This window comes from Escherichia whittamii (genome assembly GCF_014836715.1).
Taxonomy (GTDB): domain Bacteria; phylum Pseudomonadota; class Gammaproteobacteria; order Enterobacterales; family Enterobacteriaceae; genus Escherichia; species Escherichia whittamii.
This window is the reverse complement of record NZ_JACSQI010000002.1, coordinates 57672-288357: the sequence shown is the minus strand read 5'-3', so window position 1 is coordinate 288357 and position 230686 is coordinate 57672. Positions and strand designations below refer to the sequence as shown.

The window sequence follows — 230686 nt, the reverse complement described above, 5'->3', positions numbered from 1 at the left end:
AGTGACTGCGAGACGCGGGCAATGATCTGATCTGACACGAAAGAACTCCAGGATGCTGCAGGTAAAATGCTGATTATTTAATCTTTACAGGCATGATAAAACATCATCAACGAAGATGAAACTAGCCGTAATATATTTTAAGTGAATATAAAAGAAATAGTGCTGCAAAACAAAGCGATACCGCGATATTCTAAAGCGTAGATAAACGTGCGAGATCACTATATGAAAATTATCCGTTTTGCTCTGCCTTGCCTGCTAATGCTGGCGGGGTGTTCAACCACTTCTCAGCCCGATGCACCTGAACCGCCACATGTTGGAATGGCTAATCCTGCATCGGTCTACTGCCAGCAAAAGGGTGGTGTGCTTATTCCGGTACAAACAGCGCAAGGGGTCAGCAACAATTGCAAATTACCTGGCGGTGAAACGATTGATGAATGGGCATTATGGCGGAGGGATCATCCGGCTGAAAGAAAATAACAACCGGATGCCGGGCTGGAATCACAAACTGCGTAGCCAATCGGCCAGCACCAGCGCATGGTTTTGCGTGGTATTTTTTGCCGAATAAAGTAGGGTTAGTGTTTGCTGGCGGGCAATATCCGCCAGTCGTTTCCCTTCTTGTTCATGCTGCGCCAGTTCTGCAATATATTGTTCGCGAAAGGTTTCAAAATCGATCACTTCGCCGTGAAAGGCTTTGCGTAGTTCCGTTGAAGGTGTGATGGTTTTGTCCCATTCATCAAGCGCTAAATCTGTTTTCTTGATACCACGCGGCCAGAGACGATCGACCAGTACGCGATAACCATCGCCTTGTTCAGCCGGATCATAGACGCGTTTACACTGAATATTCATCGTGTTTGTTCTCCCTTTCACGCAACATTGCCACGCCACTATAACACTTTGTTTTTATGGCTATGGCGACTGCGGCAAAAACTACTGCTTACCAATAATCAGCGAAACCAGGCCAGCAGCAATAAGCGGGCCGACGGGTACACCGCGAAAAAGCGCTACGCCTAAAACCGTACCCATCAGCAATCCGGCTACCAGTTGTGGTTGACTACCCATCAACGTTACGCCGCGCCCGCCAAGCCAGGAAACAATCACGCCTACGGCAATCGCGACTAATGATTTCCAGTTCAGAAACGAGTGAACAAGTGTCGATGGTGGCAGGGTCCCGCTGGCGATTGGGGCCATAACACCGATGGTGAGAATAATTATCCCGATGCTCAACCCTTGTTTTTCAATCCAGGGGAAAAAGGTGCTCAACGGTGTGACACGGACAATGATCAACACCAGAATTGAAACGGCGACAGTGGTGTTGTGGCTGATAAAGCCCAGCGCAGCTAATCCGAGGAGGATTAACAAAGTGACATCAAACATCGTGGTTTCCTTGCCAAAAAATAATTACTCCCTGTACTTTACGCTTGCTGAGTGCAGGAATCAGACATTAATTACACTTTTTGCATCAAAAATAGGGAGAATTGTCATCAAACTGCCATTTGGTTACGCTAACAATAACGTGAAAACAGTTATCTCCAGGGGTAAAACCATGAACGATCAAATGTTCATTGAGACACTGATTATCACGTCATCGTTTTTTGCCATTGCGGTTGTGCTGGTACTGTCAGTTTTGCTACTTGAACGTACCGGCTAGTTATACAGTACGGCGGAAATGGATCAGCTCTGGTTGCGCAATGCGTAAATAATCTGCGGTGTTAAGAATAACGGATTTATCCAGCATGCCCGCGTTGAAGGCAATTTCTTCGAATCGCTCGAAGAGTAGTGGATCGGCAACCAGTTTGAGTTTGGGGTGGAAGCTGAAAGGCGGGATGGCGCCAAAAACGCAGCCAGTGAGTTCATCGACCTCCGCCGGGCTGGCAAGCGAGGCGCGTAACCCGCCAATGTGACTGGCGAGTTGGCTCAGATCGGCCTGCTGATCGGCAGGAAGTATCGCTAATACATGTTGATTAACGCCATTTCCTTTCACTTTACACACCAGCGCCTTGGCGCCCTGACCCAAAGCAGTGCCGCGAATTTCTGACACTGCTTCACATTTGCCCACAGCTTCGTGGGTGACGATGCGGAAGTTAGCGCCTTCTTGTGATAATAAAGCGATTAAGCGCTGATGCGTCACGCTTCCTTTAGCCATTTCGGTCATTTCACGCTCCTGGGTTTATAACTAAACAACCACAGAAGATTATCATGAACTGCTGTTTTTGTTCTGTTTATTGACATACAGACGTTCATCAGAAGCTTTGTAAGCATCATGTATCGTATCGTTTTCTTTCATCGCGTAAATGCCGGAAGAGAAGCCAATCTCTTTCTGTGGCGCGATATGTTGCAGGCGTTTTTCGATACGTTCAGGCAATTGCGCAGCAATTTGTGGCGTCGAATCGACCAGGATGATGCAAAATTCATCACCACCGAGACGGATAGCATAATCGCTTTTACGAATCGACTGTTTAATCGCCTGTGCTAGTAAAGTAATCGCTAAATCACCTTCCTGATGACCCAGTGTGTCGTTAATTTGCTTTAACTTGTCCATGTCAATAGCAATAAACATGACTGCAGAACCAGCCTGAACCAGGCGTTGCAAGCGTTGCTGCAACTCAGGAGTCAATATTTTGCGGTTATACAATCCGGTCATCGCATCGCTGATATTTTCGCGAGTCACGTTTTGGTACAAGCGAAAGTGCATGCGTACCATATTCAGTAATATCAATGCCGTCAGCAGCCAGAAGACAACGCTTTTCCATGAAGACGTAATAAAGTAAAGAATATCAATGGATAATGTGACGCGAATTCCGCCAGGTAAGTCATGGACGTAACTGACGTACTGAAACAGATTGTCTTCACTCTGGTTGATAATAATGTCCCGGCCCGAATCTACATCGGTAAGCGTAACATTGAGAAAACGCCAGAGAAGAGGGCGGTCATGAGTGTAAAAGATATTCCGCAGATTGTTTTTATTGATATCCAGCAGCACAATCCCTTTAAGTTGACCCGCGAGATAAACCGGCGTCAGCAAGCTCATTACATTCTGTTTAGTACGCTGATCCTGGTAAATGCTCGATAACACCGTGCGACCGGTAAACACCTTTTCGATATCTTTACGGTTAATGCCAATGCTTCCTGATTGCAAAAACGACCAGTTATTCATGGCGAAGTATTCAACATTGACCGGCTCATAAAAATAGACATAGCGGTCATTAAGATCGAGATAATAGTGAAATTTCTCTTCAGCCATCCCAAGACCGGAACCATATTCATCTTGATGGCGATTACCTTCCACCGCTTGATCAAATGCGGGTAATAGCGCTGCTGCTTCCACAATTGTGTCACAGTCATCGGATGCGCTCTGTAATGTCCCGCGTAAGCCAGAATAAGTATGGGCCGTCAGGTTTAGTCCATAAGTATTATTGGCTGATTCAAAAGCCTCGCAGATGGCTCGTCGCTGTTCTGGCGACACCTCTGGCTGTTTTGCTGCAAGTGCGCGCATTACATGTGCGGCAATACTTTGATTTTGATACTTATCGTAGAGAAAGGAGGAATCCGCTTTCTGGACGATATAGCGCAAGTACGCGCTCATCGCTCTGTCGCTGGCGACAAGTTCAAAAATAAGGAAGGAAGATGTCAGCACAATGACACTTGCGGCGATAAAATGCCGGAGCATTCTATGGGGCAATTTCATGATAAATGGCACTCCTTCGGTTAGTGAAATGAGAAAACCAGTTAAAGTTCGATTGCGGCCTGGCACAGGGGCGCTAATTATACTCATCTCTGTGCCGTTGGGGAGGAGAAATTTAGTGGTATCAGAAATTAATTGTATGCAAAAGCCACGCAAAAAGCATGGCTGTGAATATTTTTGCACTCAAAGACGATGAATAATCACTTTGTTGCCGCCCTCGTTTTTCGCCTCACGTAAGGCTTTATCTGCTTCTGTCATGACAAGCGAGATATTACGCGTATCACCAGTTGAAAAAACACTGCCAATGCTGATGGTCATTGGTTCAGGAGCATCATACCTGTTACTAAAGCCGGTCAGGAGTTCGACATTTTTACGGATACGTTCAGCAATGATTTTTGCCTGGGCAGCATTGAGTTCGGTAAATAGCAAACCAAATACTTCCCCCTCCAGGCGCGCTAAAATGTCATCCGGGCGGATACTTTGCTGGATAATATCGACAATTGAAACCAGCACTTTATCGCCCACATGATGCCCCCATTGGTCATTGATGCGTTTGAACTGATTAATATCTACCAGCATGATACAAAAATCCTTCACAACAGGTTGCGATAATAACGACTCTACGCTGTTGAAAAAGTAACGGCGATTATAAATATTGGTCAATACATCATGAACCGCCAGTTTGCTGGAGAGTTGCAGTTCCTGAAAAATATTATAAATCAGAAACGCTACGACAAACAGTTTGCTGGAAACTTCAATACCACGACTGATGTACCAGATGGTGTAATTGTATTCATCCAGAGTCAGCAGAAGTAAGTTACAGCAGAGCGATGCCAGACATAATAACGCTATTGAAGGCCAAAGTTCGCTTGCTAATCGTGTGCGCATGATAATAAAGAACAGTAAGCATGACCACAGACAAACCAAAATTTTTGTGTAATTAATTCCCCAGGTCGCAGAATGGCTATCCGGACAGTAATCTACGACGTATAAGGAATAGTCAGGGTTATAACTGCTCAGGTTGTGTGCCAGTAAAGGAAACAACATGAAAGGTATCAGTGCCAACAACAGGATGCAGTTTTTTTTCTTGTTGTTCGTTAGAATACTTTTGCGGTCATAACAGAAGAGAGCCAACGCGGTTAAGCAAATGAAACTTAGCTGGCGAAACAGATATAATATGGAAACATCATTTGATTTAGCCTGAATAAGTGTACTGTCACTGATAGGTTTATGAATAATGACAATGGTTTCAGTTAAATAGAAAATGCCACTTAAGAATGCAAGACTTAAAATGAGTGTTGGAAATACTTCACGGTTAGTAAAATATTTCATTAGCATGAAAAGAAAAATGACGGCATTAAGGAAGAACAAAGCCACAACAACCATCATATAATTCATCTGAGGGATGAGTTTTATATTGGCGTTTTCGTTATATAAGGTGGTAATGCAAAATAAAATTAATGTCAGCAGTAAGCTGAAGATAAAAAAGCTGTGTGCTTTTAGCTTTTGTGTACCCATAAAAATCATAAAAAGGAGAGCAATGTGAGTGTTCGATTTTATTGATGGCCGAGACATATAGTTTTGACCAGGATCAATTTTCACTATCGATAAAAAATAATTAAAGAATAACCCCGGGAAAATGCGTGTTAACCTAATCAATTTTCCGAATGATTGTTTTCTGGAACTAAATTGTGTAAACGTTGCGCTGTGATATTTAAAGCAATTGTAAGCTAACGTATATAATAAATGAAATAATTTACAGTGAGCTAAAAATCAGCCAGGTAATAATGACCTGGCTGATGGTGCTAGTCTTTAGCTGTTGCGTTTTGCTTATGAAACAGTTCACGGAATACCGGATAAATATCATCCTGATCGCGGATATGCTGCATCGCAAAGTTTTCGAAAGTAGATTGCAGATGCTCATATTCTCGCCACAATGTCTGATGAGCTCGACGGGTAATTTCGATATAGCTGTAATAACGAACAACCGGCAGTAATTTCTTCGCCAGAATCTCATGGCACAGCGGAGAATCATCAGCCCAGTTGTCGCCGTCCGATGCTTGTGCGGCATAGATATTCCACTGCGCCGGGTTATAACGCTCTTTTACCACATCATCCATCAGTTTCAGTGCACTGGAAACAATCGTGCCGCCCGTTTCTTGTGAGTAGAAAAACTCATGTTCATCAACTTCTTTCGCCTGGGTATGGTGGCGAATGTAAACGACTTCCACGTTCTTGTATGTTCTGCTCAGGAACAGATACAGAAGTATGTAAAAACGTTTGGCCATATCTTTGGTGGATTGATCCATCGAGCCAGAAACGTCCATCAGGCAGAACATTACTGCCTGGCTGGAGGGGTCGGGTCGTTTCTCGTAATTTTTGTAGCGTAAATCGAAAGTGTCGATGAAAGGAACGCGTTCAATTTTAGCTCGCAGTTCGGCAATTTCTTTGCGCAAGCGTTCCTCTTCCAGCAGTTGCGCAGGTTCAGTGTTGCTGATTATCGCTAAATCTTCTTCCAGTGCGTGCAGTTCCCGCCGCTTGCCCGCGGTCATCGCAGTACGTCGCGCCAGTGAATTTTGCAATGAACGCACCACGCTAATATTGGCCGGAACGCCGTTAGCGGTATAACCCGCGCGATGCGTTTTAAATTCGGTCAACTGGCGTTGCTGGTTTTGTTTCAGATTTGGTAAGGCCAAATCTTCAAACAGCAGATCGAGATACTCATCTTTCGAAATCTGGAAGACGAATTCATCCTGACCTTCACCGTCCTGGCTGGCCTGGCCCTGACCGCTACCAGAACCACCGCCACCGCCTTGAGGCCGCTCAATACGGTCGTTCTGTACGAAATGGTCGTTGCCTGGATGAACGCGATGGCGCAAGCCGCCACGCCCCTGATGAAACATTGGTTCGCTGATATCTTCCGTTGGAATGGAAACGGACTCGCCGCTGTCGACGTCGGTCACCGAACGCTTATTAATGGCCTCGGAGATCGACTGTTTAATTTGCGCTTTATAACGGCGTAAAAAACGCTGGCGATTCACCATGCTTTTATTTTTGCCGTTCAGACGCCGGTCAATAAACCAGGTCATATGCCCCCCGTACTGCATTTGCCAACTGTATGCTACGCCTGTGTTGCCGCCTGTCTGGCCCACGGTCGCTGTCGTTGTAGGCCCGGTGGTATCCGCACCGGGCCGTTGCTGTTAAGACGATTTACGTACACGCAAATACCATTCGCACAGTAAACGTACCTGTTTACGGGTGTAGCCTTTTTCCATCATACGGTCGACAAAATCGTCGTGTTTCTTCTGCTCGTCGGTTGAGGTTTTGGCGTTAAACGAAATGACCGGCAACAACTCTTCGGTATTGGAGAACATTTTCTTCTCAATGACCGTGCGCAGTTTTTCGTAACTGGTCCAGTTCGGATTGCGTCCGCTGTTATTCGCTCTGGCACGCAGTACAAAGTTGACGATCTCGTTGCGGAAATCTTTCGGATTGCTGATCCCCGCCGGTTTTTCGATTTTCTCCAGCTCGGCGTTCAGCGACTCGCGATCAAACAGCTGACCGGTATCCGGGTCGCGATACTCCTGGTCCTGAATCCAGAAATCCGCATAGGTGACATAACGGTCGAAAATGTTCTGTCCATATTCAGAATAGGATTCAAGATAGGCCGTCTGGATCTCTTTACCGATAAATTCGGCATATTTCGGGATCAGATAACCTTTCAGGAACTCCAGATAGCGTTCAGCCTGCTCTTGCGGGAACTGCTCGCGTTCAATTTGCTGTTCAAGAACGTAGAACAGATGAACCGGGTTAGCCGCCACTTCCACGTGATCGAAGTTGAACACGCGAGAGAGGATCTTAAACGCGAAACGCGTGGACAGACCGTTCATCCCTTCATCAACGCCCGCGTAATCACGATATTCCTGATATGACTTGGCTTTCGGATCGGTATCTTTCAGGCTTTCGCCATCATAAACGCGCATCTTCGAATAAATGCTGGAGTTTTCTGGCTCTTTCAGGCGCGAAAGAATGGAAAAACGTGACAATGTTTCCAGCGTGCCAGGTGCGCATGGTGCGTGAGTCAGTTCACTATGATTAAGTAATTTCTCGTAGATTTTGATCTCTTCGGAAATACGCAAGCAATATGGTACCTTCACGATGTAGACACGGTCGAGGAAGGCTTCGTTGTTTTTATTGTTACGGAAAGTCACCCATTCAGATTCGTTTGAGTGGGCGAGAATAATCCCGTTGAATGGCAGGGCGGAGATACCTTCCGTCCCGTTGTAGTTGCCTTCCTGGGTTGCGGTCAACAGCGGATGCAGCACTTTAATCGGTGCTTTAAACATCTCAACAAATTCCATGATCCCCTGGTTGGCGCGGCACAGTGCACCGGAATAGCCGTAGGCGTCCGGATCGTTCTGGGCGTGGTGTTCGAGTTTACGAATATCCACTTTCCCCACCAGCGCGGAAATATCCTGGTTGTTCTCATCGCCCGGTTCCGTTTTGGCAATGGCAATCTGTTGCAGAATAGACGGCCACACTTTGACCACGCGGAATTTAGTGATGTCGCCACCAAATTCATGCAGGCGTTTTGCCGCCCACGGCGACATAATGGTGCCAAGGTAGCGGCGTGGAATGCCGTACTCTTTTTCAAGGATCTGCGCATCTTCCTGTGGATTGAACAGACAGAACGGATGATCGTTAACCGGGCTTCGCTCACCGTTGGCGCTCAATACATAAATAGGCACGCGTTGCATTAATGATTTCAGTCGTTCAGCAAGTGACGACTTACCCCCACCCACAGGCCCCAGCAGATACAGGATTTGTTTCTTCTCTTCCAGCCCCTGAGCCGCGTGTTTCAGATAAGAGACAATCTGTTCAATCGCGTCTTCCATGCCGTAAAACTCTTCAAATGCCGGATAACGTGCGATGACCCGGTTAGAAAAGAGTCGAGAAAGTCTGGGCTCCTGGGCTGTATCGACCATGACAGGCTCACCAATAGCCATCAATAGCCGCTCTGCCGCGTTGGCATAAGCACTGCGATCTTGCCGACAAATGGTAAGAAACTCCTGCAGTGTGAACTCTTCGTCCTTGGCAGCTTCATATCGCTGGCGATAGTGATCGAATATATTCATGGTATGCCGTCCTTTCGTTTTTTAGCACAGGTTAAGAGCCGTTGATATGAATAGTAGAGGCTCCCGGAAGAGGTAAACTGAACGACGTCTCTTGCTAAAACACAGCAACTCTCATGCCATCCTGCCGACCGTGAGAACAACGTGCCCGGTGATACACCTTCAAAATTAAGCGTAGATGGCAATTGGGAAACTTGCCTGCACGGCTTTCTGAATTTCAATGGCATATCAACAACTCATCCATAAAAATTGCATAACTAATGTAAAGAATAAGGCCGCCAGTAACGCAGAATTCATTCGTCTGTAAGCACGGCGTCATCAGCGTCAGGAAAATTAAACAGTTACCTTTGGAAATGAAAACGCAAAAAGTTTGGGTTTCGTTGTATTGACGGGTAAACTTTGTCGCCCGCTAAACATTTGTTTAAGGAATGATTAATTGTGACCAAACTCAAACTTCTGGCACTTGGAGTGCTTATCGCAACGTCTGCAGGCGTAGCACACGCTGAAGGTAATTTTTCCCTGGGCGCAGGCGTAGGTGTCGTTGAACACCCTTATAAAGATTACGATACCGATGTTTACCCAGTACCGGTAATCAACTATGAAGGCGATAACTTCTGGTTCCGTGGCTTAGGTGGTGGTTACTACCTGTGGAATGACGCGACGGATAAACTTTCAATTACCGCTTACTGGTCACCGCTCTACTTTAAAGCCAAAGACAGTGGCGATCATCAAATGCGTCACCTGGATGACCGTAAGAGCACCATGATGGCAGGTCTGTCTTACGCTCACTTTACCCAGTACGGTTATCTGCGGACCTCTCTGGCAGCCGACACACTGGATAACAGCAACGGTATCGTCTGGGATACGGCCTGGTTGTACCGTTACACTAACGGTGGTCTGACTCTGACTCCAGGTATCGGTTTGCAGTGGAACAGCGAAAACCATAACGAATACTATTATGGCGTATCGCGTAAAGAGTCCGCTCGCAGCGGTCTGCGTGGCTATAACCCGAATGATAGCTGGAGTCCGTATCTGGAACTGAGCGCCAACTATAACTTCTCCGGTGACTGGAGTGTCTACGGTACTGCGCGCTACACCCGTCTGTCCGATGAAGTTACCGACAGCCCGATGGTCGATAAATCCTGGACTGGTCTGATTTCTACCGGGATCACCTACAAATTCTGATAATGCACCTTTCCAGGGCATTTTGTGCATAAAAACAGGGCGTAATGCCCTGTTTTGCTTTACGGTGGTGCAAAAACTGGGAGGACGCGATGCAACAGAAAACGATTCAATTTAGTGGCGATGTCTCACTGCCATCCGTAGGGCAGGGAACATGGTATATGGGCGAAGACGCCAGCCAGCGCAAAACCGAAGTTGATGCACTGCGTGCGGGCATTGATCTTGGTTTAACTCTCATTGATACCGCTGAAATGTATGCCGATGGCGGTGCCGAAAAGGTGGTTGGTGAAGCATTATCCGGCCTGCGTGATAAGGTTTTTCTCGTTTCCAAAGTCTATCCGTGGAATGCCGGCGGGCAAAAAGCCATTAACGCTTGCGAAGCCAGTTTACGCCGTCTCAATACCGATTATCTCGATCTCTATTTATTGCACTGGTCTGGCAGTTTCGCTTTTGAAGAGACTGTCGCGGCAATGGAAAAACTGATCGCCCAGGGCAAAATTCGTCGCTGGGGCGTTTCTAATCTCGATTATGCTGACATGCAGGAACTCTGGCAGGTGCCTGGGGGAAATCAGTGCGCTACCAATCAGGTACTCTATCATCTCGGCTCGCGCGGTATTGAATATGAACTGCTACCCTGGTGTCAGCAACAACATATGCCAGTGATGGCATACAGTCCGTTGGCGCAGGCCGGGCGCTTACGTAATGGCTTGCTAAAAAATGCGGTGGTCAACGCAATTGCTCATGCTCACAATGCCACTGCGGCGCAAGTTTTGCTGGCGTGGGTGATCAGCCATCAGGGAGTGATGGCGATTCCGAAAGCGGCAACTGTCGCGCATGTTCAACAAAATGCGGCAGTGTTGGAATTAACACTTTCAGAGGAAGAACTGACGATGCTGGACAAAGCGTACCCGGCACCAAAAGGAAAAACTGCGCTGGATATGGTGTGATTTGCTGTAATGCCGGATGCATGCATCCGGCACAGTAACTAACGCAAATTAACGTTTGGCAACGCGAATGGATTGCGCCAGATGTGAAGGTTTCTCTTTGGTGACTTTTTGATTTTCTGAGGCGTAAGCTGTTTCTACACAAACAAATGTTTTGTAGCCATCATCCGGCATATCGCCCATGCTGACTGAAAGCGCCGGTCCTGGGTTCCAGCCAACGACGTTCAGATGATGCTGGTGGCCTACGGTGATAATACGATTCAACGCTTCGTCATTAATCACACTGCAATCCTGGGCATTCAGATACACGCGGTCGGTACGATCCGGGAATGTCTGAATACCGTCGGTCAGTGCACCTTCTTTTGCATCATTCACTTTATCAATGTAGCGATCGCCCAGACCACTGACGCTCACCCCGGCAATATCGCCAACATTAAAGTAGGTATGCAGGGCAGAGGTGGTTTCAAATTCGCCATGTGATTCAAGATCGATTTCACAGGTTTTACCAACGCGGAAATGCGCTAATAGCGTGAAGTCGTGTGGCCAGTATTTTTTCGTTTCTTCGCTTTGAGTCAGTTCGAAAGTCACCGCCACGCCATTGGCATCTTCACTATGTGATTTCAGCGTCCACGGCAGATTACGGGCAAAACCGTGAGCAGGCAGACCTTGTTGTGCTGCCGGACCAAACCACGGCCAGCAAACCGGCACGCCGCCGCGAATGGCGACACCATTTTTAAACGGGGTATTGTTGCTCAACCACAGAACTTCTTCCTCACCAGCAGGTTTCCACGAGAGAAGATGAGCGCCCTGTAATGCAAAAGAGGCTTTTACCTGGGGATGATCGACCACAATAAGGTCTAGTTCATCCAGTTTACGACGGGAGAGGACGGGGGTAATTTGTTCGATGACCGGAAGGGCAAAAATTTTCTTAATCATGACGCAGTCCTTTAACTTCATTTCATCAGGTAAAAAAAAGAGCGACCGAAGTCGCTCTTTTTAGATCACAGTGTCATCTCAACTTATTTGGAGATGTGAGCGATCAGGTCCAGAACTTTGTTGGAGTAACCGGTTTCGTTGTCGTACCAGGATACCAGTTTCACGAAGTTGTCGTTCAGAGCGATACCAGCTTTAGCATCGAATACAGAAGTGCAAACTTCGCCGTTGAAATCGGTAGATACTACGTCATCTTCGGTGTAGCCCAGAACGCCTTTCATTTCGCCTTCAGCAGCAGCTTTAACGGCAGCTTTGATCTGCTCGTAAGTTGCAGCTTTTTCCAGACGAACGGTCAGGTCAACTACGGATACGTTCGGAGTCGGAACGCGGAACGCCATACCAGTCAGTTTGCCATTCAGTTCTGGCAGTACTTTACCTACAGCTTTAGCAGCACCGGTAGAGGACGGGATGATGTTCTGAGAAGCGCCACGGCCGCCGCGCCAGTCTTTATGAGACGGACCGTCAACGGTTTTCTGAGTAGCGGTGGTAGCGTGAACGGTGGTCATCAGACCTTCGATGATGCCGAAGTTATCGTTGATAACTTTAGCCAGCGGAGCCAGGCAGTTGGTGGTGCAGGAAGCGTTGGAAACGATGTCCTGGCCAGCATATTTGTCGAAGTTAGCGCCTTTAACGAACATCGGAGTGTTGTCTTTAGACGGACCAGTCATAACCACTTTTTTCGCACCAGCGGTGATGTGTTTACGAGCAGTTTCGTCAGTCAGGAACAGACCAGTTGCTTCAGCGACAACGTCAACACCAACTTCGTCCCATTTCAGGTTAGCCGGATCACGTTCAGCGGTAACACGGATTTTTTTACCGTTAACGATCAGATGACCGTCTTTCACTTCAACGGTGCCGTCGAAACGACCGTGAGTGGAGTCATATTTCAGCATGTATGCCATGTAATCAGCGTCTAACAGATCGTTGATTGCAACGATCTCGATGTCAGAACGTTTCTGAGCAGCACGGAAAACAATGCGACCGATACGGCCAAAACCGTTGATACCTACTTTGATAGTCATATATTCCACCAGCTATTTGTTAGTGAATAAAAGGTTGCCTGTAAAATTACAAAAACCTTACGCAGCGTCAAGCGGAATCGTGTCAATCATTGCGACAAATCAATCCTCTGCCTAAGCATTACGCGACTGACTTGCCTCACTCTTCCTTTGTGCCTGAAACCACATGAGGGCGGCGCCGAGAATTTTAAAGGGCAATTATGATAAAAATGTGATTTTCATCACGATTCAGGCGCTGCCATTTCGCTGAGATCAAGTTTAGGACAAATTTTTGCCAGTTGGTGTTAATGTTTTGTTAGAATTGGTCGTGTAATGTGAGCGTGATTAAAGTGAGATGTGAGCAAATGGCTAACAAACCTTCGGCAGACGAACTGAAAAACAAATTGTCCGAGATGCAGTTTTACGTGACACAGAATCACGGGACGGAGCCGCCATTTACTGGGCGCTTACTGCACAATAAGCGTGATGGCGTTTACCATTGTTTGATCTGTGATGCCCCTCTGTTTTACTCCCAGTCTAAATATGATTCAGGTTGTGGATGGCCGAGCTTCTACGAACCGGTGAGTGAAGAATCAATTCGTTATATCAAAGACTTGTCACATGGAATGCAGCGCATCGAAATTCGTTGCGGTAACTGTGATGCCCATCTGGGACATGTCTTTCCTGATGGCCCGCAGCCCACAGGCGAACGTTATTGTGTTAACTCAGCCTCTTTACGTTTCACCGATGGTGAAAATGGCGAAGAAATCAACGGTTGAAAAAACGATTCAGCAACTTATTCCACAGGAGCGGAAAAATCATGAATCTTGATGAAATGATCAACAGCATGACGCCCGAGGTTTACCAGCGTCTATCGACCGCTGTTGAACTGGGAAAATGGCCAGATGGTGTTGCGCTGACTGAAGAACAAAAAGAGAACTGTCTGCAACTGGTCATGCTGTGGCAAGCCCGAAACAATACAGATGCGCAACACATGACTATCGACACCAACGGTCAGATGGTGATGAAGAGCAAGCAGCAGCTGAAAGAAGATTTTGGTATTACGGCGAAGCCAATTGCTATGTTTAAGTGACGGCGTTATCCCCTTTACAGGTGATTAATAAAGGGGATTGCCTGAAATTCATTATCCAACCCCTCGTTGATTTCGTTTGTAGCTTTAACCCTTTCCGTACCATCAAGTCTGTATTAACACCCTAAATTTTTCATCCCTGGATCCTTTCTTTCGTTAAGTAGGGATCACGGCTGAATTTTCCTCTTTTGCGTTCCGCCTTCCATCAATCTGTAACCCATTCTCAGGTTTTCTGCGTATTTGTGATCTGAGTTGTAAAACGCAGATCATTATCTGTGTTTTACAGATTTAATGTTGACCTCAAATATTATGTGGGTAAGTATGATGGTCATCTAAGCAAAACAAAACACAGAGGATGACGCAATGAAAGCACTGGCTCGGTTTGGCAAGGCCTTTGGCGGCTATAAGATGATTGATGTCCCACGGCCCGTTTGTGGCCCGGAAGATGTGGTGATTGAAATTAAAGCCGCAGCTATCTGTGGCGCAGACATGAAACACTACAACGTCGATAGCGGTTCAGATGAGTTTAACTCGATTCGTGGCCATGAGTTTGCAGGCCGAATTGCGCAGGTTGGCGAAAAAGTCAAAGACTGGAAAGTGGGGCAGCGTGTCGTCTCAGATAACAGTGGTCACGTTTGCGGCGTTTGTCCGGCCTGTGAACAAGGTGATTTTCTGTGTTGTACAGAAAAAGTGAATCTTGGTCTGGATAACAATACCTGGGGCGGTGGCTTTTCCAAATATTGCCTGGTGCCTGGCGAAATCCTCAAAATCCATCGTCATGCGCTGTGGGAAATTCCCGAGTGTGTTGATTATGAAGATGCTGCCGTACTGGATCCTATCTGTAATGCCTACAAATCCATAGCTCAACAATCAAAATTCCTGCCAGGTCAGGATGTGGTCGTCATCGGCACCGGTCCTCTCGGGCTGTTCTCTGTACAGATGGCACGGATCATGGGGGCGGTAAATATCGTCGTCGTTGGTCTGCAAGAAGATGTAGCAGTCCGCTTCCCTGTAGCAAAACAGTTAGGTGCGACGGCGGTGGTAAATGGTTCTACCGAAGATGTCGTTGCGCGTTGCCAGCAAATTTGTGGCAAAGACAATCTCGGGCTGGTGATTGAATGCTCCGGAGCCAATATCGCACTGAAACAAGCTATCGAAATGCTGCGTCCGAATGGGGAAGTTGTGCGTGTTGGCATGGGCTTTAAACCCCTTGATTTTTCGATTAATGACATTACCGCCTGGAACAAAAGCATCATTGGGCATATGGCCTATGACTCTACTTCCTGGCGCAATGCCATCCGCCTGTTGGCCAGCGGTGCTATCAACGTCAAACCTATGATTACGCATCGTATCGGGCTGTCCCAATGGCGCGAAGGATTTGATGCCATGGTCGATAAAACCGCAATCAAAGTGATCATGACTTACGACTTTGACGAATAACTACTCTCCTGAAGGAACGTTATCGCATGGAACAGATAACAAAACCGTATTGCGGCGCCCGGCTGGATCGTTTACCGGATTGTCGCTGGCATTCCTCAATGTTTGCCGTCGTCGCTTTTGGCTTGCTTGTCTGCTGGAGTAATGCCGTAGGCGGCTTGATTCTCGCGCAGTTAAAAGCGTTGGGCTGGACAGATAATTCCACCACCGCCACATTCTCGGCAATTACGACTGCCGGGATGTTTCTCGGTGCGCTGGTGGGCGGCATTATCGGAGACAAAACCGGACGCAGAAACGCGTTCATCCTCTATGAGGCCATTCATATTGTCTCTATGGTCATCGGCGCTTTCTCGCCGAATATGGATTTCCTGATTGCCTGCCGCTTTGTGATGGGGGTCGGGCTGGGGGCATTACTGGTTACTCTGTTTGCCGGTTTCACTGAATATATGCCCGGCAGAAATCGTGGAACATGGTCCAGTCGGGTTTCATTTATTGGCAACTGGTCATATCCGCTCTGTTCATTGATTGCGATGGGACTTACACCGCTAATTAGCGCCGAGTGGAACTGGCGGGTACAACTGCTCATTCCCGCAATATTGTCGCTTATCGCTACTGCGCTTGCCTGGCGTTACTTTCCTGAATCACCGCGCTGGCTGGAATCGCGCGGACGGTATCAGGAAGCAGAGCAAGTTATGCGGAACATTGAAGAAGGCGTCATACGCCGGACAGGTAAACCCTTACCGCCAGTGGTTATTGCTGATGACGGTAAAGCGCCACAAACGGTGCCTTATTCTGCCCTACTGACGGGAGTATTACTAAGACGCGTTATTTTAGGCTCTTGTGTACTTATTGCCATGAACGTTGTGCAGTACACGTTAATTAACTGGTTGCCAACGATATTCATGACCCAGGGAATTAATTTAAAAGACTCCATTGTCTTAAATACTATGAGTATGTTTGGCGCGCCGTTTGGCATTTTTATTGCCATGTTGGTCATGGATAAAATTCCGCGTAAAACAATGGGTGTTGGGCTATTAATTCTGATTGCGGTGCTCGGATATATCTATTCACTGCAAACCAGTATGTTACTCATAACCTTAATTGGATTTTTCCTGATTACTTTCGTCTATATGTACGTGTGTTATGCCTCGGCGGTGTATGTGCCGGAGATTTGGCCGACAGAAGCTAAATTGCGTGGCTCGGGTCTGGCGAATGCAGTAGGGCGAATCAGTGGTATTGCTGCACCTTATGCCGTTGCAGTGCTACTCAGCAGCTATGGTGTTACTGGGGTATTTGTTCTGCTTGGCGCAGTTTCAATTATGGTTGCAATTGCTATCGCCACCATTGGAATAGAAACCAAAGGTGTCTCGGTTGAAAGTCTAAGTATTGAAACTGTGACCAATAAATAATTTTTAGGGGGAGAAATGAAAAATTCAAAAGCAATATTAGCAGTACCGGGCACCATGAAAATTATTGCTGCAGATATACCCGTACCCAAAGAAGATGAAGTTCTGATTAAAGTGGAATATGTCGGTATTTGTGGTTCGGATGTGCATGGTTTTGAATCAGGGCCGTTTATACCGCCAAAAGACCCAAATCAGGAAATTGGCCTGGGCCATGAATGTGCGGGGACGGTTGTTGCAGTGGGAAGCCACGTGCGTCAATTTAAACCAGGAGATCGAGTAAATATCGAACCTGGCGTTCCTTGCGGCCACTGTCGTTACTGCCTTGAAGGCAAATACAACATTTGCCCGGACGTTGATTTTATGGCGACGCAACCGAATTACCGTGGTGCATTGACGTACTATCTGTGTCATCCGGAGAGCTTTACTTACAAACTGCCCGACAATATGGACACGATGGAAGGGGCGCTGGTAGAACCTGCGGCGGTTGGGATGCACGCCGCCATGTTGGCAGATGTTAAACCAGGCAAAAAGATTGTCATTCTGGGCGCGGGCTGTATTGGTTTAATGACTTTGCAAGCGTGTAAATGCCTCGGGGCAACGGAAATTGCCGTGGTTGATGTGCTGGAAAAACGTCTGGCAATGGCGGAACAGCTTGGCGCGGCAGTGGTCATCAACGGCGCTAAACAAGACACTATTACGTGCTGTCAGCAATTTACCGAAGACATGGGCGCAGATATTGTTTTCGAAACAGCAGGTTCTGCGGTGACGGTAAAGCAGGCTCCTTATCTGGTGATGCGCGGTGGAAAAATTATGATTGTCGGCACTGTACCCGGCGATTCGGCCATCAACTTTCTCAAAATCAATCGTGAAGTCACCATCCAGACGGTATTCCGCTATGCCAACCGTTATCCGGTCACGATTGAAGCTATTTCATCAGGGCGATTCGATGTGAAATCGATGGTAACGCATATTTACGATTACCAGGATGTGCAACAGGCATTTGAAGAGTCGGTTAATAACAAACGCGACATTATTAAAGGCGTTATTAAACTTAGCGATTAATTAATACGGGAGAACGGAACATGCTAGCAGATATCAGATTTTGGGAAAATGATGCCACCAATAAACATTATGCTATTGCCCATTTTAATGTATGGAATGCCGAAATGTTAATGGGGGTTATCGATGCAGCAGAAGAAGCAAAATCACCGGTTATTATTTCTTTTGGTACGGGATTTGTCGGGAATACCTCATTCGAAGATTTCTCGCATATGATGGTATCAATGGCACAAAAAGCAACGGTGCCGGTAATTACCCACTGGGATCATGGCCGGAGCATGGAAATTATCCATAATGCCTGGACTCATGGAATGAACTCCTTAATGCGCGATGCATCGGCGTTTGATTTCGAAGAAAATATACGTCTGACCAAAGAGGCCGTTGATTTCTTCCATCCACTGGGTATTCCGGTAGAGGCAGAGTTAGGCCATGTAGGTAATGAAACGGTTTATGAAGAAGCCCTGGCAGGCTATCACTATACTGACCCTGACCAGGCGGCGGAATTTGTTGAGCGCACTGGCTGTGACTCACTGGCAGTGGCTATCGGGAATCAGCATGGCGTTTATACATCTGAGCCGCAATTGAACTTTGAAGTCGTAAAGCGTGTACGCGAAGCCGTTTCTGTTCCTCTGGTATTGCATGGTGCATCAGGGATCAGTGATGCTGATATTAAAACCGCGATTTCATTGGGTATAGCGAAAATCAATATTCATACGGAATTGTGCCAGGCCGCAATGGTGGCAGTGAAAGAAAATCAGGAACAGCCTTTCTTGCATTTAGAGCGAGAAGTCCGTAAAGCAGTTAAAGAAAGGGCATTAGAAAAAATCAAATTATTTGGTTCAGACGGCAAGGCGGAATGATGCAATGGATAATCTTGATGTTATATGTATAGGTGGCGCTATCGTTGATATTCCATTGCAGCCGGTCAGTAAAAAAATTTTTGACGTAGATTCTTATCCGCTTGAAAGAATAGCTATGACCACGGGGGGAGACGCAATCAATGAAGCGACGATTATTTCTCGCCTGGGGCATCGCACGGCATTAATGAGCCGCGTCGGTGAAGATGTCGCAGGACAATTTATCCTGGAGCACTGCCGCAAAGAGAAAATCGATATTCAGAGCCTGAAGCAAGATGTGAATATTGATACATCTATTAATGTAGGTCTGGTTACTGCGGACGGCGAGCGGACATTTGTCACTAATCGCAACGGCAGTTTGTGGAAATTGAATATTAATGATGTCGACTTTGCGCGATTTTCTCAGGCGAAGTTATTATCGCTAGCCAGTATATTCAATAGTCCGCTACTTGATGGTAACGCATTAACAGAAATTTTTACGCAAGCTAAAGCCCGGCAGATGATTATTTGTGCCGATATGGTCAAGCCGCGCCTGAATGAAACACTGGATGATATTCGCGAGGCATTGGGTTTTGTCGATTATCTGTTTCCTAATTTTGCCGAGGCAAAATTACTCACCGGGAAAGAGACGTTAGATGAAATTGCTGACTGCTTTCTTGAGTGCGGTGTAAAAACGGTGGTGATTAAGACGGGTAAAAACGGCTGCTTTATCAAGTGCGGTGACATGACGATGAAGGTGCCGGCGGTAGCGGGAATTACGGCTATCGACACCATTGGCGCGGGTGATAACTTTGCTTCGGGTTTTATTGCGGCACTACTGGAAGGTAAAGAACTGCGTGAATGCGCGCGCTTTGCCAATGCAACGGCAGCTATATCGGTATTGAGTGTTGGTGCCACCACCGGTGTGAAAAACAGAAAGCTGGTCGAACAATTGCTGGAAGAATACGAAGGGTAATGAAGGCAAATGAAAAAGATACCTTTAGGCACAACGAATATAACGCTTTCACAGATGGGGTTGGGAACATGGGCCATTGGCGGTGGTCCTGCATGGAATGGCGATCTCGACCGGCAAATTTGTTTTGATACAATTATTGAAGCCCATCGTTGCGGCATTAACCTGATTGATACGGCGCCGGGATATAACTTTGGTAATAGTGAAGTTATTGTCGGCCAGGCGTTAAAACAATTGCCCCGCGAACAAATTGTTGTCGAAACGAAATGCGGTATTGTCTGGGAACGAGAAGGCAGTTTATTCAACAAAGTCGGCGATCGTCAGTTGTACAAAAACCTCTCTCCGGAATCTATCCGCGAAGAAGTCGATGCCAGCCTGCAACGTCTCGGCATTGATTACATCGATATCTATATGACGCACTGGCAGTCAGTGCCGCCTTGTTTTACGCCGATTGCAGAAACCGTAGCAGTACTTAATGAACTGAAGGCCGAAGGGAAGATTCGTTCGATAGGCGCTGCTAATGTCGAAGCTGACCATATACGCGAATATTTGCAATATGGTGAGCTGGATATTATTCAGGCGAAATACAGCATCCTCGACCGGGCAATGGAAAACGAACTGCTGCCGCTATGTCGTGATAATGGCATTGTGGTTCAGGTCTATTCACCGTTAGAACAGGGGCTGCTGACAGGCACCATCACTCGTGATTACGTTCCAGGCGGCGCACGGGCAAATAAAGTGTGGTTCCAGCGTGAAAACATGCTCAAAGTGATTGATATGCTTGAACAGTGGCGGCCACTTTGTGCGCGTTATCAGTGCACAATTCCCACTCTGGCGCTGGCGTGGATATTAAAACAGAGTGATTTAATCTCCATTCTCAGTGGAGCAACTGCACCGGAACAGGTACGTGAAAATGTGGCCGCACTGGCAATCAACTTATCAGATGCCGACACATTATTGATGAGGAAAATGGCAGAAGCCCTGGAGCGTTAAAGTGAAATACGATTCACCTCTGTTTCTGTGTAATCTATGATTTAAATCTGTGATTCAGACAGGTTATTTTGAAAGTAAACATCGCTTATGCGATAATCGCACTAATGTGATGTAAAAAGAGACAGGGGTGTAATCGTGGCGGCAAAAGACAGGATTCAGGCAATTAAACAAATGGTTGCCAACGATAAAAAAGTAACGGTTTCGAATTTGAGCTCGATTTTTCAGGTAACTGAAGAAACCATTCGCCGCGATCTTGAGAAGCTGGAAGATGAAGGTTTTTTGACCCGAACTTACGGGGGCGCGGTTCTGAACACAGCAATGCTGACGGAAAATATTCATTTCTATAAGCGAGCTTCGTCGTTTTATGAAGAGAAGCAGCTTATTGCTCGCAAGGCGCTGCCGTTTATCGACAATAAAACCACCATGGCGGCAGATTCCAGTAGTACCGTCATGGAACTGCTCAAACTGTTGCAGGACCGTAATGACCTGACATTACTAACCAACTCGGCGGAAGCCATTCATGTTTTGGCTCAGTCAGAAATTAAAGTTGTTTCAACCGGTGGGGAACTGAACAAAAACACACTTTCCCTGCAAGGACGAATTACTAAAGAGATCATCAGTCGTTATCACGTCGATATTATGGTAATGAGTTGTAAAGGTCTTGATATTAACAGTGGCGCGCTGGACTCTAACGAAGCGGAAGCTGAGATCAAAAAGACAATGATCCGCCAGGCGACAGAAGTCGCGTTATTAGTCGATCACTCCAAGTTTGATCGCAAAGCTTTTGTCCAGTTAGCTGACTTTAGTCATATTAATTACATAATAACTGATAAATCACCGGGTGCAGAATGGGAAGGATTTTGCAAAGACAATAATATCCAGCTTGTGTGGTAATTTAATCACACGTTGTCAATATTATTTGTTCCAGCGCCTGTGAAATAAAATGATGATAAAAATGCGGTAAGTAACTTTGCCGCAATTGCTACCTTTTTTAGCAAAATTCGAGGCACCAAATGGAACAATATGATCAAATTGGCGCAAGACTGGACCGCCTGCCTTTGGCCCGGTTTCATTATCGTATATTTGGCATAATCAGCTTTAGTCTGTTATTAACTGGTTTTTTAAGTTATTCAGGTAATGTTGTTTTAGCAAAACTGGTAAGCAATGGATGGTCAAATAATTTCCTCAATGCTGCTTTTACGTCGGCATTGATGTTTGGTTATTTCATCGGTTCGCTTACCGGTGGATTCATTGGTGATTACTGTGGACGGCGCCGGGCATTCCGCATAAATCTTCTTATTGTTGGCATTGCGGCGACAGGCGCTGCTTTCGTCCCTGATATGTACTGGCTCATCTTCTTTCGTTTCCTGATGGGGACAGGAATGGGGGCGCTGATTATGGTTGGCTATGCGTCGTTTACTGAATTTATTCCCGCTCTGGTGCGTGGAAAATGGTCCGCGAGACTCTCATTTGTCGGCAACTGGTCGCCCATGTTGTCAGCGGCGATAGGCGTTGTCGTTATTGCTTTCTTTAGTTGGCGGATAATGTTTTTGCTGGGCGGTATTGGGATAATGTTAGCATGGCTACTTTCTGGTAAATATTTTATTGAGTCGCCTCGTTGGCTGGCGGGTATTGGACAATTAGCGGGAGCAGAAAGACAACTTCGTGAAGTAGAGCAGCAAATCGAAAAAGAGAAGGGCATTTATCTAACTCCACTTGCTTTCAGGCAAAGCACAAGTCAGAGTAATGAAATTAATGGTACTTTTTGGTTGCTGTTCAAAGGCGAGATGTTGCAGCGCACGTTAGTCGCGATTACGGTGTTAATTGCGATGAACATCTCGCTTTATACTATCACCGTATGGATACCTACCATATTTGTTAACTCCGGAATTGATGTTGATAAATCAATATTAATGACGGCTATTATTATGATAGGCGCTCCGGTTGGAATATTTATTGCTGCGTTAGTTATTGATCACTTTCCTCGCCGATTATTTGGCTCGTCTTTGCTTATAATTATTGCCGTGTTGGGATATATATATTCTATACAAACTACAGAATGGGCCATCTTAGGTTATGGCCTGGTGATGATCTTCTTTCTTTATATGTATGTTTGCTTCGCCTCTGCGGTGTATATCCCGGAACTTTGGCCAACCCATTTACGCCTGCGCGGCTCGGGATTTGTTAACGCAGTAGGACGAATCGTCGCGGTCTTCACTCCGTATGGCGTCGCGGCGTTATTAACGCATTATGGTTCGGTAACGGTCTTTATGGTGCTTGGTGTCATGTTGGTGTTATGTGCGCTGGTCCTCTCTATTTTTGGCATCGAAACGCGGAAGGTATCGCTGGAACGAATTTCTGGTATGAATTGAGTCTTCGTTGATTGCGTCAAATGCCAGATGCACCGCAGACGCACTTTGTCTGGCCTACAACGTCAGTACAGAATTGTAGGCCAGCGTAATATTATCCCTGCGTCTCTTCCCAGTCTGCCAGTGTGTACAATGTTGCCCCAGCAACTGACATCTCCATAAACGCGTGCGCACTGTCCTGTGGCTGGATATTCACACCGCGACAGCCATCGGTAATCACGTTCACGCGATAACCTAACTGCAACGCGTCCAGGACGGTAAACTTCACGCAATAGTCAGTAGCCAGCCCCATAACGATCAACTCATTGATTTCATGGTCGCGCAACCAGCCATCGAGCTCGGTTTTCTGCCGACGTCCGTTATCAAAAAAAGCACTGTAACTATCGACTAAAGAATTTTCACCTTTGTGAAACACTGCATCAATCGAATTTTGCGCCAGCAGAGGGTGCAACGCCGCACCTTCGCTGTGTTGTACGCAGTGATCGGGCCAGAAGGTTTGCGGCAGGCCGTCAAGCTGACCCTGGGTATAAGGTTCTACACCATGCTGGCTGGCAAAACTGCCGTGATTGGCCGGATGCCAGTCCTGACTGGCGACAACCGCTTCACCACGCGCTTTACACCAGCTTATCAGGGCATTAGCGACATCAACCGTGCTATCGCCTTCGGCAACAGCCAGCGCGCCGCCAGCGCAGAAATCATTTTGTAAATCGACCAGTAACAGGGCGCGTTGGGGCATTACAGTCTCCTTAATCATCCGGCGTCAGTTCGCCGCGCAGGTTTTGGCTCATGGCCTTGCGAATGGTTTCGGTATCCAGCCCCTGGCTGAGTAGGTAGTGCAGTTTGGTTAGCGTGGCTTCTACTGTCATATCCGCACCGCCAATAACGCCGGCATGGGCGAGGGCGTTACCCGTGGCATAACCGCCCATATTGACTTTACCGGACATACATTGTGTCAGGTTAACCACCACAATTCCGCGATCGCTGGCTTCTTGTAATTCTTGCAGGAATGCTTTGTTTTGCGGCGCATTACCCACGCCATAAGAGCGCAGAATCAACGCTTTAACCGGTTGACGCAGGAAGTTACGTACGACGTCAGCAGAAATCCCCGGATAAATTGTCACCACGCCGATCGGCTGTGGTGTAATCGGATGAACGATCAGCTCACCTGTGCCGTGCGGGGCGGGGGGGGTATTTAAACGGCGAATATGAATACCCGCTTCCAGCAATGGCGGAAGATTTGGTGACGCGAAGGCATCAAAACCATCGGCATGAGCTTTGGTGGTGCGGTTGCCGCGATACAGGCGATTATTAAAAAAGAGTGTGACTTCGTTGATGGGATAGTTCGCCGCAACGTACAACGCATTCAGCAAATTGATTTGTCCGTCAGAGCGTAACTCGGCCAATGGGATTTGTGACCCTGTCACTATGACCGGTTTGCCGAGATTCTCCAGCATGAACGACAGCGCAGAGGCGGTATACGCCATCGTGTCGGTGCCATGCAGAATGACAAAACCATCGTACTCGTCATAGTGCGCTTTAATATCTTCAGCAATATGCTGCCAGTCCTCTGGCGTCATATCAGAAGAATCCATCAGCGGCGTGTATTCATGAATGGTGAAATCCGGCATCTCCGGGCGATGGAACTCCGGCATCAGCGCCAGTTGGCGTTGTAGATGGCCCGACACCGGAATATATCCCTGCTCGGAACGCTGCATCCCGATGGTCCCGCCCGTGTAGGCAACGTAAATTGATTTCTTTTGCATGATATTGATATGAATGATACCGAAAGAGCAAAAGTATATACGTGAGGGGCAGCGAGCGCACCTGGATACTCTGCGGATATGAGAAAAGTCCGGCGGAACAGAGGGACTGGCATCCCGCCGGGGACAAATGATTAATCCTGCAACGCATAGGTTACGGTCGTGACTACACGCACCGTTTTGTTAATCGCCGAGGGATCATCTTCGTCACTGCCACTGGCGAAGATCTGGAACACGCCTTGTGACGCATCGCTAATGGACCCTACCTGACTACCTGAATCCGTCGCAAACTGTAATGCTGCGTTGCGTGCGTCTTTTGTCGCGGCAGCAATCATCTCCGCGCGCAGTGCGCCAATGCCGTTGAAACGATAGGCGATTTTGCTATCAGCGATGGCGCCATCTGTGGCGATTTGCAGGTCGTTTAATTTCGCGACGACTTTTTCGACAGCAGCAACGTTATGCGTTTTTATCGTAACAGACCCGTCAGCGTTAAAGCGTGGCATCGTCGGATCGTCTTTGAGGTAAAAGGCTTCCGTTCGCTTACTTGTCCATTGACCCACGTTTATCTCTTTGTCGTTAATCCCCTGAGCGTGGAATTCGGCAATAATCTTGTTCTGCGCATCTTCAAGTTTTGGGAAAAGTTCGCCAGGAACATTACCCTTAAAGTTGATAGCAATTGTTAATTCAGCCGTATCGGCGCGAACTTCTTTTTCCGAAAGTCCTCGTACGTTCACATAACGGTTGTTGGTTTTTAAATGTTTAACACCATCACCTACGAAGTATCCGCAGGCGCTGATCCCCAGTCCGAGGACGATAGCGGCAATTAAAGAAGGTGCCTTATTCACTGATGACTCCTTATCAGGTGCAAAATGATCAAGGCAATGTAGTGGAGAGAGGAAGTGAAAGACAGTCCGGTTCAGGAGTGTGGCCGACAGCATATCGGCCACATATTTGCAGGGATTAACGCACGTTGGCGCAGGTCAGGCAAAACGCGTAACGGTTTTGCGGATCGTTAAAGGCTGCCAGCTTGTCGCTTTCGCTTTTAACGGTTGAAGCGACCGAGGCCAGCGGCGCAGGTAGCATGGCCTGGAGCGTATCTGGCAACATCGCCCGTACTGAACCTGACATGTTGTCCATCACCTTGTCGAAGAAGGTCGGCTCATCGACGTAATATTCCAGATGCCACTGTTTCAGTTTTGCCAGTTCAGCCGCTTTGGCAACTGCATCATCGAAATCACCGAGACTATCGACCAGTCCATTCGCTTTCGCATCCTGACCGGTCCAGACATGCCCCTGGGCGATTTTATCAATCTGCTCTGGCGTCGAATTACGCGAATCGGCAACCAGCGTGATAAAGCGTTTATAGCCGTTCTCAATGCTCAATTGCATCATCTGCTGCGCTTCTGGCGGCAGCGATTTAGTAATGGAAACATCCGCCAGTGGTGATGTAGACACGCCATCGGTATGTACACCAATCGAATCGAGGCTGTTTTCTACAGTGGTGATTACGCCGAAGATACCGATAGAACCGGTCAGAGTGCTCGGGTTAGCTACAATGTAATTGGCCGGCGTGGAGATCCAGTAACCACCAGATGCCGCCATACCGCCCATTGACACAACCACCGGCTTGCCAGCTGCTCTGGCGGCTGCCAGTTCAGCGCGAATCACCTCAGAAGCCGTTACGCTGCCGCCAGGGCTGTTTACGCGCAGAACAATCGCTTTTACTTTTGGATCAAGGCGAGCGTCACGGATTTGTGCCGCGGTCGTATCGCCGCCAACATTCCCCTGAGTTTCTTCGCCATCCATAATCGCGCCATTAGCGAAGACGACACCGATGCTGTCGCCGGTATCTGCTGGAGTTTTCAGTGCGTAATCGTAATAACTGATGGCGCGATAATTTTTATCAGCCTTGCTCCAGCCAAATTCTTTGGTCAGGGCTTTTTCAATTTCGGCATTCGTTGCCAGCGCGTCGACCAGTTTGTTGTCCAGTGCGTACTTCGCAGTATCGCCACCCGTTTTGGTTAAGCCTGCAAGTAGCCCTTGCGCCCCAGGGAATACCTGCTGGGCAGGGATCTGGCGGTTAGCGGCAACGGTGTTGAGATAGTTTTGCCACAGTTCGCCAATCCAACGGCTATCGGCTTCGCGGGCTGCCGGGGACATATCATCACGAATAAACGGCTCAACGGCAGATTTATAAGTCCCCACGCGGAACACATGTGTGGAAACTTTTAGCTTATCCAGCAATGATTTGTAGTACAGGCCGTTGGTGGCAAAACCGTGCAAATCAACCACGCCTTGCGGGGATAGCCAAATTTTGTTGGCGAAACTGGCGAGGTAATATTGTCCCTGGCTGTAGTTCTCGCCAATGGCGTAAACCGGTTTACCGCTGTCACGAAACTCTTTCAGGGCTTTGCCGATGTACTGCATAGACGGTTGGTCGCCGCCCGCAAAGTCTTTCAGATCCATCACGATACCGGTGATATTCCGGTCATCTTTAGCCTGGCGAATAGTGTTCACGATATCAAACAGCGAGTTTTCCTGCAGACGATCGGAACTGGCGCCAAGCAGCTGGCGGCTTAATTTACTAAACCGTTGCGAGCTGTCGGGCTTATCGACGATCACGCCGGAAATATCGAGCAGTAATGCGCCACGACCGGCGGTTTCTTTGGTATCGCTACTACTGACCTGCATCCAGATCCCCACGCCAACCAGCACGAGGAAAATAAAGAACAGGTTAAGTACCATTTCACGGACAAAATTGAGCAGACGCCACGTCCATTTAAAAAATCCGGCAATAAATCGCCAAAGGGTTCGCATGTATTCTCCCAGACTAAAAGTCACACCTGTTACAGGTGCAATAGATGTGGTTATCGTAATGACCCAACCGGCACTTGTCAGCAGGAATCGCGGACTGTGCTGTAACAAAATCCACTCTCGTGTTAATTTTGTGAATAAACATTATGACAGGAGTTAATCAAATGGATGCACTCGAACTATTGATCAACCGCCGTAGCGCCTCACGTCTGGCTGAACCTGCTCCGACTGGCGAACAACTGCAAAATATCCTGCGTGCCGGAATGCGTGCACCGGACCATAAATCCATGCAACCGTGGCATTTTTTTGTGATTGAAGGAGAAGGGCGCGAACGTTTCAGTACCGTTCTGCAACAGGGCGCAATTGCTGCGGGTAGCGATGATAAAGCTATCGACAAAGCCCGTAATGCCCCGTTCCGTGCGCCGCTTATCATCACTGTGGTGGCGAAATGTGAAGAAAATCATAAAGTCCCACGTTGGGAACAGGAAATGTCAGCGGGTTGCGCGGTGATGGCGATGCAAATGGCGGCGGTTGCCCAGGGCTTTGGCGGCATCTGGCGTAGTGGTGGGTTAACCGAAAGTCCGGTGGTGCGTGAGGCGTTCGGTTGTCGGGAGCAGGATAAAATTGTTGGCTTTCTTTATCTCGGCACGCCGCAATTGAAAGCATCAACGTCGATTAACGTTCCGGATCCGACGCCGTTTGTCACTTATTTTTGATAATTTTCGCAAAACTGTCTGGATTATGAGCAAAGGCGCAGGAATTCAGACACTCTCACTTATCACTTCACGGAATGAAGGTTACCATACCCGGATTGCATTGACAGGAGATGTCCATGAGCGAGAAGTCGATTCGTTTGACCCAATACAGCCACGGAGCAGGTTGCGGCTGTAAAATTTCCCCAAAAGTGTTGGAAACCATTCTGCACAGCGAGCAGGCGAAGTTTGTTGATCCGAATTTGCTCGTGGGTAACGAAACCCGCGACGATGCGGCAGTATACGATCTTGGTAATGGCACCAGTGTCATCAGCACCACCGATTTCTTTATGCCGATCGTTGATAATCCTTTCGATTTTGGCCGCATTGCCGCGACGAATGCCATCAGCGATATTTTCGCGATGGGCGGCAAACCGATTATGGCCATTGCGATCCTCGGCTGGCCGATTAACAAACTTTCCCCGGAAATTGCCCGCGAAGTGACCGAAGGTGGTCGCTATGCGTGTCGTCAGGCGGGGATTGCGCTGGCAGGCGGTCACTCCATCGACGCGCCGGAACCGATTTTTGGTCTGGCGGTGACGGGGATCGTACCGACTGAACGAGTGAAGAAAAACAGCACCGCACAAGCCGGATGTAAACTGTTCCTGACTAAACCGCTGGGGATTGGCGTTCTCACCACGGCTGAGAAAAAATCACTGCTCAAGCCAGAACATCAGGGGCTGGCGACGGAAGTGATGTGCCGGATGAATATCGCAGGTGCGTCATTTGCCAACATTGAAGGCGTAAAAGCGATGACCGACGTCACCGGTTTTGGTCTGCTGGGCCATCTAAGTGAAATGTGCCAGGGGGCAGGCGTGCAGGCTCGTATCGACTATGAAGCGATCCCGAAACTGCCGGGCGTGGAAGAGTACATTAAGCTGGGCGCTGTACCGGGTGGCACCGAACGCAACTTTGCCAGCTACGGCCATTTGATGGGCGAAATGCCGCGAGAAGTGCGGGATCTGTTGTGCGATCCGCAAACTTCCGGTGGCCTGCTGCTGGCGGTGATGCCGGAAGCAGAAAATGAAGTCAAAGCTACCGCAGCCGAGTTTGGCATTGAACTGACGGCGATTGGCGAGCTGGTGCCTGCGCGTGGCGGTCGTGCCATGGTAGAGATCCGTTAATTCAATGCGGTTGTTTATAGCCGAAAAACCGAGTCTGGCACGCGCTATTGCTGATGTCCTGCCCAAACCGCACCGTAAAGGCGATGGCTTTATCGAGTGCGGCAATAGACAGGTGGTGACCTGGTGTATCGGTCACCTGCTTGAGCAGGCGCAGCCAGACGTCTACGACAGCCGCTATGCGCGCTGGAATCTGGCGGATTTGCCGATTGTCCCGGAAAAGTGGCAACTGCAACCACGCCCCTCCGTAACCAAACAACTTAACGTCATCAAACGCTTTCTGCATGAAGCCAGCGAAGTGATTCACGCCGGCGACCCGGATCGTGAAGGTCAATTGCTGGTGGATGAAGTGCTGGACTACCTGCAACTGGCACCGGAAAAGCGCCAGCAAGTTCAGCGTTGCCTGATCAACGACCTGAACCCGCAGGCGGTTGAACGAGCAATCGAGCGTCTCCGCTCCAACAGCGAGTTTGTACCGCTATGTGTTTCCGCACTGGCGCGAGCGCGTGCCGACTGGCTGTACGGTATCAATATGACCCGCGCGTATACCATTCTCGGTCGCAATGCTGGCTATCAGGGGGTGCTTTCCGTTGGGCGCGTACAGACTCCCGTACTTGGGCTGGTGGTCCGGCGTGACGAAGAAATAGAAAACTTTGTGGCGAAAGACTTCTTTGAAGTCAAAGCGCACATTGTGACGCCTGCCGATGAACGATTTACCGCCATCTGGCAGCCGAGTGAAGCGTGCGAGCCGTACCAGGATGAAGAAGGGCGTTTGTTGCATCGCCCGCTGGCGGAGCATGTGGTTAACCGTATCAGTGGTCAACCGGCGATCGTCACCAGCTATAACGATAAACGGGAATCAGAATCTGCGCCGCTGCCGTTTTCGCTTTCCGCGTTGCAGATTGAAGCCGCAAAACGTTTTGGGCTTAGTGCACAGAACGTGCTTGATATTTGCCAGAAGCTATATGAAACGCACAAGCTGATCACTTATCCGCGTTCCGACTGCCGCTACCTACCGGAAGAGCATTTTGCCGGACGTCATGCGGTGATGAATGCCATCAGCGTTCATGCGCCGGGGCTATTGCCACAGCCGGTGGTTGACCCGAATTTACGCAACCGCTGCTGGGATGACAAAAAGGTGGATGCTCACCACGCCATCATCCCGACCGCGCGTAGTTCTGCCATCAACCTGACGGAGAACGAATCGAAGGTCTATAACCTGATTGCTCGTCAATACCTGATGCAGTTCTGCCCGGATGCGGTGTTCCGCAAGTGTGTCATTGAGCTGGAAATAGCCAAAGGCAAATTTGTTGCTAAAGCCCGTTTTCTTGCCGAAGCAGGCTGGCGCACGCTGTTAGGCAGCAAAGAGCGTGATGAAGAAAACGACGGTACGCCGCTGCCTGTAGTCGCGAAGGACGATGAATTGTTGTGCGAAAAAGGTGAAGTGGTGGAGCGACAAACCCAGCCGCCGCGCCATTTCACTGATGCAACACTGCTTTCAGCAATGACCGGGATCGCGCGTTTTGTTCAGGATAAAGATCTGAAAAAGATCCTTCGTGCCACCGATGGTCTGGGAACAGAAGCGACCCGAGCCGGGATTATTGAACTGTTGTTCAAGCGTGGTTTTCTGACCAAAAAAGGGCGCTATATCCATTCCACCGACGCCGGAAAAGCGTTATTCCATTCGCTGCCAGAAATGGCGACGCGACCGGATATGACCGCACACTGGGAATCGGTGCTGACGCAAATCAGCGAAAAACAGTGTCGCTACCAGGACTTTATGCAGCCGCTGGTGGGGACGCTTTACCAATTGATTGATCAGGCGAAGCGTACGCCGGTGCGACAGTTTCGCGGCATAGTTGCTCCGGGCAGTGGCGGTAGTGGTGATAAGAAAAAGGCTGCTCCACGCAAGCGAGCGGCGAAAAAAAGCCCGCCAGCAGATGAAGTGGGCAGTGGAGTGATAACATAAAGGCCGGTGCCAGAATTCCAACTCACTGATACAGCACTTTTCGTAGGCCGGATAAGGCGTTTACGTCGCATTCGGCACAAATGCCTGATGCGACGCTTGCGCGTCTTATCAGGCCTACAGATCTGTTCTCTGATTCAGAAGGTTTTCGTAGGCCGGATAACTTAAATCACACCCTGCGCCAGCATCGCATCGGCAACCTTCACAAAGCCTGCAATGTTCGCGCCCTGTACGTAGTTGGTTTGCTCACCTTCACCGCCATGCTCAACACAAGCGTGGTGGATATCCAGCATGATGTGATGCAAACGCGCATCGACTTTCTCGGCTTTCCAGCCCAGACGCGCAGCGTTCTGCGCCATTTCCAGACCCGATGTTGCTACGCCGCCAGCGTTAGCCGCTTTACCCGGCGCAAACAACACGCCCGCCTGCTGGAACAATTCGGTGGCTTCGATGGTTGTCGGCATGTTTGCCCCTTCAGCGACTGCTTTAACGCCGTTGGCGATAAGCTGGTGCGCAGCGTCAACATCCAGTTCGTTCTGAGTCGCGCAAGGCAGTGCGATATCAACCGGTACAGACCACGGCTGTTGCCCTTCGAGATAGACCAGGCCAAATTCTTTGGCGTAATCCGCAACGCGGCCATCGCGGCTGGCTTTGATTTCGATAAGACGCGCCAGTTTCTCTTTCGTGAATCCGCTTTCGTCAACTACAGTGCCACTGGAGTCTGACGCAGTAATCACACGGGCGCCAAATTCCATCGCTTTTTCGATAGCATACTGGGCAACGTTGCCGGAGCCAGAAACAGAAACACGCATGCCTTCAAAACCCAGACCGTGACGTTTCAGCATCGCTTCCGTGAAATAAACCAGACCGTAGCCGGTGGCCTCCGGGCGGATCAGACTGCCGCCAAAAGAAAGTCCCTTGCCCGTAAAGACGCAAGCGGTATTGTTAGACAATTTTTTCATCATCCCCGCCATAAAGCCAACTTCACGACCACCAACGCCGATATCACCCGCTGGAACGTCGGTGTCTGCACCGAGGTGACGATACAGCTCGGTCATCAGCGCCTGGCAGAAACGCATCACTTCGCCTTCACTTTTGCCTTTCGGATCGAAATCGCTGCCACCTTTACCGCCGCCCATTGGCAGGGTAGTCAGGGCATTTTTAAAGGTTTGTTCGAAGCCAAGGAATTTGAGAATGGAAAGGTTTACGGATGGGTGGAAACGCATACCGCCTTTGTACGGGCCGATGGCGGAGCTGAACTGGACGCGCCATGCGCGGTTGACCTGCACCTGATTGCGATCGTCAACCCAGACGACGCGAAACTGGATCACGCGCTCCGGTTCAACCAGGCGTTCCAGTAACGACATCTGGCGATATTTTGGATTTTGTTCAAGAAAAGGCCAGAGAGTGGTCATTACTTCACGAACGGCTTGCGCGAACTCGGTTTGATTCGGGTCGCGCTTTTGTACATGGTTGAGGAATGACTCCAGAGAATATGTCTGATCCATAGATATAAAACCCTTATATATTAAGACGATTGTGCGTATGTTGTTTGTGTTAGGTGTTTTTGCAGTTTTCGACTATACCATCAAGAATGTGACGGTAAGCAAGAAAAAAATGACGCAGGAAAGCAAATTAATAATGTGTGGAATTTATAAACGCCACCTAATGTCTGGTGTGTCTTATCGGACCTGAAAAACCGGGCGCATTTTCAAGAGTGATCCGTAGGCTGGATAAGGCGTTCACGCCGCATCCGGCAACCAGACGCTAAAGTTTTTCCAACTGGTTACCGTTATCAGTAGCAGAGACAACGAAAAATAAGGAGTTTCCTGTGAGTCGAGCATTGTTCGCCGTAGCGTTGGTATTCCCGTTCTTTGCGCTGGCTAATCAGCAGTATCGTCCGGATGTGGAAGTGAATGTGCCGCCGGAAGTGTTTAGTTCTGGCGGACAGTCGGCGCAGCCCTGTAGCCAGTGCTGCGTTTATCAGGATCAAAACTATTCCGAAGGGGCGGTGATTAAAGCAGAGGGAATACTGTTGCAATGTCAGAGGGATGACAAAACCATTAGCACTAATCCACTGGTCTGGCGGCGCGTAAAGCCATAAACGCCTGTAAAAGCGGAATGTCAGCAGGGGCCAGCGGATATTGCATCGCCTCTTCAGGTGAGCACCAGACCAACGCCTGATGTTCATGTGCCTGTAACGTACCGTGGAAGTCCGGTACGTGCCAGGCATGAAGATAGATAATCCGACCAGATACTTCTCGCTGATGGCTGGCAACATATTCACCAACCGTTGCTTCAATGCCCAATTCTTCGCGCAATTCCCGTACTAGCGCCTGCGGCTGGCTTTCTCCTGGTTCGACTTTACCGCCAGCAAATTCCCATAATCCCGCTTGATTGCTATGCTCAGGGCGTTGTGCGATTAAAATTTTGCCATCCCGTTCGATAATGGCGGCAACAACATCAATCATTTTCATAAATTACACACGGTCGAATACAGGAAAAATGCCATAATATCCGCAGTGTTGCCCGAGCTGAAGGGTTTTATTTCTTAAGGAGTACCCGTGTTAGACCGCCATCTTCATCCCCGAATTAAACCTTTGCTGCATCAGTGCGTGCGGGTTCTGGATAAACCTGGCATCACGCCAGATGGTTTAACGTTAATGGGGTTTGCTATCGGCGTGCTGGCACTGCCGTTTCTGGCGTTGGGCTGGTATCTGGCGGCGCTGATTGCCATTTTACTGAACAGGTTGCTTGATGGTCTGGACGGCGCGCTGGCGCGGCGCAGAGGGTTAACCGACGCAGGTGGCTTTCTCGATATTTCGTTGGATTTCCTTTTTTACGCGCTGGTGCCGTTCGGGTTTATTCTCGCCGCACCGGAACAAAATGCGCTGGCAGGCGGCTGGCTGTTGTTTGCGTTTATCGGTACGGGCAGCAGTTTTCTCGCCTTTGCAGCGCTTGCGGCAAAACATCAGATTGATAATCCCGGTTATGCGCACAAATCGTTTTATTATCTGGGTGGGTTAACCGAAGGCACTGAGACGATTTTACTGTTTGTATTAAGTTGTCTCTTTCCGGCGTATTTCACGTGGTTTGCGTGGGTATTTGGCGCGCTATGCTGGATGACGACATTTACGCGGGTGTGGAGTGGGTATCTGACGCTGAAGTCGCTTCAGCGTCAGTAATGGCACCGTTATTTGCTACTGTCCGGGCCGCGATCACCTGTTGCTATGGGGTTTTTCGGGTCGCTACTCCATTCGTACCAACCACCGTCATATACGGAGACGTTGTTCCAGCCCATTGCGCGCGCATACATAAAGGTTTCTGAGGCGCGCCAGCCGGTGCCGCAGTAGAACGAAACTTGTTGATCCGGCAGGATATTCCATTCTTTCCACATTGCCGCGACGTCATCGGCAGTACGCATGGTGCCGTCTGGGTTATGGAAATCTTCCATATGCGTTGAGTCGCTGCCCGCATGACCCCAGCGTGCGCCCGGAATGTCACCTTTTGGCTTGATGTAGTCATAGCCGCTGGTGGTGCCGATAAATTCCGCCCAGGAGCGTACGCTGACCAGTGAGGCATCCTGGCGATGCAGCAGACCGCGCGCCTGTTCCATATCGAGCATCAGTTGCGGTTGCGCTGGGATCTTCACGCCGAAATCCGGTTCCGGTTTCACTTTCGGTGGCGTACCGCGCTCAACGGGCAGGCCTGCGTCGGACCAGGTTTGCCAGCCGCCATCCAGAAGGCGCACATCTTTCACGCCTGCATAAAGCATAATCTGGGCCACACGCGCTGCCGCGTATACGTCACGCCCGTACAGAATGACCGTGGTGTCATGGCGAATGCCGTGTTTTGCCAGCATCGCTTTTAGTTGTTCATCAGAAACTTTATTCCACAGCGGTTCGCTTTCCACTACGTTGGTATCGATGTAATCAGCACCGGGAATATGGCTGATAAGGTAAAACTTTGGCGCGCCCCAGGCTGCTTCGATCACTTTCCAGTCACCGGCAGGTTTCGCCGTAACGTCCTTACCTTGTTGCAGGTCATGCAGCCATTGCGGATAAACCAGCTGCTCAAAGTGAGGCAGTTTTTGCAGACGGGAAGGTTCGTTTAGCGCGTCACTCAGGATGGAGATATGCGTAAAGCCTGCTTTTTGCAGTCGCGTTTTGACGGCTTCGACGTCTTTGTCAGTACCGTATAACGCCACCGGGGCATCGGTTTTCAGGTTATGTTGCTTGATCCACGCGTTGAGCTGTTCGGCGCTCATTTTGTCGAGCCAGCTAGCAGAAAGGTTTAAGGCGGCAGGTTCATGACCGGAGGGGCCATTTAGGGTTTGTGGCCAGCCGTTATAAAATGCGCTGGGGCGAGTATCAATCGCTTTGCCATTTTGTTGTTGTAGCTGGTCAAGTGTAAGAGGCTTCGCCAGTTCAGCGGCCCACGAAGAAGCGCAAGCCAGCCCTAAAGCCATTGCCAGCGCGGTCATTTGAGAAACACGTTTCATCGAAAATCCCGACATTGTAGTTTTGAGTGCGCCATTCTGAACTGGCGCATGAGGAAAAACTTTGCGTTATCGCAGTTTGTTGTAATTTTCTGACCATTGCGTCATATCCAGTACGGGACTATCGGCAGGAACATCCTGAAGATCGTGGGTGACCTGAACGACCGGGATCGCCAGTTCGCGAACTTCATTGAATACCCACTGGCGAAAATTATCGCGCAGAGCCACGTCAAGACGGCTGAACGGTTCATCCAGTAGCAACGCTTTTGGCTGGGCGAGAAGGGCGCGTAGCAGAGCAACGCGCGCTCGCTGACCGCCAGATAAAGTGGCGGGATCCTGATGGAAAGCTCCGCCAAGGCCTGCCCGCTCAAGTGCATCATTCACGGCATTACGTCGAGCATTCCCTTTGAGTGTCGCCGGTAGCGCCAGCAGTAAATTTTGTCCGACGCTGAACTGGTCAAATAACAGTGCATCCTGGAAAAGAATACCCATCTGACGCCGGGCTGTGGGCTGGGTATCGATACGTTGATCATTGAGCCATAGCTCACCTGTACAAGAAAATTGCCCGGCTAGTGCACCAATCATCCATGAAAACAGAGAAGACTTACCACAGCCTGAAGGACCCATTAACGTGACAATGTCACCTTTATTGACTGTAAAGTTAACGTTTTCCAGTAAACAGGTTTCAGGCAAACGCAGCGAAACATCTTTCACGCAGAGCATTAGCGGAGTCCTTGTCTGATAAAACCTACCCATTTCGCAAGCAGGGCGGTCAGGGCAAAAATAATAAGCGGCAATAGCAGTTGCCACAGGGCCTGAGCGGCGAGGATGCTGTTACTACCGCCGCTACTTAACGCTACCGCTTCGGTGGTTAGCGTCGGGAAACGCCCGGCGCCCAGCCACAGCGTTGGCATATATTGCGCAATACTCACTGAAAATCCGACAGCGAAGGCAATCAGCGCAGGGCGCAGCATTAGCGGGCATTTCGCGTAAAAGAAGATTTTGGCCCGTGACCACCCCAGTGTTTGCGCAATCAATATTAATCGTGAATCGATGCGCCGCCAGGCCGGTTGCAGGATGAACAGCATCCACGGCATTACCCACAGCAGATGCCCCCAGACCACCGCCGTCCAGCTTCCATCCTGGTTCAGCCATAGCGCCAGCGTGTACTGGCCCGCCACTAGCGGCAGTGCCGGTAATAAAATGGGCACCCATAGCCACAACTGGCGACGCTGTGGCCCCCATTCCAGCCACAGCAGTAATAGAAGCAAAGCGATGAATGTCGCCACCAGTCCCATCGTCAGGCTGTTGAGAAGCGCTTCATTATTGATCGTCGACTGATCCGCGAGGATCGATAGCAGAATCACACAGAGTACGCCAGTAAATGGTAACAACTTAGCCAGCATCATCCCGGGCAACAAAGGTGTAGCTGGCTTGCGAATGCCATCTTCCTGGGGGATCATGCGTCGCCAGGCGCGCCACAACAGATAACCAGGCAAAACGTAAGCGGCGAGTAACAGCATCAGCAGTAGGCTGGCGAGCGCGCCTTTTGTCTGTTGGTCAATATCGCCCTGGGTTAACCACTGCCAGCTAATTACCGCCAGCGTCGGTGGATTACCTGGACCAAGAATAATCGCCACATCCACGACCGACAACGACCATGCCACAATCGCCAGCATCGCCATTGCCAGCGCAGGCGCGACGGAGGGCAACAACAGCCAGTTCAGACATTGCCAGCGGCTGTAGCCCAGCGAATCCAGTACAATAACTTGTTGCATCAGGCGTTTTTCACTCAGTGCTGCCGATAAGATCCACAGCAGAAATGCGCTTTCTTTCACTGCCAGAGTGAAACCCAGCCCAATACCCAATTTGTCCATTGGCGGAGTGAAATACGGGAAATAGTCATAAAGCAGTCCGCCGTCAGCAAAGAGCAGAAGGACGCTGGTGGCAAAAGCCACGTGGGGAATGGCGAGCAGCCACGGCAGACGGGCGCACAGATGCAGCCATTTTGCGCCAGGCCACAGCGCGACAATCACCAGCAGGGCAATAAACAAAGCGCCGACCGCGGCGATAGTCGTCGACACCAGCGTCGCCAGTAATGCCTGCGGTAACTGCGGGTCGGCAAATAACGCCTGCCAGTGCGTGAGCGACAAGGCAGGCGTTATCAGCGTGAAAGCCGACGGAACCAGCGGTGCGTAAATCACCGCCATCATCACCCACAGCAAAAAAATTAATGCGTACCGTAACGGCGTAGCCATTCTTGTTCCAGCGCATTTACCCAACCTGCGTGCGGTTCCGCCAGTACCGGCGGCAGATCCTGCGGCATTCTTGATTGCAATGTTTCACGCTGCCCGGCAGATAGTTTTTGCGGATCGAGAACGGAAGGATCGCCCCAGACAGCGGGATCTGCTTTACGCAGTTGCGCTTCTGGTGAGAGCAGGAAGTTGGCGACAACCTTCGCCGCAGCACTGGCATTAGCGTTGGCAGGAATGGTGACGAAATGCACGTTGCCAATCATCCCCTCGCTAAAGCCAAAGCTGTAACTACTGGCTGGCAAATCGCCGCTGGCTATTTTTTGCTGCGCATGAGCAGGATTAAAGGTCAGCGACAGGCGCAATGTGCCGGATTTCAGCAGGGCATCCATTCGTGCGGGCGAGGGCGGGAAATCCTTTCCTTCGCGCCATAAATACGGATGCAGCGCATCAAGATATTGCCAAAGAGGCGCAGTGACACGGGAGAAAGTGGCTTCATCCGGGGCAACTTTTAATGCTGCGGGATCTGGCGTCAGCATAATCAGCAGCTGTTCAAGAAACGCGGTGCCGGTAAAGTCCGGTGGGCGCGGATAAGTCACCGTGCCGGGATTGGCTTTAGCATATTCCAGTAAGGCTTGCAGTGTTTGTGGCGGCTGTGGCGTAACATCGCGGCGGGCGATAAACGTCAGTTGCGCGCCGCCCCAGGGCGATTCAGCGCCTTCTGTAGGCACAGAAAAATCTTCCCTTACAGGCAGTTGCGTGTCGACATAGCGCCAGTTGGGTAGTGTTTCCGCCCAGTCGGTTTGCAGTAAGTTAGCCTCTTTTAAGGTGCGGAAGTTTTCGCCGTTTACCCAGAGTAGATCCACCGAGCCGCCCGTTTTTCGTCCAGCAGTGGCTTCTGTCTGAATGCGTTTTACCGCGTCCGCGGCATCAGCCAGACGGACGATCTTCAGGTTTATATCGTAATGGGTTTTCATCTCGCTGCTAACCCAGTCGAGATAGCGGTTAATCGCGGTGTCGCCGCCCCAGGCGTTAAACCAGACGGTTTCCCCTTTGGCTTCGTTTTTAATTTCCTGCCAGTCGCTCGCATGCGTTGTTAAAGAAAACAGCGATAACAATCCCAGCAACCACACACAATGGCGCATCATCTCTCCTTAAGAACGTTTTTCAGGAAGTCGGCACAGGCCCTGGGCAGGAATGGCCATGGCAGAATTAAAACGAGCCGACAGGTTTTGTAAGCCGATCAGCGCCGTCAGTTCGGTGAGCGCCTGAGCGTCAAAATGGGCAGCCAGTCGGGTGCGCAGGGCATCATCCACAGTGGGTGGCGTTACGCTTGCGGCTTCGGCATATTCCAGCGCCAGCCGTTCTTCATCGCTGAAGAGCGGGCTTTGCCGCCACTCAGCCACCGCCAGCAGTTTGTCAGTGCTGCCGGTACGCTCCGCGACTTTCATGCTAGTGATATCCACACAAAACTCACACAAGCACATTTGCGCAATACGCGCACTGACAAGCGAACGCACCACCGGATCGAGCGGTGAGCGTTTGCGCTCCAGCCAGCCAACAAACATCGACACCAGATAAAAGATAAACGGGATCCGTCCCCACCAGCGAATAGGACTTAGAACCTCACCGTAATGGCGACGATGCAGCCACGCCTGCGGCCGTAAAATTAAAGGAATTTTGTTAAGCGGCGGTAACCCCATCAGGCATTCCTCTTCTGGCGCTCATGCCAAATTTTTTTCGCCATAAAAACCACCACGCTCAGGGCAAACAGAATAAACAACCCGGTGACAAACCAGAATGTACCGCCCGTTAACATGCTACCCGCCCAGGAATAGACAATGGTCGCCGGTAACTGACCAAGCCCGGTGGCGATAAAAAACTGGCGAAAACGTATTGAAGTCAAACCGGCAGCATAGCTGATTGGATCGAAAGGGACAAAAGGCAATAACCGGCAGACCAGAATGGTGTGTTTGCCATAGCGGGTAAAAAAGCCGTCCATGCTGTCGAGTACCGTTTTACCGGTTAACTTTTCCACCACTTCACGGCCCATTACTCTGGCGATAAAGAAGCACAGCGCCGCGCCGGCCATCGAACTGGTCCACGACAGCAAACCGCCCCAGAACGCACCAAAAAGTGATGCGTTAGCAAAAGTAATCAGGAACGCGGGTAGCGGCGCGGCAATGGCCTGCAAAATCATCAAAAAGAATGAGACGACAGCCGCCTGCGCGCCGTAAGACTGAATAAAACGTTCAATACCCTGTTGGTCCACGGCGGCAAACGCCGCAACGCTGTGATTGATAAAATCATGAACGCCGGGTAGCAGCGCCCATGCGAGCAGCGTAGCGAACAACAGGATGATGATGGTGGCACGGTAGTACCAGATTTTACGCGATTGCATCTTCATCATCCTTAATCAAGGTTGTTATTCGGCGATTTTAAAGGTAACCGTTGCCAGCGTGTTATCTGCCGGGAGAACCGACGCATTGCCTTTGAATTTCACTTCGCTGCGTTTTTCGACCGCACCATAAGTGTATGTCGCATTGCTGACGATACCGACCGGGCAGCTATCCAGACATACCAGGCATCCTGTTTTTTTCTCTTCCGCCGCCGCTAAGTTACCACCAAAGCGCATGTCCAGTTTTTTACCGTTACTATCGACAATCACGTCATCGAAGGAATACGCTTTTGCCGCTCCTTGCCAGTTAACCGAAATATCCAGTTTGCTGCCTGCGACGTGAGTCGTTTCTTTATTATCCATCGTCATGTTTTCGCCAGGCGTACCACCGGCCTGCTTCAGGGCTTCATAAAATGCTTTCGGCGTGGCATAACCCATAAACAGTGATTTATGTCCGTTGGAGCCATCTTTAAACACAATGCCGTGGCGGGTATCGTCGGTGAGGAAACGCCCATTAATTTGCACCAGCATGGTTACCGTATGGTTATTTGCATCGACACGTAGCGGCTGGCTGTCCGAAAGCCCGTCGTATTCCACTTTTACCGCCGTACTCTCTTTTTGATCGCAGCCACTCAGCCCCGCAACGGCCAGTAAACACAGTGCAGCCAGTCCTTTTTTCCATGACACTGAATAATGTTGCAACATCGTTCTATCCTTCATTTTTAGGGTGAGTGAGTGGGCTGTGGCGCGAAGCAGACAGATCCACGTGTTTGTGACGAGCGTAGAGTTTGGCAAGCTGGACGAGAATAAACAGCGCCAGGCCAGCCAGACAGAGTTGTAAAATAAAGCGCAGCGTAATGCCTTCACGGGCGAGATCGCTCGCCATCACGGTATAAATCACTATTCCCGGCAGAGTGGTTAATGCCGAAATAAGGGTATAAGGCCAGAAGGCGATGGCGGTTAATCCGTAAGCGTAATTTTGAATATTGTAAGGAAACAGCGGGATTAAGCGGGTCAGAATAAGAAAATCGATACCGTTACGCGTAATGCCTTTTTCAATGGCCTGAAAAGTGTGGCTATGACCGACGTATTTCAGCAGTAAATCACGCCCCAGAAAGCGCGCCAACAGGAACGAGCAGGATGAGGCCAGCGTGGCGGCAATTAACGAAAGTAGCGTTCCTGTTAGCGGACCAAAAACTATTCCACCGGCGATCACCAGTACGCTACCCGGTAACAGAAACAGGGTGGCGATGATAAATAACAGAATATAGAGGCTATAACCGAAAAATCCGCTCTGGCGAATGAGTGTCTGTAAGTGGGGTAAATCGGTGAGCAGATCGAATAAACCGAAAGCATGGATAGCGTAAATTATCAGTGCAAAAAACAGACAGGCAAAAAGAAATTTACGCTCAGTGTTCATCGTGGAGTTTCCTATATCAAACTTGATAATAGAGAAGTGGTCAGACAACTAAAAAACGCAGTGACGGTATAACAAAGGACGGCGGGCAACAAATCATTACTGACAGTTTGTTGATTTTTCTCAAGGTTAATTCTCCTGACCCAGTGCGAGCCAGGAGAACGGAGAAATTAGCGGCGGAAGGTGGCCCAGACAGGGGCGTGATCTGACGGTTTTTCCATACTGCGGATTTCATAGTCGATGCCAGTTTCTACGCAGCATGCGGCCAGCGGCTGGCTGGCAAGTAGCAGGTCGATACGCAGACCACGGTTATCGTCAAAACCTTTTGAGCGGTAATCAAACCATGAGAAACGATCTGCTGTTTCCGGATTCGCATGGCGGAAGGTATCCACCAGCCCCCAACTCATCAGTCTGTCCATCCATTCGCGTTCTTCTGGCAGGAAAGAACATTTACCGGTACGCAGCCAGCGTTTGCGGTTCTCTTCGCCAATACCGATATCGAGGTCTGTAGGGCTGATATTCATATCGCCCATAATTAATACCGGATTATCACGTTTGAGTTCGGTTTCCAGGTAGTTTTGCAGGTTCTGGTAAAACTGCGCCTTTGCCGGGAATTTTATGGGGTGGTCGCGGCTTTCGCCCTGCGGGAAGTAGCCGTTGATCACGGTGACATTACCCAGCGGTGAGGGAATTTCCGCCATAATAATACGCCGTTGTGCGTCTTCGCCGTCGCCTGGGAAGCCACGACGCACGGCAATCGGCGTCTCTTTGGTCAACAGCGCCACACCGTAATGGCCTTTCTGCCCGTGATAAAACACGTTGTAGCCGAGCTTTGCCACATCTTCGAGCGGAAACATATCATCATGAACTTTTGTCTCCTGCAGGCCAATCACATCAGGCTGGTGCTTGTCGACGATAGCTTCAAGCTGGTGTGGTCTGGCGCGCAGGCCGTTGATATTAAAAGAGACAAATTTCATAGTCGCTGCCATTTATTCTGATAATGAGTGCGTGGATGTTAGCAGAAATTCGTCTGACTTACTGCCTGTTGTTAAGTGATTTGATCGATGGTTGTTAATGATGTCAACGATGGCGCAGAAAATGCCCGCTTTTGGTGCGAGTTGCGTCAGAATGGCGCAGCAATTTCCAGTAAATTTCGTCAATGATCACAATTCCAGAATTATATTTTACTGCTGCATAACATTTCGTTTTTTATTCTTTTTATTCATCTGTATCGCAAACGTATTCACTTTATATGCACTTCAGGTGCATATCGCTGGGTTGTAACGTCTTGATTTCCAGTTAACTGCCGCCGTTTATGCAATTTTTCACTGGCTGGCACGAACCCTGCAATCTACATTTACAGTGCAAACATTACTTATTATTAACATATAAATAACTATTTATTTACTGTAGGGGTCGCTATGTCTCAGCCAATTACGCGTGAAAACTTTGATGAATGGATGATACCTGTTTACGCTCCGGCGCCGTTTATACCGGTACGTGGCGAAGGTTCGCGCTTGTGGGATCAGCAGGGAAAAGAGTATATCGACTTCGCGGGGGGCATAGCGGTAAACGCACTGGGTCATGCGCATCCGGAACTGCGCGAGGCGCTGAACGAACAGGCGAGTAAGTTCTGGCATACCGGCAATGGTTACACCAACGAACCGGTACTGCGACTGGCGAAAAAGTTAATCGACGCCACTTTTGCCGAGCGCGTCTTCTTTTGTAACTCCGGCGCGGAAGCCAACGAAGCGGCCCTGAAACTGGCGCGTAAATTCGCCCACGACCGCTACGGCAGCCATAAGAGCGGTATTGTGGCGTTTAAAAATGCGTTTCACGGTCGCACGCTATTTACCGTCAGCGCGGGCGGACAACCAGCCTATTCACAGGATTTTGCGCCACTGCCGCCGGATATCCGTCATGCTGCGTATAACGATCTCAATTCTGCCAGGGCGCTGATTGACGACGCCACCTGTGCGGTGATTGTCGAGCCCATCCAGGGGGAAGGCGGTGTGGTGCCAGCCAGCAACGCGTTTTTACAAGGTCTGCGTGAATTGTGTGACCGCCACAATGCATTGCTGATTTTTGATGAAGTACAAACGGGCGTCGGGCGCACAGGGGAACTGTATGCCTATATGCACTACGGTGTAACGCCCGATCTGTTGACCACCGCCAAAGCGCTGGGCGGCGGTTTCCCCGTTGGCGCTCTGTTGGCAACCGAAGAGTGCGGCCGCGTGATGACCGTTGGCACCCACGGCACCACCTATGGCGGCAATCCGTTGGCATCGGCGGTGGCGGGTAAAGTACTTGATCTCATCAACACGCCAGAAATGCTTAACGGTGTTAAGCAGCGTCATGACTGGTTTGTTGAACGTCTTAATACCATTAATCACCGCTGCGGTTTGTTCAGTGAAATTCGCGGCTTAGGTCTGCTGATTGGCTGCGTGCTGAATGCGGATTACGCCGGGCAAGCGAAACAAATTTCTCAGGAGGCGGCGAAAGCGGGCGTGATGGTGCTGATTGCTGGCGGCAATGTGGTGCGTTTTGCTCCGGCACTGAATGTCAGCGAAGAAGAGGTGACGACCGGACTGGATCGCTTTGCGGTGGCTTGCGAACGCTTTGTGAGCGGAGGTTCATCATGATGGTCATCCGTCCCGTTGAGCGCTCAGATGTCTCGGCGTTAATGCAGCTTGCCAGCAAAACGGGCGGCGGTCTGACGTCGCTTCCCGCCAATGAAGCCACGCTTTTGGCACGTATCGAAAGGGCCATCAAAACCTGGCAGGGCGAACTGCCCAAAAGCGAGCAGGGCTATGTGTTCGTGCTGGAAGAGAGTGAGACAGGGACTGTGGCAGGGATTTGCGCTATTGAGGTGGCTGTCGGGCTGAACGATCCCTGGTATAACTATCGTGTCGGCACACTGGTCCACGCCTCAAAAGAGCTGAATGTCTATAACGCATTGCCGACGCTGTTTCTCAGTAACGATCACACCGGCAGCAGCGAGCTGTGTACCTTGTTTCTCGACCCGGACTGGCGCAAAGAGGGCAACGGCTATTTGCTGTCGAAATCGCGCTTTATGTTTATGGCGGCCTTTCGCGACAAGTTTAACGACAAAGTGGTTGCCGAAATGCGCGGGGTGATTGACGAACACGGCTATTCACCGTTCTGGCAAAGCCTCGGTAAACGCTTCTTTTCGATGGATTTTAGCCGCGCTGATTTTCTCTGCGGCACCGGGCAAAAGGCGTTTATCGCTGAACTGATGCCAAAACATCCGATCTATACGGACTTTTTATCCCAGGAAGCGCAGGACGTTATCGGCCAGGTGCATCCGCAAACTGCGCCCGCGCGGGCGGTGCTGGAAAAAGAGGGCTTTCGCTACCGCAACTATATCGACATCTTCGACGGCGGGCCGACGCTGGAGTGTGACATTGACCGCGTTCGCGCTATCCGCAAAAGTCGGCTGGTGGAAGTAGCCGAAGGACAACCTGCACAGAGCGATTTTCCGGCTTGCCTCGTCGCCAATGAAAATTATCACCATTTCCGCGTGTTGCTGGTGCGTGCCGATCCGGCGACCGAACGTTTGATATTAACCGCCGCACAACTGGATGCCCTCAAATGCCACGCCGGGGATCACGTTCGACTGGTGCGCCTGTGCGCAGAGGAGAAAACAGCATGACTTTATGGATTAACGGTGACTGGGTGACGGGCCTGGGTGCACTGCGCGTGAAGCGTAATCCGGTAACTGGCGAGGTGTTATGGCAGGGCAATGATGCCGAGGCCGCTCAGGTAGAGCTGGCTTGTCGGGCCGCTCGTGCAGCGTTTCCACGTTGGGCGCAGCTCTCCTTTGGCGATCGTCAGGTAAGAGTTGAACGATTTGCCGCACTGCTGGAAAGCAACAAAGCCGAATTAACGGCGATTATTGCCAGAGAAACGGGTAAGCCGCGCTGGGAAGCGGCAACCGAAGTGACGGCGATGATTAATAAGATCGCTATATCAATCAAGGCGTATCACGTTCGCACGGGAGAGCAGCGCAGTGAAATGCCGGATGGAGCGGCGAGCTTGCGCCATCGTCCACACGGCGTGCTGGCGGTGTTTGGACCGTACAATTTCCCCGGTCATCTGCCTAACGGGCATATTGTTCCGGCGCTGCTGGCAGGCAACACGGTAATCTTTAAACCCAGCGAACTGACACCCTGGAGCGGCGAGGCAGTAATGCGTTTATGGCAGCAGGCTGGCTTGCCGTCGGGCGTGCTGAACCTGGTCCAGGGCGGGCGCGAAACCGGCCAGGCACTCAGTGCGCTGGAGGATCTCGACGGTTTGCTGTTTACCGGTAGCGCCAATACCGGCTACCAGCTACATCGCCAGCTTTCCGGTCAGCCGGAAAAAATCCTCGCCCTCGAAATGGGCGGTAATAACCCGCTGATTATTGATGACGTGGTAGATGTCGACGCCGCTGTCCATCTGACTATCCAGTCGGCATTTGTCACCGCGGGGCAACGCTGTACCTGCGCCCGCCGTTTATTGGTGAAAAGCGGGGCGCAGGGCGATGCGTTTCTTGCTCGCCTTGTTGCCGTCAGCCAGCGGTTAATGCCGGGGAACTGGGATGACGAACCGCAACCGTTTATTGGTGGGCTAATTTCTGAACAGGCCGCACTGCAGGTTGTTACTGCCTGGCAGGAACTGGAAGCATTGGGCGGGCAAACGCTGCTTGCGCCACGTTTGCTACGAGCGGGAACATCGCTTCTGACGCCAGGGATCGTTGAAATGACGGGCGTTTCAGGCGTGCAGGATGAAGAAGTGTTTGGGCCGCTACTTCGCGTATGGCGTTATGACACCTTTGATGGCGCCATAAAGATGGCGAATAACACCCGCTTTGGCCTCTCTTGTGGGCTGGTTTCCCCAAAACGGGAAAAGTTCGAGCAACTGTTACTGGAAGCGCGGGCAGGGATTGTTAACTGGAACAAACCGCTTACCGGAGCCGCCAGTACCGCACCATTCGGCGGCGTTGGCGCTTCCGGCAACCATCGCCCCAGCGCCTGGTATGCGGCGGATTATTGTGCCTGGCCGATGGCAAGCCTGGAGTCAGACTCGTTAACGTTGCCTGCGACGCTTAACCCCGGTCTGGATTTTTCCGATGAGGTGGTGCGATGAACGCCTGGGAAGTCAATTTCGACGGACTGGTGGGGCTGACGCACCATTACGCGGGCCTGTCGTTTGGTAATCAAGCCTCCACCAGCCACCGTTTTCAGGTATCTAACCCACGACTGGCGGCGAAGCAAGGCTTACTGAAAATGAAAGCCCTTGCCGATGCGGGATTTCCCCAGGCGGTGATCCCACCGCACGAGCGTCCGTTTATTCCGGTGCTGCGTCAGCTGGGCTTCAGCGGCAGCGATGAGCAGGTACTGGAAAAGGTTGCCCGCCAGGCACCACACTGGCTTTCCAGCGTCAGTTCAGCATCGCCAATGTGGGTAGCGAATGCGGCCACGGTAGCGCCATCCGCCGATACGCTGGATGGCAAAGTGCATTTCACGGTCGCCAACCTGAACAATAAATTTCACCGTTCGCTGGAAGCACCGATTACCGAATCGCTGTTAAACGCCATTTTTAACGATAAAGAGAAATTCACCGTCCATTCGGCGTTGCCACAGGTCGCGTTGCTCGGTGACGAAGGGGCGGCAAATCACAATCGTCTTGGCGGTCATTACGGCGAACCCGGTATGCAAATTTTTGTTTACGGGCGAGAAGAGGGTAACGGTTCGCGGCCTTCCCGATATCCGGCGCGGCAGACCCGCGAAGCCAGCGAGGCGGTAGCCAGGCTGAATCAGGTTAATCCGCAGCAGGTTATTTTCGCCCAGCAAAACCCGGACGTTATCGACCAGGGCGTCTTTCATAATGATGTCATTGCCGTAAGCAACCGCCAGCTGCTGTTTTGCCATCAGCAGGCATTTGCTCGCCAGGCACAGTTACTGGCAAACCTGCGTTCGCGGGTCAACGGTTTTACGGCGATAGAAGTTCCGGCGTCGCAGGTTTCTGTGTCAGATGCGGTGTCTACGTATTTGTTTAACAGCCAGCTGTTGAGCCGCGATGACGGCTCCATGCTGCTGGTGCTGCCGCAGGAGTGCCGGGAACACGCCGGAGTATGGCGTTATCTCAATGAACTGCTTACTGCTGACAATCCAGTTAGCGAGTTAAAAGTCTTTGATTTACGCGAAAGCATGGCAAACGGCGGTGGCCCGGCGTGCCTGCGATTGCGCGTTGTGTTGACGGAAGAAGAACGACGGGCGGTCAATCCGGCGGTGATGATGAATGATACCTTGTTTAATGCGCTTAATGACTGGGTGGATCGTTACTACCGCGATCGTCTTACCGCTGCCGATCTGGCCGACCCGCAATTGCTGCGCGAAGGGCGGGAAGCGCTGGATGCGTTGACTCAATTACTGAATCTCGGTTCAGTTTACCCGTTCCAGCGCGAGGGAGGAGGCAATGGATAATTTTCTCACCCTGACATTGGAGGGTAAAAAACCTGCCATCACCGAGAGAGAAATCAACGGTATTCGCTGGCGCTGGCTGGGGGATGGCGTGCTGGAACTGACGCCATTAACCCCACCGCAAGGCGCGTTGGTAATTTCGGCGGGGATCCACGGTAATGAAACGGCACCTGTAGAAATGCTGGACGCCCTACTTGGCGCAATTTATCACGGCGAAATTAAGTTACGCTGGCGCTTGTTGGCAATCCTTGGAAATCCCCCAGCGCTGAAGCAAGGAAAGCGCTATTGCCATAGCGATATGAACCGGATGTTTGGCGGACGCTGGCAGCAGTTTGCCGAAAGCGGCGAAACCTGTCGCGCCCGCGAGCTGGAACAGTGCCTGGAAGATTTTTATCAGCAGGGCAAAGAGTCTGTTCGCTGGCATCTTGATCTGCATACTGCTATTCGCGGTTCGTACCACCAGCGGTTTGGTGTTTTACCGCAACGAGACATTCCCTGGGACGAAAGTTTTCTGACTTGGCTGGGCGCGGCAGGGCTGGAGGCGTTGGTGTTTCATCAGGCGCCAGGCGGCACGTTTACCCATTTCAGCTGCAAATATTTTGGCGCACTGGCGTGTACGCTGGAGCTCGGCAAAGCACTGCCGTTTGGGCAAAACGAGCTTCGTCAGTTTGTGCCAACCACCGATGCAATTGCTGCGCTGTTAGCAGGGGCGAGAGTCGGTAACGAGAGAAAACAGCCCCTGCGTTACCGGGTGGTATCGCAAATTACCCGTCACTCTGCTGCCTTCGAAATGCATATGGCGAGCGAGACGCTGAATTTCACGCCATTTAAGAAAGGGACGTTATTGGCGCAGGATGGTGAGGAACGTTTTACCGTGACTCATGATATTGAATATGTGTTATTCCCCAATCCATTGGTAGCGTCAGGATTACGCGCGGGATTAATGCTGGAAAAAATAACCTGGTAATTGCCCGCAGAAAGGTTTCTGCGGGTATTTAATAACGGCTTTCGGAATAATACGGATTAATCCTGGGCGTTTGCTTTATTTATCGCCATTTATCAGGTATAGTCCTTCATAATTTCTGCAAAATCATTGTGTTGTAATATTTATTCATCACTTTCCTTCAAATTTTCTTTTTTTCTCCATAATTGGCGAAAAAGTGTTTTTTACACTTTCATTGATTTACCGTTGCTCTGATTAATTGACGCTAAACTCAGTAAAGTTAATCTCGTCAACACGGCACGCTACTAAAGAAAGCCGTAACAAATAACTGAAAGGAAGGATATAGAATATGCGTAAATTAACTGCACTGTTTGTTGCCTCTACCCTGGCTCTTGGCGCGGCTAACCTGGCCCACGCCGCTGATACCACTACCGCAGCACCGGCTGATGCGAAGCCGATGATGCACCATAAAGGCAAGTTCGGCCCGCATCATGACATGATGTTCAAAGACCTGAACCTGACCGACGCGCAGAAACAGCAGATTCGTGAAATCATGAAAGGCCAGCGTGACCAGATGAAACGTCCGCCGCTGGAAGAACGCCGCGCAATGCATGACATCATCGCCAGCGATACTTTCGACAAAGCAAAAGCTGAAGCGCAGATTGCTAAAATGGAAGAACAGCGCAAAGCTAACATGCTGGCGCACATGGAAACCCAGAACAAGATTTACAACATCCTGACGCCGGAGCAGAAAAAGCAATTTAATGCTAATTTTGAGAAGCGTCTGACAGAACGCCCTGCGGCAAAAGGTAAAATGCCTGCAACTGCTGAATAATCTTTCAGCCCAAAAACTTAAGACCGCCGGTCTTGTCCACTACCTTGCAGTAAGGCGGTGGACAGGATCGGCGGTTTTCTTTTATGCGCCTGTGCCTGTCATTTTTGCAAAAACGCTAATGTAAATCACACGAGTTGCCGATAACAATCCACGGTTGCCTGAGCGATAACAATGAAAAGAGCATGCCCGGAGCGAGTATGGAATACTTTGATATGCGTAAAATGTCGGTGAACCTGTGGCGAAACGCTGCTGGTGAAACTCGTGAGATCTGTAGCTTTCCCCCTGCGAAACGTGATTTTTACTGGCGTGCCAGCATTGCGTCCATTGCGGCCAATGGTGAATTTTCTTTATTTCCTGGGATGGAAAGATGTGTGACGCTGCTGGAAGGCGGTGAGATGCTTCTTGAAAGCGCAGATCGTTTTAGCCATACCTTAAAGCCGTTACAGCCTTTTGCTTTCGCGGCGGACCAGGTGGTAAAAGCGAAACTGACGGAAGGGCAGATGTCGATGGATTTCAACATTATGACGCGTCTGGATGCCTGTAAGGCGAAAGTCAGAATTGCCGATCGTACGTTCACCACATTTGGTTCACGCGGTGGGGTCGTGTTTGTGATTAGCGGGGCATGGCAACTGGGCGAAAAATTGTTAACCACCGACCAGGGCGCGTGCTGGTACGATGGCAAACACACCCTGCGGCTTTTGCAACCGCAAGGCAAACTGCTGTTCAGTGAAATTAACTGGCTTGCAGGCCATTCACCGGATCAAGTTCAGTAATTTCATAGCGACCGGAAAGGAGTGGTTTACAAAGAATTTTATAACCATCGTGATCGAATCCGGCGGGCGTACGGATCAACGTTGTCGCCTCTTCCAGCGAATCAACTGCCCCCAGCCACAGCCAGTTATGAATAATATGGTATTGGGTCATTTCCGGATGCTGTTCTTTCAATGCCACCGCCCCTTGCCATGGCCAGCAGATCACCCGCAAACGTTCCAGTGACTGGAGCAGACGTTGAGCATGATCTTCATGGCTCTCCTTTCCGCAGCACGCTCCGGCGCAACGTTTTAGCGCCGAACGAAAGCAAGCACGACCGCGGCTTAACGGTTCCAGCCCGAGCAGACCATAACAGAGCTTTTGTTCATCGGCGATTGTCTGTAATGCCTGTAATGCCGAGCGGCGATTGGCAAACAGGCCAAACAGGTTTGGCGCAGTAGAAAAATCCACGTCTTTGGCGTACACCACATCTACGCGCTTTTCATTCAGTTGCAGGGCGCAGAGTTGACGATTGCGGCGCAGCCGTTTATTAAACAATGGCTGTTGCTCTTTGATTAGACGCGCTTCAAGGAGCAGGGCGCCGATTTCTCCCGCGGTACACATCCAGCTAATGCGTCGGGATTGTCGCAGCATGGCCGCTTCATCCGGGGTACGTAAATGAGAAAGGACGCGGCTGCGGATGTTAACACTTTTGCCGATATAGAGCGGCATGGTGTTACTTTCGCCATGAAACAGATATACCCCTGGTCGGGTGGGTAATTCATTAAGAAATGAACGTAGATGTTCGGGATATTCGTAAATTGCCGCCGCTTCAAATTCGAGCCGCGGGGAAGTTAAACGCCGTACCACTGTTTACTCCAAATGCTGGTCGTTTATCCAGTATAGCGAGTGGATGGCGATTAAAAAAGAGGCAAGGCCGATGACAAAGGTAACACCGCCTGATGCGCTACACTTATCAGGCCTACTCGACCCCTGCAATGTATTGAATTTGCAAGGTTTTGTAGGCCGAATAAGGCGTTCACGCCGCATCCGGCATGAACAAAGTACTCTTTTTCGCACAAACTAATATGTGCAGATTATTACTTTTTCCAGAAATCATCGAAAACCGTAATTGGTGGGCGGCGTTTATGCTCGGTTTTCAGATACCAGTTCTCAATCGTTCTGGCGACCTGTTCCGGGACGTTTTTCCCTTCCAGATAGTCATCGATATTTTCATACGTTACGCCGAGCGCGACTTCATCCGGCAGTGACGGGCGGTCATCTTCCAGATCGGCTGTTGGCGCCTTCTTATAGAGATGCTCAGGGCAACCTAACGCTGCCAGTAACTGTTTACCCTGGCGTTTGTTCAGACGATACAATGGGTTAATGTCTGTGCCACCATCACCATATTTCGTGAAGAATCCAGTAATGGCTTCTGCCGCATGATCGGTGCCAACCACGACGCCGTTAGTCATGCCCGCAATGCTGTATTGCGCTTTCATTCGCTCACGCGCTTTTTCATTGCCACGCACAAAATCGCTCAGTTCAATACCCGCTTCCCGCAATGCCTGTTCGCTGGCGAGTACCGCGCCCTTGATATTGACGGTTAATACGCGATCCGGCTGAATAAAGGCAATGGCGTCCTGGCAATCTTGTTCGTCGGCCTGAACACCGTAGGGCAGGCGCACGGCGATAAATTGCAGTGATTCGTTACCGGTTTCCTGGCGCAGCTCATTAATTGCCATCTGACACAGCTTACCGGCAAGGGTAGAGTCCTGACCGCCACTAATGCCGAGTACCAGTGATTTAATGAAAGGGTAGGTTTGTAGATAGCTTTTCAGAAAATCGACGCTGCGACGAATTTCCTCTTCAGCATTAATCTGCGGTTTTGCGCCCAGCGCCTTTATTATTTGTTGCTGCAATGTCATTGAACCCCTCCAGACAGAAAAATAAAACTTCCTTAAAGCTAACCCGTTGCTACAGAAACGACAAGCGACAGCAGGTTGAATGGTGGTTAAAACGTCATACAGGAATCCTCTGAAAGCGAAACCGTTTCGCTCTCAGGCTTGAAAAAGCCTCCGATGTATTCCAGGCTTATCTAACACGCTGATAAACAAGAGGACGGAATATGAACAAGAATATGGCAGGAATTCTGGGTGCAGCGGCGGTATTAACCATGCTGGCAGGTTGTACGGCGTATGATCGTACCAAAGACCAGTTTGTACAGCCTGTGGTGAAAGACGTCAAAAAAGGCATGAGCCGGGCACAGGTTGCACAAATTGCGGGTAAACCTTCGTCTGAAGTGAGCATGATCCATGCTCGTGGTACTTGCCAGACCTACATTCTGGGTCAACGTGATGGTAAAGCAGAAACCTATTTTGTCGCGTTAGATGATACTGGGCATGTGATCAACACTGGCTATCAGACCTGTGCCGAATACGACACTGATCCGCAGGCTGCGAAGTAATTCCTTCATCTGAAAGCTTGAGTTACAACGAAAACCGGCCATTGTGCCGGTTTTTTTATGGGGGAAGCTTATTTGTTGACGCGAATTATTTAACCGAAATGTGAAGGTGGTCAAAACGGCAGGTCAAGGAGAGACAATTTGTATAGTCAAAGAAATACTATTGCTCAGGTCAATACCGTATACTCTTTTCAGCCACCAAAAAAAGTCATGTTGGTTTCGCAAGTTACCCAGAGCATGGAAGCAGGTGAAGGCTTGCGGAGTGTCTGGCTGACAGATAATCGTCGATGAGGGCAGTTTTATGGAAAAGAAACACATTTATCTGTTTTGTTCTGCGGGCATGTCTACCTCTTTATTGGTATCAAAAATGCGCGCGCAGGCAGAAAAATATGAAGTTCCGGTCATTATTGAAGCATTTCCAGAAACGCTGGCTGGTGAAAAAGGGCTGAATGCCGATGTTGTTTTATTAGGGCCGCAGATTGCTTATATGTTGCCTGAAATTCAGCGTTTGTTACCCAACAAACCGGTGGAAGTAATTGACTCGCTGTTATATGGCAAAGTCGATGGTTTAGGCGTGCTTAAGGCTGCAGTTGCAGCAATTAAAAAAGCCGCAGCAAATTAATTTTTAAATTTTCCCGTCAAAGAGTTATTTCATAAATCTATACTGCAATATTTGAATTGCGGTTTTTAAGGGTATTTTTCTATGAGTAATGTTATTGCATCGCTTGAAAAGGTACTCCTCCCTTTTGCTGTTAAAATAGGAAAGCAGCCGCACGTTAATGCAATCAAAAACGGTTTTATTCGCTTAATGCCGTTAACCCTCGCAGGGGCTATGTTTGTATTAATTAATAACGTTTTCCTTAGCTTTGGGGAGGGGTCATTTTTTTATTCCTTAGGTATTCGCCTCGACGCCTCGACTATTGAAACACTCAATGGTCTGAAAGGTATTGGCGGAAATGTTTATAACGGAACATTGGGGATTATGTCCTTAATGACACCGTTCTTTATCGGCATGGCGCTGGCAGAAGAGCGTAAAGTCGATGCGCTGGCTGCGGGATTGCTATCCGTTGCGGCGTTTATGACCGTCACGCCTTATAGCGTCGGCGAGGCTTATGCCGTCGGCGCTAATTGGTTAGGCGGCGCAAATATCATCTCCGGGATTATTATCGGCCTGGTGGTGGCCGAAATGTTTACCTTTATTGTCCACCGCAACTGGGTAATTAAATTACCCGATAGCGTACCTGCGTCGGTATCGCGTTCTTTCTCTGCATTAATTCCTGGCTTTATTATTCTTTCCGTGATGGGGATTATTGCCTGGGCGCTGACGACCTGGGGTACAAACTTCCATCAGATCATTATGGATACTATCTCGACGCCGCTGGCATCGTTGGGGAGTGTGGTCGGCTGGGCGTATGTGATTTTTGTTCCACTGCTCTGGTTCTTCGGTATTCACGGCGCGCTGGCGCTGACCGCTCTGGACAACGGCATCATGACGCCGTGGGCGTTGGAAAACATCGCGACCTACCAGCAATATGGTTCTGTCGAAGCGGCGTTGGCAGCCGGCAAGACCTTCCATATCTGGGCCAAGCCGATGCTGGACTCTTTTATTTTCCTCGGTGGCAGTGGCGCGACTTTGGGCCTGATTCTGGCAATCTTTATTGCTTCTCGCCGTGCTGATTACCGTCAGGTGGCAAAACTGGCGCTGCCGTCTGGTATCTTCCAGATTAACGAACCGATTCTGTTTGGTCTGCCGATTATTATGAACCCGGTGATGTTTATCCCGTTTGTGCTGGTACAACCGATTCTGGCGGCAATCACTCTGGCGGCATATTACATGGGTATTATTCCACCAGTGACCAACATCGCGCCGTGGACCATGCCAACCGGTCTGGGAGCCTTCTTTAACACCAACGGTAGCGTTGCCGCCTTACTGGTCGCACTCTTCAACCTCGGTATTGCCACGCTGATTTATCTGCCATTTGTTGTGGTGGCTAACAAAGCACAAAACGTGATGGATAAAGAAGAGAGTGAAGAAGATATTGCTAACGCTCTGAAATTTTAATCGATATCGGCACAGGTAACTCTGTGCCGGGTAAGGAAAGTGAGGAAATGAGTATGATGGATCTCGACAATATTCCAGATACGCAAACTGAAGCCGAAGAGCTGGAAGAAGTGGTGATGGGGCTTATCATTAACTCCGGGCAGGCGCGCAGTCTGGCGTATGCGGCGCTGAAACAGGCAAAGCAGGGCGATTTTGCCGCAGCAAAAGCGATGATGGATCAGTCACGAATGGCGTTGAATGAAGCGCATCTGGTACAGACGAAACTGATTGAAGGAGACGCAGGCGAAGGTAAGATGAAAGTGAGTCTGGTGCTGGTCCACGCCCAGGATCATTTAATGACCTCAATGCTCGCACGTGAACTGATTAGCGAATTGATTGAGCTTCATGAAAAATTGAAGGCATAAGGAGTGAAAGATGCAGCCAGTGATTAACGCGCCGGAAATTGCCACAGCCCGTGAACAACAACTGTTTAATGGCAAAAACTTCCATGTGTTTATCTACAACAAAACTGAGAGTATCAGTGGGCTGCACCAACACGACTATTATGAATTCACCCTTGTGTTAACTGGTCGTTATTACCAGGAGATAAACGGTAAACGTGTGTTGCTGGAGCGGGGCGATTTTGTCTTTATTCCGTTGGGATCGCACCATCAAAGTTTTTATGAGTTTGGCGCCACACGTATATTAAATGTTGGGATCAGCAAACGTTTTTTTGAGCAGCATTATCTGCCGTTGTTGCCTTATTGCTTTGTCGCATCACAGGTATACCGGACCAATAACGCCTTTCTCACCTATGTGGAAACAGTCATCTCTTCACTGAATTTCCGTGAAACCGGGTTGGAAGAGTTTGTTGAGACAGTTACTTTTTATGTTATCAACCGCTTACGTCATTACCGTGAGGAACAGGTAATTGATGATGTGCCGCAGTGGCTGAAAAGCACGGTTGAAAAGATGCATGATAAAGAGCGGTTTAGTGAAAATGCGCTGGAAAATATGGTGATACTGTCGGCGAAATCGCAGGAATATTTGACACGAGCGACCCAGCGATATTATGGCAAAACACCAATGCAGATTATTAATGAAATTCGCATTAATTTTGCCAAAAAACAACTGGAAATGACCAACTATTCGGTAACGGATATTGCATTTGAAGCCGGTTATAGTAGCCCAAGTCTGTTTATTAAAACGTTTAAGAAACTGACCTCGTTTACACCCAATAGCTATCGTAAAAAATTGACCGAATTTAATCAGTAGCCGTTGTATCAGAACACTAAATTTACATGCTTGCTCTGTATAATCTGGTGTTTCCAGGTTATTCCTGACTTAACGGCAGGCACGACGAATATCAGTATTTCCTAATAAAGGGAGAAATTATGAGCCAGAAATTAAAAGTCGTCACTATTGGTGGCGGGAGCAGCTATACCCCGGAATTACTGGAAGGGTTTATTAAACGTTACCACGAACTGCCGGTTAGTGAATTATGGCTGGTGGATGTCGACGGTGGTAAAGCGAAACTGGATATTATTTTTGATCTCTGCCAGCGGATGATTGATAACGCTGGGGTACCAATGAAGCTTTATAAAACACTCGACCGCCGCGAAGCATTGAAAGATGCCGATTTCGTCACCACCCAGCTGCGCGTAGGTCAATTACCAGCACGCGAACTCGATGAACGTATTCCGTTAAGTCATGGTTATCTCGGCCAGGAAACCAACGGTGCAGGTGGCCTGTTTAAAGGTCTGCGTACCATTCCGGTAATTTTTGACATAGTCAAAGATGTTGAAGAACTTTGTCCCAATGCATGGGTGATTAACTTTACGAACCCAGCGGGAATGGTCACCGAAGCCGTTTATCGTCATACCGGATTTAAACGCTTTATCGGCGTGTGTAATATTCCGATTGGCATGAAGATGTTTATCAGCGATGTTTTAGCGTTGAATGAGAACGATGATTTATCTATCGATCTGTTCGGGCTTAACCACATGGTATTTATTAAAGATGTGCTGGTAAATGGCAAGTCGCGCTTTGCCGAATTACTTGATGGTGTGGCATCCGGGCAGTTAAAAGCATCTGGTGTTAAAAATATTTTCGACCTGCCGTTTAGCGAAGGCTTAATTCGTTCACTGAATCTGTTGCCTTGCTCGTATCTGCTTTATTACTTCAAGCAAAAAGAGATGCTGGCGATTGAAATGGGTGAGTATTATAAAGGCGGCGCACGTGCACAGGTGGTACAGAAAGTTGAGAAACAACTCTTTGACCTGTATAAAAATCCGGATCTGAAAGTTAAGCCGAAAGAACTGGAACAGCGCGGCGGGGCATATTACTCAGATGCGGCGTGTGAAGTGATTAATGCTATCTACAATGACAAGCAAGCGGAACATTACATAAATATTCCTCATCATGGGCATATTGATAATATTCCGGCAGACTGGGCGGTAGAAATGACCTGTACACTGGGGCGCAACGGCGCGACGCCACATCCGCGCATTACACACTTCGATGACAAAGTCATGGGCTTGATTCACACCATCAAAGGCTTTGAGATTGCCGCCAGCCACGCAGCCCTTAGCGGTGAATTTAACGATGTGTTACTGGCGCTCAACCTTAGCCCGCTGGTGCATTCCGATCGTGATGCGGAATTGCTGGCAAGAGAGATGATTCTGGCGCATGAGAAGTGGTTGCCAAACTTTGCTGACTGCATTACGGAACTCAAAAAAGCACATTGATTGAGGCTGATTATGGAACGCTTACTGATTGTTAATGCCGATGACTTTGGCTTAAGTAAAGGCCAGAACTACGGCATTATCGAGGCCTGTCGTAACGGTATTGTCACGTCAACGACGGCGCTGGTGAATGGGGAAGCTATCGACCATGCGGTGCGGTTAAGTCGTGATGAGCCGAGTCTGGCTGTTGGGATGCACTTTGTCCTTACAATGGGCAAGCCGCTGACTGCGATGCCGGGGCTGACCCGGCAAGGCGTCCTGGGGAAATGGATCTGGCAGCTGGCAGAAGAGGATGCCTTACCACTGGAAGAGATTTCCCAGGAACTCGCCCGCCAGTATCTGCGATTCATTGAATTGTTTGGCCGCAAACCAACACATCTTGATAGCCATCATCATGTGCATATGTTCCCGCAGATTTTCCCGATTGTGGCGAAGTTTGCGGCTGAAGAGGGGATTGCGTTGCGTATTGATCGCCAGCCAGTATTTAACGACGGTGATTTACCCGCAAATCTGCGCAGTTCTCAGGGCTTCAGCAGTGCATTCTATGGTGAAGAGATCAGTGAATCACTGTTCCTGCAAGTGTTGGATGATTCCAGTCATCGCGGTGAACGTTCGCTGGAAGTGATGTGCCATCCGGCGTTTGTCGATAACACAATTCGTCAGAGTGCTTACTGTTTCCCACGGTTAGCAGAACTGGATGTGTTAACGTCGGCGTCGTTGAAGTATGCCATTGCCGAGCGTGGTTATCGGTTGGGTAGTTATCTGGATGCGTAAGGATGTTGGTAAAGTCACTCCCTGGGGGGAGTGACTTTATTCATATTTACGCCGGAATTTTGTCAATCTTAGACATACGTGACCACACGCGGTGCGCTGCCATTAGCGTTAACAGTTCATCCATAAAACTGCCGTCTGCGCTGTCGGCTTCTACAATCCCTTCTTCACCCTTGTCATCCACCTTGATTGCCGCCTTAAACTTGCGTGCATCGCCCGCCAGCGCAATCGGTTTAAGGTGCTTGTAGGCTTCCATCAGGTAATAGTTCGCATCGCCGTTGTCTGCGATATCGGCGATATTGCCGCAAGGGACAATGACCGCATCCACCGTCAGCGAAGGCGCTCCGGCAAAGGTAGCGGCTATTGGCAACACCGTGCCGTCATCGGCGGTCACTTTGCCCATCCGTGAATAAAGCAGTTTGGCATGAACGCCTTTGGCTTTCAGCGCCTTGAGAATGACCAACAGGTCTGCCGATCTCACTTCATCATTAAGCAAAATCGCTACCACACGGCCTTTCACATTACCGTCAGGAATGGCATACAGGCTTAACGCCGGATCTTTCTTCAGCCCGTTTACGTCCGGTGGCGGCGTAATATTCAGCTGGTCGTCAGTCAGTTCGATACCGAGATTTTTTGCTACCGCCTGCGCCAGGTTAAGATCGATATGCGCTAACTGATCAACGACGCGTTCACGAATATACGGACGAGCAACTTTACTCAATTCAAAGCTGAAAGCGTCGATGATGTGGCGTTGTTCAAATGGCGTCTGACTCAGCCAGAACAGACGCGGATGGGAATAATATTCGCCAAACGATGGGCTGCGCTCGCGGACTTTGTTGCCTTCTACGCGCTCCTGGTATGATTCAAATCCGCCGCGTTTCGGCCCCGGCGGTGTTTCGCGCGGCCAGTTGTCGTTGATCGAGTTCGGTTCGTAGTTTGCCGGATTTGTGTCGATTCCCATGCGGTGCATGCCGTCACGCTGGAAATTATGGTAAGGGCAGGTCGGGCGGTTAATCGGAATTTCATGGAAATTCGGCCCACCAAGACGACTGATTTGTGTATCGGTATAAGAGAACAAACGACCCTGCAATAGTGGGTCGTTAGTGAAATCCAGACCGGGGACAATATGCCCTGGATGGAAAGCCACCTGTTCGTTTTCGGCAAAGAAGTTGTCCGGGTTGCGGTTAAGCACCATTTTGCCGACGCGCTGTACTGGCACCAGTTCTTCCGGAATAAGTTTGGTTGGATCGAGAAGGTCGAAATCGAACCTGAATTCGTCCTCTTCCGGGATTAACTGGAAGCCCAGTTCGTACTCCGGGAAATCGCCTGCCTCAATGGCTTCCCACAGCTCGCGGCGGTGGAAGTCCGGGTCACGTCCGGTGAGTTTCTGCGCTTCATCCCATACCAACGAGGCTTTGCCTGCCAGCGGTTTCCAGTGGAAACGCACAAACGTTGCTTTCCCTTCGGCGTTAATCAGGCGGAAAGTGTGGATGCCGAAACCTTCCATCGTACGGTAGCTGCGTGGGATCCCGCGATCCGACATCGCCCATATCACGTTATGCAGCGTTTCTGGTTGCAGGGAAACATAATCCCAGAATGTGTCGTGGGCGCTACCTCCCTGTGGGATCGCCCAGTGCGGTTCCGGTTTTACCGCATGAACAAAATCGGGGAATTTATGCGCATCCTGAATAAAGAAGATCGGCGTATTGTTGCCGACAAGGTCAAAAATACCCTCTTCGGTATAGAATTTGGTGGCAAAACCGCGAATATCACGCACGGTATCTGCCGAGCCAGCGCCCCCCTGAACGGTCGAGAAACGGACAAATACCGGGGTAATTTTGCTCGGGTCAGACAGGAAATCGGCTTTGGTTATATCACTTAAGTTTTTATACGGCTGGAAATAACCATGAGCCGCAGATCCTCGCGCATGAACAATACGTTCCGGGATACGCTCATGGTCAAAGTGAGTGATCTTCTCGCGCAGAATAAAATCTTCCAACAGCGTTGGACCACGGCTACCGGCACGCAGTGAGTTTTGATCGTCAGCGATGCGCACGCCCTGATTGGTGGTCAGCGCATAATTTTCACTACCTTTACGTGCATCTTCCAGGGAATTGAGTTTTTCGTTACGCGTATCAGGAGCTTTCAGACTGCCTGGTACGGTAGGTTGCGCACCTGGTGGGGTCGGTTCAGCCGCTGGACGATGAGAGCCGTCCTCAGGTGCCAGTGAGTCCATTCCTGGTTTCGCTTCGTTCGAATCGTGCAGGGGGGACTGGTGCTGATGTGGGGTCTTTTCGTTATGTTGCGACATTGAACTCGTCTCCTTAATTCATTGCTGAATGGGGCGTTTTTTTTGGTCAAAAAACCATCTAACTATAGACCAGCAGGGGGATCTCGCTCCGGAAGTGGAGCTGGCGAAAGTATTTGAAGATGTACGCGAAGCAGGACGGACGTGGGTTAAATCGGCTAAACTACAGTTTTTCTGATTTTTAATATGCGTTTAGTGAAGCCAGTAATGAAGAAACCGCTACGTCAGCAAAACCGCCCGATTATTAGCTATGTCCCGCGCACGGAACCTGCACCGCCAGAGCACGCGATTAAAATGGATTCGTTTCGTGATGTCTGGATACTACGTGGCAAATATGTGGCGTTTGTCCTGGTGGGGGAATCATTCTTGCGCTCACCAGCGTTTAGTGTGCCGGAGTCCGCCCAGCGTTGGGCGAATCAGATTCGACAAGAGAATGAGGTCGAAGAGTAAAAAAAACGCCTGTCGGGATGACAGGCGTTTTGCGTCATAAGGCAGGGTTAACGGTGAGCCAGTTCGGCGTCATCTTCGCTATCCAGAATGGATTTATCGGTCTGCTTCAGCCACTGGCTGGTCAGCGTACCTGCGGTCATAGAACCACTGACGTTCAGTGCCGTACGGCCCATATCGATAAGGGGTTCTACGGAAATTAACAATGCCACCAGCGTTACCGGCAAGCCCATCGCCGGGAGTACAATCAGTGCGGCGAATGTTGCACCGCCACCAACGCCTGCAACGCCTGCTGAACTCACAGTAACGATACCAACGAGTGTCGCAATCCACATTGGGTCCAGCGGGTTAATGCCAACCGTAGGCGCAACCATCACTGCCAGCATTGCCGGATACAGCCCGGCACAGCCGTTCTGACCAATGGTCGCGCCGAAAGAGGCGGCGAAACTGGCGATGGATTCAGGAACACCCAGACGACGCGTTTGTGCTTCTACATTCAGCGGAATAGACGCAGCGCTGGAGCGACTGGTGAAGGCAAACGTCAGCACTGGCCATACTTTACGGAAGTATTTCAGCGGGCTTACGCCATTAATGCCCAGCAGAATGCCATGCACTGCAAACATAATCAGCAGGCCGAGGTAGGACGCGACAACGAAGCTACCCAGTTTAATGATGTCCTGCAGGTTGGAACCAGCAACGACTTTGGTCATCAGTGCCAGAACACCGTATGGCGTCAGTTGCATGACCAGGCGAACCAGTTTCATCACCCAGCTTTGCAGCGTATCGATAGCGGTTAAGACGCGTTCACCTTTCGGCGCATCATCTTTCAGCAGTTTCAGTGCTGCAACGCCAAGGAAAGCCGCAAAAATTACCACGCTGATAATTGACGTCGGATTGGCACCGGTCAGATCGGCAAACGGGTTTTTCGGGATAAAGGACAAGACAAGCTGCGGAACGCTCAGGTCAGAGACTTTACCGACATAGTTGCTTTCGATAGCGTTCAGACGCGCAGTTTCAGCGCCACCCTGAACCAGACCCTCAGCGGTCAGACCAAACAGATTAGTGACCAGCACACCGACCAGCGCCGCAATCAGCGTGGTAAACAGTAGCGTACCAATAGTCAGAAAACTGATTTTGCCTAGTTGAGACGCGTTATGCAGGCGGGCAACCGCACTTAAAATGGAGGCAAATACCAGTGGCATGACGATCATTTGCAGTAACTGAACGTAGCCGTTACCGACAATGTTAAACCACTGCACAGAATCTTTAAGTACCTGGCTGTCGGAACCATAAATGGTATGCAGGGCAAGGCCAAAAACCACACCCATCACCAGACCTACCAGCACTTTTTTGGCCAGACTCCACTGTTTGTGGCGGGTTTGGGCCAGCGCAAACAGCAGCACAACGAACACTATGATGTTCGCAATTAATGGAAAGTTCATCCCCGTTCTCCTGATCTTATTATTTCTATCGCTACGCAGTAGCCATAGTGTTGACGCAAGATTAACAGAACTGTGAGCTGGCTCTTATATTCAAATGGAATGGCTTATTCCATAAAAGCAATTTTTGTTTTTTTAGTATTCAACCTGATGCTTAATAAGGCGATGAAACTCGATCTGCAAGGTATTAATCATTTGCGATGACCAACGCACGGCACTGTTTTCGGGCAGTGAATGGGGCATCCACACTGACCAGACAAACAACGCCATGCAGATAAAACGTTCTAACTGGTTGCCTTTTTGTGGAACCAGAATTGGCAGACGGAAACGCCATCGGCACGGCCAGAGTAGGGGAACGCCTGCGGGGGTCAGCATATCAGCAAGAATATGACTCAAATAACCGAGAACCATACCTTGCAAAGCATCAGCCGGAATAAACCAGCTTTCCGGGACTTTCAGATAAAAGGTCGCCAGTAGAGCGAACACCGCCAGCAGACTGTGGGTAAAGCCACGGTGACCAAAAGCGCGGGCAATGGGTTTTGATATCCACTTTAATCGCTGCCCAAGAAACGATTTTGGGTGGTCGATGTCCGGTAACAGACAAGTTAATATTGCGGAAGGGACAATATGCCACCAGTCACCCTGTGCCAGCACGGGCGTAAGTTCGGCATTTTTAGCAAACACCGCACAAGCAATAGAAAAGAGGAGGTGACCTTCCGCCGTCATGATAAAACTCACTAAACTGTCGATACGTACAGTATAGGTTTTTTATACAGTGCGCGGAAGTGGTGACGGTGTAACTCTTCATCACATTATGATGATAAAATCGTCAGTTGAACGTAATTTCAGATAAGCAACCAGGGGCAGTGTCACCACGCCCCTTTTTTTTAACCGAGGAGCTCTTTCGCAGTAAGTTCGGTTAAAGATGAAAGTTTTACATTCGCCAACACAAAACGGGGATCATTTTGCGCTTCCGGTGCTGGAACGACGATGGAGCGCATTCGTGCTGCTTTTGAGGCAATCATGCCATTAACAGAGTCTTCCAGCGCTACGCAGGCGATTGGGTCAACGCCCAGTTTTGCAGCGCAGTCGAGATAAACCTGCGGATGCGGCTTGCTGTAAGGCAATTTTTCGGCGGAGGCGAGGGCATCGAAACTGTCACGTAGGTCAAACATGGCCAGCACTTTTTCAAGCATATGCAGCGGTGACGCTGAAGCCAGACCAACCAGTAAGCCCTGCGCTTTACATAAAGCAACGGCTTCACGCACGCCAGGCAGTAATGGACGCGTCTCTTCAACCAGCGAAATGGCGCGGGCAATCACCCGGTCTACCACTTCCTGACGACTCGGGCCATTCCACGGTTGCCGGGCATACCACAGATCAACCACCATATCGATGCGTAAACCTAAGGTGTCCGGTAGCTCATGACGACGGGAGATGTCCACCCCCAGGCTTGCCATCACATCCAGTTCGGCCCGATCCCATAATGGTTCGGAGTCGATAAGTAATCCATCCATATCAAAAATTGCAGCAAGAATCTGTCGTGGGGTTGACATTACAACCTCTCCTTTAGAGCATTATGTGTAAGGTATTAAGCAGTGCTTATGATTGAGCGCCTATCATATCGCCTTTAAAGAATGGGCGAAAACAGATATCTACAGGTAAACTAAGTGAATCGACGCGTCTTAATCAAGGAGAACTCATGACGTATCAACAAGCTGGACGCATTGCTATTTTGAAAAGGATTTCCGGTTGGGTGATTTTTATACCAACACTTGTTTCCACGTTGATTTCCTTGCTGAAGTTTATGAATACCCGGCAAGAAACCCAGGAAGGCATTAATGCGGTAATGCTCGACTTTGCCCATGTCATGATTGATATGATGCAGGCGAATACGCCTTTTTTGAATCTGTTCTGGTATAACTCACCGACGCCCAATTTTAATGGTGGTGTGAACGTTATGTTCTGGGTAATTTTCATTCTGATTTTTATCGGACTGGCGTTGCAAGACTCTGGAGCACGCATGAGTCGTCAGGCGCGCTTCTTGCGCGAAGGCGTTGAAGATCAACTCATTCTGGAGAAGGCTAAAGGGGAAGAGGGGTTAACGCGTGAACAGATCGAGTCGCGCGTAGTCGTTCCACGCCATACTATCTTCACGCAGTTTTTTTCACTGTATATCCTGCCGGTAATTTGTATTGCTGCGGGGTACGTGTTCTTTTCTCTGCTCGGTTTCATTTAATACAAAGGCCGCGCGGTGCGGCCATTATCATCGACTCCCGTCATGCAGCTAACACTCTATCCAATGATTGTTGAGCAATAACCATATGTTGCCCGCCAAACAACCTTGCACGGTTTAGCAAAGTGTATAGCTGGTAAATCGGTTGGCGTTCGAGGAAACCGGTCGGTAACGGTGAAACTGATTGATAACCATCATAGATTTGCGGAGGCTGTTCGGTATGTAGCGGCAACATCGCCAGATCGCACTCTCTGTCGCCCCAGTAACAAGCAGGGTCGAAAATATACGGACCATTCGGACCTAACGCACAATTCCCGGACCATAGATCGCCGTGTAACAGTGATGGTTGCGGCTGGTGTGAGGCCAGGCGCTGCTGGATATGCTCGACGATGGCGTCAATATTGCCGAAGGCGATCCCTTTTTCTGCTGCCAGCTCCAGTTGCCAGCCAATCCGCTGTTCAGCAAAAAACGTTGACCAGCGACGTTGCCAGGTATTGGGTTGAGGAGTAGTAGAAAGGGCGTTGTCGAAATCGAGGCCAAATTGTGGCTGGTCGCTCCATTGATGTAGATGCGCAATTTGCTGCCCTAAAATAAAGGCGTTATGTGCATCCAACGGCCGTGGAGGGAGATAATCCATCACCAGAAAACTGTAGTCACGGTCAGCGCCAACTGCCCAAACTCTGGGTACGGTGACGGTTTTACTGCGAGACAATAACTCCAGTTGGTCGGCTTCGGCGGTAAAACCGGGAAGCAATTCTCTTTCATCACATTTGACGAAAAAGTCACGTCCTGCATAGCGCAAATGCCATGCGGCATGAATTTCCCCGCCAGGCAGTTCATTACGCAGTTCGATTTCGCCTTCACCTAACTGCTCGCTCAAAAGACGACTGATTACCTGCCACATGATGTCTCTCCCATGTTGTCCGCCAGATCATAAGGTTAGCGCAAGAATAAGGTGTAAAAACACGAGCTAACGCACACCACAGACTGATTATTGCTCAAAAACTCTTTATTTGTTGCTATTCCATTCCTCCCAGGTGGTGATCATTATCTCGGGGTCTTTGCCTGTAGCGCTCTGGGCGAGGCCGGCAACGAGTTCTCTTATTTCATCTTCGTTTTGCGTACTGATAAGTCCAAAGGTATTCGTCCCTAGTTCATGGATATTCCCATCATCGTCGGTCATGGTCAGTGAAAAGCCATCGCGTGTCAGAAAGTTATTTAACTCATTAATTTCAGTTAATGTCTCTTCATGCAACATGACGGTAATGACATAACGGACAAGATCGCCACCAGCCATAATTCACCTCTTTGTTATCACGTGATTTTTTAGCATAGTCGCAGAAACGCGTTGCCGACAGGTTTGTGGTGATTCCCCCAACCGATGGGGGAATGTCTCAATTAGTGGGAAAGGTAAGCGTAAATTTTTTGTGTATCGTCATGAGAGCACAGGCGTGTTCCCTGATTGAGGGTGGCGGCACTCCCCGCAGCTACGCCAAAACGAACCATTTCATCAAGAGAGGCATTTTCTGCCAGCTTCAGCGTCATTGCCCCTACCATGCTGTCGCCAGCTCCGACGGTACTTTGGCTTTTTAGCGGCGGTGGCACAACCTGAATGCAGTTTTCGCTATCTACCCCCAACGCTCCTTGTGGACCAAGGGAAACGACGACCCGTTTGGCCTTACCACTATTAACGATTTCCTGCACGGCTTTACGCACATCATCGGGTTGAGTGAGTTCGCGACCTACCAGTGCGCTGAGTTCTTTTTGGTTTGGTTTAACTAACTCGATATTACCAATCGCCAGTGCTGCACTTAACGCTTCGCCGGAGCTGTCGACGATGCAGCGAATCCCTTGTTTTTGCGCAGCAGAAATAAGCTGCGTTAACTTTTCCAGTTTCACGCCTGGTGGCAGGCTTCCACTAATAACCAGAATAGCCCCTGACTCGATTTCCAGAACTTGTTCTTTAAGTTGACGAAATTCATCTTCGCTTAAAGCTGCGCCGGGCATGACAAAGCGATATTGCTCACCGCTGGAATCCACATGGACATGCAGATTCTGGCGGGTCCAGTCTTTCGCTTCGACAGTGGCGACAGGGACATTTTCATCGGCCAGCAGAGAGACGAGATGTTCGCCGGTCGCGCCGCCGGCCGGGAATATAGCCGTCGCGCTACCGCCCAAATGAGCAATGGCGCGAGCGACATTAATACCGCCGCCACCAGGTTCAAACACGGGGGCAGTACAGCGCAGTTTTCCTTCGGGGTAAATTTGCGGGGTAATTGTTGCGCTATCGAGAGAGGGCGCAAGTGTCAACGTATAGATACGTACCATCATTTCCTCCTATAGGCTGATTTCAGTCTGGCACTGAATCAGCGGAAAGTGAAGAAATTAACAATATGATTTATTAGATATTTATATAAAATTAACAAGGTAAAGATATATAAATAAATATCTGTTTTCGCAACGCGCTTATTCAAAAAATGAAATAAGAAGTCATTGCTAAGTTTTTCACTCCTTTTTATAATTTGTTACCTTTCCAGGGACGCTACTCTTTGATCCTCAAGAAAGTTTCCGGGACCGCGATGGTCTCTTTTTTTGTTGTTCGGACTTTTAATAAATGAAGCTTTTGAAGACAGTTCCTGCCATCGTTGTGTTGGCGGGGGGTATGTTTGCGTCTCTGAATGCAACTGCCGATGATTCCGTTTTTACTGTCATGGACGATCCTGCCAGCGCAAAAAAACCTTTCGAAGGTAATCTGAATGCAGGTTACCTTGCACAATCAGGCAACACGAAAAGTTCCTCACTAACGGCTGATACCACCATGACCTGGTATGGGCATACCACAGCCTGGTCGCTGTGGGGGAATGCCAGCAATACTTCTTCTAATGATGAGCGTTCTTCGGAAAAATATGCGGCGGGCGGGCGTAGCCGTTTTAACTTAACTGACTATGACTATTTATTTGGCCAGGCAAGCTGGCTGACAGACCGTTATAACGGTTATCGTGAACGCGATGTGTTGACTGCGGGTTATGGTCGCCAGTTTTTAAATGGTCCGGTACACAGTTTCCGCTTTGAATTCGGTCCAGGTGTGCGTTACGACAAATATACCGACAATGCCAGTGAAACCCAACCGCTGGGGTATGCCTCCGGGGCTTATGCGTGGCAGTTGACCGACAACGCTAAATTTACCCAGGGGGTATCCGTTTTTGGTGCGGAAGACACGACGTTAAACTCGGAAAGTGCATTAAATGTTGCCATCAATGAACATTTCGGTCTGAAGGTGGCCTACAACGTCACATGGAACTCTGAACCACCTGAGTCTGCGCCGGAACATACCGATCGCCGCACAACGTTATCGTTGGGCTACAGGATGTAATTATGTGCCGGACCGTGTTATGCGGTCTGGCTGCATTTGTTTGTTGATAGCGCCTCACCATTCAGCCCCAAATCATCGCTGCCCAGCGCAGTAACAGCATTGCGCCACATATAGACAGCAGGACCACCACCATCTTCCAGTGTTTTTTGTTGAAACGTTTTGTCGGCATGCGTTTTTCCAGGGGATTTCCAGTCTTCAATAATCGAGTGTAACAAAAGGGTCAGGTGTTGCCTGTATTGATTTATATCATATCGAACATGATGATTGTCGCTTTGCCCGATAACAATTACCGTGTAAACTGCCAAGCGGTATTATCAGAAAGTGGGTGTAGGTCTGGCATCGCCAATCAGCATGCTGTGACATATTTCGCAGAGTGAAGCGGGAATCAGCCCAAACCTTTTTGATAAATTTCATATGAATCTTTGTATGTGATCTTTCGTGTGGGTCACCACTGCAAATAAGGATATAACATGCCTGTTATTACTCTTCCTGATGGCAGCCAACGCCATTACGACCACGCTGTAAGCCCCATGGATGTTGCGCTGGACATTGGTCCAGGTCTGGCGAAAGCCTGTATCGCAGGGCGCGTTAATGGCGAACTGGTAGATGCGTGCGATTTGATTGAAAACGACGCTAAACTGGCGATCATTACCGCTAAAGACGAAGAAGGTCTGGAGATCATTCGTCACTCCTGCGCGCACCTGTTAGGGCACGCAATTAAACAACTTTGGCCGCATACCAAAATGGCAATCGGCCCGGTTATTGACAACGGTTTCTATTACGACGTTGATCTTGACCGCACGTTAACCCAGGAAGATGTCGAAGCACTCGAGAAGCGGATGCATGAGCTTGCTGAGAAAAACTACGACGTCATTAAGAAGAAAGTCAGCTGGCACGAAGCGCGTGAAACTTTCGTTAAACGCGGCGAGAGCTATAAAGTCTCCATCCTGGACGAAAACATCGCCCATGATGACCAGCCAGGCCTCTATTTCCACGAAGAATATGTCGATATGTGCCGCGGTCCGCACGTACCGAATATGCGTTTCTGCCACCATTTCAAACTGATGAAAACGGCAGGGGCCTACTGGCGCGGCGACAGCAACAATAAAATGTTGCAACGTATTTATGGTACTGCATGGGCAGATAAAAAAGCCCTCAACGCGTACCTGCAGCGTCTGGAAGAAGCCGCTAAACGCGACCACCGTAAAATCGGTAAACAGCTCGACCTGTACCATATGCAGGAAGAAGCGCCGGGTATGGTGTTCTGGCACAACGACGGCTGGACCATCTTCCGTGAACTGGAAGTGTTCGTTCGTACTAAACTGAAAGAGTACCAGTATCAGGAAGTTAAAGGTCCGTTCATGATGGACCGTGTCCTGTGGGAAAAAACCGGTCACTGGGAAAACTATAAAGATGCAATGTTCACCACCTCTTCTGAGAACCGTGAATACTGCATTAAGCCGATGAACTGCCCGGGTCACGTACAAATCTTTAACCAGGGGCTGAAGTCGTATCGCGATCTGCCGCTGCGTATGGCCGAGTTCGGTAGTTGCCACCGTAACGAGCCGTCAGGTTCGCTGCATGGCCTGATGCGTGTGCGTGGTTTTACCCAGGATGACGCGCATATCTTCTGTACTGAAGAACAAATTCGCGATGAAGTTAACGGATGTATCCGTTTAGTCTATGATATGTACAGCACTTTTGGCTTCGAGAAGATCGTGGTCAAACTTTCCACTCGTCCTGAAAAACGTATTGGCAGCGACGAAATGTGGGATCGTGCTGAGGCGGACCTGGCGGTTGCGCTGGAAGAAAACAACATCCCGTTTGAATATCAACTGGGTGAAGGCGCTTTCTACGGTCCGAAAATTGAATTTACCCTGTATGACTGCCTCGATCGTGCATGGCAGTGCGGTACAGTACAGCTGGACTTCTCCTTACCGTCTCGTCTGAGCGCCTCTTATGTAGGCGAAGACAACGAGCGTAAGGTTCCGGTAATGATTCACCGCGCAATTCTGGGGTCTATGGAACGTTTTATTGGTATCCTGACCGAAGAGTTCGCTGGTTTCTTCCCGACCTGGCTTGCGCCGGTTCAGGTTGTTATCATGAACATTACCGATTCTCAGTCTGAATACGTTAACGAATTGACGCAAAAACTATCAAATGCGGGCATTCGTGTTAAAGCAGACTTGAGAAATGAGAAGATTGGCTTTAAAATCCGCGAGCACACTTTGCGTCGCGTCCCATATATGCTGGTCTGTGGTGATAAAGAGGTGGAATCTGGCAAAGTTGCCGTTCGCACCCGCCGTGGTAAAGACCTGGGAAGCATGGACGTAAATGAAGTGATCGAGAAGCTGCAACAAGAGATTCGCAGCCGCAGTCTTAAACAATTGGAGGAATAAGGTATTAAAGGCGGAAAACGAGTTCAAACGGCGCGCCCTAACCGTATCAATGGCGAAATTCGCGCCCAGGAAGTTCGCTTAACAGGTCTGGAAGGCGAGCAGCTTGGTATTGTGAGTCTGAGAGAAGCTCTGGAGAAAGCAGAAGAAGCCGGAGTAGACTTAGTCGAGATCAGCCCTAACGCCGAGCCGCCGGTTTGTCGTATCATGGATTACGGCAAATTCCTCTATGAAAAGAGCAAGTCTTCTAAGGAACAGAAGAAAAAGCAAAAAGTTATCCAGGTTAAGGAAATCAAATTCCGTCCTGGTACAGATGAAGGCGACTATCAGGTAAAACTCCGCAGCCTGATTCGCTTTCTGGAAGAGGGTGATAAAGCCAAGATCACACTGCGTTTCCGCGGTCGTGAGATGGCGCACCAGCAAATCGGTATGGAAGTGCTTAATCGCGTGAAAGACGATTTGCAAGAACTGGCAGTGGTCGAATCCTTCCCAACGAAGATCGAAGGCCGCCAGATGATCATGGTGCTCGCTCCTAAGAAGAAACAGTAAGGCCTTCAAGTAGCGTTGTCTGTGGAGCCTTCGGGCTTCGCAGGCTTTGTTCGCCTTTGTTTCTGTTTATCAACAATGCGAAGTGGAAGTTATTAAAATGCCAAAAATTAAGACCGTACGCGGTGCTGCGAAGCGCTTCAAAAAAACCGGTAAAGGTGGTTTTAAGCACAAGCACGCTAACCTGCGTCACATTCTGACCAAAAAAGCGACCAAACGTAAACGTCACCTGCGTCCGAAAGCCATGGTTTCCAAAGGCGATCTGGGCCTGGTAATCGCGTGCCTGCCGTACGCATAAGCCGTTAACGTTTTTTAACTTTTTAATTAGAATATAGATACAGGAGAGCACATATGGCTCGCGTAAAACGTGGTGTTATTGCACGCGCACGTCACAAGAAAATTTTGAAACAAGCTAAAGGCTACTACGGTGCGCGTTCTCGCGTATACCGCGTTGCCTTCCAGGCTGTTATCAAGGCTGGTCAGTATGCTTACCGTGACCGTCGTCAACGTAAGCGTCAGTTCCGTCAACTGTGGATTGCGCGTATCAACGCAGCAGCACGTCAGAACGGTATTTCTTACAGCAAATTCATCAATGGCCTGAAAAAAGCCTCTGTTGAAATCGACCGTAAGATCCTGGCTGATATCGCTGTATTCGACAAAGTAGCGTTCACCGCTCTGGTTGAAAAAGCGAAAGCAGCTCTGGCATAAGCCAGTTGAAAGAGGGAGCTTGTCTCCCTCTTTTCGTTTCAACACCATCAGAACATTGACTTTTATCGCTGTAGCCTTTTCAATAAAGGTCTTTTGAAAAGTACCAAAAGGTAACGCAAGCAATGAATGCTGCTATTTTCCGCTTCTTTTTTTACTTTAGCACCTGACTCCAGGAGGCTAGCGCGTGAGAAGAGAAACGGAAAACAGCGCCTGAAAGCCTCCCAGTGGAGGCTTTTTTTGTATGCGCGTTTTGAAGAATAAAAAGTCTGTCTCATCAGGCGTAATTGTCGCAGCCACTCTGGACACGGCCAGCGCGGAGAAACCGGAGCGTACTTGAGTACGTGAGGATTTCGAGCACTGCCCGGGACCAAAATGGCAAGTAAAATAGCCTGATGGGATAGGCTCTAAGTCCAACGAACCAGTGTCACCACTGACACAATGAGGAAAACCATGTCACATCTCGCAGAACTGGTTGCCAGTGCGAAGGCGGCCATTAGCCAGGCGTCAGATGTTGCCGCGTTAGACAATGTGCGCGTCGAATATTTGGGTAAAAAAGGGCACTTAACCCTTCAGATGACGACCCTGCGTGAGCTGCCGCCAGAAGAACGTCCGGCAGCTGGTGCGGTTATCAACGAGGCGAAAGAGCAAGTTCAGCAGGCGCTGAATGCGCGCAAAGCTGAACTGGAGAACGCGGCGCTGAATGCGCGTCTGGCTGCAGAAACTATTGATGTTTCCCTGCCAGGTCGTCGTATCGAAAACGGTGGCCTGCATCCGGTTACCCGCACCATCGACCGTATCGAAAGTTTCTTCGGTGAGCTTGGCTTTACCGTGGCAACCGGGCCGGAAATCGAAGACGATTATCATAACTTCGATGCTCTGAACATTCCTGGCCACCACCCGGCGCGCGCTGACCACGACACTTTCTGGTTTGATGCTACTCGTCTGCTGCGTACCCAGACCTCTGGCGTGCAGATCCGCACCATGAAAGCCCAGCAGCCGCCGATTCGTATTATCGCGCCTGGTCGCGTTTACCGTAACGACTACGACCAGACCCACACACCGATGTTCCATCAGATGGAAGGTCTGATTGTTGATACCAACATCAGCTTCACCAACCTGAAAGGCACGCTCCACGACTTCCTGCGTAACTTCTTTGAAGAAGATTTGCAGATTCGCTTCCGTCCTTCCTACTTCCCGTTCACCGAACCATCTGCAGAAGTGGACGTCATGGGTAAAAACGGCAAATGGCTGGAAGTACTGGGCTGCGGGATGGTGCATCCGAACGTGCTGCGTAACGTTGGCATTGACCCGGAAGTTTACTCCGGTTTCGCCTTCGGGATGGGGATGGAGCGTCTGACCATGTTGCGTTATGGCGTTACCGACCTGCGTTCATTCTTCGAAAACGATCTGCGTTTCCTCAAACAGTTTAAATAAGGCAGGAATAGATTATGAAATTCAGTGAACTGTGGTTACGCGAATGGGTGAACCCGGCGATTGACAGCGATGCGCTGGCGAATCAAATCACGATGGCGGGTCTGGAAGTTGACGGTGTAGAGCCGGTTGCCGGTAGCTTCCACGGCGTGGTCGTTGGTGAAGTGGTTGAATGTGCGCAGCATCCGAATGCCGACAAACTGCGAGTGACTAAAGTCAACGTCGGTGGCGATCGCCTGCTGGACATCGTCTGTGGTGCGCCAAACTGCCGTCAGGGCCTGCGTGTGGCGGTGGCAACTATTGGTGCTGTTCTGCCGGGCGATTTCAAAATTAAAGCGGCGAAACTGCGCGGTGAACCGTCTGAAGGGATGCTGTGCTCCTTCTCTGAGCTGGGTATTTCTGACGATCATAACGGTATTATCGAACTGCCTGCGGATGCGCCAATTGGCACCGACATCCGCGAATATCTGAAACTTGATGACAACACCATCGAAATCAGTGTGACGCCAAACCGTGCTGACTGCTTAGGCATTATCGGCGTAGCGCGTGATGTCGCCGTGCTGAACCAGCTTCCGCTGGTTGAACCGGAAATTATCCCGGTTGGTGCAACCATCGATGACACGCTGCCGATTGCAGTAGAAGCACCGGAAGCCTGCCCGCGTTATCTTGGCCGCGTAGTAAAAGGCATTAACGTTAAAGCGCCAACTCCGCTGTGGATGAAAGAAAAACTGCGTCGTTGCGGGATTCGTTCTATCGATGCAGTCGTTGACGTAACCAACTATGTGCTGCTCGAACTGGGCCAGCCGATGCACGCTTTCGACAAAGATCGTATCGAAGGCGGCATTGTGGTGCGGATGGCGAAAGAGGGCGAAACGCTGGTACTGCTCGACGGTACTGAAGCGAAGCTGAATGCTGACACCCTGGTTATCGCCGACCACAACAAGGCGCTGGCGATGGGCGGTATCTTCGGTGGTGAACATTCTGGCGTGAATGAAGAAACGCAAAACGTCCTGCTGGAATGCGCTTTCTTCAGCCCGCTGTCGATCACCGGCCGTGCTCGTCGTCATGGCCTGCATACCGATGCGTCTCACCGCTACGAGCGCGGCGTTGATCCGGCATTGCAGTACAAAGCGATGGAACGAGCGACCCGTCTGCTGATTGATATCTGCGGCGGTGAAGCTGGCCCGGTAATTGATATCACCAACGAAGCAACGCTGCCGAAGCGTGCGACCATCACTCTGCGTCGTAGCAAACTGGATCGCCTGATCGGCCATCATATTGCCGATGAGCAGGTGACTGACATTCTGCGTCGTCTCGGCTGCGAAGTGACCGAAGGCAAAGACGAGTGGCAGGCTGTTGCGCCGAGCTGGCGTTTCGACATGGAGATTGAAGAGGATCTGGTCGAAGAAGTTGCGCGTGTCTACGGCTACAACAATATTCCTGATGAGCCGGTACAGGCGAGCCTGATTATGGGGACTCACCGTGAAGCCGATTTGTCGCTCAAGCGCGTGAAAACGCTGCTCAACGATAAAGGCTATCAGGAAGTGATCACCTACAGTTTCGTTGATCCGAAAGTTCAGCAGATGATCCACCCGGGCGTAGAAGCCTTATTGCTGCCAAGCCCGATTTCCGTTGAAATGTCGGCAATGCGTCTTTCTCTGTGGACAGGCCTGCTGGCAACTGTTGTGTACAACCAGAACCGTCAGCAAAACCGTGTGCGCATTTTTGAAAGCGGTCTGCGTTTTGTGCCAGATACTCAGGCGCCATTGGGCATTCGTCAGGATCTGATGTTAGCTGGTGTGATTTGCGGTAACCGTTACGAAGAGCACTGGAACCTGGCAAAAGAGACGGTTGATTTCTATGATTTGAAAGGCGATCTTGAATCCGTTCTCGACCTGACCGGTAAACTGGCTGATGTTGAATTCCGTGCAGAAGCGAATCCGGCACTGCATCCGGGACAATCTGCAGCGATTTATCTGAAAGGTGAACGCATTGGTTTTGTTGGGGTTGTTCATCCTGAACTGGAACGTAAACTGGATCTTAACGGTCGCACTCTGGTGTTTGAACTGGAGTGGAACAAGCTCGCAGACCGCGTGGTGCCTCAGGCGCGCGAGATTTCTCGCTTCCCTGCGAACCGTCGTGACATCGCGGTTGTGGTTGCAGAAAACGTTCCCGCAGCGGATATTTTATCCGAATGTAAGAAAGTTGGCGTAAATCAGGTAGTTGGCGTAAACTTGTTTGACGTGTACCGCGGTAAGGGTGTTGCGGAGGGGTATAAAAGCCTCGCCATTAGCCTGATCCTGCAAGATACCAGCCGTACACTCGAAGAAGAGGAGATTGCCGCTACCGTCGCCAAATGTGTAGAGGCATTAAAAGAGCGATTCCAGGCATCATTGAGGGATTGAACCTATGGCGCTTACAAAAGCTGAAATGTCAGAATATCTGTTTGATAAGCTTGGGCTTAGCAAGCGGGATGCCAAAGAACTGGTTGAACTGTTTTTCGAAGAGATCCGTCGCGCTCTGGAAAACGGCGAGCAGGTGAAACTCTCTGGTTTTGGTAACTTCGATCTGCGTGATAAGAATCAACGCCCGGGACGTAACCCGAAAACGGGCGAAGATATTCCCATTACAGCACGGCGCGTGGTGACCTTCAGACCCGGACAGAAGTTAAAAAGCCGGGTCGAAAACGCCACACCCAAAGACGAGTAATCTGATCTAACTAAAAAGGCCGCTCTGCGGCCTTTTTTCTTTTCACTGTAGAAGAGTCGCCGTAAAATCAACGAAATGACACTTCAGCAGAACGGATACCATGCTGACACTTGCCCGCCAACAACAGCGACAAAATATTCGCTGGTTATTATGCCTGTCAGCATTGATGTTGCTGGCGCTTCTCTTAAGCCTTTGCGCTGGTGAACAATGGATTTCACCCGCCGACTGGTTCACACCTCGTGGCGAACTGTTTGTCTGGCAAATTCGCCTGCCACGTACCCTGGCTGTATTGCTGGTTGGCGCGGCACTGGCCTTATCAGGCGCGGTCATGCAGGCGCTGTTTGAAAACCCTCTCGCGGAACCGGGGCTGCTTGGCGTCTCTAACGGCGCTGGAGTGGGGCTTATCGCCGCTGTATTGCTCGGGCAAGGACAGCTACCAGACTGGGCGCTGGGGCTGTGTGCGATTGCTGGCGCACTTATTATCACCTTAATTCTCTTGCGTTTTGCCCGCCGTCACCTTTCAACCAGTCGATTACTGCTGGCTGGTGTTGCGCTGGGTATCATCTGTAGCGCGTTAATGACGTGGGCCATCTACTTTTCCACGTCTGTTGATTTACGCCAACTGATGTACTGGATGATGGGCGGCTTTGGTGGTGTAGACTGGCGGCAAAGTTGGCTGATGGTGGCCCTGATTCCGGTGTTGTTGTGGATTTGCTGTCAGTCCAGACCAATGAATATGTTAGCGCTGGGTGAAATTTCGGCGCGGCAACTGGGGTTACCGCTGTGGTTCTGGCGCAATGTGTTGGTCGCGGCTACCGGTTGGATGGTCGGTGTCAGTGTGGCGTTGGCTGGCGCTATTGGGTTTATTGGCCTGGTTATCCCGCATATTTTGCGGCTGTGCGGATTAACCGATCACCGGGTATTACTTCCCGGCTGCGCGCTGGCAGGTGCTACGGCGTTGCTGCTTGCCGATATTGTTGCTCGACTGGCGCTGGCTTCCGCAGAGTTACCGATTGGCGTGGTCACCGCCACCCTGGGCGCGCCAGTGTTTATCTGGTTATTGTTAAAAGCAGGACGTTAGCCGCATAAAGACGGTCTATGATTAAAAGCTAAGATTTTTACTGACCTTATCCAGGAGACACGATGCAAGATCCCATTCTGACCACCGCAGTGAAGACGATTGACGGAGAAGTGACTACGCTGGAGAAATATGCCGGTAAAGTGCTGCTGATTGTCAATGTCGCTTCAAAGTGTGGCTTAACGCCGCAATATGAACAGTTGGAGAACATCCAGAAAGCCTGGGCCGATCGTGGTCTTGTCGTGCTGGGATTTCCGTGCAACCAGTTCCTGGAACAAGAACCTGGTAGCGATGAAGAGATTAAAACTTATTGCACCACCACCTGGGGCGTGACGTTCCCAATGTTCAGTAAGATTGAGGTCAATGGCGAAGGGCGTCATCCGCTATACCAAAAATTGATTGCGGCTGCGCCGACGGCGGTGGCACCGGAAGAGAGCGGTTTCTATGCGCGAATGGCCAGTAAAGGCCGTGCGCCACTGTACCCTGATGATATTTTGTGGAATTTTGAAAAGTTTCTGGTGGGTAGAGATGGAAAGGTCATCCAGCGTTTTTCCCCGGATATGACGCCGGAAGATCCTATCGTAATGGAAAGCATTAAACTGGCGTTGGCAAAATAATGTCTATTGTGATGCAGTTACAGGATGTAGCGGAATCAACCCGCCTGGGGCCGCTTTCTGGCGAGGTCCGGGCAGGGGAGATCCTGCATCTGGTGGGGCCGAACGGCGCGGGCAAGAGCACCTTGCTGGCGCGAATGGCGGGGATAACCAGTGGTCAGGGAAGCATTCAGTTTGCAGGTCAACCACTGGATACCTGGCCCGCAACAAAACTCGCCCTGCATCGCGCCTATCTTGCACAACAGCAGACGCCGCCGTTTGCTATGCCGGTCTGGCATTACCTGACCATGCACCAGTACGATAAAACGCGAACCGATCTGCTAAATGATGTCGCAGGGATGTTGGCCCTTGATGACAAACTTGGTCGTAGCACCAATCAACTTTCCGGTGGCGAATGGCAACGTGTCCGTCTTGCTGCTGTGGTGCTACAAATCACGCCGCAAGCGAATCCGGCAGCTCAATTGCTTCTCCTTGATGAGCCCATGAACAGCCTTGATGTTGCCCAGCAAAGCGCGTTAGATAAAATTTTGAGCTCGCTCTGTCAGCAAGGTGTGGCGATAGTGATGAGTAGTCACGATCTTAACCACACATTGCGTCACGCGCATCGGGCGTGGTTACTTAAACAAGGAAAATTGCTGGCCAGTGGGCGGCGAGATGAGGTACTAACGCCTCCGAATCTGGCCCAGGCTTATGGTATGAGCTTCCGTCGTCTGGACATTGAAGGTCACCGAATGCTGATTTCGACCACCTGATTTCATTAGCATCTTGAAAAACGGGTAATTTCGACGCTAAATTAATGCAAGAATAAAAAACAGAGGATTCGTACGGAATGCGTTTCTGCCTAATTTTAATTACAGCACTGTTTCTGGCTGGGTGTAGCCATCATAAAGCGCCGCCGCCAAACGCCAGACTTTCTGACTCCATTACTGTCATTGCCGGTTTGAACGAGCAACTACAGAGCTGGCATGGGACGCCGTATCGTTATGGCGGCATGACTCGACGTGGTGTGGACTGTTCGGGGTTCGTGGTTGTGACGATGCGCGACCGTTTCGACTTGCAGTTACCACGCGAAACAAAACAACAGGCCGCTATCGGTACCCAAATTGATAAAGAAGAATTGCTGCCGGGCGATCTGGTCTTTTTCAAAACAGGTTCCGGGCAAAATGGTTTACACGTGGGTATTTACGATACCAACAATCAATTCATTCACGCCTCTACCAGCAAGGGGGTGATGCGTTCTTCCCTCGATAATGTCTACTGGCAGAAAAATTTCTGGCAGGCGAGACGAATCTAGTCTCTCAATAAATGGACGGTGATGATACCGCACCGTCTGTTAACTCCTGAATACAGTAGTATTTTGCAGACAAAAATACCGCAAATGGAATATTCGTTTATACTCAGGATAATCTAAAAAAAGGACCCCTGAAAAAGTGGTTAACATGGAACAAATGAAAGTTATTCCTTCTGTATTTGTTATGCCGTATGGCCTCAAACTTTTTATCTGGATGTTGAAAAAAATCCGTAGAGAGGGGCTGTTACCATGAAGGTCTTACTGGAGAATCTTTATCATTCTGATTACTATTTTCTACCGATAAGAGACAGCCAACAAAATCTTGTTGGGGTTGAGTTAATAACCCATTTCTCCAGTGACGACGGTACGGTTCGCATCCCGACAACACGGGTTATTGCACAGCTTTCAGAGGAGCAGCATTGGCAATTATTTGCCGAAAAGTTGGAGTTACTAAAATCATGCCAACATTTTTTTATTCAACACAAACTCTTTGCCTGGATTAATTTAACGCCACAAGTAGCAAAGTTATTATTAGATGGACATAATTACGCAAGCAAACTATTAAGAATTCCCTTTGTTGAATTGATGATTAATGAAAATTATCCGCATCTTAATGAGGGAAAAAATAATTGCGAACTTTTGCACTTATCGCAAATTTTCCCTCTGGTTTTGGGAAATTTGGGTGCGGGCAACAGTACAATGAAGGCTGTTTTTGATGGGCTTTTCACTCGCGTCATGCTGGATAAAGGTTTTATTCAGCAACAAATAGTCCATAAATCTTTCGCGCCTTTTATTCGTGCGCTCCATGCGCAAATTTTACCTTGCTGCAATTGTATTATTGCCGCTGGTATTAATACACCAGAGATGCTGGCACAGATGGCGCCGTTTGGTTTCCATGCTTTTCAGGGATGCTTGTGGCCCGCAGTTCCCGTAAGCCAGATAACAACGCTGGTCCAGCGATAACCCTCTTGTTTGCTGGTGTTTAAGGCGAGAGTAACCGTCTACACTATCAAACAGGAGGATCTATGACCCTGTCTTTTATTACCCGCTGGCGTGATGAATTGCCGGCTACATATACATCGCTTTCCCCTACGCCTTTAAATAATGCCCGGTTGATTTGGTATAACGCCGAACTGGCCAATACGCTGGGTGTTCCATCATCGCTGTTTGAAAGCGGTGCGGGTGTCTGGGGCGGCGAAACTTTACTGCCGGGCATGTCACCACTGGCCCAGGTCTACAGTGGTCACCAGTTTGGTGTATGGGCGGGGCAGCTTGGCGACGGCCGCGGCATTTTACTCGGCGAGCAACAGCTTGCCGACGGCACCACCATGGACTGGCATCTGAAAGGTGCGGGGCTGACGCCTTATTCGCGGATGGGCGATGGACGTGCGGTTTTACGTTCAACGATCCGCGAAAGTCTTGCCAGTGAGGCAATGCATCAGCTGGGCATTCCGACAACGCGCGCCTTGAGCATTGTTACCAGCGACACACCGGTTTACCGGGAGACGGTCGAATCAGGCGCGATGCTGATGCGCGTAGCGCAGAGTCATTTGCGATTTGGCCACTTTGAACACTTTTACTATCGTCGGGAACCGGAAAAAGTTCGCCAGCTTGCTGACTTTGCCATTCGTTATCACTGGCCGCATCTTCAGGATGAAGAGGATAAATACCGCCTCTGGTTTACCGATGTTGTCGCTCGTACGGCTTCGTTAATCGCCAGCTGGCAGACAGTCGGCTTTGCACATGGTGTGATGAACACGGATAACATGTCGCTTCTTGGGCTGACGCTGGATTACGGTCCATTTGGTTTCCTCGATGATTATGAACCGGGCTTTATTTGTAATCACTCTGATCATCAGGGACGTTACAGCTTTGATAATCAACCTGCCGTCGCGTTGTGGAATTTACAGCGTCTGGCGCAGACATTGTCGCCGTTTATCACAGTCGACGCGTTAAACGAGGCGCTGGACAGCTATCAACAGGTTTTGTTGACGCATTATGGAAAACGTATGCGGCAGAAGCTGGGCTTTATGACGGAGCAAAAAGAGGATAACGTGTTACTGAATAAATTGTTCAGTCTGATGGCGCAAGAGCGCAGCGATTATACTCGCACATTCCGCATGCTGAGTCTGACCGAGCAGCACAGTGCGGCTTCACCACTGCGTGATGAGTTTATTGATCGTGCGGCATTTGATGAGTGGTTTACGCGTTATCGGGCGCGTTTGCAGCAAGACGGAGTTGCCGATAGTGAACGTCAGCAACTGATGCAGAGCGTTAACCCTGCGCTGGTATTGCGAAACTGGCTGGCGCAACGGGCGATAGAAGCGGCGGAAAAGGGCGATATGACGGAATTACACCGTCTGCATGAGGCGTTGCGAAATCCTTTCAGCGACAGAGATGATGACTATGTCAGCCGCCCACCGGACTGGGGAAAACGGCTGGAAGTGAGCTGCTCGAGTTAAAGGCTACTTGGTCAGCAGCAACTTGCCAGCCTGAGTTTTACGGAGCAGATATTCTTGCCCGTCATGATCAATAATCAGTTTACCATCCGGACCTAACAGTGTCTGGCTGGTAATTCGCCGGATGGGCTGCGGGGAAGGGGCCTTGCGATTTGCATCCGTTTCAGTCGTGAGTTTGCTGCTATCCGTATAATGCATAAAAATTAATAATAATTAATATAACAATGATTTTTATTATCAATATTATGACGAGCCAGAGCAAGTAGTAATTTGTTGAGAAGACAACAAGTTGCGGAGAAATGCCCATTCTGTCAGGAATGGGCAATGACTTAGAAGCGGGTATCTACCGCCGAGGCGAGTTTTTCCACCAGACGTTCAGTATCTTCCCAACCTAAACAAGGATCGGTAATCGACTGACCGTAGGTGAGCGGCTGACCGCTGACGATTTTTTGTGTACCTTCGCGCAAGAAACTTTCTGCCATAATTCCGGCGATCGCCGTGGAGCCATTGCGGATTTGTTGGCAAACATCTTCACAGACTTCTAACTGACGGCGGTGCTGCTTTTGGCAGTTACCGTGGCTAAAATCCACCACCAGATGTTCAGGTAAATCAAACTCATGCAATGTATCGCAGGCTGCGGCGATATCATCGGCATGGTAGTTCGGTTTTTTGCCGCCACGCATAATAATATGGCCGTATGGGTTGCCGCTGGTCTGATAGATAGTCATCTGACCATTTTTGTCCGGGGAGAGGAACATGTGGCTGGCGCGGGCAGCGCGGATAGCATCCACGGCAATCCGCGTGTTGCCATCAGTGCCGTTTTTAAAACCTACCGGACAGGAGAGTGCTGACGCCATTTCACGGTGGATCTGGCTCTCGGTAGTACGTGCGCCAATTGCGCCCCAGCTGATTAAGTCCGCAATAAACTGACCGGTCACCATATCGAGAAACTCGGTTGCGGTGGGCACGCCCAGTTCATTTACCTGCAAAAGTAGTTTGCGAGCCAGTTCGAGGCCGTGATTTACGCGATAGCTGCCGTTTAAATCCGGATCGGAGATTAGCCCTTTCCAGCCGACAACGGTACGCGGTTTTTCAAAATAGGTGCGCATTACAATTTCCAGCCGTGACTGGTGCTGGTTGCGCAACACCTGCAGACGGGTGGCATACTCCATGGCAGCGGTGAGATCGTGGATCGAGCAGGGGCCAATAATGACCAATAGCCGCTTGTCTTCACCATTCAGTATTTTTTCAATTCTGCGGCGGGAATCAATGACATGGTTGGCGACGCCAGGCGTTACGGGATACCGTAGCGCGAGTTCGGCGGGCGTGACCAGGCTCTCGATACGCGCAGTACGGAGTTCGTCAGTTCTGTTCATTACAAGTCTCAGAAATTTGTTGCTTCAACGGCAGGGACGCCAAGAAGTGATGCGCATCACGATAAACCAATCCCTGCTGATTTCAAGTGCGAGGCAGGCAACACTTCGCTCAATTGACGGCATAATAACAAAAAAACGAACTCTTATACTAGTTCTCTAGTACATTCTCCGGCTAAGGCCCATGATATCGAGGATCTTGGTGGCAATCTCTTCTACCGAATAATTGGTACTGTTAATCCACGGAATCTGATTTTTACGGTACAACGCCTCCACTTCCGCGACCTCCATTCGACACTGGCGAAGCGAGGCGTAGCGGCTATTCTCCCGACGCTCTTCGCGAATCGCCGCCAGACGCTCCGGGTCGATAGTCAGGCCGAACAATTTATGCTGAAGCGGTTTGAGCGACGCTGGTAGCACCAGATTATCCATGTCATCGGCAATAAAGGGGTAGTTTGCCGCGCGGATACCAAACTGCATCGCCAGATACAGGCTGGTGGGGGTTTTACCACAACGAGAGACACCGAGTAGGATCACCTGAGCCTGATCCAGATTGCGCAGCGAAATACCGTCGTCATGGGCGAGGGTGTAATCAATTGCCGCAATGCGCGCATCATATTTATTGAGATTATTAGGGTTCAGGCCGTGGGTTCGGTGAGCAATCGGCGTCGGGTCCAGTTTCATTTCTTGCTGGAGAGGAGCAACCAGCGCCTGCACAATATCCTGGCAAAAACCTTCGCTTTGCAAAATGATGGCGCGGATTTCTGGTAGCACAATGGAGTAAAAAACCAGCGGGCGCACACCCGTCTGGTGATAAATTGCGTCAATCTGATCCTTCACCGCCCGAGCACGGCTCTCATTTTCGACAAACGGCAGCGTAATACTGCTGATAGTAACGGGAAATTGTGACATCACTGCGTGTCCTAATACCTCCGCAGTTATAGCCGTACCATCAGAAATATAAAAAACGTGGCGATCAACAGCATTATCCATTTTGTTCTTCCCGTGATGCAGACATAATTCTATGAAAGCATAAATTAAAAACGCACAGAAGCGTAGAAAGTTATGCCAGGTTTATAAAATGAAACTTCAATTTTATATTTTATGAAAACAGTATTTCATTTTTACGCTTTCATTTATACCGATGGTTTATGTGGAAATTACCGAAGATAGCGGATTTGCGCAACGCTGGGATCAGTCTTAAAAAGTAAAAAATATATTTGCTTGAACGATTCACCGTTTTTTTCATCCGGTTAAATATGCAAAGATAAATACGCAGAAATGTGTTTCTCAAACCGTTCATTTATCACAAAAGGATTGTTCGATGTCCAACAATGGCTCGTCACCGCTGGTGCTTTGGTATAACCAACTCGGCATGAATGATGTAGACAGGGTTGGGGGCAAAAATGCCTCCCTGGGTGAAATGATTACTAACCTTTCCGGAATGGGTGTTTCCGTTCCGAATGGTTTCGCCACAACCGCCGACGCGTTTAACCAGTTTCTGGACCAAAGCGGCGTAAACCAGCGCATCTATGAACTGCTGGATAAAACGGATATTGACGATGTTACCCAGCTTGCGAAAGCGGGCGCGCAAATCCGCCAGTGGATTATCGACACTCCCTTCCAGCCTGCGCTGGAAAACGCCATCCGCGAAGCCTATGCACAGCTTTCCGCCGATGACGAAAATGCCTCTTTTGCGGTGCGTTCCTCCGCCACCGCAGAAGATATGCCGGACGCCTCTTTTGCCGGTCAGCAGGAAACCTTCCTCAACGTTCAGGGGTTTGACGCCGTCCTCGTGGCAGTGAAACATGTCTTTGCTTCTCTGTTTAACGACCGCGCCATCTCATATCGTGTGCATCAGGGGTACGATCACCGTGGTGTGGCGCTCTCCGCCGGTGTTCAGCGGATGGTGCGCTCTGACCTCGCATCTTCTGGGGTGATGTTCTCCATTGATACCGAATCCGGTTTCGACCAGGTGGTATTTATCACTTCCGCATGGGGTCTTGGTGAAATGGTGGTACAGGGGGCGGTTAACCCGGATGAGTTTTATGTGCATAAACCGACGCTGGCGGCGAATCGCCCGGCTATCGTGCGCCGCACCATGGGGTCGAAAAAAATCCGCATGGTCTACGCGCCGACCCAGGAACACGGCAAGCAGGTTAAAATTGAAGACGTACCGCAGGAACAGCGTGACATCTTCTCGTTGACCAACGAAGAAGTGCAGGAACTGGCAAAACAGGCCGTACAAATTGAGAAACACTACGGTCGCCCGATGGATATTGAGTGGGCGAAAGATGGCCACACTGGCAAACTATTCATTGTGCAGGCGCGTCCAGAAACTGTGCGTTCTCGCGGTCAGGTTATGGAGCGTTATACGCTGCATTCACAGGGCAAGATTATCGCCGAAGGCCGCGCTATCGGTCATCGCATCGGCGCGGGTCCGGTGAAAGTCATTCATGACATCAGCGAAATGAACCGCATTGAACCTGGTGACGTGCTGGTCACTGACATGACCGACCCGGACTGGGAACCGATCATGAAGAAAGCGTCAGCCATCGTCACCAACCGTGGCGGGCGTACCTGTCACGCGGCAATTATCGCCCGTGAACTGGGTATTCCGGCGGTAGTGGGCTGTGGTGATGCGACCGAACGTATGAAAGACGGTGAGAACGTCACCGTTTCCTGTGCCGAAGGTGATACCGGTTACGTTTATGCTGAACTGCTTGAATTCAGTGTGAAAAGCTCCAGCGTGGAAACCATGCCGGATCTGCCGTTGAAAGTGATGATGAACGTTGGTAACCCTGACCGGGCATTTGACTTTGCCTGCCTGCCGAACGAAGGCGTAGGTCTGGCGCGTCTGGAATTTATCATCAACCGCATGATTGGCGTACACCCCCGCGCATTGCTTGAGTTTGACGACCAGGAACCGCAGTTACAAAATGAAATTCGCGAGATGATGAAAGGCTTTGATTCTCCGCGTGAATTCTACGTTGGCCGTCTGACCGAAGGGATCGCGACGCTGGGCGCCGCGTTTTATCCGAAACGCGTCATTGTCCGTCTCTCTGACTTTAAATCCAACGAATACGCCAATCTGGTGGGCGGTGAGCGTTACGAGCCGCATGAAGAGAACCCGATGCTGGGCTTCCGTGGCGCGGGCCGCTACGTTTCTGACAGCTTCCGCGACTGCTTCGCGCTGGAGTGTGAAGCGGTGAAACGTGTGCGCAACGACATGGGGCTGACCAACGTAGAAATCATGATCCCGTTCGTGCGTACCGTTGACCAGGCGAAAGCGGTGGTTGAAGAGCTGGCGCGTCAGGGACTGAAACGTGGCGAGAACGGGCTGAAAATCATCATGATGTGCGAAATTCCGTCCAACGCCTTGCTGGCTGAACAGTTCCTTGAATATTTCGACGGTTTCTCTATCGGCTCAAACGACATGACACAGTTGGCACTCGGTCTGGACCGTGACTCCGGCGTGGTGTCTGAACTGTTCGATGAGCGCAACGAAGCCGTGAAAGCATTGCTGTCGATGGCTATCCGTGCTGCGAAGAAACAGGGCAAATATGTTGGCATTTGCGGTCAGGGTCCATCTGACCACGAAGACTTTGCCGCCTGGTTGATGGAAGAGGGGATCGATAGCTTATCCCTGAACCCGGATACCGTGGTGCAAACATGGTTAAGTCTGGCTGAACTTAAGAAATAAAATATAACCCCGGCGGCGTTCAGTCGCCGGGTCCATTTTTATATCCCCACCTTTTAACAACCTGCTTCAGACAAACGTGCTCGTGCAATATAAAAAGCTTCCTGACATCATCTGAATAATTGGCTGGTGTTCTATCTGATTTCAATTCGTTTGCGATCCTCTCCACAGATTAATTCTCGATACCGTTTTTTCTCAAAGCCGAATGTGACCACTCGTCATTTTCCTTAAGCATATGCGTAATTTTTTCGTCCAGAGTTCGTTGGATTGCACGAAGTCACTGGTGAGTCCCGTTTTTATACTGTCTTCAACCACAGCATAAAAAGGGATATGGTCATGAAAAATTACCACACCGTTATTCAGACATAAGCGCAGATTATGTAATTCAGAGAATTTATTCGAACTAAAACCGATTTTCTGATTTGTCTGGCTGTACAGAAAACAGGATAAATTCCCTCCGCGAGCGGTGGGAAACAGCTACAGGGATTGCATATGAGTTGCTATTTGAAAGTCCTGATTTGTGCGATTGTCGCACTCGCTATTTGGTTTTTCCCCGTCCCCGACGGATTAACACCCTTAACCTGGCACATTCTGGCAATATTCATCACCACAGTGGTGGCGTTTATTCTGCAACCGTTGCCGGTAGGCGCTATCGCATTAATAGCCATCAGTTTTATTATGCTTACCGGCATGATGAAAACCAGCGAAGCCTTAAAAGGTTTCAGCAGCACCACGGTATGGCTTATTGTCGCCGCATTCCTGTACGCGAAAGGATTCATCAAAACGGGGTTAGGGCGGCGTATCGCCTATTTGCTGATTCGCGGATTCGGCGGCAGCTCGTTGCGTCTCGGTTATACATTGGCGTTAAGCGATATGATTATTGCGCCAGCTACGCCATCAAATACGGCCCGAGCCGGTGGGATTTTGTTCCCGATTGTTCGCAGTGTCTCTAACAGCTTTGGATCTGAACCGGATCAGGGGCCGCGTAAAATTGGCGCTTATCTGATGCAAACAGTGTTCCATTCCAACTGTCTCTCATCCTCTATGTTTATGACAGCCAGCGCGCCTAATGCGCTGATTGTGTCTCTGGCAGCCAGCACTTTATTTGTCGATATCTCATGGGGGATGTGGACACTAAGCGCACTGGTGCCGGGGATTATTGCTTTTATCACCATGCCGCTGGTTATTTACAAACTCTACCCGCCAGAGATTAAAAAAACGCCAGAAGCCAAAGCGTTGGCACAGGAAGAGCTTATCAAAATGGGGCCGGTAACCCGCGATGAGCGAGTGACGATTGGCATTTTCCTGCTTTCATTGTTGGCCTGGAGTACCTCGAAATGGACAGGACTGGATGCGACGGCTGTCGCGCTTTCTGGTGTCTGTTTAATGTTGATGACCCGGATTATCACCTGGCAGGATGTGCAGTCAGAGAAGGGGGCCTGGGACATTCTGGTTTGGCTGGGCGTCATGATCTGTATGGCAGATAAGCTCAATCAGCTTGGCCTGTTCAAATGGTTTGCCGTCACAACCTCGGCTCTGTTCACCGGCATTCCATGGGAGATAACGTTGACGGTATTGCTGATAGTTTACTGCTATTCCCACTATTTCTTTGCCGGAAGTACGCCGCATGTAGTAGCGATGTATGCCGCTTTTGGCAGTGTCTCCGTTGCTGCTGGCGCACCGCCGATGATGGCGGCTCTGTCACTGGCGTTCGTCACTAACCTGATGAGCGGCATTTCGCATTATGGCAACGGACCTGCAGTGATCTATTACGGCGCAGGCTATGTCTCGCAACGAGAATGGTGGCGGCTGGGCTTTATCATCATGTTGTTGAACATTGTCATCTGGTTCGGACTGGGGGCGGTGTGGTGGAAAATTCTTGGCCTGTGGTAAGTGGCCTGCGGCAAACATCAATCAAGGAATAGTGTATGAACTTAAAAGATATTCAAGTGGCGATCGTCGGCAAACTAAGTGACCGCTTAATGGCTAAAGTTGAATCTACCTTCACCGCATATCGCCTGTGGGAACTGACCGACGCAGACGCTTTTTACACGCAAATCGCGCCGGATATTCAGGCGCTGGTGACCAGTGGTAATCCGGTAATGGGGGCTTCTCGGGCGCTAATTGAAAAATTTCCGAATCTGAAAATTATTGCCAGCAACGGTGTAGGTTATGACCCTATTGATATCGTGGCTGCCAGGGAGCATGGCATTATCGTCACCAACACCCCCGGTGTACTTAATGACTGTGTCGCTGACATTGGCATGGCGTTGTTACTCAATGTTGCCCGACGTATTAACATTGCCGATCGTTATGTTCGTGACGGTCGTTGGCCAAACGAAGGGCGTTTCCCAATGGCGACGAAAGTGAGTGGTAAACGTTGCGGAATTGTTGGCCTGGGGAACATTGGTAACGCTGTAGCCCGCCGTGCAGCAGCATTTGAAATGGAAATTCACTATTTCGACCCCAAACCGCATAACAAACCTGAATGGACGGCGCATGATTCGTTGGTTTCTCTGGCGCAAGCGGTGGACTTCCTCGTTCTGACGCTGCCAGGCGGCGCGAGTACGCGCGGCGTTATCGACAAAACGGTGCTGCAGGCTCTGGGGAAAAACGGGCATTTGATCAGTATTTCCCGGGGATCAGTGGTGAACGAAACCGATCTGATTGATGCTCTGCAAAATAACATCATTGCTGGTGCGGCACTGGACGTTTATGCCAACGAACCACATGTACCAGAACAATTAATGTCGCTGGATAACGTTGTCCTTACGCCACATATCGCCAGTGGTACGAGCGAAACATTTAATGCGATGGCGGATTTGGTTTTTGATAACTTACAGGCTTTCTTTAGCGGACAGCCAGTTATTACCCCTGTTACTCAATAAGGCGGAAAATATGATTTATGGTGATATCGCGTATCTTAGTGAACAACAAAAGCGGACATTTCATCCTGTCATCGCTCGTGTCATTGAGTATCTTTCACAACATGATCTGAATAGTGTTCCTGTGGGGGAGAAGGTTTTTATTCAGGATGACTCAATATTTTATACTGTGGTTGAACTGATGACTAAACCACTACATGAATGCCGACCGGAAGTTCATCGTAAATATCTTGATGTCCATTTCTTAATTGCCGGAGAAGAGCGGATTTGTGTGGATTTTGATGATGGAAAAAATTCGGTTGTAGAAAGTCACCTGGGCGACCGTGACGTTATTTTTTATGCCGATGAACGTATTAATGATCGAGTCATCACTCTGACGCCAGGTCAGTTTGTGGTGGTCTTCCCGGAAGAAGTGCATCGGGCATGTTATAAAATTGATAACGTGGAAAAAATCAAAAAAACAGTCGTTAAAATCGACATGAGTTTATTATAGGCGGAGCTGGCTATGACAAAAATTGCCCTGGTGACGGGGGGAAGTAAAGGCATCGGCTACGCAGCAGCAAAGGCACTCTATGACATTGGATATACTGTTATTGTTGCCGCGCGTAATGAAGAAACCTTACAGCAATGTGCACAAGGATTAGCCAAAGAACGGTTTATTCCTCTGGTTGCCGATGTCACGGATGAGTCTGCCGTTTTCGCGCTATTTGCCGAGATTAAGGCTCGTTTTGGTCGACTGGATCTCTTGTTCAATAATGCGGGCAATAATAGTCCGGCAAAAAGTATAGAAGAGATTGAGTTTTCTGAGTGGACACGCGTGTTTAACGCCAATATTCACTCGACATTTTTGTGTTCGAAAGAGGCGATTAAAATCATGAAAGCGCAGCAGCCAATGGGAGGACGTATTATTAACAATGCGTCAATTTCTGCACTGACACCGCGCCTTTATACTGCGCCATACACGGCGTCGAAACATGCTGTCACCGGGTTGACCAAGGCCATTTCCCTGGATTGTCGCAAATTTAATATCGCTTGCGGGCAAATTAATATCGGCAATGCTGAAACAACATTATCGAATCGGATGCGTAAGGGCGTTTATCAGGCAGATGGCGCTATTAAAGCGGAAGATATGATGGATGTTGCTGATGTCGCAGCGGCCATTCAGATGATGGCCCAGTTGCCAGTTACCACGAATGTGCTGGAAATAACGATTATGGCAAATAATATGCCATATGTCGGACGTGGTTAATTGAGATTGAATAAAGCACCTTACGTATAAGGTGCTTTATTATTTACGGTTTATGCCTCAACGCATGTTTGCTCCAGCCGTTGAAGAATATCTTTCCTTAATAAAAATTTTTGTATTTTACCGGAGGCAGTGCGCGGCAGTTTTTCGATCACCACGATATGTTCAGGGTATTTATATTTTGCGACCCGTTTACGGCTAAAAAATGCCACTACATCTTCCAGTGATAATGAATGATGCGGTGCTTTAAGCACTACATAGGCGCATGAACGTTCACCTAAGCGTTCATCGGGCATTGCAACCACACAAGCATCGTGAATTTTAGGATGCTGCAATAGAATATCTTCCACTTCACGGCTACTAATATTTTCACCGCCGCGGACAATAATATCTTTCTTGCGTCCGGTTATTTTTATATAGCCAGCCTCATCCATGCGGCAGAGATCGCCACTGTAATACCAGCCTTCATCATCCAGCGCACGGGCGGTTAATTCAGGTTCATCAAAATAACCCATAAACACATTGGGGCCACGCGAAGCCTCTTCGCCTTCGCAACCTGGTGGTAAGGTCTTGCGTGCGTCATCGACCACTTTAATTTCCACGCCAGCGGCGGCAAAACCATCGGTGTGCATAAAGCGCGACAAAGGATCGTCAAGATTCACCACCGCATGCGGCGAACTTTCTGTTGAGCCATAAACGCTTAATAATTTAATGCCGCGCTGTTGGCATTCACGCGCCACTTTTTTGGGGATTGTGGTGCCACCGCAAAGAAAGAAACGCAGTGCTGAAAGGTCCGCAGGCTGTTTTTCCAGTAAATTAAGCAAATCATAGACAAATGGCGTGGCGCCGAGCATGCAGGTACAACGCTGCTGCTCAAGTAACGAGAGACAGGCTTCTGGGGTAAAAATATCTAACAACACGCTGCGAGCGCCAATCAAAAATGGTGCCGTTACGCCATGCAGAAACCCCGTTGCGTGACCGAGTGGTGCAGGCATCATAAAGACATCCAACCAGGTCAGGTTCAGCCGCGCACAATAAGCCCGCTCGCTGGCGAGAATATTATTATGCGTCAGCATCACACCCTTTGGCATGCCCTCAGTTCCGGAGGTAAACAGCACCGCTGCTAATTCATCGCCGTGGACCGATGTTGCGACGGCAAGCGGGGGATTGTCGGCAATAATCTGACTTAACGAGAGAGAAGAGGTGGCGGGGGCTAGTTTGTCAACGCCGACAATTTGTTGTAGCTGTGGAAGCTGATTTTGCAGCGGGAGGATTAAATCTACCGGACGCGTTTGTTTAAATAACGTCGGTGCAAAAAACATTTTTGCCTGACACTTATTAAGCACCCACACCAGTTCAGCTTCTCGCCAGGAAGGCAACAACGGCACGGAAACCGCACCGGTTTTCAGGCAGGCAAGATAGATAACAGTAAATTCACACCAGCCAGGCAGTTGAAAAGCGATGCGATCGCCCGATTCAATACCGTTAGCCAGTAACCAGCTTGCCAGACAGTTCGCAGCGTGATCGAGTGCGCTATAGGTGTACGATGTGCCATGATTATCGACAACGGCTATTTTGTCTGGCATCGCGCGTGCAGTCTGCTGCCAGTAGTCGGCCAGCGAAGCATCGCCCCACAATCCTTGTTGTCGATAGGCTGCACGACGCTGCGCGTTAAACGTTAATGTCACTTTCATTTTGGGCTCTCGAAACAGAACGTCAGGCCCGACGTGCGGGCCTGTGGGATGCGTGATTAGCCGTAACGGAAATCAATACCGAAGGTGCCTGCGGGGTATTGCCATTGTTCGAGAATAGTGTTGCCGCACAGCACCCGACAGGTGCCGCACTCCAGACAACCGGCGGAATCAAAATGAATGTTTCCCGCGTCATCCTGCTTATACAGTCCGGCAGGGCAGGCTTTCATTAATTTTTGAAATTCATTGATGTCGGGATTTGCCGCCAGAATGATGTGCGGGTGGCCCTCATCAACATGGAATTTATTGACGCCTAATTTAACGTCAACGTTGACCGTAGCGTTCTGGCTCATAGCGCGGTTGCTCCCTTAATGCCATCTTTCAGCAAGTTGATCAGCCCGATTTTCTTCGCATGTCCGAGAATCATTTTTCGTACCGGCTGGTTTGGTTTGCCGTCAATGGTGAACATATCGTTCATGATGTCGGCGACCATGCGCGGATACTGACTAAACAGGCGCGGGTTTTCCATCAGCGCCGGGATCTTGCGAAAATGCTGCATATCGCGCATAACGCAACTTTGTTCCAGCTCGTTTTTGTATTGCGCCAGACTGCTGGTGGAGAAATCCGCGCGTTCTTTGGCGGCGATCACCGTTGTGGCGGCAGCCTGTGCCGATGCGATGGCTAAATCCATTCCGCGAACCGTAAAACCCAGATTGAGGCAGAAACCGGCGGCATCACCGACGATCATCACACCATCGTTAACCAGCTGCGGTACCATCGCCAGACCGCCTTCCGGCACCATATGCGCGGAATATTCAAGCAGTTTGCCACCGCTAATCAGTGGGCGAATGGCGGGGTGTTGTTTAAAATCCTCCAGCATTTGCGGCACGCTTTTTTGCGCATGGGCGATATCTCCCAATCCGCAAACCAGACCCAATGAGATGGAATCGTGATTGGTGTAGAGGAATCCGCCGCCCATCAGGCCGTCAGAAGGGGAACCGGCAAACAGCCAGGCGGCACCTTCCTCGCCCGTAACATTAAAGCGATCGCTGATTTGCTCTGGCGTGAGGCCAATAACCTCTTTAACACCAACAGCGTAATGATGCGGATCGGAGGCGGGGACCATTCCCAACGAACGGCCAAGCATCGAGTTAACGCCATCAGCCAAAATCACCACATTGGCTTCGAGAATATCATCCCCGGCCTGGACGCCTGTGACCTTGTTACCTTCACGCACCAGCGCATCAACGCGAACACCCGGGATAAACTGCGCGCCCGCCTGTTCGGCTTGTTCCATCAACCACGGGTCGAGACGATTGCGCAATACGGTATAAGAAGCGTGTTGCGGAACATCTGGCTGCTCGCGGTGAAAATCGAGGGTAACGGCGCTTTCTTCGGTTAAGAAGGAGATTTTCTCGCGTGTAACTTTGCGTTCTACCGGCGCTGATGCAGCAAAGCCTGGGATGATCGCTTCAAGCGAGTGGGCATAAAGACGCCCGCCGGTCATATTTTTACATCCGGCACTGTCGCCGCGTTCTATCACCAGCACATCCAGTCCGGCTCGCGCCATCACCAGTGCGGCAACGCTACCGGCAACGCCCGCACCGACCACAATGGCATCAAATTTGTCATCCGACATGCGTTATGCTCCCTTCCCGCTGCGTTTACAGCGGGAGATGTGGTTGAAAGGGAATTAGCGACTCAACTGGCTAATCAGGGCAGGGACGACTTTGTAGATATCGCCCACCAGACCGTAGTCGGCATAGTTGAAGATTGGCGCGTTTTTATCTTTATTGATGGCGACAATCACTTTTGCGCCGTTACCGCCAACCATATGTTGGATCTGCCCGGAGATCCCCAGCGTCAGGTAGAGTTCGGATTTCAGCAACACGCCGGAGACACCGATATAACGTTCACGCTCCATCCAGTTCTCGCCTTCGGCAATTGGACGTGAACAGCCGACTTCAGCATTGAGTGCCGCCGCCAGTTCGTGGACCATTTTCAGGTCATTCTGTGCTGCCAGACCACGACCGACACCAACCACGCGTTTTGCTTTGCTCAGATCCACGCTGCTTGCCGCTTTCGCACGGCGTTCGCGACAGAGAATTTCATGACGCGGAGCAACGTAAGGCACCGTTTCTGTCGGACACTGATGAGAGGCGTCACCGGAGCTCGGTTCCTGGACACCGGAGGCAAGGGTAATTATCGCCAGCGGGCTGGTGATCTTTTCCTGGGCGAACGCAAGCCCGCCATACATACGGTGCTCGGCGCAAACGTGACCGTCGACCACATCAACTGCAGTAGCATCGTTCACCAGCGCCGCGTTCAGTTGCACGCTTAAGCGCGCAGCCAGAGCTTTACTGCGTTTCGTCGCGGCCATCAGTAACATCGAGGAGTGTGTATCTTTCAGCAGGGCAGCAATGCTTTCAGCGTAATTTTCAGTGCGTTGCAGAGCATTGTTCTGCTCAAGAACATAAATACATTTTGGACCATAAGGCATAACCGCCTGCGCCTGGTCGGTATTTTGTACAATGGCATACACCTGTTGGCCCCATTGCTGCGCGCCGCCAAACAGTTCGGCATAACGTTCAGGATTATCGCTAAAGACCCAGACGCTGTTTAATTGACTCATCGTTTCTTCTCCGTAGGCTTTAGTTCAGGGCTTTCTTCAGATGTTCCGCCAGCTCGGCAATGGCTTCCGGCGAATCGTTATCGAGAATGATGTGTTTGCGTTCTGCTTGCGGCGGTACGCGAACGCCGATCAGTTCGGCAAGAGGCGCGACCTGATTCCAGCCAATATCATTCGCCTGCCACTGATTTACTGGTTTTTTACCCGCGCCGAGAATGGCTTTCATCGAAGGAATGCGTGGCACGTTAATATCCGAGGTGACGCAGAGCACGGCTGGAACAGAGAGTTCAATAACTTCAACTTCCTCTTCCAGAGCGCGTTCGATAATCAGACTGTCGCCCTGACGTTGAATGGCGCTGACTGCGTTAATTACCGGAAGCTGCAGAATTTCCCCTACCAGTAAACCAACCTGTTGGGCATAGAGATCGCCAGAACCTTCACCGAAGATCAGTAAATCGAAGCCGATCTTTTCTGCTGCTGCCGCCAGCGCCTTTGCGGTATCGAGAGGCAGCGCGTGCTCAAGTTGGGCATCCTGCACCAAATACAGGCTGTGCGGCCCGCGGGATAACACGTCTTTACGCACTTTTGAGTTCTGTAACAATGAACCGCCAACGGTCAGTGCGGCTATCTCATCATCATCCGTTGCAAGCTGGCTTGCGGCTTCAATGGCATTGAGATCGAACTGGCTAATTTTGGCGTCGGCATTGTCGAAATTGAGGGTGTACTCGGGAGTGACAACAATGTCCTGTTCTTCAGGCACCAGCTTAAAGCAGGTTATTATTTTCATGATTTCTCCTGTGGGTCGCATACGGAACCATCTCCGATGGAAGGTAAAAATTGCCTGAAAATAGTGTGCGATAGCAGGAAGGTGTTTTCGACGGAGCAATCTGTTTTCCTTGCAAACAATCTTGCAAAAAAAATGCGATCGTTAAAACAAAAGCACAATAAGCGGCAATATTATGCCGTCGTGGACGTACTATCTTGCATTCAGTGTAAATAATCTTGTTTAGCTCTCGCTAAACGCAGTTGTATAAGCGCAGTACACACCGTATTTTATCCGGCATATATTGCTTTTGCTTGCTTATGGAATAGGGAGGTTGTCATGTATCAACGCTGTTTTGATAATGCCAGCGAAACGTTGTTTGTCGCCGGTAAAACACCACGACTTTCGCGCTTTGCCTTTAGTGACGATCCTAAATGGGAGTCGGGACATCACGTTCATGATAATGAAACCGAGCTGATTTATGTTAAGAAAGGTGTGGCAAGATTTACCATTGATTCTTCGTTATATGTGGCACATGCCGATGACATTGTAGTGATAGAGCGTGGCAGACTGCACGCGGTGGCCTCAGATGCTAACGACCCGGCAACGACCTGTACCTGTGCGTTATACGGTTTTCAGTTTCAGGGCGCAGAAGAAAATCAGTTACTGCAACCGCATTCTTGCCCGGTAATTGCCGCAGGGCAGGGAAAAGAGGTTATTAAAACGATTTTTAATGAATTAAGTGTGATTTTACCGCAAAGTAAAAATAATCAGACATCTTCGTTATGGGATGCATTTTCCTATACGTTAGCGATTCTCTATTACGAAAACTTTAAAAATGCCTATCGTTCGGAGCAGGGATATATTAAAAAAGATGTTCTGATAAAAGATATCCTTTTTTATCTTAATAATAATTACCGCGAAAAAATCACTTTAGAACAGTTATCGAAAAAGTTTCGTGCCAGCGTCAGTTATATTTGCCATGAATTTACTAAAGAGTATCGTATTTCTCCCATCAACTATGTGATTCAACGGCGCATGACCGAAGCAAAATGGCTGCTGACTAATACCGATTTGTCGCAGGCAGAGATCTCCTGGCGTGTGGGTTATGAAAATGTCGACCACTTTGCCAAACTGTTTTTGCGCCATGTCGGCTGTTCGCCCAGTGATTACCGCAGGCAATTTAAAAACTGTTTTGCGGAACAAGAAATATTATCTGAATTTTCTGAACCTGTAAGTCTTGCAGGGTAAATGTGGCGGCGCAGTTTTTATCTGAAGCTGCGCCGCCTGAAGATTATTTATTCTGGTAATCTTTCAGGATCTGCCGACCTGCAACGTAAATCATAATCTCGTCAGTACCACCGCCAATCCGTTCACAGCGAACATCACGCCAGAAGCGGGAGACACGCGCCTCATCGGTATAGCCAAGACCGCCCATGATTTGTATCGCATCGTCAATGACTTCCATCGCGGTACGCGCGCAGTACAGTTTTGCCAGCGCCGCACTGGTGCGCAGTGACTGATGCTGGTCAGCTTGCCACGCTACTTTCAGCACCATGTTGCGCATGTTGTCGATCTTAATCGCCATCAGCGCCAGTTTTTCCTGGATCATCTGGTTATGACCAATTGGCTTACCAAAAGCGATACGCTGGTTGGCATAGCGGGCAGCATCTTCAAATGCACATTCGGCAAAGCCGGTGCTGCGCGCGGCGTTAATCAGGCGTTCCATCTCAAAGTTGTACATCACATTGAGGAAACCCATTCCTTCTTCGCCCACCATGTCGCTCTCTTCAACTTCCACGTTGTCGAGATAAACTTCGCAGGTACTGAGCATATGCCAGCCGATTTTATGCAGCGGATTGATCTTAATGCCAGGCTTACTGGACTCGACCCACCATAGGGTGAAGGCTTTTTTCGGATCTTTCGGTTCTGGATCGCGCGCCAGCACCAGCATATACGGGTACTCTTTCGCACCGGTGATGAAGGTTTTCTGTCCGTTGATGTAAACCTTGCCATTTTTACGCGTGTAAGTGGTGGTGGCGCTGTTGTTATCTGAGCCAGCGCCTGGTTCCGTCAACGCCAGGGCATAGGCGGGGTCGCCGGTTTCCAGGGTACTTTCTGCCGTTTTACGTAGCTGCTCCTCAGAACCGAAACGGCGCATGCTGTGAATACACTGACCGTTGGTAATCAAAAACGCCGGCGCACCGCATTTTGACACTTCCATCAGCGCCAGCATCTGAGTGACGTAATCTGCAGGGATGCCGCCGAACTCTTCCGGCACACCAAGCATAGAAATGCCGTTATCCGCCAGCGCCCGCATAAACTCACGCGGATATATACCGTTTTGATCGCAGGTGCGGAAATACTCTTCCGGAAAGTTAGTCGTAATCAGTTCGCGAATACTGGCCAGCAGCAGTTCTTGTTCTTCAGTTAAAGAAAAATCCATCGTGATACTCCTGTTAATGAGCCGCTTCAGGCAGGACAAAGCCCATCGCCGCATCGATAAATAATCTTTCGTCCATCAGTTTTAGTTCTGGCGAAATAACTGGGGTGAAATCCATTTTGTCGAGAATATCTTTTTTTAAATCGACGCCAGGGGCGATTTCGATTAAATGCAGGCCGTCTTCTTTCAGTGTGAATACAGCTCGTTCGGTGATGTAACGAACATCCAGCCCCCGTTCGAGAGCGATTTTTCCGCTAAAAGTGATTTCCGGTAGTTCACGGATAAATTTATTTACCCGTCCTTCCTGGACGATATTTAATTTACCATCGGCAATTTCTGTTTTTAAACTGCCAGCGGTTAACGTACCGCAGAAAATGATTTTCTTCGACGTGGCGCTGATATCAATAAATCCACCGGTACCCATGATCTTGCCATTGAATTTATGCACGCCGACGTTACCGTGCTGGTCGACCTCGGCAAAACTCAAATAACAGACATCCAGACCACCGCCGTGGTAAAAATCGAACTGGGAAGTCATATCCAGAATGGCGCGGGTATTCACGTTCGCGCCAAAGGCGATACCTTGCGAAGTAATACCGCCAATTGGACCTGTTTCCACCGTCAGAATAAAGTCATCAGCACAACCTTCTTCCCGGGCGACCAGCCCAATGCCGTCAGCAATACCGACGCCGACATTCCCCACTGCGCCTTTGCGCATTTCAAACAATGCGCGCCGCGCGACTAATTTACGCTGATTAAGAGGCAAACTAAGTTTGGTACTGTCATCCAGTGTGAAGTCACCAGAAATAAAACGATTAACTGGTGCACCGCCATACAGTTGGGTTTGGTCCGGATCGACCACCACAATATCAATAAGATAACCTGGAATACGGACAGCTTTAGGATGCAACGTGGCTTTCTTAACCATCTTCTGCACCTGCATCATCACGATACCGCCGTTATTGTGCACCGCCTGGGCAATCACTAAGGCGTCGAGATACATCACTTCATCTTCAAAGGTAGCGTAGCCTTCGCTGTCGCAGGTGGTGGCGCGAATAAAGGCAATATCTGGCGCGATCGCTTTGTAATAGAGATATTCTTTATTATCAAACTCGACCAGTTTAATCAGATCTTCTTTGGTTACTTCATTCAGTTTTCCGCCTTGTTGGCGAGGGTCGACAAACGTTCCGATACCAATATCGCTAATAATTCCTGGCTGGTGGGCAGCAGCAGCGCGCAATGTTTGAGTGAGCACACCTTGTGGATAGTTATAGGCAACAATTTTATTTTGTTCTGCGAGTTCAGAAATACGCGGTGATTGTCCCCAATGGCCGCATAATGCCCATTTCACCAGGCCTTCTTGCGCCAGCGGGCTAATACCACGATCGGCGCGATCGCCAAGTCCTGTAGGGCTAATAATCGATAAATTACGTGGTGTCTGGGTTTGTTTATATTTCTCAGCAAGTGCGGTAATTAATGTGGTGGCCTCCAGAATACCGCCACCAGCACCTAATACACAAAGCGTTGCTTCGTCGGGAATATAACTTACCGCTTCTTGTGCCGACAGGACCGGCACTCGTCCATTAATACGAGGTGGTTTTACAGGTTTCATTATTTTTTCCTTATTCAGGTGTGAATATCTCTGCGCAAGATATTAAAAATAGCGCACAGACACCCACAGAATATTTTTATAAAATATTCTTTAATAATACTGTTTTTAATACGGCGGGGAAGGTTACTCCCGCCGGTACGTTATTTATTATGCCTGGTGCAAAATAGTTAATACTGTGCGCAAATCATTCACCGATATTTGTCCAGGCGCAGAGGCTTTTTTTACTGCGCCAAACGTTGCCGCAGAACCAAATACTTCCCCAGCCAAACGGGAAATTACGCCTTTTTTTGCCATCGACATGGTGATGATTGGTCGATCGGCATACTGCTCCTGCATCTCCAGGGTAGCGGCAAGTAACGTCAGGACATCACTGGTGCTTTGCGGCATCAACGCAATTTTAGGAATATCGGCGTCGAAGGACTGCATTTTACGCAAACGGGCAACAATCTCTTCGGCTTCCGGCGTTTTATGGAAGTCATGGTTGGACATGACAACCTTCACATCATGCGCATGTGCATAGGCGACGGTTTCTTTAACCTGATCATCGCCGGTAAATAACTCCAGATCGATCATATCGACCAGACCGCTGTCGATGGCTGCGCGATTGAGTGCAATGTAAGCCTCGGTGGAAATCGCCTGCTCACCGCCTTCTTTGGCACTGCGGAAGGTAAACAGCAGCGGTTTTTCTGGCATTAACTCACGGAGGATTTTTGCCGCTGCTATCACAGACTCCACACCGGAGAGGTCGGCAAAGTGGTCCACACGCCATTCCAGAATATCAAAGTCCGCTTCACGATAGGCGAGAGCTTCAGATTTCACGCTGGCGATATCTTTCGCCATCAGCGAGACGATGATTTTTGGTGCGCCCGTACCAATGACGAGATCTTTTACAGTTACGGTTTTCATTTTTTACCCTTTCTGCACGCGGTCAGCCTGTCAGGCGCCGAACCCCATGACCTGTTTAACGTATTCCAGAGGGAAATCTTTGCCAGTCCATAACGTGAACTGTTCAGCCCCTTGCCACAACAACATGCCGTATCCATCAATCGTTTTGCAACCTGCTTGTTGCGCCTGCTGCAATAACTTTGTCATGTGCGGGTTATACACGCATTCGGTGACCAGCAGTCCTGGATGTAACAGACTGATATCATTAACCAATGATTCATTTTCAAGAGGCTTCATACCCACTTTTGTGCCATTGGTTAAAATGTCGGCAGAAGCCAGTGCGTCGGCAAAAGCCTGCTTATCGGCGAGATCCGTGACCGTGACGACGCAATCGGTGTTTTCGTTGACCCGTTGCGCGAAGGCGAGGGCTTTATCGAAAAACTCGTCCCGACGGTTGAAGAGTTTAATTTCTTTTAACCCTTCAATTGCCCCCTGCGCGCCAATCGCCGTTGATGCGCCACCGGCACCTAACAGCACCATTGTTTTGCCTTTGATATCAAAACCGCTCTCTTTAATGGCGCGAATATGGCCCGTGCCGTCGGTGTTATAGCCACGCAGGTAGCCGTCATCATTAACGATGGTATTGATAGCGCCAACCAGTTTGGCTGCTGGCGTTAATTCATCAACATATTCACACGCCAGTTGTTTGTTTGGCATTGATACACCAGTTCCGCGCATTTTTAAGGCTTTTAGTCCTTCAATTGCACCGGGAAAGCTATCGTTATCCACTTCAAAGGCCATATAGGTAAATGGCAATCCCGCTTTCTCTAAGGCTTTATTCTGCATTTCAGGCGATAAACTGTGGCGGATAGGATAGGCCATCAGGCCAATCAATTCGTATTTAGCGGTAACATCCATAATTAACTCCTTTAATTTCTTTGCTTAATTGTGTTTAACCGGGGTGCTAAAGTTACGTTCGCCAAACCGGATATCATTCTCAGGAATAATGAAGACGCGGTAATAGCGGATGAAAACAATAATTGCGGTAATCAGGGCCAGCAGCGCGAAAGTAAAATCGAGAACGATGATATATTGCAGGCCGATATTCGACAGATATCCGGTAATCAGTGGAATAACAAAGTTGGCCAGCCCTCCCATCATCATATAAATACTGGTGACTTTGGCTTTGCTTTTGGGGAAGAACTCTGACATTACCGAAACACCGAGCTGTAATATACCGCCAGCAGCAGAGAAACCAATGACAAAGGCTCCGGCATTACACACTAATGGAGAAGGGTAGAGATAGATAATGGCGGCAGTAACTGTTGCCAGCGCAGAGTTAAAAACGTTGGCCCAGATAGGCCGGACCATTTTTTTCAGTAACGCAGCAAAAATAAAGACACAGACCAGTGATCCCATACTGTAATAAGAGATGGTTTTTAATGCTTCTGCTTCCGACATACCGGCAAACGCCATCGCATATTTGGGCATCCACACTACAATCACATAAAAGGTCGAGAACGCGGCAACACCGAACAGCACCGATGAAACACCTTCCAGCCAGACTAACGGCTTACTGTTCATCTGCGGTAGTTCACCCGCTACGCTGGCATCTACCAACTGACCAGGGAATTTGCTTTTCAATAGCATCAGCGTGATCAGTACAAACAGGATGCCAGGAATAATCAGCCCATAACCGTACCAGATGTTATTCAACAGCATATAACTCACCAGCATCGGATAGAGCATTTGCCCAAACGATATCATCGCCTTAACCAATATTACGGCTGAACCCGAAGCTTTCGGGAAGCATTCCATCAACGCCGGGTATCCACCGGTATCAAGGGCCGAGTTGGCGATACCAACGCATACTGCCAGACCGTAAGCGAGAGCTAAACTCGGGCAGGCTGGGATACCAAAGAAAAACAGCATATACATGGCGACAGCCATGAATATTACCGCTCGCCGACCAAATTTATCGGAGATTACGCCGAAGAATAAAATACTGATCAGACGTCCCAGTCCGATACCGGAAATTAAATAGGCGATACCAGCGTTATCGGTCGAAAATTTTTCTGCCAGAGATGACATATTTTGTGCAAGCGTAATAACACTAATGCCGTGTAGGAAATAACTGAAGTAAATACAAAGAACAGCCAGGATAAATGGCGTGCTGAAAGCCTTATTTTGAGACATTTTCACAGCTCCTTGCTGAAAGATAATTTTGTCACCGTACGTGTTGTTCTCCGCCGGTTTTCATAATCACTATACTGAAGATGATTTTCTCTGGGTACATGACATAAAGTTTATATTTCCAGGAATATTGCATGTGATAATTTGTTTTTGAGCGTAGTTTTCCTTAATTAGTGCGGAAAGATTAATTTATCCGTAAGATCTTGCATGACCTGAAAAGAATATTGCATTACACGCCAGTAACGACATTTTCTCTTAATGACGTCTGTTGTGCTTCTTTACGGCTACGTAAGCCGATAAATAGAGCCAGTAAAAAACCGACGGCGGCGATGGCGGTATCGAACCACATAATATCGGCAATACTTCTTTGGGAAAGATGTGCAGTAATCAACGGGATGGTAAAGGTCGCAATACTGCCCGCGCTGTAATAGATCCCCGTAGCTTTGCCTTTGGCGTGGGGAAAACGAGCGGCCATTAACGTCAGGCCAATTTGCACAACACCACCAGCGGAGGTAAAACCGATGACGAAAGCAAATATTATCACCACATAAAATGTGGGATGCAGGCAGACGGTGAGCAGGGCAATAAATGAGATAAAAGTGTACAGCATCAACAATGTCGTTGAACGAACCGTTTTGCTAATGAGTGGCGCGGTGATAAATACACAAAGTAGTGACCCTACGGTGTAGATACTGAGTAATTTGATCGACATTGTGTAAGACATACCTGCGACAAATTGTCCGTATTGTGCCAGCCACTGACTCACCAGATAAAAGGTTGCCATTGAGATATAGCCATATAAGGTATAGCTGGCTAAATCGATAATTGAGCAGCGATGCTTCGCGGTGGTTGTGGGTTTCTTTACGTCAGGTAAGCGACGCCCCGGATGGGGTGGAAAGGTACAGCGGTATAAAAAAAGACCGTTAATAATCATAATACCTGCGGCAATCATAAAGGACCAACCAAACCACAGTTCAGCCCATACCAGCATACTAATAACTAACGGTAATAAGAATTGCCCGCAGGAGACAAACGCTTTAATCAAAATATTGGCTGTGCCAGGCGAACGAGGAAATGCTTCCATCAGGCTGGGGTAGGTGCCTGCATCAAGAAAACTATTCGCCATACCGGCGAGAAAACCAAATACATACGCGATGATAATGTTATTTGCATGCAAAATGCCAAAAAAGAACATCAGATAGCAGCCTATTCCCAGGATGATAAAAGGACGTCGGCCAAAACGATCGGAGAGTAATCCTGCAAAAAATAAAACACTTAATCGACCAATGCCTAATGATGAGATGACAATGGAGACGCCCGCTGCATTGGTCTGCCAGAGCGTCTCCAGCGAGGCCATATTCAAAGTCATCAAAATGACACCCATACCATGCACCAGGTAATTGAGATACAACCCGAGCGCGGTAGGGAGGTAGGGATTTTTCATAAGATCTACTTAGCAATATTGCTTAAAAAAATTAATGTTGTTATGTCAGCATCCGTTCATTCTTTTTGTAATGACGACCGTTGTATCCCGTTAAAATATCAACACAGGTGCTCCAGATCGTGAGCATATAATTCAGCTGCGACCGACTGGTAAATCTTCCAGTCAATAAAATTACCTTCTGGGTAGATACGTTGAAATGCGGTTAAATTGGGGAAAAAACGCATGGTGTTGTTGCCGATGCGGCTGTTTATCTTTTCTATGATGGCGTGAAGATGCCTTTTTCTTTGCTGGCGCATTGCCAGCAGTTTTTCAACTATCTCGTCAGGAATATCCGTTTTTCCTTTCTCCCATTGTTGCCAGCTTTCACTGTCGCCCGTAAAGGCAATCCAGGTTGCGCATTCATCAATGGTCATAGCAAAAATATGGCGTAGTGCCTGGAGTTCATAAGCGTTCATCGTGTCATGACTGCATGAAAAAAAGAATAAAATATAAATAACATTATCAGCCTGCTTACGGCTTGAAGAGAGTCACAGTATCTTGTGCAACATTATTGGAAAGAACGAGAGGCGGGGTAATGAAGCAATAAATGTTAAAAAAAAGCCCATCGTGGGAGATGGGCAAAGACTACACACAGCAATTCGTTGTTTCACTCAGGGGATTTCCATGCTTATAAATCAATATGTTGATTTATAACCGTGAGCTAATAGTAGGCATACGGACTTTTTGCGTCGATCAGATTCGTCTCATTAGTTTAAAAACTGTAAATGATTTTCGACAGGTACTACCAGCTGAATTGAGGGATGCAGGGAAATACGGGGGTGAGAAATGAAATATCAATTAGCAATGATTAACAATCAGGCGGCAGAGCCGCCTGATGAGAGAGTTACTTATTCGGCTTTTCAATTTCACCCAGTTCTTCGAGAATTTCTTCCGGTTGATTCGTCGGTGGCGGGACTTCTTCAACCCACGCGGCAAACAGACGCCAGGAAACAGCCAGCAGTACCGGACCAATAAACAGACCGATCATCCCGAAGGCAATCAAACCACCAATAACCCCGGAAAGGATGAGAATTAGCGGTAAATCTGCCCCCATGCGAATTAACATTGGGCGAATGACGTTATCCAGAGTGCCAACCACACCGCTCCACACTAACAATACCGTTCCCCAGGTGGAATCGCCGGTCCAGTAAAGCCAGATAATCGCCGGAATCAACACCGGCAGCGGGCCTAGCTGCACAAGGCAGGAGAGGATCATTAACACCGTCAGTAGCGTGGCGTAAGGCACACCGGAAATGGCCAGACCGATACCGCCAAGCACTGCCTGTACTAACGCGGTCACCACAACGCCTAGCGCCACCGCGCGGATAGCCTGGGCCGCCAGCAGTACAGCAGCATCACCGCGAGCACCTGCCAGACGAGTTGCAAAATGGCGAATGCCTTTCGCTACCTGTTCACCGCGCCAGTACAGCAGGGCGCTGAAGAGCAGCATTAAGGCACAATGCACCATAAAGCGCCCGATATGCGCGGCTTGTCCGACAAACCAGGTGGTGGTGGTGCCAATATAAGGACGGACTTTCGCCATAATTGCCGTGCCGCCCATATCCAGCAAATTGTGCCAGCCTGCGTACAGCTTTGTGCCAATCACCGGAATGGTATTGAGCCACGCTAAATCCGGTAATGTCATATCGCCGCTGGAGATTGCCTTAATTAACGGGCCACTGCCGTCGACGATACTGTTAACCAATAAGGCAATAGGGATGATAAACACCATCACTAATAACAGCGTCATCACCAGAACGGCGAGAGAGCGGCGACCAAACATGATCTTTTGCAAGCGTAACAATACCGGCCAGGTGGCGATAACCACCGTACCGGCCCATGTAAAGCCGAGAATAAAGGGTTGAACAATCCACAGACATGCCACAATCATGATGGCTAAAAACAGCACCGAAAGCAGAATTTGTGCGACATCCCTGGGCTGACGAACATTTACCATAACTACTTTTCACCTTTTTTGTGCGTCAAATCGTCGACGCGACGTGAACACGCGAAACTCACCTGCATAATGATGAGCAATTTAAGCGGTTTTTAACAGGCCGATTCTGCCCTTAATTCTGAGGGGCGTGTTAGAAAAAAATGTGGTACAACAACTCAGGCAACACGCAAACGGTTTACTCGTCGTATTTCAAGTTGCATGTGCTGCGGCTACGTTCGTTCACCCCAGTCACTTACTTTTGTAAGCTCCTGGCGTTCACTCGCTTGCCGCCTTCCCGTAACTCGAAATCCATAGAGTAAACACACATCACCTTTCAGTGCGCTATTGCAGCAGCCTGAAAGAACTGTGTATCGACCTACATCACAGACCGCAGGAAAGGGTCAATATAATGATTCCACAGATTTCCCAGGCACCCGGCGTCGTTCAACTGGTGCTTAATTTTTTGCAAGAGCTGGAGCAACAGGGTTTTACCGGCGATACGGCAACAAATTATGCCGATCGTCTGACAATGTCGACCGACAACAGTATTTACCAACTTCTCCCCGATGCGGTGGTATTTCCGCGTTCCACCGCCGATGTGGCGTTAATTGCCCGTCTGGCCGCGCAGGAACGCTATACATCGCTAATCTTCACCCCGCGCGGCGGCGGTACTGGCACTAACGGCCAGGCGCTCAACCAGGGGATTATTGTCGATATGTCCCGCCATATGAACCGCATCATCGAAATTAACCCTGAAGAGGGCTGGGTGCGCGTTGAAGCCGGTGTGATTAAAGATCAACTGAATCAGTACCTGAAACCATTTGGCTACTTTTTTGCGCCAGAACTTTCGACCAGCAACCGGGCAACGCTCGGCGGGATGATTAATACTGATGCTTCCGGCCAGGGATCGCTGGTCTATGGCAAAACGTCAGATCACGTGCTGGGCGTGCGGGCGGTGTTGTTGGGGGGCGATATTCTCGATACGCAACCTTTACCCGTCGAACTGGCTGAAACGTTAGGTAAAACCAATACCGCTATCGGGCGGATCTACAACACTGTTTATCAACGCTGCCGCCAGAAACGCCAGTTAATCATCGACAAATTCCCCAAACTTAACCGCTTTCTTACCGGTTATGATCTACGCCATGTCTTTAACGATGACATGACCGAGTTCGACCTGACGCGCATTCTGACCGGATCAGAAGGGACGCTGGCCTTTATTACCGAAGCGCGACTGGATATTACTCGTCTGCCTAAAGTGCGCCGTCTGGTGAACGTCAAATATGACTCTTTTGACTCCGCGCTGCGTAACGCGCCGTTTATGGTTGAGGCGCGTGCGCTTTCGGTAGAGACGGTGGATTCAAAAGTGCTGAATCTGGCGCGGGAAGATATTGTCTGGCATTCCGTCAGCGAGTTGATTACCAATGTGCCAGACAAAGAGATGCTCGGGCTGAACATTGTTGAATTTGCCGGAGATGATGAGGCGCTGATTGACGAGCGGGTAAATGCGCTCTGTGCGCGGCTGGATGAACTGATTGCCAGTCAGCAGGCGGGGGTGATCGGCTGGCAGGTGTGCAGTGAGCTGGCTGGTGTTGAGCGTATTTATGCAATGCGCAAAAAAGCCGTCGGTCTGCTCGGTAATGCCAAAGGAGCAGCCAAACCGATTCCATTTGCCGAAGATACCTGCGTGCCGCCGGAACATCTGGCGGATTATATTGCTGAATTTCGCGCACTGCTCGACAGCCACGGCTTAAGTTATGGCATGTTTGGTCATGTCGACGCTGGTGTCTTGCACGTCCGTCCGGCGCTGGATATGTGCGATCCGCAACAAGAGATCCTGATGAAGCAAATCTCTGATGACGTGGTGGCGCTTACTGCAAAATACGGTGGTTTGTTGTGGGGCGAGCACGGCAAAGGTTTTCGTGCCGAATACAGTCCGGCGTTTTTTGGTGAGGAACTTTTCGCAGAACTGCGCAAGGTTAAAGCGGCGTTTGATCCGCATAACCGACTAAACCCTGGGAAAATCTGCCCGCCAGAAGGTATTGACGCGCCAATGATGAAAGTGGACGCGGTGAAGCGTGGCACGTATGACCGCCAGATCCCCATCGCGGTACGTCAGCAGTGGCGCGGGGCTATGGAATGTAATGGCAACGGTTTGTGCTTCAACTTTGATGCCCGCAGTCCGATGTGTCCGTCAATGAAAATTACTCAGAACCGAATTCATTCACCGAAAGGGCGCGCAACGCTGGTGCGTGAATGGTTACGTTTGCTGGCGGATCGCGGTGTTGACCCACTAAAACTGGAGCAAGAGCTACCAGCGTCTGGGGTCAGCTTGCGTACGTTAATTGCCCGCACGCGCAACAGCTGGCATGCAAATAAAGGCGAATATGACTTCTCGCACGAAGTGAAAGAGGCGATGTCGGGCTGCCTGGCCTGTAAAGCGTGTTCGACTCAGTGTCCGATCAAAATTGACGTACCGGAGTTTCGCTCTCGTTTCCTGCAACTCTATCACACGCGTTATCTACGCCCATTACGCGACCATCTGGTGGCAACGGTTGAAAGTTACGCGCCGCTGATGGCGCGTGCGCCAAAGACGTTTAACTTTTTCATAAACCAGCCGCTGGTGCGAAAACTCTCGGAAAAACACATCGGTATGGTCGACTTGCCGCTGCTTTCAGTGCCGTCGTTACAGCAACAAATGGTGGGGCATCGCTCGGCAAACATGACGCTGGAACAGCTCGAAGCGCTCAGTGCAGAGGAGAGAGCCCGCACGGTGCTTGTAGTGCAGGATCCTTTCACCAGTTATTACGATGCGCAAGTGGTTGCGGATTTTGTCCGTCTGGTCGAAAAATTAGGTTTCCAGCCGGTGTTACTGCCCTTCTCACCGAATGGTAAAGCGCAGCATATTAAAGGCTTCCTGAATCGCTTCGCGAAGACGGCGAAAAAGACGGCGGATTTCCTCAACCGCATGGCGAAACTGGGAATGCCAATGGTAGGTGTCGATCCGGCACTGGTGCTTTGTTATCGCGATGAATATAAACTTACGCTGGGCGAAGATCGTGGGAATTTCAATGTATTGCTGGCGAATGAATGGCTGGCGAGTGCGCTTGAATCACAGCCTGTTACCGCGGTAAGCGGCGAGCCGTGGTATTTCTTCGGTCACTGTACCGAAGTTACCGCTTTGCCTGGCGCGCCAGCGCAATGGGCCGCGATATTTGCCCGTTTTGGCGCGAAGCTGGAAAATGTCAGCGTGGGTTGCTGCGGCATGGCGGGAACTTACGGACATGAAGCGAAAAACCATAAAAACTCGCTCGGGATATATGAATTATCCTGGCATCAGGCGATGCAAAGACTGCCGCGTAATCGCTGTCTGGCGACCGGGTATTCTTGCCGCAGCCAGGTTAAACGGGTTGAAGGGACGGGGGTACGCCATCCCGTGCAGGCATTACTGGAGATTATTAAATGATATGGAAACGTAAAATCACCCTTGAAGCACTGAATGCCATGGGTGAAGGAAACATGGTGGGGCTTCTGGATATTCGTTTTGAACATATTGGTGATGAAACGCTGGAAGCAACAATGCCGGTAGACTCGCGGACAAAGCAGCCTTTTGGGCTGCTACATGGCGGGGCGTCTGTGGTGCTGGCTGAAAGTATTGGTTCCGTTGCCGGGTATTTATGTACCGAAGGCGAGCAAAAAGTCGTTGGCCTGGAAATCAATGCTAACCATGTTCGCTCGGCACGAGAAGGGCGGGTACGCGGAGTTTGTAAGCCACTGCATCTCGGTTCACGGCATCAGGTATGGCAGGTAGAAATCTTCGATGAGAAAGGGCGTTTGTGCTGTTCGTCAAGATTGACGACCGCCATTTTGTGACGTTGTCACCAGAAAAGTGTGATGCATATTGCTTTTGGTTATTATCTGCGCAGTAAACGGTGGTATACTGTGCAGGTCTTGTCTAAAGCGAGGATGCTATGTCTACTCAACTTAATCCCACCCAGTTGGCTATCGAATTTTTACGCCGTGACCAAAGCAATCTTTCACCCGCTCAATATCTCAAGCGTCTGAAACAACTAGAACTTGAATTTGCTGACCTGCTTACCCTCTCTTCTGCGGAACTGAAAGAAGAAATCTACTTCGCCTGGCGTCTGGGCGTGCATTAATCGCTACTGAACAGAGTCTGAATGCCCATCGACCTGGATTACCATCTGTCCAGGTCTGACGATTGTTCTCTGACCGTCCTCCTGTTGTTACCTGCCTGATTTTGCTCAAAAATAATACAAATCGCAGTTTGTGTTAAAACGGTGACCCGGTCTTATGAGATTATTCTTATCGCCCCTTCAAGAGCTAAGCCATATGAGTGCCGGAGATAAGCGCCGGATGGGGTAGAAACCTTTAAGCCTGTAATGCACAGACTTAAGGGTTTTCTTATTTCTGAACTCGCCACTTTTTTACCTATCTCTTAAATAGTCATTTTCGATACAACTTTTTCTTTTCCATCACAACCTTAACGCCCCTTCGGTAATAATCATTATCTAACAATGAGATACCTAATTCTTAGCATGCCTGTTAACCCTCTCATCAGGGTCTATGCTTATTAAATGCAGGCAAAAAGCATGTTTTATGGTAAAGCCCCTGCGTTTGCTGGGTTGAACTGATAATCATTATCACTAACATGCTGTTATCCGCTGAAAGCGATGAAGTGAGGTAAATCGATGGACATGCATTCAGGAACGTTTAATCCAGAGGATTTCGCCTGGCAAGGCTTAACGTTAACACCCGCAGCCGCGGCGCATATCCGTGAGCTGGTAGAGAAGCAGTCGGGCATGGTCGGCGTGCGCTTAGGCGTGAAACAAACGGGCTGCGCGGGCTTTGGCTATGTGCTCGACAGCGTCAGCGAGCCAGAGAAAGACGATCTGCTGTTTGAACGTGACGGCGCGAAGCTATTTGTCCCGCTGCAAGCGATGCCGTTTATTGATGGCACGGAAGTCGATTTCGTTCGCGAAGGACTCAATCAGATATTCAAATTTCACAACCCGAAAGCCCAGAATGAATGTGGCTGTGGCGAAAGCTTTGGGGTATAGGCGGTACTATGTCTCGTAATACTGAAGCAACTGACGATGTCAAAACCTGGACCGGCGGCCCGCTGAATTATAAAGAAGGATTCTTTACCCAGTTAGCCACTGATGAGCTGGCAAAGGGGATAAACGAAGAGGTGGTGCGTGCAATTTCGGCGAAGCGTAATGAGCCGGAGTGGATGCTGGAGTTTCGTCTCAACGCCTATCGTGCATGGCTGGAGATGGAAGAGCCGCACTGGCTGAAAGCGCACTACGACAAGCTGAATTATCAGGATTACAGCTATTACTCGGCACCGTCGTGCGGTAATTGTGACGATACCTGTGCGTCGGAACCTGGCACGGTGCAGCAAACTGGCGCGAACGCCTTTTTAAGTAAAGAGGTGGAGGCGGCGTTTGAGCAGTTAGGTGTTCCCGTGCGGGAAGGCAAAGAGGTGGCGGTGGATGCCATTTTCGACTCGGTTTCGGTTGCCACCACTTATCGCGAAAAACTGGCGGAGCAGGGGATCATTTTCTGTTCCTTTGGCGAGGCGATTCACGACCATCCGGAACTGGTGAAGAAATATCTCGGCACCGTGGTGCCGGGGAATGACAATTTCTTTGCCGCGCTTAATGCGGCGGTGGCTTCCGACGGTACGTTTATTTATGTGCCTAAAGGCGTGCGCTGCCCGATGGAGCTTTCTACCTATTTCCGCATTAACGCGGAAAAAACCGGGCAGTTTGAGCGTACCATTCTGGTTGCCGACGAAGACAGCTACGTCAGCTACATTGAAGGCTGTTCCGCTCCGGTGCGTGACAGCTATCAGTTACACGCGGCGGTGGTGGAAGTCATCATCCATAAAAATGCCGAGGTGAAATATTCCACGGTGCAAAACTGGTTCCCTGGCGATAACAACACTGGCGGTATTCTCAACTTCGTCACCAAGCGAGCTTTGTGCGAAGGGGAAAACAGCAAAATGTCGTGGACGCAATCAGAAACCGGTTCAGCCATTACGTGGAAATATCCCAGCTGCATTTTGCGCGGCGATAACTCCATCGGTGAGTTTTACTCGGTGGCGCTGACCAGCGGTCATCAGCAGGCTGATACCGGCACTAAGATGATCCACATCGGTAAAAACACTAAATCGACCATTATCTCGAAAGGGATCTCCGCCGGACACAGCCAGAACAGTTATCGCGGATTAGTGAAAATCATGCCGACGGCAACCAATGCACGCAACTTCACGCAGTGCGACTCAATGCTGATTGGCGCCAACTGTGGGGCGCATACTTTCCCGTATGTCGAGTGCCGTAACAACAGTGCGCAACTGGAGCACGAGGCAACTACGTCGCGCATTGGCGAAGATCAACTGTTTTACTGCCTGCAGCGCGGAATCAGCGAAGAGGACGCCATCTCGATGATTGTTAACGGTTTCTGCAAAGATGTGTTCTCGGAACTGCCACTGGAATTTGCCGTTGAAGCACAAAAACTCCTCGCCATCAGCCTTGAACACAGCGTCGGATAAGGAATAAATATGTTAAGTATTAAAGATTTACATGTCAGCGTGGAAGATAAAGCTATCCTGCGCGGATTAAGCCTCGACGTTCGTCCCGGCGAAGTTCACGCCATTATGGGACCAAACGGTTCGGGTAAAAGTACCTTATCGGCAACGCTTGCCGGGCGCGAAGATTATGAAGTGACGGACGGCACAGTTGAGTTTAAAGGCAAAGATTTGCTTGCGTTGTCGCCGGAAGATCGCGCGGGCGAAGGCATCTTTATGGCCTTCCAGTATCCGGTGGAGATCCCTGGCGTCAGTAACCAGTTTTTCCTGCAAACGGCGCTCAATGCGGTGCGTAGTTATCGCGGTCAGGAAACGCTCGACCGCTTCGATTTTCAGGATTTGATGGAAGAAAAAATTGCCTTGCTGAAGATGCCGGAAGATTTATTAACCCGTTCGGTAAACGTTGGTTTTTCCGGTGGCGAGAAAAAGCGCAACGATATTTTGCAAATGGCAGTGCTGGAGCCGGAGTTATGCATTCTTGATGAGTCGGACTCCGGGCTGGATATCGATGCATTAAAAGTGGTTGCCGATGGCGTGAACTCGCTGCGTGATGGCAAGCGTTCGTTCATTATCGTGACGCACTACCAGCGCATTCTCGACTACATCAAGCCTGATTACGTCCACGTGCTGTATCAGGGGCGAATTGTGAAATCCGGTGATTTCACGTTGGTCAAACAACTGGAGGAGCAGGGTTATGGCTGGCTTACCGAACAGCAGTAATGCGCTGCAACAGTGGCATCACTTGTTTGAGGCCGAAGGGGCGAAACGCTCCCCCGAAGCTCAACAGCATTTACAACAATTGCTGCGTACCGGTTTGCCGACACGTAAACATGAACACTGGAAATATACACCGCTGGAAGGGCTAACCAATAGCCAGTTTGTCAGCATTGCGGGGGAGATATCACCGCAGCAGCGTGATGCCTTAGCGTTAACGTTAGACGCTGTACGGCTGGTGTTTGTCGATGGACGCTACGTACCATCACTTAGCGATACGACCGAAGGCAGCGGCTATGAGGTGAGTATTAATGACGAACGCCAGGGACTGCCTGATGCCATACAGCCGGAAGTATTTCTGCATCTAACGGAAAGTCTGGCGCAAAGTGTTACGCATATCGCCGTGAAGCGCGGTCAACGACCTGCTAAACCCTTGCTGTTAATACATATCACCCAGGGCGTGACTGGTGAAGAGGTGAACACCGTCCATTACCGCCATCATCTGGATCTGGCGGAAGGTGCCGAAGCGACGGTGATTGAACATTTTGTCAGCCTTAATGATGCCCGCCATTTTACCGGGGCGCGGTTTACCATCAACGTTGCAGCTAACGCCAACTTGCAGCATATCAAGCTGGCGTTTGAAAACCCGGTTAGCCACCACTTTGCGCACAACGACTTGCTACTGGCTGACGATGCCACGGCATTTAGCCATAGTTTCCTGCTTGGTGGTGCCGTGCTGAGACACAACACCAGTACGCAACTCAATGGCGAAAACAGCACGCTGCGGATCAATAGCCTGGCGATGCCGGTGAAAAACGAGGTTTGCGATACCCGCACCTGGCTGGAACACAATAAAGGTTTTTGTAATAGCCGCCAGTTGCACAAAACTATCGTCAGCGACAAAGGCCGCGCGGTATTTAACGGTTTGATTAACGTCGCGCAGCATGCCGTCAAGACTGACGGCCAGATGACCAACAATAATCTGCTGATGGGCAAGCTGGCGGAAGTGGATACCAAACCGCAGTTGGAAATCTATGCTGATGATGTGAAATGCAGCCACGGCGCGACGGTGGGGCGTATTGATGACGAACAGATGTTCTATCTGCGTTCGCGTGGGATCAATCAACAGGATGCCCAGCAGATGATCATCTACGCCTTTGCCGCCGAACTGACGGAAGCATTGCGTGATGATGGGCTCAAACAGCAGGTGCTGGCCCGAATCGGTCAACGGCTGCCGGGAGGTGCAAGATGACTTTTTCCGTTGAGAAGGTACGAGCCGATTTTCCGGTGCTCTCGCGTGAGGTTAACGGTCTGCCACTGGCTTATCTCGACAGCGCCGCCAGTGCGCAGAAACCGAGTCAGGTTATTGACGCAGAGGCCGAATTCTATCGCCACGGCTACGCGGCAGTGCATCGCGGCATTCACACGTTAAGCGCCCAGGCGACCGAGAAAATGGAGAACGTGCGCAAGCGGGCATCGTTGTTTGTCAATGCCCGTTCTGCGGAAGAACTGGTGTTTGTCCGCGGCACGACGGAAGGCATTAACCTGGTCGCCAATAGCTGGGGCAACAGCAACGTGCGGGCGGGCGACAATATCATCATTAGCCAAATGGAACATCATGCCAATATTGTTCCCTGGCAAATGCTTTGCGCACGCGTTGGCGCAGAGTTGCGAGTGATCCCGCTTAACCCCGACGGCACGTTGCAACTGGAGACTCTGCCCAATCTGTTCGACGAGAAAACCCGACTGCTGGCAATTACCCATGTTTCTAACGTGTTGGGAACTGAAAATCCGCTGGTGGAGATGATCTCGCTTGCGCATCAGCATGGTGCAAAAGTGCTGGTGGATGGCGCTCAGGCGGTGATGCATCATCCGGTGGACGTTCAGGCGCTGGACTGCGATTTCTACGTTTTTTCCGGGCATAAATTGTATGGCCCCACTGGCATTGGCGTGCTGTATGTCAAAGAAGCCTTGTTGCAGGAGATGCCGCCGTGGGAAGGCGGCGGTTCAATGATCGCCACCGTCAGCCTGAGTGAAGGCACTACCTGGACCAAAGCGCCGTGGCGGTTTGAAGCGGGTACGCCCAATACGGGAGGTATTATTGGCCTTGGCGCGGCGCTGGAGTATGTTTCGGCGCTGGGGCTTAACAACATTGCCGAGTATGAACAGAATCTGATGCATTACGCATTGTCGCAGTTGGCAGCGGTGCCGGATCTGACGCTCTATGGTCCGCCAGACAGACTTGGCGTTATTGCCTTTAATCTCGGCAAACACCACGCCTATGACGTCGGCAGTTTTCTTGATAACTACGGTATTGCTGTGCGTACCGGACATCACTGCGCAATGCCATTAATGGCCTATTACAACGTCCCTGCTATGTGTCGGGCGTCGCTGGCAATGTACAACACCCATGAAGAAGTGGATCGTCTGGTGACTGGATTGCAACGTATTCATCGTCTACTGGGGTAAAAGGGAGGCTCTATGGCTGTATTGCCGGATAAAGAAAAATTGCTGCGTAACTTTTTACGCTGCACCAACTGGGAAGAGAAATATCTCTACATTATTGAACTGGGACAGCGTCTGCCGGAATTAGGCGATGAAGACAGAAGTCCGCAAAATAGCATTCAGGGCTGTCAGAGTCAGGTGTGGATTGTGATGCGCCAGAATGCGAAGGGAATTATTGAATTGCAGGGAGACAGTGATGCGGCCATTGTGAAAGGGCTTATTGCAGTCGTCTTTATTCTCTACGATCAAATGACACCGCAGGATATTGTCAATTTCGATGTGCGCCCGTGGTTTGAAAAAATGGCGCTCACCCAACATCTCACCCCATCACGCTCACAAGGTCTGGAAGCGATGATTCGCGCAATTCGCGCCAAAGCCGCTGCACTTAGCTAAACTAAAGGAACAGCTTTCATCCGGTTGGCTCACTTTGCCGGATGGTCGATGCTTACACTGGCCTGCACAGGAGTGTTTCGGTTTCAGGTAAACATAAGCACCATCCGTCGTCTTAGCGTGAGTCTCCGGCAAATACAGGAGGTTTACAATGAAACGCGCGTCTTTGCTAACACTGACTCTTATCGGCGCTTTTAGCGCCATCCAGGCAGCCTGGGCGGTAGATTACCCGCTCCCGCCAACCGGAAGCCGACTGGTTGGGCAAAATCAAACCTATACGGTGCAAGAGGGGGATAAAAACCTTCAGGCTATTGCCCGTCGTTTTGATACTGCGGCGATGTTAATCCTTGAGGCCAATAACACTATTGCCCCAGTGCCAAAACCAGGCACGACAATAACCATTCCTTCGCAACTCTTATTACCTGATGCACCGCGTCAGGGGATAATCGTGAACCTTGCGGAACTGCGTCTTTATTATTATCCGCCGGGAGAAAATATCGTGCAGGTCTACCCGATAGGCATTGGCTTGCAGGGGCTGGAAACGCCGGTGATGGAAACACGTGTAGGGCAGAAAATCCCCAATCCTACCTGGACGCCCACGGCGGGTATTCGTCAGCGTTCACTGGAGCGAGGCATCAAATTACCGCCAGTTGTTCCAGCCGGGCCGAATAACCCTCTGGGACGCTACGCACTGCGCCTGGCGCACGGTAACGGCGAATATCTCATTCATGGCACCAGCGCGCCGGACAGCGTCGGTTTGCGCGTCAGTTCGGGCTGTATTCGTATGAATGCGCCAGATATTAAAGCACTGTTCTCCAGCGTGAGAACGGGAACGCCGGTAAAAGTGATCAATGAGCCGGTGAAATACTCCGTAGAACCGAACGGGATGCGTTATGTTGAAGTACATCGACCGTTATCGGCAGAAGAACAGCAGAACGTTCAGACAATGCCGTACACGCTGCCTGCAGGCTTTACGCAATTTAAAGATAATAAAGCTGTAGATCAGAAGTTAGTCGATAAAGCATTGTATCGTCGGGCAGGGTATCCGGTTGCGGTGAGCAGCCGAGCGACACCCACAGCCAGCAATGCGCCTGCAGTAGAGTCAGCGCAGAATGGCGAACCAGAGCAAGGAAATATGTTACGTGCAACGCAATAGGCGTAATTAGCAGGCAAAAAAAATGGCGCACAATGTGCGCCATTTTTCACTTCACAGGTACTATTACTTGCGGTATTTAGTAGCCATGTTGTCCAGACGCTGGTTAGCACGAGCTGCGTCATCTTTAGCAGCCTGAACGTCGGAACGCATTGCGTTCACGTCGTTGCTCAGCTGGTCAACTTTAGCGTTCAGAGTCTGAACGTCAGAAGACAGCTGATCGATTTTAGCGTTGCTGGAGCAACCTGCCAGCAGAGTAGAACCCAGGATTACCGCGCCCAGTACCAGTTTAGTAGCTTTCATTATTAATACCCTCTAGATTGAGTTAATCTCCATGTAGCGTTACAAGTATTACACAAAGTTTTTTATGTTGAGAATATTTTTTTGATGGGAAGGCACTTATTTTTGATCGTTCGCTCAAAGAAACATCGAACGCTTGGTTTTAGATAAAAAAATTGAGAGAAAACAGGATGGTTCCATCGGATTCATCTTAGATAAAGTGAGATTATATAGTGAAATCCGATTTGATTTTTTATTGCTTCTGGTTATCGATTAAATAAAAAAAGCGCCCATTAGGGCGCTTCGATATACAAATTAATTCACAAAAGCAATATTACAGGACGTGAACAGATGCGGTGTTGGTAGTGCCGCTCGGTACAAGTGCACCGGAAACCATGACTACAACGTCGCCTTTGTGTGCCAGACCGCTCTGCAGTGCCAGTTCTTTACCCAGACGGTAGAAATCATCAGTAGAGGTGATTTCTTTAACCAGCTGCGGTACAACGCCCTTGCTCAGTACCAGCTGATGAGCCGTTTTTTCGTTGGTGGTCAGCGCCAGAATGGTTGCATCAGGGAAGTATTTACGTACTGCGCGAGCAGATTTACCGCCCTGGGTTGCTACAACGATCAGCGGAGCATCCAGTTTTTCAGCTGTTTCAACGGCGCCACGGCAAACCGCTTCGGTAATACGCAGTTTACGGTTGTCGTTGTTGAACTCGAGACGGCTGTTCATCACGCGGTCGGTACGTTCACAGATGGTCGCCATGATAGAAACAGCTTCCAGCGGATATTTGCCTTTTGCGGATTCACCAGACAGCATGACTGCGTCGGTACCGTCGAGGATGGCGTTGGCTACGTCACCGGCTTCTGCGCGAGTCGGACGTGGGTTTTTGATCATAGAATCCAGCATCTGGGTCGCAGTGATAACGACTTTACGTGCACGGATACATTTTTCGATCATCATCTTCTGGGCGAAGATAACTTCTTCAACCGGGATTTCTACACCCAGGTCGCCACGTGCAACCATGATGCCGTCAGATGCTTCGAGGATTTCGTCGAAGTTGTTCAGGCCTTCCTGGTTTTCGATTTTGGAGATAATTTGGATGTTTTCGCCGCCGTGCGCTTTCAGGTGCTCACGGATTTCGACAACGTCAGAACGTTTACGGATAAAGGAAGCAGCAACAAAGTCTACGCCTTGTTCGCAACCGAAGATCAGGTCCTGTTTGTCTTTTTCTGCCAGGGCCGGCAGGGCGATGGAAACGCCTGGCAGGTTCACACCTTTGTTTTCGCCCAGATCACCGTTGTTCAGTACTTTACAGATAACTTTGTTACCTTCGATAGCGGTAACTTCCATACCGATCAGACCATCGTCAACCAGTACGGTGTTGCCAACGGACAGGTCGGTGGTGAAACCTTCATAAGTTACCGCAACCATTTCGCTGTTGCCGATAACAGATTTGTCAGTGGTGAAAGTAAAGGTCTGGCCTGCTTTCAGAGAAACGTCGTTACCGCCTTCCAGTTTCATGGTGCGGATTTCCGGACCTTTGGTATCGAGCAGGATAGCGGCAGTTTTACCGGTTTTGCTCATCACGTTGCGCAGGTTCTGAATGCGCTGACCGTGTTCTGCATAGTCACCATGAGAGAAGTTCAGACGCATGACGTTCATGCCCGCGTCCAGCATTTTAGCTAACATCTCTTCGGATTCGGTTTTTGGGCCGATGGTGCAAACAATTTTGGTCTTTTTCATGACAGTCTTAGTCTTTAAGTTGAGAAGGATAGGAGAAACTTGCTTTCTGGGCGCACTGCCGGAAAGCGAATCCGGTATTACGAAAGTGATGGTGCCTCGCTCTAAGGATAGGTGACATCGAAAAAGCGTGCAGAGGAATGTGTGCTTGTGTCTCAGCCCAACGTGAGTGCCTGTTTTTGAGTCGTTGAGTTCTACAGTCCAAAGTGCTGAAACCATTCAAGAGTCAATTGGCGCGGATTATACGCTGAATTTAATCAAAAAGGAAAACAAAAACAGCGTTTCAAAAACATTCATGCATATACACAATAAACTGTTATCAAAGATTTAACGTCTTCGGTAGCAGATTACGCAAAATCATCGCTGTTTGCGCAATGGGAAAGCGATGGCTGGAAGATGGGGGATTGCTGGAGAAAAGACAGAGTGCCTACTCTCGGTATACAACAGATGCAATTATAATAATTTATCGAGTTATTTATTTGATTTTGTTTGTTTTTTGTTTAAATAATGAGATTGATATATGCTGATAACTGGCATGATAAATAGGTGTGAATAATGGGCAACCGGACAAAAGATGATGAGCTGTACCGCGAAATGTGCAGAGTGGTAGGGAAAGTGGTGTTGGAGATGCGTGACCTGGGTCAGGAGCCAAAACACATCGTCATCGCTGGTGTGCTGCGTACAGCATTAGCAAATAAACGTATCCAACGCAGCGAACTGGAAAAACAAGCGATGGAAACAGTCATTAATGCACTGGTGAAATAATTGCGCGGGGATAGTGCGCAATGCCTTATCCCCTCTGCTTTATTATATCGTCACAACTAAGTTTATTTTTATAAATGGAGCAAGGCAATCCAGTTGATTTCGATATATATTTTAATTTATAGCGAATTAACTATTTCTTTATTCTGGAATGTATATCACAAATTACTGTAGGGTAAGTGAAATTCATTTCAAATGATAATAAATATCACTCCGCTTTTAATCTCCTGCTTTCCGTTTTTAATTGATGACGATCAATGTTAAGCACTAAGAATAATCACATTATTTTTTTTGCCTAACCATAAAGGATTAGTTTGTTTGCGTTAAATCATGTCTCATGCGCTATCGGGTTAGGACAAAAATATCTGGTGTTGGAGGCATAGTCAGCAGCGTATTAGTTGAATGGTTAATATCAGGCTGCTGAATTGTCAGCACTGTGTTTGCGAAGAGGATGCGAAATAAATGAACCCGGTTGAACGTCCACTATTAGATATTGGCTTAACGCGATTAGAGTTCTTGCGTATATCAGGAAAAGGTCTTGCTGGTTTAACTATTGCCCCTGCGTTATTGTCACTTTTGGGCTGTAAACAGGAAGATGTCGATAGCGGAACGGTGGGGCTGATAAACACGCCCAAAGGGGTGTTAGTTACCCAGCGTGCGCGTTGCACTGGCTGCCATCGCTGCGAAATCTCCTGTACCAACTATAACGATGGCGCCGTTGGTACTTTTTTCTCCCGCATCAAAATCCATCGTAATTATTTCTTTGGCGACAATGGCGTAGGTTCCGGTGGCGGATTATACGGCGATCTGAATTATACCGCCGACACCTGTCGCCAGTGTAAAGATCCGCAATGCCTGAAGGTTTGCCCGATTGGCGCGATTACCTGGCAACAGGAAGAGGGATGTATAACCGTGGATCATAAACGTTGCATTGGTTGTAGCGCCTGTACCACTGCGTGTCCGTGGATGATGGCTACCGTAAATACTGAAACTAAAAAATCCTCGAAATGTGTGTTGTGCGGTGAATGCGCAAACGCCTGCCCGACAGGGGCGTTAAAAATTATCGAGTGGAAAGATATTACTGTGTGAATCTTGCAAAGGAAAAAATCATGGCTAACGGTTGGACTGGTAATATATTAAGAGTCAATCTTACGACAGGAAATATTACCCTCGAAGATTCCAGTAAGTTTAAAAGTTTTGTCGGTGGTATGGGCTTTGGCTACAAAATTATGTATGACGAAGTACCTCCAGGCACCAAACCTTTCGATGAAGCAAATAAATTAGTCTTTGCTACGGGGCCGTTGACAGGATCTGGTGCGCCCTGTAGTTCGCGCGTAAATATCACTTCACTTTCCACATTTACCAAAGGAAATTTAGTCGTCGACGCCCATATGGGCGGCTTTTTTGCTGCGCAAATGAAATTTGCTGGATACGACGTCATTATTATCGAAGGTAAAGCGAAATCACCGGTCTGGCTAAATATAAAAGATGACAAAGTTAGTCTGGAGAAAGCCGATTTCTTGTGGGGGAAAGGGACGCGTGCAACCACGGAAGAAATTTGCCGTTTAACCAGCCCTGAAACCTGTGTAGCGGCTATTGGTCAGGCTGGTGAAAATCTAGTGCCGCTCTCTGGCATGCTGAATAGCCGTAACCACAGTGGCGGCGCGGGAACTGGCGCAATAATGGGCTCCAAAAACCTGAAAGCGATTGCGGTTGAAGGGACAAAAGGGGTCAGCATTGCCGATCGTCAGGAGATGAAACGGCTCAATGACTATATGATGACCGAACTTATTGGCGCTAATAACAACCATGTCGTGCCAAGTACGCCACAATCGTGGGCAGAGTACTCTGATCCCAAGTCACGCTGGACAGCACGTAAAGGGCTGTTTTGGGGCGCAGCGGAAGGCGGTCCGATTGAAACAGGGGAAATCCCGCCTGGCAATCAGAACACGGTTGGTTTCCGCACCTATAAATCCGTTTTTGACTTAGGTCCGGCAGCAGAGAAATACACCGTCAAAATGAGTGGCTGCCACTCATGCCCAATTCGTTGTATGACCCAGATGAATATTCCTCGGGTTAAAGAGTTTGGTGTACCCAGTACAGGGGGGAACACCTGTGTCGCTAACTTCGTCCATACCACCATTTTCCCGAACGGGCCGAAAGATTTTGAAGATAAAGATGATGGCCGGGTGATTGGTAATTTGGTTGGTCTGAATCTGTTCGATGACTACGGGCTGTGGTGTAACTATGGGCAGTTGCATCGCGACTTTACCTATTGTTACAGCAAAGGTGTGTTTAAGCGCGTTCTGCCTGCTGAAGAGTATGCGGAAATTCGTTGGGATCAACTGGAAGCTGGGGACGTTAATTTCATTAAAGATTTTTACTACCGTCTGGCGCACCGCGTGGGTGAGTTGAGTCACCTGGCTGATGGCTCGTATGCCATTGCGGAACGCTGGAATTTGGGTGAAGAGTACTGGGGCTACGCAAAAAATAAACTCTGGTCGCCGTTTGGTTATCCGGTTCACCACGCCAATGAAGCGTCGGCACAGGTTGGTTCTATTGTTAACTGCATGTTCAACCGTGACTGTATGACGCATACCCACATCAACTTTATTGGCTCCGGTTTGCCGTTGAAACTGCAGCGCGAAGTGGCAAAAGAGCTTTTTGGTTCTGAAGATGCTTACGATGAAACCAAAAACTATACGCCGATCAATGACGCAAAAATTAAATATGCCAAATGGTCGCTGTTGCGGGTTTGTTTGCATAACGCCGTCACTCTGTGCAACTGGGTGTGGCCAATGACCGTTTCGCCGCTGAAAAGCCGCAATTATCGCGGCGACCTTGCACTAGAAGCCAAATTCTTTAAAGCAATCACTGGCGAAGAGATGACGCAGGAAAAATTAGATTTAGCAGCAGAGCGAATCTTTACGTTGCATCGTGCTTACACGGTAAAACTGATGCAAACCAAAGATATGCGTAATGAGCATGATCTGATCTGTTCCTGGGTATTTGATAAAGATCCGCAGATTCCAGTCTTTAGCGAAGGTACTGACAAAATGGACCGCGATGATATGCACCAGTCACTCACGCTTTTCTATAAGGAAATGGGGTGGGATCCACAGCTTGGTTGTCCAACGCGAGAAACGCTTCATCGACTCGGGCTGGAAGATGTTGCCGCCGATCTGGCGACACATAACCTGCTACCAGCATAAGGAACGGATGTAATGAGCCAGCAGGAGGAAATGACACAACTGGAAGCACCTGATATTGACGTGACTAAGCGTCAATGGTTGCACAGTGTGCGTCAGCCCGATGACACTGCGGACAATAAGGTTACAGAGCCTGAACCGGCTGAAATTCTGGCAGAGTTTATCCGCCAGCATTCGACGGCGGGTCAACTGGTTGCTCGCGCTGTGTTCCTGTCGCCGCCATATTCGGTTGCTGAAGAGGATCTTGCTGCACTGCTGGAAAGCATACGGCAGAGTCCAGACTTCGCAGATATCGCCTGTATGACGGGCAGTCAAGATGATTATTACTACTCAACGCAAACCATGAGCGAAAACTATGCCGCTATGTCTTTGCAGGTCGTTGAGCAGGACATCTGTCGGGCCATTGCACACGCCGTTCGCTTCGAATGCCAGACGTATCCCCGGCCTTATAAGGTCGCCATGCTGACGCAAGCGCCATATTACTACCAGGGGGCGCAGATTGAAGCCGCGCTCGCCGCGATGGATATCGCTCCTGAATATGCCGATATACGTCAGGTAACGTCATCGACGGATGTGTTGTATCTGTTTAGCGAGCGTTTTATGAGCTATGGCAAAGCTTATGGCTTATGCGAATGGTTCGAGGTTGAGCAGTTTCAGAATCCCTGAAGTTTCAGGGAGATATCATGGATAGGGTGGACAGTCGCAGCCACAGCATTAGAGGATAATAAGATGTCCTTCACTCGACGCAAATTTGTTCTGGGGATGGGAACGGTAATCTTTTTTACCGGTTCAGCACCTTCTTTGTTAGCGAATACCCGACAAGGAAAGGAAGTTCGATATTCCATGATTCACGATGAATCACGGTGCAATGGCTGTAATATTTGTGCCAGAGCATGCCGTAAAACTAACCATGTACCGGCACAGGGCAGTCGTTTATCTATCGCGCATATCCCGGTCACCGATAACAATAACGAAACGCTGTATCACTTTTTTCGCCAGTCATGCCAGCACTGTGAAGATGCTCCTTGCATCGACGTTTGCCCAACAGGGGCATCGTGGCGTGATGAGCAGGGGATTGTGCGGGTAGAAAAATCGCAATGCATTGGCTGTAGCTATTGCATTGGCGCATGCCCGTATCAGGTTCGTTACCTTAATCCGCTGACCAAAGTGGCGGATAAATGTGATTTCTGTGCCGAGTCACGACTGGCAAAAGGTTTTCCACCCATCTGCGTTAGCGCCTGTCCGGAACATGCGTTGATCTTTGGTCGCGAAGATAGCCCAGAGATTCAGGCGTGGTTACGGGAAAATAAATACTATCAATATCAGCTGCCTGGTGCCGGGAAACCGCATCTGTATCGCCGGTTCGGTCAACATTTGATTAAAAAGGAAAATGTATGAACCCGTCGCAAAATGCTGAACAATTTCATAACCAGTTGGCGAACTATGTACCGCAGTTTTCTCCCGAATTTTGGCCAGTGTGGTTGGTCATTGCCGGGCTGCTGCTGGTCGGGATGTGGTTAGTGTTGGGGCTTCACGCCTTGCTTCGCGCTCGTGGCATAAAGAAATCCTCCACCGGTCATGGCGAGAAGGTTTATCTCTACAGCAAGGCGGTGAGATTATGGCACTGGTCGAATGCGTTACTCTTTGTCTTATTGCTGGCAAGTGGGCTAATCAATCACTTTGCGCTAGTGGGCGTTGCTGCAGTCAAGAGTCTGGTTGCCGTACATGAAGTTTGTGGATTCCTGTTACTGGCTTGCTGGCTTGGCTTTGTTCTAATTAATGCCGTTGGGGGTAATGGTCATCACTACATTATCCGTCGCCAGGGCTGGCTGGGGCGAGCGGCTAAACAAACGCGATTTTATCTGCTTGGAATTATGCAAGGGGAAGATCATCCATTTCCTGCAACAACACAGTCTAAATTCAATCCGTTACAGCAGGCTGCCTATGTTGGTGTGATGTATGGATTGCTGCCGCTGTTACTGTTGACGGGGCTGCTATGCCTTTACCCGCAAGCCGTGGGGGACGTGTTCCCTGGCGTAAGATACTGGTTATTACAGGCCCATTTTGCTCTGGCAGTTATAAGCCTCTTTTTTATCTTCGGCCATCTCTATCTTTGCACCACGGGGCGTACTCCGCACGAAACCTTTAAATGTATGGTCGATGGCTATCACCGGCATTAACGAATGATCATTACACGAGCTGATCTGCGCGAGTGGCGTGTAGGCGCGGTTATGTATCGCTGGTTTCTGCGCCGTTTTCCGCAAGGTGGAATTTATGCTGATATTCACCACGCCCTGATTGGCGAAGGATTTACTGACTGGGCGGAAAGTCTGGTTGAGTATGCCTGGAAAAAATGGCTGGCAGACGAAAATTTCGCTCGTCAGGAAGTTTCCTCAATGCAAAAACTGGCCAAAGACCCCGTAGAGATGCCATTTTGCAGTCAGATTGCACGGGGCGACGATCATGCACGTGTCGGCAGTTGTGAGGATAACGCCAGAATCGCCACCGTGGGGTATGCTGCGCAAATTGCCAGCATGGGGTATAGCGTGCGGATTGGCAGTGTCGGTTTTAACAGCCATATCGGTAGTTCAGGTGAACGTGCTCGTGTTGCTGTAACTGGTAATTCCTCGCGGATAAGCAGCGCCGGAGACAGTAGTCGTATAGCGAATACCGGAATGCGAGTACGCGTTTGTACATTGGGTGAACGGTGTCATGTCGCCAGTAATGGCGATCTGGTGCAAATCGCCAGCTTTGGCGCAAACGCCAAAATTGCCAATAGTGGCGATAACGTTCATATCATCGCTAGCGGTGAAAATTCAACGGTAGTGAGTACGGGCGTAGTGGATTCAATTATTCTCGGGCCAGGGGGCAGCGCCGCGCTGGCGTATCATGACGGCGAAAGAGTGCGCTTTGCCGTAGCCGTTGAAGGTGAAAATAATATTCGCGCCGGAGTTCGCTATCGTCTGAATGAGCAGCATCAATTTGTGGAATGCTGACACCGTTACCCTTAATCAAACGACAGGTGCCGACGTGCACGGGATGCTGGCTTCACGGCGGCCTGCGCCATAGCCTCGCCAATTTCAGCACAAGCCGTAAGCCCCTGAACGAAAGGCCGGTCGTGCATTAGCCAGGGCAACGCGCCGAACGCCACGCGACCACGAACTTCTTCCGGTTGCTGTAGCGTATAATCTTCACCGACATCAGGGATTTCATCGCCTGTTTTCTGTAGCTGAACACGTAGTCCTGGGAAAGGAATGTCTTTCACTTTGAGCGGGCGCTGCCCACGAGCATCAATAAAAACGTCAAACGAGTCGCTGTTGTCTGCTGTTTTCAGGATTGTGCGCGTTTTGTCAATTTCCATATCGTAGTCCTCACCGAGGGCGAGAATATGAATAATTCCCGCCTCGCGCAAAGCCAGTAATCGCTTTATAGATTCAGAAGGGATAGCTGCATAATTGTCGATAAATACTCTGGCAAGGCCTTTACTGAACCGTTTATGGTCGTGCTCATTCAGATGCGGAACAATTTCCTGTACGGCTTCATGCAGGCGAAGAATGACATAGCGCCAGGGAACGGTATGTTTTTCACGTTTATTGCGCTCGACCTCTGCTAAGTTTTTTTCTGCCCAGGTAAATGGGTCATGCTGTTTGCGGTCGGCAAACCAGGCTTGAGCGAAGGTATCGACATTCAGGCGCTCTATCGCAATATGTCGGCTCCAGTCAGGATCAGCCGAAGTAATCTCTCGCACTATAAGTTTAAATACCCGATCCAGAAGGCCCTGTGGACCTTTTTCAATTTCCGCGTTCAGGGCCTGTTCAGTGACAATGCATAAAGGTTCGTAGGGAATAGGGCAATAGAAATCGGCTTCTGGCAAAATGCCGGTGCGTGACATCAATGTAATACTGAGTTTTTCACTGTCGCTATCGCGCTGAAACAGAATGCGTTGATTATCTTTTTCAATAAAAGATCCATGCTGGATAGCAACCGCCATTGCGGCATCCAGCCCGCTCAAAGATGTTCCCATAATGCCTACGCTACAGGCTTCAATTTTCGCTTCCATTAACCCTGACCATGGGCTGGGGAAATAGGTTCGGCTTGCCTCTTCTTCGTCGGGCCAGACATGACCGGTGGCTATCACGGCTAAATCAAACGTCTCAACTGGCAAATCCCGATCTGTGAAGATAAGCACGCCAGAGTCTGTGACTTGCAGATCAGTCACCTGGCAAGATTCATGAACGTTGATTTCAAATTGCTGCTGCCGTGCTTGCGCTACCAACCGTAAAAAGCAATCACGGAAATATTCTCCTAACAGGACCCTCGGTAAAAACTGGCGATCGTGCAAGCTTTCCTTTTTAACGCCATAACGTTGCAGATGGCTGGCCTCTTGCTTTTGCAACCATTCCAGATAAGTACAATAAATCGGCGGTATTTCAATGCTGGCAATATTTGCCAGCATCATTTTAGAGTTTTCTTCACCACTGTACGGCATACCGACACCAGCCTCGTTGGCTTGCTCGAAGAGAGAAATGGAAAGTGGCGTTTGTTGCTGCAAAAGCGAGAAGAAAGTGTAGATCCCTGTTGGCCCGGCACCCACAATGGCAATTTTTTTCATTGTTACTTACCTGTATGCATTCTTTCTTGCGAATCGAATTGAGTGTTATCAGATAAGTTTGGTTGAGATTTTTAGAATTTGGGAAATTTCAGACAGGGATGAAAAGGGCGCTAACCGCCCTTCATGAAGACTTGTCAGGCGAGTTTTGCCTGATTGATTTGACTCAGTGGCTCATTGACATCGAAAACTTTGGCAATAACTTCTTCGACACCGAGATTTTTCAGGCGGGCAGTATGTTTATCCAGATAGGCCAGGGCGCTTTTTTCATCAGTAAAGAGATAGATGCCACCGGCTTCGCGGTTCTTTTCACTTTCTGTCCACACTTTCCACAGAAAACCGGGTTCCTGATTAATCGACTCGGCAAGCGGTTTAAGTTGTTCAGCCATTTTGTCGCCAAAGGGGCCATTAAAAGCAAAATGAAGTTGTAATAAAGTTGCCATAGCTATTCTCCTTCTGATAATTCATACGAAGATAGTGTAAATCTTTTAACGTATTGGATACAGAGAAGAAACAGGGAAGAAAAAGGAGAGAGAAGACCAGATTAAGAAAATCTGGTGCGTCCGAGTGGACTCGAACCACCGACCCCCACCATGTCAAGGTGGTGCTCTAACCAACTGAGCTACGGACGCAGGATGGTGCGTTCAATTGGACTCGAACCAACGACCCCCACCATGTCAAGGTGGTGCTCTAACCAACTGAGCTATGAACGCAACGTTGTAGGTGACAACGGGGACGAATATTAGCGGCAGAGAGTGAAGGTGGCAAGAGGCAAATCGCAATTTTCTGCGCTATTTCTATCGTTTGCAGAGCTTTTAAGCAAATTGTCTATATTTTGTTGATTTGCAAGGGCGATTTTTAGCCATAGATCATATTTAGAGCTGATACAGCCAATTATTCCTCGACCCACAATGTAAAACAGAGCACGTTGCCACCACATCAATTCTATCGTGGATAAATCCTTCGTAGCCTTTACACTTAGGTATCAATAAAGGCACACAGATGCAGTAAAGGAATAAGTCATGGGATCTGAAGCAAAAAACTTGATGAGCGACGGGAAAGTGCAAATTGTTCATGCTGGCGACGTTATTGGCGCGACTCAACTTACTGATGGCGAGTTGATTGTTGAGGCTGGCGGAAGAGCAGAAAATACCGTGGTCACAGGTGCTGGCTGGCTGAAAGTTGAAACTGGTGGCATCGCCAAATGTACACAGTACAGCAACAATGGCACGTTATCCGTCGGTGACGGCGCAATAGCCACTGACATTGTTCAGTCAGACGGCGGAGCGATTAGTCTCTCAACGCTCGCTACTGTTAATGGCCGCCATCCCGAAGGTGAATTTAGCGTTGATCAGGGCTATGCCTGCGGTTTATTGCTGGAGAATGGCGGTAATCTGCGGGTACTGGAGGGCCATCGCGCGGAAAAAATCATTCTGGATCAGGATGGTGGCTTGTTGGTCAACGGAACAGTATCAGCAGTTGTTGTTGATGAAGGTGGTGAACTGTTGGTTTACCCTGGTGGAGAAGCCATCAATGGTGAGATAAACCACGGCGGCGTTTTTATGCTGGCAGGTAAAGCCAGTGAAACGCTGCTTGCGGGCGGCACCATGAATAATCTCGGCGGTGAAGATATTCATACCATCGTTGAGAATGGCGCCGTTTATCGCCTGGGGACAGATGGTCTGCAGCTCTACAGTTCTGGTAAGACTAAAAACCTGACAGTTAAAACCGGTGGTCGGGCTGAAGTGCATGCGGGTACGCTGGAAAACGCAGTGGTACAAAGTGGGACAGTGATTGTGATGTCTCCCACCAGTGCGGATGAAAAATTCGTCGTAGAAGAAGACTGTGCTCCGGTTGAATTGACGGGGAGCGTTGCCTTACAGGTCGGCGCTTCTATGATAGTTGGCTATGGTGCTGATCTGAAACAATCAACGATAACGGTCCAGCAGGAAGGCGTGCTGATCCTCGATGGCAGTACGGTTAAAGGTGACAATGTCACTTTCTATGTTGGCAACCTGAATCTCGATGGTGGAAAAGTGTGGCTGATAACGTCAACCGCAACCCATGTGCAGTTGAAGGTGAAATGTCTGCGTGGGGAAGGCACGATTTGCCTGCAAACCAGTGCGAAAGAAATTTCTCCGGAATTCATCAGCGTGAAAGGGGAAGTCAGCGGTGATATTCATGTTGAGATAACGGATGCCAGTCGGCAGCCTGTTTGCAGCGCACTTAAATTGCAACCGGACGAAGATGGTATTGGCGCAACGCTCCAGTCAGCCTAAAATTAAGGCGCAATCTTTGCGGATTGCGCCTCATTTTTTATCGAGATGCGCGTTGCAAAATGATAGCCGATGGCAGACGCTGCAAGAAGCGCATTCGTAGCATCATCATAATGGCAGCAGAAGTCAGACCGATAATAAAGCCTATCCAGAAGCCTGCCGGCCCCATCGGCTCAACCACCAGATTGGTCAATGCCAGAATATAGCCACTTGGTAAACCCAACACCCAATACGCGATAAAGGTAATATAAAAAATTGATCGCGTATCTTTATAACCACGCAAAATCCCGCTACCGATTACCTGTATCGAGTCAGAAATCTGATACACCGCAGCCAGCAACATCAAGTGTGCGGCCAGTGTCACAACTTCTGGATTATCGTTATACAGAAGAGCAATCTGCTCCCGTAGCGAGATTGTAAAAATTGCCGTTATCGTTGCCATACAGACGCCAACCATAAGTCCGGTTCGTGCGGCAGTTTGCGCATCCAGCGTGGAACCCTGACCCAGACGATAACCCACACGGATAGTCACAGCCGCTGCCAGTGACATCGGAAGAACGAACATCAGAGAACTAAAGTTCAGGGCAATCTGGTGGCCTGCCACATCGACAATACCGAGTGGAGATACCAACAGCGCAACCACCGCAAACAGTGTTACTTCAAAGAACAGTGCCAGTGCGATAGGTAAACCCAGTTGCACAAGTCTTTTCATTACTGCCGGGTCTGGTTTAGCGGTGCCTTTTTCGTTGCGGATATCGCGCATAGAACGGGCATGTTTAATATAGGAAACCATAGCAAGGAACATTACCCAGTACACCGCCGCAGTCGCCACACCACAGCCGACGCCACCGAGTTCAGGCATACCGAAGTGACCATAAATAAAGATATAGTTAACCGGAATGTTCACCAGCAGGCCAATAAAGCCCATTACCATGCCCGGCTTGGTTTTTGCCAAACCTTCACACTGGTTACGCGCGACCTGGAAGAACAGATAGCCTGGCGCCCCCCACAGCAGTGCACGCAGATAACCTACTGCTTTATCGGCGAGGGCCGGATCGATATTTTGCATGGAACGGATGATATAACCCGCATTCCACAGCACCAGCATAATAAGCACAGAGACGAAACCGGCCAGCCAAAAACCTTGTCGCACCTGATGCGCAATACGTTCGCGGCGACCGGAACCATTCAATTGCGCGATGACTGGCGTCATTGCCAGCAGCAGTCCGTGACCGAAAAGAATCGCCGGGAGCCAGATAGAAGTACCAATGGCGACCGCCGCCATGTCGGTGGCGCTATAGCCGCCCGCCATGACGGTATCGACAAAACCCATCGCTGTTTGGGCGATTTGCGCGAGAATCACCGGGATTGCTAATGCTAATAACAGACGCGCTTCACTGATGTATTTCTGCACGTGAACACCTTTTATATTGTTGTTATATGAGAGACTAAAAAACCGCCTGAATGGGCAGCAAAAAGAAGAAGCAGGGGAATTTCAGTCTATTGTAGCGAGGATTTATTAATTCTCCAGTGAAAAAATAACCACTCAATCCCCTTTACTGGTAAGGACGTTTCCCACCTGCTATTGTGCTGAACAGAATGTCCTAACTGATTTCAGGAGTTGTAAGTATGTTTACGGGGATAGTGCAGGGCACTGCGAAGTTAGTGTCGATTGACGAGAAAGCAAATTTTCGAACCCATGTAGTGGAATTACCTGATTACATGTTGGATGGTCTGGAGACAGGTGCTTCAGTCGCGCATAACGGTTGCTGCCTGACTGTAACGGAAATTAACGGCAACCGTATCAGTTTTGATCTGATGAAAGAAACGTTACGTATAACTAACCTTGGCGATTTAAACGTTGGGGATTGGGTAAACGTAGAACGCGCTGCTAAATTCAGCGATGAAATCGGCGGACATTTAATGTCAGGTCATATTATGACCACCGCAGAAGTATCGAAAATAATAACATCAGAAAATAACCACCAGATCTGGTTCAAAGTACAGGATGAGCAGTTAATGAAATATATCCTGTATAAAGGGTTTATTGGTATTGATGGCATCAGCCTGACGGTTGGTGAAGTGACAGCGACCCGTTTTTGTGTGCATTTAATTCCAGAAACGCTGGAACGTACCACTCTCGGTAAGAAAAAACTCGGCGCACGCGTCAATATCGAAATCGATCCGCAAACTCAGGCAGTGGTAGATACGGTAGAACGTGTGTTGGCGGCGCGGGAAAAGAAATAAATCAGCCCGATACTGAAGCCTGATTTGAAATGACATCGCCCCCGAAATGGGGGCGATGAAATAACACTTAACGAGCCACGCGAAGGCCGCTTTCGACTCCACGTGAGAACACCACCTGCCAGAGCTGGATGTCACGGGCGCGGAAGGCACCAGCGCAAGCATTCAGATAATACGTAAACATCCGTTTAAAGCGTTCACTGTAGTTATCGGCAATTTCCGGCCAGGCGGCGAGGAATCGCTCATACCAGGCCATCAATGTAGTGTCATAGTCAGCGCCAAAGTTATGCCAGTCTTCCATCACAAAGTGTGGTTCACTGGATTGCGCAATCTGGCGTACAGAGGGCAGGCAACCATTCGGGAAAATATATTTGTTAATCCACGGGTCAACATTCAGATCGGTTTTTTTCGAGCCAATAGTATGTAGCAGAAAAATCCCTTCTGGCTTCAGATTACGATCCACCACCTCAAAATAGGTATCGTAATTTTTCGGTCCGACGTGCTCGAACATACCAACTGAAACAATACGGTCGAACTGGTCGTTCAGGTCACGGTAATCCTGTAGCAAAATGGTGACATCCAGACCTGCGCAGCGTTCCTGGGCCATTTTCTGTTGTTCGGCAGAAATCGTGACACCAACCACACTTACGTCATACCTGGACGCCATGTAATGCGCCAGTCCGCCCCAACCGCAGCCGATATCCAGAACCCGCATGCCCGGTTTTAACTGCAATTTTTCACAAATCATTTTGAGCTTCGCTTGTTGGGCAGATTCCAGGTCATAGGCATCTTTCCAGTAAGCGCAGGAATACTGCATGAAGGGATCCAGCATGCGGCTGAACAGGTCATTACCAAGGTCGTAATGCTCTTTACCGACTATCCAGGCACGCTTTTTACTTTGCAGGTTGAAGAGACGCGCGCCAGCAATGCGTAGTGTGTCTTTGAAATGATGGGGGAGTTGGTTTTCAAGCCCAGCGCGTAAGACTTTGCTAAAAAACATATCCAGTCGGTCACATTCCCACCAGCCATCCATATAACTTTCGCCTAACCCCAACGATCCTTCCTGTAGAACGCGTTTAAAAAAATCGGGGTTTTTAACTCGAATATCTGCCGGGGCAGAGCCATTAATGGCGATGCCTGCACGGCTAAGTAATTCGTTGGCGATACGGTACCAGTTGTCATCCGGTACGCTGACTTCTTCTATACACGATGAACTCATAGTTTCTCCATCACTGGTCGGTGATCAGAACCTTAAAACAGCGTAGACGCTTTTTGGGCTTTGTGAGAAATCTCGCAGGAAAACCGCGAGTCTATAATCCGACGTAGAACAGAGGAAAGGAGGAACCCTTGCCGAAATGACCATCCATAGTGACTCGGGAACGCTCCTGTCCCCGTAAAAACATAATATTTATCGTAATATTAACAACTGAGATTCAGTATAGGCTGCTAATCTCAATCATACAACAAAATTTTGTTAGCAGCCTAAGTATAAAGATATCGCTATAGATCAATGTGATTCACTATGCGCGACTTCCGTCTCGCCATGATTCGGGCAGTGAGATTCAGGTTGATGTTGCATCTTATAGCCGATAGCAACCAGCACTACGGTCGATAACATCACGCTGGTGGTGGTAAACAGCGGTGTGCTGACGCTGATGAGCCAGGAAACCCCCAGGCTTGCGAGGAAACACAGACCCAATTGCAGGGTGTTCTGTAATGCAGCCGCGCGGCCTGTCGCATGCGGGAAAGGGCGTAGCGCCTGGGCGACCACAATCGGGTAGATTGCGCCGTTGGCAATGGCCATCACACAGAATGGGATCAGAATTTCGGCCAGCGACACATGGCTAATGAAGCCCGCAGCCCAGGTTGCTACCACGCTGACGGCAAACAGCGCCAGCAGCCACGGCAACAACTGCTTACCCTGCCATTTCTGCAATGCGGCGCGACAGCCGTAACCACCAATAAGAAACGCGATGGTTTGCGGAACATAACTTAATCCGATTACCGCCGGACTGTAGCCCATCTCGCTGAGGATAAACGGTGAACCTGTTAGCCAGGCAAAGAAACTGGCTGAACAGGCCGCATAAATCAGCACGTTTCCACGATAGATTTTAGAGCGCAGCAGGTCGGTAAAGGTCAGTGCATCCTGGCTATCATTACATGCTTTCGTGGTGGGCTTAAGCCAGAAAATAGGCAGAATCAATACCACGGTGATGGCAAACAGGGTGGCGAAAATCGCCTGCCAGGAAAAATGTACCAGCAGCCAGCTACCTAACAGCGGAGCAAGCGCCGGAGAAAGACCCACTAAAGGCATAATGGTCGCGAAAATACGGTTAACTTTTTGTGAAGGATAGTAATCCGTCACCAATGCCTGCCAGATAACGGCCGCGGCACAGACGCCAACAGCTTGCACAAAACGCAATACCAGCAGAGTCGCCGCGTTTTCTACCCACAGCATTCCCAGACTACCAAGAGCAAAAATCGTCAAGCCGAGTAAAAGAACGGGTTTACGGCCATAGCGATCGGAGAGTGGCCCCCACAGAAGTTGGGCAGCGGCGAAACCGGCAAGGAACAGACTAAGGCTGGCACTGACGGCAGACGCAGGCGTTTGCAGGTCGGCCTGAATGGCGGCGAAAGCAGGCAGATACATATCGGTTGCCAGAAAACCGAGTACGCTCAAACCCGCCAGCCAGACTAAAAATCTTTTCCCAGGTTGCATGTATATTCTCTAAATCTCTCAATTAAACACCGCCGCAAAGTGTAGGGAGTGAAATTCGTGTTGTGAAACGGTAATATTTGATGACTGATTTCAAAAATTTTGCAGGCAAGCTATGTGGTCCGAGTATTCCCTGGAAGTTGTTGATGCGGTGGCGCGAAATGGTAGCTTCAGCGCTGCGGCCCAGGAGTTGCATCGTGTTCCTTCTGCGGTCAGCTATACCGTGCGTCAACTGGAAGAGTGGCTGGCAGTGCCGCTTTTTGAACGTCGACATCGTGATGTGGAACTGACCGCTGCCGGGGTGTGGTTTCTCAAAGAAGGGCGGTCTGTTGTCAAAAAAATGCAGATCACTCGCCAGCAATGCCAGCAGATAGCGAACGGCTGGCGCGGTCAGTTAGCCATTGCGGTAGATAATATTGTCAGACCAGAACGCACGCGGCAGATGATCGTTGATTTTTATCGCCATTTTGATGATGTCGAACTTCTGGTATTTCAGGAAGTGTTCAACGGCGTCTGGGATGCGCTTTCCGATGGGCGCGTGGAACTGGCGATTGGCGCGACACGAGCGATTCCGGTCGGGGGCCGTTATGCCTTCCGGGATATGGGAATGTTGAGCTGGAGTTGCGTTGTTGCCAGTCATCATCCGCTTGCGTCGATGAATGGGCCGTTCAGCGACGATACGTTGCGCAATTGGCCATCGCTGGTGCGCGAAGATACCTCTCGTACGCTGCCCAAACGTATTACCTGGCTGCTTGATAACCAAAAAAGGGTGGTGGTGCCTGACTGGGAATCATCGGCAACCTGTATCTCGGCTGGATTATGCATTGGCATGGTGCCGACGCATTTCGCTAAACCCTGGCTCAACGAAGGGAAGTGGGTTGCATTAGAACTGGAAAACCCATTCCCTGATTCGGCATGTTGTTTGACATGGCAGCAGAATGATATGTCGCCAGCCTTAACCTGGTTGCTGGAGTATCTCGGCGATAGTGAGACGCTAAATAAGGAGTGGTTGCGGGAGCCTGAAGAGACTCCCGCAACGGATGATTAACGACGATAGTCGCGGAACGGACCGTCAGCCACGGAACGGCGTTCAATCAACCGCGGATGAACTTCGATAGACTGCGGTTCTTCGCGTTTGTTGACGATACGGTCCAACAGCATGTTGAATGCCGTTTCGCCCAGCGAATCTTTTGGCTGATGGATAGTGGTCAACGCTGGGGTAAAGTAGCGTGCGTTGCGCACGTTATCATAACCGATCAGCGAAACATCCTGTGGTACGCGCAGACCCATTTCATCAGCAGCGCAAAGTGCGCCCATTGCCATGATATCACCACCACAGAAGACAGCAGTAGGGCGATGCGGTTGCGACAGGATTTGCTGCATGGCGCGATAACCGGATTCAGGTTCAAAGTCACCCTGCACAATCCAGTTTTCCGGCACCTTGATCATCGCTTCTTCCATTGCCTTCATAAAACCGGCAAGGCGGCCTGCACCGGTGTTACGTTCCAGCGGGCCGGGGATAACGCCGATTTCGCGGTGACCGCGTTCAATCAGATAACGCCCGGCCATGTAGCCACCTTCAAACGCGTTATCAATGACCGCATCGGTAAAGTCAGCTTTTGCTTCACCCCAGTCCATCACCACCATCGGGATATGGCGATACTCTTCCAGCATCGCCAGCAACGGTTCCGGGTATTCAGAACACATCACCAGCAGGCCATCGACGCGTTTTTGCGCCATCATCGACAGATAGGCTCGCTGTTTCTCCAGATTGTTCCACGCGTTGCCGAGGATCAGCGTGTAACCTTTCTGAAAGCAATTTTTTTCAACTGCTTCGATGATCTCCGCGAAATAGGCCGCTTCGCTGCTGGTAGCCAGTAAGCCAATAGACTTGGTGTGGTTAACCTTCAGGCTACGCGCTACCGCGCTAGGGGAGTAGTGTAATTCTTTAATCGCTGCCCACACGGCGTTGCGCGTTTCTTCAGCGACGAAACGAGTTTTGTTTATAACGTGTGACACAGTTGTAGTGGAAACGTTTGCTCGCTTCGCTACATCTTTTATTGTTGCCATTCCATTTCACTCCAGACCCTAACTTCAGCTCCTGCAAAATCGCAAGGTAAACGTTTGCCTTTACACACCTTACGCGCAACAAAAGTGTTGCGGTACGCCGGAAAAACGACACAGAGCGTCAGGAAGGGGTTAATGGCCAGTACGCAAATAGTGTAAGCGTGGAATTTTGGCCGATCTTGATGAAAAGGGGAAGTGGTAAAACACTTATCATTATAAATGACGGGAGATTTTTTCTTCACAGTGTGTAAAAATGCGTAATATCACTTTTTGTAGGGTAATAAAAAGGAGAAAACTTGATGAGTGCCGACCTTAAATCTTCACTGGTAACAACCATTATTGTCCTCGGTTTGATCGTAGCCGTAGGTTTGACTGCCGCGCTGCACTGATTTCCCTTCGAGGGAGCGCATCCTCCCTCGCACTCTCTTCCCTTTTGTTAGCAAAATGGCAAAAGTGTTTTCTCTTTTTGTTATTTTCAATTTTTTGTGATTGCTGTCATGCTTTCGCCACTTTGATGAATATCGTGTAATGACGCGAAGAGGTGGAGATTAGGCATGAAAATTAACTATCCGTTGTTGGCGCTGGCAGTTGGCGCGTTTGGTATCGGGACAACGGAGTTCTCGCCAATGGGCTTATTGCCCGTCATTGCGCGCGGTGTGGATGTCTCGATTCCCGCTGCGGGCATGCTTATCAGCGCTTATGCGGTTGGCGTAATGGTTGGCGCGCCGCTGATGACATTACTACTGTCTCACCGTGCCCGGCGTAGTGCGCTTATTTTCCTGATGGCCATATTCACTCTTGGCAATGTGCTTTCTGCTATCGCGCCGGATTATATGACGCTGATGCTTTCACGCATTTTGACCAGCCTGAATCACGGGGCATTTTTTGGTTTGGGTTCAGTCGTGGCCGCAAGCGTTGTACCTAAACACAAACAGGCCAGCGCCGTCGCCACTATGTTTATGGGTTTAACTCTGGCAAATATTGGCGGTGTTCCTGCGGCGACCTGGCTTGGCGAAACTATTGGCTGGCGGATGTCGTTTCTGGCAACGGCGGGGCTGGGCGTGATTTCAATGGTTAGCCTGTTCTTCTCGTTACCAAAAGGTGGCGCAGGAGCGCGACCGGAAGTGAAAAAAGAGCTGGCGGTCCTGTTGCGTCCGCAGGTGCTTTCAGCATTGCTGACAACAGTGCTGGGGGCAGGGGCAATGTTTACGCTCTATACCTATATTTCTCCGGTACTGCAAAGCATCACCCACGCGACACCGATATTCGTAACGGCAATGTTGGTACTGATTGGCGTCGGGTTTTCTATCGGTAACTATTTCGGCGGTAAACTGGCGGACCGTTCGGTTAATGGCACGCTGAAAGGCTTTTTGTTGCTGCTGATGGTGATTATGCTGGCGATCCCGTTCCTGGCTCGTAATGAGTTTGGCGCCGCTATCAGCATGGTGGTGTGGGGCGCAGCAACTTTTGCGGTGGTACCACCGTTACAGATGCGTGTGATGCGAGTTGCCAGCGAAGCGCCGGGGCTGTCTTCATCAGTGAATATCGGTGCCTTTAACCTGGGCAATGCGCTGGGTGCTGCGGCAGGTGGCGCAGTTATTTCAGGTGGTCTGGGGTACAGTTTTGTGCCGGTGATGGGGGCGATTGTCGCAGGACTGGCATTGTTGCTGGTGTTGATGTCAGCCAGAAAACAACCTGAAGCAGTTTGCGTTGCCAACAGCTAATAAAACAAAAACGCAGAAGGGATACCTTCTGCGTTACGATTTTCAGGCAAAGTGCGATTTATCTTGCCAGATGTGTTGTTAACGCCTCATCCGCATAGGCCTGAAAAGACGCTTTAAACGTCGCATCAGGCAATGTTGCATCTGCCATCAGTTATTATGCGGCGAGATTTTTCGCTACGAATTCCCAGTTCACCAGCGCCCAGAAATGCTCCAGGTAACCAGGACGCGCATTGCGATAGTCGATGTAATAAGCGTGTTCCCAGACATCAACGGTCAGCAGTGGGGTCGCATCGGTAGTCAGCGGAGTACCAGCATTAGAGGTAGAAACGATAGCCAGTTTGCCATCACTGTTCTTCACCAGCCAGGTCCAGCCAGAACCAAAGTTTTTGATCGCAGCGTCAGTAAACTGTGCTTTGAAATCGGCAAAGCTACCGAAAGATGCGGCGATAGCTTCAGCGACTTCGCCAGTCGGTTCGCCACCGGCGTTCGGTGCCAGGCAGTTCCAGTAGAAAGTATGGTTCCAGACCTGAGCTGCGTTGTTGAATACGCCGCCTTCAGAGCTGCGAATAATCTCTTCCAGTGATTTACCTTCAAACTCGGTACCTTTAATCAGGTTGTTCAGGTTAGTGACATAAGTTTGATGATGTTTGCCGTAGTGATACTCGATGGTTTCCGCAGAAATGTGCGGAGCCAGAGCGTCTTTAGCATATGGTAGTGCAGGTAATTCGAATGACATTGCTACTCTCCTTTATTATTCATTGGTATACGCACAATAGCCTTATTGTGCGTGCGGATAGGGTAGCAAATTAAAAGGTGTGACAAAAGATGAACTTACCCTGTTGTCGTAACAACAGGGTAAACTTTTAGCGAAGTGTTTTTGGGGTCATTACCCGACGGGCGCCAACATAGTGGCGTTGCCAGTAATCTTCACTTAACGACGTGATTTGAATTTCCTGGCCACTGCGTGGTGACTGAATAAATTTACCATTGCCAACATACACGCCTACATGATCGGCAGTTCCACGCCCTTGAGTGCGGAAGAAGACCAGGTCACCATTTTTCAGTTCGCTGCGATCGATAGGTGCCGCATCGCGCAGGTGATACATTTCGTTGGCTGTGCGCGGAATACGGATCTTAACCAAATCTTTATAGGCGTAATAAACCAGTCCACTGCAATCAAAACCGGTACGCGGTGAACTCCCCCCCCAACGATATGGCTTGCCAATTTGCTGCATCAGTTTATTCATCGCCACTTTAGTGGCTTTCTGAACTTTGGCTTTGTGCGCGTCGGCAATAGTGCCTGGGGCGGCATTTTTGACTTTCACGCAATGTGATTTATTGCCCTTACGTTTGGTGCACTTTTCCGTAAAGCTGGCAGACGCCGTTTTAGTGGCAACGTTTTTGCTGCGAGTTTTAGCGTTTTTAGAAGCGGTAATGGAGGATTTTTTAACGGAAGAAGCGGTTTTACTTTTGGTCGTACTTTTACTGACGGCTTTTTTGGCAGTTTTCTGACTGGCTTTATTATTGGTCTTTTTGGTAGTTGCCGTGCTTTTCTTTTTATCTGCTTTTTTGGTGATATGAGTGGTAGCAGAACTCTCCCTGGCTTGCTTGGAAGCATAGGCCATAGGCATTAAAGGCAGGGTGGTAAAAAGTAAAGCACAGAGCGTGATCGAAATACGGTTTATCCGCGCCACTGAGCGTCCCTCTGTTAAGGCAGGTCTATCATGCCTGCGTCTGATTTACAAAACTTGATGATTCTAATGCATAGAAGAAGAGAAAGTTAATAGCTTTTATTGTTAAAAAATACGTTTCGTCGGCGAGTGCAAAAAAAAAGCAGCAGTGAAAGCTAAAAGTGGTCACAAATGCGCCAGCTTGCAGCGTGGCAGAGAAGAAACGAATATTTGAAATGCAACAAATAGAGCAAAGGGATAAAATAGCAAAAGCGTGATGAAAATGTTATTTTCCGATGCCGCACTGACCCGCTACAATGTCAGATTACTGCCGTAAAGAAGTTTGAGGAAGCAAGACAATGAGCACCACTATCGAAAAAATCCAACGCCAGATTGCTGAAAACCCGATCCTGCTGTACATGAAAGGTTCACCAAAACTGCCAAGCTGCGGTTTTTCTGCTCAGGCAGTCCAGGCGCTTGCCGCTTGTGGCGAACGTTTTGCCTACGTTGATATCCTGCAGAACCCGGACATTCGTGCGGAGCTGCCGAAATATGCTAACTGGCCGACTTTCCCGCAACTGTGGGTTGACGGCGAGCTGGTGGGCGGCTGTGATATCGTGATTGAAATGTATCAGCGTGGCGAACTGCAGCAGCTGATCAAAGAAACTGCTGCTAAATACAAGTCTGAAGAGCCGGATGCTGAATAATCCGTCCCGCAATACTGGCGGATGCTAACAGGCATCCGTCAGTGCTTTTATCCCCAATCCAGCCCTTGTGGCGAACTTGAAAATCCCGCCTCACGCAGCAGCGTAAACATCGGCGTTTGCCGGACCGGTTGGTCATTCACTTCTGTCAGCGTAAAGCGTAGCTGTGGTTCTCGCCGCAACGCGGTAGTTAGCGCCTGGAAAACCTCCGGTGGTAATAATTCATCTTTTTCCTGCCAGACCAGCATTTTTTTGCCACCTTGCGCCAGATAGAGCAACAATTTGCCACCGGAGACGACCACCAGGGCGCCAGCTCGACGAGTCGGAACCAGCGTCGCCGAATGTGCAGGCCAGGGCAGGAGATTTCCCCACACATTCGCCGGATCGTTGGAAGAGAGTGCAACCGGCGTGAATTGCTGCGATTGGCTGGTGGCGGTGGCGAGATCGCGCAGACGGTCAATGGTCTGGCGGTCAGCAAATTGTGCGCCGCCCAGACCTTCAACAAACCGGCCACGCATAATTCGCCCGGAATCTTCCATGCTGCGGCAAAGCGTTTGCATCGACGGAAATCCACCAGGAATATTTTCAGCAATTACCACCTGACGGCTGATGATGCCGTAGCGGTCGAGCATATTTTCCGCCAGCGCCAGCATCCGTTCGGTATCGTTTAGTGGCTCTACCTGCAATAAGGACCAGCGTCCGGCCAGTTTCGGCGTGTTGTAAGTTACCAACGGCGAGACGGGCGGCGCATAGGCAGGACGCCCACGACGAGCCCGGCTACTACGGCGAGTTGAGGGGCGTGCGCTGGCACTGCTGCGGGTGAGGGCGCGTAACGGAGCCCAAATATCACTGGTGATGACGCCTTGCCAGACCAGTTCCCAAAGCGCCTCTTGCAGGGCTGATGGATCTACTGGCTCGCCAATTTTCTCGCCTGTCCGTTGACCGATTTGTTGCGCAAACCAGGCGCCCCCGTCAGCCAGAACTGCGATAATTGCTTGCTGAAGCGCTGAACGTTTCGCGTGATCCTGTTCTGCGGGAATGTACGATTCGGCGGCATATTCCTGTAAATGCAGTGCTACCAGACCGTTATCCTCCCCGAGTTTTTTTTGCCCCGACCAGATAACCGTGCCGGTTGCCAACAGTTCGTCCAGCATTTCGGGCGAATAGTCGCGCACCCGAGCGGGCAGGATCTGGCTTTCCCACAGCGAGGCGGGTAAACCGACACCAGCAAGCTGTTCGATAACCCGCATGACGCCATCCACGCCTTCATAAACGCCTGGCGATGTTGAGGCAAAAAGTGCCGGGCTACCATCGGTGGCGGGGAGCACGCCCTGACGTTCCAGTAGCAATCGTGCATAAGCAATGGCTGGTACCGGACGCGTAGCCTCTCTGGCAGCCTGCAGGGAGCGTAAACGCAAACGCCGAAAAACTTCATCGCTCACCCAGATGTCTTGTTGAAGATTCATCACCAGCCCTTGTTCGCGCAATTGATGAAGTTGCTCTTCGACAATAGCAATACCGAGGCCAAAATTACGGGCAAGTTGTTCAGCCGTGACCAGGGCATGAGTCCGGAGATAGTGCAAAAAAAGATCGCGAAGCGGGTAATTGACACGGTGCAAGTAAATATCTGGCAGCGAGTTCGGCAGTTGCACTCCGAGTGCATCGCGTAATTTGGCAGCGTCGTCCATGCAGGCCAGACGCTCCTGAGCTGCAACGATCACCGGGAAGATTCTTTTTGCCGCGAGAAGATTTTCTACATACGTCTCAATCTCTTCACGGCGGCCTGTATGCCGTTGCGTCAGGTCATCAACGGTCATTGGTCCCAGTTCGCGCAGCAGGTCGAACAATCCTTCTTCACCTTTCGCTCTTCTGCCAGGAGCCAGCCGCTGTAACTCTTCTTCCACCTGACGAATGACCTGTGGGTCGAGTAACTCACCAGGATCAACCTGACCGAGTAGATTGCGCAGCAATTCGCTATCCAGCGACAGCACTGAAGCTCGCCGCTCCGCGAGTGGGACATCGCTTTGATACATAAATTCCGCCACATAACCGAACAATAAACTGGCGGCAAAAGGTGAGGGCGTTGCGGTGGTGACATCGGAAATTTGAATTTCGCCACCGTTCAGGCGACGCATCAAACGTTCCAGCGCGGGAAGATCATACACATCCTGCAGGCATTCACGCAGAGTTTCGAGAATGACAGGAAAATCCGGATAACCCTGGGCGATTTCCAGTAACTGGCTGGCGTGCAGACGTTGTTGCCAGAGTGGGGTGCGATGTCCCGGTGTTCGGCCAGGCATTAATAATGCCCGTGCGGCGCATTCGCGAAAACGGGCAGCGAAAAGTGCCGACCTGCTCACCGCCTCGCGGACAATTTGCAGCAATTTTTCAGGTTCAAACAGGAATATCGCAGCGTCAGGCAATTTACCGTCGGTATCTGGAATGCGGGCAACAATACCGTCATCGCTGGCGACTACCGAGGCATCAGCGCCCCATAGCGCATGCAGTCGTCCGGCAATCGCCAGCGCCCACGGTTCATGCACTCGTCGTCCATAGGGTGAGTGTAAAATAATGCGCCAGTCGCCAATTTCATCACGACAGCGTTCGAGAACCAGGTGGCGACTTCCAGGGACTACGCCCGTGGCGTTACGCTGTTCGTCAATCAGCCCCTGAATATTGGTGAGCGTATTTTCTTCTGCCAGCCACGGCGGGATATTTCCGGAAAAGAAAGCGCCATCCGCCAGCAAATGGAGAAAATCGCCGATCATTTCGCCCAATTCAGCGGGGCGTCCATTGCCTTCGCCACGCCAGAAGGGAAGTCGGGCAGAGCGACCCGGTGCAGGTGTCACAATGACCTGATCGCGGGTGATTTTCTGGATCCGCCATGAGGTAGCGCCGAGAGTGATAATGTCATTCACTCGCGATTCATACACCATCTCCTCATCCAGTTCGCCCACTCTCCGCGATCCTGTCTGTTCTTCACCTTCTGGTAATAACACACTGTACATGCCACGGTCCGGAATGGTGCCACCGCTGGTTACCGCTAACAGTTGTGCGCCTGGACGCGCAGTTAATATTCCGTTTTCCCGATTCCATACCAGTTTGGGGCGGAAAGCGGAAAAATCACCGGAAGGATAGCGGCCTGAAAGCATATCCAGCGTGGCGTCAAATACGCGCCGCGGCAGATCTTTCCACGGTGCCGCGCGACGCACCAGAGCATACCATTCCTCCACCTGTAAGGCGTCCATTGCTGCAGCAGCAACGGTTTGCTGCGCCAGTACATCGAGCGGATTGTGCGGTGGCGTCAGGTTTTCCAGCCTGCCTGCAAACATACACTCGACAATGACGGCGGAATTGACTAAATCACGCCGGGTACGGGGGAAAAACAGCCCTTTAGATACACCGCCAACCTGATGTCCGGCGCGACCAATGCGCTGTAGCCCGCTGGCGACAGAAAGCGGCGTTGCCACCTGAATCACCAGATCCACCGCGCCCATATCAATCCCCAGTTCGAGACTGGAAGTCGCAACCACGCAGCGCAGTTCGCCCGATTTCAGCGCTTGTTCGGTTACCGCCCGTTGCTCTTTAGAGACGGAACCGTGGTGCGAGCGGGCAATTAAAACGTCGCTACTTTGTACGCGGTTAGAGGTTGCGCCAGAGGTAGACTCAAAATGATCGGCGTTTATGGTGATGGCCGGGGAACGCTGCAATCGTGCGGTGTAAAGCTCATTCAGCCGAGCCGTCAGTTTTTCCGCCAGGCCGCGAGAATTGGTGAAGACGATGGTCGAACGATGGCGCAACACTTCATCAAGAATGCCGGTTTCAATATACGGCCAGATTGAACCTTCTCTCCCCGCATGGCTGTCTTCCCCGGTGCCGCTGGCGACCGATGAGACATCATCCATATTGGCCACTGGAACAACAATGCGGATCTGCGGATGTCGCATTGCGGGTGGGTTGACTATCGTCACCGGGCGATCGCCGCCAAGAAACGCGGCAACATCGCTGGCTGTGCGTACGGTGGCGGAAAGGCCAATTCGCTGTGCTGAGGTGTATAGCAGTGCATCGAGCCGTTCCAGGCTTAACGCCAGATGCGCCCCGCGTTTGCTACCCGCAACCGCGTGGACTTCATCAATAATTACCGTTTCGACGCCGCGCAGCGTCTCGCGTGCGCGGGAAGTCAGCATCAGATAGAGTGATTCGGGCGTGGTTATCAGAATATCCGGAGGATTTCGGGTCAGTTTGCTGCGTTCCTGCGCGGGCGTATCGCCAGTTCGGATCCCCACGCGGAGGTTGACTTCCGCTTCGCCGCGCCGCCGCCGTTCCTCTGCAATGCCTTGTAACGGGATCTGCAAATTGCGCTGAACGTCGGTGCCTAAGGCTTTAATCGGTGAAATATAGAGGATACGCGAGGTTCTGCGTTTATGCGCCTCGCTGGCATGCTCGCTGCCTTCGCGGAAAAGTTGATCCAGAGCGTAGAGAAAAGCCGCCAACGTTTTCCCGGAGCCGGTGGGTGCAATCACCAACGCATGTTCGCCTCTCGCCGTCACATGCCAGGTTTGTGACTGGACGGCGGTTGGCTGCTTAAAGGCGCGAAGAAACCAGTCGCGGGTCGCCGATGAAAAAACGTCCGGCAGGGGCGATGAAGGGGTTGGATTGTCTGCCATTAACGCTATTCCCCGTGTTTATCATGCATGATTCGTGGAATAGCCTCACTATAGATGCCTGCGTCATTACATGTCATCAGGCATCGACTCGATTACACCTCTTCGGCGGCAGGCAGCGGCCAGCCTCCCAGACGTTTCCAGCGATTGACGATTTCACAAAACAGCACAGCAGTGCGTTCGGTGTCGTATAGTGCAGAGTGTGCCTGGGTGCTATCAAAGTCCATGCCAGCGGTCTGGCAGGCTTTTGATAATACGGTTTGTCCAAGTGCCAGCCCGGCCAACGCCGCGGTGTCGAAAGTGGCGAAAGGGTGGAACGGGTTACGTTTCAGTGAGGCGCGTTCTGCGGCGGCCATCATAAAGCTGTGGTCGAAATTAGCATTGTGCGCCACCATAATGGCGCGGTTACAGCCGCTCGCTTTAATGCCTTTACGTACAACTTTAAAAATTTCATGCAGCGCCTCGTATTCACTGACCGCGCCGCGATCGGGATCGTTTGGGTCAATGCCGTTGAAGGCGAGGGCTTCTGGTTGCAAATTCGCGCCGACAAACGGTTCGACGTGGAAATGTAATGTGGTGTCCGGCATCAGCCAGCCTTGTTCATCCATTTTCAGGGTGATGGCGGCAATCTCAAGCAGCGCATCGGTTTTGGCGTTAAATCCGGCTGTTTCAACATCGATCACAACGGGATAAAAACCACGAAAACGGTCGCACAGACCGGTAAGTTGAGCGTTATCGGACATCTGATTCTCTTAATACGGATAAATTGCAGCGCGCATTATGACAAATATTACCCGCTGATGCAGTAAAGATGCGGGCGCGATGAATTCACGCCCGGCGGAGATTAATTACCCAGACCGCGACCGGCGTCTTTCTCTTCAATCAATTCAATTTTGTAACCGTCCGGATCTTCCACAAAAGCGATAACCGTAGTGCCACCTTTTACCGGACCCGCTTCACGGGTTACGTTACCGCCGTTTTGACGGATTTTTTCGCACGCTTCTGCGGCATTCTCGACGCTAAGGGCGATGTGACCATAAGCGGTGCCGAGTTCGTATTTATCCACGCCCCAGTTGTAAGTCAGCTCAATCACCGCTTCTTCGGTTTCCGGGCCGTAGCCAACGAATGCCAGTGAGTATTTGTATTCCGGGTTTTCGCTGGTACGCAGCAGTTTCATGCCCAGCACGTTGGTATAAAAATCAATGGAACGTTGCAGATCGCCAACGCGCAGCATGGTGTGAAGAAGACGCATTTTTATATCCTCAAAATGGCTAACAGATTCAGAATGTTGTTTTAGTATAGCGGCGGCTTTGCGCCGCTCGCAATGTTGGATTACAGCGTAGGGTAATCGGTATAACCTTCCGCACCGCCGCCGTAAAAGCTTTCGGCACGCTGTGGGTTAAGCTCTGCTTTGCGCTGCAAGCGGGCAACCAGATCCGGATTCGCAATCCAGTCACGACCAAACGCCACCGCATCAATTAGCCCTTTACCGATCAGCGTTTCGGCTTTTTCGACAGAGTATGCACCAGCCCCGATAATCGGGCCGTGGAAACGAGCGCGCACTTTTTCGCGGAACGTCTCAGTATACGGTTTGCCGCCAGCCCAGTCTGGTTCGGACATATGCAGATAAGCAATGCCACGTTTGCCCAGTTGTTCAATCAGATACAGTGCATCGGCTTCTTCATTTGGGCCGTTATCCGTGTTCTGGAAAGTACCGATTGGCGAAATGCGAATGCCAATGCGATCGGCACCCCATTCTTCAATCCCGGCATCGACGACTTCCAGTACCAGACGTGCGCGATTCTCCACGCTGCCGCCGTACTGATCGGTACGATGGTTCGAAGAAGGCGACAGGAACTGATGCAGTAAATAACCGTGAGCGGAGTGGAGTTCGACCAGATCAAATCCGGCTTCGCGGGCGTTGGCGATGGCCTGGCGGAAATCGTTGACGATACCCGGAATCTCTTCCAGTTCCAGTGCACGTGGCATCGATGTTTCTACGCGGACCGCCTGACCATTTTCGTCACGCAGTGATGTACGAGTCCCCGCACTCAGCGCAGAAGGGGCTACCGGGGCCTGACCGCCTGGTTGTAGGCTGGCGTGAGAAATGCGCCCGGTGTGCCACAGCTGTACTGCGATATGACCGTTTTCAGCATGAACACCAGCGGTGATTTTTTTCCACGCCGCAATTTGCTCCGGGCTATGGATGCCAGGCGCGCCAGCATATCCTTTTGCCTGGGCAGAAATTTGCGTGGCTTCGCTAATAATCAAGCCAGCACTGGCGCGTTGGCGATAGTATTCCGCCATCAACGGGGTAGGGATGTCACCCGGTTCAATACTGCGCAGACGCGTTAGTGGTGCCATAAATATACGGTTTGCCGCCGTAATCGCGCCCACTTTCAGTGGGGAATAGAGTTTTTCAGATGACATAAAGGCTCCCGGTCGTCTGGTGATAAAAAATGCCTGCTAAACGGCAGGCGTCGCAATAATGTTTTTTACATGGGCCAGCGCGTTTTTCAGTGGCTCAGAACTGCGCGAAATTTTGGCCTGCAGATTCGCGCCAAGCCACAGTGCGTAAAGCACTTGTGCCTGTTGCAGCGGTTCGCCACAAAAGGTTAAACAATGGCTGGCACGGCCATTTTCCAGCGCCTGCGAGAGCAGGGCGATCACGCCGCAAGCCCCTTTATCCATCGCGCTGCGCATATCTTCTGACAGATCGCACACTTCGGCAGAGAGTTTTACTGTCAGGCAACCGCTGATGGTTCCATGTTGGCAAAACTGGTTCAGCGTCTGCTGGTAATAAGCCAGAATGCGGTCGCGGTAATTACCCTCGCCGGATTGCAGCAACTCCGTCAGTCGCTGGTGATATGCGGCGTAATGACGCTCAAGCATGGCAACGCCAAACGCTTCTTTAGAGCGAAAGTAGTGATAGAAGGACCCTTTCGGCACTTCAGCAGTTTTTAGTAATTCGCTTAACCCCATCCCGGTGAATCCACGTTGCAGGCAAAGTTGCTCGCCCGTCGCCAGGAGATGTTCGCGAGTATCATGTTCGGTGTGTTTGTTCATGTGTTGGAGTGTAGTAGACCAGTCGGTCTAGTGCAAGCAAAGTTGCTACTTTGGGCATTAACAGCTTCAATAGTGGTAATACACTCGTCATACTTCAAGTTGCATGCGCTGCGACCACGTTCACTCCCCCCAGTCACTTACTTTAGTAAGCTCCTGGGTATTCATTCACTCGTCGCCTTCCTGCAACTCGAATTATTTAGAGTAAAACTTATCTGAGGAGGGCGAAGTGGCGGAGCAACTAGAGTTCTTTCCCGTCCAGAGCCCGTGCCGGGGAATTTGCCAGTCTGATGAGCGCGGATTTTGTCGCGGTTGTTTTCGCAGCCGGGACGAGCGTTTTAACTGGAATAATATGAGCGATGGCGAAAAACAAGAGGTGCTGCGCCTTTGTCGGCAACGACTTATGCGTAAATTACGTGCAAATAAGCCAGCGTCATCAGACGAACCGGAGCAACCATCACTCTTTTGAGCATAATCTTGCGTATACTCCTCTCATATCTGATAAGAGGAAGCGATTATGGTTCAGCGTATTACTATTGCACCGCAAGGTCCGGAGTTTTCCCGTTTCGTGATGGGCTACTGGCGACTGATGGACTGGAATATGTCTGCTCGTCAGTTGGTTAGCTTTATTGAGGAGCACCTGGATCTCGGCATCACCACCGTGGACCATGCTGATATTTATGGCGGCTATCAGTGCGAAGCAGCATTTGGCGAGGCGCTAAAGCTGGCGCCGCATCTGCGAGAACGACTGGAAATCGTCAGCAAATGTGGCATCGCAACGACCGCTCGTGAAGAAAACGTTATTGGTCATTACATCACTGACCGCGACCATATTATTAAAAGCGCCGAACAGTCGCTGATTAATCTTGCGACCGATCATCTGGATCTGCTGTTAATCCACCGTCCCGACCCGTTAATGGATGCTGATGAAGTGGCAGATGCATTTAAACATCTGCATCAGAGTGGCAAAGTGCGCCATTTTGGCGTATCTAACTTCACCCCCGCGCAATTTGCCCTGTTGCAATCGCGCCTGCCGTTTACTCTTGCGACCAATCAGGTGGAAATTTCTCCAGTACATCAGCCGTTGCTGCTGGATGGTACGCTCGATCAGCTACAACAACTGCGTATTCGTCCAATGGCGTGGTCGTGTCTTGGCGGTGGGCGTCTGTTCAATGATGATTTTTTCCAGCCTCTGCGGGATGAGCTCGCTGTGATAGCCCAGGAATTAAACGCGGCCACTATTGAGCAGGTTGTTTATGCCTGGATATTACGTCTGCCGTCGCAACCGTTGCCGATAATTGGCTCCGGTAAAATTGAGCGCGTACGGGCTGCTGTAGAGGCAGAAGCCCTGAAAATGACGCGTCAGCAGTGGTTCCGCATCCGTAAAGCGGCATTAGGTTACGACGTACCATAAACACTTTTAGGAATAGCCGCCGTTCAAATATGTGTCACTGGTTTACACTTAACGGGTATGCACATTGAACGGAGGTCCTATGAAGCGTTTTAGTCTGGCTATCCTGGCGCTGGTTGTTGCGACCGGCGCACAAGCCGCCAGTGAAAAAGTCGAGATGAACCTCGTTACGTCGCAAGGTGTTGGGCAGTCAATAGGTAGCGTCACTATTACTGAAACCGATAAAGGTCTGGAGTTTTCACCCGATCTGAAAGCATTACCCCCCGGTGAGCACGGCTTTCATATTCATGCCAACGGAAGTTGTCAACCCGCAACGAAAGATGGGAAAGCCACTGCGGCGCAATCTGCGGGCGGACATCTTGATCCCCAAAATAGTGGTAAACACGAAGGGCCAGAAGGTGCAGGGCATTTAGGTGATCTGCCAGCGCTGGTGGTCAACAATGACGGCAATGCGACCGATGCCGTTATTGCGCCGCGTCTGAAATCACTCGATGAAATCAAAGACAAGGCGCTGATGATCCACGTTGGCGGCGATAATATGTCCGATCAACCTAAACCGCTGGGCGGTGGCGGTGAACGCTATGCCTGTGGTGTTATTAAGTAATTAAGAGGCCAGCGTACCTTGCGGCGGTGCTTGCTCAAGTTGCGAAAGCGAGCAGTATAGTCGCCAGACAATCGCCGCCAGCTCACGGGCGGCAGGCTGATGATGCCGGGCAAGGCTGTCGCAAATCCGCTGTAATTCTTCTAGTGTGGCTGCCAGCGATTTTTGCTGAACGCCACGCTCACTCATCACTCCCCGCAACAGCGAAATACAGTTATCCCGCACTTGTGATAACGGATCGGAACGCGACTCCCACTCGCGCAATTGCCAGACAACATGCGAGCAGTTCAGTAGCACCACACCCCAACGTAATAACCAGCGGCGCGCCAGCGCATCCTGGCTGTTACTCAACTGACTGACGTGATGATATGTGAGAGATTCAAATTCGTTCTCGCTGTGCATCGGGCGACGGCTGAGTTGATCGACAAAATCCCGGCGCAGGGCGCGAATATGGCGACGGCTTTTGCGGGCATCCGAGCCTGGTCGCAGAATGGCAAACGCTAACCACGCCAGCGCTACGCCAACGATTTTCGCCAGATTATCGTTAAGAAAATCAGCAAAATCATACACCGGGGGATTAGTGACAGCGATGAACGAGCCCATAAAAACAATCAGTTGCCCCCACAGTGCGGCAAATTTTGGCATCTGTAATTTGAGAAGCTGCATCGTTGCCAGCAGGGGGAAAAGAAACAGCAAAAATTGCCACAGATCGCTAATCTGAACCATCAGGCCAAATTTAACCACGAAGCTAAAGAACGAAAGTAATACCAGCGTGCGCATCAGCAGTGACAACGACTTAAACGGTGCTGCGACGGCGGAGTAAAGGACACAGCTAATCGCAGCCAGGGTTAATGCATTGGCGCCGGCATCCCATTGCGAGGCAATACTCCACGCACCAATCATCATCAACGTACAAAATGTACGCAGCCCGCTCCACATGGCTTCTGCATTATCGGTATGACGTGCCAGTCCGGACGCGCGAGGGAGTCTGGTTTGATTATCTGCGCCGCTTTCCAGTCGATGTAATTCATGACTACTTTGTAGATAAAGGCGGCAAAAATAACGTAGTCGATGCCAGAAGGCGACATGCCGATAGTCGGCTGAGTTCGTCGGGCGTAGCGGGGCAATGATGCGCGCGACGGTGTAAAAATCTGTTTGCCCGCTGGCGAGGGTCGTTAGTAACTGTTCAAGAATTTCCCGTATAGCAGCAGGCGGTGATGGCCAGTTGAGCAACATACGCCGCAAACTCGAGATGACACTGGTCATACGTAATTGCTGGTGGAGCAACGCATTGAGGCGCGCGTTTTGCTGGCGGAAGCGATAGTGGCTCCAGAACGCCTGAATTCGCAGTAAATTCATGGTCAGTATTTGCCCAATTACACCTTCATGCGCAGTACGAATGGCATCGGTTGTTTCAGGCTGCCAGAGCAAACTGGCATGTTCCAGTAAACGGGCGTGCATGTTTTTCAATGCGGTTAAAAGGGCTGTGGCATCGGAAGTGCTCGGCAGGATCATCATCATCATCCCACCGCAGAGAATACCGACGATGACTTCGCAAACGCGCGCCTGGGCGATGTCCCACAACTGGCTTGCCTCAGTGATATTGACCATCGGGAAGGCGATAATCGCCGCTGTGTAACCCGCCAGTTGAAACGCATAGGCCACGTTATTCGTGAAGTGCGCGCAGGCCCAGGTACAAAAACCAAGCCATGCCGACATGCTCAACAAGAAGAACCACGGTTCGTTGAGAGTATGCCCGGCAAGGATCAGCGCCGCGATAGCCCCCAGCAAGCTGCCAGCGATGCGCCCCAGGCTTTTGCTGATGACACCGCCAACCGTCGGGAAGCTCACCACCGCGGCTGACGTCATCGCCCAATAGGGCTCGTCCAGATTTAAATAATAAGCAACAGACAGCGCCAGACACATGGCAAGAGTATTACGTAACGCATAACGCCATTGTGCCAGCGTGGCCTTAAACCAGGGCAGATTGCGCAGGGACCATGACCAGGCGTTCATTACTGACCTACTGCGATACTACAGGTCGTACCGGATACCAGCGTGACATCGCTGGGAACATTATCAAGGGCAAAGCGAACCGGGACGCGCTGGGCGAGACGAACCCAGGGAACGTTAGGTTTAACGTCTGGAATCAGGCTGGAATCGTTTTCCACACTCTGATCATAAATTGCCCGACCGATACTGGAGACGTGACCCTGTAACGTTTTGTTATCGCTATAGAGCGTAATGTGTGCTGGCGCACCGTCGCGGATGTGCCGCAATTTGGTTTCTTCAAAATAACCAATGACGTAAAACGAGTGACTGTCTACCAGGGCAAACAGCGGTTTTCCTGTGTCGGCGTAGTCGCCGATGCGGGTAGAGAGGTTGGTGACCCATCCGCTTACCGGGGCGCGAATTTCCGTTTGTGCCAGTTGCCATTGCGCCTGTTTCAGCGTTGCTTGTGCGGCATCGACACTGGCCTGCATTGCTTTAACATTGAGGTTTGCCGTATCCAGTTCTTCGGCAGAAATAAAATTTTGCGAGAGATGACGGCGGCGGTTGGCCTCATTATTGGCTCTGGCAAGTTCAGATTGCGCTTTCGCCAGTTGGGCCTGGGCATTCAGTTCGGCAATCTGGAAGGGCGTTTTATCGATAGTGAACAGAATCTCGCCAGCGGTAACCAACTGGTTGTCTTTTATATTCATCTCAACAATACGTCCGGACACTTGTGGTGTGATAGCAACCTGTTCCGCGCGTACTTTGCCATCCCGCGTCCACGGTGACTGCATGTAAAAGTTCCACAGCCACCATCCGGCGAGAACGGCAACTACTGCTACAATTATTGTTGAGAAATACTTAATTGTTTTAATTGACATAGTTACCACGCAATCAATATTGCCAGGGAGAAGCAGACGCAGATCGCAAATAGCGACAAATCCATTAACAAGGGATGCCAGATGTCCCCCGCATAGATCCAGTCGCGAAGCAGGCGGTGTACGACAAGCCAGACGACAAATCCAAGCGCGAAGGCTTTGAAAAACGGAGGAAAGTAGACGGATGCACCGAACACCAGATCTTGTAGGGGCAATCCTGTTGCACTATGCATAAACTTCACAAAATAGATTCCTTTGAGGCTGAATTTATTGCTTTAGATTAATAAAAATTGTTTATGTGAGAGAAAATTACTCGCTATTTCTGAAAAGCATGTCTGACGGTAAGCAAATGCAGCAATCCATTTGTTTTAGCAATACAATTGCTGCACACTATTCTAAAAGCCGTATAATATCTTAGCAAGCTAATTATAAGGAGATGAAATTGGAATCGCCACTAGGTTCTGATCTGGCACGGTTGGTGCGCATATGGCGTGCTCTGATAGACCATCGCCTGAAACCCCTGGAGTTAACGCAAACCCATTGGGTGACGTTGCACAATATACATCAGTTACCTCCAGACCAGTCGCAAATTCAACTGGCAAAAGCGATCGGCATTGAGCAGCCATCACTGGTTCGTACGTTGGACCAACTGGAAGAAAAAGGGTTAATTTCGCGTCAAACTTGCCCCAGCGATCGGCGGGCCAAACGGATTAAACTGACGGAAAAGGCAGAGCCACTGATTAGCGAAATGGAAGCTGTTATTAACAAGACCCGGGCGGAAATTTTGGACGGGATTTCAGCAGAGGAACTGGAACAACTGATTAGGCTCATTGCAAAACTTGAGCATAATATTACTGAGTTACAGGCCAAAGGGTGAAATAAAGGGGGCGTGTGGCCAGTTAGCTGACCACACGTCAACTTGTTTAGCGCGGGGAAACCGTCACCTGGCTGCCGTTGCTGGCCAGAACGACACGTTGTCCCGGAGAGAAATGGGTATTGCCCTGTTTCTGTACCACCATGATGGTGTTGCCATCATCTTTACGAATTTCCAGCTCCACACCCTGTGTTTTGTTCATTGCGCTCTGTACACCCTGGCCGGCTACGCCACCCGCGACAGCTCCTGCTGCGGTAGCCAAAGAGCGTCCAGTACCGCCACCAACGGTGTTACCAAGAAAACCACCGAGAACCGCACCGCCAATTGCGCCGATGACGTTGGAATCATCACCGCCCTGAATCTGTACCTGTCGTACGTTAACAATTGTGCCGTAGCTGACATTCTGCACTTGCTTCGCTTCAGAGGCAGTATAAACATCGCCAGATAGGGTATCGTTGTTAACACAACCGACAAGCGAAAGACCTACCATTGATACAACCAGTACGCGTTTAATCATTGAAAAATCTCCTGATTACCATGAAACGCCTCACAAGCATCCCTAATGGTCAAAGTAAACCGCATTAGTATAACCATGATTACATGTTCCACTAAAACATGATTAAATCATAATTAGAGTAGGGTTAACCAAGTATAAACAAAACATTCATATTAGTTATTGATGTGAATATAATCTTTTACTACCAACGATAAAAATCGGCTCTTTTGCATGGAATTCGCGAAAGGTTTGTGTTTGAGTGGAGCGCAAACATCAGGTTGAAAAAGGATGAACTATGAAATCAGGCCGCTTTATTGGTGTTATGTCAGGTACTAGCCTGGATGGTGTCGATGTTGTACTGGCGACGATCGATGAACACCGGGTAGCACAGCTGGCTAGTTTGAGCTGGCCGATTCCCCCATCACTCAAACAAGCAGTGCTGGATATTTGCCAGGGGCAACAGCTTACGCTCTCTCAGTTTGGTCAACTGGATACCCGACTTGGCTGCTTGTTTGCGGATGCCGTTAACGCACTATTAAAAGCAGAAAATTTACAGCCGAAAGATATTGTGGCTATCGGTTGTCATGGCCAGACCGTCTGGCACGAACCCACGGGCGTCGCGCCACATACGCTACAGATTGGTGATAACAATCAAATTGTTGCGCGGACTGGAATTACTGTTGTTGGGGATTTTCGCCGTCGCGATATCGCCTTAGGTGGCCAGGGCGCACCGCTGGTTCCTGCTTTTCATCACGCATTGCTGGCCCATCCCACTGAGCGGCGAATGGTGCTTAATATTGGTGGTATTGCTAATCTGTCACTACTTATTCCAGGGATGCCTGTAGGTGGCTACGATACCGGACCGGGCAACATGCTAATGGACGCATGGATCTGGCGTCAGGTCGGTAAACCTTACGATAAAGATGCTGAGTGGGCGCGGGCGGGCAAGGTTATTCTGCCGCTGCTGCAAAAAATGCTTAGTGATCCGTATTTTTCCCAACCTGCACCCAAAAGCACCGGACGCGAATACTTTAACTATGCCTGGCTTGAACGCCATCTACGCGATTTCCCGGGCGTTGCCCCCCGTGATGTCCAGGCCACACTGGCGGAACTCACCGTCGTGACCATTTCTGAACAAGTCTTGTTGAGCGGTGGCTGCGATCGATTGATGGTATGTGGTGGCGGAAGTCGCAATCCGCTGCTCATGGCGCGCCTTGCTGCATTACTGCCAGGTACAGAAGTGACCACCACCGATGCCGTTGGCATTAGCGGCGATGACATGGAGGCGTTAGCCTTCGCATGGCTTGCCTGGCGAACGCTGGCTGGGCTGCCGGGCAATCTACCTTCCGTTACCGGCGCAAGCGAGGAGACGGTGCTGGGCGCAATTTTTCCTGCAAACCCGCGATATCAGAGTTAACTGAATTTTTCTTACTGCGTCTGCCGTTACACTTGGAAGTTGAGGAGGGCGTTTTGCCCTCCGGACCAGGAAAGTCTTCGGGATATGTTTATGAAAAAACTGTTACTACTTTGTCTGCCGGTATTTCTTACCGGCTGTAGCGCGTTTAATCAACTGGTTGAGCGCATGCAAACTGATACGCTGGAATACCAGTGTGATGAAAAACCGTTGACCGTCAAACTGAATAATCCGCGTCAGGAAGTCAGTTTTGTTTACGATAATCAATTGCTGCACCTTAAACAGGGTATTTCAGCGTCTGGCGCACGTTATACCGACGGTATCTACGTTTTCTGGTCAAAAGGTGATGACGCGACGGTCTATAAACGTGACCACATCGTCTTGAATAACTGTCAGTTACAAAATCCACAGCGTTGAGATTTTTCCAGGGGCGGCGCACAATAGCGTCACCCACTGACAATCTGTAAAGAAAACCATGGCTGATAACGACGAATTGCAGCAAATCGCGCATTTACGCCGCGAATACACAAAAGGTGGTTTACGCCGCCGCGATCTTCCCGCCGATCCTTTAACCCTCTTTGAACGCTGGCTTTCTCAGGCCTGTGAAGCCAAACTGGCCGACCCTACTGCGATGGTCGTCGCTACCGTTGATGAACATGGCCAACCGTATCAGCGCATTGTTTTACTAAAACATTACGATGAAAAAGGCATGGTGTTTTACACCAACCTTGGCAGCCGTAAAGCACACCAAATCGAAAATAACCCGCGCGTTAGCCTGCTTTTCCCGTGGCATACCCTTGAGCGCCAGGTGATGGTGACCGGTAAAGCGGAACGTCTTTCGACTCTCGAAGTGATGAAATATTTTCATAGCCGCCCGCGTGATAGCCAGATTGGCGCGTGGGTATCGAAGCAGTCCAGCCGTATTTCTGCGCGTGGGATCCTTGAAAGCAAATTCCTGGAATTGAAGCAGAAGTTTCAGCAGGGCGAAGTGCCGTTGCCGAGTTTTTGGGGCGGTTTTCGCGTCAGTCTTGAACAGATTGAGTTCTGGCAGGGCGGTGAGCATCGACTGCATGACCGCTTTTTGTACCAACGTGAAAACGAGGCGTGGAAAATCGATCGCCTCGCACCCTGAAAAGATGCAAAAATCTTGCTTTAATCGCTGGTACTCCTGATTCCGGCACTTTATTCTATGTCTCTTTCGCATCTGGCGAAAAGTCGTGTACCGGCAAAGGTGCAGTCGTTATATACATGGAGATTTTGATGGCAAGCAGTAACTTGATTAAACAATTGCAAGAGCGGGGGCTGGTGGCCCAGGTGACGGACGAAGAAGCGTTAGCAGAGCGACTGGCGCAAGGCCCGATCGCGCTCTATTGCGGCTTCGATCCTACCGCTGACAGCTTGCATTTGGGGCATCTTGTTCCATTGTTATGCCTGAAACGCTTCCAGCAGGCGGGCCACAAGCCGGTTGCGCTGGTAGGCGGCGCCACGGGTCTGATTGGTGACCCAAGCTTCAAAGCTGCCGAGCGTAAGCTGAACACTGAAGAAACTGTTCAGGAGTGGGTAGACAAAATCCGCAAACAGGTTGCCCCGTTCCTCGATTTCGACTGCGGAGAAAACTCTGCTATCGCAGCGAACAACTATGACTGGTTCGGCAATATGAATGTGCTGACCTTCCTGCGCGATATCGGCAAACACTTCTCCGTTAACCAGATGATCAACAAAGAAGCGGTTAAACAGCGTCTCAACCGTGAAGATCAGGGGATTTCGTTCACCGAGTTTTCCTACAACCTGTTGCAGGGCTATGACTTTGCCTGCCTGAACAAACAGTACGGTGTGGTGCTGCAAATCGGCGGTTCTGACCAGTGGGGTAACATCACCTCTGGTATCGATCTGACCCGTCGTCTGCATCAGAATCAGGTGTTTGGCCTGACCGTTCCGCTGATCACCAAAGCAGACGGCACTAAGTTCGGTAAAACTGAAGGTGGCGCAGTATGGCTGGATCCGAAGAAAACCAGTCCGTACAAGTTCTACCAGTTCTGGATCAACACTGCAGATGCTGACGTTTACCGCTTCCTGAAGTTCTTCACCTTTATGAGCATTGAAGAGATCAATGCCCTCGAAGAAGAAGACAAAAACAGCGGTAAAGCGCCACGCGCCCAGTATGTGCTGGCGGAGCAGGTGACGCGACTGGTTCACGGTGAAGAAGGTTTGCAAGCTGCGAAACGTATTACCGAGTGCCTGTTCAGCGGTTCTCTGAGTGCGCTGAGTGAAGCGGACTTCGAACAACTGGCGCAGGACGGCGTACCGATGGTTGAGTTGGAAAAAGGCGCTGATCTGATGCAGGCGTTGGTTGATTCTGAACTGCAACCTTCCCGTGGTCAGGCGCGTAAAACTATCGCCTCTAATGCCATCACCATTAATGGTGAAAAACAGTCCGATCCAGAATACTTCTTTAAAGAAGAAGATCGTCTGTTTGGTCGTTATACCTTACTTCGTCGCGGCAAAAAGAATTACTGTCTGATTTGCTGGAAATAATGCACTAAGTGGAAAGGGGGAATGAGAAATCACTCCCCCTGATTTTTATACAGGGAGCACGATGAAAAATATTCTCGCTATCCAGTCTCACGTTGTCTATGGTCATGCGGGTAACAGTGCGGCAGAGTTTCCAATGCGCCGCCTGGGCGCGAATGTCTGGCCGCTCAACACCGTTCAATTTTCTAATCACACCCAATACGGTAAATGGACTGGCTGCGTGATGCCGCCCAGTCATTTAACAGAAATTGTGCAAGGCATTGCCGCTATCGATAAATTGCACACTTGTGATGCCGTATTAAGCGGCTATCTGGGGTCGGCGGAGCAGGGCGAGCATATCCTCGGTATTGTCCGTCAGGTGAAAGCAGCGAACCCGCAGGCGAAATATTTTTGCGATCCGGTAATGGGGCACCCCGAAAAGGGCTGTATCGTTGCGCCTGGTGTGGCGGAGTTCCACGTGCGTCACGGTCTTCCTGCCAGCGATATCATCGCGCCAAATCTGGTTGAGCTGGAAATCCTCTGCGAGCATCCGGTACATAACGTCGAAGACGCGGTTAAAGCCGCGCGCGAACTTATTGCTCAGGGGCCTGAAATCGTATTGGTGAAACATCTGGCGCGTGCCGGTTACAGCACAGATCGTTTTGAAATGTTGCTGGTTACTGCCGATGAAGCATGGCATATCGACCGTCCTCTGGTTGATTTTGGCATGCGTCAGCCAGTGGGCGTTGGTGATGTGACGAGCGGATTATTGCTGGTGAAACTACTACAGGGCGCAACGTTGCAGCACGCGCTGGAGCATGTGACTGCTGCGGTATACGAAATTATGGTGACCACCAAAGCTATGCAGGAATATGAGCTGCAAGTTGTAGCAGCCCAGGATCGTATTGCTAAACCAGAACACTACTTCAGTGCGACGAAGCTCTGAAATACGTCTTGTCGGCCCACAGTATCCTGCGGGCCGATAACCATTACTGCAAGCCTTCCGCTGATAGCGCGGCTTTTACCGTCGGACGTTCAGCCATACGCTGCATATATGCGGCAATATGCTCTAAACCTTCCAGATTCAATTTCACCCCATATGCCCAGCGCAATACAGTAAACAGATAGGCGTCAGCAATAGTAAAACGTTGCCCGCAAATCCAGTGATCATCTTTCAGCGCATCGTTAACGAACTGTAGTTTTTTCTCCAACTGTGCGCGTGCAGTCGGCTTGAACTCTTCCGGTGTAGCCGGGTTAAACAGCGGAGTAAAGCCTTTATGCAACTCAGTGGCGATATAGTTCAGCCATTCGATGGTTTTATAGCGAGAAATACTGTTTACCGGAGCCAATAGCTGGCGGTCAGGGACACTGTCGGCAAGATACTGCATAATGGCCACGCCTTCCGTCAGCAGAGTGGCATCGTCCAGCAGCAGCGCAGGAACCTGCCCTTTAGGATTAATCGCAAAGTAGTCATCGCCGTTTTCCAGACGTTTTTTCATTAAATCCACACTGGCGAGCGTAAAGTCCTTTCCGCTCTCACGCAGGATGATATGGGATGCAAGAGAGCAGGCGCCCGGTTTGTAGAACAGTTTCATCGGTAACTCCTTTTGGCTGTGGTTTAAAGTATGGTAGTGCGTTGCTGAACAAAAAAAAAGCCGCTAACGAAAAGTTAGCGGCTTGTAAAAGAGTTTCCCTGAAATTTACGCTACGGCAGCTTTCGCCGCTTTATCAGCAGCATCGTCCTGAGTCATACGATGCAGTTTCGGCGCGGTCAGCAGCATCAGCACTGCAATAACGGCAGTGGCAACACCAATCTGTAAGAACACGCGGCCATATACTTCCAGCGACATCAGCGGATCGGTTACGTTATCCGGTACAGCCATCATACCCGCAACATAACCACCAATCAGGTTTGCACCGGCAGTGGTCAGGAACCAGCTACCCATAATAAAGCCCATCAGACGCTGTGGAACGAGCTGTGCAACCATTGCCAGACCCAGACCGGAGATCATCAGTTCACCGATACTCTGCAGGCCATAGCTTGCAACCAGCCAACTTACAGACACGATACCAGCGTCAGAGGCGAATTTCGCGCCCAGCGGCAGGATCAGGAATGCGCCAGAGCACATCACCATACCGATTGCGAATTTGGTCGGCATCGGCAGGGTATCGCCCATCTTGTTATAGATAGCTGCGAGAATCGGGCTACCAATGATGATCCAGAACGGGTTGAGTGCCTGATACTGTTCAGGTTCTACAGCCAGGCCCAGAATAGTGTGCTCAACGTTACGAATTGCAAAGAAGTTCAGAGACGTCGGCATCTGGCTGTACAGCACGAAGAAGATGATTGCTTCAAGCATCAGGATGAAAGCAACGATCATTTTACGACGTGCAGCACCTTTCATGGCAAAGGCTTCTTTACCGAAGATAACCACGATACCAAAGGCAACAACGCCCAGCGCCATACGCGCAACGTCCTGGTTATGCAGCAGCCAGGTGGCAATCGCAATCAGCGCCACAACACCAATAATGGTTAACAGCAGATTGCGGTAGTTGATCGGCTCAAAGTCAGGTTTTGAACCGTACTGTTTAACCCAGCGTTGGCAGAAGGCGAAGTTAACGATGGTGATCAACAGACCAACCACGCTAAGGGCGAATGCGACGCTCCAGCCATACTTAGCGGCTAACCACGGTGTTGCAATCATAGAGAAGAACGAACCGATGTTGACGGACATGTAGTACATGGTAAATGCACCGTCCAGACGTGGATCGTTTTTCTCGTAGCAAGTTGACAGCAGTGAAGACGGGTTGGCTTTAAACAGGCCGTTACCGACCGCAATTGCCGCCATACCCATATAGACGATACCGGCATCGTGACCAGACCAGGCAACCAGCGCATAACCAATAGCCAGCACAATAGCACCAAGCATAATGACGCGTTTTGTACCCAGTACCTTATCGCCTAACCAACCACCAATAGCGACAAGACCATAAACCAGGGCGCTAAAGGAAGAGAAAAGTGTGATTGAATCCGCTTCAGACATACCCAGTTGTTTAACCAGGTAGACAGCCATAATTCCTTGTAGGCCGTAATAACCAAAACGTTCCCATAACTCGATCGAGAAGATGAGATAGAACGCCTTCGGTTGTTTGAAAGCGTTCAAACTAACGCTTTCTGTTGGTTTTTGGTTTGCAGTGGACACTTTTACCTCTTTTTTTACATCCCATATTAACGGGGGTGCTTTCTCGCGTGATGTCTAATAAACATACGCGCAATTGTTATAGTGGGAGGGGAAACGGCAGGTAATGTTCACTATCTTGCACTTTCAGACAAGTCCTTTGTAATAATCTGTTACATATAACTGGCATGGAGAAATCATCGGCCCATTGAAATGTTATCCAGCGTTAAATTTTTCAAAAAACGTAACGACAGATTTTTTCACTACCAGAAGAGGGGGGATACTGATATTTGGCGATATGTTCTACTGTAAGGTGTTTTATGTAGTGAGATAGTCCATTATCTGAAAAATAGACAGTGTAATGTTTTGTAGGTTTCTGCCTTGATTGAATCAATGCTTCGTCAAATTTAACTTAAACAGAGCAATATTTTTACATATTGACATCAAGGTGATCTGGATCACGAATAGATAGAAAATTTCGCTATTAAAAAAACAATTAACCTGCATTTTTGGTTATTCACAAACGGATTGCCTGAAAATGAAGCCGCGAGGCGGCATCATTGACGTTAACAAGATGTTTTGTAAGAGGATGAAGAATAGTTATGAAAGGGATAACGATGTTACCCCTTTTTGTCAGATGTCAACTTTCTCTTTGTATTCACAAAGGTCTTCAATTATGCAGGAACCACAGCGTGGCTTGCGGGCAATACAGGTGTAACGCCCGTGGAGGATTAACCAGTGGTGGCAGTCGACTTTGAATTCTGCCGGAACCACTTTGAGCAGTTTTTCTTCAACCTGCTCGACATTTTTCCCTGGCGCAAATTGGGTGCGGTTGCAGACGCGGAAAATGTGTGTATCTACAGCAATGGTCGGCCAACCGAAAGCCGTATTCAATACCACGTTTGCTGTTTTACGCCCTACACCGGGCAGGGCTTCCAGCGCAGCGCGATCTTCCGGAACTTCGCCGTTATGCTGTTCGAGTAAAATACGGCAGGTTTTGATGATATTTTCTGCTTTGCTGTTATATAGCCCAATGGTTTTGATATACGTTTTAACCCCATCGACGCCCAGTTCGAGCATTGCGGCAGGTGTATTCGCTACCGGGTAAAGCTTTGCCGTCGCCTTATTAACGCTGACATCGGTGGCCTGAGCGGAAAGCAGTACAGCAATCAGCAATTCAAAAGGCGAACTGAAATTAAGTTCGGTTGTGGGATGAGGGTTGTTCTCACGCAGGCGAGTGAGGATCTCCAGTCGTTTTGCTTTGTTCATCAGACATTCCCTGTTTCACCGTTTGGCAACTCGCGTGTAGCAGCTGCTTCAGCACGGCGCTTTTTCATTCTTTCATCAATCAGGTATTTTCCCGCCAGCATCAGCCCCAGACCAATGAATGCGCCTGGCGGTAACATGGCTAACAGGAAGGGAGAATCGGTGTGGAAGATCTCTACCCGCAATACTTTGGCCCAGCTACCCAACAGCGCATCGGCACCGTCAAACAATGTTCCGTTGCCGATGATTTCGCGTAGTGAACCCAGTACGAACATGGCGCAGGTTGCGCCCATGCCTATCGAAAAACCATCAAGCGCGGAGAGCGCCGGACCTTTTTTGGCGGCGAAGGCTTCCGCACGGCCAACAACGATACAGTTGGTGACAATCAGTGGAATAAAAATCCCTAACGATTGATACAGGCCAAAGGCGTATGCGTTAATCAGCATTTGTACGGCGCTGACCACCGAAGCGATGATCATCACGTAAATCGGGATTCGAATTTCGGCTGGCGTCCAGTGACGCAGCGTCGAGATGGTCAGGTTGGTGAGAGTCAACACCAGCGTCGTGGCAAGTCCTAAACCCAGTGCGTTGGTGGCAGTGGAAGTGACTGCCAGCAGCGGACAGAGGCCCAGCAACTGGACCAGCGCGGAGTTGTTCTTCCATAACCCCTGAACAATAACGTCTTTAATTTCGCTCACGGTTTATTCTCCACAGGCAGGAAGTTGAGAAAGTTGTGCTGGCAACGTTTGGGCATACAATCCGGCGCGTTTTACCGCATTCACCACCGCGCGAGGCGTAATAGTCGCCCCGGTGAACTGGTCGAAATCACCACCATCTTTCTTCACCGCCCAGTGAGCGTCATCCGCGCCGCTGATTTTTTTACCTGCAAAATGGGTGATCCAGTCAGAAAGGCGCAGTTCTATTTTGTCGCCAAGTCCCGGCGTTTCGTGATGTTCTGTCACGCGGGTGCCAAGTACCGTGCCGTTAAAATCGGCCCCGACCAATAGCTGAATCGCGCCGGAATAACCATCTGGTGCGGTTGCCTCCAGAACGGCAGCAACCGGCTTGTCATCCTGTTTTGCGATGTAAATCCGATGCTCGCCTTTTCCTAATTCTGGTGCAGTCACTATATAGCAACTTTGGGCCAGCGCGTTGTTATAGCGCTCGGCTGGCAACACCTGATCAAACAACGCTTTTTGTTGCAGGCTAGCCTGTTCAGCAATCGTAGTTTTGGTCATCTGGTTGATGGCAGCCGTTAAACCTGTAGAACCAGCGGCGAACAGCGCCAGCGTAATACCGTGTTTTCGAATAGTCTTCAGCATGGTTTATCCTTTGCGATGGCCGTATACGCGTGGACGCGTGTAGTAATCGATCAGAGGAACCGTGATGTTCGCCAGCAGGACAGCAAAGGCAACGCCGTCAGGATAGCCGCCGAAACTGCGGATCAGCCAGACTAATAAGCCCGCCAGCGCACCGAAAATCAGACGACCACGATTGGTGGTAGACGCGGTTACTGGGTCGGTCAGAATAAAGAATGCGCCGAGCATGGTCGCGCCAGACAACAGATGAATCTGCGGTGACGCCAGTGTTTCGGGGGCGAACAACCAACCCAGCGTAGCGCACAGAGCCAGTGTCACTAAGAAACTGACCGGAATATGCCAACGAATCGCTTTCTGCCATAGCAGCCACACGCCACCAACCAGCCAGGCGAGGTTTACCCATTGCCAGCCAGCGCCCGCGAGAACACCGCTGTAGATTGGATACTGCATAATCTGCTCAACTGAATGACCGGCGCGTACGGAAGTTTTGAACGTATCCAGCGGCGTCGCCTGGCTAATGCCATCGATACCTAAGCGAAGTGTGTTCATATCACCACCGCTGGCAGTATGACCGCTGAAGATAACCTGTACTGCGTCAATGAAACCAGGGATGTTGACCGCAATTTCATGCGGTGGCAACCAGCTGGTCATCTGCACCGGGAAGGAGATCAGCAATACCACATAGCCAATCATCGCCGGATTAAACGGATTTTGTCCCAGACCGCCATACAACTGTTTAGCGATGATCACCGCAAACACCGTACCCAGCACAACCATCCACCACGGTGCGAGAGGCGGAATACTTACGGCGAGTAACAACCCGGTTAAAAGCGCCGAATTATCTTTTAAGGTTGTGGAAACAGGCTGTTTGCGCAGTTTCAGCACAAGAGCTTCGGCTAACAGTGCACTGAACGACGCCAGGAGGATCTGAACGAGAGTACCCCAGCCAAAAAACCAAAGTTGTGCCGCGATTCCGGGCACGGCTGCGATCAGTACCAGCAACATAATGCGCGATGTCTGGCGCTGGTTATGGGTATAAGGGGAGCTAGCTATTCTGAATACCATTTAGTCCTCGTTTACAACCTTCTGCTGGGCGGCTTTTTTTGCCTGAACGCGGGCGATAGCCGCGGCAACTGCCGCTTTGCGCGGATCAACCTGTTCTTCTGGTTCTTCGTTAGCCTGCTGCTGTTCCAGTTTGCGCGCTTTAGCGCGGGCAATAGCGGCTTCAACGGCAGCCTTGCGCGGGTCAACCTGTTCTTTTGGCTCTTCGCTAGCCTGCTGCTGTTCCAGCTTGCGCGCTTTGGCTCGGGCGATAGCGGCTTCAACGGCAGCTTTACGCGGGTCAAGCTGTTCTTCCTGCTCTTCGCTAGCCTGCTGTTGTTCCAGCTTGCGCGCTTTGGCTCGGGCGATAGCCGCTTCGACGGCAGCTTTACGCGGGCCAAGCTGTTCTTCCTGCTCTTCGCTAGCCTGCTGTTGTACCAGCTTGCGCGCTTTGGCGCGGGCGATAGCAGCTTCAACGGCAGCTTTGCGCGGATCAATCTGCTCCTGCGGTTCTTCGTTAGCCGGCTGTTGTTCCAGCTTGCGTGCTTTAGCACGAGCAATTGCAGCTTCCACTGCCGCTTTACGAGGATCGGCAACGGTTGCGGCTTCGTTAGTCTGTTGCAATTCAGCCTGTTTCGCTCTGGCTTGCGCTTTTCGTGCTTCCCGTGCCGCAATAATCGCGCTGTTATCCGGGCGTTCGCCAGCTTTTATCACGATAGGTTTTGTGGCCTGGGCCTGTTTTTCTTTTACGCGTGCCAGTGCTGCAGCAATCGCATCTTTGTCTTTGGCCGCAGGTTGAACCGCCGCGTTCTTGTGTCGTTCAAGACGTGCGGCCTTTTCACGTTCCAGACGTGCCTGACGAGCTTCAAAGCGCGCTTTTGCCTCTGCGGCGCGTTTTTCTTCCTGACGAATGGCGGCAATCTCGGCTTTTTCCTGACGGAAATATTGCACAAGAGGAATATTGCTTGGGCAAACCCACGCGCAGGCCCCGCATTCAATACAATCGGCAATGTTATGTGTGGTGGCTTTATCGTGCTGCTGGCCTTTGCTAAACCAGTACAATTGTTGCGGCAGAAGATCAGCAGGGCAGGCATCTGCACAGGCGCTACAACGGATGCAGCTTTGTTCTTCCTGTGGTTCGCCAAGTTCATTGGCAGAAGGTGCCAGTAAACAGTTGGTTATTTTGACGACCGGGACATCCAGCCACGGCAAGGTAAAGCCCATTAATGGGCCGCCCATAATCACCATTTGATCGGCAGAAGGGCAGAATCCTGCATCGTTCAATAAATGACGGACCGGCGTACCCAGTCGTGCCCAAACGTTGCCAGGGCGTGCAATTGCTTCGCCAGTCAGCGTCACGACACGCTCGGTAATCGGCTCGCCATCAATAACGGCACGTTTCACGGCGTAAGCCGTGCCGACGTTTTGCATTAACACGCCGATATCTGATGAACGACCGCCGTGCGGCACTTGTTTTCCGGTCAGGATGTACGTTAACTGTTTGGCGCCGCCGGAAGGATATTTGGTTGGAATCACTCGCAGAGAAATATCGTGGGAATCCGCCAGCACCGCGCGAAGCATGGAGATCGCCTGCGGTTTGTTATCTTCAATTCCGATCAAAATTTCGCGCGGCTGTAGGATATGCCCAAGAATGCGAATGCCCTCTACGACCTGGGCAGCGCAATCCTGCATCAGGCGGTCATCGGCAGTGATATACGGCTCGCACTCGGCGGCATTGATGATCAACGTTTCGATTTTATCGCCGCCGCCCTGCAATTTAACGCCTGTCGGGAAGCCCGCACCGCCCAGCCCGGCGACGCCAAACTGATGAATACGTTCAATTAACTCTTCCCGAGTGCGTGAGCGGTAATCGGTCCAACCATCACGCGGGATCCAGCAATCTTCGCCATCGGCATCAATAATCACGCTCAATTCAGCTAATGCCGATGGATGGGCAGTCGTGTGGGGCGTAATAGACGTAACGGTGCCAGACGTTGGTGCGTGAACCGGTAGCATTTTGCCGCGTCCACGAGTGAGTGGCTGCCCGCGCAGTACCTTATCACCAACGTTAACGCACAGCTCGCCTTCAGCGCCAATATGCTGTTTCAGTGGAATAACAAATCGCTGCGCCAGCGGAACCTGGCGCAGGGGAGTACCGTTGGACTGAGTTTTCATCTCCGGTGGATGAATGCCGCCATCGAAGTCCCAGATTTTATTTTTTTTGAAAGCAGATAATAACTTAAGCATGGTGTTCCACGGGAATGATGCGCACGGGAATGGTGTTCAGATCCCATTTCCAGCTGTCTGGCGTTTCTGCAACCGGTTGTAAGGAGATGCAATGCGTTGGGCATGGGTCTACACACAGATTACAACCTGTGCACAGATCGCTCATGACGGTATGCATTGCACGGGTAGCGCCGACGATGGCGTCCACCGGACACGCCTGAATACACTTAGTGCAGCCAATACAGTTATTTTCATCGATAACCGCTACCATACGGGCAGGCGTCAACTCTTGCGCTTCACCATCCAGCGGCTGTGGCTCGACGTTGAGCAACTCGGCAATTTTCAGCATTACAGCTTCGCCACCAGGGGCGCAGCGGTTGATTTTTTCACCGTTGCAACTGATAGCCTCCGCATACGGGCGACAGCCAGGATAGCCGCACTGACCACACTGACTCTGCGGTAAAATTTCGTCAATTTTCTCAACGACCGGATCGTCTTCCACCGCAAAACGGCGGGAGGCATAACCCAGAATGGCGCCAAACGCCAGGCCCAGCAGGCTTACGGCGGCAACGGCAATCCAGATAGCATTCATTACAACTTCACCAAACCACTAAAGCCCATAAAAGCCAGAGACATAAGACCTGCGGTAATCAGCGCAATGGCATTACCACGAAAAGGTGCCGGGACATCAGCCACAGCCAGGCGCTCGCGGATGGCTGCAAAAAGCACCATCACCAACGAGAAGCCGACAGCTGCGGAAAAACCGTACAGCGCCGACTGCAAGAAATTATGCCCGAGATTAATATTCAGCAACGCAACGCCAAGCACCGCACAGTTGGTGGTAATAAGCGGCAGAAAAATCCCCAGCAGACGATAAAGCACCGGGCTGGTTTTACGCACCACCATCTCGGTGAACTGCACGACTACAGCGATCACTAAAATAAACGCTAACGTGCGCAGGTAAATCAGATTGAGTGGAATCAAGATCCACGTGTCGATAAGCCAGGCGCAGATTGACGCCAGCGTCATCACAAATGTTGTTGCCAGCCCCATCCCCATTGCAGTTTCCAGCTTTTTGGAAACGCCCATAAACGGACAGAGGCCCAGAAACTTAACCAGTACAAAGTTATTGACCAGTACAGTTCCGACAAACAGTAACAGGTAGTCAGTCATTTTTCGGCCTGAAATAAAAAAGCCGCCTATTATCCGTTAATCCAGAGCAGGCGACAACAGGTTAACTGTAAGGTTATTACGGATTCACAAACGTCGCTTTGACCCGCGACGAGCGTTTGAAATAGGGGACTATCAATGCGGTTGCCAGCAAAGTAAACAACAACTGGCGCACGGCTACGCCATCTTCAACTGGCGAAAAAGCGAAGGCTTTAACCGCCAGTAATACGGAGATCAGTAGCCAGATAATATAGTGTTTAGGAACACAACGCCGACGTTTAAAGAAAGCGATGGTCAACCACAAAGTGTAATACCACATGGCGATGGCGGTAATAAAAGAAACGCCCCATAAGATTTGCGTTGTTAGTGCTTGTTCGCCGAGCGTTTTAAATGTTTGAGGAGAAGATAACGCTGCGGTATACAGTAACAGCGCCAGCGTCGTACTCAATAGAGCGACTAACAGCCAGGCCAAAGGGCCAAGCAACCAGCCTCCAATACGTTGTGGCGTTGTGGTGGTCATAGGTTCTCCAGAATAGCGACAGCAAATAGGCAAATCTAATTTTAGGGGCGTTATTATAAGGCTTTTATAATCGATCGCTACTTTCTTTATTGGACGTAGTGCCAGACGGACTTCGGTACCTGGCCCAGGTCAAACAAACGCCCGCCAGACACCAGCTCTGCGCGGCGGTGATCGGCGGCGCGATACATGTTGATAAGATCCTGATCGTCCGTCAGTGTGTAATTAAGATGATCGTAGAGTTTTTCCAGGCTTTCGAGTGAACTGATTTTGCGAAATTTTAATAAGTAGTCCTGAACAGTCATAAAAGGCCCATAAAATAATTAATACCAAAGTGGTAGGTATTATATGTAATGATAAAACTTCACCAAAAGTGAACGCTTATGTAATAACAATAATAAGAATGCGCTGATAGTAAATATTCAGGGATGAAATACTGTCATGAAAAGAGTAACGCGCTTTACTATCCCTGCCAATCGCCAACAACACACTACTAGATAATAAATTCCTGGTTTAATACCCGGCAAGTTAAAACATGCATCCGGACGGGCTGCATGCTGGTCTGCAGGTGCAGTTATTACTTATGTTGTACCGGTGTACTCTGTTCTGGCGGCTGGTAGTTGTCAATGTGACTCGCCACGCCAAGAAGAATGACTGAAACGACAAGAACGATCCAACCTGTTAATTCAATAAGACGATTCATTACTGCCCACATCTATGTTGAGTGATCCATTAACTTCAGGCGCTAAATGTTACTTAGCAATAATTGCTCCAGCAAGATTTTTGCTGAGGTTTTTGCGATATTTATCTTTTATCATTAGAAAATTCGCCATTTCTTTGACTTAAGTTAAATAACATCCCTTATTGCGGACAGGTTATTAAACTGTTGAGAGAGGGTAAAGGATAGTGTCAAATAGCGATCGTACTTCTCTAAGAGGCAATGACATGAGCGACAACATCCGTGTTGGGTTGATTGGGTATGGTTATGCGAGCAAAACCTTCCATGCGCCCCTGATTGCGGGCACGCCCGGACTAGAACTGGCAGTAATTTCCAGCAGTGACGAAACAAAAGTCAAGGCCGACTGGCCAACAGTGACGGTTGTCTCTGAACCAAAGCATCTCTTTAATGATCCCAACATAGACTTGATTGTCATTCCCACACCAAACGATACCCATTTCCCGTTAGCCAAAGCGGCGCTTGAAGCAGGCAAACATGTGGTTGTCGACAAACCTTTTACCGTGACACTGTCACAAGCTCGAGAACTGGATGCGTTGGCAAAAAGTCTGGGTCGCGTATTGTCAGTGTTTCATAATCGTCGCTGGGATAGCGATTTTCTGACACTAAAAGGTTTGCTCGCGGAAGGTTCGCTGGGTGAAGTTGCGTACTTTGAGTCTCATTTCGACCGCTTCCGACCGCAGGTGCGCGATCGCTGGCGTGAACAAGGCGGCCCTGGCAGCGGTATCTGGTATGATTTGGCACCGCATTTGCTCGATCAAGCTATTACGCTTTTTGGCTTACCTGTCAGCATGACCGTGGATTTAGCACAGTTACGCCCCGGAGCGCAGTCGACCGATTATTTCCACGCCATTTTGTCCTACCCACAGCGTCGGGTCATTTTACACGGCACCATGCTGGCGGCAGCTGAGTCAGCGCGCTATATCGTGCATGGCTCCCGTGGCAGCTATGTTAAATATGGCCTCGATCCACAGGAAGAGCGGTTGAAAAATGGTGAGCGTCTGCCGCAGGAAGACTGGGGCTACGATATGCGTGACGGTGTCCTTACCCGCGTTGAAGGCGAGGAACGTGTTGAAGAAACGCTGTTGACCGTGCCGGGGAATTATCCGGCGTATTATGCGGCTATTCGTGATGCGTTGAATGGCGATGGCGAAAACCCGGTGCCAGCAAGTCAGGCCATTCAGGTGATGGAGCTGATTGAGCTGGGCATCGAATCCGCCAAACATCGTTCGACTTTGTGTCTTGCGTGAAAAGGGGATGGTGCAATTAGCACCATCCATTTCTTTTACTTCGCAGCGACTTTTTCTCGCAGTGCGCTTTTTTCCTCTGCGCTGAGGAAAGCCATTTCCAGACCATTAATCTGCGCCTGGCGAATTTGCTCGCGAGATAAACCTGCAGCGGGTGCGGCAACGGTATATTCGTGAATGATATCGACGCCCTGAACACCGGGATCGTCGGTGTTAATACTGGCACGGATACCATGTTCAAGGAACGTTTTCAGCGGATGCGCCGCCAGAGATGCCACGGTGCTGGTCTGAATATTAGAGGTCAGGCAGGATTCTATGCCAATTTGTTGCTCGGCGAGGAAATCCATCAGCGCCCGATCTTCAATGGCTTTTACACCATGCCCAATGCGTTCAGCTCCCAGTTCACGAATAGCTTGCCAGATACTTTCTGCCCCGGCAGCTTCACCAGCGTGGACGGTAATATGCCAGCCTGCATCACGCGCGCGGTTGAAGTGAGAGAGGAACAAACTCCCCGGAAAACCAAGTTCATCACCGGCCAGATCCAGCGCGGTAATCTGATCACGGTGGGCTAAAAATGCCTCCAGTTCTTGCTGGCAGGCAGCTTCGCCAAAGGTCCGGCTCATAATGCCGATGAGTTTCGCCTGCACGCCAAAGGTGCGGCAACCTTCACGTACGCCATCAATAACGGCTTCGACAACGCCCGCGACAGGCAACTGATGCGCCATCGCCATATAACCTGGCGAAAAACGCAGTTCGACATAGTGCAGACCGTTTCGGGCCGCATCTTCAATATTTTCAAACGCCACGCGACGGCATGCGTCGAGTGAGGCAAGAACTTTAACGCCCCAGTCAAGCTTGGTCAGAAAACTCACCAGATCGGGTTCGTTGGCAATGACCTGAACGTGTGGAATTAGCGTTTCCAGGGATTGTGCAGGTAGCGAGATATTATACTGGCGGCCAAGTTCAAGGATGGTCTGGGGACGAATGTTGCCATCAAGGTGGCGATGGATATCAGTTAATGGCAGGGTGGTATCAATCATGGTCGCACTCTTTTTCTGGATATAAAAGTGCGCACCATTATAAAAACAAAGCAGGGTAAAAATCTACGATTGCGCAACGATTATTTACGTTGCGCAATCGCAATTAGCGTACAGCCCGGATGGCGTTAATTAATCCAGCAACACCTTTTTCCAGTTTCGAACGTGGGCATCCGGCATTGAGACGAACAAAGCCACGGCCTTCTTCACCGTAGGTATATCCCGGCATGATTGCGACCTTTTCTTGTTCAATCAGGGCTTTTTGCAACGCGTTGTCATCAATGTTCAACGGACGTAAATCAAGCCATGCGAGATAAGTGGATTGGGGAATCTGCCAGTTGAGTTCCGGGAACGCGGCGTTCATCGTATCTGCGATATACGTCAGGTTATCTTTTAGATAGGTGCGTAAGGCATCAAGCCACGGTGCGCCTTGCTGATAGGCAGCGATATGAGCGGTTAACGCCAGCACCGCAGGAGAGGAAAGCCCATCACGGCCTTTCAGGGCCGACAAATACGCTTCCCGGCTGTCGTTATTTTCAATAATCCCGTAAGCCCCGGTCAGGGCCGGAATATTGAAACTTTTAGAACCAGAAGTCAGTAGCGCCCAGTCGCCGCGAGCTACATTACCCCAGGGAATATGCGGTTGCTCGCCCCATACCATATCCATATGGATTTCATCGGAGATAACGCGCACACCATAGCGTTCGCACAGGTCAGCCATTGTCTCCAGTTCATCGCAAGTCCAGACTTTACCGGTAGGATTCTGAGGACTACACAGGAGCATAATTTTACACTCCGGCTTTGCCAACACGGCTTCCAGTTTGCCCATATCGCAAAACCAGCCGTCAACACGCTTCTCTAAAGCAACGGGCATTACTGTGCGCTGATTACCTTCAATGGCTTTGTAAAATGCGTCGTAGGCTGGGGTATGGATCACCACCCCTTCACCGACAGCGGACCACTGACGAATCAGTTCCGATACCATATAGATAACGGAAGGGCCATACACCACCGACTGCGTATCAATGGCGGTGTAATGCTGTGTGGAAAACCAGTGGGCAATAGCCGCGAGAAATTCATCGTTTTTCCAGCGGCTGTAGCCAAACACACCGTGCATCAGACGCTGATTCAGCGCCTCTAGAATGCAGGGAGCGGTGGCAAAATCCATGTCTGAAATCGTGAATGGTAACAGGTCAGCAGTGCCGAAACGGTCAGCGACATAATCCCACTGCGTGCACCATGTGCGATGACGATCCACGACCTTCGAAAAATCGAACATATCTTATCCTTATGCCTGAACAGTCCGCATCAGACCGGCCATTTCATCTTTTACTGACTGAACTTGCGGCCCGATAACAACCTGCAGGTTATGTTGATTAAGTTGTACTACGCCAATTGCCCGATTGTCCTTCAGTGCCTGCACATTAACAAGCGACATATCTTTCACAGACAAACGCAGGCGGGTAATGCAGTTATCGAGGCTGACAATATTGTCGGCACCGCCTAAGGCTTCAAGGATTGCCGGAACGTTGTAACCTGATTTACCCGGCGCACCGACAACGGCTTTTTCGATTGAGCTGGCAATTTCGCTGTCACGGCCCGGGGTTTTCAGATTGAAGCGGGTGATAGCGAAACGGAAGATGACGTAGTAAACAACAAACCAGACAGCCGCAACTACCGGCACCATGTACCACTTGGTTGACAGGCCATGCAGAATACCGAACACCACAAAGTCGATGATATTACCGTCAGTATTGCCAATAGTGACGCCAAGAACGGACATAACGGTGAAACCGAGGCCGGTTAACAGCGCGTGGATCACATACAGTACCGGCGCAACAAACAGGAACAGGAACTCCAGCGGCTCGGTAGTACCGCCAACGACACAGGCGATCAGACCAGAAATCAGCAGCCCCTTAATTTTATGGCGATTTTCCGGGCGAGCACAGTGATACATAGCTAACGCGGCGCCTGGCAGACCGCCAAGGAATGCAGGCATTTTGCCCTGCGAGAGGAAACGTGTGGCGCTTTCAGAGAAACCGTGAGTGGTCGGACAGCTTAATTGCGCCTGGAAGATGGTTAGTGCGCCGCTTACAGTTTGACCGCAGACTTCCTGCGTGCCGCCTGCGTCGGTAAAGCGAATTAATGCCACCAGAATGTGATGCAGACCAAACGGCAACAGCAGACGCTCACCAGTACCAAACAGCATCGGTCCGAAATCGCCCGCGCTGTTGATCATATGGCCTAATCCACTAATGCCCATGGCGAAGATCGGCCAGACCAATGGAATCACCAGACCGACCAGCCCCATCACCAGTGAGGAGATAATGGGTACGAAGCGCGTACCGCCGAAAAACGCCAGCGCATCTGGCAGGCGAATGTTGTGGAAACGCTCATGCAGCATCCAGACGATAATACCGGCGATTACCGCACCGAGGATCCCCGTGTCGATCGACTGGATCCCGAGAATGCTTTGAATGTTATTCGCTTTCAGCACGGCTGCATCGGTGGTTGGCAGAATACCTTTATTGGTCAACCAGAAGTTCACCGCCAGGTTCATCACTGCGTAACCGACGAAACCAGCGAAGGCCGCCACACCTTTGTTTTCGCGCGCCAGGCCAAGTGGGATCGCAATACAGAACATCACTGGCAGGAAACTAAAAGCAAATGAGCCAATCTTGCTCATCCAGGTAAAGATAGCCTGCAATAGCGGGTTACCCAGTGCAGGGATTAAGGTAATGACATCATGGCTGCTTAACGAGCTGCCAATCCCCAGCATAATGCCGCAAAACGACAGTAACGCCACGGGCAACATAAAGGTTTTGCCTAGCTGCTGGAAGAATTCCCACAGTGTGACTTTTGGTGCTGCTTTCGCCGTCATAAAACGACTCCTCGTAGAGAACAATCTGGATTCAGTAAATTGCGCGAGAAGATAAAACGTTTTATCAAATTTTAGTGAGGCATAAATCACATTACGCAACGATAATAGCGGGTATAAGATAAATAAAAGGTAAAACGTTTTATCTGTCACATAATCAGGGAGTAGGTCATCTGCATGGCTACCGCCAAAAAAATCACCATTCATGATGTTGCGTTGGCTGCGGGAGTCTCGGTCAGTACCGTTTCGCTGGTGCTTAGTGGTAAAGGGCGAATATCTACCGCTACAGGGGAACGGGTTAACGCCGCAATTGAAGAACTCGGTTTTGTGCGCAATCGCCAGGCGTCGGCACTACGCGGCGGTCAGAGTGGTGTGGTTGGTTTAATCGTGCGTGATTTGTCTGCGCCGTTTTACGCTGAATTAACTGCCGGGCTGACAGAGGCACTGGAAGCTCAGGGGCGGATGGTTTTTTTACTCCACGGCGGTAAAGATGGCGAGCAACTGACCCAGCGATTTTCGCTGTTACTGAACCAGGGCGTCGATGGTGTCGTCATTGCCGGTGCGGCGGGAAGCAGTGATGACCTGCGGCGGATGGCAGAAGAAAAAGGCATCCCGGTTATTTTCGCTTCCCGCGCCAGTTATCTTGATGATGTTGATACTGTTCGTCCGGACAACATGCAGGCAGCTCAGTTATTGACGGAGCATCTCATTCGCAATGGGCATCAGCGTATCGCCTGGCTGGGAGGGCAAAGTTCTTCTCTGACTCGTGCGGAGCGAGTGGGGGGATACTGTGCGACATTATTAAAATTCGGCCTGCCGTTTCACAGCGATTGGGTGCTGGAGTGCGCGTCCAGCCAGAAGCAAGCTGCGGAAGCTATCACGGCGCTTTTGCGTCATAACCCGACCATCAGTGCCGTGGTTTGCTACAACGAAACCATAGCAATGGGGGCATGGTTTGGTTTGCTGAAAGCAGGGCGGCAAAGCGGTGAGAGCGGAGTCGATCGTTACTTTGAACAACAGGTTTCGCTGGCGGCATTTACCGATGCAGCGCAAACCGCGCTCGATGATATACCTGTTATCTGGGCCAGCACGCCAGCCCGGGAACTGGGTACGACACTAGCGGATCGCATGATGCAAAAAATCTCCCACGAAGAGACACATTCACGCAATCTAATTATTCCCGCGCGACTCATTACGGCGAAATAATCCGCTCTTGATCTGCTATACCTGGTAGTGTCCTTTCCCCGAGGTTAATGATAAAAAATGTGGCACACAGGCGGTGCCTTTTATTTTTACTGAAGTTCACAGGAGGTTTATGTGTTTAATTCTGACAACCTGAGACTCGACGGAAAATGTGCCATCATCACTGGTGCGGGCGCAGGTATCGGTAAAGAAATCGCCATTACATTCGCGACAGCGGGCGCATCTGTAGTGGTTAGTGATATTAACGCCGATGCAGCAAATCATGTTGTAGATGAGATTCAACAGTTGGGTGGGCAGGCATTTGCCTGGCGTTGTGATATTACTTCCGAACAGGAATTATCTGCTCTGGCAGACTTTGCCATCAGCAAACTGGGCAAAGTTGATATTCTGGTTAACAATGCTGGTGGTGGTGGTCCTAAGCCGTTTGATATGCCAATGGCGGATTTCCGCCGCGCTTATGAGCTGAATGTGTTTTCTTTTTTCCATCTGTCACAACTCATTGCGCCTGAAATGGAAAAAAATGGCGGAGGCGTTATTTTAACCATCACATCTATGGCGGCAGAAAATAAAAATAAAAACATGACCTCCTATGCGTCATCTAAAGCTGCGGCCAGCCATCTGATCAGGAATATGGCGTTTGACCTGGGTGAAAAAAATATTCGGGTGAATGGCATAGCGCCTGGGGCAATATTAACTGATGCTCTGAAATCCGTTATTACACCAGAAATTGAACAGAAAATGTTGCAGCACACGCCAATCAGGCGTCTGGGCCAACCTCAGGATATTGCCAATGCGGCGCTATTCCTCTGCTCACCTGCTGCCAGCTGGATAAGCGGGCAAATACTCACCGTCTCCGGCGGTGGGGTGCAGGAACTTAATTAATACGCGAACAGGTCGGTAAACAACCGAGTGAGTGTTGTTTACCGACACCGCTTGTAGAGTTGTGAAAAGGCTCTGCCAGACAACTGGCAGCCAAATTTCGCCTGCTGGTTGACCAATTGTCGTGTAAATAGTAAACGAAACGGGTGTGCCTTCGCACTATTCAACAGCAATGATAGGCGCTCACCGGACAACGCGGTAAACTAGTTATTCATGCTAACTATATTGGTTTAACGATGGATAACATGCAGACTGAAGCACAACCGACACGGACCCGGATCCTCAATGCTGCCAGAGAGATTTTTTCAGAAAATGGATTTCACAGTGCCTCAATGAAAGCCATCTGTAAATCCTGCGCCATCAGTCCCGGGACGCTTTATCACCACTTCATTTCGAAAGAAGCCTTGATCCAGGCGATTATTCTCCAGGACCAGGAGAGGGCGTTGGCCCGCTTCCGGGAACCGATTGAAGGGATCCATTTCGTTGACTACATGGTCGAGTCGATAGTCTCTCTCACCCATGAAGCCTTTGGACAACGAGCGCTGGTGGTCGAAATTATGGCAGAAGGGATGCGCAATCCACAGGTTGCCACCATGCTTAAGAATAAGCATCTGACTATCACGGAATTTATTGCCCAGCGCATGAGGGATGCCCAGCAAAAAGGCGAGATAAGCCCTGACATTAACACGGCAATGACCTCCCGTTTACTGCTGGATCTGACCTATGGCGTGCTGGCCGATATCGAAGCGGAAGACCTGGCGCAAGAAGCGTTATTTGCCCAGGGACTGCGCGCGATGATTGGCGGTATCTTGACCGCATCCTGATCCTCATTTTCCGCGGGCCGGTGAAGAGAGTGCCCGCGTTTAATGCCCCAACGCTGCTGAACAAAAAACGTTCTCCCCTGGTCGAAAAATCCCACTAAAACATTCGTCGAAACCATATGTCATGGGAATTTATCGTTTTAAAGGTGCTCGAACGAACGTTCGATTGCTTATTTTGTGCCTTCTGTCAACGCTGTTTTAAAGATTAATGCGATCCATATCACGCTGTGGGTATTGCAGTTTTTGGTTTTTTGATCGCGGTGTCAGTTCTTTTTATTTCCATTTCTCTTCCATGGGTTTCTCACTGATAACTGTGTGCATCACAGAATTGGTTAACTAATCAGATTAAAGGTTGACCAGTATTTTTATCTTAATGAGGAGTCCCTTATGTTACGTCCTGTAGAAACCCCAACCCGTGAAATCAAAAAACTCGATGGCCTGTGGGCATTCAGCCTGGACCGGGAAAACTGTGGAATCTCTCAGCGTTGGTGGGAAGGTGCGTTAAAGGAGAGCCGGGCAATTGCTGTGCCGGGGAGTTTTAACGATCAGTTCGCCGATGCGGATATTCGTAATTACGTGGGTAACGTCTGGTATCAACGCGAAGTCTTTGTTCCTAAAGGTTGGGCGGGCCAGCGTATTGTGTTGCGTTTCGATGCGGTCACTCATTACGGCAAAGTGTGGGTAAACAATCAGGAAGTGATGGAGCATCAGGGGGGCTATACGCCGTTTGAAGCTGATGTCACTCCATATGTTATTGCCGGGAAAAGTGTACGTATCACCGTTTGTGTAAACAACGAACTGAACTGGCAGACTATCCCGCCGGGAATGGTGATTACCGACGAAAACGGCAAGAAAAAGCAATCTTACTTCCATGATTTCTTTAACTACGCCGGGATCCATCGCAGCGTAATGCTCTACACCACGCCGAACACCTGGGTAGACGATATCACCGTGGTGACGCATGTAGCGCAAGACTGTAACCACGCGTCTATTGACTGGCAGGTGGTGGCAAATGGTGATGTCTGCGTTGAACTGCGTGATGCGGATCAACAGGTTGTTGCAACTGGACAAGGCACCAGCGGGACTTTGCAAGTGGTGAATCCGCACCTCTGGCAACCGGGTGAAGGTTATCTCTATGAACTGTGCGTCACCGCCAAAAGTCAGACAGAGTGCGATATCTACCCGTTGCGCGTCGGCATCCGGTCAGTGGCAGTGAAGGGCGAACAGTTCCTGATCAACCACAAACCGTTCTACTTCACTGGCTTTGGTCGCCATGAAGATGCAGATTTACGCGGTAAAGGATTCGATAACGTGCTGATGGTGCACGACCACGCATTAATGGACTGGATTGGGGCCAACTCTTACCGTACCTCGCATTATCCTTACGCTGAAGAGATGCTCGACTGGGCAGATGAACATGGCATTGTGGTGATTGATGAAACTGCAGCTGTCGGCTTTAACCTCTCTTTAGGCATTGGTTTCGAAGCGGGCAACAAGCCGAAAGAACTCTACAGCGAAGAGGCGGTCAACGGGGAAACCCAGCAGGCGCACTTACAAGCGATTAAAGAACTGATTTCGCGTGACAAAAACCACCCTAGCGTGGTGATGTGGAGCATTGCCAACGAGCCGGATACTCGTCCGCAAGGTGCACGGGAATATTTTGCACCACTGGCGGAAGCAACGCGAAAACTCGACCCGACGCGACCGATCACCTGCGTCAATGTAATGTTCTGCGACGCTCACACCGATACCATCAGCGATCTCTTCGATGTGCTGTGTCTTAACCGTTATTACGGTTGGTATGTCCAAAGCGGCGATTTGGAAACGGCAGAGAAGGTACTGGAAAAAGAATTGCTGGCCTGGCAGGAGAAACTCCATCAGCCGATTATTATCACCGAATACGGCGTGGATACGTTAGCGGGTCTGCACTCGATGTATACCGACATGTGGAGTGAAGAGTATCAGTGCGCCTGGCTGGATATGTACCACCGCGTCTTTGATCGCGTCAGCGCCGTTGTTGGTGAACAGGTATGGAACTTCGCTGATTTTGCAACCTCGCAGGGCATTATGCGCGTTGGTGGCAATAAGAAAGGGATCTTCACACGCGACCGCAAACCTAAATCGGCGGCTTTCTTGCTGCAAAAACGCTGGACGGGCATGAACTTCGGTGAAAAACCGCAGCAGGGAGGCAAACAATGAATCAACAACTCTCCTGGCGCACCATCGTCGGCTACAGCCTCGGTGACGTCGCCAATAACTTCGCCTTCGCTATGGGGGCGCTCTTCCTGTTAAGTTACTACACCGACGTCGCAGGCGTCGGTGCCGCTGCGGCGGGTACCATGCTGTTACTGGTGCGGGTGTTTGATGCTTTCGCCGACGTTCTCGCCGGACGTGTGGTGGACAGTGTGAATACCCGTTGGGGAAAATTCCGCCCATTTTTGCTCTTTGGCACTGCGCCGTTAATGATCTTCAGCGTGCTGGTATTTTGGGTGCCGACCGACTGGAGTCACAGCAGCAAAGTAGTGTATGCATATTTGACCTACATGGGCCTCGGGCTTTGCTACAGCCTGGTCAATATTCCTTATGGTTCACTTGCAACTGCGATGACCCAACAACCGCAGTCCCGCGCCCGTCTGGGGGCGGCTCGCGGGATAGCCGCTTCGCTGACTTTTGTCTGCCTGGCTTTTCTGATCGGACCGAGCATTAAGAACTCCAGCCCGGAGGAGATGGTGTCGGTGTACCATTTCTGGACGATTGCGTTGGCAATTGCCGGAATGGCGCTCTATTTCATCTGCTTTAAATCGACGCGTGAAAATGTGGTGCGTATTGTGGCGCAGCCTTCGTTGAAGATTAGTCTGCAAACGCTGAAACGAAATCGCCCACTGTTTATGCTGTGCATTGGCGCGCTGTGTGTGCTGATCTCGACCTTTGCGGTCAGTGCCTCGTCGTTATTTTACGTACGCTATGTTTTGAATGATGCAGGACTGTTCACGGTGTTGGTGCTGGTCCAGAACCTGGTCGGTACAGTGGCGTCGGCGCCGCTGGTGCCAGGAATGGTCGCCAGGATCGGTAAAAAGAATACCTTCCTGATTGGCGCTCTGCTGGGGACTTGTGGTTACCTGCTGTTCTTCTGGTTATCCGTCTGGTCGCTGCCGATGGCACTGGTTGCGTTAGCCATTGCCTCAATTGGTCAGGGCATTACCATGACTGTGATGTGGGCGCTGGAAGCTGATACCGTAGAATACGGTGAATACCTGACTGGTGTGCGGATTGAAGGACTTACCTATTCGCTATTCTCATTTACGCGCAAATGCGGCCAGGCAATAGGAGGTTCAATTCCGGCCTTTATTTTGGGATTAAGCGGATATATTGCAAATCAGGTGCAAACACCCGAAGTTATTATGGGGATCCGCACATCAATTGCCTTAGTACCCTGCGGGTTTATGCTACTGGCATTTGTCATAATCTGGTTTTACCCACTCACGGATAAAAAATTCAGAGAAATAGTCGTTGAAATTGATAATCGCAAACAAATGCAGCAGCAATTAATCAGCGATATCACTAATTAATATTCTATAAAAATAATCAGAACATCAAAGGTGCAACTATGAGAAAAATAGTGGCCATGGCCGTTATTTGCCTGACGGCTGCCTCTGGCCTTACCACCGCTTACGCTGCACAACTGGCCGACGATGAAGCGGGACTACGCATCAGGCTGAAAAATGAATTACGTCGGGCCGACAAGCCCAGTGCTGGCGCGGGAAGAGATATTTACGCGTGGGTACAGGGAGGATTACTCGATTTTAATAGTGGCTATTATTCTAATATTATTGGCGTCGAAGGCGGGGCGTATTATGTTTATAAATTAGGTGCTCGTGCTGATATGAGTACCCGTTGGTATCTTGATGGTGATAAAAGTTTTGGTTTTGCCCTGGGGGCGGTAAAAATAAAACCCAGTGAAAATAGCCTGCTTAAATTAGGTCGCTTCGGGACGGATTATAGTTATGGCAGCTTACCTTATCGTATTCCGTTAATAGCCAGCAGTTCGCAACGTACATTACCGACTGTTTCTGAAGGGGCATTAGGTTATTGGGCTTTAACACCCAATATCGAACTGTGGGGAATGTGGCGCTCAAGAGTATTTTTGTGGACCGACTCAACAACCGGTATTCGTGATGAAGGGGTCTATAACAGTCAGACGGGAAAATACGATAAACATCGCGCACGTTCTTTTTTAGCCGCCAGTTGGCATGATGATACCAGTCGCTATTCGCTGGGGGCATCGGTACAGAAAGATGTTTCCAACCAGATACAAAGTATTCTCGAGAAAAGCATTCCGCTCGCTCAGGATTATGCGCTGAAAGGGGAGTTGCTCGGCTTTTATGCGCAACTCGAAGGCTTAAGTCGTAATACCCACCAGCCCAATGAAACGGCGTTGGTGAGTGGGCAATTGACCTGGAGCGCACCATGGGGAAGCGTATTTGGTAGTGGTGGTTATTTGCGTCATGCGATGAATGGCGCTGTGGTGGACACCGACATTGGCTATCCCTTTTCATTAAGTCTTGATCGTAACCGCGAAGGTATGCAGTCCTGGCAATTGGGCGTCAATTATCGTTTAACTCCGCAATTTACGCTGACATTTGCGCCGATTGTGACCCGCGGCTATGAATCCAGTAAACGAGACGTGCGGATTGAAGGCGCAGGCATCTTAGGTGGCGTGAACTACCGGGTTAGTGAAGGGCCGCTACAAGGGATGAATTTTTTTCTTGCAGCCGATAAAGGACGTGAAAAGCGCGACGGCAGTGCGTTGGGCGATCGCCTGAATTACTGGGATGTGAAAATGAGTATTCAGTATGACTTTATGCTGAAGTGAGAAAAACGCCGGAGAGAAAACTCTCCGGCGTTTCAGATTGTTGACAAAATACGCGTCGTTTATGCCGGATGCGGCGTGAACGCCTTATTCAGCCTACAAAGGTTCATAAATTCGAAATGTTGCAGGATAAAGTAGGCCTGATAAGCGTAGCGCATCAGGCAATATTTTGTTTGTCATCATATGAATACACCGGAGAGAAAATCCTCCGGCGTTTTGTCTGTGAATTACTGCTGCGGAATAGCGGGAACAGCCGGAACGTTTAATGCTGGCATCGCAAACATACCAACAAAATCTTCCAACGGCATTTTCTGCCCGTTTAACGTGATCTGACCGTTAGCATATTGCAGGCTGGTGGTGATGGTGTTGTCCTGCAAGGTGGTCAGACGGAACATCTGACCCATTGCTGATGCACCTTCAACTTGCTGTTTCGCCAGCTTTTTAGCTTGATCTTCCTGATATCCTTCTAGCTTCGCTACCTGAGTCATCAGCTCAGTTGCCATATCGACCGGAATGGTCAGTTTCGCCTCCAGAGACTTAACCGAGCGATCAACTTCCTGAGCCAGTGTCTGCGGCGCTTCTTTAGTTGTTGCCGGATCTTTCAGGAACAGCGACAAATTCAACGCGCTTTCACCCTGGCTGTTTTTCCAGCTCAATGGCGCGATAGTAATCACCGGATCGCCTTTCAACATCAGCGGCAGGGCGTTAAAGAAGGCTTCCGTCACTTTCTCCTGATAAAGTTCAGGATTGTTGGCAATCTCTGGCTGTGCCAGCAGCGCTTGAGTTTGCGCGTTATACTGCTGGCTAAACTGATGCCAGGCTTCACCGTCGATCTGGCCGACTTTTAAGGTCAGCTTGCCGCTACCCAGATCCTGATTCTGAACTTTCAGGCTATTTAGCGAGTAATCCAGTTGGCTATTGATCGTTTTACCATCATTGACCAGGTCCGATTTACCGCTGATCTCCATGCCTTCCAGCAGGGCCAGTTCTTTGCCTTCCACTGAAATGGTCATTTTTTCCAGCGACAGTTTTTGGTTACCTACACGTTCACCAAAATTTGCCAGCGTGCTGGAACCGTCAGTTTTCAGATTATTAAAGGTTAACTGCACTTTCTGGTTGTATTCGTTAACCGCGTCTACCCGACCACTTTGCGCCTCCCCGGAAAGGGAGATAGCTTTACCGTCTCTGTCAGCATTTAACTGGAACTCACCGCCGCTAAAGGCAACTTTTTCATCTTTTTGTTCGTAATTAAGAGGCTTGAGAGAGATATCGGAACTGGAATCGCCGTTATACCCAATGCGGGAGTTAATCTCAAAAGGTGTTTTGCCTTTTGCCATATCAAACAGTGGTTTGCTTACATCGTTATTGACCAGAGTGGTTTGAATCGATGCCATCGACGGGATCAGATTCAGTTTTTTTAGCTGGGCCAGAGGGAGGGGACCATGATCAACAGATTCGTTGAAGATGACGCTCTGACCACTTTTAATCCACGGATTTTCTTTCCCCGCGATGGGTTTCACTACCAGTTGCAACTGGCTACTGAATACGCCGCGATGATAGTTTTGATAACTCACTTCCAGGTTGGATTCAGGCGCCGTCAGTTTAAGTTGTGCGTTCGCCTGCGCGACCATGTCTTCGAGATGGGTTTCTATTTTCTTGCCTGTGTACCATGCGCCGCCTGTCCAGACTACGCCGAGCGCAACAATGACGCCTACCGCTACCAGCGATTTATTCATAATGATTATCCATAAAATGAAATCAGGCGGACTGGCCGCCTGAAGTGTTATAAGCCTTTAATAAGATTAGCAAGAGATGTTAATAATTTCAGTAAGCTCTTACAGTTTGTTGTAAACCCGCGCTAAACGCCCGTGGCCTTTCACTGTCACCGGTGACTCGTTGGCGGCGATAAAAGCAGATTCACCCGGTTTAAGTGGTAACTGTTGAGAACCTTTACACAGCATCGCTTCACCTTCAACGCAGAACAAAATGGCGGCACTCTGCTGGCTGATGGTGGTTTCTTCATTGCTAAGGTCATGCAGCGAGAAGGCAAAATCATCAACCGGAATCGGGAAGTCCAGTTCTGCGCCATGTTTCACGGGCTGGGTCAGTAACTGGTTGGCCGGTTTGGCTTCAAACTTCACGTTGGCAACCAGCTCTGGAATATCGATATATTTTGGCGTCAAACCTGCACGCAGCACGTTATCGGAGTTCGCCATCACTTCCAGCGCCACGCCTTGCAGGTAAGCGTGCGGCGTTTCAGCGAACAGAAACATCGCTTCGCCAGGATTCAATTTTACTACATTCAGTAATAGTGGGGAGAACAGTCCGCTGTCATCCGGGTAAAATTCAGAAATTAAACGAATAGTTTGCCACGGTTCGCCCTGCTGACTGTCGAGCGCCGATTTCAAAATCGCCAGCGCGTGGGATTTTTCTTCACCCTGCATATTTAACAGGCTGGCAAACAGTTCGCTTAAACGTTCGGCATTAGGCTGCTGCAAAAAGTGAGCAATGGCCGGATGCGCGCCCGCGACTGGCTGAAGCAGGGCGACAATCTCGGAAAACTGACGAAATGCGTTCATCGCGAGGAAAGGGGTCAGGGCAAAAACCAGCTCAGGCTTGTGATTAGGATCTTTATAGTTACGCTCGGCGGCATCCATCGGAATACCGGCTGCATTTTCTTTGGCAAAACCGATTTCAGAATTGCGTTTGTTCGGATGCACCTGAATGGAGAGCGGCTGGGCTGCGCATAATACCTTGAACAGGAAAGGCAGTTCGCCAAAGCGTTTGGCAACGGCTTCTCCAAGCAGAGTCGATTTATCACTCTCAATCACATCACGCAGTGAAACGATATCTCCTGCGGCATTGTGCACACGTGAACTGCTTTTCGGATGTGCGCCCATCCACAGCTCGGCCATCGGCTGGCTGGACGGATTTTCCATGCCATAAAGTTCAGTCAACGCCGTTTTGCTGCCCCAGGCATAGTTTTGCACTGAGTTAATGAGTTTTTGCATGATCAATCCCTGTTTAAATGTGGAAATTAATCCCGCTATTAAAGCAAGAATCCTACGGGAAGTAACCTGGAGCCGCAAAAAGTCGTACTTGTCTCAGTTTTTGTTAAAAAAGTGTGTAGGATATTGTTACTCGCTTTTAACAGGGCAATGGAACACCCGCCCAGAGCATAACCAAACCAGGCAGTAAGTGAGAGAACAATGTCAAACAAACCCTTTCATTATCAGGCTCCTTTCCCACTCAAAAAAGATGATACTGAGTACTACCTGCTGACCAGCGAACATGTCAGCGTATCTGAATTTGAAGGGCAGGAGATTTTGAAAGTTGCGCCAGAAGCGTTAACTCTTCTGGCGCGTCAGGCTTTTCATGATGCGTCATTCATGCTGCGTCCGGCCCATCAACAGCAGGTAGCCGACATTTTGCGTGACCCGGAAGCCAGCGAAAACGATAAATATGTGGCGCTGCAATTCCTGCGTAACTCCGATATCGCCGCAAAAGGTGTTCTGCCGACCTGTCAGGACACCGGCACTGCGATTATCGTTGGTAAAAAAGGGCAGCGTGTATGGACCGGTGGTGGCGACGAAGCGGCTCTGGCGCGCGGTGTCTATAACACTTACATCGAAGATAACTTGCGCTACTCGCAAAACGCGCCGCTGGATATGTATAAAGAGGTGAATACCGGTACTAACCTGCCAGCGCAGATCGATCTTTATGCTGTTGATGGCGACGAGTACAAATTCCTCTGCATCGCCAAAGGTGGCGGTTCGGCCAACAAAACGTATCTTTATCAGGAAACCAAAGCGTTACTGACGCCAGGGAAACTAAAAAATTACCTGGTTGAGAAAATGCGCACGCTGGGTACGGCGGCGTGTCCTCCGTATCATATTGCGTTCGTTATTGGCGGAACTTCAGCGGAAACTAACCTTAAAACGGTAAAACTGGCTTCTGCGAAATACTATGACGAGCTGCCAACGGAAGGGAACGAGCACGGTCAGGCGTTCCGCGATGTGGGGCTGGAAAACGAATTGCTGATTGAAGCGCAAAATCTCGGTCTGGGCGCGCAGTTTGGCGGGAAATATTTCGCCCATGACATTCGCGTTATTCGCCTTCCACGCCACGGCGCATCCTGCCCGATTGGCATGGGCGTCTCCTGTTCTGCTGACCGCAATATCAAAGCGAAGATCAACCGCCATGGGATATGGATCGAAAAACTGGAACATAATCCAGGCAAATATATTCCTGAAGAACTGCGCAAAGTGGGAGAAGGCGAAGCGGTACGTGTTGACCTTAACCGTCCAATGAAAGAGATCCTCGCACAGTTGTCTCAGTATCCTGTTTCAACGCGGTTGTCGCTTAACGGCACTATTATCGTCGGTCGAGATATCGCTCATGCCAAACTGAAAGAGCGCATGGACAACGGCGAAGGGTTACCGCAATACATCAAAGATCATCCGATTTACTACGCGGGTCCGGCAAAAACGCCGGAAGGTTATGCCTCCGGTTCGCTTGGCCCAACGACCGCCGGACGGATGGATTCTTACGTCGATCAACTGCAATCGCAGGGCGGCAGCATGATCATGTTGGCGAAAGGTAACCGCAGCCAGCAGGTGACGGATGCCTGTAAAAAACATGGCGGCTTCTATCTCGGCAGTATCGGCGGCCCTGCGGCAGTGCTGGCGCAGGGAAGTATTAAGAGCCTGGAATGTGTTGAATATCCTGAACTGGGAATGGAAGCTATCTGGAAAATCGAGGTGGAAGATTTCCCGGCATTTATTCTTGTGGATGACAAAGGAAATGATTTCTTCCAGCAGATACAACTCACGCAGTGTACCCGCTGTGTGAAATAAACTGGGTAAGAGTGATATTTGCCTGATGCGCTACACTTATCAGGCCTACAAATGAATTAATAACCTGTTGAATTTGCAATATTTTGTAGGCTGGGTAAGGCGTTCGCGCCGCATTCGGCATAAACAACATGCACTTTGTTAACAATATGAGCCGCCCTTCACTTCGGGGCGGCTTTTTTACATGGCACGAAATACCAAACATTTGTTATCAAATAGTAAATAATGAGTGAGCTAAAAGTTGCTTGACGTAAGCAAAGAAGAAAAAAATTAATCAGGTGAGGAGCAGGCCATGAATACAGTACGCAGCGAAAAAGATTCGATGGGTGCGATCGATGTCCCGGCAGATAAGCTGTGGGGCGCACAAACTCAACGCTCGCTGGAGCATTTCCGCATTTCCACGGAGAAAATGCCAACCTCACTGATTCATGCGCTGGCGCTGACCAAGCGTGCAGCGGCAAAAGTTAACGAAGATTTAGGCTTGTTGTCCGAAGAGAAAGCGAGTGCCATTCGTCAGGCGGCGGATGAAGTGCTGGCGGGACAGCATGACGATGAATTCCCGCTGGCAATCTGGCAGACCGGTTCTGGCACACAAAGCAACATGAACATGAACGAAGTGCTGGCCAATCGGGCGAGTGAACTGCTCGGTGGTGTGCGCGGGATGGAGCGTAAAGTTCACCCTAACGATGACGTGAATAAAAGCCAAAGTTCCAATGATGTCTTTCCAACGGCAATGCACGTTGCGGCGCTGCTGGCGCTACGCAAGCAACTCATTCCACAACTTAAAACACTGACACAAACGCTGAATGAGAAATCCCGCGCGTTTGCCGATATTGTCAAAATTGGCCGTACCCATTTGCAGGATGCCACGCCGCTGACCCTGGGGCAGGAGATTTCTGGCTGGGTAGCAATGCTTGAGCATAATCTCAAACATATTGAATACAGCCTGCCGCACGTGGCGGAACTGGCGCTGGGGGGGACAGCAGTAGGGACGGGGCTGAACACCCATCCGGAATATGCCCGTCGCGTGGCGGACGAGCTTTCGGTCATTACCTGTGCGCCGTTTGTTACTGCACCGAACAAATTTGAAGCACTGGCGACCTGTGATGCGCTGGTTCAGGCGCACGGGGCGTTAAAAGGATTGGCGGCGTCACTGATGAAAATTGCCAATGACGTCCGTTGGCTGGCTTCCGGTCCACGTTGCGGCATTGGCGAAATCTCAATCCCGGAAAACGAGCCGGGCAGTTCAATCATGCCAGGAAAAGTGAACCCAACGCAGTGTGAAGCGTTAACCATGCTTTGCTGCCAGGTAATGGGGAATGACGTGGCAATCAACATCGGCGGTGCTTCTGGTAACTTCGAATTGAACGTCTTCCGTCCGATGGTGATTCACAATTTCCTGCAATCAGTGCGCTTGCTGGCCGATGGCATGGAAAGTTTTAACAAACACTGCGCAGTGGGAATTGAACCGAATCGTGAACGTATCAACCAATTACTCAATGAATCTCTGATGCTGGTGACCGCGCTAAACACCCATATTGGCTATGACAAAGCCGCCGAGATTGCCAAAAAAGCGCATAAAGAAGGGCTGACTTTAAAAGCTGCCGCCCTTGCGCTGGGCTATCTTAGCGAAGCCGAGTTTGATAGCTGGGTGCGACCAGAGCAGATGGTCGGCAGTATGAAAGCAGGGCGTTAATCTGCAACATACAGGTGCAGCCGGGGAATGACTAAACGAAGCGGCTGCGCCTGAGGTTTAAAACGATGTTGCACATTGTCTGCATCGTAATTTAACAGCTCACCAACGTCCGGCATGCCCGCGCCATTATCCCGATTAATCAGTGCGATAAGCGGTGTCGGGCAGGCGTGCTGAACTTGTTTTTGATCCCCCTTGTACCAGACGCGGGCAATTGGCTGAACCTTCACCGGACGTTTGATTTTTAACTTCGCGTCCTGTGGCAGAGCGGCAATATCCTGATACTCGCGCTCCAGTTTTCCCTGCCACTCCTCGCGCGTCCACGGTGCAACGCTACGTGGCGATTTCAGGCTCTTTTCCAACTGCGCCAGCACCTCATCACGATGCAAATTTTTAATGATATGTTTATTCGCCCAGCCAAAACGTAAAGTGGCGGGGTCGTGCAGAACGGTGAGCGTGCGATAAGCGTTAAGAGTAATCAGCCCCGGCAAATGACGATGCACCCATTCAAAACGCGCTGCCGTAGGCAGTTCTGACTCAACCGTGACGATATGCTCGAAAGTGGTTTTAAGTTGGTTGATGCGCTGTATATGACTTGCCAGCGCCGCTTGTGAAAGGTTATCGACCTGATAGCACAACACGCCGGGCAGACGAACTGCAGCCTTGCTGCTGCGATTTTCAGACTGTTGCTGAATAAACAAATGGCGGAAATGACGTAGTGCCAGCGCCTGCGCTTCTTTCCCGAGATGTTGCTTAACCTCAATGCGATTAAGCGGATTATGCTCATCCTCCTTTTTGACCTCCGGTAACGAGAACACGCGGGCAACCAGCAACTTGTGTTGTTCAAGTTCAGCGGCAAACGCTGCCAGTTCTTGTTCCATCTGGCGAAAGGTCGTATTGAGTCGGTCAACAAGATCGTAACGGGTCATAAAATTACCACTTTAGTTACAACATCCTTGCTTTATAGCACAGTGACGGCTACTTGACCACTGTGCGTATGGCGTCAGGCAGAAGTAAATTGCGGGATGTTGTGCCATAGTGGCCAGCTGAACGAGAAGCGGGCGCCCCCCAGTTCGCTGGTGTCACAATTGACCGTGCCGCCCATTGCCAGAGCAATAGAGTGGACAATCGCCAGCCCCAGCCCACAGCCGCCAGTTGCCCGGTCGCGGCTAGGATCGAGGCGAACAAAGGGTTCAAAGATATGTTCGCGATTTTCTGCCGCAATCCCCGGACCATCATCTTCAACAATCAATATCGCTCTGTTTCCTGCCAGTAGCAGGCTGGTTTCAACGGTTGAATGGCAGTAGCGCAGGGCGTTGTTGAGCAAGTTATCCAGCACGCGCTCCATTAAGCGCATATCCAGCGCCGCGTAATTACCTGGCATGAGCGTTTTTATCCGTACCGTTTTGTCGGGGGTCACTGCCTGAATATCTTGCAGATGTGTTGACAACCACAACGGCAGGTTTGGTTCGCTAAGATGCAGTTCATTCTGTGGGCGATCGAGTCGGGCATAAGTCAGCAGTTCTTCAATTAAGGCTTCCAGTTGACTGATATCGCGATTCAAGGCCTGGGACTCTGTGGCGTTCAGGTTGTCGCTCATCTCCAGCCGATATCGCAGGCGCACTAATGGCGTTCGCAGTTCATGGGCAATGCCATCGATAAGCTGCTTTTTACTGGCGATCAACGTGTTGATATTATCCGCCATCTGGTTAAACGCCACGCCAAGTCGTTCAAAGCTCGAACCATCATCAAAGTGAATACGTTCATTGAGATGGCCATCGCCGAATCGTTGCGCCGCCGCTTCCAGTTTTAACATGTCTTTCCAGTGCGGACGCATCCAGATAAACACCGGAAAGGCGAGGGAAATGGCAATAAAGGCGATCAGCACGATATCCAGCAAACGCATTTGATGGAGAAAATAAAGATAAGGAACGGGACCCACGGCGAGAACGTAGTGGCTGCGCGGGATACGCTGTAAAAAGGTGTACTGATCATCCAGAGCAACAATCTCTCCGCCACGCAATCGGTGCATGGCGTTATTATCGAGATGATATTTACTCAGCGGTTCGACGCGCAGATCGAAAGAGAGATTTAAATCCATCTCCTTCAGCGTTTTCCCCCAGTCGTGCGGAGGGATCTCGCGTAATTCGCTACGCATCAGATACAGCGAACTGTTCATCAAATCATCCAGCGACTGTTTACCTGCACGTTCGGCGGTAAATTTGTACACCAGACCAACCAGTAGAGACATCACCAGAAAGCAGACAAACAGCAAAAGATAAAACTGGATAAACAGTTTTTTCATCGCTTATTCCCACGCATGAGGCGCAAAAAGATAGCCTTTGTTACGCACGGTTTTAATGCGGTAGGGTTCGGCAGCGTTATCGAGCAGTTTTTTTCGTAACCGCGAAATAGCCACATCCACGCTACGATCCTGCCCGTCATAACTGACGCCGCGTAAATTCTTCAGCAGCGCATCGCGGTCCATAATTTGTCCGGCATGGGTGGCTAATTCCCATAACAATTCAAAATCAGCCGTCGAGAGTGAAATCTCATGGTTAGCAAGCGCCACTACGCGGTTGATGGGGTCGATAGTTAACGTACCGAAATGCAATGGTTTGTAAGGAGTCAGAGACGTTTCCTGAATACCTTTGGTCAGCGTCGCTTGTTCATTCTGACGCAAATGTAAACGTAAACGCGCCAACAGAACAGCGGGGGGCGTTGTTTTGAGAATATAATCGCAGGCGCCCATTTCCAGCGCCAGAATGTGGTTCATATCGCTATCGAGGGAGGTCAGCAGAACAATCGGCCCGGACCACTTTGCGCGTAAATCGCGGCAGATGGACATTCCGTCTTTACCTGGCAGCATGATATCGAGCAGCACCAGATCCGGATTTTCCCGCAGAATTGTCTCTTCGGCATGGTCGCCGCGCGGCTCCACGATAACCTGCATATCATGCTTTGCCAGGTACGCTGCAATCAATGAACCGACTTCTGTGTCATCTTCCACAAATACGATAGTGTTCATATCATTCACGTCAGATATAAAAACGTCACAATACACCGCGCTGATTTTACTTACTATCAATCGTTTCTAAACAAGGTTGCATCGGGTATTCTACTGATGACTTGTTATGAAAGTGTTAAGGTAAAAAGATGGGGCTGGTAATCAAAGCCGCGCTTGGGGCGCTGGTGGTGGTGTTGATTGGTGTATTAGCTAAAACGAAAAATTACTATATCGCCGGGCTGATCCCGCTTTTCCCGACCTTCGCGCTCATCGCGCATTATATTGTTGTCAGTGAACGCGGCATTGAAGCCTTACGTACCACAATCGTTTTCAGTATGTGGTCGATTATTCCCTATTTTGTTTATCTGGCGTCGTTGTGGTATTTCACCGGAATCATGCGCTTGCCCGCTGCTTTTGTGGGTTCTGTTGCGTGCTGGGGCCTAAGCGCATGGGTGCTAATTATTTGCTGGATGAAGCTGCATTAACGCAAATGGCGGCCGCCATCAAGCGGGAAACTGCGTCCGGTTACAAAGCAACTGGTGAGTAAGTAATCGACCAGATCGATAACTTCTTTCTCACCAGGCGCGGTTTTCATCAGTGATTTATTCAGCGCCTGTTGGCGATATTCGGCGTCGTCATGCTCGTTAAACAGGATCAGCGACGGCGCAATAGAATTCACTTTCACTTCCGGTGCCAGCTTGCGGGCAAACGAACGGGTCATATTATCCAGTGCCGCTTTGCTTGCAGCATAGGCAATATGTTTGTCGCTTCCGCGCTCCACCACATAATCGGTGAAGTGAATGATATCGCTGGCAGCGTGTCCGTGACCGCGCAGTAATCTTTCCAACGCATGGTTGAGCAGGTAAGGGGTATTAACATGGATCTGCATCATGCAGGCCAGAACATCAGTCAGCGGTGTACCCGGTTTTTCCGCCATCCACGCGCTGGCGTTATGCAAAATGGCACGCAGGCCGTGGGTGCTCTTTAGCACTTCATCGGCAAATGCCATCACACCGTCGTTTGTTGAAAAATCAGCCTGAATACACTGCGCACCCGCCTGAATCAGCCCATCAATGGCAGGATAGTGCGTCCGATAGCTGACAATCACCGGTTGCTTTTGATTAATAAAATGCCAGGCGAGGGCGAGGCCGATGCGACGACCTCCGCCAGTAATTAATATTGGCAAGAGTTGGGTTTTCCCCATCGTTAATCTCCTTTGCAAGCAAACGATGGGACGACAGTTATCCCACCAACATCCAGGTTGCCGGAACCGAGGCAATTAACAGCATGCCAATCAGCACCATTTCCTGACGATTCAATACATTATCATGTGTATGCGTTTTACGCGCGTACAGGAAGACCAGTAGCCCTGGCGCATACAGAACGACGGACAACAACAGGTGCATTGGGCCTGAAGCGTATAATAACCATAAGCCATAAATGCAGGCACCGACACCTACCGCTTTATGCAGCGGACGAGTAGCGATTTTCAACAAGAACGCGCCAACCAGGAAATAGGGTACCAGAATCATTTCTGAGGCGATGGTCAGCAACGTGTTGTAATCGGAACCGGTCAGCCAGATCAGAACCAGACAAATTTGCACGCAGATGTTAGTCAGCCACAGCGAGGCAGACGGCGCTGCTTGTGCATTCTGGCGCGCAAAAATGCGCGGGAATGCCTTATGGGTAGCAGCCAGGAAGGGGACTTCTGCCGCCATAATGGTCCAGCTTAAATACGCGCCACAAACGGAAACGATCAATCCGGCAGCGATGATAATCTCGCCCCACGGCCCCATCATTTTCACCATTAGACCGGCCATAGACGGGTTACGAATCTCAGCAAGTTCAGGACGCGCAACCACACCCAGCGAAAGCAGCGTGACCAATAAATAAACGCCCAGTGCGGAAAGCACCGCCAGAAGCGTTGCTTTGCCAACATCATGTTTATTCCGGGCGCGTGAAGAAACAACCACCGCACCTTCCACACCAATGAATACCCACAGTGTGATCAGCATGGTGTTTTTCACTTGTTCCCATACCGGTATGCCAAGCGCAAGGCCTGTAAAGTCGAGCTTGAAGGTGTCCAGTTTGAACATCATCATCGCCAGCACAATAAACAAACCAAGCGGCAATAATTTTGCCAATGTCGCCACCAGGTTAATGCTGGCGGCGGTTTGTACGCCGCGCAGGATCAAAAAGTGAACAATCCACAATAATGCCGATGCACCGACGATCGATTGCCAGGTGTTACCATCGCCAAACAGGCGTAGTTCCGGCGTATCAGTGAAGAAACTTAATGCGGAAAAGACGATAACCAGATAAGAGACGTTGGCGATAACCGCGCATAGCCAGTACCCCCATGCGGAGCAGAAGCCGATTAACTCGCCAAATCCTTCCCGTGCATAGGTAAAAATACCGCCGTCAAGGTCGGGACGTATGCGTGTCAGGATCAGCATGGCAAAGGCCAGCAATAAGATGCCAGCGCCAGTAATACCCCAGCCGATGAGCAGTGCTGCCGGGCTGGCAACCGCCGCCATATTTTGCGGCAGACTGAAAACACCCGCGCCCAGCATTGAGCTTAATACCAGCGCGGTGAGTGCGCTCAGTCCCAGTTTCTTTTCCATCGATATCCAGTGTTTAAAACATGTTTAAAAGAATAAATATTAGGGCAGAACGCATAAAAATGGTGTTTGCCACTGAAGCGCGGGATTTTACGAAGAGATGTGTCTACATGCAATGGTCACTGGGAAATTTGTGCTAAAAATGCAAAAGGCGGCATAAAGCCGCCTTATCAGTGATAGTGAATAGTTATTTATACAGGTCTGCGCTGATGGTCAGGTTATTACCACGTTCCTGCCACTGGCGAGTGATGTGGTAATACTTAGCGCCTTTCTTCGCGGCACGTTTAGCAACCTGGTAGGAGACTTCGGTCATGTTGCCGTAGTTACCCGAGAACTTAATACTATCGAACGGGACCATCATTGCTGCGGTCGCTTTGTTCAGTTCTTCTACTTTGGTGCCGTCAGGAAGCGTGACAGTGTAACGTCCGCCTTTTGAGGACTGCGTTTCAAAGAAACGACCGACTTCAGCACTTGGTGATGCAGTAGTGGCAACGCCCGGGATTTCAACTTTCTTCGCGGCTTCGCCACCCGCGGCCAGCGCCGCGCGACCAGCATCAGAATCCGCCGGGATCACATCCGGGCTCTGGACGATGCGTTTTTTAGCATCTTGTTTGTAGATGAATGCAGTAATACGCTGGTTGCCGCCCTGGTTGGCATCTATCTGGCGAACGATGTAGTAAGAGTAGGCACCTTTCGCTTTTGCTGCTTTGGTGATGGCATCATTCACTTCCGGCTGGCTACGGAAGAAACCCTGCACGGTCACGGTGTCGTACGGCTCAATAAGAACAGCCTGCTCTTTAGGCAGTTCAATCACGCCATTAAAAACGCGATTCTTATCAGCTTCAGCTTTTTCAGCATCGGCTTTATAGAGGTCTGCAACTACACGCCAGTTACCGCTATTACCGAAATCTGAAGTGTCGACAACATAAAAAGAGGCGGCACCTTCTTTATCAGCGCGACGGGAAACAGCTTTAACCGCTTCGCCAATGGCATTAAAACGACCGGTAACCACTACACGGTCAAAAGGTTTAACCGCTGCCGCTTGCTCCGGTGTCAGTTCTGTTGCTGCGTTAACGGAAAATGCCGTAGCAGAAAGCAGTGCCGACGCCAGGAGGGTGTTCTTAAGCTTCATAAAAATAATCCTTCGCCTTGCGCAAACCAGGTACTGGTATTGTTATTAACGAGAAACGTGGCTGATTATTGCATTTAAACGGTGTAACTGTCTGCGTCATTTTTCATATCCGCTTCCTTGATTTGATTTTAAACCTGATCGGATGATCATCAGTGCTTAAAAAATAGTCGCAGTAACATAAAAACTGCTGAAATGACTGAATTGCATAAGTTAATTTAATGTAAAGCAATAGATTTTGCCGGGGGGATATCATGTTTTACCAGGCCACCGGAGACAATTATCGGTCTTTATCCTGTGTTCTAAGGTGTTTATCCCTCAGTCATCACTGAATCGTTTATATTTTGCGAGTTCACGCCGAATTACTGATTTTTGACGCTAGATCACAGGCATTATTTTCAGTACGTTATAGACGTTTGTTACTAATTTATTTTAACGGAGTAACATTTAGCTCGTACATGAGCGGCTTGTGTATCAAAAACACAGGCAAACCATCATCAATAAAACCGATGGAAGGGAATATCATGCGAATTGGCATACCAAGAGAACGGTTAACCAATGAAACCCGTGTTGCAGCAACACCGAAAACAGTGGAGCAGTTGCTGAAACTAGGTTTTACCGTCGCGGTAGAGAGCGGCGCAGGTCAACTGGCAAGTTTTGACGATAAAGCGTTTGTGCAAGCGGGCGCCGAAATTGTAGAAGGGAATAACGTCTGGCAGTCAGAGATCATTCTGAAGGTCAATGCGCCGTTAGATGATGAAATTGCGTTACTGAATCCGGGGACCACGCTGGTGAGCTTCATCTGGCCCGCGCAGAATCCGGAGTTAATGCAAAAACTCGCGGAGCGTAACGTGACCGTGATGGCGATGGACTCTGTACCACGTATCTCACGTGCACAATCGCTGGATGCGTTAAGTTCGATGGCGAATATCGCCGGCTATCGCGCCATTGTTGAAGCGGCTCATGAGTTTGGGCGTTTCTTTACCGGGCAAATCACCGCAGCAGGTAAAGTCCCTCCGGCAAAAGTGATGGTGATTGGTGCGGGCGTTGCGGGCCTGGCGGCCATTGGCGCAGCAAACAGCCTTGGCGCAATTGTGCGTGCATTCGATACCCGCCCGGAAGTGAAAGAACAAGTTCAAAGTATGGGCGCGGAATTCCTCGAGCTGGATTTTAAAGAGGAAGCAGGTAGCGGCGATGGTTACGCCAAAGTGATGTCGGAAGCGTTCATCAAAGCAGAAATGGAACTCTTTGCCGCCCAGGCAAAAGAGGTCGATATCATTGTGACTACCGCGCTTATTCCAGGCAAACCAGCACCGAAACTGATTACCCGTGAAATGGTTGATTCGATGAAATCGGGTAGTGTGATTGTCGACCTGGCAGCCCAAAACGGGGGTAACTGTGAATACACCGTGCCGGGTGAAATCTTCACCACGGAGAATGGCGTCAAAGTGATTGGCTACACCGATCTTCCGGGTCGTCTGCCGACGCAATCCTCACAGCTTTACGGCACCAATCTTGTCAATCTACTGAAACTGTTGTGCAAAGAGAAAGACGGCAACATCACGGTTGATTTTGATGATGTGGTAATTCGCGGCGTGACCGTGATCCGTGCTGGCGAAATTACCTGGCCGGCGCCGCCGATTCAGGTTTCAGCCCAGCCGCAGGCAGCGCAGAAAGCGGCACCTGAAGTGAAAACCGAAGAAAAATGTGCCTGCTCACCGTGGCGGAAATACGCGCTGATGGCGCTGGCAATCATTCTTTTCGGCTGGTTTGCAAGCGTAGCACCGAAAGAATTCCTCGGGCACTTTACCGTTTTCGCGCTGGCATGCGTCGTAGGTTATTACGTGGTGTGGAATGTCTCTCACGCGTTGCATACGCCGCTGATGTCGGTTACTAACGCGATTTCAGGGATTATTGTTGTCGGAGCTCTATTGCAGATTGGCCAGGGCGGCTGGGTTAGCTTCCTTAGTTTTATCGCGGTGCTTATCGCCAGCATTAATATTTTCGGTGGCTTTACCGTGACTCAGCGCATGCTGAAAATGTTTCGTAAAAACTAAGGGGTAGCATATGTCTGGAGGATTAGTTACAGCTGCATACATTGTTGCCGCGATCCTGTTTATCTTCAGCCTGGCCGGGCTTTCTAAACATGAAACGTCTCGTCGGGGTAACAACCTTGGTATCGCCGGGATGGCGATTGCGTTAATCGCGACTATCTTTGGACCAGATACTGGTAACGTTGGCTGGATCCTGGTTGCGATGGTCATCGGTGGCGCGATTGGTATCCGTCTGGCGAAGAAAGTCGAAATGACCGAAATGCCGGAACTGGTGGCGATCCTGCATAGTTTCGTTGGTCTGGCGGCGGTGTTGGTTGGTTTTAACAGTTATCTGCACCATGACGCGGAAATGGCGCCGATTCTGGCCAATATTCACCTGACGGAAGTGTTCCTTGGCATCTTCATCGGTGCGGTGACTTTCACTGGGTCGGTCGTGGCGTTCGGTAAGCTGTGCGGAAAGATTTCGTCTAAACCGTTGATGCTGCCAAACCGCCATAAAATGAACCTGGCTGCATTGGTCGTTTCCTTCCTGCTGTTGATGGTGTTTGTTCGTACCGATAGTGTTGGCTTGCAGGTGCTGGCATTACTGATAATGACCGCTATTGCGCTGGTATTCGGTTGGCATTTGGTGGCTTCTATCGGTGGTGCAGATATGCCAGTGGTAGTGTCGATGCTGAACTCCTACTCCGGTTGGGCGGCAGCGGCAGCGGGCTTTATGCTTAGTAACGACCTGCTGATTGTGACCGGTGCGCTGGTCGGTTCTTCGGGCGCCATTCTTTCTTACATCATGTGTAAGGCGATGAACCGTTCCTTTATCAGCGTTATTGCGGGTGGTTTCGGCACCGATGGTTCCTCTACCGGCGATGATCAGGAAGTCGGCGAGCATCGTGAAATCACGGCGGAAGAGACGGCGGAACTGCTGAAAAACTCCCATTCGGTGATAATCACCCCAGGATACGGCATGGCGGTAGCGCAGGCACAATATCCGGTCGCAGAAATCACCGAGAAACTGCGTGCGCGCGGTATCAACGTGCGTTTCGGTATTCACCCGGTTGCAGGCCGTTTGCCCGGGCATATGAACGTGTTGCTGGCGGAAGCGAAAGTACCGTATGACATCGTGCTGGAGATGGACGAAATCAACGATGACTTCGCGGATACCGATACCGTACTGGTGATTGGTGCCAACGATACGGTTAACCCGGCGGCACAGGACGATCCGAAGAGCCCGATTGCTGGCATGCCTGTTTTGGAAGTGTGGAAAGCGCAGAACGTGATTGTCTTTAAACGCTCGATGAACACTGGCTATGCTGGCGTGCAAAATCCGCTGTTCTTCAAGGAGAACACTCACATGCTGTTTGGTGACGCCAAAGCCAGCGTGGATGCAATCCTCAAAGCTCTGTAACCTCAACGGCCTCTACGGAGGCCGCTTGCCCGCGCAGAAATGAGGCCTACATGTAAGCTGCAATGTATTGAATATGCACTAACTTGTAGGCCGCATTGGCCAAATGGCCGTTACTCTTTATTGAGATCGCTTAACAGAACGGCGATGCTTTGGCCTCCCGCCGTTTGCTCAAGCGCAATTTTGACAATAATCGTCAACGGCACAGAAAGCAGCATACCTACCGGTCCTAACAACCATCCCCAAAAGATTAATGACAAAAAGACCACCAGTGTGGAAAGTCCTAACCCGCGTCCCATAATGCGTGGCTCCAGAATATTGCCGAAGACCAAATTAATCAGCAGATATCCCGCCAGCACCAACAACGCTTCGTAGAAGCCATTAAAGACCAGAACCTGGGCGATAGGGGGGATAGCCGCCAGAACCGAACCAATATTGGGGATGTAATTAAGCGCAAAGGCCAACAATCCCCAGACAAAAGCAAAGCGAACGTCCATTGCGGCGAGCATCGCCCAGGCGACCAGTCCGGTGATGATGCTAATGGCCGTCTTCAGCACCAGGTAATGCGATACACTATCAATGGCACGTTGAATAGCCGCCATTCCCTCGGCTGGGCGAGCCATCATTTGTTGCAGTTTGCAGGGCAGTTGTGGCACTTCGAGCAGCATAAACAGCACCGTCAGCAGCAACAAAAATATCGACGACATGGCATTAGTTAACTGCGTCAGCAGGTTGGTGAGTAACGTCATTGCTGCGTTGGGGTCAATGTAATGCGCCAGTTGATCAACCGAGACATCAATACCCACGCGTTGTAATAACGGTTCCAGAGCTTGCAGCGGTTTTATGATGGAGCTGCGATAGAGCGGCAAGGTACGAGTGAGTTCATTGAGTGTTGAGCCGAGATAGGCAAGCAGCAGTATCATCGCCATTACGATGATGATCATTAAAATCGACACAGCCAGTACGCGTGGCACTCGCCAGCGAACCATGCGTTGTACCAGAGGATTAAGAATTACTGCGATAAATAGAGCGAGGATAAAGGGGACGATGATATCGGCGGCAAACCGAATGCCACAGAGAATAATGACCAGCATTCCCAACATAATGACGATTTTTAGGCCATTGAGTGTGATGATCGGCTTTGCCATTCTTATCCCCGTTTGTTCTTCCTTCACTAATAATATTTTATTTTAAGCGGCGGCATTATAACGAAAATCGAACCACTCAGGTAAAGAAATGAAAATGTTTTGAGTAAATTCTTAAGCTATGGTACAAATCAGACGTGTTCAACTACCGAGGACAATTATCATCCGCGATGACGAGAAGCAACACTGCGGATAATTGTAATATTATGGACAATTTGTTCAGGACGTTATTTTCTACATCTACTCATCTTCGTACCTCATCCACTATCTTGCTCGCAGGTGAGCAGCACTGGCGCAACGCGCTTTAGTCCTTTCTTCTGCCGAAGCTTACGCTATGCGCTGGGCTCGACCACTTTACTTAGATTTCGCTGAATTAAGCGAACATTAAAATAATTCTCTTGCAGGAGAAGGGCGATGTATTTTTATTGGGTTTTGTTAGGTCTGGCTATTGCCACAGAAATTACCGGCACGTTATCTATGAAATGGGCTAGCGTCAGTGATGGAAACGGCGGATTTATTTTAATGCTGGTGATGATTTCTCTGTCATATATATTTCTCTCTTTCGCCGTTAAAAAAATCGCGTTAGGCGTAGCCTATGCGCTGTGGGAAGGCATCGGTATTTTATTTATTACGCTGTTTAGCGTTTTGTTATTTGATGAAAGTTTATCGCCGATGAAAATTGCTGGGTTAACGGCCCTGGTTGCCGGGATTGTATTGATCAAATCGGGTACGCGTAAAGTGCGTAAATCTACGCTGGAGCAGAATCATGGTTCAGTTTGAATGGATTCACGCCGCCTGGTTGGCACTGGCAATAGTGCTGGAAATTATTGCAAACGTCTTTTTGAAATTTTCTGATGGCTTTCGCCGTAAAATCTTTGGCTTGCTGTCGCTGGCGGCGGTACTTGCTGCTTTTAGTGCACTATCCCAGGCAGTTAAAGGGATAGACTTGTCAGTGGCGTATGCATTGTGGGGGGGATTTGGTATTGTCGCCACATTAGCAGCCGGTTGGGTCCTGTTTGGTCAGCGCTTAAACCGCAAAGGCTGGGTTGGGCTGGTCCTGTTGTTAGCTGGAATGATCATGGTGAAACTTGCCTGACGCTTATGCTGCCCGTATTTTCGGGCAGCATGTAAACGCTATTGCCGGGATAACTCTTCCAGTTTGTCGCGAAAGCCGGTAACAGAGATAGCCCGGTTATCGGCCCGCCAGCGGTCTTTCGCCGCAGGCGCCGAACTTTGCACGCCAATCAACTGCCAGCCGTCATCAGTATGCAGCATTAGCGGCGAACCGCTGTCTCCCGGTAGGGTATCGCACTGATGCGACATCACTGACGTTTGCGCCCAGCCAGTCACTTCGCAATTTTTATGACTGTACAACGTATCCAGGTGATCCTCGGGATATCCTGCCTGGGTCACTTTACGACCCGCCGCCTTTAATGCGGTGGTGAGTGCTGCTTTGTCGCCCTCGAAAAGTGGTAAGGGGGTAATGCCGGAAGGCGGATTACGCAACACAATCAAACCAAAATCCCACGGCGCGGCAGCAGGCGGGACAATCCAGCCATCTCCATTAGCCTTTAACCGTTTTCCTAATGTCGGATCAACACGGCCTTCAATGTTGTGGATCTCATAGCGCCATAGCCCTTTATTCGACACAAAACGCAGCGCAATTGCTTTGTCTGGTTTGCCTTTTGGCGGCGTTAATAAACAGTGACCCGCCGTTAATGCGAGATTAGGCGCAATCAGGGTAGCCGTGCAGAGATTTCCACTGGCAGTCTCCAGTTGCCCAACTGCATCCCACGGAGATTGGGTCGTGTTAATTACCGGCACTCGATCGTCATGACCAAAAAAAAGGGTGCTGACTTCATCATTAGCCGATTCAGGACTGTCAGGTTTATCCGCAAATACAAATGCAGATGTCAAACTAATTGCACCCAGTACTACAGCAATGGTTGTACGCATATCACACTCTGGTGGGTAATTATGATTATTAAAAGCAAACCCTCATAAATACTATAGCCGGGACGGGATTAAAGTGGGAGTGAAATCAGATAACTACGATCAGAAAAGATAAAAGCGAGTGGCAATAAGTGCGCATAATATAAGGATGATAAGAATGAACTCAAAGCGATAACGGCCCACCATAGTACCCTCCGCTAAAGGCGGCGCTAAACGTTATCCGTTTAGCACCGCAATTTTCAGGCGCGAGGGGGCGCGCCATTATTGCTGTTGAAAACTCAAGCTGCTGGTTGTGCTGCTGGTTTTGCAGGTTGCTGATTGCTGTGTTTCTTGGCGTGTTTTTTCGCTGCTTGTGCTTTTTGTTCCGGTGCTTTCTGTTCAGTTGTCGCTTTTTTATGATGCTTTTTAGCCGCCTGCGCTTTTTGGGCAGGTGCTGCTTTATGCTGTTTTTTATGATGAGTGGTTTTTGCAGGTGCAGCTTTGGTGGCAGTCGTTGCTGGGGCCGGTGTGGTCGCAGTCTCTGCGGCAAAGACGGCAGAAGAGAGACTCATTGCAGCGGCAACAACCAGAGCTAATACTTTTTTCATTGTCATACCCTCAATTTGGTTTTTTATGCAACCCCACTGCGGGGCCGATGTAATGACTATATCTCGGGTAATGAGAAGCTTCCGTGAGTGGTTGGTTTCGGCATGTAACGATATGTACAAAGTAAATTGGTAAATAATAACGTGATGTGATTTAAGGTGAATCCCCTACTAATATCAGTAGTCTTGATCGAGTTTACTATTTCGCTGTTCCCAAAACGGTAGAATTACTTTGCATCATCAATAAATGACACACAGTAAATGAATCCGATAATTTGGGTGTTTATTATCCTGATGACGTTAGATGCGCTGCGGGAATTGGCTGGCGCTTCGTCTATTTTAGGATGGTTATTAACGTTGAGTTGAGCAGACAATAAGCCCGGGTGGGTATTTTACTCCACCCGGGCTTATTTTTTCAGGCGTGCAATCTATGGTGCAAACGTGTACCCACTATAATCGCGACCACCAGCATTGACGCAATAAAGGTACCGACGCCGTTCCAACCGTAGTTATGCCAAAAGACCCCACCTAATGTTCCGGCAATACTTGATCCCAGGTAGTAACTGAACAGATACAGCGAGGAAGCCTGGCCTTTGGCGCGTTTAGCGCGGGGGCCAATCCAACTGCTGGCGACCGAGTGAGCGGCAAAGAATCCGGCGGAGAAGAGCAACATTCCGGCAAAAATCAACCATATCGAACTGAATAATGTCATTAACAGGCCAACAAGCATGACACCTGTCGAAGACAACATTACAGGGCCGCGTCCAAAGCGGGTGGTCATAGTTCCGGCTTTTGGTGAACTCCAGGTGCCTGTCAAATAGACCAGCGATAATAACCCAACCACTGCCTGGCTAACATGCCAGGGGGAGAGCATCAAGCGATAGCCGATATAATTAAACAGCGTTACGAATGAGCCCATCAGCAAAAAACCTTCTGCGAATAACAAAGGCAAACCCTGGTCGCGCCAGTGCAGACGGAAGTTGATAAATAACGTTTTAGGGCGCAGTGAAGAAGGGCGGAAATGGCGAGATTCCGGAAGAATTTTCCAGAACATTAACGCCGAGGCCAGTGCGAAACAGCCAATCGCTGCCAGTGCAATTCGCCAGCTGAAGAAATCGGTAAAGACACCGCTAATTAAGCGTCCGCTCATGCCGCCAATCGAGTTACCGCTGATATACAACCCCATCGAAAAGGCGACAAAACTCGGGTGGATCTCTTCACTAAGGTAGGTCATGCCCACCGCAGCCACGCCGCTTAATGAAAGGCCAATCAAGGCGCGCATCACCAAAATGCCGTGCCAGCTGGTCATCATCGTCGAAAATAACGTACAGATGGAGGCCAACAATAGCGCCGTCACCATCACTGGCTTGCGACCAATGGCATCGGAAAGCGGGCCAGTAAACAGCAAACCGATAGCCAGCATTGCCGTTGAAATTGACAGTGAAATGCTACTGTTTGCGGGTGTTAAGCCAAACTCCTGCGAAAGAACCGGAAGGATAGGTTGCACACAATAGAGAAGTGCGAAGGTTGCCAGTCCGGCAGAAAAAAGCGCCAGGGTCACGCGCATGAATTGCGGCGTACCGCGTTTGATGAATAGGTTTGGCTGGGAAACGTTTTGCTTGTCAGTGTCGCTTGCCGGAGCGCCATCAACAGTTGTGGTACGACTCACTTGAAATCCTTACTAAATATGCGCGTTGTGTTAGCTCAGGAATAGAGTAGGAAAATCGAATTGTTATGTCTAATATATTAATAGTCTCAAATAATATGTTTAAAATATGAATATTGAATTGCGTCACATCCGTTACTTCATCGCTGTTGCGGAAGAATTGCATTTTGGTCGTGCTGCAGCTCGGCTGAATATTTCCCAACCGCCACTAAGCCAACAGATTCAGGCGTTGGAGCAACAAATTGGCGCGCGCCTGCTGGCCAGGACCAATCGTAGCGTCTCGCTCACCGCTGCAGGCAAACAATTTCTTGCCGATAGTCGCCAAATTATTTCTCTGGTAGACGATGCCGCAGCGCGAGCTGAACGTCTGCATCAGGGGGAGTCGGGAGAGTTACGCATTGGTTTTACCTCATCGGCGCCATTCATTCGCGCCGTGTCAGATACCTTATCGTTATTTCGCCGTGAATTTCCTGATGTCCATTTGCAGACACGCGAGATGAATACCCGCGAGCAAATTACGCCCCTTATCGAAGGGACACTCGATATGGGACTGTTACGCAATACTTTGCTGCCGGAGACGTTGAACCACGCGGTAATTGTGCATGAACCGCTTATGGCGATGATTCCGCACGATCATTCATTGGCCAGTAAATCTGTAGTTACGCTGGCGGAACTGGCAAAAGAGCCGTTTGTTTTCTTTGATCCTCACGTTGGGACGGGGCTTTATGATGACATTCTTGGCCTGATGCGACGCTACAATCTTACACCGGTTATTACCCAGGAAGTGGGTGAGGCAATGACCATCATAGGCCTTGTGTCTGCCGGTTTGGGGGTTTCGATTTTACCTGCCTCATTTAAGCGTGTTCAACTTAATGAAATGCGTTGGATACCTATTGCTGAAGAAGATGCGGTTTCTGAAATGTGGTTGGTCTGGCCAAAGCATCATGAACAAAGTCCGGCTGCGCGAAACTTTCGTATTCAGCTGCTGAATGCTCTCAAGTGAGGTAAAATCCAGCCAAAAAACCCGAAAAGTGTGCTGTTAATCACATGGCTAAGTAAAAATTTGACGGCACGCATTGAAGTGTTTCACCATAGCCTACAGATTATTTCGGAGCGCGAAAATATAGGGAGTATAAGGTGGTTGCTGAAAACCAGCCTGGACATATTGATCAAATAAAGCAGACCAACGCAGGTGTTGTATATCGCCTGATTGATCAGCTTGGTCCCATTTCGCGTATCGACCTTTCTCGCATGGCGCAACTGGCTCCAGCCAGTATCACCAAAATTGTCCGCGAAATGCTAGAAGCGCACCTGGTGCAAGAGTTAGAAATTAAAGAAGCGGGAAACCGTGGCCGCCCTGCGGTGGGGTTGGTGGTGGAAACAGAAGCCTGGCATTATCTTTCTCTGCGCATCAGTCGTGGTTTGATTTTCATTGCTTTGCGTGATTTAAGCAGCAAGCTGGTGGTGGAAGAGACGCTGGAGCTGGCGCTTCAGGATGAATTGCCTTTGCTGGAACGTATCATTGCGCATATTGATCAGTTTTTTATCCGTCATCAAAAAAAACTCGAACGCCTGACATCCATCGCCATTACATTGCCGGGAATTATTGATACGGAAAATGGCATTGTGCATCGGATGCCGTTTTACGAGGATGTGAAAGAGATGCCGCTCGGCGAAGCGCTGGAGCAGCACACAGGTGTACCAGTTTATATTCAGCATGATATCAGTGCATGGACGATGGCTGAGGCATTATTTGGTGCCTCTCGCGGGGCGCGCGATGTGATTCAGGTGGTAATTGATCACAATGTTGGCGCAGGCGTGATTACCGACGGTCACCTGTTACATGCCGGAAGCAGCAGCCTGGTAGAAATTGGCCATACCCAGGTGGATCCCTATGGTAAACGTTGTTATTGCGGTAACCACGGTTGCCTGGAAACCATCGCCAGTGTGGACAGCATCCTCGAACTGGCGCAATTACGCCTTAATCAATCAATGAGTTCGATGTTGCACGGGCAGCCTTTGAGCGTGGATTCCTTATGCCATGCGGCGTTGCAGGGAGACTTGCTGGCAAAGGACATTATCACTGGCGTAGGCGCGCATGTTGGGCGCATTCTGGCCATCATGGTGAATTTATTTAACCCACAAAAAATACTGATTGGCTCGCCGTTAAGCAAAGCGGCAAAGATTCTGTTTCCTGTGATTTCTGACAGCATCCGTCAGCAGGCGCTTCCAGCATACAGTCAGCATATTAGCGTTGAGAGCACTCAGTTCACCAATCAGGGGACAATGGCGGGAGCCGCGCTGGTAAAAGACGCGATGTATAATGGATCTTTGCTGATTCGTCTGTTGCAGGGTTAACATTTTTTAACTGTTCTACCAAAATTTGCGCTATCTCAAATTGAGTGCAGAAAGCATAACTTAGACTTTCCACGTTGAATTATTTTCCTGGCTTATATTAGTGAAGCATAACGGTGGAGTTAGTGATGCTGAAGCGTTTCTTTATAACAGGTACAGACACTTCTGTAGGGAAAACGGTGGTTTCCCGCGCATTGCTACAAGCGTTAGCCTCCCAGGGAAAAACGGTTGCGGGATACAAACCCGTAGCGAAGGGGAGCAAAGAGACACCTGACGGGCTGCGTAATAAAGATGCCCTGGTGTTGCAGAGTGTTTCATCAATTGAACTGCCTTATGAAGCAGTCAATCCCATTGCGTTAAGCGAAGAAGAAAGTAGCGTGGCACACAGTTGTCCAATCAATTACACGCTCATTTCAAATGGTCTGGCTAACCTGACCGACAAAGTTGATCATGTTGTAGTTGAGGGGACTGGCGGATGGCGTAGCCTGATGAATGATCTGCGTCCGCTCTCTGAATGGGTGGTCCAGGAGCAGCTACCGGTGTTGATGGTGGTGGGCATTCAGGAAGGCTGTATTAACCATGCGCTTCTGACCGCACAAGCGATTGCGAACGACGGTCTGCCGCTCATTGGCTGGGTGGCTAATCGTATTAACCCCGGGTTAGCACATTATGCAGAAATCATTGATGTGCTGGGTAAAAAACTCCCGGCACCACTCATTGGTGAACTGCCTTATCTGCCGCGCGCTGAACAGCGAGAACTGGGTCAATACATCCGTTTAGCCATGCTGCGTAGTGTGCTGTCGGTAGATAGAGTCAGGGTGTAAGGTCCGCGACATTACCGACGCAATCACGCAGGCAATCAATAAACCGGGGAGTAGCTGATACTCCCCGGTCATTTCGCATATCATCAATGTCGACATAATTGGCGCATGCGTGGTCGCAGCCAGCAGTGTTGCCATCCCAGTTAGCCCGAGTAAAAGCGTCATTTCTTCGCCGCCTGGAAGCCATAACCCCAGGCTACGTCCATACAGCATGCCAATTGCAAGTCCGATAAATAGCGTTGGCGTAAACACGCCGCCAGGCGCGCCGGAACCGCTACTGGCCAGCACGGCAAAAAGTTTGCAGATGAAGATCGCAGCAATGACCGTAAACAGTGGTGGGGTGGTTAAAAAGGATCGCACCGTACTATAACCATTGCCCCATACGGCAGGCGTGAGCAGAGAAAGCAGGCCGACGATCAATCCCCCTAACGCCAACTGCCAGGGCGGCGCCAGTTTTAGATGAACAAAACCCTGATGACTGGCGCTCATCATTTTCAACAGTAATGGTCCGCAAAGACCCGCCAGCACGCCGGTACTGATAATCAACACATAGTCCCGCACATGCAGCGTCACCTCGAGCTGAACGCTGTAGAGTAATGCATCGCTGTGATTAATAAGATTGCTGACAAGCAATGCCACCACGGCTGAAATCACCACCGGGCCAAGAGAGGCCAGCATCATGGTGCCAAACAGCACTTCGGCAATAAATAAACTCCCGGCAAGCGGTGCGCGATAGGCTGCAGCCATGCCTGCCGCAGCACCGCAGGCAATCCATAATTTCCACTCTTCACGCGGCGTAAAACGTTGGGCAAACCAGGATGCGGCAAGAGCCGCCAGTAGAATCATCGCGCCTTCACGGCCAATTGCGCTACCGCTGGCTACCACCAACAGAGAGGCCAGTGATTTTACCAGGCTTGCTGCGTAATCGAACTGTCCCTCGGTCTGCAATGCTTCCATATAATCGGTTGGCGCATGAGGGCGTTGCTGCGTAACTCTCTGCCAGCCCATGAGCAATATACCTGCCGCCAGACCGCCGAGCGCAGGAGTTAACAAGCGTCGCCACAAAGAAAGGTTTGTCGCAGCATTGACCAGACTCCCGGAATCATTGCTCAGGAACAACCACTCCAGCAACAGCATGGCATGACGGAACCCGGCAACGGCAAACGCCGCGAGAATACCGATTACTGTTGCGATAAGCAGACGACGGAACATGGTGCGCAGATCCGGGTAAAGGTGTAGATGATGCATGAGTAAAAATGGCAATTTAAATACGGGCTTCTATTTTGCGGGAAAAGACGTCAGGCGCAAAAGCTGTACGTGCTTTAAATGGAGAAAAGGTGTGACACTGTAACGTCTTTGATATTGGATGGCGCACTATTGTCGCCATCCGGTAATACCAGTTAACCTCAACGAAACAGAGGCTTAACTGCGACGGGAATCAGCAATTGTGACTGCCACTCAGCCAGCGTTAAGCGAGCCAGTTCACCAAGTGTGCGGTAAAAAGGGTGGTCTGCTTTTTCGATAAACACCTCGAGAAAGCGCGTCGACCACGGTAAAAGATGCCACGCCAGCAACTCTTCGCACTCGGTCTGACGACCATTCTCCGCCAGCCAGGCCGCCATCAGTAGCAACGAACCAAAATGATCTTCAGGCTCGTTTTGCTTCATCTCAAACTGAATGCCTTTTTCGCGCATCCATTGACGAAGTGCCAACGTTGAATCGCCAAACAGTACCGATTCACGATCTAACCAGACCGATCCCCACGGTGGAGACGGCAATGCCCACGGGCCAACGAATAAACGCTGCCAGGCCTGCGTACGTGACTCTTCACTCTGTTGCTGAAAAGCCGTTACCAGCGGCACTAAAGAAGTTTGCGGCAGAGGCCACTGAGTTTCCCAGCCATCGCTGGTCATTGCAGAAACCAGAGGCGCGGCTTCCTCGCTTTCTGGGGCGTAATAAAACAGCGCACCCAACACGCGCGCCGCGACAGAAAAATTATCTTGTTGTGAAAAATGCGTCATTCCTATCACCCTGAAACGTGCGGGTTACCCCGCACCAAGTTGTTAACCTGCGACAGCCATTCCGACCGTCATGTGCAGGCCATAAAATAGCGCTCGCCCGATCATCTCACCGCCCAGTATGAGAGTTAACCCTAACACAAGCCCGGCAACGTGAGGTTCATGGCGACGGATTAGCGGACACAGCCAGCATCCCAGACCAGCGCATAACAATACCACACGCCAGGCTTGTAATGCGGCGTAATCTGGCACCAGTGCGCTGGCTTGTTGTACGGATGAGTGAATAGAGGCCAGAGACAAACCTTGCAGCACAATCCCCCCGACACAGGCGATCAGCGCGAGAACGCTAATGATGGCAAACGGTGTAGTATTAAACGTCACGCGGGCGGCTCGCAGAATAGCCGCCGCAAGTATGGGGCCACTCAACAAAACCGTCAGGAAAAAGGCCAACGTAGTATAACCGTTATGCCAGGTTGGCACGGTATCGATTTGATAAACGCAACTCATCATCCAGACGAAAACGACACCGAGAACCATGCTGACGAGTAACCAGAGTCTCCCTAACGCTTGCGGTATCTTCCTTGTTACCACTGCCAGCCACCATAACCCGCCAACGGCAAAGAACAATGAACCGGCAGCAATTTCGTTGCTCAAGCCGGAAGCACCGATTCGATTTAGCGAATTAAATGCCCGCAGCGGTGAGCCCAGGTGCATGATGGAGGCGATAAAACCGATGCCCATCAACAGCCAGAGGAAAAGCATGCCGCGAACAATGCGCTGACGGTCTGCGTCACCTTTGGTAACCAACCAGCCAATTCCACTGACAATCAGCGCGCCCACCACACATTGGCCCAATAGGGTAAAGACAACCAGCGGCCATTCATGCCATCCATTTCCCATTTTAGACTTCCTCCGGATTAGCCAGATAACCAGTGGTATCGCCGGTCGGTCGGCTGTTGGCGTTAGGTTTGATAACGATATTGGGTTTTGTGAAATGTGCGCGCGGCAGTGGCGCGACGGCAGCCAGTGTGCCGTGCTTCTGGCGTAACTCTTCAATCGGACCGAACTCAAGCGCACGCAGCGGGCAGGATTCAACACATATAGGTTGTTTCCCTTCCGCGACACGTGAATAACAGCCATCGCACTTAGTCATATGTCCTTTTTCTGCATTGTACTGTGGCGCACCGTAAGGGCAGGCCATGTGACAGTAGCGACAGCCGATACAAACATCTTCGTCAACCACCACAAAGCCATCTTCGCGCTTATGCATTGCGCCGCTGGGGCAGACTTTGGTGCAGGCCGGATCTTCACAATGGTTACAGGAGAGGGAGAGATAGTAGGCAAACACATTCTGATGCCATACACCATTGTCTTCCTGCCAGTCGCCTCCTGCATATTCGTAAATACGGCGGAAGCTTACTTCGGGGCTAAGATCTTTAAAGTCTTTGCATGCCAGCTCGCAGGTTTTGCAGCCGGTACAGCGGCTGGAATCAATAAAAAATCCATATTGCGTTGTCATGGGCTACTCCTTAAACCTTTTCGATCTCGACGAGATTGGTGTGCTGCGGATTTCCCTTAGCAAGTGGTGAAGGGCGCAGAGTGGTCAGCGTATTCACACAGCCACCGTGGTCGATTTTATCCCCGGCCATATTTGCCTCATGCCAGGCCCCCTGACCCATAGCGCTAACGCCGGGGATGATGCGCGGCGTTACTTTTGCCGGCAGGCGGACTTCGCCACGATCGTTAAACACCCGAACCATATCGCCATTAACAATGCCGCGCTTCTGCGCATCTATAGGGTTGATCCACACTTCCTGACGACAGGCTTCTTTCAGTAGTTCGATGTTGCCGTAGGTGGAGTGAGTACGGGATTTATAATGGAAACCAAACAGTTGTAGCGGGAAGGTACTGCGTTCAGGTGAATCCCAACCTTCAAAGGTTGATGCATAAACCGGTAAAGGGCTTATCACTTCATCTTTTTCCAGTTCCCAGGTTCGGGCAATTTCCGCAAGCTTGCTGGAGTATATTTCAATCTTACCGGATGGCGTTTTCAGAGGATTCGCCTCTGGATCGTCACGAAATGCTTTGTAGGCAACGAAATGACCATTGGGATCTTTACGTTTGTAAATCCCCATTTTTTTCAGTTCATCATAAGACGGCAGTGCCGGATCTTTAGCGACCATTTGGGCGTACAGATGCTGCAACCACTGTTCCTGGGTACGACCCTCGGTGAATCGCTGATACACATCAGGTCCAAGACGTTTCGCGACCTCACTCAGGATCCAGTAAATCGGTTTGCGTTCAAATTTCTCACTGGTCACCGGTTGCAGGAATATGAGATAGCCCATGTTACCGGCGTAATCGTTAGGAATGATGTCTTCCTGTTCAACGGTCATCAGGTCTGGTAGCAAAATATCGGCGTATTTTGCCGAAGAGGTCATAAAGTTTTCGATGACCACAATCATTTCGCATTTCGACTCATCCTGCAGAATTTCATGCGTTTTGTTGATGTCCGAGTGCTGATTCACCAGGGTGTTACCGGCATAGTTCCAGATGAACTTAATCGGCACATCCAGCTTCTCTTTGCCGCGAACGCCGTCGCGTGTTGCGGTCATTTGCGGGCCATGATCGATAGCATCGGTCCAGCTAAAACAGGAGATTGACGTTTTGACCGGATTATCCAACATTGGCAAACGTTCAATGGTAATTGTGTAGGTAGATTCACGTGCGCCACTATTTCCACCGCTGATGCCGACATTGCCCGTCAGAATTGGTAACATAGCAATAGCGCGAGCGGTCAACTCGCCGTTCGCCTGGCGCTGTGGTCCCCAGCCCTGGCATATGTAGGCGGGTTTTGCTGTCCCGATCTCACGAGCCAGTTTGACGATACGGTCCGCCGGGATACCGGTGATCTGCGAAGCCCACTGCGGTGTTTTCGCTGTTTTATCGTCACCTTCGCCAAGAATATACGCCTTGTAATGACCATTTTTTGGCGCATCCGCAGGCAAGGTTTTTTCGTCATAACCTACGCAGTATTTATCGAGAAAGGGTTGATCGACGAGATTTTCGTTAATTAACACCCAGGCGATACCTGCCACCAGTGCAGCATCGGTTCCTGGACGAATAGGAAACCATTCGTCTTCACGGCCAGCAGCGGTATCGGTGTAGCGCGGATCGATAACGATCATTTTGGCGTTGGATTTCTCGCGCGCTTTTTCCAGAAGGTAAGTGATTCCGCCGCCGCTCATTCGTGTTTCAGCGGGGTTGTTACCAAACATCACCACCAGCTTGCTGTTTTCGATATCGGTGGTGCTGTTACCATCGTTACTTCCGTAGGTGTAAGGCATTGCACAGGAAATTTGCGCGGTACTGTAGGAACCATACTGATTAAGCGAACCACCGTAACAGTTCATCAGGCGTTTTACTGCAGAGGCTGATGGAGAAGAGCGAGTCATATTTCCGCCAACGATCCCCGAAGAGTACTGAATATAAACAGCCTCGTTGCCATATTGTGCGACGGTTTTTTTCAGGCTATTGGCGATGGTATCAAGCGCCTCATTCCAGCTAATACGCTCGAATTTTCCTTCGCCGCGTTTGCCTACGCGTTTCATTGGATAGTTCAGCCGATCGGGATGATTAATCCGCCGACGTATAGAACGACCACGCAAACAGGCACGTACCTGATGATTGCCATATTCGTCGTCGCCAGTATTATCGGTTTCCACCCATGTGACTTCATTATCTTTAACATGGAGACGAAGCGCGCAGCGACTGCCACAGTTGACGGAACAAGCCCCCCATACAACTTTTTCGCTGGCCTGCTGTACTGCCGCCGCTGCGCTGCGCATAGCGAAAGGCAACGATAAACTGCCAGCTGCAAGCGCCAGTGAACCTATAGCGGTAGATTTAACCAATGTTCTGCGGCTAATGCCCACCTGATTTTCATTTTTGGACATAACTCACTCCCTGATTTCTATCGTTATATACATATTTATATTTTGAATATTTAGCGTGCTAACAATAGGGAGTCTACCCATTTTAGGTTAGGAATTATTAATCCATATCAATAGAAGGGCATCAGTGATAACTGGCTACAATAGAGCATCAGAAGTACGTTGCTGGATGGCTCGCGAACGTCTTATCGAGCCTACAGATCCGTTACAGAATGTAGACCTGACAAGACGCGCCAGCGTCCATCATACTTTTACTGCGGTTCGGCAGGTGCACCATCCTGAGTCGGTTGTGCAGGGGCAGAATTGTTACCGCTGGTGGTGCGGTTATAGAGAATTTTATGCGTATCATTGGCACAATGGCCAACCACCCTGGTGTCAGGCTGATCGACCTGATCATTCGGCACAATACTTAAAGTAAAGCTACTTTCTGGTACACCGTTATTGATAATACGCTGTGAAATATCGCTCTTTATCCGTTCACAAGAATCTGGCTCGGCCAGCGCGACGGGTGAGGCCAGTGTGAGCATAAGCGCGGCACAATAAGTTGAGATTTTCATCATTGGCTCCTTAAATGAATATTACTAATTAAGCATAGCATTTCACGTGTAAAGTACTGTATTTACTACTATGATTGAGAATCATCTCTACTGCCTGGTGACTGACGTGAATTTCAAATTACTGCCATGTTTGCTTGCGATAATGCTTACAGGATGCGACCGCGCAGAAGTAACGTTTTCTTTTACGCCAGAGATGGCCAGTTTCTCTAATGAATTTGATTTCGATCCGCTGCGTGGTCCGGTTAAAGATTTCACCCAGACATTGATGAATGAACAAGGGGAAATGACGAAACGTGTTTCAGGCAGTTTATCGGAAGAGGGTTGCTTCGATTCGCTTGAATTACTGGATCTGGAAAATAATACCGTGGTTGCCTTAGTGCTGGATGCGAATTATTACCGCGATGCGCAGACACTGGAGAAAAGAGTACGTTTACAGGGTAAATGCCAGTTAGCAGAATTACCGTCCGCCGGGGTAAGTTGGGAAACTGATGATAATGGCTTCGTGGTTAAAGCCAGCAGCAAACAGATGCAGATGGAATATCGGTATGATGAACAGGGCTATCCGCTGGGTAAAACCACAGTAAGCAACGACAAAACGTTATCAGTCACTGCAACACCGTCAAATGATCCAATCAAAAAGCTTGATTACACGGCGGTTACTTTACTTAATAATCAACAAGTTGGTAATGTTAAGCAAACCTGTGAATATGACAGCCACGCCAATCCGGTAGACTGCCAATTAATCATTGTGGATGAGAGAGTAAAACCCGCCGTCGAACGGGTTTACACTATCAAAAATACCATTGATTATTATTAACGCTATTGCGCGGTCGGCTTCAGCATCGCCTGACCAGGCGTTTTATGTTCCGCCAGATACTGATGCTGGAATATACACATGCGAATGGCATTGCGATATTGACCATTAATAAAGAATTCATGCATCAATTCACCTTCGACTGTAAAACCGAGCTTACGGTAAATGTGAATCGCTTTTTCATTCTCTTTATCGACAATCAGATACAGCTTATAAAGATTAAGAACCGTAAAGCCATAATCCATTGCTAATTTCGCTGCGCGGGTTGCCAGACCTTTACCCTGGTATTCCGGAGAGATGATTATCTGAAATTCTGCGCGGCGGTGGACATGGTTAATTTCAACCAGTTCCACCAGACCCGCTTTTTCACCATCGCATTCCACCACGAAACGGCGCTCACTCTGATCGTGAATATGTTTATCGTACAGATCAGAGAGTTCAACAAAGGCTTCGTAGGGTTCCTCAAACCAGTAACGCATCACGCTGGCGTTATTGTCGAGTTGATGCACATAGCGTAAATCTTCACGCTCCAGCGGACGTAGCTTAACACTGTGGGCGCTTGTCATAACGTGTCCTTACATTCCTTATATCAATAGAAGGTTAGGGGGTAATTACGCGGCCAGTACGACGGTCCAGGCAACGTAAAGTGTTCGGTTCCCAGTAGGCATTTATGTTGGCACTTTGTTCGCATTTATCGCGGCTATCGAATGCGGCGTCAACTTTATCCCATTCTTTCTCGGTGCGTTTATTGACTTTTTGACGTAAATTGCGAGTTTCATTCCATTGCTCTTTTTCCATTGTCGCCTGTTGGCGACTCTGTGCGCTGTCGCCAGACTCGATCACCAGTTTATTGGTTTCTGCATGAGTAGTTGCGCTAAATGCCAGTGCGCAAGGTAGCAGAAAAGCGAGCAGTCCGAGCCGTTTGCAGAAAGTAATATTCATGATTCATTCCTTACATGAATGTTTAAAGGAGATTTTACACGATCCACTGCGAACGCAAAACGTACCAGAAGGATGTATAGGGTGATGATATTATTTCGAGCCATAAATATACATGATGTCAATGAGTGACAAAGATGATTAAAACAACATTACTGTTTTTTGCGACGGCCTTGTGTGAAATTGTTGGCTGCTTCCTGCCCTGGCTGTGGCTTAAACGAAACGCCAGCGTATGGCTGCTGGTTCCGGCGGGGATTTCTCTGGCGCTTTTCGTCTGGCTGCTAACATTGCATCCGGCGGCAAGTGGGCGAGTGTATGCAGCTTATGGTGGCGTTTATGTTTGCACGGCGCTGCTGTGGCTGCGGGTTGTGGATGGCGTAAAACTCAGTCTCTACGACTGGACAGGGGCATTGGTCGCGCTGTGCGGAATGTTGATTATTGTTGCTGGCTGGGGACGCGCTTGATTTTGTCGGGAATGAGAAATGTTTTTTATTATTAATAAGATACGCTCTTTCTGTCGTCCAGAATAACAGCAAAGTCTGGCTGTCTTTAGAACTATTCACTTCGTAAATACGCGCCTATTTTTGTGATCACGCTTACCTTTTACAATATTTATACTTGTATGGTAGTAGCTCAGTTGCGTAGATTTCATGCATCACGACAAGCGATGCAAGGAATCGAACATGAAGATCGTAAGGGCTGAAGTTTTTGTTACCTGTCCGGGGCGTAATTTCGTCACCTTAAAAATCACCACCGAGGACGGTATTACCGGTCTTGGCGATGCCACACTGAATGGACGCGAGCTTTCCGTTGCGTCTTATCTGCAGGATCACCTTTGTCCGCAGCTTATAGGCCGCGATGCACACCGTATCGAAGATATCTGGCAGTTTTTCTATAAAGGGGCGTACTGGCGTCGCGGTCCAGTCACCATGTCGGCCATTTCGGCTGTTGATATGGCGCTGTGGGACATTAAAGCCAAAGCCGCCAACATGCCGCTTTACCAGTTACTGGGTGGCGCGTCTCGCGAAGGGGTTATGGTTTATTGTCACACGACCGGTCACTCCATTGATGAAGCACTGGATGATTATGCTCGTCATCAGGAACTGGGATTCAAAGCCATCCGCGTACAGTGCGGCATTCCAGGCATGAAGACCACCTATGGCATGTCCAAAGGCAAAGGGCTGGCTTATGAACCTGCGACCAAAGGGCAGTGGCCGGAAGAGCAGTTGTGGTCGACGGAAAAATATCTCGACTTCATGCCAAAACTGTTCGACGCGGTGCGTAACAAGTTTGGTTTTGATGAACATCTGCTGCATGACATGCACCATCGCTTAACGCCTATTGAAGCGGCGCGCTTTGGTAAAAGCATTGAAGATTATCGCATGTTCTGGATGGAAGACCCGACACCTGCGGAAAACCAGGAGTGTTTCCGTCTCATTCGCCAACACACCGTCACGCCAATTGCGGTGGGTGAAGTCTTCAATAGCATTTGGGACTGCAAACAGCTGATAGAAGAACAACTCATCGACTACATCCGCACCACGCTGACTCATGCGGGTGGCATTACCGGTATGCGTCGGATCGCTGATTTCGCATCACTGTATCAGGTACGGACTGGTTCACACGGTCCTTCTGATTTGTCGCCTGTTTGTATGGCGGCGGCGCTGCATTTTGACCTGTGGGTGCCAAATTTCGGCGTCCAGGAATATATGGGTTATTCAGAACAAATGCTCGAAGTCTTCCCGCATAACTGGACCTTCGATAACGGCTATATGCATCCGGGCGACAAACCGGGTCTTGGCATCGAGTTTGATGAAAAGCTGGCAGCAAAATACCCCTACGAACCTGCTTATCTGCCAGTCGCACGTCTGGAAGATGGCACTCTGTGGAACTGGTAAGGAGAAAAATAATGAAAAGTATTTTAATTGAAAAACCAAATCAACTGGCAATTATCGAACGTGAAATTCCCACCCCGTCCGCGGGTGAAGTACGGGTAAAAGTGAAACTGGCCGGAATTTGCGGCTCTGATAGCCATATTTATCGCGGTCATAATCCGTTTGCGAAATATCCGCGCGTCATTGGCCACGAATTTTTTGGCGTGATTGATGCTGTCGGTGAAGGTATTGAAAACAGCCGGAGCGGTGAGCGTGTTGCGGTAGATCCGGTAGTGAGCTGTGGGCATTGCTATCCGTGCTCAATTGGTAAACCAAATGTTTGTACAACGCTGGCTGTATTAGGTGTTCACGCTGACGGCGGTTTTAGTGAATATGCCGTTGTTCCGGCAAAAAACGCATGGAAAATCCCTGATACAGTGGCAGATAAATTTGCGGTAATGATCGAACCTTTTACCATTGCAGCGAACGTTACCGGACACGGTAAACCTACTGAAGATGACACCGTGCTGGTTTATGGCGCAGGTCCGATTGGCCTGACTATTGTTCAGGTATTAAAAGGTGTTTATAACGTCAAAAATGTGATTGTTGCCGATCGCATTGATGAACGACTGGAAAAAGCGAAAGAGAGTGGGGCAGATTGGGCGATTAATAATGGTCAGACACCGCTTGGCGAAATATTCGCTGAAAAAGGAATCAAACCAACATTAATTATTGATGCTGCTTGCCATCCGTCAATTTTGAAAGAAGCGGTTACGTTGGCTTCTCCGGCAGCACGTATTGTATTAATGGGCTTCTCCAGTGAACCGTCTGAAGTCATTCAGCAGGGAATTACCGGAAAAGAACTTTCTATTTTCTCCTCCCGGTTAAATGCCAACAAATTCCCGGTCGTGATCGACTGGTTAAGCAAAGGGTTAATTAAACCAGAAAAATTAATTACCCACACGTTTGATTTTCAGCATGTTGCTGATGCCATAAGTTTATTTGAACAGGATCAAAAACATTGCTGCAAAGTCTTACTTACTTTTTCTGAATAATACCAATAACAGCGAGTAAGTAGTACGCATCTTACCTCTTATTTAGAGATATCCATTATGACAATAGAAAAACACGAAAGAAGCACTAAGGATTTGGTGAAAGCAGCAGTGTCGGGATGGCTTGGGACTGCGCTTGAATTTATGGATTTTCAGCTATATTCGCTCGGCGCAGCGTTAGTGTTTCATGAAATATTTTTCCCGGAATCATCAACCGCAATGGCGTTAATTCTGGCAATGGGAACCTACGGTGCAGGCTATGTGGCACGTATTGTCGGAGCATTTATTTTCGGCAAAATGGGCGACAGAATAGGGCGTAAAAAAGTACTCTTTATTACCATCACCATGATGGGGATCTGTACCACCCTAATTGGCGTGTTGCCGACCTATGCGCAGATTGGTGTTTTTGCGCCAATCTTGCTGGTGACTCTGCGTATTATTCAGGGGCTGGGAGCCGGCGCGGAAATTTCTGGTGCTGGTACTATGCTTGCTGAATATGCACCGAAAGGAAAGCGCGGGATTATCTCGTCGTTCGTCGCGATGGGAACAAACTGCGGTACCTTGAGTGCAACGGCAATCTGGGCTTTTATGTTCTTTATTCTCAGTAAAGAAGAACTGCTGGCATGGGGATGGCGTATACCGTTCCTGGCGAGTGTGGTGGTGATGGTCTTTGCTATCTGGCTGCGTATGAACCTGAAAGAAAGCCCGGTCTTTGAGAAGGTTAATGACAGTCAGCAATCTGCGCCAAAAGCTGTGCCTGCTGGTAGTATGTTCCAGAGCAAATCTTTTTGGCTGGCAACGGGTCTTCGTTTTGGGCAGGCAGGAAACTCCGGTCTGATTCAAACATTCCTGGCAGGTTATTTAGTACAGACATTGCTGTTTAATAAAGCGATTCCGACAGATGCCTTAATGATCAGCTCAATTATCGGTTTTATGACGATTCCATTCCTGGGTTGGTTGTCCGATAAAATTGGTCGTCGTATTCCCTATATTATTATGAATACTTCGGCCATTGTTCTGGCGTGGCCTATGCTGTCTATTATCGTCGATAAAAGCTATGCCCCGAGCACCATCATGGTTGCGTTGATTGTGATTCATAACTGTGCGGTGTTGGGGTTATTTGCCCTGGAAAACATTACCATGGCAGAGATGTTCGGCTGTAAAAACCGCTTTACCCGGATGGCAATTTCTAAAGAAATTGGTGGTCTTATTGCCTCAGGTTTTGGTCCTATCCTGGCGGGTATTTTCTGCACCATGACTGAATCCTGGTATCCGATTGCGATAATGATTATGGCTTATTCCGTTATCGGTTTAATTTCCGCGCTGAAAATGCCAGAAGTTAAAGACCGCGATTTGAGTGCGCTGGAAGATGCGGCAGAAGATCAACCGCGCGTTGTAAGAGCTGCACAACCTTCAACAAGTCTGTAAATCCAGAATCCCTTCTCTTAGTGAGGAGGGATTTTTTATTCATATAACAAACCATTCAGCTTGCCATATTGAATTTTAAGGAATTGTCATGGGAAATAATTTGTTATCAGCAAAAGCCACACTCCCTGTTTATGATCGTAATAACCTTACACCCAAAATTGTCCATTTAGGTTTTGGTGCATTTCATCGCGCGCATCAGGGCGTGTATGCCGATATCCTGGCTGCCGGGCATCATAGCGATTGGGGCTACTATGAAGTGAACCTGATTGGCGGTGAACAACAAATCGCCGATCTAAAACAGCAAGATAATCTCTATACCGTTGCGGAAATGTCGGCCGATGCCTGGACCGCGCGTGTCGTGGGGGTAGTGAAAAAAGCGTTGCATGCGCAAATAGACGGTTTAGAGGCTGTGCTTGCTGTCATGTGCGAACCACAAATTGCTATTGTTTCTCTGACTATTACAGAGAAAGGCTATTTTCACTCTCCGGCGACCGGGCAGTTAATGCTGGATCACCCGATGATCGTTGACGATCTAAACAATCCCCACAAGCCGAAAACGGCGCCTGGGGTTATTGTGGAGGCGCTGGCTCGGCGCAAGGCCGCAGGGTTACCGGCATTTACGGTGATGTCGTGCGACAATATGCCGGAAAATGGTCATGTGATGCGTGACGTTGTCACTTCTTATGCGCATGCTGTCGATGCCGAACTGGCGCAATGGATTGTAGAGAATGTGACTTTTCCTTCGACAATGGTCGATCGCATTGTCCCGGCGGTAACGGCAGAAACGTTGAACAAAATCGAGCAGCTCACCGGCGTGCGCGATCCCGCGGGTGTAGCCTGTGAACCGTTCCGTCAGTGGGTTATTGAAGATAACTTTGTTGCCGGACGTCCGGAATGGCAAAAAGCAGGGGCTGAACTGGTCAGCGATGTGCTGCCTTATGAAGAGATGAAACTGCGTATGCTCAACGGCAGTCATTCATTCCTGGCGTATCTGGGCTATCTGGCCGGATATCAGCATATTAACGACTGCATGGAAGATGAAAATTATCGCCGTGCGGCACATGCCTTGATGTTGCGGGAACAGGCGCCGACGCTGAAAGTGCAGGGCGTGGATCTGCAAAATTATGCTGATCGACTGATTGAACGCTACAGTAATCCAGCGTTACGCCATCGAACCTGGCAGATTGCGATGGATGGCAGTCAGAAACTCCCGCAGCGTATGCTGGACTCCATCCGCTGGCATCTGACACAGGGCAGTGCGTTCGATCTGTTGGCGCTTGGCGTCGCTGGTTGGATGCGATATGTCGGCGGTGTTGATGAGCAGGGTAATCCCATCGAAATTAGTGACCCGTTATTACCGGTCATTCAGAAGGCCGTGCAAAGTAGCGGAGAAGGGAAAGCGCGCGTTCAGTCCTTGATGGCGATTAATGCGATATTTGGTGATGATTTGCCGAATAATGCATTGTTCATTGCAAAGGTGACGGAAGCGTATTTATCTTTATTAGCGCATGGCGCGAAAACGACCGTGGCGAAATATGCGGTGAAGTGATCAGTGACAGCAATGCCGCCATCGGCGGCATTCACACGCTTAGTTCATGCCGAGACGAATCAGGTCCAGAGGCGCGAGTTTTTCATCACAACCTTCAACTACTACGGTTTTACCGCGGCGGATTTGCTCTGCGGTCAGACCTTCAGTGTCAATCGACAGGATCTTGCCAGTGTGACCGGTGCCGCTAACCATAACACGGCTGCCAGTAGTGATTGCGTTACGGTTACGATCGTAGGTCGTCATAGGTGTTTTCTCCTTTCTGATTTACAGTCGAAGCCCACGTAACGGGCGCAATATAAATACTCCTGTCGAGTGAATTTTTTTTTGTTTATGATCAAGTTCACATCTTTTTTGATGCTTGCATAAACCAGAAGAAGGGGATGAACTCTCACCCCGAATGGGATGAGAGGAAAAGAATTACTCTTCGCTGAACCAGTCGCTATTTTCCTGGCGTATCAGTTGTACGGACTCGCTGATCTCCTGCAAATGCAATGCCATTGCCTTTTCAACGGCATCACCATCATGTGTTTGCAGCGCAGAGAAAATATCCATGTGCTGGCGAAGCAGCATTTCCGGTGGCGAAACGTGGTCAAAACTCATGTAGCGCACCCGATCAACGGTCGCTTTCAGGTTTTCAATGGTGTCCCAGGCGAGTTGACAGTCGGCAATCTGAGTCAGGAGTTGATGGAAGTTGTCATCAAGTTCAAAAAAATCATCCAGTTGCTTGCGCTCAATGGCAATGCGTTGCTGGTGAAGATTTTGCTCAAGTTGGTAGCACTGGCTTTCAGTAATCATGCTCGCTGCCCGCCGAGCCACCGCGCACTCAATGGCCTGTCGAATAAAACTGCCATTGCGAACCTGGGTCATAGAGATTTTATTGACGTAGCTGCCACGCTGCGGGCGAATTTGAATCAGGCCGTTTTCAGCCAGTTTAATGAAGGCTTCGCGAACCGGCTGGCGTGACACATTGAAACGAACAGAAACTTCTTTTTCCGACAACGGCGTACCTGGTGCAATCAGGCAATGCACAATGTCGCGGCGAAGAATACGATAAATTTGCTGATTGACAGGCTGTGTGGGATTAAGTTGTGTTTCGACGGTCATTCGTTCTTGCTTTTGAGTGGGTTAACCGCAAGAGTCTACCACTTTTTTGTGACAAGCAATAACCCGGCGGTGAGGCCGGGTATAAAAATTAATGCCGATGGACATTCAGACCAGCATAACTTTGGGTAACCGGCATCATTTCCAGGGTATTAATGTTAACGTGAGCAGGGAGAGTGGCTACCCACCAGACGGCTTCAGTGACATCTTCTGGTGTCAGCGCGACGGTATTTTGATAGGTCTTTTCTGCTTTGCCGTCATCGCCTTTAAAGCGGACATTGGAAAATTCGGTGCCGCCTACCAGTCCCGGTTCGATGTCTGTGACACGTACTGCCGTACCGTGCAGATCTGTGCGTAGATTCAGGCTGAACTGACGAACAAACGCTTTTGTCGCGCCGTAGACGTTGCCACCAGCATATGGCCAGCTACCCGCTGTTGAACCAATGTTAATAATGTGACCACGATTGCGCTCAACCATACCCGGCAGGACTGCGCGCGTCATATACACGAGGCCTTTATTGTTGGTATCAATCATGGTTTCCCAGTCTTCAACGCTCGCTTTATGTGCAGGTTCCATACCCAGCGCCAGTCCAGCATTGTTCACCAGAATATCAATGTCGCGCCACTCGGCAGGAAGCGATGCCAGCATTTCTTCAATGGCGGCGCGGTTACGAACGTCCAGTTGGGCGATATACAGATTGTTTCCCAGCTCGTCTTTTAACTCCTGCAACCGCTCCTGACGACGGCCAGTGGCGATAACTTTATGCCCTTGTTGAATAAAACGACGAGTAATGCATTCACCAAAACCTGCCGTTGCTCCAGTTACTAAAACGATCATCTCACTGTTCCTCAACGCTTTTGTGTGTCACTAACATAGCACGTGATGCTTAAGAGCAGGTAATACTGGTTTGCAAGATTGCACTCCGTTATCAGTAAGCCTACGCTATGGAACACCTCGTTTTCAGGAGTAGAAAATGTCAACGACGAATCCTTTTCTTACGCAGAGCACGCTGCCTTATATGGCGCCCCATTTTGATCAGATTGCAATTCATCACTATCGCCCGGCATTCGACGAGGGGATGCGGCAAAAGCGGGTTGAGATAGAAGCAATAGCGTTAAACCCACAGACGCCCGATTTTACTAACACTATTCTGGCTCTTGAAAAGAGCGGGGAATTACTCACACGTGTGACCAGCGTCTTCTTTGCTATGACCTCGGCGCATACCAACGATGAATTACAGCGTCTTGATGAACAGTTCTCGGCGGAACTTGCGGAACTGGCTAATGACATTTACCTGAACGGCGAATTGTTCGCTCGGGTAGATGCCATCTGGCAGCGCCGTGGAACACTGAGTCTTGATAGCGAATCCATTCGATTGATCGAGGTGATTCATCAACGTTTTGTTCTTGCCGGGGCCAAACTTGCAGAAGCCGATAAAGCAAAATTAAAAGTGCTGAATACAGAAGCGGCGACCCTTATCAGTCAGTTTAACCAGCGGTTATTAGCCGCGAACAAATCCGGTGGGCTGGTGGTTGACGATATTGGGCAACTGGCGGGGATGAGTGAGCAAGATATTGCCCTGGCGGCGGAGGCGGCGCGCGAGAAAGATCTGGATAACAAGTGGCTTATCCCACTGCTGAATACCACCCAGCAACCGGCGCTTGCTGAACTGCGCGATCGCACGACGCGTGAAAAACTGTTTACTGCGGGCTGGACGCGGGCAGAAAAAAATGACGCTAACGATACTCGTGCCATTATTCAACGGCTGGTGGAGATCCGCGCACAGCAGGCGAAACTGCTTGGTTTCCCTCATTATGCCGCGTGGAAAATCGCCGACCAGATGGCAAAGACACCCGAAGCAGCACTTAACTTCATGCGTGAAATTGTCCCGGCCGCACGTAAGCGAGCAGACGATGAACTGGCATCTATTCAGGCGGTTATCGAAAAGCAGCAAGGCGGATTTAGCGCCCAGCCGTGGGACTGGGCATTTTATGCCGAGCAGGTAAGACGCGAGAAATTCTGTCTCGATGAAGCGCAGCTCAAACCTTATTTCGAATTGAACACAGTGTTGAATGAGGGGGTATTCTGGACTGCTAATCAGCTTTTCGGCATTAAATTTGTCGAGCGCTTTGATATACCGGTCTATCACCCCGATGTGCGCGTATGGGAAATATTTGACCATAACGGAGTTGGTCTTGCGCTATTTTACGGTGATTTCTTCGCCCGTGATTCCAAAAGCGGCGGCGCGTGGATGGGGAATTTTGTTGAGCAATCCACGCTCAATGAGACACGTCCCGTTATTTATAATGTTTGCAATTATCAGAAACCAGCGACAGGCGAACCTGCATTGTTATTGTGGGATGATGTTATAACCTTATTCCATGAGTTTGGTCATACGCTGCACGGTCTTTTTGCCAGTCAACGTTATGCGACGCTTTCTGGCACCAACACGCCGCGTGATTTCGTCGAATTCCCTTCACAAATTAACGAACACTGGGCGACAAATCCGCAGGTATTCTCTCGCTATGCGAGGCATTACCAAACCGGAGAAGCCATGCCGGAAGAGTTACAACAGAAAATGCGCAATGCCAGCCTGTTCAATAAAGGCTACGAGATGAGCGAGTTACTTAGCGCTGCGCTTCTTGATATGCGCTGGCATTGTCTGGAAGAGAATGAAGCACGGCAGGACGTGGACGATTTCGAACTTCGGGCGCTGGCGGCGGAAAACATGGATCTTCCCGCGATACCGCCGCGTTATCGCAGCAGTTATTTTGCCCACATTTTTGGCGGTGGATATGCGGCAGGTTACTACGCATATCTGTGGACGCAAATGCTGGCAGACGATGGTTATCAATGGTTTGTCGAGGAGGGCGGTTTAACGCGTGAAAATGGGCAACGTTTTCGCGAGGCTATCCTTTCCAAAGGTAATAGCGAAGATTTAGAACGCCTGTATCGCCAATGGCGAGGTAAGGCACCACAGATTACACCGATGCTGCAACACCGCGGCTTGAACGTATAATTTTGCAAGAGTGAGTCGGATTGACTGCAATCCGGCTTACAAATTCATGTCGCTGTAAATGTTTATCGATAATAACCTGTGACCGGGTAGGTATCGTAAATTTATTATTTATTCTGCAATACCATGTTGTTGATGATAATTATCATTACTTAATAAATGTTATGTTTTCCGCGATAAGAGCGGTGAAGTTAATTGTCGTTATTCCTGCTCGTTTTATCAGCGAATGTGCGGAGGCAATTACAGAGTTAAACATTTTTTTTCTGATGATTTAGTTCTAAATCACCATGTTATCTTTAACATCACACCTGATTAGGATTTCTATGAAAATATTGACATAAGTTTTCTTTTCTCCCGTTAGAATGACGTACATAAGGAACAGTGAATAAGGAGTGGCAATGCACAAGAAGACAACGGAAATCGATGCCATCTTGTTAGATCTGAATAAAGCTATCGATGCCCATTACCAGTGGCTTGTCAACATGTTTCACAGCGTGGTTGCCAGGGATACCAGTCAGCCGGAAATTACGGATAACCATTCTTATGAACTGTGTCAGTTTGGTCGGTGGCTTGATAATCTTGGACCACTAGATAGTGATGAATTACCCTACGTTCAGATAATAGATTCTACTCATCAGCATATGCATAACTGTGGTCGGGAATTAATGCTAGCTATTGTCGAAAATCGTTGGCAGGAAGTTCATTTTGACGAATTTCAGGAAGGGTTGCTTTCTTTTACCGCCGCATTAACAGATTACAAAATTTATTTGCTGACTATGCGTAGCAATATGGATGTATTAACGGGATTACCTGGTCGTCGGGTGCTTGATGAATCATTTGATCACCAATTACGTAATGCGGAACCATTGAATCTTTATTTAATGCTGCTGGATATAGACCGATTTAAATTGGTTAATGATACCTACGGGCATTTAATTGGTGATGTGGTTTTACGGAGCCTGGCTACTTACTTAGCCGGTTGGACGCGTGACTACGATACGGTTTATCGCTATGGTGGTGAAGAGTTTATTATTATCATCAAAGCGCAAAATGATGATGAGGCGTGTCGTGCCGGGGTACGTATTTGTCAGTTAGTCGATAACCATGCGATAGCGCACCCTGGCGGACATATCCAGATAACAGTGACCGCTGGCGTGAGCCGCGCATTTCCTGAAGAACCGCTGGATGTGGTTATTGGAAGGGCTGACAGAGCAATGTATGAAGGCAAGCAGACCGGGAGAAATCGCTGCATGTTTATTGATGAGCGGAGTGTTATTGCCCGAGTTTAAGCTCCGTTTAACATTCATTGAGAAAAATGATGCTACTGTGTCAAAGAACCGTTACCAGCGCAGAGAAATGCCTGATAGCGTAAAAGCAAAACACAAATCTATCCATGCAAGCATTCACCGCCGGTTTACTGGCGGTTTTTTTTCGCCGTCAGAAAATCAGGCCCCTTGCACACAAATGTAGCAAGGGGCCGGTTAGGTGAGGGATTATCTCCGTTCATTAGTCATCCCATTTGTAGCTGAAATATGCGGCCAGAAAACCAGAAAATAAAATTATTCCCAGTACAGCTATAAAAACATTCATATTACCCAACATTCTTTTCCTCCGTTTATTGTGTGGTGTGTTTCCTCGCTTACCTTAATTTTTATCTCAATGAGAAAGATATTAGCAGAAGTTACCTAAACAAAGGCTGAATCAGGCGGTTATTGTGATGGGGAACGGCTGTTTTTGCGATATTGCGAAGGAGATAATAAAAAACGTTGATGAAAGTGATGACGCAATAACGCTGAATTGCCAAAACCCGTCAGCTCGGCAATTTTATCGATGTTAAAAGCCGAATTTTGCAGATAATCCTGTACTCGTATTAAGCGCTCATTGAGCAGCCAGCGGGCGGGCGTCATGCCGGTTAACGCTTCAAAACGTCTTAAAAAAGTGCGCGGACTCATATTTACCCGTTCAGCGAGGGAAGACACAGTATGTGTTTGTGCCAGATTCTGCTGCAAAAAGTCGAATAATGCACCTAACGTCTGGCTTTCACGCGGTGAGGCCATTGGGCGCATCAGATTTTGTGGTTGATCCCCCTGGCGATGAGGCTGAATGACCAGTCGCCGGGCGACATTATTAGCAATCTCATGGCCAAAATCTTTGCGCACAATATGTAAACACAGATCGATCCCCGCAGCGCTTCCAGCGGAGGTCATCACTTGTCCTTCATCCTGATATAACACATTGTCACTTACACTGATTGAAGGGTAACGGTGCCGGAGTTGTTCAGTGTAGCGCCAGTGTGTGGTCGCTTTTCGCTGGTGAAGAAGGCCCGCAGCAGCAAGGACAAACACGCCAGAGCATATCGATACCAGGCGAGTACCACGCTGGTGTGCCTCGCGTAATGACTGACATAGCATCTCTGGCACTTTTGCATCTATTCCGCGCCAGCCAGGAATAAT

The 230686-nt window shown here is 49.8% G+C and carries 225 protein-coding genes, 2 tRNA genes, 1 other RNA gene, 3 pseudogenes and 1 other annotated feature (2 of these 232 only partly in view); of the genes and pseudogenes, 115 read left to right on the top strand and 116 right to left on the bottom strand.

What is annotated here, in order from left to right:
- On the bottom strand, positions 1-38 hold the 5' end (the start) of the coding sequence (locus H9644_RS04145) for a sensor domain-containing diguanylate cyclase (RefSeq protein WP_191773376.1). 988 nt of this gene lie to the left of the window's left edge; the window shows 38 of its 1026 coding nt (coding positions 1-38); the start codon lies at positions 36-38; the stop codon falls past the left edge of the window.
- A 184-nt stretch (positions 39-222) separates the two neighbouring features.
- Between H9644_RS04145 and H9644_RS04140 the strand changes: the two genes are divergently transcribed.
- The gene (locus H9644_RS04140) at positions 223-477 is read left to right on the top strand and encodes a putative hemolysin (protein WP_191773374.1); all 255 of its coding nucleotides are present in this window, start codon (positions 223-225) and stop codon (positions 475-477) included.
- Positions 478-498: 21 nt separating this feature from the next.
- On the opposite strand, the gene H9644_RS04135 is transcribed toward H9644_RS04140, so the two are convergent.
- Both H9644_RS04135 and H9644_RS04130 read right to left on the bottom strand, forming a co-directional pair.
- On the bottom strand, positions 499-846 hold the full coding sequence (locus tag H9644_RS04135; protein ID WP_191773371.1) for a DUF488 domain-containing protein: 348 nt from the start codon (positions 844-846) through the stop codon (positions 499-501).
- Positions 847-927: 81 nt separating this feature from the next.
- Positions 928-1374: a DUF441 domain-containing protein gene (locus tag H9644_RS04130; protein ID WP_130223473.1), complete on the bottom strand. Its 447-nt coding sequence runs from the start codon at positions 1372-1374 to the stop codon at positions 928-930.
- A gap of 169 nt (positions 1375-1543) precedes the next feature.
- On the opposite strand from H9644_RS04130, the gene yoaI reads away from it, so the two are divergent.
- Positions 1544-1648, top strand: coding sequence for a small membrane protein YoaI (gene yoaI, locus H9644_RS04125; RefSeq protein WP_064529215.1), 105 nt, complete (start codon positions 1544-1546; stop codon positions 1646-1648).
- On the opposite strand, the gene yeaK is transcribed toward yoaI, so the two are convergent.
- From yeaK to yeaG, 5 genes are all read right to left on the bottom strand, one after another.
- Complete coding sequence (gene yeaK, locus H9644_RS04120) at positions 1649-2152, bottom strand: mischarged aminoacyl-tRNA deacylase (protein WP_064529214.1); 504 nt, start codon at positions 2150-2152, stop codon at positions 1649-1651. It abuts the gene before it with no gap.
- Between the two features lie 42 nt (positions 2153-2194).
- Entirely contained in the window at positions 2195-3685 is a 1491-nt protein-coding gene (dgcJ, locus tag H9644_RS04115) for a diguanylate cyclase DgcJ (protein ID WP_064529213.1), read from the bottom strand.
- 180 nt (positions 3686-3865) lie between these two features.
- On the bottom strand, positions 3866-5341 hold the full coding sequence (locus H9644_RS04110) for a sensor domain-containing diguanylate cyclase (RefSeq protein ID WP_105289077.1): 1476 nt from the start codon (positions 5339-5341) through the stop codon (positions 3866-3868).
- 146 nt (positions 5342-5487) lie between these two features.
- Positions 5488-6771: a YeaH/YhbH family protein gene (locus tag H9644_RS04105; protein WP_064529212.1), complete on the bottom strand. Its 1284-nt coding sequence runs from the start codon at positions 6769-6771 to the stop codon at positions 5488-5490.
- Positions 6772-6882: 111 nt separating this feature from the next.
- On the bottom strand, positions 6883-8817 hold the full coding sequence (yeaG, locus tag H9644_RS04100) for a protein kinase YeaG (RefSeq protein ID WP_064529211.1): 1935 nt from the start codon (positions 8815-8817) through the stop codon (positions 6883-6885).
- A 435-nt stretch (positions 8818-9252) separates the two neighbouring features.
- On the opposite strand from yeaG, the gene mipA reads away from it, so the two are divergent.
- Entirely contained in the window at positions 9253-9999 is a 747-nt protein-coding gene (gene mipA / locus H9644_RS04095; protein WP_191773369.1) for a scaffolding protein MipA, read from the top strand.
- An 89-nt stretch (positions 10000-10088) separates the two neighbouring features.
- Positions 10089-10943 (top strand): aldo/keto reductase, encoded by an 855-nt coding sequence (locus tag H9644_RS04090; RefSeq protein ID WP_064529209.1) that lies wholly within the window; start codon positions 10089-10091, stop codon positions 10941-10943.
- Positions 10944-10991: 48 nt separating this feature from the next.
- On the opposite strand, the gene H9644_RS04085 is transcribed toward H9644_RS04090, so the two are convergent.
- Both H9644_RS04085 and gapA read right to left on the bottom strand, forming a co-directional pair.
- Positions 10992-11876 (bottom strand): D-hexose-6-phosphate mutarotase, encoded by an 885-nt coding sequence (locus tag H9644_RS04085; protein ID WP_064529208.1) that lies wholly within the window; start codon positions 11874-11876, stop codon positions 10992-10994.
- Positions 11877-11959: 83 nt separating this feature from the next.
- Entirely contained in the window at positions 11960-12955 is a 996-nt protein-coding gene (gapA, locus tag H9644_RS04080) for a glyceraldehyde-3-phosphate dehydrogenase (RefSeq protein WP_000153502.1), read from the bottom strand.
- A 341-nt stretch (positions 12956-13296) separates the two neighbouring features.
- Here gapA and msrB point away from each other — a divergent pair, with 341 nt between their 5' ends.
- From msrB to H9644_RS04030, 10 genes are all read left to right on the top strand, one after another.
- Positions 13297-13710 (top strand): peptide-methionine (R)-S-oxide reductase MsrB, encoded by a 414-nt coding sequence (gene msrB / locus H9644_RS04075; protein ID WP_191773366.1) that lies wholly within the window; start codon positions 13297-13299, stop codon positions 13708-13710.
- 41 nt (positions 13711-13751) lie between these two features.
- Positions 13752-14024, top strand: coding sequence for a YeaC family protein (locus H9644_RS04070; RefSeq protein ID WP_064529206.1), 273 nt, complete (start codon positions 13752-13754; stop codon positions 14022-14024).
- A gap of 360 nt (positions 14025-14384) precedes the next feature.
- Positions 14385-15461, top strand: a complete 1077-nt coding sequence (locus tag H9644_RS04065) for a zinc-binding dehydrogenase (protein WP_191773364.1) — start codon at positions 14385-14387, stop codon at positions 15459-15461.
- 26 nt (positions 15462-15487) lie between these two features.
- Positions 15488-16867 carry an MFS transporter gene (locus H9644_RS04060; RefSeq protein WP_191773362.1) on the top strand — a complete coding sequence of 460 codons (1380 nt, stop codon included), beginning with the start codon at positions 15488-15490 and terminating at the stop codon, positions 16865-16867.
- Between the two features lie 15 nt (positions 16868-16882).
- On the top strand, positions 16883-17926 hold the full coding sequence (locus tag H9644_RS04055) for an NAD(P)-dependent alcohol dehydrogenase (RefSeq protein ID WP_191773360.1): 1044 nt from the start codon (positions 16883-16885) through the stop codon (positions 17924-17926).
- Positions 17927-17946: 20 nt separating this feature from the next.
- Positions 17947-18783, top strand: coding sequence for a ketose-bisphosphate aldolase (locus tag H9644_RS04050; protein ID WP_191773358.1), 837 nt, complete (start codon positions 17947-17949; stop codon positions 18781-18783).
- A 4-nt stretch (positions 18784-18787) separates the two neighbouring features.
- A complete protein-coding gene (locus H9644_RS04045) occupies positions 18788-19735 on the top strand; it encodes a carbohydrate kinase family protein (protein WP_191773356.1) in 948 nt (315 codons plus the stop codon).
- Positions 19736-19744: 9 nt separating this feature from the next.
- Positions 19745-20725 carry an NADH-dependent methylglyoxal reductase gene (gene ydjG, locus H9644_RS04040; protein ID WP_191773354.1) on the top strand — a complete coding sequence of 327 codons (981 nt, stop codon included), beginning with the start codon at positions 19745-19747 and terminating at the stop codon, positions 20723-20725.
- 135 nt (positions 20726-20860) lie between these two features.
- Positions 20861-21619 carry a DeoR/GlpR family DNA-binding transcription regulator gene (locus tag H9644_RS04035; protein WP_191773352.1) on the top strand — a complete coding sequence of 253 codons (759 nt, stop codon included), beginning with the start codon at positions 20861-20863 and terminating at the stop codon, positions 21617-21619.
- A gap of 119 nt (positions 21620-21738) precedes the next feature.
- Positions 21739-23097 (top strand): MFS transporter, encoded by a 1359-nt coding sequence (locus tag H9644_RS04030; protein WP_191773350.1) that lies wholly within the window; start codon positions 21739-21741, stop codon positions 23095-23097.
- 91 nt (positions 23098-23188) lie between these two features.
- Here the strand turns inward: H9644_RS04030 and pncA are convergent, their stop codons facing one another.
- The 4 genes from pncA to sppA all read right to left on the bottom strand — a co-directional run bounded on the left by pncA (position 23189) and on the right by sppA (position 27671).
- Positions 23189-23830 carry a bifunctional nicotinamidase/pyrazinamidase gene (pncA, locus tag H9644_RS04025; RefSeq protein ID WP_191773348.1) on the bottom strand — a complete coding sequence of 214 codons (642 nt, stop codon included), beginning with the start codon at positions 23828-23830 and terminating at the stop codon, positions 23189-23191.
- Positions 23831-23840: 10 nt separating this feature from the next.
- Positions 23841-24857 (bottom strand): asparaginase, encoded by a 1017-nt coding sequence (ansA, locus tag H9644_RS04020; protein ID WP_130208360.1) that lies wholly within the window; start codon positions 24855-24857, stop codon positions 23841-23843.
- 131 nt (positions 24858-24988) lie between these two features.
- Positions 24989-25699 (bottom strand): SIMPL domain-containing protein, encoded by a 711-nt coding sequence (locus H9644_RS04015; protein WP_064529195.1) that lies wholly within the window; start codon positions 25697-25699, stop codon positions 24989-24991.
- Between the two features lie 115 nt (positions 25700-25814).
- Positions 25815-27671 (bottom strand): signal peptide peptidase SppA, encoded by a 1857-nt coding sequence (gene sppA, locus H9644_RS04010; protein ID WP_191773346.1) that lies wholly within the window; start codon positions 27669-27671, stop codon positions 25815-25817.
- A 161-nt stretch (positions 27672-27832) separates the two neighbouring features.
- Here sppA and H9644_RS04005 point away from each other — a divergent pair, with 161 nt between their 5' ends.
- The 3 genes from H9644_RS04005 (at position 27833) to topB (ending at position 31510) form a co-directional block, all read left to right on the top strand.
- A complete protein-coding gene (locus H9644_RS04005; protein ID WP_130218825.1) occupies positions 27833-28384 on the top strand; it encodes an NAD(P)H nitroreductase in 552 nt (183 codons plus the stop codon).
- 116 nt (positions 28385-28500) lie between these two features.
- Positions 28501-29544, top strand: coding sequence for a selenide, water dikinase SelD (gene selD, locus H9644_RS04000; protein ID WP_191773336.1), 1044 nt, complete (start codon positions 28501-28503; stop codon positions 29542-29544).
- Positions 29545-29548: 4 nt separating this feature from the next.
- On the top strand, positions 29549-31510 hold the full coding sequence (topB, locus tag H9644_RS03995; protein ID WP_191773334.1) for a DNA topoisomerase III: 1962 nt from the start codon (positions 29549-29551) through the stop codon (positions 31508-31510).
- Positions 31511-31671: 161 nt separating this feature from the next.
- Here the strand turns inward: topB and gdhA are convergent, their stop codons facing one another.
- The gene (gdhA, locus tag H9644_RS03990) at positions 31672-33015 is read right to left on the bottom strand and encodes an NADP-specific glutamate dehydrogenase (RefSeq protein ID WP_191773327.1); all 1344 of its coding nucleotides are present in this window, start codon (positions 33013-33015) and stop codon (positions 31672-31674) included.
- Positions 33016-33338: 323 nt separating this feature from the next.
- On the opposite strand from gdhA, the gene H9644_RS03985 reads away from it, so the two are divergent.
- Complete coding sequence (locus H9644_RS03985; RefSeq protein WP_064529189.1) at positions 33339-33611, top strand: YnjH family protein; 273 nt, start codon at positions 33339-33341, stop codon at positions 33609-33611.
- Here the strand turns inward: H9644_RS03985 and H9644_RS03980 are convergent.
- Positions 33577-33984, bottom strand: a complete 408-nt coding sequence (locus H9644_RS03980) for a pyrimidine (deoxy)nucleoside triphosphate diphosphatase (RefSeq protein WP_191773325.1) — start codon at positions 33982-33984, stop codon at positions 33577-33579. The two genes, H9644_RS03985 and H9644_RS03980, sit on opposite strands and share 35 nt — an antisense overlap.
- An 87-nt stretch (positions 33985-34071) precedes the next feature.
- Here H9644_RS03980 and H9644_RS03975 point away from each other — a divergent pair, with 87 nt between their 5' ends.
- On the top strand, positions 34072-34692 hold the full coding sequence (locus H9644_RS03975) for a CDP-alcohol phosphatidyltransferase family protein (protein WP_191773323.1): 621 nt from the start codon (positions 34072-34074) through the stop codon (positions 34690-34692).
- Between the two features lie 8 nt (positions 34693-34700).
- Here the strand turns inward: H9644_RS03975 and ynjE are convergent, their stop codons facing one another.
- From ynjE to xthA, 9 genes are all read right to left on the bottom strand, one after another.
- Positions 34701-36008 (bottom strand): thiosulfate sulfurtransferase YnjE, encoded by a 1308-nt coding sequence (gene ynjE, locus H9644_RS03970; RefSeq protein ID WP_191773321.1) that lies wholly within the window; start codon positions 36006-36008, stop codon positions 34701-34703.
- Positions 36009-36074: 66 nt separating this feature from the next.
- Positions 36075-36728 (bottom strand): ATP-binding cassette domain-containing protein, encoded by a 654-nt coding sequence (locus tag H9644_RS03965; RefSeq protein WP_191773319.1) that lies wholly within the window; start codon positions 36726-36728, stop codon positions 36075-36077.
- The gene (locus H9644_RS03960; protein ID WP_191773317.1) at positions 36728-38263 is read right to left on the bottom strand and encodes an ABC transporter permease family protein; all 1536 of its coding nucleotides are present in this window, start codon (positions 38261-38263) and stop codon (positions 36728-36730) included. Before H9644_RS03960 ends, H9644_RS03965 begins: the two co-directional genes overlap by 1 nt.
- Complete coding sequence (locus H9644_RS03955; RefSeq protein ID WP_191773677.1) at positions 38236-39402, bottom strand: ABC transporter substrate-binding protein; 1167 nt, start codon at positions 39400-39402, stop codon at positions 38236-38238. The genes H9644_RS03960 and H9644_RS03955 overlap by 28 nt, the downstream gene beginning before the upstream one ends.
- A gap of 9 nt (positions 39403-39411) precedes the next feature.
- Positions 39412-39960 carry a carboxymuconolactone decarboxylase family protein gene (locus H9644_RS03950; protein ID WP_064529182.1) on the bottom strand — a complete coding sequence of 183 codons (549 nt, stop codon included), beginning with the start codon at positions 39958-39960 and terminating at the stop codon, positions 39412-39414.
- Positions 39960-40667, bottom strand: a complete 708-nt coding sequence (locus tag H9644_RS03945) for a TVP38/TMEM64 family protein (protein ID WP_064529181.1) — start codon at positions 40665-40667, stop codon at positions 39960-39962. The genes H9644_RS03950 and H9644_RS03945 overlap by 1 nt, the downstream gene beginning before the upstream one ends.
- 15 nt (positions 40668-40682) lie before the next feature.
- Complete coding sequence (gene ydjY / locus H9644_RS03940) at positions 40683-41360, bottom strand: lipoprotein YdjY (RefSeq protein ID WP_064529180.1); 678 nt, start codon at positions 41358-41360, stop codon at positions 40683-40685.
- A 4-nt stretch (positions 41361-41364) separates the two neighbouring features.
- Entirely contained in the window at positions 41365-42075 is a 711-nt protein-coding gene (locus H9644_RS03935) for a TVP38/TMEM64 family protein (protein WP_191773316.1), read from the bottom strand.
- A gap of 167 nt (positions 42076-42242) precedes the next feature.
- Complete coding sequence (xthA, locus tag H9644_RS03930; RefSeq protein WP_191773313.1) at positions 42243-43049, bottom strand: exodeoxyribonuclease III; 807 nt, start codon at positions 43047-43049, stop codon at positions 42243-42245.
- A 444-nt stretch (positions 43050-43493) separates the two neighbouring features.
- Between xthA and astC the strand changes: the two genes are divergently transcribed.
- The 7 genes from astC to ves all read left to right on the top strand — a co-directional run bounded on the left by astC (position 43494) and on the right by ves (position 51108).
- Positions 43494-44714: a succinylornithine/acetylornithine transaminase gene (gene astC, locus H9644_RS03925; protein ID WP_191773311.1), complete on the top strand. Its 1221-nt coding sequence runs from the start codon at positions 43494-43496 to the stop codon at positions 44712-44714.
- On the top strand, positions 44711-45745 hold the full coding sequence (gene astA / locus H9644_RS03920; RefSeq protein WP_191773309.1) for an arginine N-succinyltransferase: 1035 nt from the start codon (positions 44711-44713) through the stop codon (positions 45743-45745). Before astC ends, astA begins: the two co-directional genes overlap by 4 nt.
- Positions 45742-47220 (top strand): succinylglutamate-semialdehyde dehydrogenase, encoded by a 1479-nt coding sequence (gene astD / locus H9644_RS03915; protein ID WP_191773307.1) that lies wholly within the window; start codon positions 45742-45744, stop codon positions 47218-47220. The genes astA and astD overlap by 4 nt, the downstream gene beginning before the upstream one ends.
- Positions 47217-48560 carry an N-succinylarginine dihydrolase gene (astB, locus tag H9644_RS03910; RefSeq protein ID WP_191773305.1) on the top strand — a complete coding sequence of 448 codons (1344 nt, stop codon included), beginning with the start codon at positions 47217-47219 and terminating at the stop codon, positions 48558-48560. Before astD ends, astB begins: the two co-directional genes overlap by 4 nt.
- A complete protein-coding gene (gene astE, locus H9644_RS03905) occupies positions 48553-49524 on the top strand; it encodes a succinylglutamate desuccinylase (RefSeq protein ID WP_191773303.1) in 972 nt (323 codons plus the stop codon). Before astB ends, astE begins: the two co-directional genes overlap by 8 nt.
- Before the next feature lie 325 nt (positions 49525-49849).
- The gene (gene spy / locus H9644_RS03900) at positions 49850-50335 is read left to right on the top strand and encodes an ATP-independent periplasmic protein-refolding chaperone Spy (protein WP_064529172.1); all 486 of its coding nucleotides are present in this window, start codon (positions 49850-49852) and stop codon (positions 50333-50335) included.
- A gap of 197 nt (positions 50336-50532) precedes the next feature.
- Entirely contained in the window at positions 50533-51108 is a 576-nt protein-coding gene (ves, locus tag H9644_RS03895; RefSeq protein ID WP_064529171.1) for an environmental stress-induced protein Ves, read from the top strand.
- Here the strand turns inward: ves and cho are convergent.
- Both cho and nadE read right to left on the bottom strand, forming a co-directional pair.
- Positions 51068-51955, bottom strand: coding sequence for an excinuclease Cho (cho, locus tag H9644_RS03890; RefSeq protein WP_064529170.1), 888 nt, complete (start codon positions 51953-51955; stop codon positions 51068-51070). The two genes, ves and cho, sit on opposite strands and share 41 nt — an antisense overlap.
- A gap of 230 nt (positions 51956-52185) precedes the next feature.
- Positions 52186-53013: an ammonia-dependent NAD(+) synthetase gene (nadE, locus tag H9644_RS03885; protein WP_064529168.1), complete on the bottom strand. Its 828-nt coding sequence runs from the start codon at positions 53011-53013 to the stop codon at positions 52186-52188.
- A gap of 200 nt (positions 53014-53213) precedes the next feature.
- Here nadE and osmE point away from each other — a divergent pair, with 200 nt between their 5' ends.
- The 7 genes from osmE (at position 53214) to chbG (ending at position 59108) form a co-directional block, all read left to right on the top strand.
- Positions 53214-53552: an osmotically-inducible lipoprotein OsmE gene (osmE, locus tag H9644_RS03880; protein ID WP_064529167.1), complete on the top strand. Its 339-nt coding sequence runs from the start codon at positions 53214-53216 to the stop codon at positions 53550-53552.
- 298 nt (positions 53553-53850) lie between these two features.
- On the top strand, positions 53851-54171 hold the full coding sequence (gene chbB / locus H9644_RS03875; protein WP_000412160.1) for a PTS N,N'-diacetylchitobiose transporter subunit IIB: 321 nt from the start codon (positions 53851-53853) through the stop codon (positions 54169-54171).
- Between the two features lie 81 nt (positions 54172-54252).
- Entirely contained in the window at positions 54253-55611 is a 1359-nt protein-coding gene (gene chbC / locus H9644_RS03870; RefSeq protein ID WP_064529166.1) for a PTS N,N'-diacetylchitobiose transporter subunit IIC, read from the top strand.
- 53 nt (positions 55612-55664) lie between these two features.
- Positions 55665-56015, top strand: a complete 351-nt coding sequence (gene chbA / locus H9644_RS03865) for a PTS N,N'-diacetylchitobiose transporter subunit IIA (protein WP_064529165.1) — start codon at positions 55665-55667, stop codon at positions 56013-56015.
- A 10-nt stretch (positions 56016-56025) separates the two neighbouring features.
- A complete protein-coding gene (gene chbR, locus H9644_RS03860) occupies positions 56026-56865 on the top strand; it encodes a transcriptional regulator ChbR (RefSeq protein WP_064529164.1) in 840 nt (279 codons plus the stop codon).
- A 119-nt stretch (positions 56866-56984) separates the two neighbouring features.
- Positions 56985-58337, top strand: a complete 1353-nt coding sequence (gene celF / locus H9644_RS03855; RefSeq protein ID WP_191773301.1) for a 6-phospho-beta-glucosidase — start codon at positions 56985-56987, stop codon at positions 58335-58337.
- Positions 58338-58349: 12 nt separating this feature from the next.
- Positions 58350-59108: a chitin disaccharide deacetylase gene (gene chbG / locus H9644_RS03850; RefSeq protein WP_191773299.1), complete on the top strand. Its 759-nt coding sequence runs from the start codon at positions 58350-58352 to the stop codon at positions 59106-59108.
- A 46-nt stretch (positions 59109-59154) separates the two neighbouring features.
- Here the strand turns inward: chbG and katE are convergent, their stop codons facing one another.
- Positions 59155-61416 (bottom strand): catalase HPII, encoded by a 2262-nt coding sequence (gene katE, locus H9644_RS03845; protein WP_191773297.1) that lies wholly within the window; start codon positions 61414-61416, stop codon positions 59155-59157.
- Between the two features lie 183 nt (positions 61417-61599).
- On the opposite strand from katE, the gene cedA reads away from it, so the two are divergent.
- Positions 61600-61863, top strand: a complete 264-nt coding sequence (gene cedA / locus H9644_RS03840) for a cell division activator CedA (protein WP_180555850.1) — start codon at positions 61600-61602, stop codon at positions 61861-61863.
- A gap of 47 nt (positions 61864-61910) precedes the next feature.
- On the opposite strand, the gene tcyP is transcribed toward cedA, so the two are convergent.
- From tcyP to hxpB, 3 genes are all read right to left on the bottom strand, one after another.
- Entirely contained in the window at positions 61911-63302 is a 1392-nt protein-coding gene (gene tcyP / locus H9644_RS03835) for a cystine/sulfocysteine:cation symporter (RefSeq protein ID WP_191773295.1), read from the bottom strand.
- Between the two features lie 132 nt (positions 63303-63434).
- On the bottom strand, positions 63435-64025 hold the full coding sequence (locus H9644_RS03830) for a metal-dependent hydrolase (RefSeq protein ID WP_191773292.1): 591 nt from the start codon (positions 64023-64025) through the stop codon (positions 63435-63437).
- Positions 64026-64186: 161 nt separating this feature from the next.
- Positions 64187-64855, bottom strand: a complete 669-nt coding sequence (gene hxpB / locus H9644_RS03825; RefSeq protein WP_064529158.1) for a hexitol phosphatase HxpB — start codon at positions 64853-64855, stop codon at positions 64187-64189.
- A 146-nt stretch (positions 64856-65001) separates the two neighbouring features.
- Between hxpB and H9644_RS03820 the strand changes: the two genes are divergently transcribed.
- Positions 65002-65538, top strand: coding sequence for a YniB family protein (locus tag H9644_RS03820; RefSeq protein ID WP_064529157.1), 537 nt, complete (start codon positions 65002-65004; stop codon positions 65536-65538).
- Between the two features lie 40 nt (positions 65539-65578).
- On the opposite strand, the gene H9644_RS03815 is transcribed toward H9644_RS03820, so the two are convergent.
- From H9644_RS03815 to pfkB, 3 genes are all read right to left on the bottom strand, one after another.
- The gene (locus H9644_RS03815; protein ID WP_064529156.1) at positions 65579-66439 is read right to left on the bottom strand and encodes a fructosamine kinase family protein; all 861 of its coding nucleotides are present in this window, start codon (positions 66437-66439) and stop codon (positions 65579-65581) included.
- Positions 66440-66544: 105 nt separating this feature from the next.
- Entirely contained in the window at positions 66545-66832 is a 288-nt protein-coding gene (gene ghoS, locus H9644_RS03810) for a type V toxin-antitoxin system endoribonuclease antitoxin GhoS (protein WP_191773290.1), read from the bottom strand.
- Positions 66833-66933: 101 nt separating this feature from the next.
- A complete protein-coding gene (gene pfkB / locus H9644_RS03805; RefSeq protein WP_191773675.1) occupies positions 66934-67863 on the bottom strand; it encodes a 6-phosphofructokinase II in 930 nt (309 codons plus the stop codon).
- A gap of 286 nt (positions 67864-68149) precedes the next feature.
- Between pfkB and H9644_RS03800 the strand changes: the two genes are divergently transcribed.
- Positions 68150-68908 carry a DUF481 domain-containing protein gene (locus tag H9644_RS03800; RefSeq protein ID WP_191773280.1) on the top strand — a complete coding sequence of 253 codons (759 nt, stop codon included), beginning with the start codon at positions 68150-68152 and terminating at the stop codon, positions 68906-68908.
- A gap of 61 nt (positions 68909-68969) precedes the next feature.
- Here H9644_RS03800 and yniD read toward each other — a convergent pair whose 3' ends face one another.
- Positions 68970-69077: a small membrane protein YniD gene (gene yniD / locus H9644_RS03795; protein WP_064529152.1), complete on the bottom strand. Its 108-nt coding sequence runs from the start codon at positions 69075-69077 to the stop codon at positions 68970-68972.
- 301 nt (positions 69078-69378) lie between these two features.
- On the opposite strand from yniD, the gene thrS reads away from it, so the two are divergent.
- From thrS to selO, 14 genes are all read left to right on the top strand, one after another.
- On the top strand, positions 69379-71307 hold the full coding sequence (gene thrS, locus H9644_RS03790; RefSeq protein WP_064529124.1) for a threonine--tRNA ligase: 1929 nt from the start codon (positions 69379-69381) through the stop codon (positions 71305-71307).
- 3 nt (positions 71308-71310) lie between these two features.
- Positions 71311-71853, top strand: coding sequence for a translation initiation factor IF-3 (infC, locus tag H9644_RS03785; RefSeq protein ID WP_001700733.1), 543 nt, complete (start codon positions 71311-71313; stop codon positions 71851-71853).
- 97 nt (positions 71854-71950) lie between these two features.
- Positions 71951-72148, top strand: coding sequence for a 50S ribosomal protein L35 (gene rpmI / locus H9644_RS03780; protein ID WP_001124225.1), 198 nt, complete (start codon positions 71951-71953; stop codon positions 72146-72148).
- 53 nt (positions 72149-72201) lie between these two features.
- Entirely contained in the window at positions 72202-72558 is a 357-nt protein-coding gene (gene rplT / locus H9644_RS03775) for a 50S ribosomal protein L20 (RefSeq protein WP_000124850.1), read from the top strand.
- A 116-nt stretch (positions 72559-72674) separates the two neighbouring features.
- Positions 72675-72799: a sequence feature (Phe leader region), on the top strand.
- On the top strand, positions 72681-72725 hold the full coding sequence (gene pheM / locus H9644_RS03770) for a pheST operon leader peptide PheM (protein WP_001386830.1): 45 nt from the start codon (positions 72681-72683) through the stop codon (positions 72723-72725). Its footprint overlaps the feature before it by 45 nt.
- Before the next feature lie 209 nt (positions 72800-73008).
- Positions 73009-73992, top strand: a complete 984-nt coding sequence (gene pheS, locus H9644_RS03765; RefSeq protein WP_057980791.1) for a phenylalanine--tRNA ligase subunit alpha — start codon at positions 73009-73011, stop codon at positions 73990-73992.
- A gap of 14 nt (positions 73993-74006) precedes the next feature.
- Entirely contained in the window at positions 74007-76394 is a 2388-nt protein-coding gene (gene pheT / locus H9644_RS03760; protein WP_191773278.1) for a phenylalanine--tRNA ligase subunit beta, read from the top strand.
- A gap of 4 nt (positions 76395-76398) precedes the next feature.
- Positions 76399-76698: an integration host factor subunit alpha gene (gene ihfA / locus H9644_RS03755; protein ID WP_002440155.1), complete on the top strand. Its 300-nt coding sequence runs from the start codon at positions 76399-76401 to the stop codon at positions 76696-76698.
- A 100-nt stretch (positions 76699-76798) separates the two neighbouring features.
- The gene (gene btuC, locus H9644_RS03750) at positions 76799-77779 is read left to right on the top strand and encodes a vitamin B12 ABC transporter permease BtuC (RefSeq protein ID WP_064529121.1); all 981 of its coding nucleotides are present in this window, start codon (positions 76799-76801) and stop codon (positions 77777-77779) included.
- Positions 77780-77841: 62 nt separating this feature from the next.
- Positions 77842-78393 (top strand): bifunctional thioredoxin/glutathione peroxidase, encoded by a 552-nt coding sequence (btuE, locus tag H9644_RS03745; protein WP_191773276.1) that lies wholly within the window; start codon positions 77842-77844, stop codon positions 78391-78393.
- A complete protein-coding gene (btuD, locus tag H9644_RS03740) occupies positions 78393-79142 on the top strand; it encodes a vitamin B12 ABC transporter ATP-binding protein BtuD (protein ID WP_191773274.1) in 750 nt (249 codons plus the stop codon). Before btuE ends, btuD begins: the two co-directional genes overlap by 1 nt.
- Before the next feature lie 77 nt (positions 79143-79219).
- Positions 79220-79684, top strand: coding sequence for a C40 family peptidase (locus H9644_RS03735; protein WP_064529118.1), 465 nt, complete (start codon positions 79220-79222; stop codon positions 79682-79684).
- A 246-nt stretch (positions 79685-79930) separates the two neighbouring features.
- Positions 79931-80644: an EAL domain-containing protein gene (locus H9644_RS03730; RefSeq protein WP_064529117.1), complete on the top strand. Its 714-nt coding sequence runs from the start codon at positions 79931-79933 to the stop codon at positions 80642-80644.
- A 62-nt stretch (positions 80645-80706) separates the two neighbouring features.
- A complete protein-coding gene (selO, locus tag H9644_RS03725; RefSeq protein WP_191773272.1) occupies positions 80707-82143 on the top strand; it encodes a protein adenylyltransferase SelO in 1437 nt (478 codons plus the stop codon).
- Between the two features lie 3 nt (positions 82144-82146).
- Here selO and hemP read toward each other — a convergent pair whose 3' ends face one another.
- The 3 genes from hemP to ppsR form a co-directional block, all read right to left on the bottom strand.
- On the bottom strand, positions 82147-82338 hold the full coding sequence (hemP, locus tag H9644_RS03720; protein ID WP_064529115.1) for a hemin uptake protein HemP: 192 nt from the start codon (positions 82336-82338) through the stop codon (positions 82147-82149).
- Between the two features lie 131 nt (positions 82339-82469).
- Complete coding sequence (aroH, locus tag H9644_RS03715) at positions 82470-83516, bottom strand: 3-deoxy-7-phosphoheptulonate synthase AroH (RefSeq protein WP_064529114.1); 1047 nt, start codon at positions 83514-83516, stop codon at positions 82470-82472.
- Positions 83517-83672: 156 nt separating this feature from the next.
- Positions 83673-84506, bottom strand: coding sequence for a posphoenolpyruvate synthetase regulatory kinase/phosphorylase PpsR (ppsR, locus tag H9644_RS03710; RefSeq protein WP_000368046.1), 834 nt, complete (start codon positions 84504-84506; stop codon positions 83673-83675).
- A gap of 331 nt (positions 84507-84837) precedes the next feature.
- Between ppsR and ppsA the strand changes: the two genes are divergently transcribed.
- The 5 genes from ppsA to H9644_RS03685 all read left to right on the top strand — a co-directional run bounded on the left by ppsA (position 84838) and on the right by H9644_RS03685 (position 91347).
- A complete protein-coding gene (ppsA, locus tag H9644_RS03705; protein ID WP_191773269.1) occupies positions 84838-87216 on the top strand; it encodes a phosphoenolpyruvate synthase in 2379 nt (792 codons plus the stop codon).
- Positions 87217-87705: 489 nt separating this feature from the next.
- Positions 87706-89106, top strand: a complete 1401-nt coding sequence (locus H9644_RS03700; protein ID WP_064529112.1) for an anion permease — start codon at positions 87706-87708, stop codon at positions 89104-89106.
- A gap of 35 nt (positions 89107-89141) precedes the next feature.
- On the top strand, positions 89142-90101 hold the full coding sequence (locus H9644_RS03695; RefSeq protein ID WP_191773267.1) for a 2-hydroxyacid dehydrogenase: 960 nt from the start codon (positions 89142-89144) through the stop codon (positions 90099-90101).
- Positions 90102-90111: 10 nt separating this feature from the next.
- A complete protein-coding gene (locus tag H9644_RS03690) occupies positions 90112-90591 on the top strand; it encodes a YhcH/YjgK/YiaL family protein (RefSeq protein WP_064529110.1) in 480 nt (159 codons plus the stop codon).
- A gap of 12 nt (positions 90592-90603) precedes the next feature.
- Positions 90604-91347 carry an SDR family oxidoreductase gene (locus H9644_RS03685; RefSeq protein WP_064529109.1) on the top strand — a complete coding sequence of 248 codons (744 nt, stop codon included), beginning with the start codon at positions 90604-90606 and terminating at the stop codon, positions 91345-91347.
- Between the two features lie 50 nt (positions 91348-91397).
- Here the strand turns inward: H9644_RS03685 and fadK are convergent, their stop codons facing one another.
- From fadK to H9644_RS03660, 5 genes are read right to left on the bottom strand one after another with little or no spacing between them, the layout of a single operon-like run.
- Entirely contained in the window at positions 91398-93038 is a 1641-nt protein-coding gene (fadK, locus tag H9644_RS03680; RefSeq protein WP_191773265.1) for a medium-chain fatty-acid--CoA ligase, read from the bottom strand.
- Positions 93039-93094: 56 nt separating this feature from the next.
- Entirely contained in the window at positions 93095-93388 is a 294-nt protein-coding gene (locus tag H9644_RS03675) for a ferredoxin family protein (RefSeq protein ID WP_000081086.1), read from the bottom strand.
- Positions 93385-94674, bottom strand: coding sequence for an FAD-dependent oxidoreductase (locus H9644_RS03670; RefSeq protein ID WP_191773263.1), 1290 nt, complete (start codon positions 94672-94674; stop codon positions 93385-93387). Before H9644_RS03670 ends, H9644_RS03675 begins: the two co-directional genes overlap by 4 nt.
- 54 nt (positions 94675-94728) lie before the next feature.
- Positions 94729-95667, bottom strand: coding sequence for an electron transfer flavoprotein subunit alpha (locus H9644_RS03665; RefSeq protein ID WP_191773261.1), 939 nt, complete (start codon positions 95665-95667; stop codon positions 94729-94731).
- Positions 95668-95686: 19 nt separating this feature from the next.
- Positions 95687-96451 carry an electron transfer flavoprotein gene (locus H9644_RS03660; protein WP_191773259.1) on the bottom strand — a complete coding sequence of 255 codons (765 nt, stop codon included), beginning with the start codon at positions 96449-96451 and terminating at the stop codon, positions 95687-95689.
- Positions 96452-96766: 315 nt separating this feature from the next.
- Here H9644_RS03660 and H9644_RS03655 point away from each other — a divergent pair, with 315 nt between their 5' ends.
- Positions 96767-97678, top strand: coding sequence for an AraC family transcriptional regulator (locus tag H9644_RS03655; RefSeq protein ID WP_191773257.1), 912 nt, complete (start codon positions 96767-96769; stop codon positions 97676-97678).
- Between the two features lie 43 nt (positions 97679-97721).
- Here H9644_RS03655 and H9644_RS03650 read toward each other — a convergent pair whose 3' ends face one another.
- From H9644_RS03650 to ydiK, 9 genes and pseudogenes are all read right to left on the bottom strand, one after another.
- Positions 97722-98873, bottom strand: coding sequence for an acyl-CoA dehydrogenase (locus H9644_RS03650; RefSeq protein WP_064529102.1), 1152 nt, complete (start codon positions 98871-98873; stop codon positions 97722-97724).
- 13 nt (positions 98874-98886) lie between these two features.
- Positions 98887-100482, bottom strand: coding sequence for an acyl CoA:acetate/3-ketoacid CoA transferase (locus tag H9644_RS03645; RefSeq protein WP_191773255.1), 1596 nt, complete (start codon positions 100480-100482; stop codon positions 98887-98889).
- Between the two features lie 147 nt (positions 100483-100629).
- Entirely contained in the window at positions 100630-101388 is a 759-nt protein-coding gene (gene aroD / locus H9644_RS03640; RefSeq protein ID WP_191773253.1) for a type I 3-dehydroquinate dehydratase, read from the bottom strand.
- A 30-nt stretch (positions 101389-101418) separates the two neighbouring features.
- The gene (ydiB, locus tag H9644_RS03635) at positions 101419-102285 is read right to left on the bottom strand and encodes a quinate/shikimate dehydrogenase (protein WP_064530072.1); all 867 of its coding nucleotides are present in this window, start codon (positions 102283-102285) and stop codon (positions 101419-101421) included.
- Between the two features lie 11 nt (positions 102286-102296).
- Positions 102297-103563 (bottom strand): annotated as a pseudogene (locus H9644_RS03630) (MFS transporter).
- 226 nt (positions 103564-103789) lie between these two features.
- Positions 103790-105004 carry an MFS transporter gene (locus H9644_RS03625; RefSeq protein ID WP_191773251.1) on the bottom strand — a complete coding sequence of 405 codons (1215 nt, stop codon included), beginning with the start codon at positions 105002-105004 and terminating at the stop codon, positions 103790-103792.
- A 98-nt stretch (positions 105005-105102) separates the two neighbouring features.
- Positions 105103-105459 (bottom strand): YdiL family protein, encoded by a 357-nt coding sequence (locus H9644_RS03620; protein ID WP_191773249.1) that lies wholly within the window; start codon positions 105457-105459, stop codon positions 105103-105105.
- Between the two features lie 134 nt (positions 105460-105593).
- Positions 105594-105701: antisense sRNA RprA (gene rprA, locus H9644_RS03615), an RNA gene on the bottom strand.
- Between the two features lie 186 nt (positions 105702-105887).
- Positions 105888-107000, bottom strand: a complete 1113-nt coding sequence (gene ydiK / locus H9644_RS03610; RefSeq protein ID WP_191773247.1) for an AI-2E family transporter YdiK — start codon at positions 106998-107000, stop codon at positions 105888-105890.
- Positions 107001-107388: 388 nt separating this feature from the next.
- Between ydiK and ydiJ the strand changes: the two genes are divergently transcribed.
- The 10 genes from ydiJ (at position 107389) to ldtE (ending at position 118357) form a co-directional block, all read left to right on the top strand.
- On the top strand, positions 107389-110445 hold the full coding sequence (gene ydiJ, locus H9644_RS03605) for a D-2-hydroxyglutarate dehydrogenase YdiJ (protein WP_191773244.1): 3057 nt from the start codon (positions 107389-107391) through the stop codon (positions 110443-110445).
- Positions 110442-110852 carry a 1,4-dihydroxy-2-naphthoyl-CoA hydrolase gene (gene menI, locus H9644_RS03600; RefSeq protein WP_064530066.1) on the top strand — a complete coding sequence of 137 codons (411 nt, stop codon included), beginning with the start codon at positions 110442-110444 and terminating at the stop codon, positions 110850-110852. The genes ydiJ and menI overlap by 4 nt, the downstream gene beginning before the upstream one ends.
- A gap of 98 nt (positions 110853-110950) precedes the next feature.
- Positions 110951-111139 (top strand): YdiH family protein, encoded by a 189-nt coding sequence (locus H9644_RS03595; protein WP_064530065.1) that lies wholly within the window; start codon positions 110951-110953, stop codon positions 111137-111139.
- A 552-nt stretch (positions 111140-111691) separates the two neighbouring features.
- Entirely contained in the window at positions 111692-112060 is a 369-nt protein-coding gene (sufA, locus tag H9644_RS03590) for a Fe-S cluster assembly scaffold SufA (protein ID WP_064530064.1), read from the top strand.
- A gap of 8 nt (positions 112061-112068) precedes the next feature.
- Positions 112069-113556 carry a Fe-S cluster assembly protein SufB gene (sufB, locus tag H9644_RS03585; RefSeq protein ID WP_191773242.1) on the top strand — a complete coding sequence of 496 codons (1488 nt, stop codon included), beginning with the start codon at positions 112069-112071 and terminating at the stop codon, positions 113554-113556.
- A 9-nt stretch (positions 113557-113565) separates the two neighbouring features.
- Entirely contained in the window at positions 113566-114312 is a 747-nt protein-coding gene (sufC, locus tag H9644_RS03580) for a Fe-S cluster assembly ATPase SufC (RefSeq protein ID WP_064530063.1), read from the top strand.
- Complete coding sequence (gene sufD / locus H9644_RS03575) at positions 114287-115558, top strand: Fe-S cluster assembly protein SufD (protein ID WP_191773241.1); 1272 nt, start codon at positions 114287-114289, stop codon at positions 115556-115558. The genes sufC and sufD overlap by 26 nt, the downstream gene beginning before the upstream one ends.
- The gene (gene sufS / locus H9644_RS03570) at positions 115555-116775 is read left to right on the top strand and encodes a cysteine desulfurase SufS (RefSeq protein ID WP_191773240.1); all 1221 of its coding nucleotides are present in this window, start codon (positions 115555-115557) and stop codon (positions 116773-116775) included. The genes sufD and sufS overlap by 4 nt, the downstream gene beginning before the upstream one ends.
- A 12-nt stretch (positions 116776-116787) precedes the next feature.
- On the top strand, positions 116788-117204 hold the full coding sequence (sufE, locus tag H9644_RS03565; protein WP_191773239.1) for a cysteine desulfuration protein SufE: 417 nt from the start codon (positions 116788-116790) through the stop codon (positions 117202-117204).
- Positions 117205-117352: 148 nt separating this feature from the next.
- Positions 117353-118357: a L,D-transpeptidase LdtE gene (gene ldtE, locus H9644_RS03560; protein WP_191773238.1), complete on the top strand. Its 1005-nt coding sequence runs from the start codon at positions 117353-117355 to the stop codon at positions 118355-118357.
- A gap of 63 nt (positions 118358-118420) precedes the next feature.
- Here ldtE and lpp read toward each other — a convergent pair whose 3' ends face one another.
- The 3 genes from lpp to ynhH form a co-directional block, all read right to left on the bottom strand.
- Positions 118421-118657 (bottom strand): murein lipoprotein Lpp, encoded by a 237-nt coding sequence (lpp, locus tag H9644_RS03555; RefSeq protein WP_000648420.1) that lies wholly within the window; start codon positions 118655-118657, stop codon positions 118421-118423.
- Positions 118658-118967: 310 nt separating this feature from the next.
- The gene (gene pykF, locus H9644_RS03550) at positions 118968-120380 is read right to left on the bottom strand and encodes a pyruvate kinase PykF (RefSeq protein WP_064530058.1); all 1413 of its coding nucleotides are present in this window, start codon (positions 120378-120380) and stop codon (positions 118968-118970) included.
- Positions 120381-120387: 7 nt separating this feature from the next.
- Positions 120388-120582 (bottom strand): protein YnhH, encoded by a 195-nt coding sequence (gene ynhH / locus H9644_RS21705; protein WP_242664678.1) that lies wholly within the window; start codon positions 120580-120582, stop codon positions 120388-120390.
- Between the two features lie 350 nt (positions 120583-120932).
- Here ynhH and fumD point away from each other — a divergent pair, with 350 nt between their 5' ends.
- From fumD to ydhT, 7 genes are all read left to right on the top strand, one after another.
- Positions 120933-121142: a fumarate hydratase FumD gene (gene fumD / locus H9644_RS03545; protein WP_000528337.1), complete on the top strand. Its 210-nt coding sequence runs from the start codon at positions 120933-120935 to the stop codon at positions 121140-121142.
- A 459-nt stretch (positions 121143-121601) separates the two neighbouring features.
- Complete coding sequence (locus H9644_RS03540; RefSeq protein WP_064530057.1) at positions 121602-122228, top strand: ferredoxin-like protein; 627 nt, start codon at positions 121602-121604, stop codon at positions 122226-122228.
- 20 nt (positions 122229-122248) lie between these two features.
- On the top strand, positions 122249-124351 hold the full coding sequence (locus H9644_RS03535) for an aldehyde ferredoxin oxidoreductase (protein WP_191773232.1): 2103 nt from the start codon (positions 122249-122251) through the stop codon (positions 124349-124351).
- 12 nt (positions 124352-124363) lie between these two features.
- Entirely contained in the window at positions 124364-125014 is a 651-nt protein-coding gene (locus H9644_RS03530; protein ID WP_064530055.1) for a YdhW family putative oxidoreductase system protein, read from the top strand.
- Between the two features lie 63 nt (positions 125015-125077).
- A complete protein-coding gene (locus tag H9644_RS03525; RefSeq protein ID WP_191773229.1) occupies positions 125078-125746 on the top strand; it encodes a 4Fe-4S dicluster domain-containing protein in 669 nt (222 codons plus the stop codon).
- Positions 125743-126528 carry a thiosulfate reductase cytochrome B subunit gene (gene phsC, locus H9644_RS03520; RefSeq protein WP_191773227.1) on the top strand — a complete coding sequence of 262 codons (786 nt, stop codon included), beginning with the start codon at positions 125743-125745 and terminating at the stop codon, positions 126526-126528. The genes H9644_RS03525 and phsC overlap by 4 nt, the downstream gene beginning before the upstream one ends.
- Positions 126529-126531: 3 nt before the next feature.
- Positions 126532-127344: a protein YdhT gene (gene ydhT, locus H9644_RS03515; RefSeq protein ID WP_064530052.1), complete on the top strand. Its 813-nt coding sequence runs from the start codon at positions 126532-126534 to the stop codon at positions 127342-127344.
- An 11-nt stretch (positions 127345-127355) separates the two neighbouring features.
- On the opposite strand, the gene H9644_RS03510 is transcribed toward ydhT, so the two are convergent.
- The 4 genes from H9644_RS03510 to H9644_RS03495 form a co-directional block, all read right to left on the bottom strand.
- Entirely contained in the window at positions 127356-128960 is a 1605-nt protein-coding gene (locus H9644_RS03510; protein WP_064530051.1) for an FAD-NAD(P)-binding protein, read from the bottom strand.
- A 134-nt stretch (positions 128961-129094) separates the two neighbouring features.
- On the bottom strand, positions 129095-129400 hold the full coding sequence (locus H9644_RS03505; RefSeq protein ID WP_064530050.1) for a monooxygenase: 306 nt from the start codon (positions 129398-129400) through the stop codon (positions 129095-129097).
- A gap of 112 nt (positions 129401-129512) precedes the next feature.
- Positions 129513-129589, bottom strand: a tRNA-Val gene (locus H9644_RS03500).
- Positions 129590-129593: 4 nt separating this feature from the next.
- A tRNA-Val gene (locus tag H9644_RS03495) sits at positions 129594-129670 on the bottom strand.
- 309 nt (positions 129671-129979) lie between these two features.
- Between H9644_RS03495 and H9644_RS03490 the strand changes: the two genes are divergently transcribed.
- On the top strand, positions 129980-131236 hold the full coding sequence (locus H9644_RS03490; RefSeq protein ID WP_064530049.1) for an AIDA repeat-containing protein: 1257 nt from the start codon (positions 129980-129982) through the stop codon (positions 131234-131236).
- Between the two features lie 37 nt (positions 131237-131273).
- Here the strand turns inward: H9644_RS03490 and mdtK are convergent, their stop codons facing one another.
- Positions 131274-132647: a multidrug efflux MATE transporter MdtK gene (gene mdtK, locus H9644_RS03485; protein WP_064530048.1), complete on the bottom strand. Its 1374-nt coding sequence runs from the start codon at positions 132645-132647 to the stop codon at positions 131274-131276.
- 215 nt (positions 132648-132862) lie between these two features.
- Here mdtK and H9644_RS03480 point away from each other — a divergent pair.
- Positions 132863-133503 (top strand): annotated as a pseudogene (locus tag H9644_RS03480) (riboflavin synthase subunit alpha).
- A 44-nt stretch (positions 133504-133547) separates the two neighbouring features.
- On the opposite strand, the gene cfa reads toward H9644_RS03480, so the two are convergent.
- Together cfa and punC are read right to left on the bottom strand one after the other, a co-directional pair.
- Positions 133548-134696, bottom strand: coding sequence for a cyclopropane fatty acyl phospholipid synthase (cfa, locus tag H9644_RS03475; protein ID WP_064530046.1), 1149 nt, complete (start codon positions 134694-134696; stop codon positions 133548-133550).
- A gap of 288 nt (positions 134697-134984) precedes the next feature.
- Positions 134985-136196: a purine nucleoside transporter PunC gene (gene punC / locus H9644_RS03470; protein ID WP_191773225.1), complete on the bottom strand. Its 1212-nt coding sequence runs from the start codon at positions 136194-136196 to the stop codon at positions 134985-134987.
- Between the two features lie 112 nt (positions 136197-136308).
- Between punC and punR the strand changes: the two genes are divergently transcribed.
- On the top strand, positions 136309-137241 hold the full coding sequence (punR, locus tag H9644_RS03465) for a DNA-binding transcriptional activator PunR (RefSeq protein WP_191773223.1): 933 nt from the start codon (positions 136309-136311) through the stop codon (positions 137239-137241).
- Here punR and purR read toward each other — a convergent pair.
- Positions 137238-138263 (bottom strand): HTH-type transcriptional repressor PurR, encoded by a 1026-nt coding sequence (gene purR / locus H9644_RS03460; protein WP_000190978.1) that lies wholly within the window; start codon positions 138261-138263, stop codon positions 137238-137240. The genes punR and purR overlap by 4 nt on opposite strands.
- Before the next feature lie 296 nt (positions 138264-138559).
- On the opposite strand from purR, the gene cydH reads away from it, so the two are divergent.
- Together cydH and H9644_RS03450 are read left to right on the top strand one after the other, a co-directional pair.
- Complete coding sequence (gene cydH, locus H9644_RS03455; protein WP_064530043.1) at positions 138560-138649, top strand: cytochrome bd-I oxidase subunit CydH; 90 nt, start codon at positions 138560-138562, stop codon at positions 138647-138649.
- Between the two features lie 165 nt (positions 138650-138814).
- Positions 138815-139984 carry an MFS transporter gene (locus tag H9644_RS03450; RefSeq protein WP_064530042.1) on the top strand — a complete coding sequence of 390 codons (1170 nt, stop codon included), beginning with the start codon at positions 138815-138817 and terminating at the stop codon, positions 139982-139984.
- A gap of 154 nt (positions 139985-140138) precedes the next feature.
- Here H9644_RS03450 and sodB read toward each other — a convergent pair whose 3' ends face one another.
- Both sodB and H9644_RS03440 read right to left on the bottom strand, forming a co-directional pair.
- The gene (gene sodB / locus H9644_RS03445; protein ID WP_064530041.1) at positions 140139-140720 is read right to left on the bottom strand and encodes a superoxide dismutase [Fe]; all 582 of its coding nucleotides are present in this window, start codon (positions 140718-140720) and stop codon (positions 140139-140141) included.
- Between the two features lie 127 nt (positions 140721-140847).
- On the bottom strand, positions 140848-141678 hold the full coding sequence (locus tag H9644_RS03440; RefSeq protein WP_191773221.1) for a C40 family peptidase: 831 nt from the start codon (positions 141676-141678) through the stop codon (positions 140848-140850).
- A gap of 335 nt (positions 141679-142013) precedes the next feature.
- Between H9644_RS03440 and grxD the strand changes: the two genes are divergently transcribed.
- On the top strand, positions 142014-142361 hold the full coding sequence (gene grxD / locus H9644_RS03435) for a monothiol glutaredoxin 4 (RefSeq protein ID WP_000108172.1): 348 nt from the start codon (positions 142014-142016) through the stop codon (positions 142359-142361).
- Between the two features lie 47 nt (positions 142362-142408).
- Here grxD and H9644_RS03430 read toward each other — a convergent pair whose 3' ends face one another.
- The 5 genes from H9644_RS03430 to nemR form a co-directional block, all read right to left on the bottom strand.
- Positions 142409-147025, bottom strand: coding sequence for an ATP-dependent helicase (locus tag H9644_RS03430; RefSeq protein WP_191773219.1), 4617 nt, complete (start codon positions 147023-147025; stop codon positions 142409-142411).
- 92 nt (positions 147026-147117) lie between these two features.
- Positions 147118-147765, bottom strand: a complete 648-nt coding sequence (gene rnt, locus H9644_RS03425; protein ID WP_001282281.1) for a ribonuclease T — start codon at positions 147763-147765, stop codon at positions 147118-147120.
- 101 nt (positions 147766-147866) lie between these two features.
- Positions 147867-148274, bottom strand: a complete 408-nt coding sequence (gene gloA / locus H9644_RS03420; protein ID WP_064530038.1) for a lactoylglutathione lyase — start codon at positions 148272-148274, stop codon at positions 147867-147869.
- An 80-nt stretch (positions 148275-148354) separates the two neighbouring features.
- A complete protein-coding gene (gene nemA, locus H9644_RS03415; RefSeq protein ID WP_191773217.1) occupies positions 148355-149452 on the bottom strand; it encodes an N-ethylmaleimide reductase in 1098 nt (365 codons plus the stop codon).
- 36 nt (positions 149453-149488) lie between these two features.
- Positions 149489-150088, bottom strand: coding sequence for a DNA-binding transcriptional regulator NemR (gene nemR / locus H9644_RS03410; RefSeq protein WP_191773210.1), 600 nt, complete (start codon positions 150086-150088; stop codon positions 149489-149491).
- Positions 150089-150314: 226 nt separating this feature from the next.
- Here nemR and H9644_RS03405 point away from each other — a divergent pair, with 226 nt between their 5' ends.
- The 3 genes from H9644_RS03405 to sodC all read left to right on the top strand — a co-directional run bounded on the left by H9644_RS03405 (position 150315) and on the right by sodC (position 152100).
- Complete coding sequence (locus tag H9644_RS03405; protein ID WP_064530035.1) at positions 150315-150554, top strand: DUF1289 domain-containing protein; 240 nt, start codon at positions 150315-150317, stop codon at positions 150552-150554.
- A 48-nt stretch (positions 150555-150602) separates the two neighbouring features.
- Positions 150603-151499: an aldo/keto reductase gene (locus tag H9644_RS03400; RefSeq protein WP_064530034.1), complete on the top strand. Its 897-nt coding sequence runs from the start codon at positions 150603-150605 to the stop codon at positions 151497-151499.
- Positions 151500-151578: 79 nt separating this feature from the next.
- Positions 151579-152100, top strand: a complete 522-nt coding sequence (gene sodC / locus H9644_RS03395) for a superoxide dismutase [Cu-Zn] SodC (RefSeq protein ID WP_064530033.1) — start codon at positions 151579-151581, stop codon at positions 152098-152100.
- Here the strand turns inward: sodC and H9644_RS03390 are convergent, their stop codons facing one another.
- The 3 genes from H9644_RS03390 to H9644_RS03380 are packed head-to-tail and all read right to left on the bottom strand — an operon-like array spanning position 152101 to position 155209.
- Entirely contained in the window at positions 152101-154113 is a 2013-nt protein-coding gene (locus H9644_RS03390; RefSeq protein ID WP_191773199.1) for an FUSC family protein, read from the bottom strand.
- Positions 154113-154970, bottom strand: coding sequence for an efflux RND transporter periplasmic adaptor subunit (locus tag H9644_RS03385; protein ID WP_191773196.1), 858 nt, complete (start codon positions 154968-154970; stop codon positions 154113-154115). Before H9644_RS03385 ends, H9644_RS03390 begins: the two co-directional genes overlap by 1 nt.
- Positions 154971-154972: 2 nt before the next feature.
- Positions 154973-155209 carry a DUF1656 domain-containing protein gene (locus H9644_RS03380; RefSeq protein ID WP_191773193.1) on the bottom strand — a complete coding sequence of 79 codons (237 nt, stop codon included), beginning with the start codon at positions 155207-155209 and terminating at the stop codon, positions 154973-154975.
- Positions 155210-155409: 200 nt separating this feature from the next.
- On the opposite strand from H9644_RS03380, the gene slyA reads away from it, so the two are divergent.
- Positions 155410-155844: a transcriptional regulator SlyA gene (gene slyA, locus H9644_RS03375; RefSeq protein WP_064530079.1), complete on the top strand. Its 435-nt coding sequence runs from the start codon at positions 155410-155412 to the stop codon at positions 155842-155844.
- Between the two features lie 46 nt (positions 155845-155890).
- On the opposite strand, the gene slyB is transcribed toward slyA, so the two are convergent.
- The gene (gene slyB, locus H9644_RS03370; protein ID WP_064530029.1) at positions 155891-156358 is read right to left on the bottom strand and encodes an outer membrane lipoprotein SlyB; all 468 of its coding nucleotides are present in this window, start codon (positions 156356-156358) and stop codon (positions 155891-155893) included.
- A gap of 274 nt (positions 156359-156632) precedes the next feature.
- Between slyB and anmK the strand changes: the two genes are divergently transcribed.
- The 5 genes from anmK to pdxY all read left to right on the top strand — a co-directional run bounded on the left by anmK (position 156633) and on the right by pdxY (position 161208).
- On the top strand, positions 156633-157754 hold the full coding sequence (gene anmK / locus H9644_RS03365) for an anhydro-N-acetylmuramic acid kinase (protein WP_191773190.1): 1122 nt from the start codon (positions 156633-156635) through the stop codon (positions 157752-157754).
- An 84-nt stretch (positions 157755-157838) separates the two neighbouring features.
- Positions 157839-158168 carry a C-type lysozyme inhibitor gene (gene mliC, locus H9644_RS03360; RefSeq protein ID WP_191773187.1) on the top strand — a complete coding sequence of 110 codons (330 nt, stop codon included), beginning with the start codon at positions 157839-157841 and terminating at the stop codon, positions 158166-158168.
- 58 nt (positions 158169-158226) lie between these two features.
- Positions 158227-158883, top strand: coding sequence for a pyridoxamine 5'-phosphate oxidase (gene pdxH, locus H9644_RS03355; RefSeq protein WP_130224736.1), 657 nt, complete (start codon positions 158227-158229; stop codon positions 158881-158883).
- A gap of 128 nt (positions 158884-159011) precedes the next feature.
- Positions 159012-160286, top strand: a complete 1275-nt coding sequence (gene tyrS, locus H9644_RS03350; protein WP_064530025.1) for a tyrosine--tRNA ligase — start codon at positions 159012-159014, stop codon at positions 160284-160286.
- 61 nt (positions 160287-160347) lie between these two features.
- Positions 160348-161208, top strand: a complete 861-nt coding sequence (pdxY, locus tag H9644_RS03345) for a pyridoxal kinase PdxY (RefSeq protein ID WP_191773184.1) — start codon at positions 160348-160350, stop codon at positions 161206-161208.
- Positions 161209-161251: 43 nt separating this feature from the next.
- Here pdxY and gstA read toward each other — a convergent pair whose 3' ends face one another.
- The 12 genes from gstA to blr form a co-directional block, all read right to left on the bottom strand.
- Positions 161252-161857, bottom strand: a complete 606-nt coding sequence (gene gstA / locus H9644_RS03340) for a glutathione transferase GstA (protein ID WP_191773180.1) — start codon at positions 161855-161857, stop codon at positions 161252-161254.
- A 105-nt stretch (positions 161858-161962) separates the two neighbouring features.
- A complete protein-coding gene (gene dtpA / locus H9644_RS03335; RefSeq protein WP_064530078.1) occupies positions 161963-163465 on the bottom strand; it encodes a dipeptide/tripeptide permease DtpA in 1503 nt (500 codons plus the stop codon).
- A gap of 609 nt (positions 163466-164074) precedes the next feature.
- Positions 164075-164710 carry an endonuclease III gene (nth, locus tag H9644_RS03330; RefSeq protein ID WP_001030332.1) on the bottom strand — a complete coding sequence of 212 codons (636 nt, stop codon included), beginning with the start codon at positions 164708-164710 and terminating at the stop codon, positions 164075-164077.
- The gene (gene rsxE / locus H9644_RS03325) at positions 164710-165405 is read right to left on the bottom strand and encodes an electron transport complex subunit RsxE (protein ID WP_064530022.1); all 696 of its coding nucleotides are present in this window, start codon (positions 165403-165405) and stop codon (positions 164710-164712) included. The genes nth and rsxE overlap by 1 nt, the downstream gene beginning before the upstream one ends.
- Before the next feature lie 3 nt (positions 165406-165408).
- A complete protein-coding gene (gene rsxG, locus H9644_RS03320; protein ID WP_064530021.1) occupies positions 165409-166029 on the bottom strand; it encodes an electron transport complex subunit RsxG in 621 nt (206 codons plus the stop codon).
- A 3-nt stretch (positions 166030-166032) separates the two neighbouring features.
- Positions 166033-167091, bottom strand: a complete 1059-nt coding sequence (gene rsxD / locus H9644_RS03315) for an electron transport complex subunit RsxD (RefSeq protein ID WP_064530020.1) — start codon at positions 167089-167091, stop codon at positions 166033-166035.
- The gene (gene rsxC / locus H9644_RS03310; protein ID WP_191773176.1) at positions 167092-169314 is read right to left on the bottom strand and encodes an electron transport complex subunit RsxC; all 2223 of its coding nucleotides are present in this window, start codon (positions 169312-169314) and stop codon (positions 167092-167094) included.
- A complete protein-coding gene (rsxB, locus tag H9644_RS03305) occupies positions 169307-169885 on the bottom strand; it encodes an electron transport complex subunit RsxB (RefSeq protein ID WP_000991809.1) in 579 nt (192 codons plus the stop codon). The genes rsxC and rsxB overlap by 8 nt, the downstream gene beginning before the upstream one ends.
- Positions 169885-170466 (bottom strand): electron transport complex subunit RsxA, encoded by a 582-nt coding sequence (gene rsxA / locus H9644_RS03300; RefSeq protein WP_000133193.1) that lies wholly within the window; start codon positions 170464-170466, stop codon positions 169885-169887. The genes rsxB and rsxA overlap by 1 nt, the downstream gene beginning before the upstream one ends.
- Before the next feature lie 76 nt (positions 170467-170542).
- Complete coding sequence (locus tag H9644_RS03295) at positions 170543-170983, bottom strand: DUF2569 domain-containing protein (RefSeq protein WP_064530018.1); 441 nt, start codon at positions 170981-170983, stop codon at positions 170543-170545.
- An 86-nt stretch (positions 170984-171069) separates the two neighbouring features.
- Complete coding sequence (ydgT, locus tag H9644_RS03290; protein WP_064530017.1) at positions 171070-171285, bottom strand: transcription modulator YdgT; 216 nt, start codon at positions 171283-171285, stop codon at positions 171070-171072.
- Positions 171286-171557: 272 nt separating this feature from the next.
- Positions 171558-171683 carry a division septum protein Blr gene (gene blr / locus H9644_RS03285; RefSeq protein ID WP_032147885.1) on the bottom strand — a complete coding sequence of 42 codons (126 nt, stop codon included), beginning with the start codon at positions 171681-171683 and terminating at the stop codon, positions 171558-171560.
- A 242-nt stretch (positions 171684-171925) separates the two neighbouring features.
- Here blr and H9644_RS03280 point away from each other — a divergent pair, with 242 nt between their 5' ends.
- Positions 171926-172966 carry an oxidoreductase gene (locus tag H9644_RS03280; RefSeq protein ID WP_064530016.1) on the top strand — a complete coding sequence of 347 codons (1041 nt, stop codon included), beginning with the start codon at positions 171926-171928 and terminating at the stop codon, positions 172964-172966.
- 35 nt (positions 172967-173001) lie between these two features.
- Here the strand turns inward: H9644_RS03280 and add are convergent, their stop codons facing one another.
- The 3 genes from add to malX form a co-directional block, all read right to left on the bottom strand.
- A complete protein-coding gene (gene add / locus H9644_RS03275) occupies positions 173002-174003 on the bottom strand; it encodes an adenosine deaminase (protein ID WP_191773173.1) in 1002 nt (333 codons plus the stop codon).
- Between the two features lie 103 nt (positions 174004-174106).
- Positions 174107-175279 carry a bifunctional maltose regulon transcriptional repressor/cystathionine beta-lyase MalY gene (malY, locus tag H9644_RS03270; protein WP_191773170.1) on the bottom strand — a complete coding sequence of 391 codons (1173 nt, stop codon included), beginning with the start codon at positions 175277-175279 and terminating at the stop codon, positions 174107-174109.
- Between the two features lie 9 nt (positions 175280-175288).
- On the bottom strand, positions 175289-176881 hold the full coding sequence (malX, locus tag H9644_RS03265) for a PTS maltose transporter subunit IICB (RefSeq protein WP_191773167.1): 1593 nt from the start codon (positions 176879-176881) through the stop codon (positions 175289-175291).
- 174 nt (positions 176882-177055) lie between these two features.
- Here malX and malI point away from each other — a divergent pair, with 174 nt between their 5' ends.
- The 6 genes from malI (at position 177056) to uidC (ending at position 184654) form a co-directional block, all read left to right on the top strand.
- Positions 177056-178084 (top strand): mal regulon transcriptional regulator MalI, encoded by a 1029-nt coding sequence (gene malI, locus H9644_RS03260; RefSeq protein ID WP_064530012.1) that lies wholly within the window; start codon positions 177056-177058, stop codon positions 178082-178084.
- Positions 178085-178195: 111 nt separating this feature from the next.
- On the top strand, positions 178196-178963 hold the full coding sequence (gene hdhA / locus H9644_RS03255; protein ID WP_191773163.1) for a 7-alpha-hydroxysteroid dehydrogenase: 768 nt from the start codon (positions 178196-178198) through the stop codon (positions 178961-178963).
- A 233-nt stretch (positions 178964-179196) separates the two neighbouring features.
- Positions 179197-179784, top strand: a complete 588-nt coding sequence (uidR, locus tag H9644_RS03250) for a DNA-binding transcriptional regulator UidR (protein ID WP_064530010.1) — start codon at positions 179197-179199, stop codon at positions 179782-179784.
- A 384-nt stretch (positions 179785-180168) separates the two neighbouring features.
- Positions 180169-181980 (top strand): beta-glucuronidase, encoded by a 1812-nt coding sequence (gene uidA, locus H9644_RS03245; RefSeq protein WP_191773160.1) that lies wholly within the window; start codon positions 180169-180171, stop codon positions 181978-181980.
- Complete coding sequence (gene uidB, locus H9644_RS03240; RefSeq protein WP_191773156.1) at positions 181977-183350, top strand: glucuronide transporter; 1374 nt, start codon at positions 181977-181979, stop codon at positions 183348-183350. The genes uidA and uidB overlap by 4 nt, the downstream gene beginning before the upstream one ends.
- Before the next feature lie 38 nt (positions 183351-183388).
- Positions 183389-184654, top strand: a complete 1266-nt coding sequence (uidC, locus tag H9644_RS03235; protein WP_191773154.1) for a glucuronide uptake porin UidC — start codon at positions 183389-183391, stop codon at positions 184652-184654.
- A gap of 224 nt (positions 184655-184878) precedes the next feature.
- Here uidC and H9644_RS03230 read toward each other — a convergent pair whose 3' ends face one another.
- Together H9644_RS03230 and manA are read right to left on the bottom strand one after the other, a co-directional pair.
- Entirely contained in the window at positions 184879-186387 is a 1509-nt protein-coding gene (locus tag H9644_RS03230) for a YdgA family protein (RefSeq protein ID WP_191773151.1), read from the bottom strand.
- 99 nt (positions 186388-186486) lie between these two features.
- Positions 186487-187662: a mannose-6-phosphate isomerase gene (gene manA / locus H9644_RS03225; RefSeq protein ID WP_191773149.1), complete on the bottom strand. Its 1176-nt coding sequence runs from the start codon at positions 187660-187662 to the stop codon at positions 186487-186489.
- Between the two features lie 198 nt (positions 187663-187860).
- Here manA and fumB point away from each other — a divergent pair, with 198 nt between their 5' ends.
- Positions 187861-189507 carry a class I fumarate hydratase gene (fumB, locus tag H9644_RS03220; RefSeq protein WP_191773147.1) on the top strand — a complete coding sequence of 549 codons (1647 nt, stop codon included), beginning with the start codon at positions 187861-187863 and terminating at the stop codon, positions 189505-189507.
- Between the two features lie 289 nt (positions 189508-189796).
- A complete protein-coding gene (gene fumC, locus H9644_RS03215; protein ID WP_062882940.1) occupies positions 189797-191200 on the top strand; it encodes a class II fumarate hydratase in 1404 nt (467 codons plus the stop codon).
- On the opposite strand, the gene tus is transcribed toward fumC, so the two are convergent.
- The 3 genes from tus to rstA form a co-directional block, all read right to left on the bottom strand.
- A complete protein-coding gene (gene tus / locus H9644_RS03210) occupies positions 191197-192126 on the bottom strand; it encodes a DNA replication terminus site-binding protein (protein WP_191773138.1) in 930 nt (309 codons plus the stop codon). The two genes, fumC and tus, sit on opposite strands and share 4 nt — an antisense overlap.
- A 74-nt stretch (positions 192127-192200) precedes the next feature.
- A complete protein-coding gene (gene rstB, locus H9644_RS03205) occupies positions 192201-193502 on the bottom strand; it encodes a two-component system sensor histidine kinase RstB (RefSeq protein WP_191773136.1) in 1302 nt (433 codons plus the stop codon).
- Between the two features lie 3 nt (positions 193503-193505).
- Positions 193506-194225, bottom strand: coding sequence for a two-component system response regulator RstA (gene rstA, locus H9644_RS03200; protein WP_064530000.1), 720 nt, complete (start codon positions 194223-194225; stop codon positions 193506-193508).
- Between the two features lie 128 nt (positions 194226-194353).
- Here rstA and H9644_RS03195 point away from each other — a divergent pair, with 128 nt between their 5' ends.
- Positions 194354-194689 carry a GlpM family protein gene (locus tag H9644_RS03195; protein WP_064529999.1) on the top strand — a complete coding sequence of 112 codons (336 nt, stop codon included), beginning with the start codon at positions 194354-194356 and terminating at the stop codon, positions 194687-194689.
- Here H9644_RS03195 and folM read toward each other — a convergent pair.
- The 3 genes from folM to ydgH all read right to left on the bottom strand — a co-directional run bounded on the left by folM (position 194686) and on the right by ydgH (position 197957).
- Positions 194686-195408: a dihydromonapterin reductase gene (gene folM, locus H9644_RS03190; protein WP_064529998.1), complete on the bottom strand. Its 723-nt coding sequence runs from the start codon at positions 195406-195408 to the stop codon at positions 194686-194688. The genes H9644_RS03195 and folM overlap by 4 nt on opposite strands.
- Positions 195409-195445: 37 nt before the next feature.
- Positions 195446-196828, bottom strand: a complete 1383-nt coding sequence (locus H9644_RS03185) for an amino acid permease (RefSeq protein ID WP_105289287.1) — start codon at positions 196826-196828, stop codon at positions 195446-195448.
- 184 nt (positions 196829-197012) lie between these two features.
- The gene (ydgH, locus tag H9644_RS03180; RefSeq protein ID WP_064529996.1) at positions 197013-197957 is read right to left on the bottom strand and encodes a DUF1471 family protein YdgH; all 945 of its coding nucleotides are present in this window, start codon (positions 197955-197957) and stop codon (positions 197013-197015) included.
- A gap of 521 nt (positions 197958-198478) precedes the next feature.
- Between ydgH and pntA the strand changes: the two genes are divergently transcribed.
- Entirely contained in the window at positions 198479-200011 is a 1533-nt protein-coding gene (gene pntA / locus H9644_RS03175; protein ID WP_064529995.1) for a Re/Si-specific NAD(P)(+) transhydrogenase subunit alpha, read from the top strand.
- Between the two features lie 10 nt (positions 200012-200021).
- Positions 200022-201410, top strand: a complete 1389-nt coding sequence (pntB, locus tag H9644_RS03170; protein ID WP_064529994.1) for a Re/Si-specific NAD(P)(+) transhydrogenase subunit beta — start codon at positions 200022-200024, stop codon at positions 201408-201410.
- 110 nt (positions 201411-201520) lie between these two features.
- On the opposite strand, the gene tqsA is transcribed toward pntB, so the two are convergent.
- Entirely contained in the window at positions 201521-202555 is a 1035-nt protein-coding gene (tqsA, locus tag H9644_RS03165) for an AI-2 transporter TqsA (RefSeq protein ID WP_064529993.1), read from the bottom strand.
- A gap of 134 nt (positions 202556-202689) precedes the next feature.
- Here tqsA and H9644_RS22040 point away from each other — a divergent pair, with 134 nt between their 5' ends.
- From H9644_RS22040 to mdtI, 3 genes are all read left to right on the top strand, one after another.
- Positions 202690-202860 (top strand): protein YdgV, encoded by a 171-nt coding sequence (locus H9644_RS22040; protein WP_105289288.1) that lies wholly within the window; start codon positions 202690-202692, stop codon positions 202858-202860.
- 106 nt (positions 202861-202966) lie between these two features.
- Positions 202967-203332, top strand: coding sequence for a multidrug/spermidine efflux SMR transporter subunit MdtJ (gene mdtJ / locus H9644_RS03160; RefSeq protein WP_064529992.1), 366 nt, complete (start codon positions 202967-202969; stop codon positions 203330-203332).
- Positions 203319-203648: a multidrug/spermidine efflux SMR transporter subunit MdtI gene (gene mdtI, locus H9644_RS03155; protein ID WP_064529991.1), complete on the top strand. Its 330-nt coding sequence runs from the start codon at positions 203319-203321 to the stop codon at positions 203646-203648. The genes mdtJ and mdtI overlap by 14 nt, the downstream gene beginning before the upstream one ends.
- 38 nt (positions 203649-203686) lie before the next feature.
- Here the strand turns inward: mdtI and H9644_RS03150 are convergent, their stop codons facing one another.
- The 3 genes from H9644_RS03150 to asr form a co-directional block, all read right to left on the bottom strand.
- A complete protein-coding gene (locus tag H9644_RS03150) occupies positions 203687-204508 on the bottom strand; it encodes a trypsin-like serine peptidase (RefSeq protein ID WP_064529990.1) in 822 nt (273 codons plus the stop codon).
- A 99-nt stretch (positions 204509-204607) separates the two neighbouring features.
- Positions 204608-204691: a small membrane protein YdgU gene (locus H9644_RS03145; RefSeq protein ID WP_000233091.1), complete on the bottom strand. Its 84-nt coding sequence runs from the start codon at positions 204689-204691 to the stop codon at positions 204608-204610.
- Between the two features lie 92 nt (positions 204692-204783).
- Positions 204784-205092, bottom strand: coding sequence for an acid resistance repetitive basic protein Asr (gene asr, locus H9644_RS03140; protein ID WP_064529989.1), 309 nt, complete (start codon positions 205090-205092; stop codon positions 204784-204786).
- Positions 205093-205350: 258 nt separating this feature from the next.
- Between asr and H9644_RS21895 the strand changes: the two genes are divergently transcribed.
- The gene (locus tag H9644_RS21895) at positions 205351-205455 is read left to right on the top strand and encodes a KPN_01571 family protein (RefSeq protein ID WP_222928544.1); all 105 of its coding nucleotides are present in this window, start codon (positions 205351-205353) and stop codon (positions 205453-205455) included.
- Positions 205456-205504: 49 nt separating this feature from the next.
- Here the strand turns inward: H9644_RS21895 and H9644_RS03135 are convergent, their stop codons facing one another.
- Positions 205505-206758: an MFS transporter gene (locus tag H9644_RS03135; RefSeq protein ID WP_064529988.1), complete on the bottom strand. Its 1254-nt coding sequence runs from the start codon at positions 206756-206758 to the stop codon at positions 205505-205507.
- 106 nt (positions 206759-206864) lie between these two features.
- Between H9644_RS03135 and H9644_RS03130 the strand changes: the two genes are divergently transcribed.
- The 3 genes from H9644_RS03130 (at position 206865) to bioD (ending at position 209934) form a co-directional block, all read left to right on the top strand.
- Positions 206865-207758 carry a LysR family transcriptional regulator gene (locus tag H9644_RS03130; protein ID WP_191773133.1) on the top strand — a complete coding sequence of 298 codons (894 nt, stop codon included), beginning with the start codon at positions 206865-206867 and terminating at the stop codon, positions 207756-207758.
- Between the two features lie 134 nt (positions 207759-207892).
- Complete coding sequence (gene mlc / locus H9644_RS03125; RefSeq protein WP_064529986.1) at positions 207893-209113, top strand: sugar metabolism global transcriptional regulator Mlc; 1221 nt, start codon at positions 207893-207895, stop codon at positions 209111-209113.
- Between the two features lie 125 nt (positions 209114-209238).
- Complete coding sequence (gene bioD / locus H9644_RS03120; RefSeq protein WP_064529985.1) at positions 209239-209934, top strand: dethiobiotin synthase; 696 nt, start codon at positions 209239-209241, stop codon at positions 209932-209934.
- Here the strand turns inward: bioD and clcB are convergent.
- The 6 genes from clcB to H9644_RS03090 all read right to left on the bottom strand — a co-directional run bounded on the left by clcB (position 209887) and on the right by H9644_RS03090 (position 216459).
- Positions 209887-211179 (bottom strand): voltage-gated ClC-type chloride channel ClcB, encoded by a 1293-nt coding sequence (clcB, locus tag H9644_RS03115; RefSeq protein WP_191773129.1) that lies wholly within the window; start codon positions 211177-211179, stop codon positions 209887-209889. The two genes, bioD and clcB, sit on opposite strands and share 48 nt — an antisense overlap.
- A 158-nt stretch (positions 211180-211337) precedes the next feature.
- The gene (gene dmsD, locus H9644_RS03110) at positions 211338-211952 is read right to left on the bottom strand and encodes a Tat proofreading chaperone DmsD (RefSeq protein ID WP_064529984.1); all 615 of its coding nucleotides are present in this window, start codon (positions 211950-211952) and stop codon (positions 211338-211340) included.
- A 42-nt stretch (positions 211953-211994) separates the two neighbouring features.
- On the bottom strand, positions 211995-212849 hold the full coding sequence (gene ynfH / locus H9644_RS03105; RefSeq protein WP_191773127.1) for a selenate reductase membrane anchor subunit YnfH: 855 nt from the start codon (positions 212847-212849) through the stop codon (positions 211995-211997).
- A gap of 1 nt (position 212850) precedes the next feature.
- Complete coding sequence (gene ynfG, locus H9644_RS03100) at positions 212851-213468, bottom strand: DMSO reductase like molybdoenzyme iron-sulfur subunit YnfG (RefSeq protein WP_064529982.1); 618 nt, start codon at positions 213466-213468, stop codon at positions 212851-212853.
- Between the two features lie 10 nt (positions 213469-213478).
- Complete coding sequence (gene ynfE / locus H9644_RS03095; protein ID WP_191773124.1) at positions 213479-215905, bottom strand: selenate/tellurate reductase subunit YnfE; 2427 nt, start codon at positions 215903-215905, stop codon at positions 213479-213481.
- A 248-nt stretch (positions 215906-216153) separates the two neighbouring features.
- Positions 216154-216459, bottom strand: a complete 306-nt coding sequence (locus tag H9644_RS03090; RefSeq protein ID WP_064529980.1) for a DUF1161 domain-containing protein — start codon at positions 216457-216459, stop codon at positions 216154-216156.
- Positions 216460-216565: 106 nt separating this feature from the next.
- Here H9644_RS03090 and H9644_RS03085 point away from each other — a divergent pair, with 106 nt between their 5' ends.
- Positions 216566-217276: a YnfC family lipoprotein gene (locus H9644_RS03085; protein ID WP_191773121.1), complete on the top strand. Its 711-nt coding sequence runs from the start codon at positions 216566-216568 to the stop codon at positions 217274-217276.
- A 2-nt stretch (positions 217277-217278) separates the two neighbouring features.
- Here H9644_RS03085 and speG read toward each other — a convergent pair whose 3' ends face one another.
- Together speG and H9644_RS03075 are read right to left on the bottom strand one after the other, a co-directional pair.
- Entirely contained in the window at positions 217279-217839 is a 561-nt protein-coding gene (gene speG / locus H9644_RS03080) for a spermidine N1-acetyltransferase (protein ID WP_064529978.1), read from the bottom strand.
- A 34-nt stretch (positions 217840-217873) separates the two neighbouring features.
- Positions 217874-218215 (bottom strand): DUF1283 family protein, encoded by a 342-nt coding sequence (locus H9644_RS03075; RefSeq protein ID WP_064529977.1) that lies wholly within the window; start codon positions 218213-218215, stop codon positions 217874-217876.
- Positions 218216-218349: 134 nt separating this feature from the next.
- On the opposite strand from H9644_RS03075, the gene H9644_RS03070 reads away from it, so the two are divergent.
- The 5 genes from H9644_RS03070 (at position 218350) to H9644_RS03050 (ending at position 224115) form a co-directional block, all read left to right on the top strand.
- The gene (locus H9644_RS03070; protein WP_064529976.1) at positions 218350-218676 is read left to right on the top strand and encodes a YnfA family protein; all 327 of its coding nucleotides are present in this window, start codon (positions 218350-218352) and stop codon (positions 218674-218676) included.
- Positions 218677-218895: 219 nt separating this feature from the next.
- Positions 218896-220110 carry a starvation-sensing protein RspA gene (gene rspA / locus H9644_RS03065; RefSeq protein WP_064529975.1) on the top strand — a complete coding sequence of 405 codons (1215 nt, stop codon included), beginning with the start codon at positions 218896-218898 and terminating at the stop codon, positions 220108-220110.
- A gap of 11 nt (positions 220111-220121) precedes the next feature.
- Positions 220122-221141 (top strand): Zn-dependent oxidoreductase, encoded by a 1020-nt coding sequence (locus tag H9644_RS03060; RefSeq protein WP_191773118.1) that lies wholly within the window; start codon positions 220122-220124, stop codon positions 221139-221141.
- Positions 221142-221198: 57 nt separating this feature from the next.
- On the top strand, positions 221199-222566 hold the full coding sequence (ydfJ, locus tag H9644_RS03055; protein ID WP_074399636.1) for an MHS family MFS transporter YdfJ: 1368 nt from the start codon (positions 221199-221201) through the stop codon (positions 222564-222566).
- Between the two features lie 88 nt (positions 222567-222654).
- Positions 222655-224115, top strand: a complete 1461-nt coding sequence (locus H9644_RS03050) for a mannitol dehydrogenase family protein (RefSeq protein WP_191773115.1) — start codon at positions 222655-222657, stop codon at positions 224113-224115.
- Between the two features lie 39 nt (positions 224116-224154).
- Here the strand turns inward: H9644_RS03050 and ydfZ are convergent, their stop codons facing one another.
- The 3 genes from ydfZ to ydfG form a co-directional block, all read right to left on the bottom strand.
- Positions 224155-224358 (bottom strand): putative selenium delivery protein YdfZ, encoded by a 204-nt coding sequence (gene ydfZ, locus H9644_RS03045; RefSeq protein WP_000214710.1) that lies wholly within the window; start codon positions 224356-224358, stop codon positions 224155-224157.
- Between the two features lie 174 nt (positions 224359-224532).
- On the bottom strand, positions 224533-225219 hold the full coding sequence (gene rspR, locus H9644_RS03040) for a DNA-binding transcriptional regulator rspR (protein ID WP_135410699.1): 687 nt from the start codon (positions 225217-225219) through the stop codon (positions 224533-224535).
- An 88-nt stretch (positions 225220-225307) separates the two neighbouring features.
- Positions 225308-226054, bottom strand: a complete 747-nt coding sequence (gene ydfG, locus H9644_RS03035; protein WP_191773112.1) for a bifunctional NADP-dependent 3-hydroxy acid dehydrogenase/3-hydroxypropionate dehydrogenase YdfG — start codon at positions 226052-226054, stop codon at positions 225308-225310.
- 136 nt (positions 226055-226190) lie between these two features.
- Between ydfG and dcp the strand changes: the two genes are divergently transcribed.
- Positions 226191-228236 (top strand): peptidyl-dipeptidase Dcp, encoded by a 2046-nt coding sequence (gene dcp, locus H9644_RS03030; protein WP_191773109.1) that lies wholly within the window; start codon positions 226191-226193, stop codon positions 228234-228236.
- Between the two features lie 395 nt (positions 228237-228631).
- Positions 228632-229522, top strand: coding sequence for a diguanylate cyclase (locus H9644_RS03025; RefSeq protein ID WP_191773106.1), 891 nt, complete (start codon positions 228632-228634; stop codon positions 229520-229522).
- A 114-nt stretch (positions 229523-229636) separates the two neighbouring features.
- On the opposite strand, the pseudogene H9644_RS21490 reads toward H9644_RS03025, so the two are convergent.
- The 3 genes and pseudogenes from H9644_RS21490 to ftrA form a co-directional block, all read right to left on the bottom strand.
- Positions 229637-229740, bottom strand: a pseudogene (locus tag H9644_RS21490) (hypothetical protein).
- The gene (gene mgtS, locus H9644_RS03020) at positions 229740-229835 is read right to left on the bottom strand and encodes a protein MgtS (RefSeq protein WP_064529968.1); all 96 of its coding nucleotides are present in this window, start codon (positions 229833-229835) and stop codon (positions 229740-229742) included. Before mgtS ends, H9644_RS21490 begins: the two are co-directional and overlap by 1 nt.
- 107 nt (positions 229836-229942) lie before the next feature.
- On the bottom strand, positions 229943-230686 hold the 3' portion of the coding sequence (gene ftrA, locus H9644_RS03015; protein WP_191773673.1) for a transcriptional regulator FtrA. 228 nt of this gene lie beyond the right edge of the window; the window shows 744 of its 972 coding nt (coding positions 229-972); the start codon falls outside the window, past its right edge; the stop codon is at positions 229943-229945.

What these genes read in the sequence shown, in the direction of transcription:
- rsxC (WP_191773176.1), bottom strand. Translation starts at nt 169,314, where the DNA reads ATGCTTAAGTTATTATCTGCTTTCAAAAAAAATAAAATCTGGGACTTC.
- yeaG (WP_064529211.1), bottom strand. Translation starts at nt 8,817, where the DNA reads ATGAATATATTCGATCACTATCGCCAGCGATATGAAGCTGCCAAGGAC.
- cedA (WP_180555850.1), top strand. Translation starts at nt 61,600, where the DNA reads ATGCGTTTAGTGAAGCCAGTAATGAAGAAACCGCTACGTCAGCAAAAC.
- pfkB (WP_191773675.1), bottom strand. Translation starts at nt 67,863, where the DNA reads ATGGTACGTATCTATACGTTGACACTTGCGCCCTCTCTCGATAGCGCA.
- H9644_RS03980 (WP_191773325.1), bottom strand. Translation starts at nt 33,984, where the DNA reads ATGAAAATGATTGATGTTGTTGCCGCCATTATCGAACGGGATGGCAAA.
- H9644_RS03620 (WP_191773249.1), bottom strand. Translation starts at nt 105,459, where the DNA reads ATGAACGCTTATGAACTCCAGGCACTACGCCATATTTTTGCTATGACC.
- H9644_RS04055 (WP_191773360.1), top strand. Translation starts at nt 16,883, where the DNA reads ATGAAAAATTCAAAAGCAATATTAGCAGTACCGGGCACCATGAAAATT.
- H9644_RS03540 (WP_064530057.1), top strand. Translation starts at nt 121,602, where the DNA reads ATGAACCCGGTTGAACGTCCACTATTAGATATTGGCTTAACGCGATTA.
- sufE (WP_191773239.1), top strand. Translation starts at nt 116,788, where the DNA reads ATGGCTGTATTGCCGGATAAAGAAAAATTGCTGCGTAACTTTTTACGC.
- rsxG (WP_064530021.1), bottom strand. Translation starts at nt 166,029, where the DNA reads ATGCTGAAGACTATTCGAAAACACGGTATTACGCTGGCGCTGTTCGCC.
- aroH (WP_064529114.1), bottom strand. Translation starts at nt 83,516, where the DNA reads ATGAACAGAACTGACGAACTCCGTACTGCGCGTATCGAGAGCCTGGTC.
- uidC (WP_191773154.1), top strand. Translation starts at nt 183,389, where the DNA reads ATGAGAAAAATAGTGGCCATGGCCGTTATTTGCCTGACGGCTGCCTCT.
- bioD (WP_064529985.1), top strand. Translation starts at nt 209,239, where the DNA reads ATGCTGAAGCGTTTCTTTATAACAGGTACAGACACTTCTGTAGGGAAA.
- chbG (WP_191773299.1), top strand. Translation starts at nt 58,350, where the DNA reads ATGGAACGCTTACTGATTGTTAATGCCGATGACTTTGGCTTAAGTAAA.
- H9644_RS03130 (WP_191773133.1), top strand. Translation starts at nt 206,865, where the DNA reads ATGAATATTGAATTGCGTCACATCCGTTACTTCATCGCTGTTGCGGAA.
- katE (WP_191773297.1), bottom strand. Translation starts at nt 61,416, where the DNA reads ATGTCGCAACATAACGAAAAGACCCCACATCAGCACCAGTCCCCCCTG.
- rstB (WP_191773136.1), bottom strand. Translation starts at nt 193,502, where the DNA reads ATGAAAAAACTGTTTATCCAGTTTTATCTTTTGCTGTTTGTCTGCTTT.
- sufA (WP_064530064.1), top strand. Translation starts at nt 111,692, where the DNA reads ATGGACATGCATTCAGGAACGTTTAATCCAGAGGATTTCGCCTGGCAA.
- H9644_RS03230 (WP_191773151.1), bottom strand. Translation starts at nt 186,387, where the DNA reads ATGAATAAATCGCTGGTAGCGGTAGGCGTCATTGTTGCGCTCGGCGTA.
- ydjY (WP_064529180.1), bottom strand. Translation starts at nt 41,360, where the DNA reads ATGTTGCAACATTATTCAGTGTCATGGAAAAAAGGACTGGCTGCACTG.
- H9644_RS03490 (WP_064530049.1), top strand. Translation starts at nt 129,980, where the DNA reads ATGGGATCTGAAGCAAAAAACTTGATGAGCGACGGGAAAGTGCAAATT.
- mgtS (WP_064529968.1), bottom strand. Translation starts at nt 229,835, where the DNA reads ATGTTGGGTAATATGAATGTTTTTATAGCTGTACTGGGAATAATTTTA.
- ydgH (WP_064529996.1), bottom strand. Translation starts at nt 197,957, where the DNA reads ATGAAGCTTAAGAACACCCTCCTGGCGTCGGCACTGCTTTCTGCTACG.
- fumB (WP_191773147.1), top strand. Translation starts at nt 187,861, where the DNA reads ATGTCAAACAAACCCTTTCATTATCAGGCTCCTTTCCCACTCAAAAAA.
- yniD (WP_064529152.1), bottom strand. Translation starts at nt 69,077, where the DNA reads ATGCCGACAAAACGTTTCAACAAAAAACACTGGAAGATGGTGGTGGTC.
- pheT (WP_191773278.1), top strand. Translation starts at nt 74,007, where the DNA reads ATGAAATTCAGTGAACTGTGGTTACGCGAATGGGTGAACCCGGCGATT.
- sodC (WP_064530033.1), top strand. Translation starts at nt 151,579, where the DNA reads ATGAAGCGTTTTAGTCTGGCTATCCTGGCGCTGGTTGTTGCGACCGGC.
- sufS (WP_191773240.1), top strand. Translation starts at nt 115,555, where the DNA reads ATGACTTTTTCCGTTGAGAAGGTACGAGCCGATTTTCCGGTGCTCTCG.
- tyrS (WP_064530025.1), top strand. Translation starts at nt 159,012, where the DNA reads ATGGCAAGCAGTAACTTGATTAAACAATTGCAAGAGCGGGGGCTGGTG.
- pncA (WP_191773348.1), bottom strand. Translation starts at nt 23,830, where the DNA reads ATGCCCCAACGCGCCCTGTTACTGGTCGATTTACAAAATGATTTCTGC.
- astB (WP_191773305.1), top strand. Translation starts at nt 47,217, where the DNA reads ATGAACGCCTGGGAAGTCAATTTCGACGGACTGGTGGGGCTGACGCAC.
- punR (WP_191773223.1), top strand. Translation starts at nt 136,309, where the DNA reads ATGTGGTCCGAGTATTCCCTGGAAGTTGTTGATGCGGTGGCGCGAAAT.
- anmK (WP_191773190.1), top strand. Translation starts at nt 156,633, where the DNA reads ATGAAATCAGGCCGCTTTATTGGTGTTATGTCAGGTACTAGCCTGGAT.
- ydgT (WP_064530017.1), bottom strand. Translation starts at nt 171,285, where the DNA reads ATGACTGTTCAGGACTACTTATTAAAATTTCGCAAAATCAGTTCACTC.
- H9644_RS04065 (WP_191773364.1), top strand. Translation starts at nt 14,385, where the DNA reads ATGAAAGCACTGGCTCGGTTTGGCAAGGCCTTTGGCGGCTATAAGATG.
- rspR (WP_135410699.1), bottom strand. Translation starts at nt 225,219, where the DNA reads ATGACCGTCGAAACACAACTTAATCCCACACAGCCTGTCAATCAGCAA.
- yeaK (WP_064529214.1), bottom strand. Translation starts at nt 2,152, where the DNA reads ATGACCGAAATGGCTAAAGGAAGCGTGACGCATCAGCGCTTAATCGCT.
- H9644_RS03525 (WP_191773229.1), top strand. Translation starts at nt 125,078, where the DNA reads ATGTCCTTCACTCGACGCAAATTTGTTCTGGGGATGGGAACGGTAATC.
- speG (WP_064529978.1), bottom strand. Translation starts at nt 217,839, where the DNA reads ATGACAAGCGCCCACAGTGTTAAGCTACGTCCGCTGGAGCGTGAAGAT.
- rpmI (WP_001124225.1), top strand. Translation starts at nt 71,951, where the DNA reads ATGCCAAAAATTAAGACCGTACGCGGTGCTGCGAAGCGCTTCAAAAAA.
- H9644_RS03820 (WP_064529157.1), top strand. Translation starts at nt 65,002, where the DNA reads ATGACGTATCAACAAGCTGGACGCATTGCTATTTTGAAAAGGATTTCC.
- H9644_RS03695 (WP_191773267.1), top strand. Translation starts at nt 89,142, where the DNA reads ATGAACTTAAAAGATATTCAAGTGGCGATCGTCGGCAAACTAAGTGAC.
- yoaI (WP_064529215.1), top strand. Translation starts at nt 1,544, where the DNA reads ATGAACGATCAAATGTTCATTGAGACACTGATTATCACGTCATCGTTT.
- msrB (WP_191773366.1), top strand. Translation starts at nt 13,297, where the DNA reads ATGGCTAACAAACCTTCGGCAGACGAACTGAAAAACAAATTGTCCGAG.
- ihfA (WP_002440155.1), top strand. Translation starts at nt 76,399, where the DNA reads ATGGCGCTTACAAAAGCTGAAATGTCAGAATATCTGTTTGATAAGCTT.
- H9644_RS03530 (WP_064530055.1), top strand. Translation starts at nt 124,364, where the DNA reads ATGAGCCAGCAGGAGGAAATGACACAACTGGAAGCACCTGATATTGAC.
- tqsA (WP_064529993.1), bottom strand. Translation starts at nt 202,555, where the DNA reads ATGGCAAAGCCGATCATCACACTCAATGGCCTAAAAATCGTCATTATG.
- H9644_RS03665 (WP_191773261.1), bottom strand. Translation starts at nt 95,667, where the DNA reads ATGAGTCAATTAAACAGCGTCTGGGTCTTTAGCGATAATCCTGAACGT.
- malX (WP_191773167.1), bottom strand. Translation starts at nt 176,881, where the DNA reads ATGACGGCGAAAGCAGCACCAAAAGTCACACTGTGGGAATTCTTCCAG.
- chbC (WP_064529166.1), top strand. Translation starts at nt 54,253, where the DNA reads ATGAGTAATGTTATTGCATCGCTTGAAAAGGTACTCCTCCCTTTTGCT.
- H9644_RS03675 (WP_000081086.1), bottom strand. Translation starts at nt 93,388, where the DNA reads ATGAGCCAGAACGCTACGGTCAACGTTGACGTTAAATTAGGCGTCAAT.
- H9644_RS03670 (WP_191773263.1), bottom strand. Translation starts at nt 94,674, where the DNA reads ATGTCGGATGACAAATTTGATGCCATTGTGGTCGGTGCGGGCGTTGCC.
- H9644_RS04030 (WP_191773350.1), top strand. Translation starts at nt 21,739, where the DNA reads ATGGAACAATATGATCAAATTGGCGCAAGACTGGACCGCCTGCCTTTG.
- pheS (WP_057980791.1), top strand. Translation starts at nt 73,009, where the DNA reads ATGTCACATCTCGCAGAACTGGTTGCCAGTGCGAAGGCGGCCATTAGC.
- phsC (WP_191773227.1), top strand. Translation starts at nt 125,743, where the DNA reads ATGAACCCGTCGCAAAATGCTGAACAATTTCATAACCAGTTGGCGAAC.
- H9644_RS03945 (WP_064529181.1), bottom strand. Translation starts at nt 40,667, where the DNA reads ATGATGAAGATGCAATCGCGTAAAATCTGGTACTACCGTGCCACCATC.
- selO (WP_191773272.1), top strand. Translation starts at nt 80,707, where the DNA reads ATGACCCTGTCTTTTATTACCCGCTGGCGTGATGAATTGCCGGCTACA.
- H9644_RS04045 (WP_191773356.1), top strand. Translation starts at nt 18,788, where the DNA reads ATGGATAATCTTGATGTTATATGTATAGGTGGCGCTATCGTTGATATT.
- chbA (WP_064529165.1), top strand. Translation starts at nt 55,665, where the DNA reads ATGATGGATCTCGACAATATTCCAGATACGCAAACTGAAGCCGAAGAG.
- tcyP (WP_191773295.1), bottom strand. Translation starts at nt 63,302, where the DNA reads ATGAACTTTCCATTAATTGCGAACATCATAGTGTTCGTTGTGCTGCTG.
- cfa (WP_064530046.1), bottom strand. Translation starts at nt 134,696, where the DNA reads ATGAGTTCATCGTGTATAGAAGAAGTCAGCGTACCGGATGACAACTGG.
- clcB (WP_191773129.1), bottom strand. Translation starts at nt 211,179, where the DNA reads ATGCATCATCTACACCTTTACCCGGATCTGCGCACCATGTTCCGTCGT.
- H9644_RS03060 (WP_191773118.1), top strand. Translation starts at nt 220,122, where the DNA reads ATGAAAAGTATTTTAATTGAAAAACCAAATCAACTGGCAATTATCGAA.
- H9644_RS03815 (WP_064529156.1), bottom strand. Translation starts at nt 66,439, where the DNA reads ATGTGGCAGGTAATCAGTCGTCTTTTGAGCGAGCAGTTAGGTGAAGGC.
- rsxA (WP_000133193.1), bottom strand. Translation starts at nt 170,466, where the DNA reads ATGACTGACTACCTGTTACTGTTTGTCGGAACTGTACTGGTCAATAAC.
- sufB (WP_191773242.1), top strand. Translation starts at nt 112,069, where the DNA reads ATGTCTCGTAATACTGAAGCAACTGACGATGTCAAAACCTGGACCGGC.
- H9644_RS03195 (WP_064529999.1), top strand. Translation starts at nt 194,354, where the DNA reads ATGGGGCTGGTAATCAAAGCCGCGCTTGGGGCGCTGGTGGTGGTGTTG.
- H9644_RS03655 (WP_191773257.1), top strand. Translation starts at nt 96,767, where the DNA reads ATGTATCAACGCTGTTTTGATAATGCCAGCGAAACGTTGTTTGTCGCC.
- H9644_RS03400 (WP_064530034.1), top strand. Translation starts at nt 150,603, where the DNA reads ATGGTTCAGCGTATTACTATTGCACCGCAAGGTCCGGAGTTTTCCCGT.
- hxpB (WP_064529158.1), bottom strand. Translation starts at nt 64,855, where the DNA reads ATGTCAACCCCACGACAGATTCTTGCTGCAATTTTTGATATGGATGGA.
- ppsA (WP_191773269.1), top strand. Translation starts at nt 84,838, where the DNA reads ATGTCCAACAATGGCTCGTCACCGCTGGTGCTTTGGTATAACCAACTC.
- nadE (WP_064529168.1), bottom strand. Translation starts at nt 53,013, where the DNA reads ATGACATTGCAGCAACAAATAATAAAGGCGCTGGGCGCAAAACCGCAG.
- manA (WP_191773149.1), bottom strand. Translation starts at nt 187,662, where the DNA reads ATGCAAAAACTCATTAACTCAGTGCAAAACTATGCCTGGGGCAGCAAA.
- H9644_RS03185 (WP_105289287.1), bottom strand. Translation starts at nt 196,828, where the DNA reads ATGGAAAAGAAACTGGGACTGAGCGCACTCACCGCGCTGGTATTAAGC.
- H9644_RS03830 (WP_191773292.1), bottom strand. Translation starts at nt 64,025, where the DNA reads ATGACGGCGGAAGGTCACCTCCTCTTTTCTATTGCTTGTGCGGTGTTT.
- ynfG (WP_064529982.1), bottom strand. Translation starts at nt 213,468, where the DNA reads ATGACAACGCAATATGGATTTTTTATTGATTCCAGCCGCTGTACCGGC.
- H9644_RS03960 (WP_191773317.1), bottom strand. Translation starts at nt 38,263, where the DNA reads ATGGCTACGCCGTTACGGTACGCATTAATTTTTTTGCTGTGGGTGATG.
- ydfJ (WP_074399636.1), top strand. Translation starts at nt 221,199, where the DNA reads ATGACAATAGAAAAACACGAAAGAAGCACTAAGGATTTGGTGAAAGCA.
- menI (WP_064530066.1), top strand. Translation starts at nt 110,442, where the DNA reads ATGATATGGAAACGTAAAATCACCCTTGAAGCACTGAATGCCATGGGT.
- ynjE (WP_191773321.1), bottom strand. Translation starts at nt 36,008, where the DNA reads ATGAAACGTGTTTCTCAAATGACCGCGCTGGCAATGGCTTTAGGGCTG.
- dmsD (WP_064529984.1), bottom strand. Translation starts at nt 211,952, where the DNA reads ATGACGCATTTTTCACAACAAGATAATTTTTCTGTCGCGGCGCGCGTG.
- rnt (WP_001282281.1), bottom strand. Translation starts at nt 147,765, where the DNA reads ATGTCCGATAACGCTCAACTTACCGGTCTGTGCGACCGTTTTCGTGGT.
- H9644_RS03690 (WP_064529110.1), top strand. Translation starts at nt 90,112, where the DNA reads ATGATTTATGGTGATATCGCGTATCTTAGTGAACAACAAAAGCGGACA.
- H9644_RS04005 (WP_130218825.1), top strand. Translation starts at nt 27,833, where the DNA reads ATGGATGCACTCGAACTATTGATCAACCGCCGTAGCGCCTCACGTCTG.
- H9644_RS03510 (WP_064530051.1), bottom strand. Translation starts at nt 128,960, where the DNA reads ATGAAAAAAATTGCCATTGTGGGTGCCGGGCCAACAGGGATCTACACT.
- aroD (WP_191773253.1), bottom strand. Translation starts at nt 101,388, where the DNA reads ATGAAAACCGTAACTGTAAAAGATCTCGTCATTGGTACGGGCGCACCA.
- mdtI (WP_064529991.1), top strand. Translation starts at nt 203,319, where the DNA reads ATGGTTCAGTTTGAATGGATTCACGCCGCCTGGTTGGCACTGGCAATA.
- sppA (WP_191773346.1), bottom strand. Translation starts at nt 27,671, where the DNA reads ATGCGAACCCTTTGGCGATTTATTGCCGGATTTTTTAAATGGACGTGG.
- btuD (WP_191773274.1), top strand. Translation starts at nt 78,393, where the DNA reads ATGTCTATTGTGATGCAGTTACAGGATGTAGCGGAATCAACCCGCCTG.
- selD (WP_191773336.1), top strand. Translation starts at nt 28,501, where the DNA reads ATGAGCGAGAAGTCGATTCGTTTGACCCAATACAGCCACGGAGCAGGT.
- ydfZ (WP_000214710.1), bottom strand. Translation starts at nt 224,358, where the DNA reads ATGACGACCTACGATCGTAACCGTAACGCAATCACTACTGGCAGCCGT.
- mliC (WP_191773187.1), top strand. Translation starts at nt 157,839, where the DNA reads ATGTTTATGAAAAAACTGTTACTACTTTGTCTGCCGGTATTTCTTACC.
- asr (WP_064529989.1), bottom strand. Translation starts at nt 205,092, where the DNA reads ATGAAAAAAGTATTAGCTCTGGTTGTTGCCGCTGCAATGAGTCTCTCT.
- ppsR (WP_000368046.1), bottom strand. Translation starts at nt 84,506, where the DNA reads ATGGATAATGCTGTTGATCGCCACGTTTTTTATATTTCTGATGGTACG.
- H9644_RS03950 (WP_064529182.1), bottom strand. Translation starts at nt 39,960, where the DNA reads ATGGGGTTACCGCCGCTTAACAAAATTCCTTTAATTTTACGGCCGCAG.
- ydhT (WP_064530052.1), top strand. Translation starts at nt 126,532, where the DNA reads ATGATCATTACACGAGCTGATCTGCGCGAGTGGCGTGTAGGCGCGGTT.
- ghoS (WP_191773290.1), bottom strand. Translation starts at nt 66,832, where the DNA reads ATGGCTGGTGGCGATCTTGTCCGTTATGTCATTACCGTCATGTTGCAT.
- celF (WP_191773301.1), top strand. Translation starts at nt 56,985, where the DNA reads ATGAGCCAGAAATTAAAAGTCGTCACTATTGGTGGCGGGAGCAGCTAT.
- H9644_RS03650 (WP_064529102.1), bottom strand. Translation starts at nt 98,873, where the DNA reads ATGGATTTTTCTTTAACTGAAGAACAAGAACTGCTGCTGGCCAGTATT.
- H9644_RS04050 (WP_191773358.1), top strand. Translation starts at nt 17,947, where the DNA reads ATGCTAGCAGATATCAGATTTTGGGAAAATGATGCCACCAATAAACAT.
- fumD (WP_000528337.1), top strand. Translation starts at nt 120,933, where the DNA reads ATGGGCAACCGGACAAAAGATGATGAGCTGTACCGCGAAATGTGCAGA.
- gloA (WP_064530038.1), bottom strand. Translation starts at nt 148,274, where the DNA reads ATGCGTCTTCTTCACACCATGCTGCGCGTTGGCGATCTGCAACGTTCC.
- H9644_RS03430 (WP_191773219.1), bottom strand. Translation starts at nt 147,025, where the DNA reads ATGGCAGACAATCCAACCCCTTCATCGCCCCTGCCGGACGTTTTTTCA.
- pntB (WP_064529994.1), top strand. Translation starts at nt 200,022, where the DNA reads ATGTCTGGAGGATTAGTTACAGCTGCATACATTGTTGCCGCGATCCTG.
- nemA (WP_191773217.1), bottom strand. Translation starts at nt 149,452, where the DNA reads ATGTCATCTGAAAAACTCTATTCCCCACTGAAAGTGGGCGCGATTACG.
- ydjG (WP_191773354.1), top strand. Translation starts at nt 19,745, where the DNA reads ATGAAAAAGATACCTTTAGGCACAACGAATATAACGCTTTCACAGATG.
- astC (WP_191773311.1), top strand. Translation starts at nt 43,494, where the DNA reads ATGTCTCAGCCAATTACGCGTGAAAACTTTGATGAATGGATGATACCT.
- nth (WP_001030332.1), bottom strand. Translation starts at nt 164,710, where the DNA reads ATGAACAAAGCAAAACGACTGGAGATCCTCACTCGCCTGCGTGAGAAC.
- slyB (WP_064530029.1), bottom strand. Translation starts at nt 156,358, where the DNA reads ATGATTAAACGCGTACTGGTTGTATCAATGGTAGGTCTTTCGCTTGTC.
- thrS (WP_064529124.1), top strand. Translation starts at nt 69,379, where the DNA reads ATGCCTGTTATTACTCTTCCTGATGGCAGCCAACGCCATTACGACCAC.
- grxD (WP_000108172.1), top strand. Translation starts at nt 142,014, where the DNA reads ATGAGCACCACTATCGAAAAAATCCAACGCCAGATTGCTGAAAACCCG.
- H9644_RS03390 (WP_191773199.1), bottom strand. Translation starts at nt 154,113, where the DNA reads ATGAACGCCTGGTCATGGTCCCTGCGCAATCTGCCCTGGTTTAAGGCC.
- H9644_RS03625 (WP_191773251.1), bottom strand. Translation starts at nt 105,004, where the DNA reads ATGAAAAATCCCTACCTCCCTACCGCGCTCGGGTTGTATCTCAATTAC.
- osmE (WP_064529167.1), top strand. Translation starts at nt 53,214, where the DNA reads ATGAACAAGAATATGGCAGGAATTCTGGGTGCAGCGGCGGTATTAACC.
- H9644_RS04105 (WP_064529212.1), bottom strand. Translation starts at nt 6,771, where the DNA reads ATGACCTGGTTTATTGACCGGCGTCTGAACGGCAAAAATAAAAGCATG.
- H9644_RS03965 (WP_191773319.1), bottom strand. Translation starts at nt 36,728, where the DNA reads ATGCTCTGCGTGAAAGATGTTTCGCTGCGTTTGCCTGAAACCTGTTTA.
- H9644_RS03955 (WP_191773677.1), bottom strand. Translation starts at nt 39,402, where the DNA reads ATGCGCCATTGTGTGTGGTTGCTGGGATTGTTATCGCTGTTTTCTTTA.
- sufC (WP_064530063.1), top strand. Translation starts at nt 113,566, where the DNA reads ATGTTAAGTATTAAAGATTTACATGTCAGCGTGGAAGATAAAGCTATC.
- H9644_RS03735 (WP_064529118.1), top strand. Translation starts at nt 79,220, where the DNA reads ATGCGTTTCTGCCTAATTTTAATTACAGCACTGTTTCTGGCTGGGTGT.
- H9644_RS03660 (WP_191773259.1), bottom strand. Translation starts at nt 96,451, where the DNA reads ATGAAAATAATAACCTGCTTTAAGCTGGTGCCTGAAGAACAGGACATT.
- H9644_RS04090 (WP_064529209.1), top strand. Translation starts at nt 10,089, where the DNA reads ATGCAACAGAAAACGATTCAATTTAGTGGCGATGTCTCACTGCCATCC.
- H9644_RS03700 (WP_064529112.1), top strand. Translation starts at nt 87,706, where the DNA reads ATGAGTTGCTATTTGAAAGTCCTGATTTGTGCGATTGTCGCACTCGCT.
- cydH (WP_064530043.1), top strand. Translation starts at nt 138,560, where the DNA reads ATGAGTGCCGACCTTAAATCTTCACTGGTAACAACCATTATTGTCCTC.
- H9644_RS03025 (WP_191773106.1), top strand. Translation starts at nt 228,632, where the DNA reads ATGCACAAGAAGACAACGGAAATCGATGCCATCTTGTTAGATCTGAAT.
- purR (WP_000190978.1), bottom strand. Translation starts at nt 138,263, where the DNA reads ATGGCAACAATAAAAGATGTAGCGAAGCGAGCAAACGTTTCCACTACA.
- rsxD (WP_064530020.1), bottom strand. Translation starts at nt 167,091, where the DNA reads ATGGTATTCAGAATAGCTAGCTCCCCTTATACCCATAACCAGCGCCAG.
- H9644_RS04070 (WP_064529206.1), top strand. Translation starts at nt 13,752, where the DNA reads ATGAATCTTGATGAAATGATCAACAGCATGACGCCCGAGGTTTACCAG.
- H9644_RS03385 (WP_191773196.1), bottom strand. Translation starts at nt 154,970, where the DNA reads ATGTCAATTAAAACAATTAAGTATTTCTCAACAATAATTGTAGCAGTA.
- ydiK (WP_191773247.1), bottom strand. Translation starts at nt 107,000, where the DNA reads ATGGTAAATGTTCGTCAGCCCAGGGATGTCGCACAAATTCTGCTTTCG.
- add (WP_191773173.1), bottom strand. Translation starts at nt 174,003, where the DNA reads ATGATTGATACCACCCTGCCATTAACTGATATCCATCGCCACCTTGAT.
- rstA (WP_064530000.1), bottom strand. Translation starts at nt 194,225, where the DNA reads ATGAACACTATCGTATTTGTGGAAGATGACACAGAAGTCGGTTCATTG.
- H9644_RS03645 (WP_191773255.1), bottom strand. Translation starts at nt 100,482, where the DNA reads ATGAAACCTGTAAAACCACCTCGTATTAATGGACGAGTGCCGGTCCTG.
- fadK (WP_191773265.1), bottom strand. Translation starts at nt 93,038, where the DNA reads ATGAAAGTGACATTAACGTTTAACGCGCAGCGTCGTGCAGCCTATCGA.
- H9644_RS04135 (WP_191773371.1), bottom strand. Translation starts at nt 846, where the DNA reads ATGAATATTCAGTGTAAACGCGTCTATGATCCGGCTGAACAAGGCGAT.
- ydiJ (WP_191773244.1), top strand. Translation starts at nt 107,389, where the DNA reads ATGATTCCACAGATTTCCCAGGCACCCGGCGTCGTTCAACTGGTGCTT.
- gdhA (WP_191773327.1), bottom strand. Translation starts at nt 33,015, where the DNA reads ATGGATCAGACATATTCTCTGGAGTCATTCCTCAACCATGTACAAAAG.
- malI (WP_064530012.1), top strand. Translation starts at nt 177,056, where the DNA reads ATGGCTACCGCCAAAAAAATCACCATTCATGATGTTGCGTTGGCTGCG.
- H9644_RS03050 (WP_191773115.1), top strand. Translation starts at nt 222,655, where the DNA reads ATGGGAAATAATTTGTTATCAGCAAAAGCCACACTCCCTGTTTATGAT.
- rspA (WP_064529975.1), top strand. Translation starts at nt 218,896, where the DNA reads ATGAAGATCGTAAGGGCTGAAGTTTTTGTTACCTGTCCGGGGCGTAAT.
- ydiB (WP_064530072.1), bottom strand. Translation starts at nt 102,285, where the DNA reads ATGGATGTTACCGCTAAATACGAATTGATTGGCCTGATGGCCTATCCT.
- chbB (WP_000412160.1), top strand. Translation starts at nt 53,851, where the DNA reads ATGGAAAAGAAACACATTTATCTGTTTTGTTCTGCGGGCATGTCTACC.
- H9644_RS03935 (WP_191773316.1), bottom strand. Translation starts at nt 42,075, where the DNA reads ATGAACACTGAGCGTAAATTTCTTTTTGCCTGTCTGTTTTTTGCACTG.
- spy (WP_064529172.1), top strand. Translation starts at nt 49,850, where the DNA reads ATGCGTAAATTAACTGCACTGTTTGTTGCCTCTACCCTGGCTCTTGGC.
- H9644_RS04085 (WP_064529208.1), bottom strand. Translation starts at nt 11,876, where the DNA reads ATGATTAAGAAAATTTTTGCCCTTCCGGTCATCGAACAAATTACCCCC.
- ydfG (WP_191773112.1), bottom strand. Translation starts at nt 226,054, where the DNA reads ATGATCGTTTTAGTAACTGGAGCAACGGCAGGTTTTGGTGAATGCATT.
- btuC (WP_064529121.1), top strand. Translation starts at nt 76,799, where the DNA reads ATGCTGACACTTGCCCGCCAACAACAGCGACAAAATATTCGCTGGTTA.
- H9644_RS03505 (WP_064530050.1), bottom strand. Translation starts at nt 129,400, where the DNA reads ATGGCAACTTTATTACAACTTCATTTTGCTTTTAATGGCCCCTTTGGC.
- H9644_RS03685 (WP_064529109.1), top strand. Translation starts at nt 90,604, where the DNA reads ATGACAAAAATTGCCCTGGTGACGGGGGGAAGTAAAGGCATCGGCTAC.
- dgcJ (WP_064529213.1), bottom strand. Translation starts at nt 3,685, where the DNA reads ATGAAATTGCCCCATAGAATGCTCCGGCATTTTATCGCCGCAAGTGTC.
- topB (WP_191773334.1), top strand. Translation starts at nt 29,549, where the DNA reads ATGCGGTTGTTTATAGCCGAAAAACCGAGTCTGGCACGCGCTATTGCT.
- H9644_RS03450 (WP_064530042.1), top strand. Translation starts at nt 138,815, where the DNA reads ATGAAAATTAACTATCCGTTGTTGGCGCTGGCAGTTGGCGCGTTTGGT.
- uidR (WP_064530010.1), top strand. Translation starts at nt 179,197, where the DNA reads ATGGATAACATGCAGACTGAAGCACAACCGACACGGACCCGGATCCTC.
- H9644_RS03145 (WP_000233091.1), bottom strand. Translation starts at nt 204,691, where the DNA reads ATGGTGGGCCGTTATCGCTTTGAGTTCATTCTTATCATCCTTATATTA.
- H9644_RS04140 (WP_191773374.1), top strand. Translation starts at nt 223, where the DNA reads ATGAAAATTATCCGTTTTGCTCTGCCTTGCCTGCTAATGCTGGCGGGG.
- pntA (WP_064529995.1), top strand. Translation starts at nt 198,479, where the DNA reads ATGCGAATTGGCATACCAAGAGAACGGTTAACCAATGAAACCCGTGTT.
- ynfE (WP_191773124.1), bottom strand. Translation starts at nt 215,905, where the DNA reads ATGTCCAAAAATGAAAATCAGGTGGGCATTAGCCGCAGAACATTGGTT.
- gapA (WP_000153502.1), bottom strand. Translation starts at nt 12,955, where the DNA reads ATGACTATCAAAGTAGGTATCAACGGTTTTGGCCGTATCGGTCGCATT.
- lpp (WP_000648420.1), bottom strand. Translation starts at nt 118,657, where the DNA reads ATGAAAGCTACTAAACTGGTACTGGGCGCGGTAATCCTGGGTTCTACT.
- blr (WP_032147885.1), bottom strand. Translation starts at nt 171,683, where the DNA reads ATGAATCGTCTTATTGAATTAACAGGTTGGATCGTTCTTGTCGTTTCA.
- pdxH (WP_130224736.1), top strand. Translation starts at nt 158,227, where the DNA reads ATGGCTGATAACGACGAATTGCAGCAAATCGCGCATTTACGCCGCGAA.
- gstA (WP_191773180.1), bottom strand. Translation starts at nt 161,857, where the DNA reads ATGAAACTGTTCTACAAACCGGGCGCCTGCTCTCTTGCATCCCATATC.
- H9644_RS03150 (WP_064529990.1), bottom strand. Translation starts at nt 204,508, where the DNA reads ATGCGTACAACCATTGCTGTAGTACTGGGTGCAATTAGTTTGACATCT.
- chbR (WP_064529164.1), top strand. Translation starts at nt 56,026, where the DNA reads ATGCAGCCAGTGATTAACGCGCCGGAAATTGCCACAGCCCGTGAACAA.
- btuE (WP_191773276.1), top strand. Translation starts at nt 77,842, where the DNA reads ATGCAAGATCCCATTCTGACCACCGCAGTGAAGACGATTGACGGAGAA.
- malY (WP_191773170.1), bottom strand. Translation starts at nt 175,279, where the DNA reads ATGTTCGATTTTTCGAAGGTCGTGGATCGTCATCGCACATGGTGCACG.
- H9644_RS03075 (WP_064529977.1), bottom strand. Translation starts at nt 218,215, where the DNA reads ATGAATATTACTTTCTGCAAACGGCTCGGACTGCTCGCTTTTCTGCTA.
- mdtJ (WP_064529992.1), top strand. Translation starts at nt 202,967, where the DNA reads ATGTATTTTTATTGGGTTTTGTTAGGTCTGGCTATTGCCACAGAAATT.
- fumC (WP_062882940.1), top strand. Translation starts at nt 189,797, where the DNA reads ATGAATACAGTACGCAGCGAAAAAGATTCGATGGGTGCGATCGATGTC.
- uidB (WP_191773156.1), top strand. Translation starts at nt 181,977, where the DNA reads ATGAATCAACAACTCTCCTGGCGCACCATCGTCGGCTACAGCCTCGGT.
- dcp (WP_191773109.1), top strand. Translation starts at nt 226,191, where the DNA reads ATGTCAACGACGAATCCTTTTCTTACGCAGAGCACGCTGCCTTATATG.
- H9644_RS03090 (WP_064529980.1), bottom strand. Translation starts at nt 216,459, where the DNA reads ATGAAAATCTCAACTTATTGTGCCGCGCTTATGCTCACACTGGCCTCA.
- H9644_RS03595 (WP_064530065.1), top strand. Translation starts at nt 110,951, where the DNA reads ATGTCTACTCAACTTAATCCCACCCAGTTGGCTATCGAATTTTTACGC.
- sufD (WP_191773241.1), top strand. Translation starts at nt 114,287, where the DNA reads ATGGCTGGCTTACCGAACAGCAGTAATGCGCTGCAACAGTGGCATCAC.
- H9644_RS03730 (WP_064529117.1), top strand. Translation starts at nt 79,931, where the DNA reads ATGAAGGTCTTACTGGAGAATCTTTATCATTCTGATTACTATTTTCTA.
- astD (WP_191773307.1), top strand. Translation starts at nt 45,742, where the DNA reads ATGACTTTATGGATTAACGGTGACTGGGTGACGGGCCTGGGTGCACTG.
- sodB (WP_064530041.1), bottom strand. Translation starts at nt 140,720, where the DNA reads ATGTCATTCGAATTACCTGCACTACCATATGCTAAAGACGCTCTGGCT.
- rplT (WP_000124850.1), top strand. Translation starts at nt 72,202, where the DNA reads ATGGCTCGCGTAAAACGTGGTGTTATTGCACGCGCACGTCACAAGAAA.
- ynfH (WP_191773127.1), bottom strand. Translation starts at nt 212,849, where the DNA reads ATGGGAAATGGATGGCATGAATGGCCGCTGGTTGTCTTTACCCTATTG.
- H9644_RS03295 (WP_064530018.1), bottom strand. Translation starts at nt 170,983, where the DNA reads ATGACCACCACAACGCCACAACGTATTGGAGGCTGGTTGCTTGGCCCT.
- H9644_RS03800 (WP_191773280.1), top strand. Translation starts at nt 68,150, where the DNA reads ATGAAGCTTTTGAAGACAGTTCCTGCCATCGTTGTGTTGGCGGGGGGT.
- folM (WP_064529998.1), bottom strand. Translation starts at nt 195,408, where the DNA reads ATGGGGAAAACCCAACTCTTGCCAATATTAATTACTGGCGGAGGTCGT.
- astA (WP_191773309.1), top strand. Translation starts at nt 44,711, where the DNA reads ATGATGGTCATCCGTCCCGTTGAGCGCTCAGATGTCTCGGCGTTAATG.
- hemP (WP_064529115.1), bottom strand. Translation starts at nt 82,338, where the DNA reads ATGCATTATACGGATAGCAGCAAACTCACGACTGAAACGGATGCAAAT.
- H9644_RS03070 (WP_064529976.1), top strand. Translation starts at nt 218,350, where the DNA reads ATGATTAAAACAACATTACTGTTTTTTGCGACGGCCTTGTGTGAAATT.
- xthA (WP_191773313.1), bottom strand. Translation starts at nt 43,049, where the DNA reads ATGAAATTTGTCTCTTTTAATATCAACGGCCTGCGCGCCAGACCACAC.
- nemR (WP_191773210.1), bottom strand. Translation starts at nt 150,088, where the DNA reads ATGAACAAACACACCGAACATGATACTCGCGAACATCTCCTGGCGACG.
- H9644_RS04130 (WP_130223473.1), bottom strand. Translation starts at nt 1,374, where the DNA reads ATGTTTGATGTCACTTTGTTAATCCTCCTCGGATTAGCTGCGCTGGGC.
- tus (WP_191773138.1), bottom strand. Translation starts at nt 192,126, where the DNA reads ATGACCCGTTACGATCTTGTTGACCGACTCAATACGACCTTTCGCCAG.
- H9644_RS04060 (WP_191773362.1), top strand. Translation starts at nt 15,488, where the DNA reads ATGGAACAGATAACAAAACCGTATTGCGGCGCCCGGCTGGATCGTTTA.
- pdxY (WP_191773184.1), top strand. Translation starts at nt 160,348, where the DNA reads ATGAAAAATATTCTCGCTATCCAGTCTCACGTTGTCTATGGTCATGCG.
- ansA (WP_130208360.1), bottom strand. Translation starts at nt 24,857, where the DNA reads ATGCAAAAGAAATCAATTTACGTTGCCTACACGGGCGGGACCATCGGG.
- pykF (WP_064530058.1), bottom strand. Translation starts at nt 120,380, where the DNA reads ATGAAAAAGACCAAAATTGTTTGCACCATCGGCCCAAAAACCGAATCC.
- uidA (WP_191773160.1), top strand. Translation starts at nt 180,169, where the DNA reads ATGTTACGTCCTGTAGAAACCCCAACCCGTGAAATCAAAAAACTCGAT.
- rsxB (WP_000991809.1), bottom strand. Translation starts at nt 169,885, where the DNA reads ATGAATGCTATCTGGATTGCCGTTGCCGCCGTAAGCCTGCTGGGCCTG.
- H9644_RS03280 (WP_064530016.1), top strand. Translation starts at nt 171,926, where the DNA reads ATGAGCGACAACATCCGTGTTGGGTTGATTGGGTATGGTTATGCGAGC.
- punC (WP_191773225.1), bottom strand. Translation starts at nt 136,196, where the DNA reads ATGCAACCTGGGAAAAGATTTTTAGTCTGGCTGGCGGGTTTGAGCGTA.
- H9644_RS21895 (WP_222928544.1), top strand. Translation starts at nt 205,351, where the DNA reads ATGAATCCGATAATTTGGGTGTTTATTATCCTGATGACGTTAGATGCG.
- H9644_RS03535 (WP_191773232.1), top strand. Translation starts at nt 122,249, where the DNA reads ATGGCTAACGGTTGGACTGGTAATATATTAAGAGTCAATCTTACGACA.
- ldtE (WP_191773238.1), top strand. Translation starts at nt 117,353, where the DNA reads ATGAAACGCGCGTCTTTGCTAACACTGACTCTTATCGGCGCTTTTAGC.
- ves (WP_064529171.1), top strand. Translation starts at nt 50,533, where the DNA reads ATGGAATACTTTGATATGCGTAAAATGTCGGTGAACCTGTGGCGAAAC.
- astE (WP_191773303.1), top strand. Translation starts at nt 48,553, where the DNA reads ATGGATAATTTTCTCACCCTGACATTGGAGGGTAAAAAACCTGCCATC.